Origin of the sequence: Rhodococcus sp. DMF-1 (assembly GCF_021441945.1) — a bacterium.
Classification (GTDB): domain Bacteria; phylum Actinomycetota; class Actinomycetes; order Mycobacteriales; family Mycobacteriaceae; genus Rhodococcus; species Rhodococcus ruber.
Genome location: NZ_CP090442.1, coordinates 2402417 through 2627358, shown reverse-complemented (window position 1 = coordinate 2627358; position 224942 = coordinate 2402417). Strand labels below are relative to the sequence as shown.

Annotated in this window: 234 protein-coding genes, 1 pseudogene and 2 riboswitches (2 of these 237 running past the window's edge); of the genes and pseudogenes, 150 read left to right on the top strand and 85 right to left on the bottom strand. The window is 71.1% G+C overall.

The annotated features are described in order from the left end of the window. The 4 genes from LZP97_RS12230 to LZP97_RS12215 all read right to left on the bottom strand — a co-directional run. Positions 1 to 322, bottom strand: partial view of an ABC transporter permease gene (locus LZP97_RS12230; protein ID WP_017681445.1) — the beginning only. The gene continues 536 nt to the left of window position 1, outside the view; the window shows 322 of its 858 coding nt (coding positions 1-322); the start codon lies at positions 320 to 322; its stop codon lies beyond the left edge, outside the window. Between the two features lie 7 nt (positions 323 to 329). Further along, on the bottom strand, positions 330 to 1181 hold the full coding sequence (locus tag LZP97_RS12225; protein WP_017681444.1) for an ABC transporter permease: 852 nt from the start codon (positions 1179 to 1181) through the stop codon (positions 330 to 332). Then, on the bottom strand, positions 1178 to 2179 hold the full coding sequence (locus LZP97_RS12220) for a daunorubicin resistance protein DrrA family ABC transporter ATP-binding protein (protein ID WP_010595606.1): 1002 nt from the start codon (positions 2177 to 2179) through the stop codon (positions 1178 to 1180). Before LZP97_RS12220 ends, LZP97_RS12225 begins: the two co-directional genes overlap by 4 nt. 131 nt (positions 2180 to 2310) lie before the next feature. Next, positions 2311 to 3006 (bottom strand): GntR family transcriptional regulator, encoded by a 696-nt coding sequence (locus LZP97_RS12215; RefSeq protein WP_026137935.1) that lies wholly within the window; start codon positions 3004 to 3006, stop codon positions 2311 to 2313. Between the two features lie 142 nt (positions 3007 to 3148). Here LZP97_RS12215 and LZP97_RS12210 point away from each other — a divergent pair, with 142 nt between their 5' ends. The 25 genes from LZP97_RS12210 to map all read left to right on the top strand — a co-directional run bounded on the left by LZP97_RS12210 (position 3149) and on the right by map (position 18065). Beyond that, positions 3149 to 4813 (top strand): amidase, encoded by a 1665-nt coding sequence (locus tag LZP97_RS12210; protein ID WP_040272334.1) that lies wholly within the window; start codon positions 3149 to 3151, stop codon positions 4811 to 4813. Between the two features lie 435 nt (positions 4814 to 5248). Next, entirely contained in the window at positions 5249 to 5554 is a 306-nt protein-coding gene (rpsJ, locus tag LZP97_RS12205) for a 30S ribosomal protein S10 (RefSeq protein ID WP_003938093.1), read from the top strand. Positions 5555 to 5599: 45 nt separating this feature from the next. Then, on the top strand, positions 5600 to 6253 hold the full coding sequence (gene rplC / locus LZP97_RS12200) for a 50S ribosomal protein L3 (protein ID WP_003938092.1): 654 nt from the start codon (positions 5600 to 5602) through the stop codon (positions 6251 to 6253). Further along, a complete protein-coding gene (gene rplD / locus LZP97_RS12195) occupies positions 6250 to 6933 on the top strand; it encodes a 50S ribosomal protein L4 (RefSeq protein WP_003938091.1) in 684 nt (227 codons plus the stop codon). The genes rplC and rplD overlap by 4 nt, the downstream gene beginning before the upstream one ends. Beyond that, positions 6930 to 7235: a 50S ribosomal protein L23 gene (gene rplW / locus LZP97_RS12190; RefSeq protein ID WP_003938090.1), complete on the top strand. Its 306-nt coding sequence runs from the start codon at positions 6930 to 6932 to the stop codon at positions 7233 to 7235. Before rplD ends, rplW begins: the two co-directional genes overlap by 4 nt. Positions 7236 to 7272: 37 nt before the next feature. Continuing rightward, the gene (rplB, locus tag LZP97_RS12185) at positions 7273 to 8106 is read left to right on the top strand and encodes a 50S ribosomal protein L2 (RefSeq protein ID WP_003938089.1); all 834 of its coding nucleotides are present in this window, start codon (positions 7273 to 7275) and stop codon (positions 8104 to 8106) included. A gap of 19 nt (positions 8107 to 8125) precedes the next feature. Next, the gene (rpsS, locus tag LZP97_RS12180; protein ID WP_003938088.1) at positions 8126 to 8407 is read left to right on the top strand and encodes a 30S ribosomal protein S19; all 282 of its coding nucleotides are present in this window, start codon (positions 8126 to 8128) and stop codon (positions 8405 to 8407) included. Further along, on the top strand, positions 8404 to 8802 hold the full coding sequence (gene rplV / locus LZP97_RS12175) for a 50S ribosomal protein L22 (RefSeq protein WP_026137933.1): 399 nt from the start codon (positions 8404 to 8406) through the stop codon (positions 8800 to 8802). Before rpsS ends, rplV begins: the two co-directional genes overlap by 4 nt. Beyond that, positions 8802 to 9599 (top strand): 30S ribosomal protein S3, encoded by a 798-nt coding sequence (gene rpsC, locus LZP97_RS12170; RefSeq protein ID WP_003938086.1) that lies wholly within the window; start codon positions 8802 to 8804, stop codon positions 9597 to 9599. Before rplV ends, rpsC begins: the two co-directional genes overlap by 1 nt. Before the next feature lie 3 nt (positions 9600 to 9602). Continuing rightward, entirely contained in the window at positions 9603 to 10019 is a 417-nt protein-coding gene (gene rplP / locus LZP97_RS12165; RefSeq protein ID WP_006947154.1) for a 50S ribosomal protein L16, read from the top strand. After that, positions 10019 to 10255, top strand: coding sequence for a 50S ribosomal protein L29 (rpmC, locus tag LZP97_RS12160; RefSeq protein ID WP_003938084.1), 237 nt, complete (start codon positions 10019 to 10021; stop codon positions 10253 to 10255). Before rplP ends, rpmC begins: the two co-directional genes overlap by 1 nt. Further along, positions 10252 to 10536 carry a 30S ribosomal protein S17 gene (rpsQ, locus tag LZP97_RS12155; protein ID WP_026137932.1) on the top strand — a complete coding sequence of 95 codons (285 nt, stop codon included), beginning with the start codon at positions 10252 to 10254 and terminating at the stop codon, positions 10534 to 10536. Before rpmC ends, rpsQ begins: the two co-directional genes overlap by 4 nt. A gap of 297 nt (positions 10537 to 10833) precedes the next feature. Beyond that, on the top strand, positions 10834 to 11202 hold the full coding sequence (gene rplN, locus LZP97_RS12150; protein WP_003938082.1) for a 50S ribosomal protein L14: 369 nt from the start codon (positions 10834 to 10836) through the stop codon (positions 11200 to 11202). After that, on the top strand, positions 11202 to 11519 hold the full coding sequence (gene rplX / locus LZP97_RS12145) for a 50S ribosomal protein L24 (protein WP_010595602.1): 318 nt from the start codon (positions 11202 to 11204) through the stop codon (positions 11517 to 11519). Before rplN ends, rplX begins: the two co-directional genes overlap by 1 nt. Before the next feature lies 1 nt (position 11520). Continuing rightward, a complete protein-coding gene (rplE, locus tag LZP97_RS12140) occupies positions 11521 to 12087 on the top strand; it encodes a 50S ribosomal protein L5 (RefSeq protein WP_003938080.1) in 567 nt (188 codons plus the stop codon). A 4-nt stretch (positions 12088 to 12091) separates the two neighbouring features. Beyond that, complete coding sequence (locus LZP97_RS12135) at positions 12092 to 12277, top strand: type Z 30S ribosomal protein S14 (RefSeq protein WP_003938079.1); 186 nt, start codon at positions 12092 to 12094, stop codon at positions 12275 to 12277. Between the two features lie 184 nt (positions 12278 to 12461). Next, positions 12462 to 12860, top strand: a complete 399-nt coding sequence (gene rpsH, locus LZP97_RS12130; protein WP_017681442.1) for a 30S ribosomal protein S8 — start codon at positions 12462 to 12464, stop codon at positions 12858 to 12860. Between the two features lie 14 nt (positions 12861 to 12874). Then, entirely contained in the window at positions 12875 to 13414 is a 540-nt protein-coding gene (gene rplF / locus LZP97_RS12125) for a 50S ribosomal protein L6 (RefSeq protein ID WP_040272340.1), read from the top strand. Positions 13415 to 13416: 2 nt separating this feature from the next. Then, complete coding sequence (gene rplR, locus LZP97_RS12120) at positions 13417 to 13824, top strand: 50S ribosomal protein L18 (RefSeq protein ID WP_010595600.1); 408 nt, start codon at positions 13417 to 13419, stop codon at positions 13822 to 13824. Positions 13825 to 13855: 31 nt separating this feature from the next. Then, positions 13856 to 14506 carry a 30S ribosomal protein S5 gene (gene rpsE, locus LZP97_RS12115; protein WP_003938075.1) on the top strand — a complete coding sequence of 217 codons (651 nt, stop codon included), beginning with the start codon at positions 13856 to 13858 and terminating at the stop codon, positions 14504 to 14506. Beyond that, positions 14506 to 14706 (top strand): 50S ribosomal protein L30, encoded by a 201-nt coding sequence (rpmD, locus tag LZP97_RS12110; protein WP_006947165.1) that lies wholly within the window; start codon positions 14506 to 14508, stop codon positions 14704 to 14706. Before rpsE ends, rpmD begins: the two co-directional genes overlap by 1 nt. Continuing rightward, complete coding sequence (rplO, locus tag LZP97_RS12105; protein WP_003938073.1) at positions 14703 to 15146, top strand: 50S ribosomal protein L15; 444 nt, start codon at positions 14703 to 14705, stop codon at positions 15144 to 15146. The genes rpmD and rplO overlap by 4 nt, the downstream gene beginning before the upstream one ends. 247 nt (positions 15147 to 15393) lie before the next feature. Then, positions 15394 to 16707 (top strand): preprotein translocase subunit SecY, encoded by a 1314-nt coding sequence (secY, locus tag LZP97_RS12100; RefSeq protein ID WP_010595599.1) that lies wholly within the window; start codon positions 15394 to 15396, stop codon positions 16705 to 16707. Beyond that, positions 16704 to 17249 carry an adenylate kinase gene (locus LZP97_RS12095; protein ID WP_010595598.1) on the top strand — a complete coding sequence of 182 codons (546 nt, stop codon included), beginning with the start codon at positions 16704 to 16706 and terminating at the stop codon, positions 17247 to 17249. Before secY ends, LZP97_RS12095 begins: the two co-directional genes overlap by 4 nt. Before the next feature lie 18 nt (positions 17250 to 17267). Then, on the top strand, positions 17268 to 18065 hold the full coding sequence (map, locus tag LZP97_RS12090) for a type I methionyl aminopeptidase (protein ID WP_010595597.1): 798 nt from the start codon (positions 17268 to 17270) through the stop codon (positions 18063 to 18065). Positions 18066 to 18146: 81 nt separating this feature from the next. Here map and dtd read toward each other — a convergent pair whose 3' ends face one another. Beyond that, positions 18147 to 18584: a D-aminoacyl-tRNA deacylase gene (dtd, locus tag LZP97_RS12085; RefSeq protein ID WP_048773486.1), complete on the bottom strand. Its 438-nt coding sequence runs from the start codon at positions 18582 to 18584 to the stop codon at positions 18147 to 18149. A gap of 171 nt (positions 18585 to 18755) precedes the next feature. Between dtd and infA the strand changes: the two genes are divergently transcribed. The 9 genes from infA to LZP97_RS12040 all read left to right on the top strand — a co-directional run bounded on the left by infA (position 18756) and on the right by LZP97_RS12040 (position 24603). After that, the gene (gene infA / locus LZP97_RS12080) at positions 18756 to 18977 is read left to right on the top strand and encodes a translation initiation factor IF-1 (RefSeq protein ID WP_003886926.1); all 222 of its coding nucleotides are present in this window, start codon (positions 18756 to 18758) and stop codon (positions 18975 to 18977) included. 91 nt (positions 18978 to 19068) lie between these two features. Next, complete coding sequence (gene rpmJ / locus LZP97_RS12075) at positions 19069 to 19182, top strand: 50S ribosomal protein L36 (RefSeq protein WP_003938068.1); 114 nt, start codon at positions 19069 to 19071, stop codon at positions 19180 to 19182. A gap of 244 nt (positions 19183 to 19426) precedes the next feature. Next, positions 19427 to 19795, top strand: a complete 369-nt coding sequence (gene rpsM, locus LZP97_RS12070) for a 30S ribosomal protein S13 (RefSeq protein WP_003938067.1) — start codon at positions 19427 to 19429, stop codon at positions 19793 to 19795. Then, on the top strand, positions 19795 to 20208 hold the full coding sequence (gene rpsK / locus LZP97_RS12065) for a 30S ribosomal protein S11 (RefSeq protein WP_003938066.1): 414 nt from the start codon (positions 19795 to 19797) through the stop codon (positions 20206 to 20208). The genes rpsM and rpsK overlap by 1 nt, the downstream gene beginning before the upstream one ends. 21 nt (positions 20209 to 20229) lie before the next feature. Then, the gene (gene rpsD / locus LZP97_RS12060; protein WP_003938065.1) at positions 20230 to 20835 is read left to right on the top strand and encodes a 30S ribosomal protein S4; all 606 of its coding nucleotides are present in this window, start codon (positions 20230 to 20232) and stop codon (positions 20833 to 20835) included. 101 nt (positions 20836 to 20936) lie between these two features. After that, positions 20937 to 21998: a DNA-directed RNA polymerase subunit alpha gene (locus LZP97_RS12055; RefSeq protein WP_006947180.1), complete on the top strand. Its 1062-nt coding sequence runs from the start codon at positions 20937 to 20939 to the stop codon at positions 21996 to 21998. Between the two features lie 31 nt (positions 21999 to 22029). Further along, positions 22030 to 22602: a 50S ribosomal protein L17 gene (gene rplQ, locus LZP97_RS12050; protein ID WP_003938063.1), complete on the top strand. Its 573-nt coding sequence runs from the start codon at positions 22030 to 22032 to the stop codon at positions 22600 to 22602. Positions 22603 to 22607: 5 nt separating this feature from the next. Beyond that, entirely contained in the window at positions 22608 to 23522 is a 915-nt protein-coding gene (truA, locus tag LZP97_RS12045) for a tRNA pseudouridine(38-40) synthase TruA (protein WP_010595595.1), read from the top strand. Positions 23523 to 23610: 88 nt separating this feature from the next. Further along, entirely contained in the window at positions 23611 to 24603 is a 993-nt protein-coding gene (locus LZP97_RS12040) for an alpha/beta hydrolase (protein WP_048773480.1), read from the top strand. Positions 24604 to 24877: 274 nt separating this feature from the next. On the opposite strand, the gene LZP97_RS27265 is transcribed toward LZP97_RS12040, so the two are convergent. After that, positions 24878 to 25012 (bottom strand): hypothetical protein, encoded by a 135-nt coding sequence (locus LZP97_RS27265; protein WP_263623492.1) that lies wholly within the window; start codon positions 25010 to 25012, stop codon positions 24878 to 24880. Positions 25013 to 25284: 272 nt separating this feature from the next. Next, positions 25285 to 26427 (bottom strand): acyl-CoA dehydrogenase family protein, encoded by a 1143-nt coding sequence (locus tag LZP97_RS12035; RefSeq protein WP_048773479.1) that lies wholly within the window; start codon positions 26425 to 26427, stop codon positions 25285 to 25287. Positions 26428 to 26484: 57 nt separating this feature from the next. Between LZP97_RS12035 and LZP97_RS12030 the strand changes: the two genes are divergently transcribed. Continuing rightward, complete coding sequence (locus LZP97_RS12030) at positions 26485 to 27066, top strand: TetR/AcrR family transcriptional regulator (protein ID WP_010595592.1); 582 nt, start codon at positions 26485 to 26487, stop codon at positions 27064 to 27066. A gap of 18 nt (positions 27067 to 27084) precedes the next feature. Continuing rightward, on the top strand, positions 27085 to 27651 hold the full coding sequence (locus tag LZP97_RS12025) for an NADPH-dependent FMN reductase (protein WP_040272351.1): 567 nt from the start codon (positions 27085 to 27087) through the stop codon (positions 27649 to 27651). On the opposite strand, the gene eccE is transcribed toward LZP97_RS12025, so the two are convergent. Then, on the bottom strand, positions 27639 to 29264 hold the full coding sequence (gene eccE, locus LZP97_RS12020; RefSeq protein WP_040272353.1) for a type VII secretion protein EccE: 1626 nt from the start codon (positions 29262 to 29264) through the stop codon (positions 27639 to 27641). The genes LZP97_RS12025 and eccE overlap by 13 nt on opposite strands. A gap of 106 nt (positions 29265 to 29370) precedes the next feature. Between eccE and eccB the strand changes: the two genes are divergently transcribed. Continuing rightward, positions 29371 to 30825, top strand: coding sequence for a type VII secretion protein EccB (eccB, locus tag LZP97_RS12015; RefSeq protein WP_040272356.1), 1455 nt, complete (start codon positions 29371 to 29373; stop codon positions 30823 to 30825). Here eccB and mycP read toward each other — a convergent pair. Together mycP and eccD are read right to left on the bottom strand one after the other, a co-directional pair. Continuing rightward, positions 30771 to 32168, bottom strand: a complete 1398-nt coding sequence (gene mycP, locus LZP97_RS12010) for a type VII secretion-associated serine protease mycosin (protein ID WP_040272358.1) — start codon at positions 32166 to 32168, stop codon at positions 30771 to 30773. The two genes, eccB and mycP, sit on opposite strands and share 55 nt — an antisense overlap. A 1-nt stretch (position 32169) precedes the next feature. Further along, a complete protein-coding gene (eccD, locus tag LZP97_RS12005; RefSeq protein ID WP_048773474.1) occupies positions 32170 to 33630 on the bottom strand; it encodes a type VII secretion integral membrane protein EccD in 1461 nt (486 codons plus the stop codon). A gap of 231 nt (positions 33631 to 33861) precedes the next feature. On the opposite strand from eccD, the gene LZP97_RS12000 reads away from it, so the two are divergent. From LZP97_RS12000 to LZP97_RS11955, 10 genes are all read left to right on the top strand, one after another. Continuing rightward, entirely contained in the window at positions 33862 to 37845 is a 3984-nt protein-coding gene (locus LZP97_RS12000; RefSeq protein ID WP_040272510.1) for a type VII secretion protein EccC, read from the top strand. Then, positions 37842 to 39167 (top strand): type VII secretion-associated protein, encoded by a 1326-nt coding sequence (locus LZP97_RS11995; RefSeq protein WP_048773473.1) that lies wholly within the window; start codon positions 37842 to 37844, stop codon positions 39165 to 39167. The genes LZP97_RS12000 and LZP97_RS11995 overlap by 4 nt, the downstream gene beginning before the upstream one ends. A 128-nt stretch (positions 39168 to 39295) precedes the next feature. Then, a complete protein-coding gene (locus LZP97_RS11990) occupies positions 39296 to 39637 on the top strand; it encodes a WXG100 family type VII secretion target (RefSeq protein ID WP_228287068.1) in 342 nt (113 codons plus the stop codon). Between the two features lie 63 nt (positions 39638 to 39700). After that, entirely contained in the window at positions 39701 to 40000 is a 300-nt protein-coding gene (locus LZP97_RS11985; protein ID WP_225223062.1) for a WXG100 family type VII secretion target, read from the top strand. Positions 40001 to 40307: 307 nt separating this feature from the next. Then, positions 40308 to 40751: a 50S ribosomal protein L13 gene (gene rplM, locus LZP97_RS11980; RefSeq protein ID WP_010595582.1), complete on the top strand. Its 444-nt coding sequence runs from the start codon at positions 40308 to 40310 to the stop codon at positions 40749 to 40751. After that, entirely contained in the window at positions 40748 to 41254 is a 507-nt protein-coding gene (rpsI, locus tag LZP97_RS11975; RefSeq protein WP_003938048.1) for a 30S ribosomal protein S9, read from the top strand. Before rplM ends, rpsI begins: the two co-directional genes overlap by 4 nt. A gap of 162 nt (positions 41255 to 41416) precedes the next feature. Beyond that, on the top strand, positions 41417 to 42754 hold the full coding sequence (gene glmM, locus LZP97_RS11970; protein ID WP_010595581.1) for a phosphoglucosamine mutase: 1338 nt from the start codon (positions 41417 to 41419) through the stop codon (positions 42752 to 42754). 73 nt (positions 42755 to 42827) lie between these two features. Beyond that, complete coding sequence (locus LZP97_RS11965; RefSeq protein WP_228287067.1) at positions 42828 to 43154, top strand: hypothetical protein; 327 nt, start codon at positions 42828 to 42830, stop codon at positions 43152 to 43154. Then, positions 43151 to 44431: a hypothetical protein gene (locus LZP97_RS11960; protein WP_048773471.1), complete on the top strand. Its 1281-nt coding sequence runs from the start codon at positions 43151 to 43153 to the stop codon at positions 44429 to 44431. Before LZP97_RS11965 ends, LZP97_RS11960 begins: the two co-directional genes overlap by 4 nt. Positions 44432 to 44461: 30 nt before the next feature. Then, positions 44462 to 44629, top strand: a complete 168-nt coding sequence (locus tag LZP97_RS11955; RefSeq protein ID WP_162919327.1) for a hypothetical protein — start codon at positions 44462 to 44464, stop codon at positions 44627 to 44629. On the opposite strand, the gene LZP97_RS11950 is transcribed toward LZP97_RS11955, so the two are convergent. Then, positions 44602 to 45447 (bottom strand): dienelactone hydrolase family protein, encoded by an 846-nt coding sequence (locus LZP97_RS11950; protein WP_040272368.1) that lies wholly within the window; start codon positions 45445 to 45447, stop codon positions 44602 to 44604. The genes LZP97_RS11955 and LZP97_RS11950 overlap by 28 nt on opposite strands. 98 nt (positions 45448 to 45545) lie before the next feature. Here LZP97_RS11950 and glmS point away from each other — a divergent pair, with 98 nt between their 5' ends. The 8 genes from glmS to tsaD are packed head-to-tail and all read left to right on the top strand — an operon-like array spanning position 45546 to position 53919. After that, entirely contained in the window at positions 45546 to 47411 is a 1866-nt protein-coding gene (gene glmS / locus LZP97_RS11945) for a glutamine--fructose-6-phosphate transaminase (isomerizing) (protein ID WP_017679652.1), read from the top strand. A gap of 20 nt (positions 47412 to 47431) precedes the next feature. Continuing rightward, positions 47432 to 48880: a bifunctional ADP-dependent NAD(P)H-hydrate dehydratase/NAD(P)H-hydrate epimerase gene (locus LZP97_RS11940; protein WP_040272370.1), complete on the top strand. Its 1449-nt coding sequence runs from the start codon at positions 47432 to 47434 to the stop codon at positions 48878 to 48880. Between the two features lie 58 nt (positions 48881 to 48938). Next, a complete protein-coding gene (alr, locus tag LZP97_RS11935) occupies positions 48939 to 50123 on the top strand; it encodes an alanine racemase (protein WP_010595575.1) in 1185 nt (394 codons plus the stop codon). Then, positions 50120 to 51178: an alpha/beta fold hydrolase gene (locus tag LZP97_RS11930; protein WP_234575028.1), complete on the top strand. Its 1059-nt coding sequence runs from the start codon at positions 50120 to 50122 to the stop codon at positions 51176 to 51178. The genes alr and LZP97_RS11930 overlap by 4 nt, the downstream gene beginning before the upstream one ends. Continuing rightward, positions 51171 to 51656 carry a tRNA (adenosine(37)-N6)-threonylcarbamoyltransferase complex ATPase subunit type 1 TsaE gene (tsaE, locus tag LZP97_RS11925; RefSeq protein WP_010595573.1) on the top strand — a complete coding sequence of 162 codons (486 nt, stop codon included), beginning with the start codon at positions 51171 to 51173 and terminating at the stop codon, positions 51654 to 51656. The genes LZP97_RS11930 and tsaE overlap by 8 nt, the downstream gene beginning before the upstream one ends. Before the next feature lie 30 nt (positions 51657 to 51686). Further along, positions 51687 to 52391 carry a tRNA (adenosine(37)-N6)-threonylcarbamoyltransferase complex dimerization subunit type 1 TsaB gene (tsaB, locus tag LZP97_RS11920; protein WP_017679650.1) on the top strand — a complete coding sequence of 235 codons (705 nt, stop codon included), beginning with the start codon at positions 51687 to 51689 and terminating at the stop codon, positions 52389 to 52391. After that, positions 52388 to 52882, top strand: a complete 495-nt coding sequence (gene rimI, locus LZP97_RS11915) for a ribosomal protein S18-alanine N-acetyltransferase (RefSeq protein ID WP_010595571.1) — start codon at positions 52388 to 52390, stop codon at positions 52880 to 52882. The genes tsaB and rimI overlap by 4 nt, the downstream gene beginning before the upstream one ends. Next, positions 52879 to 53919, top strand: a complete 1041-nt coding sequence (gene tsaD, locus LZP97_RS11910) for a tRNA (adenosine(37)-N6)-threonylcarbamoyltransferase complex transferase subunit TsaD (RefSeq protein ID WP_010595570.1) — start codon at positions 52879 to 52881, stop codon at positions 53917 to 53919. The genes rimI and tsaD overlap by 4 nt, the downstream gene beginning before the upstream one ends. 29 nt (positions 53920 to 53948) lie before the next feature. Here tsaD and LZP97_RS11905 read toward each other — a convergent pair whose 3' ends face one another. After that, positions 53949 to 55469 (bottom strand): Hsp70 family protein, encoded by a 1521-nt coding sequence (locus LZP97_RS11905; protein ID WP_225223063.1) that lies wholly within the window; start codon positions 55467 to 55469, stop codon positions 53949 to 53951. Between the two features lie 697 nt (positions 55470 to 56166). Between LZP97_RS11905 and groES the strand changes: the two genes are divergently transcribed. After that, on the top strand, positions 56167 to 56469 hold the full coding sequence (gene groES, locus LZP97_RS11900) for a co-chaperone GroES (protein ID WP_003938034.1): 303 nt from the start codon (positions 56167 to 56169) through the stop codon (positions 56467 to 56469). 86 nt (positions 56470 to 56555) lie between these two features. Beyond that, positions 56556 to 58172 carry a chaperonin GroEL gene (groL, locus tag LZP97_RS11895; RefSeq protein WP_048773469.1) on the top strand — a complete coding sequence of 539 codons (1617 nt, stop codon included), beginning with the start codon at positions 56556 to 56558 and terminating at the stop codon, positions 58170 to 58172. Between the two features lie 111 nt (positions 58173 to 58283). On the opposite strand, the gene LZP97_RS11890 is transcribed toward groL, so the two are convergent. After that, a complete protein-coding gene (locus tag LZP97_RS11890) occupies positions 58284 to 58577 on the bottom strand; it encodes a WhiB family transcriptional regulator (RefSeq protein WP_010595567.1) in 294 nt (97 codons plus the stop codon). 500 nt (positions 58578 to 59077) lie between these two features. On the opposite strand from LZP97_RS11890, the gene LZP97_RS11885 reads away from it, so the two are divergent. The 3 genes from LZP97_RS11885 to LZP97_RS11875 all read left to right on the top strand — a co-directional run bounded on the left by LZP97_RS11885 (position 59078) and on the right by LZP97_RS11875 (position 61680). Continuing rightward, positions 59078 to 59920: a hypothetical protein gene (locus tag LZP97_RS11885; RefSeq protein WP_010595566.1), complete on the top strand. Its 843-nt coding sequence runs from the start codon at positions 59078 to 59080 to the stop codon at positions 59918 to 59920. A gap of 121 nt (positions 59921 to 60041) precedes the next feature. After that, complete coding sequence (locus LZP97_RS11880; protein ID WP_010595565.1) at positions 60042 to 60620, top strand: sigma-70 family RNA polymerase sigma factor; 579 nt, start codon at positions 60042 to 60044, stop codon at positions 60618 to 60620. Next, a complete protein-coding gene (locus tag LZP97_RS11875) occupies positions 60613 to 61680 on the top strand; it encodes an anti-sigma-D factor RsdA (RefSeq protein WP_010595564.1) in 1068 nt (355 codons plus the stop codon). Before LZP97_RS11880 ends, LZP97_RS11875 begins: the two co-directional genes overlap by 8 nt. A gap of 84 nt (positions 61681 to 61764) precedes the next feature. Here LZP97_RS11875 and LZP97_RS11870 read toward each other — a convergent pair whose 3' ends face one another. Further along, complete coding sequence (locus LZP97_RS11870) at positions 61765 to 62175, bottom strand: DUF5319 domain-containing protein (protein ID WP_003938028.1); 411 nt, start codon at positions 62173 to 62175, stop codon at positions 61765 to 61767. A 274-nt stretch (positions 62176 to 62449) separates the two neighbouring features. Here LZP97_RS11870 and guaB point away from each other — a divergent pair, with 274 nt between their 5' ends. From guaB to guaA, 4 genes are all read left to right on the top strand, one after another. Beyond that, positions 62450 to 63973 (top strand): IMP dehydrogenase, encoded by a 1524-nt coding sequence (gene guaB, locus LZP97_RS11865; RefSeq protein WP_048773501.1) that lies wholly within the window; start codon positions 62450 to 62452, stop codon positions 63971 to 63973. 87 nt (positions 63974 to 64060) lie between these two features. Beyond that, positions 64061 to 65200 carry a GuaB3 family IMP dehydrogenase-related protein gene (locus LZP97_RS11860; RefSeq protein WP_048773467.1) on the top strand — a complete coding sequence of 380 codons (1140 nt, stop codon included), beginning with the start codon at positions 64061 to 64063 and terminating at the stop codon, positions 65198 to 65200. Between the two features lie 205 nt (positions 65201 to 65405). Further along, positions 65406 to 67139: a GMC oxidoreductase gene (locus LZP97_RS11855; protein WP_017679645.1), complete on the top strand. Its 1734-nt coding sequence runs from the start codon at positions 65406 to 65408 to the stop codon at positions 67137 to 67139. Between the two features lie 48 nt (positions 67140 to 67187). Further along, positions 67188 to 68759, top strand: coding sequence for a glutamine-hydrolyzing GMP synthase (gene guaA / locus LZP97_RS11850; protein WP_010595559.1), 1572 nt, complete (start codon positions 67188 to 67190; stop codon positions 68757 to 68759). 60 nt (positions 68760 to 68819) lie between these two features. Here the strand turns inward: guaA and LZP97_RS11845 are convergent, their stop codons facing one another. Then, the gene (locus LZP97_RS11845) at positions 68820 to 69056 is read right to left on the bottom strand and encodes a hypothetical protein (RefSeq protein WP_010595558.1); all 237 of its coding nucleotides are present in this window, start codon (positions 69054 to 69056) and stop codon (positions 68820 to 68822) included. Beyond that, positions 69049 to 70395, bottom strand: coding sequence for a PspC domain-containing protein (locus LZP97_RS11840; protein WP_017679644.1), 1347 nt, complete (start codon positions 70393 to 70395; stop codon positions 69049 to 69051). Before LZP97_RS11840 ends, LZP97_RS11845 begins: the two co-directional genes overlap by 8 nt. 133 nt (positions 70396 to 70528) lie before the next feature. Here LZP97_RS11840 and LZP97_RS11835 point away from each other — a divergent pair, with 133 nt between their 5' ends. Beyond that, positions 70529 to 71803 carry an ATP-binding protein gene (locus LZP97_RS11835; protein ID WP_010595556.1) on the top strand — a complete coding sequence of 425 codons (1275 nt, stop codon included), beginning with the start codon at positions 70529 to 70531 and terminating at the stop codon, positions 71801 to 71803. Beyond that, a complete protein-coding gene (locus tag LZP97_RS11830) occupies positions 71800 to 72462 on the top strand; it encodes a response regulator (protein ID WP_010595555.1) in 663 nt (220 codons plus the stop codon). The genes LZP97_RS11835 and LZP97_RS11830 overlap by 4 nt, the downstream gene beginning before the upstream one ends. A 7-nt stretch (positions 72463 to 72469) precedes the next feature. On the opposite strand, the gene LZP97_RS11825 is transcribed toward LZP97_RS11830, so the two are convergent. Genes LZP97_RS11825 through LZP97_RS11815 form a run of 3 tightly spaced genes read right to left on the bottom strand, consistent with a single transcriptional unit; the run spans position 72470 to position 75252 of the window. Then, positions 72470 to 72955, bottom strand: a complete 486-nt coding sequence (locus LZP97_RS11825; protein ID WP_010595554.1) for a hypothetical protein — start codon at positions 72953 to 72955, stop codon at positions 72470 to 72472. Then, positions 72952 to 74019, bottom strand: a complete 1068-nt coding sequence (locus tag LZP97_RS11820) for a DNA polymerase III subunit beta family protein (RefSeq protein WP_017679643.1) — start codon at positions 74017 to 74019, stop codon at positions 72952 to 72954. The genes LZP97_RS11825 and LZP97_RS11820 overlap by 4 nt, the downstream gene beginning before the upstream one ends. Before the next feature lie 39 nt (positions 74020 to 74058). After that, the gene (locus LZP97_RS11815; protein ID WP_048773500.1) at positions 74059 to 75252 is read right to left on the bottom strand and encodes a serine/threonine-protein kinase; all 1194 of its coding nucleotides are present in this window, start codon (positions 75250 to 75252) and stop codon (positions 74059 to 74061) included. Positions 75253 to 75415: 163 nt separating this feature from the next. On the opposite strand from LZP97_RS11815, the gene LZP97_RS11810 reads away from it, so the two are divergent. From LZP97_RS11810 to LZP97_RS11800, 3 genes are read left to right on the top strand one after another with little or no spacing between them, the layout of a single operon-like run. Continuing rightward, on the top strand, positions 75416 to 76201 hold the full coding sequence (locus tag LZP97_RS11810; protein ID WP_026137516.1) for a hypothetical protein: 786 nt from the start codon (positions 75416 to 75418) through the stop codon (positions 76199 to 76201). After that, the gene (locus LZP97_RS11805) at positions 76198 to 77766 is read left to right on the top strand and encodes a DNA polymerase Y family protein (protein ID WP_048773465.1); all 1569 of its coding nucleotides are present in this window, start codon (positions 76198 to 76200) and stop codon (positions 77764 to 77766) included. Before LZP97_RS11810 ends, LZP97_RS11805 begins: the two co-directional genes overlap by 4 nt. Before the next feature lie 15 nt (positions 77767 to 77781). Then, a complete protein-coding gene (locus LZP97_RS11800; RefSeq protein WP_026137515.1) occupies positions 77782 to 78537 on the top strand; it encodes an alpha/beta fold hydrolase in 756 nt (251 codons plus the stop codon). A gap of 23 nt (positions 78538 to 78560) precedes the next feature. Here the strand turns inward: LZP97_RS11800 and LZP97_RS11795 are convergent, their stop codons facing one another. After that, the gene (locus tag LZP97_RS11795; protein WP_017679640.1) at positions 78561 to 78863 is read right to left on the bottom strand and encodes a nucleoside triphosphate pyrophosphohydrolase; all 303 of its coding nucleotides are present in this window, start codon (positions 78861 to 78863) and stop codon (positions 78561 to 78563) included. 32 nt (positions 78864 to 78895) lie between these two features. Here LZP97_RS11795 and LZP97_RS11790 point away from each other — a divergent pair, with 32 nt between their 5' ends. The 6 genes from LZP97_RS11790 (at position 78896) to LZP97_RS11765 (ending at position 83594) form a co-directional block, all read left to right on the top strand. Continuing rightward, positions 78896 to 79996 (top strand): HNH endonuclease, encoded by a 1101-nt coding sequence (locus tag LZP97_RS11790; protein ID WP_017679639.1) that lies wholly within the window; start codon positions 78896 to 78898, stop codon positions 79994 to 79996. Positions 79997 to 80025: 29 nt separating this feature from the next. Continuing rightward, the gene (locus LZP97_RS11785; protein ID WP_048773498.1) at positions 80026 to 80493 is read left to right on the top strand and encodes a DIP1984 family protein; all 468 of its coding nucleotides are present in this window, start codon (positions 80026 to 80028) and stop codon (positions 80491 to 80493) included. 505 nt (positions 80494 to 80998) lie between these two features. Next, positions 80999 to 81481, top strand: a complete 483-nt coding sequence (locus tag LZP97_RS11780) for a hypothetical protein (RefSeq protein ID WP_010595545.1) — start codon at positions 80999 to 81001, stop codon at positions 81479 to 81481. A gap of 118 nt (positions 81482 to 81599) precedes the next feature. Further along, positions 81600 to 82121 (top strand): hypothetical protein, encoded by a 522-nt coding sequence (locus LZP97_RS11775; RefSeq protein WP_010595544.1) that lies wholly within the window; start codon positions 81600 to 81602, stop codon positions 82119 to 82121. A 2-nt stretch (positions 82122 to 82123) separates the two neighbouring features. Beyond that, positions 82124 to 82717: a YdeI/OmpD-associated family protein gene (locus LZP97_RS11770; protein ID WP_010595543.1), complete on the top strand. Its 594-nt coding sequence runs from the start codon at positions 82124 to 82126 to the stop codon at positions 82715 to 82717. A 4-nt stretch (positions 82718 to 82721) separates the two neighbouring features. Beyond that, the gene (locus tag LZP97_RS11765; RefSeq protein WP_026137513.1) at positions 82722 to 83594 is read left to right on the top strand and encodes a sucrase ferredoxin; all 873 of its coding nucleotides are present in this window, start codon (positions 82722 to 82724) and stop codon (positions 83592 to 83594) included. 58 nt (positions 83595 to 83652) lie between these two features. On the opposite strand, the gene LZP97_RS11760 is transcribed toward LZP97_RS11765, so the two are convergent. The 6 genes from LZP97_RS11760 to LZP97_RS11735 form a co-directional block, all read right to left on the bottom strand. Beyond that, positions 83653 to 85632 (bottom strand): SDR family oxidoreductase, encoded by a 1980-nt coding sequence (locus tag LZP97_RS11760; protein WP_010595541.1) that lies wholly within the window; start codon positions 85630 to 85632, stop codon positions 83653 to 83655. Between the two features lie 32 nt (positions 85633 to 85664). Further along, positions 85665 to 87788, bottom strand: a complete 2124-nt coding sequence (locus LZP97_RS11755; protein WP_048773463.1) for an MMPL family transporter — start codon at positions 87786 to 87788, stop codon at positions 85665 to 85667. 57 nt (positions 87789 to 87845) lie between these two features. Further along, positions 87846 to 89429, bottom strand: coding sequence for an ABC transporter permease (locus tag LZP97_RS11750; protein WP_234575026.1), 1584 nt, complete (start codon positions 89427 to 89429; stop codon positions 87846 to 87848). Continuing rightward, on the bottom strand, positions 89426 to 90343 hold the full coding sequence (locus tag LZP97_RS11745) for an ABC transporter ATP-binding protein (RefSeq protein WP_048773460.1): 918 nt from the start codon (positions 90341 to 90343) through the stop codon (positions 89426 to 89428). Before LZP97_RS11745 ends, LZP97_RS11750 begins: the two co-directional genes overlap by 4 nt. 10 nt (positions 90344 to 90353) lie before the next feature. Then, entirely contained in the window at positions 90354 to 91889 is a 1536-nt protein-coding gene (locus LZP97_RS11740; RefSeq protein WP_048773459.1) for a multicopper oxidase family protein, read from the bottom strand. 173 nt (positions 91890 to 92062) lie between these two features. Continuing rightward, the gene (locus LZP97_RS11735; RefSeq protein WP_048773457.1) at positions 92063 to 92770 is read right to left on the bottom strand and encodes a ScbR family autoregulator-binding transcription factor; all 708 of its coding nucleotides are present in this window, start codon (positions 92768 to 92770) and stop codon (positions 92063 to 92065) included. Positions 92771 to 93145: 375 nt separating this feature from the next. On the opposite strand from LZP97_RS11735, the gene LZP97_RS11730 reads away from it, so the two are divergent. The 5 genes from LZP97_RS11730 to LZP97_RS11710 all read left to right on the top strand — a co-directional run bounded on the left by LZP97_RS11730 (position 93146) and on the right by LZP97_RS11710 (position 99074). Next, positions 93146 to 93724: a carboxymuconolactone decarboxylase family protein gene (locus LZP97_RS11730; protein WP_040272407.1), complete on the top strand. Its 579-nt coding sequence runs from the start codon at positions 93146 to 93148 to the stop codon at positions 93722 to 93724. Then, the gene (locus LZP97_RS11725) at positions 93721 to 94584 is read left to right on the top strand and encodes an RNA polymerase sigma-70 factor (RefSeq protein ID WP_010595533.1); all 864 of its coding nucleotides are present in this window, start codon (positions 93721 to 93723) and stop codon (positions 94582 to 94584) included. The genes LZP97_RS11730 and LZP97_RS11725 overlap by 4 nt, the downstream gene beginning before the upstream one ends. Positions 94585 to 94661: 77 nt before the next feature. Then, positions 94662 to 97922 carry an error-prone DNA polymerase gene (locus LZP97_RS11720; RefSeq protein ID WP_048773455.1) on the top strand — a complete coding sequence of 1087 codons (3261 nt, stop codon included), beginning with the start codon at positions 94662 to 94664 and terminating at the stop codon, positions 97920 to 97922. Between the two features lie 11 nt (positions 97923 to 97933). Beyond that, positions 97934 to 98773, top strand: coding sequence for a DUF4349 domain-containing protein (locus LZP97_RS11715; protein WP_010595531.1), 840 nt, complete (start codon positions 97934 to 97936; stop codon positions 98771 to 98773). Then, a complete protein-coding gene (locus LZP97_RS11710) occupies positions 98766 to 99074 on the top strand; it encodes a rhodanese-like domain-containing protein (RefSeq protein WP_010595530.1) in 309 nt (102 codons plus the stop codon). The genes LZP97_RS11715 and LZP97_RS11710 overlap by 8 nt, the downstream gene beginning before the upstream one ends. A 35-nt stretch (positions 99075 to 99109) precedes the next feature. Here LZP97_RS11710 and LZP97_RS11705 read toward each other — a convergent pair whose 3' ends face one another. The 3 genes from LZP97_RS11705 to LZP97_RS11695 form a co-directional block, all read right to left on the bottom strand. Beyond that, positions 99110 to 99310: a hypothetical protein gene (locus LZP97_RS11705; protein ID WP_010595529.1), complete on the bottom strand. Its 201-nt coding sequence runs from the start codon at positions 99308 to 99310 to the stop codon at positions 99110 to 99112. 229 nt (positions 99311 to 99539) lie between these two features. Further along, complete coding sequence (idi, locus tag LZP97_RS11700; protein WP_040272413.1) at positions 99540 to 100061, bottom strand: isopentenyl-diphosphate Delta-isomerase; 522 nt, start codon at positions 100059 to 100061, stop codon at positions 99540 to 99542. A 124-nt stretch (positions 100062 to 100185) separates the two neighbouring features. Beyond that, entirely contained in the window at positions 100186 to 100650 is a 465-nt protein-coding gene (locus LZP97_RS11695; RefSeq protein ID WP_026137509.1) for a tRNA (cytidine(34)-2'-O)-methyltransferase, read from the bottom strand. A gap of 163 nt (positions 100651 to 100813) precedes the next feature. On the opposite strand from LZP97_RS11695, the gene LZP97_RS11690 reads away from it, so the two are divergent. Both LZP97_RS11690 and LZP97_RS11685 read left to right on the top strand, forming a co-directional pair. Further along, complete coding sequence (locus LZP97_RS11690) at positions 100814 to 101668, top strand: bifunctional methylenetetrahydrofolate dehydrogenase/methenyltetrahydrofolate cyclohydrolase (protein ID WP_190242314.1); 855 nt, start codon at positions 100814 to 100816, stop codon at positions 101666 to 101668. A 4-nt stretch (positions 101669 to 101672) separates the two neighbouring features. Beyond that, entirely contained in the window at positions 101673 to 101975 is a 303-nt protein-coding gene (locus tag LZP97_RS11685) for a DUF3017 domain-containing protein (RefSeq protein ID WP_010595525.1), read from the top strand. Positions 101976 to 102011: 36 nt separating this feature from the next. Here the strand turns inward: LZP97_RS11685 and metX are convergent, their stop codons facing one another. Together metX and LZP97_RS11675 are read right to left on the bottom strand one after the other, a co-directional pair. Next, positions 102012 to 103112, bottom strand: a complete 1101-nt coding sequence (gene metX / locus LZP97_RS11680) for a homoserine O-acetyltransferase MetX (RefSeq protein WP_048773452.1) — start codon at positions 103110 to 103112, stop codon at positions 102012 to 102014. 23 nt (positions 103113 to 103135) lie between these two features. Continuing rightward, entirely contained in the window at positions 103136 to 104461 is a 1326-nt protein-coding gene (locus LZP97_RS11675) for a bifunctional o-acetylhomoserine/o-acetylserine sulfhydrylase (RefSeq protein WP_234575025.1), read from the bottom strand. Positions 104462 to 104547: 86 nt separating this feature from the next. Continuing rightward, a riboswitch (SAM riboswitch) is annotated at positions 104548 to 104663 on the bottom strand. A 266-nt stretch (positions 104664 to 104929) separates the two neighbouring features. Between LZP97_RS11675 and LZP97_RS11670 the strand changes: the two genes are divergently transcribed. The 4 genes from LZP97_RS11670 to yhjD all read left to right on the top strand — a co-directional run bounded on the left by LZP97_RS11670 (position 104930) and on the right by yhjD (position 109272). Beyond that, positions 104930 to 106147 carry an NADP-dependent isocitrate dehydrogenase gene (locus LZP97_RS11670; RefSeq protein WP_010594845.1) on the top strand — a complete coding sequence of 406 codons (1218 nt, stop codon included), beginning with the start codon at positions 104930 to 104932 and terminating at the stop codon, positions 106145 to 106147. 85 nt (positions 106148 to 106232) lie between these two features. Beyond that, positions 106233 to 107036, top strand: coding sequence for an exodeoxyribonuclease III (locus LZP97_RS11665; RefSeq protein ID WP_026137507.1), 804 nt, complete (start codon positions 106233 to 106235; stop codon positions 107034 to 107036). Positions 107037 to 107108: 72 nt separating this feature from the next. Continuing rightward, entirely contained in the window at positions 107109 to 108149 is a 1041-nt protein-coding gene (gene trpS / locus LZP97_RS11660; RefSeq protein WP_040272418.1) for a tryptophan--tRNA ligase, read from the top strand. A gap of 58 nt (positions 108150 to 108207) precedes the next feature. Next, positions 108208 to 109272 (top strand): inner membrane protein YhjD, encoded by a 1065-nt coding sequence (gene yhjD / locus LZP97_RS11655; protein WP_048770697.1) that lies wholly within the window; start codon positions 108208 to 108210, stop codon positions 109270 to 109272. Here yhjD and LZP97_RS11650 read toward each other — a convergent pair. After that, positions 109217 to 109813, bottom strand: a complete 597-nt coding sequence (locus LZP97_RS11650) for a TetR/AcrR family transcriptional regulator (protein WP_048770699.1) — start codon at positions 109811 to 109813, stop codon at positions 109217 to 109219. The genes yhjD and LZP97_RS11650 overlap by 56 nt on opposite strands. Before the next feature lie 122 nt (positions 109814 to 109935). Here LZP97_RS11650 and LZP97_RS11645 point away from each other — a divergent pair, with 122 nt between their 5' ends. After that, on the top strand, positions 109936 to 110943 hold the full coding sequence (locus LZP97_RS11645) for an NADP-dependent oxidoreductase (protein WP_010594840.1): 1008 nt from the start codon (positions 109936 to 109938) through the stop codon (positions 110941 to 110943). 89 nt (positions 110944 to 111032) lie between these two features. Beyond that, complete coding sequence (locus LZP97_RS11640) at positions 111033 to 112073, top strand: NAD(P)-dependent alcohol dehydrogenase (protein WP_010594839.1); 1041 nt, start codon at positions 111033 to 111035, stop codon at positions 112071 to 112073. A 58-nt stretch (positions 112074 to 112131) separates the two neighbouring features. Here LZP97_RS11640 and LZP97_RS11635 read toward each other — a convergent pair whose 3' ends face one another. From LZP97_RS11635 to sdhC, 4 genes are read right to left on the bottom strand one after another with little or no spacing between them, the layout of a single operon-like run. Beyond that, the gene (locus LZP97_RS11635) at positions 112132 to 112908 is read right to left on the bottom strand and encodes a succinate dehydrogenase iron-sulfur subunit (RefSeq protein WP_003935736.1); all 777 of its coding nucleotides are present in this window, start codon (positions 112906 to 112908) and stop codon (positions 112132 to 112134) included. After that, positions 112908 to 114659, bottom strand: a complete 1752-nt coding sequence (sdhA, locus tag LZP97_RS11630; RefSeq protein WP_003935735.1) for a succinate dehydrogenase flavoprotein subunit — start codon at positions 114657 to 114659, stop codon at positions 112908 to 112910. Before sdhA ends, LZP97_RS11635 begins: the two co-directional genes overlap by 1 nt. Positions 114660 to 114674: 15 nt before the next feature. Continuing rightward, a complete protein-coding gene (locus LZP97_RS11625) occupies positions 114675 to 115115 on the bottom strand; it encodes a succinate dehydrogenase hydrophobic membrane anchor subunit (RefSeq protein ID WP_010594838.1) in 441 nt (146 codons plus the stop codon). 1 nt (position 115116) lies between these two features. Beyond that, the gene (sdhC, locus tag LZP97_RS11620; protein WP_072786530.1) at positions 115117 to 115521 is read right to left on the bottom strand and encodes a succinate dehydrogenase, cytochrome b556 subunit; all 405 of its coding nucleotides are present in this window, start codon (positions 115519 to 115521) and stop codon (positions 115117 to 115119) included. Positions 115522 to 115774: 253 nt separating this feature from the next. Here sdhC and LZP97_RS11615 point away from each other — a divergent pair, with 253 nt between their 5' ends. From LZP97_RS11615 to LZP97_RS11595, 5 genes are all read left to right on the top strand, one after another. Further along, positions 115775 to 116197: a cytidine deaminase gene (locus tag LZP97_RS11615; RefSeq protein ID WP_026137505.1), complete on the top strand. Its 423-nt coding sequence runs from the start codon at positions 115775 to 115777 to the stop codon at positions 116195 to 116197. Then, on the top strand, positions 116190 to 117473 hold the full coding sequence (locus LZP97_RS11610; RefSeq protein ID WP_017679621.1) for a thymidine phosphorylase: 1284 nt from the start codon (positions 116190 to 116192) through the stop codon (positions 117471 to 117473). The genes LZP97_RS11615 and LZP97_RS11610 overlap by 8 nt, the downstream gene beginning before the upstream one ends. Before the next feature lie 17 nt (positions 117474 to 117490). Beyond that, positions 117491 to 118588, top strand: a complete 1098-nt coding sequence (locus LZP97_RS11605; protein WP_010594834.1) for an adenosine deaminase — start codon at positions 117491 to 117493, stop codon at positions 118586 to 118588. Between the two features lie 54 nt (positions 118589 to 118642). Further along, on the top strand, positions 118643 to 120733 hold the full coding sequence (locus LZP97_RS11600) for an ATP-binding protein (protein WP_048770706.1): 2091 nt from the start codon (positions 118643 to 118645) through the stop codon (positions 120731 to 120733). A gap of 82 nt (positions 120734 to 120815) precedes the next feature. Next, entirely contained in the window at positions 120816 to 122204 is a 1389-nt protein-coding gene (locus LZP97_RS11595; RefSeq protein WP_040272515.1) for an NAD(P)/FAD-dependent oxidoreductase, read from the top strand. On the opposite strand, the gene LZP97_RS11590 is transcribed toward LZP97_RS11595, so the two are convergent. Genes LZP97_RS11590 through LZP97_RS11570 form a run of 5 tightly spaced genes read right to left on the bottom strand, consistent with a single transcriptional unit; the run spans position 122137 to position 125471 of the window. Further along, positions 122137 to 123369, bottom strand: a complete 1233-nt coding sequence (locus tag LZP97_RS11590; RefSeq protein ID WP_010594830.1) for a hypothetical protein — start codon at positions 123367 to 123369, stop codon at positions 122137 to 122139. The two genes, LZP97_RS11595 and LZP97_RS11590, sit on opposite strands and share 68 nt — an antisense overlap. A gap of 60 nt (positions 123370 to 123429) precedes the next feature. After that, a complete protein-coding gene (locus LZP97_RS11585) occupies positions 123430 to 123735 on the bottom strand; it encodes a YbaB/EbfC family nucleoid-associated protein (protein ID WP_010594829.1) in 306 nt (101 codons plus the stop codon). A gap of 5 nt (positions 123736 to 123740) precedes the next feature. After that, positions 123741 to 124073: a hypothetical protein gene (locus tag LZP97_RS11580; protein WP_010594828.1), complete on the bottom strand. Its 333-nt coding sequence runs from the start codon at positions 124071 to 124073 to the stop codon at positions 123741 to 123743. A gap of 40 nt (positions 124074 to 124113) precedes the next feature. Further along, positions 124114 to 125127 (bottom strand): C40 family peptidase, encoded by a 1014-nt coding sequence (locus tag LZP97_RS11575; RefSeq protein WP_040272521.1) that lies wholly within the window; start codon positions 125125 to 125127, stop codon positions 124114 to 124116. A gap of 5 nt (positions 125128 to 125132) precedes the next feature. After that, positions 125133 to 125471 carry a hypothetical protein gene (locus tag LZP97_RS11570; RefSeq protein WP_010594825.1) on the bottom strand — a complete coding sequence of 113 codons (339 nt, stop codon included), beginning with the start codon at positions 125469 to 125471 and terminating at the stop codon, positions 125133 to 125135. Between the two features lie 121 nt (positions 125472 to 125592). Then, positions 125593 to 125659, top strand: a riboswitch (guanidine-III (ykkC-III) riboswitch). Between the two features lie 10 nt (positions 125660 to 125669). Between LZP97_RS11570 and LZP97_RS11565 the strand changes: the two genes are divergently transcribed. Further along, positions 125670 to 125984 carry a DMT family transporter gene (locus tag LZP97_RS11565; RefSeq protein WP_010594824.1) on the top strand — a complete coding sequence of 105 codons (315 nt, stop codon included), beginning with the start codon at positions 125670 to 125672 and terminating at the stop codon, positions 125982 to 125984. Between the two features lie 25 nt (positions 125985 to 126009). Here LZP97_RS11565 and LZP97_RS11560 read toward each other — a convergent pair whose 3' ends face one another. From LZP97_RS11560 to LZP97_RS11545, 4 genes are read right to left on the bottom strand one after another with little or no spacing between them, the layout of a single operon-like run. Continuing rightward, positions 126010 to 126987 (bottom strand): glycine betaine ABC transporter substrate-binding protein, encoded by a 978-nt coding sequence (locus tag LZP97_RS11560; RefSeq protein WP_010594823.1) that lies wholly within the window; start codon positions 126985 to 126987, stop codon positions 126010 to 126012. Then, positions 126984 to 127778 (bottom strand): ABC transporter permease, encoded by a 795-nt coding sequence (locus LZP97_RS11555; protein WP_010594822.1) that lies wholly within the window; start codon positions 127776 to 127778, stop codon positions 126984 to 126986. Before LZP97_RS11555 ends, LZP97_RS11560 begins: the two co-directional genes overlap by 4 nt. Further along, positions 127775 to 128965 (bottom strand): ABC transporter ATP-binding protein, encoded by a 1191-nt coding sequence (locus LZP97_RS11550; RefSeq protein ID WP_010594821.1) that lies wholly within the window; start codon positions 128963 to 128965, stop codon positions 127775 to 127777. The genes LZP97_RS11555 and LZP97_RS11550 overlap by 4 nt, the downstream gene beginning before the upstream one ends. A 1-nt stretch (position 128966) precedes the next feature. Next, the gene (locus LZP97_RS11545) at positions 128967 to 129608 is read right to left on the bottom strand and encodes an ABC transporter permease (RefSeq protein WP_026137504.1); all 642 of its coding nucleotides are present in this window, start codon (positions 129606 to 129608) and stop codon (positions 128967 to 128969) included. Positions 129609 to 129794: 186 nt separating this feature from the next. On the opposite strand from LZP97_RS11545, the gene upp reads away from it, so the two are divergent. Beyond that, positions 129795 to 130418 carry a uracil phosphoribosyltransferase gene (gene upp / locus LZP97_RS11540; RefSeq protein ID WP_010594819.1) on the top strand — a complete coding sequence of 208 codons (624 nt, stop codon included), beginning with the start codon at positions 129795 to 129797 and terminating at the stop codon, positions 130416 to 130418. Between the two features lie 365 nt (positions 130419 to 130783). Further along, positions 130784 to 131479, top strand: a complete 696-nt coding sequence (locus LZP97_RS11535) for an MspA family porin (protein ID WP_010594818.1) — start codon at positions 130784 to 130786, stop codon at positions 131477 to 131479. 69 nt (positions 131480 to 131548) lie between these two features. On the opposite strand, the gene LZP97_RS11530 is transcribed toward LZP97_RS11535, so the two are convergent. Next, positions 131549 to 133024, bottom strand: a complete 1476-nt coding sequence (locus tag LZP97_RS11530) for a phospho-sugar mutase (RefSeq protein WP_053085908.1) — start codon at positions 133022 to 133024, stop codon at positions 131549 to 131551. Continuing rightward, positions 133021 to 133833: a purine-nucleoside phosphorylase gene (locus LZP97_RS11525; protein ID WP_010594816.1), complete on the bottom strand. Its 813-nt coding sequence runs from the start codon at positions 133831 to 133833 to the stop codon at positions 133021 to 133023. The genes LZP97_RS11530 and LZP97_RS11525 overlap by 4 nt, the downstream gene beginning before the upstream one ends. A 65-nt stretch (positions 133834 to 133898) precedes the next feature. On the opposite strand from LZP97_RS11525, the gene LZP97_RS11520 reads away from it, so the two are divergent. From LZP97_RS11520 to LZP97_RS11495, 6 genes are all read left to right on the top strand, one after another. Next, on the top strand, positions 133899 to 134597 hold the full coding sequence (locus LZP97_RS11520; protein ID WP_010594815.1) for an enoyl-CoA hydratase/isomerase family protein: 699 nt from the start codon (positions 133899 to 133901) through the stop codon (positions 134595 to 134597). A gap of 34 nt (positions 134598 to 134631) precedes the next feature. Next, a complete protein-coding gene (locus LZP97_RS11515) occupies positions 134632 to 135792 on the top strand; it encodes a M20 family metallopeptidase (RefSeq protein ID WP_010594814.1) in 1161 nt (386 codons plus the stop codon). Beyond that, positions 135789 to 136943, top strand: coding sequence for a M20 family metallopeptidase (locus LZP97_RS11510; RefSeq protein WP_010594813.1), 1155 nt, complete (start codon positions 135789 to 135791; stop codon positions 136941 to 136943). Before LZP97_RS11515 ends, LZP97_RS11510 begins: the two co-directional genes overlap by 4 nt. Positions 136944 to 136998: 55 nt before the next feature. After that, positions 136999 to 138033 (top strand): iron ABC transporter substrate-binding protein, encoded by a 1035-nt coding sequence (locus tag LZP97_RS11505; protein ID WP_048770711.1) that lies wholly within the window; start codon positions 136999 to 137001, stop codon positions 138031 to 138033. A 104-nt stretch (positions 138034 to 138137) separates the two neighbouring features. Further along, positions 138138 to 139592: an ABC transporter permease gene (locus LZP97_RS11500; RefSeq protein ID WP_048771095.1), complete on the top strand. Its 1455-nt coding sequence runs from the start codon at positions 138138 to 138140 to the stop codon at positions 139590 to 139592. Next, positions 139589 to 140647: an ABC transporter ATP-binding protein gene (locus LZP97_RS11495; protein WP_048770713.1), complete on the top strand. Its 1059-nt coding sequence runs from the start codon at positions 139589 to 139591 to the stop codon at positions 140645 to 140647. Before LZP97_RS11500 ends, LZP97_RS11495 begins: the two co-directional genes overlap by 4 nt. Here LZP97_RS11495 and LZP97_RS11490 read toward each other — a convergent pair. Further along, positions 140644 to 141114, bottom strand: coding sequence for a gamma-glutamylcyclotransferase (locus tag LZP97_RS11490; protein WP_006939627.1), 471 nt, complete (start codon positions 141112 to 141114; stop codon positions 140644 to 140646). The genes LZP97_RS11495 and LZP97_RS11490 overlap by 4 nt on opposite strands. Before the next feature lie 178 nt (positions 141115 to 141292). Between LZP97_RS11490 and LZP97_RS11485 the strand changes: the two genes are divergently transcribed. The 3 genes from LZP97_RS11485 to LZP97_RS11475 all read left to right on the top strand — a co-directional run bounded on the left by LZP97_RS11485 (position 141293) and on the right by LZP97_RS11475 (position 143986). Further along, positions 141293 to 142693, top strand: a complete 1401-nt coding sequence (locus tag LZP97_RS11485) for an NAD(P)H-quinone dehydrogenase (protein WP_010594809.1) — start codon at positions 141293 to 141295, stop codon at positions 142691 to 142693. A 61-nt stretch (positions 142694 to 142754) separates the two neighbouring features. Then, complete coding sequence (locus LZP97_RS11480; protein ID WP_010594808.1) at positions 142755 to 143174, top strand: VOC family protein; 420 nt, start codon at positions 142755 to 142757, stop codon at positions 143172 to 143174. Further along, positions 143171 to 143986 (top strand): MerR family transcriptional regulator, encoded by an 816-nt coding sequence (locus LZP97_RS11475; RefSeq protein ID WP_048770717.1) that lies wholly within the window; start codon positions 143171 to 143173, stop codon positions 143984 to 143986. The genes LZP97_RS11480 and LZP97_RS11475 overlap by 4 nt, the downstream gene beginning before the upstream one ends. Positions 143987 to 144049: 63 nt before the next feature. On the opposite strand, the gene glpK is transcribed toward LZP97_RS11475, so the two are convergent. Then, complete coding sequence (gene glpK / locus LZP97_RS11470; protein WP_048770719.1) at positions 144050 to 145564, bottom strand: glycerol kinase GlpK; 1515 nt, start codon at positions 145562 to 145564, stop codon at positions 144050 to 144052. A 95-nt stretch (positions 145565 to 145659) separates the two neighbouring features. Here glpK and glpD point away from each other — a divergent pair, with 95 nt between their 5' ends. Then, the gene (gene glpD, locus LZP97_RS11465; RefSeq protein ID WP_010594805.1) at positions 145660 to 147393 is read left to right on the top strand and encodes a glycerol-3-phosphate dehydrogenase; all 1734 of its coding nucleotides are present in this window, start codon (positions 145660 to 145662) and stop codon (positions 147391 to 147393) included. A 61-nt stretch (positions 147394 to 147454) separates the two neighbouring features. Here glpD and LZP97_RS11460 read toward each other — a convergent pair whose 3' ends face one another. Further along, on the bottom strand, positions 147455 to 147991 hold the full coding sequence (locus LZP97_RS11460; RefSeq protein WP_010594804.1) for a hypothetical protein: 537 nt from the start codon (positions 147989 to 147991) through the stop codon (positions 147455 to 147457). Positions 147992 to 148143: 152 nt separating this feature from the next. Here LZP97_RS11460 and LZP97_RS11455 point away from each other — a divergent pair. Beyond that, positions 148144 to 148695 (top strand): annotated as a pseudogene (locus tag LZP97_RS11455) (TetR/AcrR family transcriptional regulator); the annotation flags it as partial. A gap of 69 nt (positions 148696 to 148764) precedes the next feature. Further along, the gene (locus LZP97_RS11450; protein WP_003935700.1) at positions 148765 to 149022 is read left to right on the top strand and encodes a DUF7218 family protein; all 258 of its coding nucleotides are present in this window, start codon (positions 148765 to 148767) and stop codon (positions 149020 to 149022) included. Between the two features lie 77 nt (positions 149023 to 149099). Here LZP97_RS11450 and LZP97_RS11445 read toward each other — a convergent pair whose 3' ends face one another. From LZP97_RS11445 to LZP97_RS11425, 5 genes are all read right to left on the bottom strand, one after another. Further along, positions 149100 to 149894 carry a DNA-formamidopyrimidine glycosylase family protein gene (locus LZP97_RS11445; RefSeq protein ID WP_010594803.1) on the bottom strand — a complete coding sequence of 265 codons (795 nt, stop codon included), beginning with the start codon at positions 149892 to 149894 and terminating at the stop codon, positions 149100 to 149102. Further along, a complete protein-coding gene (locus LZP97_RS11440) occupies positions 149894 to 154411 on the bottom strand; it encodes an ATP-dependent helicase (protein WP_010594802.1) in 4518 nt (1505 codons plus the stop codon). The genes LZP97_RS11445 and LZP97_RS11440 overlap by 1 nt, the downstream gene beginning before the upstream one ends. A gap of 68 nt (positions 154412 to 154479) precedes the next feature. After that, positions 154480 to 155037 carry a hypothetical protein gene (locus LZP97_RS11435; RefSeq protein ID WP_010594801.1) on the bottom strand — a complete coding sequence of 186 codons (558 nt, stop codon included), beginning with the start codon at positions 155035 to 155037 and terminating at the stop codon, positions 154480 to 154482. A gap of 44 nt (positions 155038 to 155081) precedes the next feature. Beyond that, a complete protein-coding gene (locus LZP97_RS11430) occupies positions 155082 to 156452 on the bottom strand; it encodes an FAD-binding oxidoreductase (protein WP_200903436.1) in 1371 nt (456 codons plus the stop codon). Continuing rightward, complete coding sequence (locus tag LZP97_RS11425) at positions 156449 to 157993, bottom strand: AMP-binding protein (RefSeq protein WP_048770723.1); 1545 nt, start codon at positions 157991 to 157993, stop codon at positions 156449 to 156451. The genes LZP97_RS11430 and LZP97_RS11425 overlap by 4 nt, the downstream gene beginning before the upstream one ends. Positions 157994 to 158131: 138 nt before the next feature. On the opposite strand from LZP97_RS11425, the gene LZP97_RS11420 reads away from it, so the two are divergent. The 3 genes from LZP97_RS11420 to LZP97_RS11410 are packed head-to-tail and all read left to right on the top strand — an operon-like array spanning position 158132 to position 159925. Next, positions 158132 to 159100: a hypothetical protein gene (locus LZP97_RS11420; protein WP_010594798.1), complete on the top strand. Its 969-nt coding sequence runs from the start codon at positions 158132 to 158134 to the stop codon at positions 159098 to 159100. 22 nt (positions 159101 to 159122) lie between these two features. Further along, the gene (locus LZP97_RS11415) at positions 159123 to 159494 is read left to right on the top strand and encodes a hypothetical protein (protein ID WP_010594797.1); all 372 of its coding nucleotides are present in this window, start codon (positions 159123 to 159125) and stop codon (positions 159492 to 159494) included. Then, a complete protein-coding gene (locus LZP97_RS11410) occupies positions 159491 to 159925 on the top strand; it encodes a pyridoxamine 5'-phosphate oxidase family protein (protein WP_010594796.1) in 435 nt (144 codons plus the stop codon). Before LZP97_RS11415 ends, LZP97_RS11410 begins: the two co-directional genes overlap by 4 nt. A gap of 10 nt (positions 159926 to 159935) precedes the next feature. On the opposite strand, the gene LZP97_RS11405 is transcribed toward LZP97_RS11410, so the two are convergent. Together LZP97_RS11405 and amaB are read right to left on the bottom strand one after the other, a co-directional pair. Beyond that, positions 159936 to 161096 carry a DUF4429 domain-containing protein gene (locus LZP97_RS11405; protein WP_010594795.1) on the bottom strand — a complete coding sequence of 387 codons (1161 nt, stop codon included), beginning with the start codon at positions 161094 to 161096 and terminating at the stop codon, positions 159936 to 159938. Further along, positions 161093 to 162598, bottom strand: coding sequence for an L-piperidine-6-carboxylate dehydrogenase (amaB, locus tag LZP97_RS11400; protein WP_010594794.1), 1506 nt, complete (start codon positions 162596 to 162598; stop codon positions 161093 to 161095). The genes LZP97_RS11405 and amaB overlap by 4 nt, the downstream gene beginning before the upstream one ends. A gap of 36 nt (positions 162599 to 162634) precedes the next feature. Between amaB and LZP97_RS11395 the strand changes: the two genes are divergently transcribed. Then, a complete protein-coding gene (locus tag LZP97_RS11395; protein ID WP_010594793.1) occupies positions 162635 to 163084 on the top strand; it encodes an Lrp/AsnC family transcriptional regulator in 450 nt (149 codons plus the stop codon). Between the two features lie 67 nt (positions 163085 to 163151). After that, complete coding sequence (gene lat / locus LZP97_RS11390; RefSeq protein WP_048770725.1) at positions 163152 to 164495, top strand: L-lysine 6-transaminase; 1344 nt, start codon at positions 163152 to 163154, stop codon at positions 164493 to 164495. A gap of 80 nt (positions 164496 to 164575) precedes the next feature. Here the strand turns inward: lat and LZP97_RS11385 are convergent, their stop codons facing one another. Continuing rightward, positions 164576 to 166513, bottom strand: coding sequence for a sensor histidine kinase (locus tag LZP97_RS11385; protein WP_234575023.1), 1938 nt, complete (start codon positions 166511 to 166513; stop codon positions 164576 to 164578). Positions 166514 to 166738: 225 nt separating this feature from the next. On the opposite strand from LZP97_RS11385, the gene LZP97_RS11380 reads away from it, so the two are divergent. Next, complete coding sequence (locus LZP97_RS11380) at positions 166739 to 167563, top strand: tyrosine-protein phosphatase (protein ID WP_010594789.1); 825 nt, start codon at positions 166739 to 166741, stop codon at positions 167561 to 167563. A 31-nt stretch (positions 167564 to 167594) separates the two neighbouring features. Here LZP97_RS11380 and LZP97_RS11375 read toward each other — a convergent pair whose 3' ends face one another. The 9 genes from LZP97_RS11375 to LZP97_RS11335 form a co-directional block, all read right to left on the bottom strand. After that, a complete protein-coding gene (locus LZP97_RS11375) occupies positions 167595 to 167990 on the bottom strand; it encodes an MmcQ/YjbR family DNA-binding protein (protein ID WP_010594788.1) in 396 nt (131 codons plus the stop codon). A gap of 102 nt (positions 167991 to 168092) precedes the next feature. Next, a complete protein-coding gene (locus tag LZP97_RS11370; protein WP_017679596.1) occupies positions 168093 to 168434 on the bottom strand; it encodes a VanZ family protein in 342 nt (113 codons plus the stop codon). Further along, positions 168431 to 168691, bottom strand: coding sequence for a hypothetical protein (locus LZP97_RS11365; RefSeq protein ID WP_048770727.1), 261 nt, complete (start codon positions 168689 to 168691; stop codon positions 168431 to 168433). Before LZP97_RS11365 ends, LZP97_RS11370 begins: the two co-directional genes overlap by 4 nt. Beyond that, positions 168692 to 169072: a DUF1707 SHOCT-like domain-containing protein gene (locus LZP97_RS11360; protein WP_010594785.1), complete on the bottom strand. Its 381-nt coding sequence runs from the start codon at positions 169070 to 169072 to the stop codon at positions 168692 to 168694. 20 nt (positions 169073 to 169092) lie between these two features. Continuing rightward, a complete protein-coding gene (locus LZP97_RS27475; RefSeq protein ID WP_048770730.1) occupies positions 169093 to 169686 on the bottom strand; it encodes a DUF1707 SHOCT-like domain-containing protein in 594 nt (197 codons plus the stop codon). A 79-nt stretch (positions 169687 to 169765) separates the two neighbouring features. Continuing rightward, positions 169766 to 171562 carry an acetyl/propionyl/methylcrotonyl-CoA carboxylase subunit alpha gene (locus tag LZP97_RS11350; protein WP_010594783.1) on the bottom strand — a complete coding sequence of 599 codons (1797 nt, stop codon included), beginning with the start codon at positions 171560 to 171562 and terminating at the stop codon, positions 169766 to 169768. 120 nt (positions 171563 to 171682) lie between these two features. Continuing rightward, the gene (locus tag LZP97_RS11345) at positions 171683 to 173113 is read right to left on the bottom strand and encodes a condensation domain-containing protein (protein ID WP_048770732.1); all 1431 of its coding nucleotides are present in this window, start codon (positions 173111 to 173113) and stop codon (positions 171683 to 171685) included. A gap of 6 nt (positions 173114 to 173119) precedes the next feature. Further along, complete coding sequence (locus tag LZP97_RS11340) at positions 173120 to 173533, bottom strand: SufE family protein (RefSeq protein WP_010594781.1); 414 nt, start codon at positions 173531 to 173533, stop codon at positions 173120 to 173122. Next, entirely contained in the window at positions 173530 to 174423 is an 894-nt protein-coding gene (locus LZP97_RS11335) for a sulfurtransferase (RefSeq protein ID WP_010594780.1), read from the bottom strand. The genes LZP97_RS11340 and LZP97_RS11335 overlap by 4 nt, the downstream gene beginning before the upstream one ends. A 90-nt stretch (positions 174424 to 174513) precedes the next feature. Between LZP97_RS11335 and LZP97_RS11330 the strand changes: the two genes are divergently transcribed. Then, positions 174514 to 174915 carry a group III truncated hemoglobin gene (locus LZP97_RS11330; protein WP_010594779.1) on the top strand — a complete coding sequence of 134 codons (402 nt, stop codon included), beginning with the start codon at positions 174514 to 174516 and terminating at the stop codon, positions 174913 to 174915. Here LZP97_RS11330 and LZP97_RS11325 read toward each other — a convergent pair. From LZP97_RS11325 to LZP97_RS11305, 5 genes are all read right to left on the bottom strand, one after another. Beyond that, entirely contained in the window at positions 174881 to 175240 is a 360-nt protein-coding gene (locus LZP97_RS11325) for a cupin domain-containing protein (RefSeq protein ID WP_010594778.1), read from the bottom strand. The two genes, LZP97_RS11330 and LZP97_RS11325, sit on opposite strands and share 35 nt — an antisense overlap. A gap of 121 nt (positions 175241 to 175361) precedes the next feature. Then, entirely contained in the window at positions 175362 to 176159 is a 798-nt protein-coding gene (locus LZP97_RS11320; RefSeq protein WP_010594777.1) for a class I SAM-dependent methyltransferase, read from the bottom strand. Between the two features lie 25 nt (positions 176160 to 176184). Beyond that, positions 176185 to 176841 carry a Maf family protein gene (locus LZP97_RS11315; RefSeq protein ID WP_048770734.1) on the bottom strand — a complete coding sequence of 219 codons (657 nt, stop codon included), beginning with the start codon at positions 176839 to 176841 and terminating at the stop codon, positions 176185 to 176187. 2 nt (positions 176842 to 176843) lie between these two features. Continuing rightward, positions 176844 to 177161 carry an acyl-CoA carboxylase subunit epsilon gene (locus LZP97_RS11310; RefSeq protein ID WP_010594775.1) on the bottom strand — a complete coding sequence of 106 codons (318 nt, stop codon included), beginning with the start codon at positions 177159 to 177161 and terminating at the stop codon, positions 176844 to 176846. A 151-nt stretch (positions 177162 to 177312) separates the two neighbouring features. After that, the gene (locus tag LZP97_RS11305; RefSeq protein ID WP_010594774.1) at positions 177313 to 178953 is read right to left on the bottom strand and encodes an acyl-CoA carboxylase subunit beta; all 1641 of its coding nucleotides are present in this window, start codon (positions 178951 to 178953) and stop codon (positions 177313 to 177315) included. 117 nt (positions 178954 to 179070) lie between these two features. On the opposite strand from LZP97_RS11305, the gene LZP97_RS11300 reads away from it, so the two are divergent. From LZP97_RS11300 to LZP97_RS11285, 4 genes are read left to right on the top strand one after another with little or no spacing between them, the layout of a single operon-like run. Further along, positions 179071 to 179937 carry a biotin--[acetyl-CoA-carboxylase] ligase gene (locus LZP97_RS11300; RefSeq protein WP_010594773.1) on the top strand — a complete coding sequence of 289 codons (867 nt, stop codon included), beginning with the start codon at positions 179071 to 179073 and terminating at the stop codon, positions 179935 to 179937. Positions 179938 to 179983: 46 nt separating this feature from the next. Next, positions 179984 to 180529 carry a PH domain-containing protein gene (locus LZP97_RS11295; RefSeq protein WP_010594772.1) on the top strand — a complete coding sequence of 182 codons (546 nt, stop codon included), beginning with the start codon at positions 179984 to 179986 and terminating at the stop codon, positions 180527 to 180529. Positions 180530 to 180567: 38 nt separating this feature from the next. Continuing rightward, the gene (locus LZP97_RS11290) at positions 180568 to 181251 is read left to right on the top strand and encodes a response regulator transcription factor (RefSeq protein WP_010594771.1); all 684 of its coding nucleotides are present in this window, start codon (positions 180568 to 180570) and stop codon (positions 181249 to 181251) included. Positions 181252 to 181261: 10 nt separating this feature from the next. Beyond that, the gene (locus LZP97_RS11285; protein WP_010594770.1) at positions 181262 to 182566 is read left to right on the top strand and encodes a sensor histidine kinase; all 1305 of its coding nucleotides are present in this window, start codon (positions 181262 to 181264) and stop codon (positions 182564 to 182566) included. Between the two features lie 36 nt (positions 182567 to 182602). Here the strand turns inward: LZP97_RS11285 and LZP97_RS11280 are convergent, their stop codons facing one another. Beyond that, positions 182603 to 183151, bottom strand: coding sequence for a GtrA family protein (locus tag LZP97_RS11280; RefSeq protein ID WP_096824245.1), 549 nt, complete (start codon positions 183149 to 183151; stop codon positions 182603 to 182605). Between the two features lie 135 nt (positions 183152 to 183286). Here LZP97_RS11280 and LZP97_RS11275 point away from each other — a divergent pair, with 135 nt between their 5' ends. The 3 genes from LZP97_RS11275 (at position 183287) to LZP97_RS11265 (ending at position 185535) form a co-directional block, all read left to right on the top strand. After that, positions 183287 to 184582, top strand: coding sequence for a 5-(carboxyamino)imidazole ribonucleotide synthase (locus LZP97_RS11275; protein ID WP_020480515.1), 1296 nt, complete (start codon positions 183287 to 183289; stop codon positions 184580 to 184582). Then, the gene (purE, locus tag LZP97_RS11270; protein ID WP_010594767.1) at positions 184575 to 185078 is read left to right on the top strand and encodes a 5-(carboxyamino)imidazole ribonucleotide mutase; all 504 of its coding nucleotides are present in this window, start codon (positions 184575 to 184577) and stop codon (positions 185076 to 185078) included. The genes LZP97_RS11275 and purE overlap by 8 nt, the downstream gene beginning before the upstream one ends. Before the next feature lie 82 nt (positions 185079 to 185160). Continuing rightward, a complete protein-coding gene (locus tag LZP97_RS11265; RefSeq protein WP_010594766.1) occupies positions 185161 to 185535 on the top strand; it encodes a hypothetical protein in 375 nt (124 codons plus the stop codon). On the opposite strand, the gene LZP97_RS11260 is transcribed toward LZP97_RS11265, so the two are convergent. Together LZP97_RS11260 and LZP97_RS11255 are read right to left on the bottom strand one after the other, a co-directional pair. Continuing rightward, positions 185513 to 186220 carry a TIGR03089 family protein gene (locus tag LZP97_RS11260; RefSeq protein ID WP_048770739.1) on the bottom strand — a complete coding sequence of 236 codons (708 nt, stop codon included), beginning with the start codon at positions 186218 to 186220 and terminating at the stop codon, positions 185513 to 185515. The genes LZP97_RS11265 and LZP97_RS11260 overlap by 23 nt on opposite strands. A 14-nt stretch (positions 186221 to 186234) precedes the next feature. Next, positions 186235 to 187764, bottom strand: coding sequence for an LCP family protein (locus tag LZP97_RS11255; protein ID WP_010594764.1), 1530 nt, complete (start codon positions 187762 to 187764; stop codon positions 186235 to 186237). Between the two features lie 131 nt (positions 187765 to 187895). Here LZP97_RS11255 and rfbD point away from each other — a divergent pair, with 131 nt between their 5' ends. Genes rfbD through LZP97_RS11235 form a run of 4 tightly spaced genes read left to right on the top strand, consistent with a single transcriptional unit; the run spans position 187896 to position 191551 of the window. Continuing rightward, positions 187896 to 188756 (top strand): dTDP-4-dehydrorhamnose reductase, encoded by an 861-nt coding sequence (gene rfbD / locus LZP97_RS11250; protein ID WP_010594763.1) that lies wholly within the window; start codon positions 187896 to 187898, stop codon positions 188754 to 188756. Between the two features lie 36 nt (positions 188757 to 188792). Beyond that, positions 188793 to 189698: a glycosyltransferase family 2 protein gene (locus LZP97_RS11245; RefSeq protein ID WP_017679582.1), complete on the top strand. Its 906-nt coding sequence runs from the start codon at positions 188793 to 188795 to the stop codon at positions 189696 to 189698. Next, positions 189695 to 190780: a sugar phosphate nucleotidyltransferase gene (locus LZP97_RS11240; RefSeq protein ID WP_010594761.1), complete on the top strand. Its 1086-nt coding sequence runs from the start codon at positions 189695 to 189697 to the stop codon at positions 190778 to 190780. Before LZP97_RS11245 ends, LZP97_RS11240 begins: the two co-directional genes overlap by 4 nt. A gap of 15 nt (positions 190781 to 190795) precedes the next feature. After that, positions 190796 to 191551, top strand: coding sequence for an SGNH/GDSL hydrolase family protein (locus tag LZP97_RS11235; RefSeq protein ID WP_017679581.1), 756 nt, complete (start codon positions 190796 to 190798; stop codon positions 191549 to 191551). On the opposite strand, the gene LZP97_RS11230 is transcribed toward LZP97_RS11235, so the two are convergent. The 3 genes from LZP97_RS11230 to cofD are packed head-to-tail and all read right to left on the bottom strand — an operon-like array spanning position 191548 to position 194481. After that, positions 191548 to 192111, bottom strand: a complete 564-nt coding sequence (locus tag LZP97_RS11230) for an NUDIX hydrolase (RefSeq protein ID WP_017679580.1) — start codon at positions 192109 to 192111, stop codon at positions 191548 to 191550. The two genes, LZP97_RS11235 and LZP97_RS11230, sit on opposite strands and share 4 nt — an antisense overlap. A gap of 1 nt (position 192112) precedes the next feature. Continuing rightward, on the bottom strand, positions 192113 to 193495 hold the full coding sequence (locus tag LZP97_RS11225; protein WP_010594758.1) for a coenzyme F420-0:L-glutamate ligase: 1383 nt from the start codon (positions 193493 to 193495) through the stop codon (positions 192113 to 192115). Further along, complete coding sequence (cofD, locus tag LZP97_RS11220) at positions 193492 to 194481, bottom strand: 2-phospho-L-lactate transferase (protein WP_010594757.1); 990 nt, start codon at positions 194479 to 194481, stop codon at positions 193492 to 193494. The genes LZP97_RS11225 and cofD overlap by 4 nt, the downstream gene beginning before the upstream one ends. A gap of 399 nt (positions 194482 to 194880) precedes the next feature. On the opposite strand from cofD, the gene LZP97_RS11215 reads away from it, so the two are divergent. Continuing rightward, a complete protein-coding gene (locus LZP97_RS11215) occupies positions 194881 to 195144 on the top strand; it encodes a WhiB family transcriptional regulator (protein WP_051059567.1) in 264 nt (87 codons plus the stop codon). 4 nt (positions 195145 to 195148) lie between these two features. Here the strand turns inward: LZP97_RS11215 and LZP97_RS11210 are convergent, their stop codons facing one another. After that, the gene (locus LZP97_RS11210; RefSeq protein ID WP_040272457.1) at positions 195149 to 195643 is read right to left on the bottom strand and encodes a metallopeptidase family protein; all 495 of its coding nucleotides are present in this window, start codon (positions 195641 to 195643) and stop codon (positions 195149 to 195151) included. Between the two features lie 87 nt (positions 195644 to 195730). Here LZP97_RS11210 and LZP97_RS11205 point away from each other — a divergent pair, with 87 nt between their 5' ends. From LZP97_RS11205 to secA, 13 genes are all read left to right on the top strand, one after another. After that, a complete protein-coding gene (locus LZP97_RS11205) occupies positions 195731 to 196126 on the top strand; it encodes a DUF3499 domain-containing protein (RefSeq protein ID WP_172603582.1) in 396 nt (131 codons plus the stop codon). 72 nt (positions 196127 to 196198) lie between these two features. Further along, a complete protein-coding gene (locus LZP97_RS11200) occupies positions 196199 to 197566 on the top strand; it encodes a phosphomannomutase/phosphoglucomutase (RefSeq protein WP_010594753.1) in 1368 nt (455 codons plus the stop codon). Positions 197567 to 197648: 82 nt separating this feature from the next. Continuing rightward, entirely contained in the window at positions 197649 to 198734 is a 1086-nt protein-coding gene (locus tag LZP97_RS11195; RefSeq protein ID WP_048770742.1) for a hypothetical protein, read from the top strand. After that, the gene (gene manA, locus LZP97_RS11190) at positions 198734 to 200005 is read left to right on the top strand and encodes a mannose-6-phosphate isomerase, class I (RefSeq protein WP_010594751.1); all 1272 of its coding nucleotides are present in this window, start codon (positions 198734 to 198736) and stop codon (positions 200003 to 200005) included. Before LZP97_RS11195 ends, manA begins: the two co-directional genes overlap by 1 nt. Positions 200006 to 200073: 68 nt before the next feature. Further along, positions 200074 to 200736, top strand: a complete 663-nt coding sequence (locus tag LZP97_RS11185; RefSeq protein ID WP_010594750.1) for a TetR/AcrR family transcriptional regulator — start codon at positions 200074 to 200076, stop codon at positions 200734 to 200736. 58 nt (positions 200737 to 200794) lie between these two features. Further along, positions 200795 to 202282: an adenosylhomocysteinase gene (gene ahcY, locus LZP97_RS11180; RefSeq protein ID WP_010594749.1), complete on the top strand. Its 1488-nt coding sequence runs from the start codon at positions 200795 to 200797 to the stop codon at positions 202280 to 202282. 25 nt (positions 202283 to 202307) lie between these two features. After that, on the top strand, positions 202308 to 202973 hold the full coding sequence (locus tag LZP97_RS11175) for a dTMP kinase (RefSeq protein WP_010594748.1): 666 nt from the start codon (positions 202308 to 202310) through the stop codon (positions 202971 to 202973). Positions 202974 to 202978: 5 nt separating this feature from the next. Beyond that, complete coding sequence (gene mtrA / locus LZP97_RS11170; protein ID WP_010594747.1) at positions 202979 to 203656, top strand: MtrAB system response regulator MtrA; 678 nt, start codon at positions 202979 to 202981, stop codon at positions 203654 to 203656. Then, a complete protein-coding gene (gene mtrB / locus LZP97_RS11165) occupies positions 203653 to 205398 on the top strand; it encodes an MtrAB system histidine kinase MtrB (RefSeq protein WP_190242312.1) in 1746 nt (581 codons plus the stop codon). Before mtrA ends, mtrB begins: the two co-directional genes overlap by 4 nt. After that, the gene (gene lpqB, locus LZP97_RS11160; RefSeq protein ID WP_026137494.1) at positions 205395 to 207161 is read left to right on the top strand and encodes an MtrAB system accessory lipoprotein LpqB; all 1767 of its coding nucleotides are present in this window, start codon (positions 205395 to 205397) and stop codon (positions 207159 to 207161) included. The genes mtrB and lpqB overlap by 4 nt, the downstream gene beginning before the upstream one ends. A 41-nt stretch (positions 207162 to 207202) precedes the next feature. Beyond that, complete coding sequence (locus LZP97_RS11155; RefSeq protein ID WP_048770744.1) at positions 207203 to 207847, top strand: ComF family protein; 645 nt, start codon at positions 207203 to 207205, stop codon at positions 207845 to 207847. Between the two features lie 289 nt (positions 207848 to 208136). After that, positions 208137 to 208811 (top strand): ribosome hibernation-promoting factor, HPF/YfiA family, encoded by a 675-nt coding sequence (gene hpf, locus LZP97_RS11150; protein ID WP_048770745.1) that lies wholly within the window; start codon positions 208137 to 208139, stop codon positions 208809 to 208811. Positions 208812 to 209020: 209 nt separating this feature from the next. Further along, positions 209021 to 211822, top strand: a complete 2802-nt coding sequence (secA, locus tag LZP97_RS11145; RefSeq protein ID WP_048771105.1) for a preprotein translocase subunit SecA — start codon at positions 209021 to 209023, stop codon at positions 211820 to 211822. A gap of 40 nt (positions 211823 to 211862) precedes the next feature. On the opposite strand, the gene LZP97_RS11140 is transcribed toward secA, so the two are convergent. Continuing rightward, the gene (locus LZP97_RS11140) at positions 211863 to 212366 is read right to left on the bottom strand and encodes an Rv3235 family protein (protein ID WP_010594741.1); all 504 of its coding nucleotides are present in this window, start codon (positions 212364 to 212366) and stop codon (positions 211863 to 211865) included. Positions 212367 to 212570: 204 nt separating this feature from the next. On the opposite strand from LZP97_RS11140, the gene LZP97_RS11135 reads away from it, so the two are divergent. The 6 genes from LZP97_RS11135 to LZP97_RS11110 all read left to right on the top strand — a co-directional run bounded on the left by LZP97_RS11135 (position 212571) and on the right by LZP97_RS11110 (position 218747). Continuing rightward, on the top strand, positions 212571 to 213029 hold the full coding sequence (locus LZP97_RS11135) for an HAD-IA family hydrolase (RefSeq protein ID WP_010594740.1): 459 nt from the start codon (positions 212571 to 212573) through the stop codon (positions 213027 to 213029). Continuing rightward, positions 213026 to 214438, top strand: coding sequence for a WS/DGAT/MGAT family O-acyltransferase (locus LZP97_RS11130; protein WP_010594739.1), 1413 nt, complete (start codon positions 213026 to 213028; stop codon positions 214436 to 214438). The genes LZP97_RS11135 and LZP97_RS11130 overlap by 4 nt, the downstream gene beginning before the upstream one ends. Before the next feature lie 3 nt (positions 214439 to 214441). Beyond that, a complete protein-coding gene (locus tag LZP97_RS11125; protein ID WP_010594738.1) occupies positions 214442 to 214954 on the top strand; it encodes a DUF6912 family protein in 513 nt (170 codons plus the stop codon). Positions 214955 to 215051: 97 nt separating this feature from the next. After that, positions 215052 to 216182 (top strand): ferredoxin reductase, encoded by a 1131-nt coding sequence (locus tag LZP97_RS11120; RefSeq protein ID WP_017679566.1) that lies wholly within the window; start codon positions 215052 to 215054, stop codon positions 216180 to 216182. Positions 216183 to 216217: 35 nt separating this feature from the next. Beyond that, entirely contained in the window at positions 216218 to 217450 is a 1233-nt protein-coding gene (locus LZP97_RS11115) for a fatty acid desaturase family protein (RefSeq protein ID WP_017679565.1), read from the top strand. Positions 217451 to 217511: 61 nt separating this feature from the next. Beyond that, positions 217512 to 218747, top strand: coding sequence for a fatty acid desaturase family protein (locus tag LZP97_RS11110; protein ID WP_048770748.1), 1236 nt, complete (start codon positions 217512 to 217514; stop codon positions 218745 to 218747). A 134-nt stretch (positions 218748 to 218881) separates the two neighbouring features. Here LZP97_RS11110 and rsgA read toward each other — a convergent pair whose 3' ends face one another. The 3 genes from rsgA to ybaK form a co-directional block, all read right to left on the bottom strand. After that, a complete protein-coding gene (gene rsgA, locus LZP97_RS11105; protein WP_040272459.1) occupies positions 218882 to 219901 on the bottom strand; it encodes a ribosome small subunit-dependent GTPase A in 1020 nt (339 codons plus the stop codon). Next, positions 219868 to 221136 (bottom strand): 3-phosphoshikimate 1-carboxyvinyltransferase, encoded by a 1269-nt coding sequence (aroA, locus tag LZP97_RS11100; protein ID WP_010594731.1) that lies wholly within the window; start codon positions 221134 to 221136, stop codon positions 219868 to 219870. Before aroA ends, rsgA begins: the two co-directional genes overlap by 34 nt. Positions 221137 to 221243: 107 nt before the next feature. Beyond that, a complete protein-coding gene (gene ybaK / locus LZP97_RS11095; protein WP_010594730.1) occupies positions 221244 to 221741 on the bottom strand; it encodes a Cys-tRNA(Pro) deacylase in 498 nt (165 codons plus the stop codon). Between the two features lie 160 nt (positions 221742 to 221901). Here ybaK and LZP97_RS11090 point away from each other — a divergent pair, with 160 nt between their 5' ends. Together LZP97_RS11090 and rsrA are read left to right on the top strand one after the other, a co-directional pair. Next, entirely contained in the window at positions 221902 to 222531 is a 630-nt protein-coding gene (locus LZP97_RS11090; protein ID WP_010594729.1) for a sigma-70 family RNA polymerase sigma factor, read from the top strand. Next, complete coding sequence (rsrA, locus tag LZP97_RS11085) at positions 222528 to 222809, top strand: mycothiol system anti-sigma-R factor (protein ID WP_010594728.1); 282 nt, start codon at positions 222528 to 222530, stop codon at positions 222807 to 222809. The genes LZP97_RS11090 and rsrA overlap by 4 nt, the downstream gene beginning before the upstream one ends. 66 nt (positions 222810 to 222875) lie before the next feature. On the opposite strand, the gene LZP97_RS27470 is transcribed toward rsrA, so the two are convergent. Beyond that, complete coding sequence (locus LZP97_RS27470) at positions 222876 to 222950, bottom strand: 50S ribosomal protein bL37 (protein ID WP_022597109.1); 75 nt, start codon at positions 222948 to 222950, stop codon at positions 222876 to 222878. 96 nt (positions 222951 to 223046) lie between these two features. Here LZP97_RS27470 and LZP97_RS11080 point away from each other — a divergent pair, with 96 nt between their 5' ends. Both LZP97_RS11080 and LZP97_RS11075 read left to right on the top strand, forming a co-directional pair. Beyond that, on the top strand, positions 223047 to 223262 hold the full coding sequence (locus LZP97_RS11080) for a biotin/lipoyl-binding carrier protein (protein WP_003939128.1): 216 nt from the start codon (positions 223047 to 223049) through the stop codon (positions 223260 to 223262). 17 nt (positions 223263 to 223279) lie between these two features. Next, positions 223280 to 224758 carry a sensor histidine kinase gene (locus tag LZP97_RS11075; protein ID WP_017679563.1) on the top strand — a complete coding sequence of 493 codons (1479 nt, stop codon included), beginning with the start codon at positions 223280 to 223282 and terminating at the stop codon, positions 224756 to 224758. A 102-nt stretch (positions 224759 to 224860) separates the two neighbouring features. Here LZP97_RS11075 and LZP97_RS11070 read toward each other — a convergent pair whose 3' ends face one another. Then, positions 224861 to 224942 carry the 3' portion of a WhiB family transcriptional regulator gene (locus tag LZP97_RS11070; protein WP_003939130.1) on the bottom strand. The gene runs 173 nt beyond the window's last position, so 82 of the gene's 255 nt are visible here — the last part of the coding sequence; its start codon lies off the right edge, out of view; its stop codon occupies positions 224861 to 224863.

Sequence of the window (224942 nt, the reverse complement as noted above, 5' to 3'; positions counted from 1 at the left end):
CGGCGCTGACCACCGAGCCGAACATGGCACCGACGAGGATGATCATCGGGACCGTGCCGTAGATCGCGGGCTGACCGGTCGCGGCGGTCACGGTGTTGCCGAGCACGACCCGGAACATCAGCAGGGTCAGCGCGGGGTAGAGCAGAGCCTGGATCATCGTCGCGGGATCGCGCGCCCAGCGCAGCAGCAGGCGCCCGCACTGGATTCGGCTGTGCTCCCACAGCGCCGCCGACGATCGCTCCGGGTGGGCGCGCGTGGGGTCCAGGAAGGCGAATGCGGCGCCGTCGGCGTCGACGGGCCGGGCGTCGGGCGTTCCGGTCATCTGCGGATCACCCCCGCCTCGTGCTGGCCCACACGGCGAGCGGCGCGAACACGAGCGCGAGACCCGTGCACCAGGCCACGGTGGGGAAGAGGACCTGCCAGGTGACGCCGCCCTCCGCCATGTCCTGCATGGCGAACGAGAACTGCGAGATGGGCTGGTTGCGGACGAACGGCCGGATCCACTCGGGGAAGCCCTCCTCCGGGACGAAGCCGCACGAGAGCATGCCGAGGATCAGCTGCGGCAGCGTCAGGGCCTGCGCGGTGGCCTCGGGACTCTTCGACAGCGTGCCGATCGCGTCGGCGCCCAGCGCCAGGACGAGACTGATCGCCAGGGCGGTGGCACAGAACAGCATCGCCTGGGCGAATCCCGCCGAGAACCGGAACCCGATCGCGTACCCGAACAGCAGCGCCCCCGCCAGGGACACGACGGACCGCAACATCGCGCTCGACATCCGGGAGAGCAGCGGGACCGCGCTGAACACGGGCATGGTCTGCAACCGGCTCGTCAGGCCCGTCATCGCCTCGCCCGAGGACAGCTGCGCCGCCGAGATGGCGGTGAACGCCATCGCCTGCAGGACGATGATCGGCATCAGGTACTGCGCGTAGTCGATGCCCTGCAGCGACATGACGAACTTCAGCGGCAGGTAGAAACCGAGGCCGAAGACGACCGGGGTGATCGCGGCGACGACGAGCTCGCCGTACCGCGCCATGGTGCGAACGGTGCGCATCGTGAGCGCACTCCACTGGTTGAGCACCGTCGGGTCGGCCCGTCGGTGCGAACCGACCCGCTTCTCCGGGAGGGTGATCTTCGCGTCGTGCCGCACCCGCTGGGCGCTGATGCTCTTGGTGTGCACGGTCACGCCGGCTCTCCCGTCGTCGGTTCCTGGGCATCGGCGCCGGCCGTGTGGCCGGTGAGGCTGAGGAACACGTCGTCGAGCGACGGCCGGCGCAGACCGATGTCGGCCAGCTCGATCCGGGTGGGTGCCAGCCGGCGCAGGGCCTCGGCGAGGGTCGCCGGACCGTGCGGCGCCGGGATGGAGACCCGGTCGTTGGAGTCGGACGCGGCCAGTTCCGCCCGGACGTCGCCCGGGACGAGGTTGCCGAGTGCGTGCACCACCCACGGCAGGGCCTTCGGATCGGCCGGGACGATCTCGCAGTAGCTGCCTCCGGTCGAGGCCTTGAGCTGGTTGGCCGTGCCCTCGGCGACGACGGTGCCCCGGTCGATGACGATGATGTTGTCGCTGAGCAGGTCGGCCTCTTCGAGGTACTGCGTCGTCAGCAGCACCGTGATGCCCTGCTTCTTGAGCGCGCCGACCAGGGACCAGACGCCCTGCCGGCTGCGGGGATCGAGACCGGTGGTCGGCTCGTCGAGGAAGACCACCTCGGGGCGCACGACGAGACCGCACGCGATGTCGACGCGGCGGCGCATGCCGCCGGAGTAGTGCCGCACCGCCCGTTTGCCGGCGTCGACCAGGTCGAATTCGCGGAGCAGATCGTCGGCGCGCTGGCGGGCGGCCGCGCGGTCGAGACCCATCAGACGGCCGAAGAGGATCAGATTCTCCCGGCCCGACAGCGTCTCGTCGAGGGCGGCGTACTGCCCGGTCATCATGATCGAGCGGCGCACGGCGGCCGGGTCGGCGACCACGTCGTGTCCCGCGATCACCGCGCGCCCGCTCGTCGGGCGCAGCAGTGTGGACAGGATCTTCACCGTCGTGGTCTTGCCGGCGCCGTTGGGACCGAGAATGCCGAGGACCGAGCCGCGCGGGGCGGAGAACGTGATGCCCTTGAGGGCATGGACGTCGCCGAACGACTTGTGCAGGTCGTCGACGAGGACCGCTTCGTCGTGGTATCTCAGCATCACTCTCCGCCGTGGAACTCTCGGTCGGCCGCTCGCGGACCCGTCGACGAGTAGATCCCGCCGTCACGCCGCGATGTTACCGGCCGCCCCGTGCGGTCCGGGTGGCCTGCGAGTGCCGCGCGGCGGCCGCGTCAGCTCCAGACGCCGATCTCGTCGAGGTGCCGGACCAGGCGCCGGGCCCCGTCGGTGAAGTGCCGGCGGGTCTCCTCACCTGCGGAATCGGTGTCCGCGCGGCCGAGCGCGTCGATCAGGCGGCGGTGCGACGCGACGGCGGCGGCGCCCCAGGCGGGGTCGGACGAATAGAAGTGCACCGGGGTGTAGCGGGTGGCGTTGAGTAGGAACCACGACAGTTTCCGCGCGCCGGTCACGCGGTTGAGGGTGCGGTGGAACGCGAATTCGAGGTCCTCGATCCGCGCCCCGTCACCGCCGCGCACCGCCTCGGCGAGACGTTCGTTGAGGTCGGAGAGTTCCGCGACGGTCTCCGGGGTGATCGCCGCCGCCGCCCGGCGCGCGAGCTCCTCCGCGATCTGTCCCTGCAGCCAGAACAGGTCGTCGATGTCGCCCCGGCTCAACGGCGCGACGACGTAACCGCGGTGTGGAACGAGCTCCACGAGTCCCTCGCCGCGCAGTGTGAGCAATGCCTCACGCACGGGGGTGACGCTCACGCCGAGTTCGGCGGCGGTCTCGTCCAGCCGGATGAAGTCACCGGGCCGGACCCCGCCGGACATGATGAGGTTGCGGACGTGCACCGCCACGTCGTCCGACAGCTGTGGCCTGCGGCGCAGCGGCCGGCCCCCGGACGCCCGGGACTGGGCAGAAGACGTCATCGGCACTCCCTACAGTCCTGCGTTCCGGTATACCGGTCGGTTCCGTCCGACGGATTATCGCGCACCGGTCACCCGCCGTGGGGGAGGGTGGCTCGGTGTGCTCGCCCTGCGGGTATGCGAAGCCGGCACTAACGTCGAGCCGGTGAGTCACCGAACGTCTCGGCGCCGATTCCTCGGCACCGCTGCCGGCGGCGTCGTCGGACTCGGATTGCTCCCCGGCGTACGTGCCGAGGCCCGGCCGGTGTCTCGTCTTCCCGACCCGGCGACCGTCCCGGCCACCGATCCGGCCATGTTGAGCGCGGTCGAGGCGGCCAGTCTGCTGCAGTCCGGACAGCTGCATCCGCGCGAACTCCTCGATGCGTACCTGCGCCGTACCCGGGACCACGACGGCGGCGTCGGCGCGTGGATCCACCTCTATCCGGACCTCGCCTATGCCGCCGCCGACGCGGCGGCCACCCGGCTCACCGCCGCCCGGACGACGGGCGAGCCCGTCTCGCCGGTGTGCGGGCTGCCGATCGCGCTCAAGGATCTGTTCGCGGTGGGCGGGCTTCCGCTCACGGCGTCGAGCAACGTGCTCCGGGACAACGTCGCCGCCGGGGATTCCGGCGTGTGGCGCCGGCTGCGGGACGCCGGGGCGGTCCTGCTCGGTCACGTGCACACCGACGAGTTCGCGATCGGTGTCGTGACCCCACAGGTGGCGAACCCGTGGAACCCGCGGTACTCCCCGGGCGGCTCGTCGGGCGGCAGCGCGGCCGCGGTGGCGGCCCGCTTCGCCCCCTTGTCCGTCGGGAGCGACACCGGCGGTTCGCTGCGGCTGCCGGCGAGCGCGTGCGGCGTCTCGACGATCAAGCCGACGTACGGGCGGGTCACCTCGCACGGGATGATCCCGCTCACCTGGACCAGGGACCATCCCGGCCCCATCGGGCACAGCCTCGCGGACGCCTCGCTGCTGCTCGGTGTCCTCGCGGGCGAGGAGACGGACGACCCGGTGACGGCCGGCGGCCCCGGCGTGCCCGAGGGGGGCTACCCGCTGACACCGCCCGCCGGGGCGACCCCGCTCGCGGGCGTCCGTATCGGCCTCCCGCACGGCGCGACCGACCGGTTGGCACCGGAGCTGCGGCGGCTGTTCGACGAGTTCCTCGCGACGGCGCGCGCACTGGGTGCCGAGCTCGTTCCGGTGTCGATGCCCCACCCGCCGGAGTCGCTCCTGGCCGGTGACACCGCGGAGATGGGCGCCTACCACCGGCAGTTCGCCGACCGGATCGGCGAGTACCGCATCGACCTCGCGCCGCTCGTCAGTGCCGCAGTGGCCTCTCTGGCGCTGCCCGTCGCCGACTACTTCTCGCTGGAGCAGGACCGGCTGCGTTATCAGCACCAGTACAACGCCATGTTCCGCGACCACGAGCTCGACGTGATCGCCCTGCCGGGCGCGCTCGACGACGGCTGTCCCCGCGATGCGTTCGCGGGTCTGAGCGTGCTGTCCGGGGTGGCCGGCGACGTCCAGTGGGCCAATTACACCGGCGCCCCGGCTGTTTCGTTCCCCGTCGGCCGCTCGGCGGTGACCGGGCTGCCGTTCGGCGTCCAGCTGGGTGCGCTGCCGTGGCAGGAATCCGGGTTGATCTCGGTGGGGCTGGCCCTGCAGGAGGCGCTGCCGGTGTGGCGCGAGGTGCCGACGGTCGCGCCGGCGGCGCGGGAACTGCCGGTGGTCACGCCGACGGTTCCGGGCCCGGGTCCCGATCCGACCAATACGCTCGGGGCGGCGGCGCCGGTGCGGACGCCGGCGACCCTGTCGACCGGAGGATTGTGACGGCCGTCCTGCCGACGCGAAGTTGAGAATGCCGGGGCGGTCCTGCATACTGGTCGGGTTGCCTTGACCGGGTCACGGTTTTCCGCGGCTCGGAACGAGATCGAGTGACAGTCGCGGATCGAGCCTGACGGCCTGGTCGCGGCCACATGCAAGACGGAAGCAGTACCTCCCTGTACCCGTACGGGTACATCCGGCAGGTCGGTCCGTGGTGTCGAGCATCGGTTCGACGCTGCGGAGCGAGCAGTAGGGCGACACGCCCGACCGCGTGTGCCGGAGAACAATGACAGATGAACAGCGGCATGCGGATCGGGTGCGCCCGGTCACGAGGTGTGGAGAGTGCTGTTCGCCGTCGCCGTTCGGGCGGAACTGTGCAGACGAGGTGGTTCCCGATTCGCTCGGGTGCTACGAAACGCGGCAAGAAAAGGACACATAAGCGTGGCGGGACAAAAGATCCGCATCAGGCTCAAGGCCTATGACCATGAGGCGATCGACGCATCTGCGCGCAAGATCGTCGAGACGGTGACCCGTACGGGCGCTCGCGTGGTCGGCCCGGTGCCGTTGCCCACCGAAAAGAACGTGTACTGCGTCATCCGCTCGCCGCACAAGTACAAGGACTCGCGCGAGCACTTCGAGATGCGGACTCACAAGCGGCTGATCGACATCCTCGACCCGACGCCCAAGACCGTCGACGCGCTCATGCGCATCGACCTCCCGGCGAGCGTCGACGTCAACATTCAGTGACTTTCGAGACCAGCGAGCTTGTAGAAGACGCAGCGGAGACAACACATGACTAACCAGATCAAGGGAATCCTGGGCACCAAGCTCGGCATGACCCAGGTCTTCGACGAGAACAACCGGGTCGTTCCGGTCACCGTCGTCAAGGCCGGACCGAACGTGGTCACCCAGATCCGTACCGAGGAGCGCGACGGCTACAGCGCCGTGCAGCTCGCCTACGGTGCGATCGACCCGCGCAAGGTCACCAAGCCGGTCGCCGGCCAGTTCGCGAAGGCGGGCGTCACTCCTCGGCGCCACATCGTCGAGCTGCGTGTCGACGACACCGACGGCATCGAGATCGGCCAGGAGCTCACCGCCGAGGTCTTCGAGGACGGCGCATTCGTCGACGTCACCGGCACCTCCAAGGGCAAGGGCTTCGCCGGCACCATGAAGCGTCACGGCTTCGCCGGTCAGGGCGCCTCGCACGGTGCGCAGGCTGTGCACCGTCGTCCGGGCTCCATCGGTGGCTGCGCCACGCCGGGCCGCGTGTTCAAGGGAACCCGCATGTCCGGGCGTATGGGTAGCGACCGCGTCACGACGCAGAACCTCTCGGTCCACAAGGTGGACGCCGAGAACGGCCTGCTGCTGATCAAGGGTGCGATCCCGGGCCGCAAGGGCGGCGTCGTGATCGTCAAGACCGCAGTGAAGGGTGGTGCACGGGCATGACCAGCACCGAGACCGCAACCAAGCTGACGCTCGACGTCAAGGCCCCCGGCGGCCAGACCAACGGCACCGTCGATCTCCCCGCCGAGATCTTCGACGCCCCCGCGAACATCGCGCTGCTCCACCAGGTGGTCGTCGCGCAGCTCGCCGCGGCTCGCCAGGGCACGCACGCCACCAAGACCCGCGGCGAGGTCCGCGGCGGTGGCAGGAAGCCGTACCGCCAGAAGGGCACCGGCCGCGCCCGCCAGGGCTCGACCCGCGCGCCGCAGTTCGCCGGCGGTGGCACCGTCCACGGCCCGCAGCCGCGCGACTACAGCCAGCGCACGCCCAAGAAGATGAAGGCTGCCGCCCTCCGCGGCGCCCTCTCCGACCGGGCTCGCAACGAGCGCATCCACGTGATCACCGAGCTCGTCGCCGGGCAGGCGCCGTCCACCAAGGGCGCGCGTACCTTCCTCGCGGAGCTGACCGATCGCAAGAACCTGCTCCTCGTCGTCGGCCGTGAGGATCTCGCGGCGTGGAAGAGCGTGCAGAACCTGCAGAACGTGCACGCGATCGCTCCGGACCAGCTGAACACCTACGACGTGCTCTACAGCGACGACGTCGTGTTCAGCGTCGAGGCGCTCAACGCGTTCATCCACGGGCCGGCCGAGTCCGCCCAGGCAGAGAAGGAGGAGAGCAAGTGAGCACGATCGCGGATCCGCGCGACATCCTGCTGGCTCCGGTCATCTCCGAGAAGTCCTACGGGCTGATGGAGGAGGGCACCTACACCTTCCTGGTGCACCCGGACTCGAACAAGACGCAGATCAAGATTGCCGTCGAGAAGGTCTTCGGCGTCAAGGTGACCAGCGTCAACACCGCCAACCGTCAGGGCAAGCGCAAGCGGACCCGGTTCGGTTACGGCAAGCGCAAGGACACCAAGCGCGCGCTCGTGACCCTGTCGGCCGACAGCAAGCCCATCGAGATCTTCGGAGGGCCGGTCGCCTAGGCGGCCGGGACTCGAGAGATAGAGGACGAGAAGACTCATGGCAATTCGCAAGTACAAGCCGACAACCCCGGGTCGGCGCGGCGCGAGTGTCTCGGACTTCGCCGAGATCACCCGCTCGACGCCCGAGAAGTCGCTGGTTCGCCCGCTGCACGGCCGCGGTGGCCGCAACGCGCACGGCCGCATCACCACCCGGCACAAGGGTGGCGGACACAAGCGTGCCTACCGCCTGATCGACTTCCGCCGCAACGACAAGGACGGCATCCCGGCCAAGGTCGCTCACATCGAGTACGACCCCAACCGCACCGCCCGCATCGCCCTGCTGCACTACGTGGACGGCGAGAAGCGCTACATCATCGCCCCCAAGGGCCTGGTGCAGGGTGCTCCGGTCGAGTCCGGCCCGCAGGCCGACATCAAGCCCGGCAACAACCTGCCGCTGCGCAACATCCCGACCGGTACCACCATCCACGCGGTGGAACTGCGTCCGGGCGGCGGCGCCAAGATGGCCCGCTCCGCCGGCGCCAGCATCCAGCTGCTCGGTAAGGAAGGCACCTACGCCACCCTGCGTATGCCCTCCGGCGAGATCCGTCGCGTCGACGTGCGCTGCCGCGCCACCGTCGGCGAGGTCGGCAACGCCGAGCAGTCGAACATCAACTGGGGCAAGGCCGGCCGCATGCGCTGGAAGGGCAAGCGCCCGACCGTCCGTGGTGTGGTCATGAACCCGGTCGACCACCCGCACGGCGGTGGTGAGGGCAAGACCTCCGGTGGTCGCCACCCGGTCAGCCCGTGGGGCAAGCCCGAGGGCCGCACCCGCAAGAACAAGGCGTCCGACAAGCTCATCGTCCGTCGTCGCCGTACCGGCAAGAAGCGCTAGTCAAGGAGGGAGTTAGAGAATGCCACGCAGCCTCAAGAAGGGTCCGTTCGTCGACGACCACCTCCTGGCGAAGGTCGATACGCAGAACGAAAAGGGCACCAAGCAGGTCATCAAGACCTGGTCGCGCCGTTCCACCATTCTGCCCGACTTCATCGGTCACACGTTCGCCGTCCACGACGGTCGCAAGCACGTGCCGGTGTTCGTCTCGGAGTCGATGGTCGGCCACAAGCTCGGCGAGTTCGCGCCGACCCGTACGTTCAAGGGCCACATCAAGGACGACCGGAAGAGCAAGCGTCGATGAGCACTGAAACCACAAACAAGAGCGCTCGGGCTGTTGCGCGCCACGTGCGTGTGACCCCGATGAAGGCGCGTCGCGTCGTCGACATCGTCCGGGGCAAGACCGTGGACGAGGCTCTGTCGATCCTGAAGTTCGCGCCGCAGTCCGCGGCCGAGCCGGTCGCCAAGGTGATCGCGAGCGCCGCCGCGAACGCGCAGAACAATCTGGACCTCGACCCGAGCACGCTCGTCGTCGCCACGGCGTACGTCGACGAGGGCGCGACCCTCAAGCGGTTCCAGCCGCGTGCCCAGGGCCGTGCATTCCGCATCCGCAAGCGGACGAGCCACATCACCGTGATCGTCGAGAGCAAGGCGCCTGCGTCTGCTGGAAACCGTAACCGCCGGAAGGGAGCTCAGTAGTGGGCCAGAAGATCAACCCGCACGGCTTCCGTCTGGGCATCACCACCGACTGGAAGTCGCGCTGGTACGCCGACAAGCAGTACGCGGAGTACGTGAAGGAAGACGTCGCGATCCGCAAGTTCCTGGCCACCGGCCTCGAACGCGCCGGCATCGCCAAGGTCGAGATCGAGCGCACCCGTGACCGTGTGCGTGTGGACATCCACACCGCGCGTCCGGGCATCGTCATCGGCCGCCGCGGCGCCGAGGCCGATCGCATCCGCGCCGAGCTCGAGAAGCTGACCGGCAAGCAGGTTCAGCTGAACATCCTCGAGGTCAAGAACGCCGAGTCCGAGGCCCAGCTGGTGGCGCAGGGCGTCGCCGAGCAGCTCTCGAACCGTGTCGCGTTCCGTCGCGCGATGCGCAAGGCCATCCAGTCGGCCATGCGTCAGCCCAACGTCAAGGGCATCCGGGTGCAGTGCTCGGGCCGCCTCGGCGGCGCCGAGATGTCCCGCTCGGAGTTCTACCGCGAAGGCCGCGTCCCGCTGCACACGCTGCGTGCGGACATCGACTACGGCCTGTACGAGGCGAAGACCACCTTCGGCCGCATCGGCGTGAAGGTCTGGATCTACAAGGGTGACATCGTCGGTGGCCGCCGTGAGCTGGCCGCTGCGGCCGCCGCCCCGGCCGACCGCCCCCGTCGCGAGCGTCCGAGCCGTCCCCGTCGTTCCGGTGCCTCGGGCACCACCGCGACGAGCACCGACGCCGGCCGCGCCGCCTCCGCCGATGCACCCGCTCCGACCGAGAATCAGGAGGGCTGACGCATGTTGATCCCACGGCGGGTCAAGCACCGCAAGCAGCACCACCCGAGCCGCTCGGGTGCCGCCAAGGGTGGGACCCAGGTGACCTTCGGTGACTACGGCATCCAGGCTCTCGAGCCGGCCTACATCACCAACCGGCAGATCGAGTCCGCTCGTATCGCCATGACCCGGCACATCAAGCGTGGCGGCAAGATCTGGATCAACATCTTCCCGGATCGCCCCCTCACCAAGAAGCCCGCCGAGACCCGCATGGGTTCCGGTAAGGGTTCGCCCGAGTGGTGGGTCGCGAACGTCAAGCCCGGACGGGTGATGTTCGAGATGAGCTACCCGAACGAGGAGATTGCCCGCGAAGCCCTCCGGCGCGCGATGCACAAGCTCCCGTGCAAGTGCAGGATCGTGACGAGGGAGGAGCAGTTCTGATGGCTACCGGAACCCCCGCCACAGAGCTCCGCGAGCTGACCGAGGAAGAGCTGGTCACCAAGCTCCGCGAGGCGAAGGAAGAGCTGTTCAACCTTCGTTTCCAGATGGCCACCGGCCAGCTGGACAACAACCGCCGGCTGCGCGTCGTGCGCAACGAGATCGCCCGCATCTACACGGTGCTGCGTGAGCGCGAGCTCGGCCTGGCCTCCGGCCCGGATGCGGGTGACGCGGCATGAGTGAGGAAAAGGCAGTGACCCAGAAGGAAGAGCGCGCCAGCCGCAAGGTCCGCATCGGCTACGTCGTCTCCGACAAGATGGAGAAGACGATCGTGGTCGAGCTCGAGGACCGGGTGAAGCACCCGCTGTACGGCAAGATCATCCGCCGTACCACCAAGGTGAAGGCGCACGACGAGAACGGCGTGGCCGGCATCGGCGACCGCGTGCAGCTGATGGAGACCCGTCCGCTGTCCGCGACCAAGCGGTGGCGTCTGGTCGAGGTGCTCGAGAAGGCCAAGTAGGTCCTCCTCGCATCGTCGACGACGATCGAGTACGGCACCCACACCGTTCGCCTCGTGCGCCGGTGCGGGTGCCGTCGGTCGTTCCGGGACGATCCCGGGAACGACACGCCCGGGTCCGGGGTAGGGCGCGACCTCACGGTTCGCGGATTTGCCCTGCATGAGGTATATCGCCTACCCTGGACGGGTTGCCTCACGGGACCCGTGTGTCTTGCGCGCGTGCGCCGTGGGCGACCGACGACCGCGTGCGTCCAGGTCGGAAATCTGACGCACACACCAATCCAGGTCAAGGAGAAGTAAGTGATCCAGCAGGAGTCGCGACTGCGCGTCGCCGACAACACGGGTGCCAAGGAGATCCTCTGCATCCGCGTTCTCGGTGGCTCGTCCCGTCGCTACGCCGGTATCGGTGACATCATCGTCGCCACCGTGAAGGACGCGATCCCCGGTGGCAACGTCAAGCGCGGTGACGTCGTCAAGGCCGTGATCGTGCGCACCGCCAAGGAGCGCCGCCGGCCGGACGGCTCGTACATCAAGTTCGACGAGAACGCCGCCGTCATCATCAAGGGTGACAACGACCCGCGCGGCACCCGCATCTTCGGCCCCGTCGGCCGCGAGCTGCGCGACAAGCGGTTCATGAAGATCGTCTCGCTCGCTCCGGAGGTGCTGTGATGAAGGTGCACAAGGGCGACACCGTGCTCGTCATCTCGGGCAAGGACAAGGGTGCCAAGGGCAAGGTCATCGCGGCCTACCCGAAGGAGAACCGGGTCCTCGTCGAGGGCGTGAACCGGATCAAGAAGCACACGGCGGTCTCGGCCAACGAGCGCGGCGCCTCCTCCGGGGGCATCGTGACGCAGGAGGCCCCGATCCACGTTTCCAACGTCGCTGTCATCGACTCGGACGGCAACCCCACCCGCGTGGGCTACCGGTCCGACGAGGAAACCGGCAAGCGCGTTCGGATTTCCCGGAAGAACGGGAAGGACATCTGACATGACCACCACCGAGAACAAGACCACACCGCGTCTGAAGACCCGGTACCGCGAGGAGATCCGCGACGCGCTGAACGCGGAGTTCGACTACGCGAACGTCATGCAGATCCCCGGCGTCGTGAAGGTCGTCGTCAACATGGGTGTCGGTGACGCCGCCCGCGACGCGAAGCTGATCAACGGCGCCGTCGCCGACCTCGCTCTGATCACCGGTCAGAAGCCGGAGATCCGCAAGGCCCGCAAGTCGATCGCCCAGTTCAAGCTGCGTGAGGGCATGCCGATCGGCGCGCGCGTCACGCTGCGCGGCGACCGCATGTGGGAGTTCCTGGACCGCCTGGTCTCCATCGCGCTGCCCCGTATCCGGGACTTCCGCGGCCTCAACGGCAACCAGTTCGACGGCAACGGCAACTACACGTTCGGCCTGAACGAGCAGTCGATGTTCCACGAGATCGACGTGGACAAGATCGACCGTCCGCGCGGCATGGACATCACCGTCGTCACGACCGCCACCAACAACGAAGAAGGCCGTGCCCTGCTCAAGCACCTCGGCTTCCCGTTCAAGGAGAACTGAGCCCATGGCTAAGAAGGCACTGGTCAACAAGGCCAACAAGAAGCCGAAGTTCGCGGTGCGCGCCTACACCCGCTGCCAGCGCTGCGGGCGCCCCCACTCGGTCTTCCGCAAGTTCGGACTCTGCCGCATCTGCCTGCGTGACATGGCACACCGCGGTCAGCTTCCGGGAGTTCACAAGAGCTCCTGGTGACGTGAACGGTGGGCGACCGCACGGTCGTCCACCGTCACTCCTGTCAGGGGCCGGTCGCAACCGTGTCCGGTCCGCATGAAACCAAGTTCGTCGTAGGCCCACGGCCGGTCCGCGCCGGCGACACGTTCGTCGCCGCTGCCGGTGTTGCATGGGAACCGCAACGAGAAAGGTGAACAGGTCAGCCATGACCATGACCGACCCGATCGCAGACTTCTTGACGCGTCTGCGTAACGCCAACACGGCGTACCACGACGAGGTGAAGCTTCCCCACTCGAAGATCAAGGCGAACATCGCCGAGATCCTCAAGCGTGAGGGCTACATCGCCGACTTCCGCACCGAGGATGCCGAGGTGGGCAAGACCCTCGTCGTCGACCTCAAGTACGGCCCGTCCCGTGAGCGCAGCCTCGCCGGTGTGCGCCGCGTGTCGAAGCCCGGCCTGCGCGTGTACGCGAAATCCACCAACCTGCCCAAGGTCCTGGGCGGCCTCGGCGTGGCGATCATCTCCACGTCCTCCGGCCTGCTCACCGATCGCCAGGCGGCCAAGCAGGGAGTGGGCGGGGAAGTCCTCGCCTACGTCTGGTAAGGGAGGCCACCACAATGTCGCGTATTGGAAAGCTTCCGGTCACCGTCCCCTCGGGCGTCGAGGTGACCATCGACGGCCAGGACGTCGCAGTGAAGGGCCCCAAGGGCAACCTCTCGCTGACCATCGCCGAGCCGATCACCATCGCCAAGGGTGAGGACGGCGCGCTCAACGTGAGCCGTCCGAACGACGAGCGTCGCAGCCGCGCGCTGCACGGTCTGTCGCGCACGCTCGTGCAGAACCTCATCGTGGGTGTCACCGACGGGTACACCACGAAGATGGAGATCCACGGCGTCGGCTACCGCGTCGCGCTCAAGGGCAAGGACCTCGAGTTCTCGCTCGGCTACAGCCACCCGGTCCCGATCGAGGCGCCCGAGGGCATCACGTTCGCGGTCGAGTCGCCGACGAAGTTCTCGATCTCGGGCATCGACAAGCAGAAGGTCGGCCAGATCGCGGCCAACATTCGCCGGCTGCGCAAGTCCGACCCGTACAAGGGCAAGGGCATCCGCTACGAGGGCGAGCAGGTGCGCCGCAAGGTCGGAAAGACGGGTAAGTGATCATGAGCCAGACCGAGAACCAGAAGGCCAAGCGGATTCCGCTCGGCAAGGACGCGTCCACCCGGCGTCGGCTGTCGAAGCAGCGTCGGCACTTCCGTCTGCGCAAGAAGGTCGCCGGCACCGCCGAGCGTCCCCGTCTCGTCGTGAACCGGTCCTCGCGCCACATTCACGCCCAGCTGGTCGACGACCTGACGGGCACCACGCTGGCGGCGGCCTCGACCGTCGAGCCGGACGTGCGTGCGCTCGAGGGCGACAAGAAGGCGCGCGGCGCCAAGGTCGGCCAGCTGCTCGCCGAGCGCGCCAAGGCCGCCGGCGTGGAGGCTGTGGTCTTCGACCGTGGCGGCCACACCTACAGCGGCCGGATCGCGGCCCTCGCAGACGCGGCTCGCGAAAGCGGGTTGAAGTTCTGATGACCATCTCTTCGAACGGAAGGAACGCCTGATGCCGGGACGTCAGCGGCGTGACGGCGGCAACGGCCCCGCCGGACAGAATGGCCCCAACACCGGGGACCAGCGTGGTGGTCGCGACCGCCGCGATCGCGACTCGCGCGGCGGCGGTGCCGCCGAGAAGTCGAACTACATCGAGCGTGTCGTCTCGATCAACCGTGTGTCGAAGGTCGTCAAGGGCGGCCGTCGCTTCAGCTTCACCGCACTGGTGATCGTGGGCGACGGCAACGGCCTGGTCGGCGTCGGCTACGGCAAGGCCAAGGAAGTTCCCGCGGCCATCCAGAAGGGTGTCGAGGAGGCTCGCAAGGGCTTCTTCCGCGTCCCGCTCATCGGCTCCACGATCACGCACCCGGTGCAGGGTGAGGCCGCGGCCGGCGTCGTCATGCTGCGCCCCGCCTCGCCGGGTACCGGTGTGATCGCCGGTGGTGCGGTGCGTGCCGTGCTCGAATGCGCGGGCATCCACGACATCCTGTCGAAGTCGCTCGGCAGCGACAACGCCATCAACGTCGTGCACGCCACCGTGGCCGCCCTCAAGCAGCTGCAGCGCCCCGAGGAAGTCGCGGCTCGCCGCGGTCTGGCCCTCGAGGACGTCGCACCTGCGGGCATGCTGCGCGCCCGGGCACAGGCCGCTGGGAGCGTGAAGTAATGGCAGAGCTGAAGATCACTCAGGTCAAGAGCACCATCGGCGCCAAGTCGAACCAGCGCGACAGCCTGCGCACCCTCGGTCTGCGGAAGATCCGCCAGTCCGTGGTCCGCGAGGACAACGCGCAGAACCGCGGCTTGATCAACGTGGTGCGTCACCTCGTCGTTGTCGAGGAAGTCACTGCTGAGGAGGCCTCCAAGTGACAATCAAGCTGCACCACCTCCGCCCGGCTCCGGGCGCGAAGACGGACAAGACCCGCGTCGGTCGCGGTGAGGGTTCGAAGGGCAAGACCGCCGGTCGCGGTACGAAGGGCACCAAGGCGCGCAAGAACGTCTCGGCGGCCTTCGAGGGTGGCCAGATGCCGCTGCACATGCGGCTGCCGAAGCTCAAGGGCTTCAAGAACGCCTTCCGCACCGAGTACCAGGTCGTCAACGTCGGCGACATCGCCCGTCTCTTCCCCGAGGGGGGACAGGTCGGCGTCGACGAGCTCGTCGCCAAGGGCGCGGTTCGCAAGAACCAGCTCGTGAAGGTCCTCGGCGAGGGCGAGCTCACGGTGGCCGTGCAGGTGACCGCGAACAAGTTCTCCGGCTCCGCCAAGGAGAAGATCACCGCTGCCGGCGGCACCGCGACCGAACTGGCCTGACCGGTTCGCTCGTGCGTGACGCACAGCACACGAACGGCCGCACTGCAGCACGTGCTGCAGTGCGGCCGTTCGGCGTTCCCGCCCTGCCGGACACCGCGCAGTGGCATCCGGCTGCCGCGTGGACGGCCGGCCCCGACCCGGCGCCACGGCACCGGTTCCGGGCGCGCTGCTAGAGTTCAAGAGTTGTCGACCGTCGGACCCCGCGCGTCGATCCACAGTCTCCCGTTTCGCCCTGCCAGGAGGATCTTTGCTTTCCGCCTTCGTCTCGGCCCTCAGGACCCCGGACCTGAGGCGGAAGATCCTCGTCGCGCTCGGGTTGGTGGCCCTGTACCGCCTCGGCGCGACGCTGCCGTCTCCGGGCGTCGACTACGGCAACGTGCGTGCCTGCATCGATCAGCTCAGCGGCGGGGACTCCGCCGGGATCTACTCGCTGATCAACCTGTTCTCCGGTGGCGCCCTGCTGCAGCTGTCGGTGTTCGCGATCGGCATCATGCCGTTCATCACCGCGAGCATCATCGTCCAGCTGCTGACGGTGGTCATTCCGCGCTTCGAGGAGTTGCGCAAGGAAGGCCAGTCGGGGCAGGCCAAGATGACGCAGTACACGCGGTACCTCGCGGTGGCGCTCGCCGTGCTGCAGTCCACCGGCATCGTCGCCCTCGCGGCCCGCGGTCAGCTGTTGCAGGGCTGTTCCGAACCGATCCTGGCCGACGACAGCATCTTCGGCATGGTCGTGATCGTGCTGGTCATGACGGCCGGCGCGGCCCTCGTCATGTGGTTCGGTGAGCTCATCACCGAGCGCGGCGTCGGCAACGGCATGTCGATCCTGATCTTCGCCGGCATCGCCTCGCGGCTGCCGTCCGAGGGTCGCACCATTCTCGAATCCCGCGGCGGGCTGGTCTTCACGATCGTGCTCGTCGTCGCGCTGGTCGTCATCACCGGCGTGGTGTTCGTCGAGCAGGGCCAGCGCCGGATCCCGGTGCAGTACGCCAAGCGGATGGTGGGCCGGCGCATGTACGGCGGGTCCTCGACGTACCTGCCGTTGAAGGTGAACCAGGCCGGCATCATCCCGGTGATCTTCGCGTCGTCGCTGCTGTACCTGCCGAACCTCATCGCGCAGCTGACCGGGGCCACCTCGGCCACCGACCCGAGCTGGTGGCAGCGGATCATCAACGAGTACCTGGTGAATCCGAACAACCCGGTCTACATCGCGATCTACTTCGGGCTGATCGTCTTCTTCGTCTTCTTCTACGTCGCCATCACCTTCAATCCGGAGGAACGGGCCGACGAGATGAAGAAGTACGGCGGCTTCATCCCGGGTATCCGGCCGGGACGCCCCACCGCCGAGTACCTCAGCTACGTCCTCAACCGCATCACGGTGCCAGGTTCGCTGTACCTGGGTCTCATCGCGACGCTGCCCAACTTCTTCCTCTCCGGCAGCCAGACCGCCACCAGCATCTTCGGTGGCGCCGCGGTGCTCATTCTCGTCAGTGTCGCGCTGGACACTGTCAAGCAGATCGAAAGTCAACTCATGCAGCGCAACTACGAAGGGTTCCTCAAGTGAGACTTGTACTCCTCGGTCCGCCCGGTGCCGGCAAGGGCACGCAGGCCGCCATCCTGTCGGAGAAGCTCGGCGTCCCCGCGATCTCCACCGGGGATCTGTTCCGGGCCAACATCGGGCAGGGCACCCCGCTCGGTGTCGAAGCCAAGAAGTACATCGACGCCGGCGAGCTCGTACCCGCCGAGATCACCAACAACATGGTGCGCGCCCGTCTCGCCGAGCCCGACGCCGCCGACGGCTTCCTGCTCGACGGTTTCCCCCGCAGCGTGGAGCAGGCCCGCGAACTCGAGTCCATCCTGAAGGACCTGGACACGAAGCTCGACGGCGTCCTCTCCTTCGACATCGACGAGGACGTCGTGGTCGAGCGGATGCTCGCCCGCGGCCGCGCCGACGACACCGAGGACGTCATCCGCAACCGGCTCCGGGTGTACCGCGAGGAGACGGCGCCGCTGCTCGACTACTACGCCGATGTGCTCGTCACGGTCGATGCCGTCGGCGAGGTCGACGAGATCAACGCCCGCGCCCTCGCGGCTCTCGGCAAGTAAGGACGCAGGAGCAAGACAATGGGTTTCGGGCGCAAGCGCAAGGTGGTTCCGTTCCGCACCGCCGGTGAACTGGATGCGATGGCGGCGGCGGGCGCTGTCGTCGGCGCCGCACTCGTGGCGGTGCGCAAGGCGGCGAAGCCGGGCGTGAGCACCCTGGAACTGGACCAGGTGGCGGAGGCGGTCATCCGTGACGCGGGGGCCGTCCCCTCCTTCCTGGGCTATCACGGGTTCACCGGCTCGATCTGCTCGTCGGTGAACGACCGCGTGGTGCACGGAATCCCCTCGGCGACGGAGATCCTCGCCGAGGGCGATCTCGTGTCGATCGACTGCGGCGCGATCCTCGACGGCTGGCACGGCGACTCGGCGTGGACCTTCGGCGTCGGGGAACTCGCCGCCGCCGACGTCGATCTCAGCGATGCGACACGGCTGTCGATGGAGGCGGGCATCGCGGCGATGCTGCCGGACAACCGGCTCACCGACGTCTCGCACGCCATCGAGACCGGCACCCGCGAGGCGGAGCGGGTACACGGCCGGCACTACGGCATCGTCGACGGATACGGCGGGCACGCCATCGGCCGCGAAATGCACATGGACCCGTTCCTGCCGAACGAGGGCGAGCCCGGGAAGGGCCCCCGCCTCGTGGTGGGATCGGTGCTCGCCATCGAACCGATGCTGACGCTCGGCACCTACGAGACCGAGGTGCTCGACGACAAGTGGACCGTCGTCACGACCGACGGCAGCCGCGCCGCGCACTGGGAGCACACCGTCGCGGTGACCGAGGACGGCCCCCGCATCCTCACCCCGCGCCCGGAGTAGCGCGGCGGTGGCGGCGAGCGAATGCACCGCTCGCTGCCCGAGGAGCCGAACGGGATCGTCGCCCGGGCCGCCGACTCCGGTTCACACCTCGACCAGGAGGGTGACCGGACCGTCGTTCACGAGGCTCACCTCCATGTGCTCCCCGAAGACTCCGGTCTGCACGTCGGCGCCCAGCTCCCGCAGAGCCGCCGCGAACTCGTCCACCAGCGGTTCGGCGACGGCGCGGGGCGCGGCCGCCGACCACGACGGCCGCCGGCTCTTGCGCGTGTCGGCCATGAGCGTGAACTGGCTGACCACGAGGATCGGGGCCGCCAGATCGGACGCCGACTTCTCGTCCTCGAGGATCCGCATCCTCCACACCTTCCGGGCCAGCGTCGCGGCCTTGGCCGCGTCGTCGTCGTGGGTCACCCCGACGAGCACGAGCAGCCCGTGGCCGCCGACCGGGGGTGAGATCCGGGCGACCTCGCGGCCGTCGACCGCGACCGCGGCACCCGTCACCCGCTGAACCAACGCCCGCACGGTTGTCCTCCTGTATGTCGGCATTTGGCCCTGGTGGGAAAGTTCCCGTAACATAGATCGATGGTGCGCCCTGCGCGCCGGTCTGCGGGTGTCCGCAGTCCGGTCACGCCGAGCGTCACGGTAACGGACACCGATGCAACCACACGCCGAACAACACGGATCGCGGAGGATATGGCCAAGAAAGACGGAGCCATCGAGGTCGAGGGTCGCGTGATCGAGCCGCTGCCCAATGCGATGTTTCGCATTGAGCTCGAGAACGGTCACAAGGTCCTGGCTCACATCAGCGGCAAGATGCGTCAGCACTACATTCGCATCCTGCCCGAGGACCGGGTTGTCGTAGAGCTCTCGCCCTACGACCTGTCGCGTGGGCGCATCGTCTACCGCTACAAGTAAGAGCTTCCCCGGCCGCACGGTCGGGGAGAACCATGTCTGCAGCATGCCTCGTGCTCTGCCGCAGGCGTACACACAGGAGATCAGACGCACCGTGAAGGTTCAGCCGAGCGTCAAGAAGATCTGCGAGAAGTGCAAGGTGATCCGGCGTAACGGCCGGGTCATGGTGATCTGCGAGAACCTGCGCCACAAGCAGCGCCAGGGCTAGACCACCCGCTCTTCGAAGGATCGGCTTGGCAACAAGCTAGAGAAGACCTTCCAGTACCAGTCGTTCGGTCACGATTCCCGATTCGTCGGGGAGCCGCGCGATACACCCCCGGTTCGGAGGCCGGGGCCCCACTGTGTTTCGGACTACCGGCGTTCCGGCTTCGGCCGGGCCGCGGGACCACACAGTTTCACGACGCAGGGGACGGGCTGGGAGCAGACCTCCGCACACCGAATAGGAATGCCACATGGCACGTCTCGCAGGTGTCGATCTTCCCCGCGAAAAGCGGATGGAGATCGCACTGACCTACATCTACGGCATCGGCCGTACCCGCTCGAAGGAGATCCTCGAGGCCACCGGCGTGAGCCCGGATCTGCGCAGCAAGGACCTCTCCGACGAGGATCTCGCCAAGCTGCGCGAGTTCATCGAGGAGACCTACAAGGTCGAGGGTGACCTCCGCCGCGAGGTCCAGGCGGACATCCGTCGCAAGATCGAGATCGGCTGCTACCAGGGCCTGCGACACCGTCGTGGTCTGCCCGTGCGTGGACAGCGCACCAAGACCAACGCCCGCACCCGTAAGGGTCCGAAGCGCACCGTCGCAGGAAAGAAGAAGTAATGCCTCCCAAGTCACGCAGCACCGGTCCCAAGAAGACCCAGAAGGCGCGCCGCAGGGACAAGAAGAACGTCCCGCACGGTGCCGCTCACATCAAGAGCACCTTCAACAACACGATCGTGTCCATCACGGACCCGAACGGCAACGTCATCTCCTGGGCGTCCTCCGGCCACGTCGGCTTCAAGGGTTCGCGCAAGTCGACCCCGTTCGCCGCGCAGCTCGCCGCCGAGAACGCTGCCCGCAAGGCGCAGGAGCACGGTGTCAAGAAGGTCGACGTCTTCGTGAAGGGCCCGGGCTCGGGCCGCGAGACGGCGATCCGTTCCCTCCAGGCCGCGGGCCTCGAGGTCGGCACCATCTCCGACGTCACCCCCCAGCCGCACAACGGCTGCCGTCCGCCCAAGCGGCGTCGCGTCTAACGGGAAAGGAAGGTTTGAATCATGGCTCGCTATACCGGTCCCGTTACCCGTAAGTCGCGTCGTCTGCGTGTCGACCTCGTCGGAGGCGACCAGGCGTTCGAGCGTCGCCCCTACCCGCCCGGCCAGCACGGCCGCGCGCGGATCAAGGAGAGCGAATACCTGCTCCAGCTGCAGGAGAAGCAGAAGGCCCGCTTCTCCTACGGCGTGATGGAGAAGCAGTTCCGTCGCTACTACGAGGAGGCCGCCGGCCGGCCCGGCAAGACCGGCGAGGTCCTGCTGACCATCCTCGAGTCGCGTCTGGACAACGTCGTCTACCGTGCCGGTCTCGCCCGGACCCGCCGTCAGGCCCGCCAGCTGGTGAGCCACGGTCACTTCCTGGTGAACGGCAAGAAGGTCGACATCCCCAGCTACCGCGTCTCGCAGTACGACATCATCGACGTCCGCGAGAAGTCGCTGGGCACGCTGCCCTTCCAGGTGGCCCGTGAGACCCAGGGCGATCGTCCGATCCCGGGTTGGCTGCAGGTCGTCGGCCCGCGTCTGCGGGTGCTGGTCCACCAGCTCCCCGAGCGCGCGCAGATCGACATCCCGCTGCAGGAACAGCTGATCGTCGAGTACTACTCGAAGTAAGGCGCTTCGCGCCGTGGTGTCCTTCCGGTCCTCCGAGGTCCGGGGGGACACCACATCCCGACCAGGGCGTCATATGGCGGACGCCCACAAGGAGGCACTCCATGCTCATCTCGCAGCGACCCACCCTCAGCGAAGAGGTCATCGCCGACGACCGCTCGAAGTTCGTCATCGAACCCCTCGAGCCGGGCTTCGGGTACACCCTCGGCAACTCGCTTCGTCGCACCCTGCTGTCCTCGATTCCGGGCGCGGCCGTCACCAGCATTCGCATCGACGGCGTGCTCCACGAGTTCACCACGGTTCCCGGGGTCAAGGAGGATGTCACCGACATCATCCTCAACCTCAAGGGCCTCGTGGTCAGCTCGGAAGAGGACGAGCCGGTCACCATGTACGTCCGCAAGCAGGGCCCCGGCACCGTGACCGCGGGCGACATCGTGCCCCCGGCCGGTGTCACCGTCCACAACCCGGACCTGCACATCGCCACCCTGAACGACAAGGGCAAGCTGGAGATCGAGCTCGTCGTCGAGCGCGGCCGCGGCTACGTCCCTGCCGTCCAGAACAAGGCGTCCGGCGCCGAGATCGGCCGTATTCCGGTCGACTCGATCTACTCGCCGGTGCTCAAGGTGACCTACAAGGTGGAGGCGACCCGCGTCGAGCAGCGCACCGACTTCGATCGGTTGATTCTCGACGTGGAGACCAAGAACTCGATCACCGCGCGGGACGCGCTCGCTTCGGCGGGCAAGACCCTGGTGGAGCTCTTCGGTCTGGCTCGTGAGCTGAACGTCGAAGCAGAAGGCATCGAGATCGGTCCCTCGCCCGCCGAGGCCGACCACATCGCCTCCTTCGGACTCCCCATCGAGGATCTCGACCTCACGGTCCGGTCCTACAACTGCCTCAAGCGCGAGGGTGTGCACACCGTCGGTGAGCTCGTGGCACGCACGGAGTCCGACCTGCTCGACATCCGCAACTTCGGTCAGAAGTCCATCGACGAGGTGAAGGTCAAGCTGCACTCGCTCGGCCTCTCCCTCAAGGACAGCCCCGCGTCCTTCGACCCGAGCACCGTCGCCGGCTACGACGCCGCGACCGGTACCTGGAGCGACACGGACGCCGGTTCCTTCGGCGACGCCGAGGGGAACGAGGACTACGCCGAGACCGAGCAGCTGTAGCAGCTCACGGTCCGTTACTAGGAGATTCATCATGCCCAAGCCCAAGAAGGGTGCCCGCTTCGGCGGGTCGGCCTCGCACCAGAAGGCGCTGCTGGCCAACCTGGCCACCGCGCTCTTCGAGCACGGCCGCATCACCACCACCGAGGCCAAGGCCAAGGCCCTGCGGCCCTACGCCGAGAAGCTCGTCACGCACGCGAAGGCCGGCACGCTGGCCAACCGTCGTGAGGTGCTGAAGGTCATCCGCAACAAGGACGTCGTCCACACGCTGTTCGCGGAGATCGGCCCGTTCTACGAGGACCGCAACGGCGGCTACACGCGCATCGTCAAGACGATGCCGCGCAAGGGTGACAACGCTCCCATGGCGATCATCGAGCTCGTCAAGGAGAAGACCGTCACCTCCGAGGCCGACCGCGCCCGTCGCGTCGCCGCCTCGCAGAGCGCGCCGGCCACCGAGGCCCCGGCCGAGGAGAACGTCGTCGAGGCCGTCGAGGCCGACGCCTCCGACGCGCAGGTCGAGAACGCGGACGCCGTCGTCGACGCGATCGAGGACGAGACCGCCACCGCGGCCGACGCCAAGGACGCCGACGAGGCCAAGAAGGACTAGTCCACTTGGTTTCGGCATCCGCTGAAGCGAACGAGCCCGTCGCCCCCCACCGGGGCGGCGGGCCCGTTGCTTTCGAGAACCCGTCCGCCGCCGGTGAGGACAGCACCCGGCTGCGGCTCGACATCGCCTACGACGGCACCGACTTCTCCGGCTGGGCACGGCAGCCCGGACGACGGACGGTGTGCGGGGAGATCGAAGAGAAGCTCGGGGCGGTCGTACGCACTCCGGTCCAGCTCACGGTCGCCGGGCGGACCGACGCCGGGGTGCACGCGTCCGGTCAGGTCGCGCACGTCGACGTCCCCACCGCTACCCTTCCGGACGACCTCGCCCGCCTGGTGCGACGGCTCGCGCGGTTCCTGCCGCGCGACGTCCGCGTCACCGGCATCTCCGTCGCCCCGCCCCACTTCGACGCCCGTTTCTCGGCGGTCCGCCGGCACTACGAGTACCGGCTCACCACCGCCGTCTACGGCGCCGAGCCGCTGCGGGCCCGCGACACCGTCGCCTGGCCCAAACCGGTGGACGTCGACGCCATGCGTGCCGCCTCGCGGTCGCTGCTGGGCCTGCACGACTTCGCCGCCTTCTGCAAGCGGCGCGACGGTGCGACGACGGTCCGCGAACTGCAACGCTTCGACTGGACGCGCACAGGGGACATCCTCACCGCGCACGTGAGCGCGGACGCGTTCTGCTGGTCGATGGTGCGCAGCCTCGTCGGGGCGGTCCTCGCGGTAGGGGAGGGGCGGCGCAGTGTCGAGTGGACGACCGCGCTGCTCGACGAACGGCAGCGCGCCGCGGCCGTGGCCGTGGCTCCGGCGCACGGACTCAGCCTCGTCGGCGTCGACTATCCCCCCGACGACGAACTCGCGGCGCGCAACGCGGCCACCCGCGAGGTGCGCGGGCCCGTCGGTCCCGGCTGCTGCTGACCCGCGGCCGAACCTGCCGGTGATATGTTCCGACGAGCACGTCCCCCGGCGGCCCGGCCGGGGGATCGGCATGTGAGAGGGAGGCACAGTGCTCGACCTGCCCGCGATCCGGCGGCGAGGCGCGACGGTCGCGGCGGCCCTGTTCGCCGCGGCGTCCCTGCTGACGGCACCGGCGGCCGCCGAGCCGGCTCCGGCCGGGGCCTACGTCGATCACGTGGAGGAACGAACCGCGCGCGACTGGGTGTTGCACGTGTACTCGCCGTCCATGGACCGGGTGATCCCGGTCGAGGTGATCCGGCCCGCCGACACTTCCGCTGCCCGGCCGACCTTCTACCTGCTCAACGGAGCCGGTGGGGGCGAGGACGCCGCGAACTGGCGGGAGCAGACGGACGTCCGCGAGTTCTTCGACGGCAAGAACGTCAACGTCGTCACCCCGGTGGGCGGAGCCTTCTCGTACTACACGGACTGGGTCCGTGACGACCCGAAGCTCGGCCGGCACCGATGGGCGACGTTCCTGACGTCGGAACTGCCGCCGGTCGTGGACGCGGCACTGGGCGCCGACGGTCGCAACGCCGTGGCGGGGATGTCGATGTCGGGCAGTTCGGTGCTGGCCCTCGCGCAGCAGTCGCCGGGACTGTACGAGGCGGTGGCGTCCTACAGCGGGTGCGCGCAGACGAGCAGCGATCCGGGGCGCAGCTACGTCGAGGCCGTCGTCACGATAGGGGGCGGCGACGTCGAGAACATGTGGGGCCCGATCGGCGGGCCGGGGTGGATCGCCAACGACGCGGCGCTGAACGCGGAGAAGCTGCGTGGGACGACGCTGTACATCTCCTCCGGCGGTGGCCTGCCGGGTCCGCACGAGGCGGCCCTGGGCGGGCAGGTGGACCCGGTCGACCTGCTCGTCCTCGGATCCATCGAGGCGGCCACGGCACAGTGCACCGAGCGGCTGCGGCGGACCTTCGACGAACTCGGGATCGAGGCGACCTTCAGCACAGCGGCGGAGGGCACGCACTCGTGGGGGTACTGGCAGGATGCGCTGCACGAGTCCTGGCCGATTCTTGCCGAGGCGATCGGCGCGTAGCGCGGCTCGGCACGAGCGACGGAAACAGCAAGGGGCGAGGTCGGATGACCTCGCCCCTTTCGCTACGCGCGTCGAGGCTTCTCTCAGATCAGCCAGCTGAGGAAGGAGAGCACGTGGTCGACCAGGGAGCCGAGCGAGCCGAGCAGCATGGGGATTACCTCCGATGTCGATGGACAAATCCTGGACGTACGTCCAACCAAGATCTAAGTACAGGATGTCCGCTTTGCCCAGAAAATGTGACGCAGGATACCGGGGCACGGCGAGGGTTCCGAGGTCAGTCCGCGATCATCCGGAGCAGCGCCGCGAGCGCGCGGAACGGCAGCGTCAGGACCCGCAGGAACAGGACGCCGAGCTCGGCGAGTGTCGCCACCGTCTCCGCGGCGTCGGCCGCCCTCTCCACTCGGTCCACGGCTCTGCGACCCCGTCGACGATGTCTGTCCACCGGCGCACGGTAGCAGGCGGTTCGCGAAATCTGACAGGAGGATGTTTCAGATTCCGCGGCACGAGTTATCCCGGCAGTGCCGGGGTGCGCGTGCCGCCGGGGAGGACGGCCGCGCGCCCCGGCACCGCTGCGGGCCCGCGCCCCGGCTCGACCGGGCCTTCGACACCCGGCACGGCCGGGAGTTCACACCCCGGCGCGGCCGGGAGTTCACACCCCGGCGCGGCCGGGAGTTCACACCGTCAGCCCGCCAGGTGCCGCGCGATGACCAGCCGCTGGATCTGGTTCGTCCCCTCGAAGATCTGGGTGATCTTCGCGTCCCGCATGAAGCGCTCGACGGGAAAGTCCCGGGTGTAGCCGTAGCCGCCGAGTACCTGCACGGCGTCGGTGGTCACCTTCATCGCCGCGTCGGTCGCGACGAGCTTGGCGACCGACGCCTGCCGCGAGTAGGGCAGACCGGCGTCCTTGCGGCGCGCGGCGTCGATGTAGGTGGCGCGGGCCGAGTCCACCGCCGCGGCCATGTCGGCCAGGACGAATCCGAGGCCCTGATGGTCGATGATCTTCTTGCCGAACGCCTTGCGCTCCTTGGCGTAGGCGGTGGCCTCGTCGAGCGCGGCCTGCGCGAGACCCACCGCGACGGCCGCGATCCCGAGGCGGCCCGAATCGAGGGCGCTGAACGCGATCGGCAGGCCCTGCCCCTCGGCCCCGATGCGGCGCTCCTCGGGGACGAACGCATCGTCGTAGTGGGCGGTCGTGGTGGGGATGGCATGCAGGCCCATCTTCTCCTCGGGCTTGCCGAAGCTGAGGCCCTCGGTTCCGGCGGGCACGAGGAAGCAGGAGATGCCCTTGGAGCCGGCGTCGGAGGTCCGGGCGAACAGCGTGTAGAAGTCCGCCTTGCCGCCGTTGGTGATCCACGCCTTCGATCCGGAGATCCGGTAGCCGCCGTCCACGGCTGTCGCGCGGCAGGTCAGGGCCGCGGCATCGGACCCGGCCTGCGGCTCGGACAGGCTGTAGGCGCCGATCGTCTCGCCGCCGAGCATGGCGGGCAACCACCGGGCCTTCTGCTCCTCGGTGCCGTGGGTGGCCAGCGCGAAGCACGACAGGCCGTGCACACTCACCGCGACCGCGACGGCCGCCCAGCGGGCGCCGAGCTCCTCGAGCACCTGCAGGTACACCTCGTACGGCTGATTCCCGCCGCCGAACTCCTCCGGGTACGGCAGGCTCAGCAGTCCCGCCGCGCCGAGGGCGGGGAACACGCCCTCGGGGAACGTCTCGTTGCGCTCGTGTTCGACGACCCGCGGCGCGAGAACCTTGTCCGCGACGTCGCGGGTCAGCTCGATGAGGTCGTAGGCCTCGGGGGTGGGCAGCAGGCGCTCGACGGGCACGGTGACTCCTCGCTCGGAAAATAGTACTGAGAACGATACTGCAGTACTATCTGCAGTATGACAAGAGCGGGAACCCGGCGCGGCACGGCGCGGCAGGCGCAACTGTTCGACCAGCTCGTCGCGCTGTTTCTCGCCGAGGGCTTCGCCCGCTTCACCCTCGACGACATCGCCGCCCGCCTGCACTGCTCCAAGTCGACCCTGTACGCCCTCGCCGAGAGCAAGGACCGCCTCGTCCGCGCCGCCACCGTGCACTTCTTCCGCGGCGCGACCGAGCGCGTCGAAGCCGAGCTCGACGGCCGCAGCGGCGCCGTCGACCGCATCCGCGGCTACCTCGAGGCCGTCGGCCGGCAACTCGAACCCGCCTCCGCGCAGTTCATGGAGGACATGGCTGCCGCCCCCGCCGCCCGTGAGGTCTACGAGCGCAACACCCGGCTCGCCGCCGAACGCGTCCGCGACCTCATCGCCGCCGGAGTCGCCACCGGGGAACTGCGCGACGTGCACGCCGCGTTCGTCGCCGACGTCGTCGCCGCCGTCATGGTCCGCATCCAGCAGCGCCACGTCGCCGAGGCCACCGGCCTGCCGGACGCCCAGGCCTACCGCGAACTCGCCGCCCTGCTCACCCACGGCCTCACCGCCTGACCCGCCTACCATCGGCCCATGGACGCCGAAGCCCCGATTCGTCTCGAGATCGTCGTCGCCAGCGTGCGGGCCGGGCGGATCGCGCCCGTCGTCGCCGACTGGTTCGCCGCCGCCGCGCGGCAACGCCGCGAGTTCGACGTCGGCGTGCTCGACCTCGCCGACACCCCGCTGCCGCAGGATCTGTCCGGCGGCCGGGAGGCCGAGGCGTTCACCCGGCGCATCGGTGCGGCCGACGCGTTCGCGGTCGTCACCTCCGAGTACAACCACGGATATCCGGCCGCACTGAAGACCGCCCTCGACACCGTCAAACACGAATGGCGCACCAAGCCGGTTGGATTCGTCTCCTACGGCGGGCTCTCCGGCGGTCTGCGCGCCGTCGAACAACTCCGGCAGGTCGTCGTCGAGGTGCACATGGTTCCCGTGCGCGAATCGGTCAGCTTCCACCGCGTCAAGCACGCCTTCGCCGCCGACGGCACCACCACCGACGGCGCCGCCGCCGATGCGGCCCAGCGGATGCTGACCCAGCTCGCCTGGTGGGCACGGACCGTGCGCGCCGGACAGAGCGCCGAACCCTACCCGGGCTGAGGAACCCGGCTGCGCCCACCCGCGCGCGGACGACCGAGGAACGCGGCTTCGGCGCCGACACTCACCAGCGACAACGACACCCGGCGGCCCCCAGCCGTGAGCACCACCCGATCCCCGGCCGCTCCGGGCTGCAGGATCGACACGTCCGGGCGCTCACGCGGCCACCGATCCGGATCCACGTGCACGTGGATCGCGGTCGCCCCGGCGGGAACCGCCGCCGGGCGCACACCGTCGTACACGATCGTGTCGAAACCCCGCTCGTCGCCACCGAGGCGCAACCGGTCCGGTCCCGCGGCGGCGAGCAGGGGGCGCCAGGCCGAGGCGCGATCGGTGTGGATCGCCACCCGCGCGCCGATCGCGACCGACCGGAACACCAGCTGCTGCGCCAGGTACAGCTCCCCGGCGACGTAGACGGTGCGCACGCCCCGGCCGGTCACGCGAGCTGACACGGCCGCTCCGGACTCGTCCGCCCCGACCACCTGCCCGCATCCTGTCACCGGCAGGGTCAGGGCGTCGGCGTCGCCGAGCTGCACGGTGCGCAGGGGGACCAGATCCTCGAGCCCCGCCGCGGCCGTCGGCGTCGACGCCAGCAACCCGTCCAGTTCGCGACTCCACAACCGCCGAGTGCCCGGCGTCCGGCGGCTCGGCTCGGGGGACCGGCTCGTTCCGCGCAGCACCGCCCCCACCCGCACGGTTCCGGGCTCGGTGCCGGGTCGCAGGCGCACCGTGATCGTCGCCGACGACAGCGGCTCCGACCAGACGCGGGTCAAGGTCGCCCGGTCGAGGTGACCCGGTTCGACGACCGAGGCCCGGCTGAGACCGCCGGGAAGCCGTACCGCGTCGCGATCCTCCTCGAGCAGCAGCGGATCCGCGCATCCGGTGACGGACTCCACCGCCCGGGTGATCTCTCCCGCGTCGAGGATCCGCGCGGCGTGGTGCTGTTCCGCCAACGCCCGCACGACCCGGCGCGCCGCGATGCTCACGGCGCGTGCCGCGCCCTCGGCCCCGCCGCCCCGGCGCGCCACCGCGGCCGGGCAGGCGAGGGCGTCGAACCGCAGCGCGAGCCACACCGTGCGGGTCGCGGCGGCGGGCAGCGGACCGACCAGGCTCCCGTATGCCTCGCCGGCCACGGTCTCGTCGCACGCCCGGCGGCCGTGCGCGACGACGTCGATCCCGTCGAGTTCGACGTCGTGCCGCGAGAGGCACGCGGCGATCGCCGCCAGCGGAAGCCGGCGCAGGGGATCTGCCCGGTCGCGTGTCAGCCGGGTGAGGTCGCCGCCCGTCGGCACCAGCTCCACGACCGCGACGACGGCCGAGCCGTCCCAGCACACCCCGACCGGTCCGTCGCCGGCCGCGGCGACGTCGACGATCACCGGGGCAGTACGGATCGGACGGTTCCGGAATCGCCACCATTCCCGCGACCAGTCGACGGCGTCGCGCCCCCGGACCGGGACCACCACCGACACCGCGGCCAGCGCCGCCACGACCACCGAAGCGGGAAGCGGGGCGCCGGCGGCCGCCGCGATCGTCCACCCGATCAGCGCTGCACACTGCGCCCGCACCACCCCGGCCGCGGAGCGGCGCCGTGGCCGCCGGAAAACCCCATGCTGCACGACGATTCCCCCGTTCCCCCCGAGCGACGGCCCGGTCCCCCCCCGATGTTCCCCGCCGGAACTGTACTGTGTTGCGGCGGAGGGGGCGTCGTACGGGGGAGGATCGATGGGAGCGCAGCCGACCACGCGCTGGCAGGTCAACGGCTACCGGTTTCTGGTGCGCCGCATGGAGCATGCACTGGTGCGGCGGGACGTGCGGATGATCCACGACCCGATGCGGTCGCAGTCACGCGCGCTGGCGGTGGGTGCCGTCCTCGCCTGTGTCGGACTCGCGGGCTGCGCCGCACTCGCCCTGTTCCGCCCGCAGGACAAGATCGGCGATGCCACCATCGTGGTGGGTCGCGAATCCGGCGCGATGCTGGTCGCGATCGACGGCACCTTCCATCCGGTGCTCAACCTGGCCTCCGCCCGCCTGGTGCTCGGGCGGCCCGACGAGCCCACCGTCGTCGCCGACGAGGAATTCGAGACGCGCCCACGGGGTTCCCTCGTCGGCATCCCCGGTGCGCCGTCGGCGCTGGCACACGTCGCGGAACCGCTGTCGTGGACGGTGTGCGACACCGTCGCCCCCGACGGAAGCCGCTCGGTCACCACGAGTGTCGCCGCCGGGGAGCCCGCCTACGGCGACCGCGCACGACCGCTCACCGACGACGAGGCCCTGCTCGTCGCGGCCGACGGCAGGCACCATCTGGTGTACCGCGGATCGCGCGCCGAAGTCGACCTGTCGGACCGCGCGCTCACCCGCGTTCTCGGCCTCGATGCCGGCATGGCGCGTCCCGTCGGTCCGGCCCTGCTCGCCGCCATCCCGGAGGTGCCGCGGCTCGAGGCTCCGCGGATCCCCGGCGCCGGCGACGAGCCCCGCTATCCTATCGGCTCGCTGACCGTCGGTTCGGTGGTCCGCGTCGCAGTGCCGGACGGGAAGAAGTTCTACGTCGTGCTGCGCGACGGTGTGCAGGAGGTGTCCGAGGCGACGGCACAGATCGTCCACTTCACCGATTCGCAGGGCGCCGCGGAGATCCCTGCCGTCCCGCCGGATCTGCTACGGGACGCGCCGGCCGTGCGGGGTCTCGACGTGGACACCTTCCCCACGACCGTGCCCACGGTCGTCGATGCCGGCGACCGCCCCGTCGGATGCCTGACGTGGACCCCGGAGGCCGCCGCGGACGGACAGTCGCGGTCCGTCGTCGAGGTGTCGGCAGGCTCGGCACTGCCGCTACCCGAGGGGGCGGTGCCGGTGTCCCTGGCTCAGGCGGACGGTGGCGGGCCCGAGGCCGACAGCGCGTACCTCGCGCCCGGCCGCGGCGCGTTCGTGCAGACCACCTCCGTCGCGCCGGACAGTGCGCGGCGCGGCGCCCTCTTCTACGTCGCCGACACCGGCGTGCGGTACGGCATCGTCGACGCGGACGCCGCGACCGCCCTGGGATTCTCCGAACCCGTGCCCGCGCCGTGGCAGATCGTCGAATTGTTCGCGCCGGGACCGGCACTCGGGCGGGCGGAGGCGCTCGTCGCTCACGACGGCGTCGCACCCGATCCGGACCCGGCGCCGGTCGGCGCCGGCAGCTGACGCCGGCGTCGCAGCGACGCTGTCGCTCCCACGATCACGAGCACCACAGTCGCCGCGACGACCGCGACGTTCCGGGGCCGTTGATCCGTCGGCGCCGGTGGTGCCGGGGATGCGACGGCCACCGAACGGGGCACCTGCGGACGCTCTTCCGTCCACGGGGCGGTCACCGCCGCGAACGGGTCGATGACGCCGTGTCCCACCCGCGGATTCCAGCCCTCGGCCGGCGCGTGCGCCGTGGCCTCGATCCGCAGCGCGACGGCGCGGGCATCGAGATGCGGAAATCGTGCCCGTACCAGCGCGACGGTCGCGGATACGAGTGGCGCCGCGAAACTGGTGCCCGACACCGGAATCGGGCCCTGTGCTCCCCGATAGGCGTCGACGAGGCCGTCCGCGGTGGGATGCAGGGAGACCACACCGCTGCCGGGTGCGGCGACATCCACCCACGGTCCCGGCAGGCTGAAGCTCGACGGTGAGCCGTCGGGCTCGACCGAACCGACCGTCAGTACGTAGTCGTCGTACCAGGCCGGCGAGGCCACGGTCGTGACCGCACGCCAGGGATCCTCGCCCGGGCGGAGCGGATCGAGTCCGTGCGGATTCGACCCCCGGCAGCGCTCCTCCACATTCCCGGCGGCGGCGACGACGACGGCGTCCTTCACCTCCGTCGCGTACCGCACCGCCGCCCCGAGTTCGGGGTCGTCGATCCCTTCTGCGGCCGGAGCGCAGGCGACCTCGGAGATGTTGATGACGGTGGCGCCGCGATCCGCGGCGTGGCGCACCGCCATCGCCATCGTGCGCACGTTGCCGTAGCCGGGTGACGTGCGCGCATCCTGGTCGTCGGCGTCCGGCCGGTGCGCCGAGAAGTGGCGGCTGGACTGGCGCACGGTGAGGATCCGCGCGTCCGGGGCGCCGCCGGCGAATCCCGACCCGGCGACCGGGCGGGCCGCGACGAGTCCCGCCACCAGGGTCCCGTGGGCGTCGCAGTCCTGCGTCCCGTCGCCCGAGGAGACGTAGTCCCCACCGGGGACCAGCCCGGGCAGCCTGGCGTTCCGGCCCACTCCGGTGTCGATCACCGCCACGAGCTGGCCCGCGCCGCGCGTCAACGGCCACACGGCCGGAAAATCCAGGAGGCGTTGCGGTTCCGGGATCGAGGCGGTGTCGTCGACGGTGGCGACGGTGGTGCACGGCGAACGTTGCGCGGTATCGTCGACGGGGCCGGGCGCCGCGGGGGGAGGCAGGCTCCCGGCATCGGCGGGCGGGGGCTGCGCCCCGGCGAACGGGGCCGTGCCGAAGGACGAGGTCGTCAGCACCAGAGCGACGAGGAAGAGACGTGCCCCGCGGGCCACGTCAGATCCCGCGGACGGCGGCGTAGAGCCCCGTGACCCAGCAGGCCAGCGGCAGGACCGTCGCGATCGTCGCGTACTCGACGAGCTCGGCGGCGCGCCGCTGCACCGGAGTGAACGAGCGACGCGGGGCGGCCACGCCGAACACCAGCGCTGCGGCCGCGACGCCCGCGGCGAGGGCGAAGACCGCGACGGGCGGCACGGATCCGCTGATCGCGGCCGCGGCGAGCAGGGCTACCGGCACGGATGCGCCGCCTGCCACCAGCAGCGTCGCCTGGCGCGCGTCGGTATAGGTGCGGCCCCGCAGCATGATCACCGCCGCAGCGGCGAGCGCCAGGGCGGTGCCCGGTCCGACGGGGTCGTCCCCGGACAGCGGGGCTGCCGCGCACCACGCACCGGCGACGGTCAGAACGGCTCCCGCACCGACGAGACCGGTGAGGTGGTCGCGTGCCCGCGCGGCGGCCGCCGCGAGCTCGCCCCGATCGGGCAGGGACCGGTCCTCGCCGTCCGGGCCGTCCTCTCCGTCCTCGATCCGGGGTGCTCCCGCGCCGGGGCCGGGTACCGGGGGCAGCGGCAGGTCGGCGAGCTTCATGGCGAGCCGGGGAGCGAACGTCACGGTCAGCATCGCCGTGACGACGACTCCGGCTCCGACCGCGGACGCGGGGATTCCCGAGGTGGCGACGAGGAAGGCGGCCGCCGCCACCGCGGCGACGGCGGCAACCGCGGTGAAGGGCACCCGTCCGACGTCGGCCGAGACCAGGACCAGGGTTGCCGCGGCCCCCGACAGGACCGCACCGAGCATCGAGTGTGCCGGTCCGAAGGCCCCCGGCACCACGAGGATTCCGGTGACGAAGGCGGCCGGCACCGCGCAGGCGCACAGCAGCGCCACGGGGCGACGGTCGTCGCGGGCCCGGCCGAGCAGGATCCCGGCGAGCAGGAGCAGGACGGCGAGTGCGCCGCAGCCGGCCCCGGCGGCAAGCCGTCCCTCCGGCGCGGAAAGGCGCAGCAGAGCCCCCGCACCGACCGCCGTCGCGGACAGGGTGACCGCTGCCGCGACCGTCGCCGCCGCGCCCGGCGACCAGCGGCCCGTCCCGGCCTCGTCGGCGGTCGCGACGCTGTGGGTCACGTCGTCGAACAGCGGGGGTGGCGCCGGTGTCGACGCGTCCTCGAGCACGAGCAGATCGCCGTCGCGGACGCCCTGCTCGTGCAGACTCAGTGCCGCCGCGAGCCGCGACGAACCGAGGCGGGCCAGCGCCCATGCTTCGGGCTCGACCCGCTCGACGGAGGGGTCGAAGTCGTTGACGGCGCGGTGACTCGCGACGAGGTCGACGACGCCGGGCACGATCAAGGCGACGGGCACGTCGCCGGGCAGGGCGAGATCGACCTGTGTGTGCCGTGCCAGCACGGTCACCCGGCAGAGTTCGGGTGGGTCGATCCGCCCCGGTTCGGTATGCGCAGCCGTCATCGTCCATCCCCCCGTCGTCCCCCGACCGTGCTTCGGTCCGGACGGGCTCGCCCGCCCGCCCGGACCTCGCGGAGACGATACGACATCGCCTCGCGCAGACGCCGTCGCGTCCGCCTGCATGCCGATCCATCCGGTGTGCGTTACCCTTCGTCGACCGTGGGGGGACGGCCGTCGCGAGGACGGCTGCCGTGGTGGGGCGGTGGGGGTGGGTTCGTGAGCACAGTGCGGTTCGTGGGGACAGTGCGGTTCGTGCGCAGGCCGCGGCGCGAGGTGCCGCGCGTACCGGTGGGCGAGGTGGGAATGCAGGCCCCGCCGGAGATTCCGCGCTCGACGCCGGGCAATCTCCTGGCGAAGTTGCTGCCGGTCGTGATGGTCGCGGCGATGATCGGCATGGTGGCGCTGATGTTCGGTTCCGGGGCGGCGCGGAGCCCGATGTCGCTCGTCTTCCCGCTCATGATGGTCGTCTCGATGGTCGGCATGTTCGCGGGCAGCCGCGGAGGCGGAGCGAAAGCGGCGGAGGCGGACGAGGATCGAAAGGACTACCTGCGGTATCTCGACGGTCTCCGGCGGGAGGTCCACGACACCGCGGACCGGCAGCGGCGCGCCCTCGAATGGACGCATCCCGACCCGGCCGTGCTGTGGACGCTCGCGGGGACGGTACGCATGTGGGAACGTGGCGGCACCGACGCCGACTTCTGCCACGTCCGGGTCGGGCTCAGCGGCCAACGTCTCGCGACCCGGCTGATCGCTCCCGACACCGGTCCCGTCGAGGACCTCGAACCGGTGGCAGCCGTGTCGCTGCGGCGGTTCGTGCGCGCGCACTCGGTCGTGCCGGCTCTGCCGACCGCGGTGTCGCTGCGCGGGTTCGCGGCCGTGTCGTTCGGCGGCGACCGCCGCACGGCACGCGATCTGGTACGCGCGATGCTCCTGCAACTGTGCACCTTCCACAGCACGGAGGTCCTGCGAATCGCCGTCGTGTGCGGGCCGGACACGGCTGACGAGTGGGACTGGGTCAAGTGGCTGCCGCACGTGCAGAACCACGAGATCGTCGACGGGGCGGGTAGCGCCCGCGCCGTGTTCGGGTCGGTCCGCGATCTCGAGGCCGCATTCGCCGACCGCCTGACGGGGCGCGGGCGATTCGCCCGCAACGCGGCCCCGGTCGACGGTGTGCCCCAACTGGTGATCGTGATCGACGGGGGCGTACACGGCTCGGGTTCGGGGATCCTCGACGACGGACTCGACTCCGTCACGATCCTGGACCTGTGCGCGTCGATGCCCGTCGCGGCGGCCTCCCGCGGACTCGAACTCGTTGTCGGTCCGGGACGCCTGGGTGCCCGCGCCGGCGAGCGGGTGGAGACCTTCGCGGTGCCGGACGGAGCAAGCGTGGCGCAGGCACAGACGGCGGCGCGGCGACTGGCGCCGTACCGAGCCACCCACCGGGCCGCCGAGTCCGGTGCCGGTGAGAATCGGCCGGACCGGTGGGAGGAGCTGCTCGGGCTCGGCGACGTCGCACAGTTCGACCCCGGCCGGGCATGGTCGCCGCGGCGGGGGCGCAACCGGTTGCGGGTCCCGATCGGAATCGGAACCGACGGCACACCGGTCGAACTGGACCTGAAGGAGGCCGCCGAGGGTGGCATGGGCCCGCACGGATTGTGCATCGGCGCCACCGGCTCGGGAAAATCGGAGCTGTTGCGAACCCTGGTACTGGGTCTGATCGCGACGCACGCCCCCGAGTCGCTGAATCTCGTTCTCGTCGACTTCAAGGGCGGCGCAACCTTTCTCGGACTCGAGTCGGCGCCGCACGTCGCGGCGGTGATCACCAATCTCGCCGACGAGCTGGCCATGGTCGATCGGATGAAGGATGCCCTCGAGGGCGAGATGAACCGCAGGCAGGAGCTTCTGCGTGCGGCAGGTAACTTCGCGAACGTGGGCGACTACGAACGCGCCCGCGCCGGCGGTGCAGCGCTGGCACCGTTGCCGGCGCTGGTCGTCGTCGTGGACGAGTTCTCGGAGTTGCTCACGCAGCAGCCGGACTTCGCGGACCTGTTCGCCGCGATCGGCCGGCTGGGGCGGTCCCTGCACATGCATCTGCTGCTCGCCAGTCAGCGAATCGACGAGGGCCGGTTACGCGGACTCGACAGTCATCTGTCGTACCGCATTGGACTGAAAACCTTCTCGGCCAACGAATCCCGAAGTGTTCTCGGCGTCCCCGACGCCTACCACCTGCCGCCCTCGCCGGGAGCCGGATACCTCAAGTGCGACTCGGCGGAGATCGTGCGGTTCGCTGCCGCCTACGTGTCGGGGCCCTACGAGCGTCGCCGCTCGGACCGGTCGGTGACCCGGCACGGCACTGCAGCCGCCCGGCCGCGGCTGTTCACCACCGCGGAAGTGCCCCTGGCGCAGCCCGAACCCGTTCCCGAGCCGGTCGAGCCCGGCGACGATCCCCTCCCTGCCGAGGAAAGCCGCTCCGTGCTCGATGTCCTCGTCGCGCAGGTCCGCGGCCACGGCGCACCCGCGCACGAGGTCTGGCTGCCGCCTCTCGATGCGGCGCCGAGCCTGGACCGGCTCCTTCCCCGGTCGTTGCTGACCGGTGACGTGCTGCCGCGGAGCATCCTGCGCACGCCGATCGGCATCGTGGACCGCCCCTTCGAGCAACGGCGGGATCCGCTGGTGGTGGACCTCTCCGGCTCGGCCGGCAACGTGGTCGTCGTCGGAGGACCGCGCTCCGGCAAGTCGACGATGCTCCGCAGCCTCGTCCTGTCGATGGCGATGACGCACACGTCCGAACAGGTGCAGTTCTACTGTCTGGACTTCGGCGGCGGGGCGCTGGCCGGCCTCGCCGGCCTCCCGCACGTCGGCTCGGTCGCCAACCGGCTGGACGCCGACCGCGTCCGCCGGACGATCGCCGAGCTGACCGCCCTGCTGCGGCGCCGGGAGGGCCGATTCGGCGAACTCGGCCTCGAATCGATGGCCGAGTTGCGCCGTCGCCGGGCCGGCGGCGGGCCGGGTGCGGACGTGGACGCCTTCGGCGACGTGTTCCTCGTGATCGACGGCTGGCCCAGCATCCGGCAGGACTTCGAGGCCCTGGAGCCGCAGGTCGCGGTGCTGGCCGCCCAGGGGCTGTCCTTCGGCATCCACGTGGTGCTCACCGCGCCGCGCTGGGGTGACGTGCGACCGGCGATGCGGGACCACCTCGGGACCCGTCTCGAGCTGCGCCTCGGTGATCCCGCCGACTCCGAGTACGGCCGTAAGAAGGCGGCGGCGGTACCCGAGGGCCGGCCGGGCCGGGGCATCGACCGTGACGGGCTGCACGTACTGGCCGCGCTGCCGCGGGTCGACGGCAGCTCCGAGACCGTCGATCTCGCCGCGGGACTGGCGGACGCCGTGGCCGCCGTCGCCGCGGCCGCACCGGGTCGCCCCGCCCCGGTCGTCCGGATGCTGCCCGACCTCGTCGATCGCGCCGACGTCCTGGCCGCCCTCGGCGACCGGTGGGCCGCCGGCGGCGGCGCGGCCGGGGAACGGCGGCTGTTCGTGCCGCTCGGCATCGACGAGGCCGAACTGGCCCCCGTGGGGATCGACTTCGCCGAACAGCCTCACCTGCTCGTCTTCGGCGATTCGGGCTGCGGGAAGACGACGGTGCTCCGCGGCATCTGCCGCAGCCTCCTGGAGTCCCGCACGGGGGCGCAGGCCCGCATCATCGTCGGGGACTACCGGCGCACCCTGCTCGGCGTCGTGGAGGGGGACCACCTCGGCGGATACGCACCGTCCGCCGTGACGTTGTCGGCGATGTCCCGCGACCTAGCGGCGGTGTTCGAGCGGCGGATGCCCGGTCCCGACGTCACCCAGCAGCAGCTGCGGGAACGCTCCTGGTGGTCGGGACCCGAGGTCTTCGTCGTCGTCGACGACTACGACCTCGTCTCCGCCGCGAGCCAGTCGCCGCTGACGCCCCTGCTCGAATACCTGCCCCAGGCCAAGGACGTCGGGCTGCACCTGGTCCTGGCACGCCGCTCCGGAGGGGCCGGGCGGGCACTCTTCGAACCGGTCATCGCGCGGCTGCGGGAACTGTCGTCGGCCGGTCTCGTGATGAGCGGCAACCGCGAGGAGGGTGCACTCGTGGGTACCGCGCGTCCGCGTCCGATGCCGCCCGGGCGGGGCACCCTCGTGCAGCGCGACGGGGAGACGCTCGTGCAGACGGCCTGGCTGCCCCCGCAATGAGCGACGTCCGCACGCTGCATATGCAGGTCGTCCCGGGACGGATCCACGCACGGTGGGCCGATCGGACCGTGACGATTCCCGCCGCGGCGCCCGAGCCCCGTTCGGACGACGATGCGCACCCGGCCGCCCTGCTCGGGTACGCGGCGGCGACGGCAGGGGCACCGGACGATCTCGACACCGTGACGGTGGTGCATCCCACCGAGTGGGGCGAACGTCGTCGAGCGCAGCTGCACACGGCCGCGCGGCAGGTCGCGCGGCACGCCGTCCTCGTGACCGCCGCGGTCGCCGCGCGCCGCACCGCGCCGCCGGGCGACGGCGAGCGGTACGCGGTCGTGGAGGTCGACGGCGCCGGTGTGACGACGACGGCGCTGACCACCCCCGACGGCGAGGTCGACCGGCTCGCCCGGGATTCCGACCTGGACGAGGGGCTGCTGGACTCTCCGGCCGGGGCCCGCCGGCTCGACGAGCTGATACGGAACGTGTGTGGGTCCGTCGATCCGGACGTCGTCCTCGTGACGGGCAGTCCGGGCGAGCCACCCGGAATGCCGCTGTGCGAGCGCATCGCCGAGCGGCTCGGCCGTGGCATTCGGGTGCTACCGGTCGCAGCGTCCGAGATGCTGGCCGCGGTGCCGGATCCCGGCCCCGAGCCGCCGGCGGACGCGGCGGCGGCACCGCGCTGGCTGCACACCGAGCCGGCGTCCCGGCCGGTCGGCCGGGTGCGTCGGGGCGTTGCCGTCGTCGCAGTCGTCGCAGTCGTGGCCGCCGTGGCAGCCGTGGCAGCTGTCGGCCTGGTGTGGACTTCCGGGCACCGTGCGGACCTGCACGAGGAAATCGTGAACGATCCCGCCGCGGGCGACGCGGGCGGCGTGACCCCGGGGACGAGATCTCCCACGCCGAGGGCTCCTTCGGTGCGGCACGTGCTCGGGCCCGTCCGGCTGGAGCTGCCGGAGGGGTGGGCGCTTCGTGGCCCGGCCCGTGCCGACCGTACCGAACTCGTCCCGGTGGGCGGGAGTGATCGCCGAATAGTGCTGGTGCACAGCATTCTTCGTCGTCATCTGGACTTGGCCGGCGTGGGGGAGGTGCTGGCCCGCCGCGCGGCCGAACGAGGCGAGGTGATCCGCGACCTCGACGCCGACACCACCTTCGCGGACCGTCCGGTGATCGCCTATGTGGAGGCGCCGGACGACTTCTCGCTCGTGCGCTGGTTCGTCGTGGTCGAGTCCGGCATCCAGGTCGCGGTCGGATGCCAATTCCTCACCGGCGAATGGTCGGGCATCAAGAACGAATGCGAGCAGGCCGTGCACACGGTGACGGTCGCGTAGCGGATCGCCTCGTTCGCCGAGAAGGGAACCTGACGGCCCGGCACTGCGTCCAATCGGTGTAGGCGCGAACCGCTTCGGCCACGGGGGTCCGAAGGGACACGGAACGCGGAACTGCAGAGGAGACAGGCGTGACGCAACCAGGGCAGGGCAGTTCGAATCGGGTGGCGACCGACGTCGCGACCATGGAGACGGCGGCGCGGCAGATCGAGGACTCCCACGGAGAGCTCGAACAACTGCTCGGGGCGCTGCGTACCACGGTCTCGTCGTCGCCGGACGTGTGGCAGGGCCGGTCGGGAATGGCGTTCACCGACGTGATGTCGCGATGGGACCGCAGTGCCCTTCAGCTCAACGAGGCGCTGGCCGCGATCGTCGCCGGCATCCGCACCAACGGCCGGGCGTACGAGGGCACCGTCGAGGCCCAGGCGCAGTCGCTGAACGTCCTCGGCGACAGCCTCCACGGCACCTACTGACCCCGAAGGTCCGGCACCGACCGGACCCGATTCCGTCCGCACGACCCGACCCGAGGAGAACGAATGAGTGGACCCGATGTGATCCGGCAGGACTTCGGTGGCATCGACGACCTGCATGCGCGCGTCGTCGGGCTGCAGCGCGGCATGAACGACACGCTCGACCGGATCAGATCCCAGGTCGAACCGCTGGTGCAGACCTGGGACGGGCAGGCCCGGTCCGAGTACCACGTCACCCAGCAGAAGTGGGATCGGGCGTCCGCCGACCTGAACCTGCTGCTCGACCAGATCGCCGTCGCCGTGGCGCGGGGCAACGACGAGATGCGCAGCGTCGAATCCGAGCTGGCACGGAGGTGGCAGGCCTGAGACGACCCGGGTGACGAGCGACGTCCCGGTGGTGGAGAGGCCGCCGGGACGTCGTGCTGTGTCGAACGGGCCGGGTGCTGTGTCGAACGGGCCGGGTGCTGTGTCGAACGGGCTGGATGCTGTGTCGAACGGGTCGAGTGCTGTTTTGACCGGGCGGACACGTCCCCGGTATCGTGTCCCGTTGGCGTGTCGTACGTCGTCGTTGCTTCGTGCGCGGCGAACGTCGCTTCTCGGGTCCCAACTGGCCGCCGAGGGTGATCATCGACGACGCGCGGGCCAGCAGCGACACGATAGACGAGGAAGATCTGTGTCTACGTACACACCGAAGGCCGGCGACGTGACCCACCAGTGGCACGTCATCGACGCCACCGACGTGGTGCTCGGCCGCCTCGCGGTGCAGGCGGCGAACCTGCTCCGCGGCAAGCACAAGCCCACTTTTGCCCCCCACGTGGACGGTGGCGACTTCGTCGTCATCATCAACGCGGACAAGGTTGCCGTCTCCGGCAACAAGAAGCAGGACAAGCTCCTGTACAACCACTCCGGCTACCCGGGCGGCCTCCGTTCCCGCACCGTCGGTGAGGTTCTGGAGAAGAACCCGGACCGTCTGGTGGAGAAGGCCGTAACCGGCATGCTCCCGAAGAACAAGCTCGGTCGCGCGATCGCGAAGAAGCTGAAGGTCTACGCGGGCCCGAACCACCCGCACACCGCGCAGCAGCCGGTGCCGTTCGAAATCAAGCAGGTGGCGCAGTGACCGAGAACGTGAACGAGAACTACAGCGACGAGTACACCGACACCGAGAACGTCGAGGTCGCCGCGGACGAGTACGTGGCCGAGGAGGCCGCTGTCGCTCCTGCGCCGATCGTGTTCGACCGCCCGGTGCAGACCGTCGGCCGCCGTAAGGAGGCCGTCGTCCGCGTCCGCCTCGTGCCCGGCACCGGCAAGTTCGTGCTCAACGGCCGCACCATCGAGGACTACTTCCCGAACAAGGTGCACCAGCAGCTCGTCAAGTCGCCGCTGGTCACGGTCGAGCGCACCGAGCAGTTCGACGTGCACGCCCGCCTGCACGGCGGCGGCCCGTCGGGTCAGGCAGGCGCCCTGCGCCTGGCGATCGCCCGCGCGCTGATCGAGGTCACCGCCGAGGACCGTCCCGCGCTCAAGCGTGCCGGCTTCCTCACGCGTGACCCGCGTGCCACCGAGCGCAAGAAGTACGGCCTGAAGAAGGCCCGTAAGGCACCGCAGTACTCCAAGCGCTGATGTGCCGCCGACGCTGACCTCGTCAGCCTCGGCACCTGTTCGACCACGAGAGCAGGCGCCGGTAGAGAATTCGCTACCGGACGCCTGCTCTCGTGCATTGACGTACTTTTTGCGACAGCAGGCGGCGCAGGCCGCATTTCTCGACGTGGAGGACTTTGCTCGATGGGTCGGATGTTCGGTACCGATGGCGTGCGAGGCTTGGCGAACGCCGAGCTCACGGTCGAACTGGCGATGCGACTCGCCGGAGCGGCCGCGACCGTGCTGGCGAACGGTGCCGAGGGGCGGCGCCCCGTCGCGGTGGTGGGCCGCGACCCCCGCGCGAGCGGGGAGATGCTCGAAGCCGCGGTGACCGCGGGTCTCGCGGCGGCCGGCGTCGACGTGTTGTCGGTCGGGGTGCTGCCCACTCCGGCGGTCGCGTTCCTGACCGACGCCTACGACGCCGACCTCGGCGTGATGATCTCCGCGTCGCACAACCCCATGCCGGACAACGGCATCAAGATCTTCGCGGCCGGCGGCCACAAGCTCGACGACACCGTCGAGGACCGCATCGAGGCGATGCTGCACGGTGAGGGCGTCGTCGCACGTCCCACCGGTGCGGGTGTCGGCCGGGTGCGGACCGCCGCCGACGCGGCCGATCGCTATCTCGCACACCTCGCGTCGGCGCTGCGTACGCCGCTGACCGGACTGACGGTGGTCGTGGACTGCGCCAACGGCGCGGCGTCGCACGTCGGACCGGCCGCGTACGCCGCGGCCGGGGCCACCGTCGTCGCGCTGCATGCGGAACCGGACGGGCTGGACATCAACGACGGGTGCGGTTCGACCCACCTGGAGGGTCTGCGGGCCGCGGTCGTCGAGCACGGCGCCGACCTCGGTCTCGCCCACGACGGCGATGCCGACCGGTGCCTCGCGGTCGATGCGACGGGCGCCGTCGTCGACGGCGACGCGATCATGGCGATCCTCGCCCTCGGGATGCGGGAGGCCGGCGAACTGCACGACGACACGCTCGTCGCCACCGTGATGAGCAATCTGGGCCTGCACCTGGCGATGCGCGAAGCCGGGATTACCGTCGTCACCGCCGGGGTCGGTGACCGCTACGTGCTCGAGGAGCTGCGGCGCGGTTCCTTCAGCCTCGGCGGCGAACAGTCCGGTCACATCGTGCTGCCGGCGCTGGGCACAACGGGTGACGGGGTGCTCACCGGTCTGCGTCTCATGGAGCGGATGGTGGCGACGGGATCGTCCCTCGCGGACCTGGCCGCCGTCATGCGCACTCTGCCGCAGGTGCTGGTGAACGTCCCTGTGTCCGACAAGTCCGCGGTTGCCGAGGCACCGGCCGTCGCCGACGCGGTAGCCGCCGCGGAACGGGAACTGGGTGAGTCCGGCCGGGTGCTGCTGCGCCCGTCCGGCACCGAACAGCTGGTGCGGGTCATGGTGGAGGCCGCCGACGACGCACTGGCCCGCGCGCTCGCCGATCGCCTCGCGGGAGCTGTCGCCGCCGTCTGAGGCGCTTCTCCGCCCGGGAACCGAACCGCCGCCCGCTGCGTCCAATCCTCCGGGGGACGAGGGAGGGGGCGCGGTGCGTGACGGAATGGGACTCGACGGCGCGGTGGTCCGGTCGGTCGCCGACGGACTGGCGGACTCGGCCACCGACGCGGACTGCCGTGCGCGTGCGTTCCACACCGTCGGCTTCGGCCCGGACGCGGTCGACGACCGCTACCGGTCCGAGGCCGAAGCGGTGCGGGCGTGCTACGACCGACTGCATCGCGCGGTGGTGGAGTGGTCGGCAGCGACGGCCGCACACGCGTCGGCGCTGCGCCGCGCGGCCGGGGGGTACGCGTGGCTGGACCAGGAGACCGACTCCGTCCTGCGGGGCGTCGACATGCCGCCGACGGCATCCCGGTGACCGGGGGCGAGCGGCGGCTCGACCTGGTGCTCGACGGGGGACGGGTCGGGTTGCGCTTCTTCGCCGAGCATCTTCCGCGCGCCGAGCGGTACGCTCCCGGCCTGCCGCCCTGTTCGCACCTGGAGGAACGCTACGACGAGCAGCGCGGCACGGACCCGGCCGTCCTGCTCGTGGACGCCGACGTCTTCGCCCGGCTCGAGACCGGCCTGGATGCCGAGGTCGCGCGGCATCGTTCCGGTGTCGACGCCCTGGCGACGGCGTGGACGGGAGGGGGAGCGGCGGGTGCGGTCGACGCGCTCGTCCGCCATGTGCGAGCGGGGGAGGACCTGCGGGCAGGGCTGGGCACCGCCCACCGTGCGCTGACCGACGCCGCGGCCGCGGTGCTCGCCGTCGTCGAGGAGAAGGCCCGCGCGGCCGCCGAATTCGCGGACACGACCGTCGGCGGACGCACCGTCGAGGAGATCGACGCCATCCTGGCCGGCGCCGCGGACGGCGACGGTCCGACGGCACGCCAGCTCGCCGCGTGGGATCCGGCGCTGGGTCCGGATCTCGACCGCGCCGCCGTCACGCACTGGTGCGCGCGGTGGCGTGACGAGGTGTACCGGCCCGGCGTGGAGGCGGCGGTCGAGTCCTTCCTCGCCCTGTGCGACGACACCGACCGCGCGGTGCGGGCGGTGTTCGCCGAACTCGTCACGATGCTCGCGCCACCGGATCCGGCGGTGCGGGACGTGGGTCCGGTGACCGACCCGTGGGCGCCGCCGGGCGCATCCACGGATCTGGTCGCGGCGGGGCTACGACTTGTGACCGCTGTGGGCGGTCTCACCGGCGCGGTCCTCGATCTGGCCGCGACGGTGGTGGAGGAGGTGACCGAGGCCGTCGAGACGGCCATACCGGCGCCGCCGGATCCCGCACGGGCGCCGTCGCACGCATCCGACTCACAGGCCGGGACCACAGCCACGGAACCGGAACCGCCCACACCCGTTGCCGATTCGGGACACCTCGTTCCGGGGCAGGGCACGGCGGGAGAGGGTGCTGCGGGAGACGGCGCTGCGGAACACGGCGATGCGGGAGTCGGCACGTCGACGGCACCGCTGCCGCCCGATCCCCAGCGGGCGGGTGCGTCGGGTGACGGTGCGCCCCCTGCGCCGGCCGGGATACCCGGACCCCGGGCGGACACCGCCCGCCGGACCGGGACGGCCGGGGCCGAGGGCGCCGACCCGAACCCCGAGCAGGAGGCCGGCGACGGGGTGGTCCTGGCCGAGGCGGGGCCACTGTGATCGGACGGCTGCAGTGACGGGACGGCCGCTGTGACCGGCCGCTTCGAGCGCATCGTCGCCGAGCACCGGGAGGCGGTCGCGTGCCGCCTCGAGACCCTACGGCGCGTCCGGGATCCGCACGAGCTCCCGGTCGGGACGATGCGCGCGCCGGAGCCGGCCGACGAGGAGTTCTACCGTCCGAGAAGCTGGTTGATCTGAGTGCCGAGTTCACGGTCGATCGCGTCGGGCTCGGTGAGCACCTCGGAGCCGGGAAGCTCCGCCTCGGGATCGGCTAACGGCGCGTAGGTCTTGTCACCGGCGAGCCGGTACAGCAGGTATCCGGTGAGCAGCGCGCGGGTGACCTTCTGGGTGTTCCGCTGCGCGCCCCCGACGCCGAGGAAGGCGAGCAGGCGTCGGCCCTCGATCATGCCGTCGTCGGTGGCCTTGTGAACGACCCGCATCAGCACCTCGCCGCCCCAGGCCTGGGCGACGGCGACGGCGTCGCTGCCCATCGAGCCGAGGTCCTTCTCCGCGGCGAGCACGAGACCGGGCGCGTGCACCCGGGCGGCCAGGGCCGAGGCCGGGGGCGACGTCGGAGCCGGGTAGAGCGCCGCGACGGCCGCCACCTCGCGCCGGGACGCGGCAAGCACCGCGGCTCCCGCGCCCATGCCGTGGCCGACCAGGCCGAGCCGATCGGGGTGCACACTGATCCGGCCGGTCCCCAGGCGCACGCCCACACAGATGTCGAGGGTGGTGCCGAGATCGGCGGCGAGCCCGAGGTGCGACGGGATCGGTCCGCGTTCGGTACTCGGAGCAGCGACCACGATGCCCCACGAGGCCAGGTGCTCGAACAGCTTCGAGTACTTGTCGAGGCCGGTCATCCAGCCGTGGCCGAACGCGACGGCGGGCAGGCCGAACCCCTCGGCGGGTGTGTAGACGGTGCCCGGCTGACCTGCGAGAGCGAGGTTGCCGCGCAATACCGTGTGCGGTCCGCGTTTCGAGAGCCGCTGGGCCAGGGATTTCGGTTTCGCCGCCACGGCGTGAACGTTAGCCGATGATCAGCTTCGCGCGTGCCACCCGTCGGGGACACGGACGAGTTGTTACCGGCGGGTCGCGGACCAGTACCCTGCTAACCATGTGCGGAATCGTGGGGTACGTCGGGCACCGCCCGGCTCTCGATGTCGTGGTGGAGGCACTGCGGCGGATGGAGTACCGGGGCTACGACTCGGCCGGGGTGGCGGTCCTGGACGGCGCGGGTGGTCTGGCGGTGGAGCGCAAGGCCGGTCGGCTGGCGAATCTGGAGGCCGAGCTCGACGAGGTCGGGGCCGAGCACTTCGCCGGGACCACCGGCATGGGCCACACCCGGTGGGCCACGCACGGTCGCCCGACCGATCGGAACGCGCACCCGCACCGGGACGCGACGGGGAAGGTGGCGGTGGTGCACAACGGCATCATCGAGAACTTCGCGCCGTTGCGGGTGGAGCTCGAGAAGGCCGGGGTGGAGTTCGCCAGCGACACCGACACCGAGGTGGCGGTGCATCTGGTGGCCCGGGCGTATGCCGAGGGGCCGACCGCGGGGGATTTCGAGGCCAGTGCGCTGTCGGTGCTGCGCCGGCTCGAGGGGGCGTTCACGCTGGTGTTCACCCACGCCGAGCATCCGGGCACGATCGTGGCGGCGCGCCGGTCGACGCCGCTGGTGGTCGGGGTCGGGGACGGGGAGACGTTCGTGGCCTCGGACGTGGCGGCGTTCATCGAGCACACCCGGCACGCGGTCGAGCTCGGGCAGGACCAGGTGGTGGTGATCACCGCCGACGGGTACCGGGTGTCGGACTTCGACGGGGACACCGACGTGGCGACCCGGCCGTTCGAGATCGACTGGGATCTGGCGGCCGCCGAGAAGGGCGGCCACGACTACTTCATGCTCAAGGAGATCGAGGAGCAGCCCGCCGCGGTGGGCGACACGCTGCTCGGGCACTTCGCCGGCGGTCGCATCGTGCTCGACGAGCAGCGGCTGTCGGATCAGGAGCTGCGCGATGTGGACAAGGTGTTCGTCGTCGCCTGCGGCAGTGCGTACCACTCGGGTCTGGTGGCCAAGTACGCGATCGAGCACTGGACGCGGCTGCCGGTGGAGGTGGAGCTGGCCAGCGAGTTCCGGTACCGGGATCCGGTGCTGGACCGGTCGACGCTGGTGGTGGCGATCTCCCAGTCCGGGGAGACCGCCGACACCCTCGAGGCGGTGCGGCACGCGAAGGATCAGAAGGCGCGGGTGCTGGCGGTGTGCAACACCAACGGCGCGCAGATCCCCCGGGAGGCCGACGCGGTGCTCTACACCCGGGCCGGGCCGGAGATCGGGGTGGCCTCGACCAAGGCGTTCCTGGCGCAGGTCGCCGCGAACTACCTGGTGGGGTTGGCGTTGGCGCAGGCCCGCGGCACCAAGTATCCGGACGAGGTGGCCCGCGAGTACGCCGACCTGGCCGCGATGCCGCACCTGATCGCGCGGGTGCTCGAGACGGTCGAGCCGGTGCGGCGGCTGGCGCGGGAGCTGGCGTCGTCGTCGACGGTGCTGTTCCTGGGCCGGCACGTGGGGTATCCGGTGGCGCTCGAGGGTGCGCTCAAGCTCAAGGAGCTGGCGTACATGCATGCCGAGGGCTTCGCCGCGGGCGAGCTCAAGCACGGTCCGATCGCGCTGATCGAGGACGGGCTGCCGGTGATCGTGGTGATGCCGTCGCCGAAGGGGCGGGCGGTGCTGCACTCGAAGTTGCTGAGCAACATCCGGGAGATCCAGGCCCGGGGCGCGCGGACGGTGGTGATCGCCGAGGAGGGCGACGAGGCGGTGCGGCCGTTCGCCGACCACCTCATCGAGATCCCGGCGGCGCCGACGTTGCTGCAGCCGCTGCTGTCGACCGTGCCGCTGCAGGTGTTCGCCGCCGAGGTCGCCCAGACCCGCGGCTACGACGTCGACAAGCCCCGCAACCTCGCCAAGTCCGTGACGGTGGAATAGCGACCCCGGCGGGAGACCCGATGCGCAGCTACTACCCGTGTGAGCAGGTGCGGGCGGCGGAGGCGCCGCTGCTCGCAGCCCTGCCCGAGGGCACGTTGATGCGTCGTGCCGCGTTCGGGCTCGCCCGGATCGCGGCGACGGAACTGCATGCGCGCACCGGTTCCGTCGCCGGTCGGCACGTGAGCCTGCTCGTCGGATCGGGCGACAACGGCGGCGACGCCCTGTGGGCGGGCGCGTTCCTGCGTCGCCGCGGGGTCGCGGTCACGGCGCTGCTCCTCGACCCGGAGCGGGCCCATCAGGCGGGGGCCGCGGCGCTGCGTGCCGCCGGGGGACGCCTCGTGCCGGCCGATCCCGGGCGGATCGGTGACCCGGATCTCGTGCTCGACGGAATCGTCGGCATCTCGGGCCGGGGCCCGCTGCGCCCGGCGGCCGCGGCGGTCGTCGAGCAGATCACCGCGCCGATCGTCGCCGTGGACACCCCCAGCGGCGTGGACCCGGATACCGGTGCCGTGGACGGACCGGCCGTCACCGCGGCCGTGACCGTCACGTTCGGTGCGTACAAGCCTGTCCACGTCCTCGCCCCGGCCCGCTGTGGGCGGGTCGAGCTCGTCGACATCGGTCTCGACCTGTCCCCGGCGCACCTGGTGGCGGCCGAGCCGGCCGAGATCGGCGCGATCTGGCCGGTGCCCGGCGCCGACGACGACAAGTACAGCCAGGGCGTCGTGGGCATCGTCGCCGGGAGCGCCCGGTTCCCGGGTGCCGGCGTGCTCTGCGCCGGCGGGGCGGTGGCCGCGACGTCCGGCATGGTCCGCTACGCCGGCAGCGCCGCGCCCGTCGTCCTGGCCCGGTTCCCCGAAGTGGTGGCCGCGCCGTCGTTCGCCGAGGCGGGCCGCGTCCAGGCGTGGGTGATCGGGCCCGGCGGCGGCACCGATCACCAGGCGGCCGACACCCTGCGCGAGGTGCTGGCGACGGATCTGCCCGTCCTCGTCGATGCCGACGGGCTGACGCTGCTGTCCCGGCAGCCCGAACTGGTCCGCGGCCGACACGCCCCGACGCTGTTGACCCCGCACGCCGGGGAGTTCGCGCGGCTCACCGGCCGCCGGCCCGAGCCGGACCGGGTGACGGCGGTGCGAGCCCTGGCCGCCGACTGGGGAGTGCACGTACTGCTCAAGGGCCGCTCGACGCTGATCGCGAACCCGGCCGGGCACGTGTTCGTCAACGAGGCCGGCGGGTCGTGGGCCGCCACCGCCGGGGCGGGCGACGTCCTGTCCGGGATGATCGGGGCACTGATGTCCGCCGGTATGGCCCCGGACCTCGCCGCCGCGGCCGGTGCGCGGGCCCATGCGTTCGCGGCGGACACGGCCGCGCGCGGGGGCGTCGACGGCGCCGGGGCGCCGACGTCGGCGAGTGCGATCCTCGACCGGGTGCCCACGGCAGTACGCCGTCTGCGGGGCATGGCCGAATCGTGACCCGACACCGTCGACCGTGCTGCGGGCCACTTCGCCCGCAGTGGCAGGATCGGGACCCATGACCACGGCCGAACCCCGACCCCGCAACCACCTCCACCACGACCTGCCGCAGGCCGAGGCGCTGATCGACCTCGACGCCGTGGCCGAGAACGTGCGGCGGCTGCAGGAGTTCGCCGGGGAGGCGGCGGTGATGGCCGTCGTCAAGGCCGACGCATACAACCACGGTGCCGTCCCGGTCGCGCGGGCCGCCGTGGCCGCCGGGGCGCGCGAGCTGGGGGTGACGACCCTGACCGAGGCACTCGAACTGCGTCGCGCCGGGATCGACGTGCCCGTGTTGTCCTGGCTGCACACCGTCGACGCCGATTTCGCACCCGCGATCACCGCCGGCGTCGAGTTGGGGGTTTCGTCGACCCGGCATCTCGCGTCGATCGTTGCCGCAGCTCGGGAAACGGGCGTGACCGCGGTGCTCACCGCGAAGATCGACACCGGACTCAACCGCAACGGCGTGGCACGCGACGAATGGCCGGAATTTCTGCAGGACCTGGGCCGGGCCCGCGCCGAGGGCGCGATCCGGCTGCGCGGCGCCTTTTCCCATCTCGCACACGCGGACGAACTCGGTCACCCCGAGATCGACTGCCAGCGGGACCGGTTGCGCGAGGCCGTCGCGGATCTGAGCCGCCACGGCATGAGACCCGAGGTGGTGCACCTGTCGAACTCGGCAGCCACTGTCACGCGTCCTGACCTGCGTTTTGACATGGTCAGACCGGGTATAGCGATGTACGGGTTGTCCCCGATCCCCGAGGTCGGGGACTTCGGGTTCCGGCCCGCAATGACGTTGCGAACGAGGGTGGCGCTGGTGAAGAAGGTGCGTGCAGGGTCCGGGGTGTCGTACGGGCATCGCTGGGTGGCGCCCGTCGACACCACCGTGGCCCTGTTGCCGATGGGCTACGCCGACGGAATCCGGCGCAATCTCAGCGGCCGCTTCGAGGTGCAGCTCGGCGGACGTCGCCGCCCTCAGCTCGGCCGCGTGTGCATGGACCAGGTCGTGGTCGATCTCGGACCGGACGGGGACGGAGTAAAAGAAGGCGATACCGCGTTCTTCTTCGGTGACGGTCGTCACGGCGAGCCTGTCGCGCAGGAGTGGGCAGACCTGCTGGACACCATCAATTACGAGGTGGTCACCGGCGTGGGCGGGCGCACCGTCCGCACCTACGTCGGTGGCGGAGGAGGCGAGCGGCGATGACGCTGTTGGGCAGTCTGGGACTGTTGGGTGCGAGCCTGGCCACGCTCGGCTCGAACGCGGGACTGTACGCGGTGCGCACCGCGGGCCTGCCCGCGCACGAGATCTACGGCGAGGAAGACTTCGATGCGATGCTCGCGCTGCCCAAGCGCACCGTCCGCACCGAGGACGGCGTCGAACTCGCCGTGCGCGAGGTCGGCTCGGCTCTGGCGCCGCTGACGATCGTGTTCGTGCACGGGTACTGCCTGCGCATGCAGTCCTGGCACCTGCAGATGCGGCACCTGCAGGAGCGCTGGGGCAAGGACGTGCGGATGGTGTTCTACGATCAGCGCGGCCACGGGGAGTCCGGCGCGCCGAGGTCGAAGTCCTGCACCATCGCCCAACTCGGCCGCGATCTGGGGACGGTCATCGACACGGTCGCCCCCACCGGCCCGGTGGTCGTGGTCGGGCACTCGATGGGCGGAATGACGACCATCGCGCTGGCTGCGCAGCGCCCGGAACTGTTCGACGAACGCATCGTCGGCGTCGGACTGCTCGCCACCACCGCGGCCGGCCTGACCAAGACCGGCATCGGCCGCAACCTCGAGAACCCGGTGATCGACGGATTCCGGCACCTGGCCCGCACCGCGCCGGGCTTCGTGCAGTACACCCGCGGTGCCGCCAAGGCGATCATCTCGCCGATCCTGCGCGCGGCGTCCTACGGGACCGTGGTCAGCCCGAAGCTCGTCGAATTCTCCGACCGGATGCTGGCGGAAACCTCGGTGCTGACCATCGTGAACTTCCTGCGCACCCTGGAACTGCACGACGAGTCCGCGGCCCTGCCGGTGCTGGGTCGGGTGCCCGCCCTCGTGCTGTGCGGGGACGCCGACATGATCATCCCGTTCTCCGGCTCCGAGGAACTCGCGGCGGCACTCCCGGACGTCGAGCTCAAGCGGGTCCGCGGCGCCGGGCACCTGGTGCAACTCGAATTCCCCGAGGTCGTCGTCGGTGCGCTCGACCGGCTGATCCAACGCGGGTTCGCCCACGACGCCGGCAGGAGGCGCGCCGCAATTGGGTGACGATCTCGCCGCCGGCACGCACACCGAGCGCAGCGCCGAGCTGCCCACGGTCGAGGACACCGAGGCACTGGGCCGGCGCCTGGCAGAACAGCTGCACGCCGGCGATCTCGTAGTGCTGGACGGACCGCTCGGCGCCGGGAAGACCGCCCTGACCCGTGGCATCGCGGCAGGCCTCGGGGTGCAGGGCCGGGTCACCTCGCCCACCTTCGTCATCGCCCGCGAGCATCGCCCCGGCGGTCGCACCGAGGGCGAACCCGTGGGCATGATCCACGTCGACGCCTACCGCCTCGGGGACGGACCGAACGCCCTCGACGAACTCGACGCTCTCGACCTCGACACCGACCTGACCGCCGCCGTGGTCGTCGTGGAATGGGGTGAGGGACTGGTCGAGGCGCTCACCGAACGGCACCTGCGGGTGCGGCTGCGCCGCGAACCGGACTCGGACGTGCGCACCGCCACCTGGTCCTGGGTGGGGTGACCGCCGCGCTCGGCGGTACTCTGGATACTCGTGCTCGTTCTCGCCGTGGATACCGCCACCCCCGCCGTCACCGCAGGTCTCGTCCGGGTGGACGACCGCGGTGAACCAGGGACCGCCGGCATCGAGACGCTGGCCGTGCGGGTCACGGACGATCCACGCGCCCATGCCGAGGTACTGACCCCGCAGATCCTCGAGTGTCTGTCGTCCACCGGGCGCACGCCGGCCGATCTCGACGCCGTCGTCGTCGGTGTCGGCCCGGGGCCGTTCACCGGGTTGCGCGTGGGCATGGCGACCGCCGCTGCCTTCGGCGACGCCCTCGACGTGCCGGTGTACGGCGTGTGCAGTCTCGACGCGATCGCGGCCGACGTCCTGGGTGCGGACGCCGACGGTACGGGGCCGGGAGCCGGCGAGAGTGCCGGTGATCTTCTCGTCGTCACCGACGCTCGTCGCCGCGAGGTGTACTGGGCGCGGTACTCCGGCGGCGTCCGCCTCGAGGGGCCGGGGGTGTGCAGGCCGGCGGATCTGAAGGCGGAGCCGTCGCAGCGGATCGCGGGATCCCGCCCGCACGTCGACCTGTTCGAGCTGCCCGCGCATTCGGTGGCCACACCCTCCCCGGCAGGGCTGGTCGCCGTGGCCGTCGCGGACCTGCTCGCCGGGGTGGAGCCCGAGCCCCTGGTGCCCCTGTACCTGCGCCGCCCGGACGCGGTGGAGACGGCGGACCGGAAGAAGAAATGACCACCCACGACCCTCGTCCCCTCGTCGACGCGCTGCAGCCGTCCGACGTCGCCCGGTGCGCTGAGCTGGAACGGATCCTGTTCCCCGGTGACGACCCGTGGAGCGCCGACGCGTTCCGTGCCGAGCTGGCGGCACCGCAGAACCACTACGTCGCCGCCCGGGACGAGGAGGGCCGGCTCATCGGCTACGCCGGTCTCGCGCGTCTCGGCACCGCGGTTCATCCGGAATCGGAGGTCCACACCATCGGGGTGGACCCACGACAGCGGCGCCGCGGCGTCGGTGGCGCGTTGCTCGCCGAGCTGTTGCGGACGGCCGACGCCTGGGGCGGTCCCGTGTTCCTCGAGGTGCGCACCGACAACGACGCAGCGATCGCGCTGTACCGCCGGGAGGGTTTCGAGATCGTCGGGACGAGGAAGCGGTACTACCAGCCGAGCGGGGCCGACGCGTACACCATGTGCCGGCCGGACCGGCGGAAGGAGTCACAGTCGTGATCGTGATGGGGATCGAGAGTTCCTGCGACGAGACGGGCGTGGGCATCGTCCGGTGGGTCGGCGACGGCACGCTCGACCTGCTCGCCGACGAGGTGGCCTCGAGCGTCGACGAACACGCCCGCTTCGGTGGCGTCGTCCCGGAGATCGCGTCCCGCGCGCACCTCGAGGCGATCGTTCCGACCATGCGACGGGCGCTGGCTGCCGCCGGTGTCACCAAGCCCGACGCCGTGTGCGTGACGATCGGGCCAGGTCTCGCCGGCGCACTGCTCGTCGGTGTCGCGGCAGCCAAGGCGTATGCGGCGGCGTGGGACGTGCCGTTCTACGCGATCAACCATCTCGGTGGGCACGTCGCCGTGGACACCATCGAACACGGACCGATGCCACCGTGCGTGGCGCTGCTGGTCTCCGGCGGGCACACCCACCTGCTGCACGTCGAGGATCTCGGCCGTCAGCCGATCGTCGAGCTGGGCACGACGGTCGACGACGCGGCCGGCGAGGCGTTCGACAAGGTCGCCCGGCTGCTCGGACTCGGTTTCCCGGGCGGTCCCGCGCTGGACCGGGCCGCACAGAACGGTGACCGCACCGCGGTGGTGTTCCCGCGGGGGATGACGGGGCCGCGCGACGCCCGGCACGACTTCTCCTTCTCCGGGCTCAAGACGGCTGTCGCGCGGTTCGTCGAGGCGCGCGAGCGCTCCGGCGAGCCGGTCCCGCTCGAGGACGTGGCGGCCGGTTTCCAGGAAGCGGTCGCCGACGTGCTGACGATGAAGGCGGTGCGGGCCGCGCAGGACGTGGGCGTGGACACGCTGGTCCTCGGCGGTGGAGCCACTGCCAATTCCCGCCTGCGTGAGCTCGCCGAGGAGCGCTGCGCGGCCGCCGGGATCGCGCTGCGGGTGCCGCGGCCGCGCCTGTGCACCGACAACGGGGTGATGATCGCCGCGCTGGGAGCGCATCTGATCGCCGGGGGCGCCCAGCCCTCCGCGCTCACCGTCGGCACCGATCCCGGCCTGCCGGTCGAGATCGCCCAGGTGCCTGCCTGACCCGACGCTGCGGTGATCGGCGGGCGCGATCAGGCGGCCGGTGACGGTTCGATGAGAGGCGGTGACGTGCTCGTCGCCTCCTCCGCCGGGGCCGCGGTCGAGGAGGTCTCGGTCGTCGTCTCGGGTGGTGCGAACTCGGACGGCGGCGCGGACGTCGTCGAGCTCGGTGTCGTGCTCTCGGACGGCGTCGTGCCGGGCAGCGTCGGCAGCGGGACGGTCGGCAGCGGAACGCTCGGGAGGGTTCCCGGCAACTGCCACGGCCGGTCGGTGCCGGGGACGTCCGCAGGCGACTCGGGCCGCTCGCTCGTCGTCGATTCCGGTGTGCTGGGCGGCGTGGTCGTCGCCGGCGTGGTCGTCGACGACTCGGGCACGGTGGGAGTGGGATAGGGCACCGGCGTGTCCGTGCGTGCGTAGCCGTTGTCGGCAGCTGTCGTGGTGACGGCGGCGTGGGGATCCTCGGAGGGGATCTGCGTGTGTCCGGTGTCGGGGACGGCCGCCGCCGGCTGGGTCGTGGCCTGGCCGCTGGTCCCGGCGGGGGACACGGCGGTGTCGTCGGACGCGATCTGGTCGGTCGCATAGCCCGCGACGAGCGCACCGATCACGAGCGCCCCGGCGAGGGCACCGGAGACCTTGCCGCCGGGGGTGCCCGCCGTCGGGGTCGAGGCACCTACCGACGGATAGGAGGACAGTCGTGACGACGCGGCGAGCAGCGCGGCGCCGTGGGCCGCGGCGGTGGCCGGTTCCGGCACCACCGCGACGGGGCCGGCGAAGGCCGAGGTCACGGCGTCGGCCAGAGCCGGCATCGCCGCTGCGCCGCCCACGAGCGCCAGCATCTGCGGCCGCGGTTCGGTGTGGCAGACCCGCCGGGTGAACGTCGCCGCGGTGTCGCTGAGATCGGCCACCATCTCGTCGAGTTCCGTGCGGGTCAGGGGCACCGCCGGTCCGGCGTCACCGAGTTCGATCCGGGTCGTGGACGCCTCTCCGAGGGCCTCGAGTGCACCCTGACAGCGCACCGTCAGCAGGGCGGGGTCGATCGGGATGCGGCCACGGGTACGGCCGATCCGGCGGCGCACGTGGTCGTAGACGCGGGCACGGACGGCTCCGCCCCCCACGTCCCCGGTCCGGGCCGAGCGCAGCATCGACCCGGACCGTCGGTCGACGACGGAGACGGTGAATCCCGACGCCCCCAGGTCGGCGACGGCGAGGGTGTCGGCGGTGTCGACGAGCCCGGTGCTGTTCAGGTAGGCGAGCACGGCCGTCGTCTCCGGAACCAGATGGACGATGTGGCCGTCGCGCACCGACGCGGAGCGGATCGCCTCCGCGTGCTCGGAGGTTCGATAGGCCACCGCCACCGCGTCGGGGACGGCGTGTCCGTCGATCTGGGTGCTCATGAGGGAGAGGGCATCGATGACGAGGTCGCCCAGGTCGCCGGCGGTCTCGGGATCGGCGGCGAGAAATCGGTACTCGGTGGTGTGCTCTCCCGGCCCCTCGACGACGAGGGCCGAGCCCACTCCGGAAGCGCCGGTGGAAATTCCCAGCGACGTGCGCATAGTTCCCCTCCCGTGCGTGACCGGCGGACAGGGACGCGGTCGAGCCGCAAAGTCACCGAATGGTCACGCGTTCGGTCTCCGTTATCCGAACGTAACAGACGGGGGTGTGCGGGCGCGCGCCGAAAACCGCCGATCTCGGCCCGCCCGGCGGCGCGGCGGCGCGGCGTCCCTGTTCCGCCACACGCGCCCGACGTCGGTGCCGGGCGCGGGTGGTTCGTCCGTTCGGCCGCTGTCGTCCCAGCTCGGAGCCGTACTCTCGGAGGGCGGCGCGAGTGGAGCGTCGTGGGCACGGGTGCCGAACGGACGTCATCTCGGCAGGGGAGCACCCGCGGCTCGGTTCCGGGTACGAATGGTCACAGTTCGGTCTCCTCGGTTGCGGACGCGACGGGCACGTGCGGGGTCGGCGGCCCGCGGTGGGTCCGGAGCCCGACGAACGGGGTGCACTCGTGCGGAGGTCGCCCGGGTGGGGGCCCGCTCGTCGCGGTCGTGGTGCGTCCGAGGCGACACGAGCGCATTCAGCACCCTCTGCCCTTGAGCGCTGGCACTCGCGTGTATAGAGTGCTAGTCGACGCCGAGCGTGTTCCGGCACCCGCGACGACGGGACTACGCGCGGAGTCACCGTGGTGACTGAACAAACCCTGTCCGAGGACGACAAGAGGCCTCGGACCATCGAACCCCTGAAAGTGGAGGGCTCATCGTGGCGAGCGTGAACATCAAGCCGCTCGAGGACAAGATCCTCGTCCAGGCCAACGAGGCCGAGACGACGACTGCCTCCGGCCTGGTCATCCCGGACACGGCGAAGGAGAAGCCCCAGGAGGGCACCGTCGTCGCCGTCGGCCCCGGCCGCTGGGACGACGAGGGTGAGAAGCGCATCCCCCTCGATGTCAAGGAAGGCGACGTCGTCATCTACAGCAAGTACGGCGGAACCGAGATCAAGTACGCCGGCCAGGAGTACCTGATCCTGTCGGCTCGCGACGTGCTGGCCGTCGTCGCCAAGTAAGCCGCACGCATTCCGCCCCGGAGTTCCGCCTCGGACCCGGGGCGGAGTCCGTTCCGGATCCTTCGTTCCAGGAGTAGTCGGAGAACATGTCCAAGCAAATCGAGTTCAACGAGACCGCGCGGCGGGCACTCGAGCGTGGCGTCGATCAGCTCGCCGACGCCGTCAAGGTCACCCTCGGCCCGCGTGGGCGGCACGTGGTGCTCGCCAAGGCGTTCGGCGGCCCGACCGTCACCAACGACGGTGTCAGCATCGCCCGGGAGATCGAGCTGGAGGACCCGTTCGAGAACCTCGGCGCCCAGCTGGTCAAGAGCGTGGCCACCAAGACCAACGACGTCGCCGGTGACGGCACCACCACCGCCACCGTGCTCGCCCAGGCCATCATCAAGGCCGGCCTGAAGAACGTCGCGGCCGGCGCCAACCCCATCGCACTCGGCAACGGCATCGGCCGGGCCGCCGAGAAGGTGTCGGAGGCGCTCCTTGCCGCCGCCACCCCGGTCGAGGGCAAGGAGGCCATCGCCCAGGTCGCCACCGTCTCCTCGCGCGACGAGGAGATCGGCAACATGGTCGGCGAGGCCCTGAGCACCGTCGGCAAGGACGGTGTCGTCACCGTCGAGGAATCCTCGACGCTCCAGACCGAGCTCGTCGTCACCGAGGGCGTCCAGTTCGACAAGGGCTTCCTGTCGCCCTACTTCATCACCGACATCGACGCACAGCAGGCGGTGCTCGAGGATGCCGTCATCCTCCTCTACCGCGACAAGATCGGCTCCCTGCCCGATTTCCTGCCGCTGCTCGAGAAGATCGCCGAGAACGGCAAGCCCGTCCTGATCATCGCGGAGGACGTCGAGGGGGAGGTGCTCTCCACCCTCGTGGTCAACTCCATCCGCAAGACCCTCAAGGCCGTCGCGGTCAAGGCGCCGTTCTTCGGTGACCGCCGCAAGGCGTTCCTCGACGACCTCGCCGTCGTCACCGCCGGCACCGTCATCAACTCCGACGTCGGGTTGACCCTGAAGGATGCCGGTCTCGACCTGCTCGGTTCGGCCCGCCGGGTGGTGGTCACCAAGGACAGCACTACGATCGTGGACGGTGCCGGTACGCAACAGGACATCGAGAACCGCGTCGCGCAGCTGCGTCGCGAGATCGAGGCCACCGATTCCGACTGGGACCGGGAGAAGCTCGAGGAGCGGCTCGCGAAGCTCTCCGGCGGCGTCGCGGTGATCAAGGTGGGTGCAGCCACCGAGACCGACCTCAAGGAGCGCAAGTTCCGTGTCGAGGACGCTGTCAACGCCGCCAAGGCCGCGGTCGAAGAGGGCATCGTGCCCGGTGGTGGTTCGGCGCTCGTGCAGGCCGCCCGGGAGCTGGACGCGCTCGAGAACTCGCTCTCGGGTGACGAGGCCACGGGTGTCGCCGTGCTGCGCGCCGCGCTCGCGGCCCCGCTGTACTGGATCGCCGCTAACGCCGGCCTCGACGGGTCGGTCGTGGTGAACAAGGTGTCCGAGGCCCCCGCCGGGTCCGGGTTCAACGCAGCCACCCTCACCTACGGTGACCTGCTCGCCGACGGTGTCGTGGATCCGGTCAAGGTGACCCGGTCCGCGGTCGTCAACGCGTCCTCGGTGGCGCGGATGGTGCTGACCACGGAGAGCGCCGTCGTCGACAAGCCGGAGGAGGCGCCCGAGGCCGGTCACGGCCACGGTCACGCTCACTAGCGAGCCGGGTGCCCGGCCGCGGAGTCGGCCGGGTACCCGGGAACTGCGAAGCCCCGCACGGAACAATCCGTGCGGGGCTTCGTCGTCTCGTGGTGTCGTCCGGCGGGCCGGTCAGACCGCGATCCGCCGTCGTCGGTGCCGCGCGTACATCTCCCGTTCGGTCTCGGACATGCCGCCCCAGATGCCGTACGGCTCGGACACCGCCAGAGCGTGCTCCCGGCACTGCACGAGCACCGGGCACTGCCGGCACATCTCCTTGGCCCGGCTCTCGCGCTGCGCCCTGGCCCGGCCGCGCTCACCGTCCGGGTGGAAGAACATCGAGGAGTCCACCCCACGACACAGTCCGTGCATCTGCCAATCCCAGACGTCCGCGTTCGGTCCGGGCAAGTGGTGTGGTGCAGGCATGGGTACTCCTTTGCAGCGTGCTCGCCCGAGGCGAGCGGACCGTGGGCGGAAGGTCTTTCCCCCCAAAGCAGTTGTTCAGGCTTCGTAACCGTAAAGGTGGCGAGGAAATGGAGTCAACACTTTCGCGGAGTGGCAATTTCCATATCCCGATCTGCGAGAATTAACCGCCGAAATATTTACATCGTGGCTGATCCGTGATTGTGTCCTGAGGGTGTGCGCCTCCACGGTGCGTGCCGTCCTCCGGTTCCCGGAATGGCCCCGATCAGGGACTATAGGCCCTGCGCTGGGTGCCGGAAGGCATCCGTCCGGTTCGCCGGGGCCGAAAATTGCCACGGCGTGCGCATCTTTCGTACCGACACCGTGTCTGTAATTAACAAAACGTAAACCGGATGTTCAACCGGCCGAAGCACGGAAGTAATTGATGCGCCGTCGGTGCATATTTCTCGGAATGCACTCCACCTCCCCGCCGGACGGAGGCGAAGGGGTGCGATCATGGCCTCGTGCCCGTCACCGCCCTGCCGTCCGACACGTCCACGCTCGCCTCGGCGGCATTCGGTGCCCGGCCGGACCTGTTCCCTCTCCCGCCCGGCGGGGATCGCGTCGCGTCGTGGCACCGGGCCGTCGCCCTGGGCGGTCAGGGTCGCTACGCCGCCGCCCGCGCGGAGCTGACCCGGCTCCGCCGCGCCACGGGTCCGGACGGAGCGCTCGCGTCCCTGGCGGCGAGCACCGAGGCGTCGCTGCTGCGTCAGCTCGGCCGGCACCGCGAGGCCGCCGTCCTCGACGGACGGGCGGCCGCGGCGCTCGCCGACGCCCCGCGGTATTCCTCGTGGACCGTCGAGGCTCGGTGCGACGCCCTCACGGGGCTGGCGGCGGACGCGCTCGGGTGCGGCCGGATCCGGCCGGCCGTCCGGCTGCTGGACCGTTGCGCTGCCGCTCTCGACGCCGCCGAAGGCGTGCACGGCGCGGTGTTCCGGCGCCAGCGTGTGCGCCTGCACTGGGTCTGCGCGGAGACTGCCCTGGCCTCCGGGGACTTCGCCACCGCCCGTCGGCGTTCGGCTGCGGCCGCGGCCGAGGCCGAACGCAGCGGCTCGGTCCGGCACCTGGTCAAATCCGATCTGCTGCGGGCCGCCTCGTGGACCGGGGAGTCCGATCTCACGCCCGCCCGGGACCTGTGCCTCGACGTACTCGACCGTAGTACCGCGCTCGGTCTGGTCCCGCTGCGCTGGGCGGCCGCGATGCTGTGGGACGGGCTCGGGGGCGGGGAGGCGGCTCGGCGCGTGCGCGACGAGTCGGCGGCACTCGTCGTCCGGCGCGGTGGGAGATTCGCAACGATCCGGGTCTAGAAGCCATCCGTGCGTCCGTTCCGTCCGGTCGTGTCGCTAGTCTGGGGATGTTCCACTGCAAGTGGAAGCACACCCGGCCGGGGGGTCGTGTCACTTTGTAACGCCAGGACTTGCGCAATCGATGACTGTCATGGGTGAGGAGTTGGACTCCGCTGTCGCTGCGGCTGCGCAGGGAGATCGGACGGCCCTCGCTCAGGTTCTGAGAACCATCCGGCCCTTGGTCGTCCGGTACTGCCGGGCACGGGTCGGAGCCGCGGAGCGTGGCCAGCTCTCCGCGGACGACGTAGCGCAGGAGGTGTGCCTGGCCGTGATGACGGCGTTGCCGCGGTATCAGGACCAGGGACGCCCCTTCATGGCATTCGTGTACGGGATCGCGGCACACAAGGTCGCCGACGCGCACCGCAGCGCCGCCCGCAACCGGGCGGATCCGGTCGCGGAGGTACCCGAGTCGATGTCGCTGGACGACAGTCCGGAGGAGCAGGCGCTCAATGCGGAGACGAGCCGGCAGATGAAGCAGCTGCTGGGCACGCTTCCGGAGAAGCAGCGGGAGATCTTGGTCCTGCGGCTCGTGGTGGGCCTGTCCGCGGAAGAAACGGCAGCAGCGGTGGGAAGTACGGCAGGGGCCATTCGAGTGGCGCAGCACCGTGCCATCGCCCGACTGAAGAAGGAAGTGACGAGAGCAGGTGAGAGAAATGGGTAGGAAGCACGGCGCGGATGACGATTTCTTCGCCGATCTCGCCGACGACGGCACCCCCGTGGACATTGCGGCCGTGCGCCGTGACGACGCCCTCATCGACGCGATCTCCGGGGACGGACCGGTGCCCACCGAGACGACCGAGGAATACGAGCTCGCCACCCTTCTTGCGGGCTGGCGTGCCGAGATCCTGGCCGATCCGCTTCCTTCCGAGCCGGATCTCGACGAGATCGTCGCCGCGGTCAACCGGGAGATCGGTGCCCGCGACGCACTCGCCGAGCGCCGCTCCCGCGCCCGCACCCAGCTCCGCCTGATCCGGCCCATCGCCGGCGCCGCCGCCCTGATCGCCATCGCCGTCGGTGGTGCGACCGCCGTGTCCTACCAGGCCGAACCCGGCGACCCGCTGTGGAGTGTCAAGCAGGTCGTCTTCAGTGAGCAGGCCGAGTCGACGGTCGCCCGGATCGACACCGCCTCCACGCTGCAGGAGGCCGAGCAGCGGCTCGCCGTCGGCGACACGGAAGGCGCGCAGGAACTGATCCAGTCGGCGCAGCAGCGGTCCGGATCGGTCACCGACGCCGGCCAGCGGGACCAGCTGGGTGACTGGGTGCAGCGGCTCACCACCGAGTTGAGCAAGCTCCTTCCGCCCCCGCCTCCGCCCGTGCTGCCCGCGCCCCCGGTCCAGTCGACGCAGGTGATTCCCGCGCCGGTGCCGACCACTCCGACGACCCCGTCGACCGTGGACCCCACCATCGCCGGTACGACACCCGGTACGGGAACGGTCCCCCCGGCGACGTCCACTGAGGCACCCGGCGTCGATCTGGTGCCGCCGTCGTCGCAGCCGGCACCCAGTCCGGAACCGTCCCCCGTCACTCCGCCCCCGTCCACCGGACCGACGAGCCCACCGGTGACGCCGGAGCCCACCACCGCGCCGACCGCTGCGCCGACCACGACCCCGTCGGCGTCGGCACCGGCGCCGTCCACCTCGCTGGAGCAGCAGTCGATCAGCCAGACGATCACCGCGGTGCCCGCACCTTCGGAGTACACGGTGCCCGCACCTTCGGAGTAGACGTGACGAGAAGGGCCCGCCGGACGTGTGTCCCGGCGGGCCCTTCCCGTGGTGCGGAGGCTTCTTCTGGTGCGGAGGCTTCTTCTAGGAGTCGAGGCCGTACGGGTCGACCGGTAGCGCCTCGTTCATCGACGCATCCGCGTAGCCGCGGCAGTAGTCCCATGTCACATAGGCATCGGGGGAGGGATCGTAGGCCGGCTCGTGCGGCCGGACCGTACCGTCGACAAGCAACTGCAGCAGGTTCGCCCGCAGCATGTCCCAGTCGTGGTAGTGATCCTGATGGCAGTCCTCGCAGCACACCACCAGGCCGCGGACGCCGCGCGGCGACAGCAGCGCTTCGTACACCGCGAGGTCGGCAAGATCCTCCTCGACGGCCAGCCGCTCGGCAGGGTCGAGCGGCTGACCCGGCTCGATGGCGTCCAGTGCGGCGGACGGATCGTCGGGATCTCCAGCGAATGGGTCCGGTGGCAGACCGGGAGGCAACTGATCACGCACGACTCCACGGTACGCAGTCCGACGGGGTCCGCGCCAGCCGTCACACCGTGGACTTCCCGCGGAGCTTCGTGTACGCGTGCGGATGCGCGTGTGTGCCGGTCCCGGTGAACCGATACGATAGTTCACGAGCAGGGCACCGTTGTTCGGAGCGTCCGGGAACGGTGCGCACCGCTCGCACCATTGTCTTTCACGACATTGTGTTCCGTAATCACCGAAGCCGGGCAGGGGCCACCCGCCCGCACCGTATCGACGCGTCATGGAGGGTCCGAACCGCATGAGGAGTACCGGAGGGCACGTGCATACCGGCGGTGACGACCCCGACAAGGTCGCCATGCTGGGTCTGACCTTCGACGACGTGCTGCTGCTTCCGGCCGCGTCGGACGTCATCCCGAGCCAGGTGGACACGTCGAGCCAGTTGACCCGGGACATCCGCCTCCGGGTTCCGCTGGTCAGTTCCGCGATGGACACCGTCACCGAGTCGCGCATGGCCATCGCGATGGCCCGCGCCGGGGGTATGGGCGTCCTGCACCGCAATCTGTCCGCCGAGGCGCAGGCCGCGCAGGTCGAGACCGTGAAGCGGTCCGAGGCGGGCATGGTCACCGACCCGGTCACCTGCAAGCCGACCGCCACCCTCGCCGAGGTCGACGCCATGTGTGCGCGCTTCCGCATCTCGGGGCTGCCCGTCACCGACGACGAGGGTCAGCTCGTCGGCATCATCACCAACCGGGACATGCGGTTCGAGGTCGACCAGAACCGCCCGGTTGCGGAGGTCATGACCAAGGCGCCGCTGGTGACTGCGCAGGAGGGTGTCACCGCCGAGGCCGCCCTCGGGTTGCTGCGCCGTCACAAGATCGAGAAGCTGCCGATCGTCGACGGGCAGGGCCGCCTGACCGGACTTATCACCGTCAAGGACTTCGTCAAGACCGAGCAGCACCCCGACGCGACCAAGGACCGCGACGGCCGCCTGCTCGTGGGTGCCGCGGTCGGCGTGGGCGACGACGCGTGGACCCGGGCCATGACCCTGGCCGACGCCGGGGTGGACGTGCTCGTCGTCGACAGCGCCCACGGTCACTCCGCGGGTGTTCTCGGGATGATCGCTAAGCTCAAGGCCGAGGTCGGCGATCGGGTCCAGATCATCGGAGGCAACGTCGCGACCCGGGCGGGTGCCGCAGCGCTCATAGAGGCCGGCGTGGACGCCGTGAAGGTCGGCGTGGGTCCCGGCTCCATCTGCACCACCCGCGTCATCGCGGGTGTCGGCGCGCCGCAGATCACTGCCATCCTCGAAGCCGTCGCCGTCGCCAAGCCCGCGGGCGTCCCGGTCATCGCCGACGGCGGCCTGCAGTTCTCCGGCGACGTCGCCAAGGCGCTCGCCGCCGGCGCCTCCACGGCCATGCTCGGCTCCCTGCTGGCCGGCACGGCCGAATCGCCGGGTGAGTTGATCCTCGTCAACGGCAAGCAGTTCAAGAGCTACCGCGGCATGGGTTCGCTCGGCGCGATGCAGAGCCGGGGCGCGGGCAAGTCGTACTCGAAGGACCGTTACTTCCAGGACGACGTGCTCTCCGAGGACAAGCTGGTGCCCGAGGGCATCGAAGGTCGTGTGCCGTTCCGTGGTCCGCTGCAGCAGGTCACGCACCAGCTGATCGGCGGCCTGCGGGCAGCGATGGGCTACGCCGGTGCCGCCACCATCGAACAACTGCAGGAGGCGCAGTTCGTGCAGATCACGGCGGCGGGTCTGAAGGAGAGCCATCCCCACGACATCACGATCACGGCCGAAGCACCGAACTACGTGGTTCGGTAGAGCAGTGGTTCGGTAGAGCAAGAGTCCGCGATCGGCCCCCGCCGGAGTGTCCGGTGGGGGCATCTACCTGAGAAGAAAGGGACGCGCGTGCGCGACCTGGTTGAAATCGGCATGGGGCGAACCGCCCGACGCACCTACGAGCTGGACGACATCAACATCGTGCCGTCCCGCCGGACGCGCTCCTCGAAGGAGGTGTCGACGGCCTGGCAGCTCGACGCGTACCGATTCGACATCCCGCTGCTCGCCCATCCCACCGATGCGCTGGTCTCGCCGTCCTTCGCGGTGCAGCTGGGCAAGGCCGGCGGCCTCGGCGTCATCAACGGTGAGGGACTGTGGGGCCGGCACGCCGATGTCGATGCCGAGATCGAACGCCTCGTCGGCATCGCCGAGTCCGATCCGGACCCGGCAGCGGCGATCGCCCACCTGCAGAAGCTCCACGCCGCCCCGCTGCAGCCCGACCTGCTCGCTGCCGCGATCGCGCGGGTGCGCGATGCCGGCGTGACCACGGCCGTGCGGGTCAGCCCGCAGAATGCGCGGGCGCTGACTCCGCACCTGGTGAAGGCGGGCCTCGACCTGCTGGTCATCCACGGGACCATCATCTCCGCGGAGCATGTGGCGCACGGTGAGAGCGAGCCGCTGAACCTCAAGACGTTCATCTCCGAGCTGGACGTGCCGGTCGTCGCGGGTGGTGTGAGCGATCACCGCACCGCGCTGCACCTGATGCGTACCGGCGCGGCGGGCGTCGTCGTCGGCTACGGCTCGACGGCGGGCGCCACCACCACCAGTGAGGTACTGGGCATCGGCGTGCCCATGGCGACGGCGATCGCCGACGCTGCCGCCGCCCGTCGCGACTACCTGGACGAAACCGGTGGCCGGTACGTCCACGTCATCGCCGACGGCGACATCGAGACCTCGGGCGACCTGGCCAAGGCCATCGCCTGCGGTGCCGACGCCGCCGTGCTCGGTGCCCCCCTCGCGGTATCGGCCGAGGCTCCGGGCCGGGGCTGGTACTGGCCGTCGGCGAGTGCGCATCCGTCCGTGCCGCGCGGCGCGCTGCTGCAGGTCGCCTACGACGAGCGCCCGAGCCTGGACCGCGTGCTCACCGGTCCGTCCGACGACCCGTTCGGCTCGCTGAACCTGGTCGGCGGTCTGCGCCGTGCGATGGCGAAGTCGGGTTACTCGGACCTCAAGGAGTTCCAGAAGGTCGGCCTGACCGTCCGCGCCTGACCCGCCGCTACTCCCTTACCCGCTGTGGCCGAATGTCACATCGCGTCGATTCGATCGAAGCGGTGTGACATTCGGCCACAGCCGTTTCCGGCCCTCACCTGCGGTTTATGAAACTCATGGTTACAGTTAGGGCACCCTTGTGGCAATGGTCACAGCAAGCCCGTGCATACTGGTGAGTAACAACCAGCTTCATGGAGGTGTTTCGGTGGGTGAGCAGCGCGCGACGGACTACGACGTCCTCATCGTCGGATCGGGGTTCGGTGGAAGTGTGACGGCCCTGCGGCTCGTGGAGAAGGGGTACAGGGTCGGCATCCTCGAAGCGGGCCGGCGCTTCGCCGACGCCGACTTCGCGAAGACCAGCTGGGATCTCAAGCGATTCCTGTGGGCACCCAAGCTGGGGTGCTTCGGTATCCAGCGGATCCATCTGCTGCACGACGTCCTCATCCTCGCCGGAGCCGGCGTCGGCGGTGGCTCCCTCAACTACGCCAACACCCTCTACAAGCCGCCGGCTCCGTTCTTCGAAGACGGCCAGTGGGCACACATCACCGACTGGAACGACGAGCTCAGCCCCTTCTACGACCAGGCACGTCGCATGCTCGGCGTGGTGCAGAACCCGCACATGACCCCCGCGGACGAGATCGTCAAGTCCGTCGCCGCGGACATGGGCGTGGGCGACACCTTCATCCAGACCCCGGTGGGGGTGTACTTCGGGGAGCCCGGGCGTACCGTCGCCGACCCGTACTTCGGCGGTGTCGGCCCCGACCGCACGGGCTGCATCGAATGCGGCGAGTGCATGACCGGATGCCGGCACGGCGCCAAGAACACACTGCTGAAGAACTATCTCGGGCTCGCCGAACGGGCCGGCGCCGAGATCGTCCCCCTCACCACGGTCACCGGCCTGCGCCAGGCCCCCGACGGCACGTGGGACGTCGACACCGAGCGCACCGGCGCGTGGAAGCGGAAGAACCGTCGTACCTACACGGCCGGGCACGTCGTCCTCGCCGCCGGCACGTGGGGCACCCAGCATCTCCTGCACCACCTCAAGGACACCGGCGCCCTGCCGGAACTGTCCGACCGGCTGGGTCATCTGACCCGCACCAACTCCGAGTCGATCGTCGGCGCCGGGAAGATGAGCGTCGACCCGGACCTCGACCTCACCCGCGGTGTGGCGATCACGTCGTCGTTCCATCCCACTGCCGACACCCACATCGAGCCGGTCCGCTACGGCAAGGGTTCGAACGCGATGGGTCTGCTGCAGACGTTGATGACCGACGGCGGCGGCCGCACCCCACGCTGGCTGAAGTTCCTCGGCCAGGTGGTGAAGAACCCGGTCCAGATGGCCCGGATGCTCAGCGTCAAGGACTGGAGCGAGCGCACCATCATCGCCCTGGTCATGCAGAACCTGGACAACTCGATCGTCACCTACACCAAGAAGGGCTTGTTCGGTCGCCGCAAGGTCACCAGCCGGCAGGGCCACGGGCACCCCAACCCGACGTGGATTCCCGTCGGCAACGAGGCCACCCGCCGGATCGCCGAGAAGATCGACGGCGTCCCGGGCGGCACCTGGGGGGAGATCTTCAACGTCCCGCTCACCGCGCACTTCCTCGGTGGCTGCGTGATCGGCACCGATCCCGAGCACGGCGTCATCGACCCGTACCACCGCGTGTACGGATACCCGACGCTGAGCGTCGTGGACGGGGCCGCCGTCTCGGCCAACCTCGGGGTCAATCCGTCGCTGACCATCGCGGCGCAGGCCGAGCGCGCGGCGGCGCTGTGGCCGAACAAGGGGGAGCAGGACCTGCGTCCCGGCCAGGGGGAGGGCTACCGCCGGCTGGACCCGATCGCCCCGAACAAGCCGGTCGTGCCGGCGGGCGCTCCGGGCGCGCTGTCGCTGCCGATCGTCGAGGTTCGCACCGGGTCCGCGTCCGGCGTCGCCTGACCCGAACCGCCGTTCGTTGGACGAGGACCGGACCTCTAGACTGTTCGGGTGTCGCAAACCCAGCAGTCCAGGCCGGTCCTCGTCGTCGACTTCGGAGCCCAGTACGCGCAGCTGATCGCCCGCCGCGTCCGCGAAGCCAAGGTCTACTCCGAGGTCGTGCCGCACACCACGCCGGTGGAGGAGATCGCGGCCCGCGACCCGCTCGCCGTGGTGCTCTCCGGCGGCCCCTCCAGCGTCTACGCCGAGGGCGCACCGCAACTCGACCCGAAACTGTTCGACCTGGACGTCCCGGTGTTCGGCATCTGCTACGGCTTCCAGGCCATGGCCCAGGCGCTCGGCGGCACCGTCGCGCACACCGGCAACCGCGAGTACGGGCGCACCGAGATGTCCGTCACCGGGGGTGTCCTGCACGACGGACTGCCCGCGACGCAGCCCGTGTGGATGAGCCACGGCGACGGAGTCACCGCCGCGCCGGACGGCTTCGAGGTGACCGCCAGCAGTCCCGGCGCGCCCGTGGCCGCGTTCGAGGACCGCGCGCGCCGGCTCGCCGGCGTGCAGTACCACCCCGAGGTCCTGCATTCCCCGCACGGCCAGCAGGTGCTCAGCCGCTTCCTGCACGACATCGCCGGTATCCCCGCCGCCTGGACGGCCGCGAACATCGCCGAGGCCCTGATCGAACAGATCCGCGAGCAGGTCGGTGACGGGCGCGCCATCTGCGGCCTGTCCGGCGGGGTCGACTCCGCGGTCGCCGCAGCCCTGGTGCAGCGCGCCATCGGCGACCGGCTGACGTGTGTGTTCGTCGACCACGGCCTGATGCGCGAGGGCGAACGACAGCAGGTCGAGAAGGACTTCGTCGCCGCGACCGGGGCGAGGCTCGTCACCGTGGACGCCGCCGACACGTTCCTGCGGGAACTGGCCGGCGTGACGGATCCGGAGACCAAGCGCAAGATCATCGGCCGCGAGTTCATCCGCAGCTTCGAAGGTGCCGTCTCGGAGGTGCTCGGAGAGAACGCCGCCCACGGCGACACCGTCGAGTTCCTGGTGCAGGGCACCCTGTACCCGGACGTCGTCGAGTCCGGTGGCGGCACCGGCACCGCGAACATCAAGAGCCACCACAACGTCGGTGGCCTGCCCGAGGATCTGCAGTTCGCGCTGGTCGAGCCGCTGCGGCTGCTGTTCAAGGACGAGGTGCGGGCAGTCGGGCGCGAACTCGGCCTGCCGGAGGAGATCGTCGGCCGCCAGCCCTTCCCCGGCCCGGGCCTGGGCATCCGCATCATCGGCGAGGTCACCCGCGAACGGCTCGCGATCCTGCGTCGCGCCGACTCCATCGCCCGGGAGGAGCTCACGGCCGCCGGTCTCGACAAGCAGATCTGGCAGTGCCCGGTGGTGCTGCTCGCCGACGTGCGGAGCGTGGGCGTCCAGGGCGACGGCCGTACCTACGGCCACCCGATCGTGCTGCGCCCGGTCTCCAGCGAGGACGCGATGACCGCGGACTGGACCCGCCTGCCGTACGAGGCCCTCGAGCGCATCTCCACCCGCATCACCAACGAGGTGCCCGACGTCAACCGCGTCGTCCTCGACGTCACGAGCAAGCCGCCGGGCACCATCGAGTGGGAGTGAGACGCGGCTGCGCCCTTCGGATCGGATCCGAAGGGCGCAGTGCGTTCCGGGACGGTGCGGTCAGCGCTTCTTCTTGCCCGGCGCGAACACCAGGGCGGCGCCGACGACCACGGCGAGCGCGACGAGCAGCCAGCGGAACTCGACGTTCGCGAGCGGCTCGAGGGAGAACGGCCCGATCAGCGCCCATGCGCTGACGGCCAGCGCCGCGATCGCGGAGAGCAGCATCAGGATCGACGGGCCCCGTCGCCGGGCGCCGGACGTCGGCTCGGTGGGGTCGGTGTAGTCGGTGTCAGCCACGGCGCACCTCCGAGTTGCCGAATGCGGTGTCGAGATTCAGGGTCAGGACCGGTCCGCCGACGCCGTCGTCGCCGCCGTCGAGGCCCTGGATCGTGCACGGGTTCGAAGCCTGCTCGGTGCAGACGACGTCGACGTCGAGGTTCCGCGGCAGCAGGATCTCGGTGGCGCCGAATCGGGTCTCGACGGAGACGGTCTCGTCCTCGGTGAGTTCGAGTCCACGCAGGTCCAGTTGCAGAGCGCCCATCTGCACCGAGTACGCCGGTTGCAGTTCCGCGGCGGTGCGGGGCGAGTACAACTGTTCCCCCCACGACGAGGTGTCGATCGGTCCGACGAGGGAGGCGAGCACCACGAACCCGAGCAGGGGACCCGTCACCACCAGCAGTCCGTAACCGCGGTGCAGGAACGCCCCGACGAGCAGGCCGAGTCCGATCACCGCGAGCGCGATCGCACCGATCCGCGCGGGGGTGAGCCACGCGACCTCGCCGGCGGACGCCACCGCGCCTGCGGCCGCCGCGGCGAGCACCGCCAGGCCCAGCACGGTCGTGGTCAGCCGGGAACGCGGCTGTTTCGCGGGCACTACGGCCGTCGTGGGCGTCGGCTCGGGCAGGTCCCATGCGAACGGTGCGACACCGAGCGGATCCCACGACGGTGGCGTGGGGCGCTGCAGCAACGGATCCTGCGGGGGTGCCGGTTCCGGCCCGGGGGACTGCGCACCGGTCCGGGGTGATTCCGGTTCCGGCTTCGTCCAGAAGTCCGGGTCCGCCGGTGCGGGCCCGGGGGCGCCGGTGTGCTGCGCGAAGGGCGCCTGCTGGTACTGACTCTGCTGGTACTGACTCTGCTGGTACTGACTCTGCTGGAACGGCGCCTGGAAGGGGTTCTGGGGGAACAGCTGCGGTGCCCCGGGCAGGACCGGTGGTTCCGGCCGGCGTTGGTACAGCAGCCACAGACCGCCGAGCATCAGCACCATGCTGACGAATCCGGAGCCGCCCACCCCGGCGCCCAGCGGACCGAAGGCACTCGCCGCGACGGCCAGCACCACCAGCAGCACCACGACCTTGGTGCTCGATTCGGAGCTCTGGCCGCGGCCGACGAGGGATTCGGCGGGGGAGACCTGATCGCCGTAGCGCGGCAGCAGCAGCCAGCCCGCCAGATACAGCACCAGGCCGGCACCGCCGAAGAAGGTGGACACGACGAACGCCACGCGGATCAGCACCGGATCCACGTCGTATCGCACGCCGATGCCCGCGCACACCCCGGCGACGTGGCCCTGTCGTGGCAGCCGGACCGGACGGGTGCGCCACATGTCCGAGAGCTGCTCGGGGAAGCTTCGCGTGTTCATGAACCACATCCTTCTGGACCGCCGCCCCGTCGCGCATCAGGGACCGACCCTGATTTCCGCGCCGGTGGGCGGTCGCCGGTTCAGGGTTCGTCCCCGATGCCCGGGACGGGGTAGGCGTGCCAGTATCGAAGGTATGCAGCCGGTTCCCTACCCACCCCTGCCCACCCCCCGCCTCGAGCGCCGGGTCGGTGGCCGGGTCGTGGGCGGCGTGGCCGGCGGTCTCGCCGACCATCTCGGGGTCGACGTACTCAAGGTGCGGGTGGCGTTCACGGTGCTGGCCGCGCTCGCCGGCCTGGGCATCGTCGCCTACGGGTTGCTGTGGGTCCTCACACCGCAGGGCTCGGACACCGAACCGCCGTCACCGACCGAACGGCGCCGGGCCCTGGGCCTTGCGGTCATCGGAGTGGGCCTGGCCGTGGGGCTTTCGTGGCTGCTCAACGGGGGCGTGGGCTCGGTGATCGCACCCGTCGTCGTGGTGGCGGTGGGCGCCGCGCTGGTCTGGCGCGAGTTCGACGCGGAGGGACCGCGTTCGGTGCTGGGCCTGCCCGCGCGCCCGACCGTGCTCACCTGGGCGCGGGTGGTCGGCGGCGCCTCGCTCATCGTGCTCGGGCTCGGCGTCGTGATCCTCGCGCAGGTCGACGTGGCGGCCCTGCGCTCGTCGGTGCTGGCGGTGCTGGTGACACTGGTCGGGGCCGGCCTGCTGTCGGTCCCGCTGTGGGTGCGGATGTGGCGCGCGCTGGAGGCGGAACGCGCCGCCCGCGTCCGCAACGAGGAACGCGAGGAGATCGCGTCGCACCTGCACGATTCGGTGTTGCAGACGCTCGCCCTGATCCAGAAGCAGGCGGACGACTCGCAGGAGGTGCTGCGCCTGGCACGCAGCCAGGAGCGCGAGTTGCGCCGCTGGCTGTTCGGCGGTGGCGAGACCCCGCACACCAGCCTGGCCGAGGCGCTGCGCACCATCGCCGGCGAGGTGGAGGATCAGTACGGGGTGTCGGTGGCGCCGGTGATCGTCGGCGACGCGGTACCCGGCGACGACGAGGACCTCACCGCCGAGTCGTTCACCGCCCTGCTCGGTGCCACCCGGGAGGCACTGGTCAACGCGGCCAAGCATGCGCGGGTGGACAGCGTGGACCTGTTCGTCGAGGTCGAACCCGAACAGGTGAGTGTCTTCGTCCGGGACCGCGGCGTCGGCTTCGACGAATCCGCGGTTCCGGAGGACCGGCAGGGCCTGGCCCGTTCGATCCGGGGCCGGGTGGAGCGTCGCGGCGGCCGGGTCGTCGTGCGCTCGAACCCCGGCAAGGGCACGGAGATCCGCATCCACATGCCCCGTGCCGGTACCGGGGCGGAGCGCACGACGACCCTAGAGTGGGAGGGCACCGACGCCCGTTCAGAGGAGCAGCCCACTTGACGTCACTCGACGCCTCCCGCCGTTTCCGTGTGTTCCTGGTCGACGACCACGCCGTGTTCCGGTCGGGGGTGCGCGCCGAGCTCGGGCGGGAGGGCGACATGGAGGTCGTCGGCGAGGCCGGCACCGTCGCGGAAGCGGTCGCGGGAATCGACGCCACCCGCCCCGACGTGGTCCTGCTCGACGTCCACATGCCCGACGGGGGCGGGGTGGCGGTGCTCGGACGGATCGCCGACGGGCCGGTGTGCCTGGCGCTGAGCGTGTCCGACGCCGCCGAGGACGTCATCGCCGTGATCCGGGCCGGCGCCCGCGGGTACGTCACCAAGACCATCTCGGGAGCCGAACTGGCCGACGCGGTGCGACGGGTCGCCGGCGGGGACGCGGTGTTCAGCCCGCGTCTGGCCGGTTTCGTCCTGGACTCGTTCACCGGCCGCTCGAGCGTGCCGGAGCCGCCGCTCGACCCCGAACTCGATTCCCTCACCCCTCGCGAGCTCGAGGTGCTGCGCCTGCTCGCGCGCGGCTACACCTACCGCGAGATCGCCGAGGAACTGGTGATCTCGGTCAAGACCGTCGAAACGCACGCGTCGAACGTGCTGCGCAAGACCCAGCAGTCCAACCGCAACGCCCTCACCCGGTGGGCGCACCGGCGGCGGATCGACTGACCGGAGTTCAGTGCGTGGGCAGCCGCGCGGTCGAGCCGGTCGCGAGTGCCGCGGCGACGTGCTCGATCCCCGCGCGTACCGTGCGGCCGTACCCGTCCTCGGGCAGGATGTCGACGCAGTCGCGGGCCGCCGTCAAGTGCTCCGTGGCTACCGCGAAGGACCCGAGACGCCGGTAGTCGTCGGCGAGATTCAGGTGCAGCGACGGCTGGAAGGCCCGCACCTGCAACGCGGCGTCGTGCCGGGCGAGCCGGTCGTCGTCGAGGGCCGCGGCCGCGTCGAGGGCGCGGAGGTCCCAGGTGAGGGAGACGGCGGGATCGTCGTACAGATCGGCCAGGTAGTGGGCCAGGGCGCAGCGGTGCAGGGGATCGCCGTGCGGCCCCACGCTCGCCCACAAGGCCACCAGCCGAGTCCGGGCGGTGGGGTCGTCGCCGGAGCGGGCGGCTGTGACCGCCTCGGTGACGGCGGCCATGATCGGGTCGGGATCGGTGGTCACGGCCGTTCCTCCCGGCGGACGGGCATGGCCAGCGTGGTCAGGTCCCCGGCCGCGGCGGAGCGGATCACGACGGGCCGGTCGTAGGAGGCGATGTCCAGCAGCACCTCCGGTCCGACGGCGGTGTCGAGGGCGGCTCCCAGCCCGTCCCGGTCGAAGGCGAGATCCAGGTCGGCGCCGGTGACGTCGGCGGGCAGCACGCGGTCGTGCCCCCGGTGGCCGACGGTGAGTGCCGTCGCCCGCACGCGAAGGTCGATCGGGCCGGCCGCAGCGTCGCGCACGGCCCCGGCCAGGGCGTCGCGGTGCACGATCGCCCGCGTGACCGGCGGGGCGAGGGCGCCGAGCATGCTGCGGTAGTCGGGGAAGGTTCCGTCGACGGCCGGGCAGCGGTGCCGCTCACCGTCGGCGCCGGTGAGGGTGAGCGCGCCCGAGTCGTCGAGAGCCAGGCCGACGTTCTCGTGTTCCCGCAGCCACGTGGCGGTCCCGCGGAGCGCGGAGCTGTCGGCGACGGTGCGGAACGGGTCCCCGGTGCGGGCCGCGGCCGTCACCGAGCCGGTGGTCAGCCGGTAATGGTTCGTCGCCGTCAGGACCACCGCCCCGGCCTCCACCTCGACGAGAACGCCTGTCAGGCAAGGAATTTCCGGATCCATGGCGACGGACGGAAGAACGCGTTCGACGGTGCCGGCGAGGAGCCGGCCCGGCACGACGACCGCCGGCGGTGCCGCGAAGGCGGTGAGGCGGGACTTGACGTCGGAGGCCAGCCGGGTCGCGCGCTCGGCCCGGCGATGCAGTTCGGCGACGTGTTCGTCGAGCAGCGCGGCACCGGACTCGGCATCGCCGTCGAGGATCCGGCCGACATCCTCGAGCGGGACGTCGAGTTCGCGGAGCTGACGGATCGTCACCGCTCGTTCGCGTTGGTCGACCGTGTAGTACCGGTAGCCGGTGACGGGATCGACCAGGGCGGGCACGAGCAGCCGGCAGTCGCCGTAGAACCGCAGCGCTCCGGGGGTGAGCCCGCTGAGCCGGGCCATGATGCCGATCGTGATCAGGTCTGGGGAGGGGGTCACGGCACCATCATCGAGCTTCGGCCGACCCGAAGGTCAAGCTCAGCTGACGGCGACCGCGACGATCAGGGCCACGATCAGCGCGAGAACGATCACGGCCACCATGACCGCCATCGCCATCGGCGCGAACGCGACGACCTTCTCCCGTGTGGTGCGCGGCGGGGGGCCGGTGGGCTGCAGCCGGCGCAGCAACTCCGCGGGGCGGGGTACGCCCCGCAGCGAGACGGGCTGGGGAGCGGCGGGCAATCCGGTGAGGGTGCCGCCGGCGCCCGCGGTGCGCCGGGATCCCACGACGGGGGCGGTGGCGCGCCGCGCCCACACGGGGACGGTTCCGTCGGCGGACAGGATCGGACGGCCGCGGAGCAGTTCCGGGTCGGCGCCGGCCCCGAGGACGACCGCGGCGAGACGATCCCGGGCCTGCTCCATCGTCGGGCGACGGGCGGGGTCGGGTTCCAGCATCGCGAGCAGGACGTCGGTCAGTGGGCCCGTGCGGGTAGGCGGGATGATCTCGGCGCGGGCGACACGGTGCAACAGGGCGATCGAGTCGGGATCGATGCCGAACGGCGGCTGACCCTCGATCGCGGTGTAGAGGGTCGCGCCCAGGGAGAAGACGTCGCTGGCCTCGGTGGGATCGCTACCGCGGGCCACTTCGGGTGCGAAGAAGGCAGGGGTGCCGGTGATCACGCCGGACCGGTCGTGGTCGCCCTTCGCGCGGGCGATGCCGAAGTCGCTGATCTTGACCGTGCCCAGCTCGCGGCCGCGCTCGGCGACGAGGATGTTGCCCGGCTTGATGTCGCGGTGCACGATCCCGGCTGCGTGGGCGGCGGCGAGCGCATCGGCGACGTGTGCGCCGATCTGCGCCACCTCGAGCGGCGGCAGGGTGTCGGCGATGTTCATCACCTGGGCGAGGCTGCGGGAGGGAAGATGCTCCATGACCAGCCACGGCTCGCCGGAATGGAGGGCGACGTCGTACATCGCGATCGCGTGCTCGTGGGTGAGGCGGGCGGCGATCCGGCCCTCACGCAGCGTGCGGCGGCGGATCTCCTCGGCGGCCCCCGTGGGCAGGCCCACGGTCGAGGTGACCTGTTTGACGGCCACGTCCCGATCGAGCAGGGTGTCGTGGGCGAGCCAGACCGCCCCCATGCCACCGCCGCCGAGTTTGGAGACGAGCCGATAACGTCCGGCCACCAAGTGATCCGGGCCGACGACGCTTGCCGCTCGCTCCTGTTCCGACACCTTCACGAGGGTAGTGGATGCCGCGGGGGGCAGCGCTTGACGGGCGCCCCCGGAATCGGGTCTACTGAAGCTGTTCGAATACATGTTCGAACAACCGCGTCTTCCCCGCGGTTTGTCGGTGGGCCGTGTTATACGCGGCCGGCGCAGGGCGAGGGGAGTTCGTGTGGGCGAGGTGGCCGAGTTTCGGGTCGAGGGTGGGTCGCAGGATCCGGTGGGTCCTTCCCGGCAGGAACGGCTCGAGGCGTTGCGTCGGCAGATCGCCGCGATCCCCGCGAGGGGGGAGAGCGCCCGTCCCCGCCCGGCAGAACCCGCCGCGTCTCCGGTGCCGGCCGATCGGTTGCTCCCGGTGCCCGAGCCTCTCGCCCGGCTGCTCCCGGACGGCGGCCTGACTCGTGGATCCGTCGTAAGCTTTTCGGGAGCAACGTCTTTGCTGCTCGGTGTGCTGGCCTCGGCCACCGCCGCCGGTGGGCATGCCGCCGTCGTCGGCCATCGCCGCCTGGGTCTGCTGGCTGCCGCCGAGATGGGGGCCGAGTTGAGCCGGATCGCGCTGATCCCCCACCCGGGGCCGGATCCGGTGGAGGTGGCCGCCGTCCTGCTCGACGGCATGGACCTCGTCGTTCTCGGTCTCGGGGGCGTCGTGGTGCCGCCGTCGCGGGCCCGGGCGGTGGTGGCTCGGGCCCGGAGCAAGGGTGCAGCCCTGGTGGTCACCGACGGCCGGTGGGACGGAGCGCACGTGCGGCTCGAGGCTGCGGTGCACGGTTACCGGGGGCTGTCGGCCCCGGCCCGGGGCAGACTGTGCGGTACCAGGTTCTCCGTGCGTGCCCAGGGACGGTCCTTCCAGCCTCGGTCGGCGCGAATGGACCTGTGCGCCGGTCGAACCGGGGTGGAGTGGCGGCCGGGCGGACCGGCGCAGGTCGGCAGTCCCCGGCCTGCCGAGGTGGCGCTGTGAGCGAACCCCGCCCGGCCCGGGTGGTGGCCCTGTGGTGCCCGGACTGGCCGGCGATCGCTGCCGCCGCGGCCGCCGACCTGCCGCCGACGGCACCGGTGGCGGTGATCTCGGCCAACCGGGTGGTGGCCTGTTCCGCACCGGCCCGGGCCGCCGGCGTGCGACGGGGCCTGCGGCGCCGGGAGGCTCAGGCTCGGTGTCCGGATTTGTATGTTGCCCAGGATGATCCGGGTCGCGACGCGTGGTTGTTCGAACCGGTGGCGGCGGCGATCGATGCGACGGCGCCGGGCGTGGAGGTGCTGCGTCCCGGTCTGGTGGTGCTCGCCGCGCGCGGCGTCGTGCGCTGGTTCGGTTCCGAGGAGGCGGCGGCCGAGCGGCTGATCGACGAGGTGGCCGCCACCGGCGTCGAATGCCAGGTCGGGATCGCCGACGAGTTGTTCACCGCGGTGCTCGCCGCCCGCCACGCCCGCCTCGTCCCGCCCGGAGGGGACGAGGAATTCCTTGCGCCTCTGGGTATTTCGGAGATCTGTCTGGAGCCGTCCCTGGCGGCCCCTGAGCGCGTCGACCTGGTGGACCTGCTGAAACGGCTCGGTCTGCGCACGATCGGGGCGTTCGCCGCGCTGTCGCCGACCGACGTCGCCTCCCGCTTCGGCCCGGACGCCGTCGCCGCGCACCGCGACGCACGGGCACGGCCGCAACGGCCGCCGTCCGGTCGTGCCCTGCCGCCCGATCTGGTGGTGGAACGTCCCTGTGATCCGCCGCTCGAACGGGTCGACTCGGCCGCCTTCGCCGGCCGGGCACTTGCCGCGGTGCTGCACACCCGGCTGGCCGCGGCGGGCGTGGCCTGCACCCGGCTGCTGGTGGCCGCCCGCACCGGCAACGGTGAGGAATTGGCCCGGACGTGGCGCTGCGCCGAGCCGCTGACCCCGGACGGCACCGCCGATCGGGTGCGCTGGCAACTCGACGGCTGGCTCACCGGGCACAGTGCGGCCCGCCCCACCGCCGGGATCGTCCTGCTGCGGCTCGAACCGGTGGAGGTGGTGGCGGCGGGATCGTTGCAGCTGGGTTTGTGGGGCGGGGTCGGCGACGAGGACGAGCGGGCCCGGCGCGCCCTGGTGCGGGTGCAGGGACTGCTCGGTGCCGACTCCGTGTTGGTGGGGGTGCTCAGTGGTGGACGTGGCCCGGTGGAACGGGTGACCCTCGTGCCGCTGGGGGAGGAGTCGGTGCCGGCGACGGATCCGTCGGCGCCGTGGCCGGGCCGGCTACCGCCGCCCGCCCCGGCTGTGGTGCTCACCACCCTGCCTCCCGTTGCGCTCGAGGATGCGGCGGGCACCCCGGTGACGGTGACCGAGCGTGGTCTGCTCAGCGGCAATCCCGACCGGCTGAGCTGGGGCAGCCGCAGCTGGCGGGTGCGCGGGTGGGCCGGGCCGTGGCCGGTGGACGAGTACTGGTGGGATCCGGTGGCGGCGCGGGCGGTGGCACGGCTGCAGGTGCGGCTCGAGGAGTCCCGGGCCCTGCTGGTGATCCACGTCGACGAGCACTGGCATGTGGAGGGCGTCTACGAGTGAGTACGCTCGATGGACGTGGAGACCAGTGTGCTGACGGCCGCGCCGAACGGGGTGGCGATCGCCTACCGGGATTCGGCTCCCAGGACGGGCCACCACCCCGTGCCGGTGCTGCTGGTGCACGGGATGGGCGGCGACGGCCGCACGTGGGACCGGTTCGCCCGGTCACTGCTCGCGGCCGGCCGGCGGGTCGTGGCGGTGGACCTGCGCGGCCACGGACGCAGTGCCCGTGCCGCGTCCTACCGTTTCGACGAGTTCGGCGCCGACGTGCTCGGGCTCTGCGAGCACCTGGGCCTCGAGACGGTCGACCTCGTCGGGCACTCCCTCGGCGGGCACACCGGATCCCTCGTCGCGCAGCAGCGCCCGGGCCTGGTGCGCCGGCTCGTGCTCGAGGAGGCCCCGCTGCCGCTGCGTCCGGGCGATCCGCCGCCGGTGCTCGGTGGGCGTCTGCCGTCGCCGGGCGAACTGTGGCACGCCTCGACGAGCCTGCTGCGCAATCCGCGCGCGACCTTCGCCTTCGACCGCTCCATGACCGGCTCGGCCATCACCCAGTTCCGCGCGCCGAATCCGATGTGGTGGGAACGTCTTGCGCAGATCACCGCGCCGACGCTGATTCTGCGGGGCGGGCCCGGCAGCATGGTCGATCCGACCCGGCTCACGGCCGCGGTGGACGTCCTCGGCGACGTCGCGGTCCACGACTTCACCTGTGGCCACAGCATCCACCGCGACCGGCACCGCGAGTTCGAGGCCACTGTGCTGCCGTTCCTCACCTGAGCACTCGTTCCGCAACGACAGAGCTATTCCAGCCAGATGCGGCGATCGAAGCCGCCGCGTTCGGCGCGCTTGGCGGCAGCCGCGGCAACCACCTCGTCCGCGGTGATCCCGAATGCGGAGAGCGCAGCCGTGAACACCTCGTGCATGTCGGCGAGTTCGCCGAGCCGCTCGTCGTCGCCCCGCGCGTGCCGGAGTTCGTGCGCTTCCTCCACGAGTTTGTCGAGCAGGGCGCAGCGGTACTCGTCCCGATCGAGTATCCGAGTGTGCGCCACCCGACCGTCGGCTTCGATGATCTCGGGAATCCGGTCGCGGACCAGCTTGCCCATCGTGGTTCCTTCCGCTGCGCTACCGTCGCGGGGTGGACGGTACCGGACCACCGACGGATCCTCTCGCGCTCGGTCAGCGCGTCGTCGCCGTCCTCGAGACCGGTGCGCGCACCGCCACCTACAAGCTGGCTGTCCTGTCGGCGCTGGTCGGCTTCTGCGTCGAACACCTGCCGGCGGACCCGGCCGCGGCACTCGACGTGCCGATCGACGCGCTCGCCGAGCGTGTGATCGACCTGTACTGGCCCCAGGTCCGCCCGTTCGACGGGCATCGGCTCCGGCAGTCGTCGCAGCCCAGGGCTCGGATCCTGACGGCCGTGGAGGCACTGCGCGGCGCCGTGAACGCCGACGGGGTGGCCGGTCTGTCCCGCGCGAGATCGCGGAAGCCGGACCTGTACCGCGAGACCGTCGCGGAGGTCGCGCTCACGCTCGCGCAACAGCCGCTGTACCGGCTGCAGCGGGTGCCGGGCGGACGCGGTGAACCGTTCCTCTACGACGACTCCTGGCTGCACTCCGGGATCACCCGGGCGGCGATCGTCCGGCACGGCGGCGCGATCCGTCTGTTTCCGGGAGTTGCGGCGGCCCTGGCGCGCCTGTCCGGTCTGCTCACTCCGACTCTGGAGATCCTGTGGGTACAGGACGTGCGCCGGTACAACGCCTTTCTCGACGTTCCCGACATTGCGGGGCACCTGTTCGGTCGCGAGCGCGTCTCGCTCACGAAGCCCCGGGTGGCGCTTCGTGAGGCGTTCGGAGCGACTTGCTTCTATTGTGCGGCAATACTTTCCGAGGGTAGCCCGGTCGACCACGTGCTACCGTGGTCCCGGGTACCCCTCGACGGACTGGCGAATCTCGTACTCGCCTGCGGAAGGTGCAACACCGACAAGCGGGACTCGCTGCCCGCACTCGCCCACACCGAACGGGCGTTGAGCCGGGATCGCGTCGTTCTCGAGCAGCTCGCCGCCGACATCGGCTGGCCGACCCAGTACGACCGCACCCTTGCCGCCGCCCGGGGCCTGTACCGCAGCTCACCCGCGGGCACGCCGACGTGGCAGAGCCGTTCGCGGACCGGGACGTGGGACACGGTTTTTCCGCCCGGATGGGTGGTCTCGGCGGTGCCGGAAACCGGGTACGCATGAACTCGATCGCTCGTCTACGATTCGACGTCATGCGGCTGGCGGAGGCACTCGCCGAACGAGGCGAGCTGAAACGGCGGATCGAGCAGCTCGGCGCCCGGATCGTGGCCAATGCCCGATATCAGGAAGGGGAGGAGCCCGCCGAGAATGCCGGCGAGCTTCTCGAACAACTCACCGACGCCGTCGATCGGCATGCTCTGCTGATCGCCCGGATCAACAAGGCGAACACCGCCACCCCCGTCGGAGACCGGACCCTCACCGATGCCCTGGCCGAACGGGACGCTCTGCAGACGCGGCACCGTGCGCTGACCGCGGCCGCGGACGCGGCCTCGGGTGGCAAGGATCGATACGGGCGACAGCTCCGGTCCGAACTGGCATACGTCTCGGCGCTGTCGGTCCGGGACCTGCGGCGCACCGCCGACGATCTGGCTCGCCGGATCCGGCGGGTGGACCTCGAGATCCAGCGCGTGAACTGGGAGGTCGATCTGATCGACGAGTGATCGTGGGCAGCAGGTACCCGGATCGGAAGCGAGCACACGCCGTGGGTCGCGGTGAATCGACCCGTCTGTATCCTCCGGCGCGCGGAGGGCAGCGCAGCGGGTTCGAGTCCCGCACACGGAGCAGCCCTGCACGACGCACGAGGACACGGTGCACGCCGGCACGGTTCATCACCACGTGCTGATCCGAATCGGGGAGGGCGGGGACGGGGCACCCACGAGCCGTCGGCCGGGTGAAGTGCAGACGCAGTCAGTGTGATGCAAATCACAGTCGCGTCCTCCGGGGTGCCGGCTGCGCCACCGGCGGCACGGAATCCGCAGGACAGGACGCTGTCGAGGCATCGTTGCGGTGTCGGTTCGCCGACAACGGTTTGACTCCCGCGGACGGCGGGAATGGTGTCTGGTTGCCGTCCCCCCGGCTCCGGCGGCGATTGGCAACGACGGGTTGCACGGCCGAAGATGATTGATACCGTCCGAAACACCTACTTCTTCGACGAGAGGAGCGCACATGCGCAGCACGACGAAACGACTCGCTGCCACCGTGATCGCTGCGGGTGTCGGCGTGGGGCTCGGCGGCGGTGTGGCCGCGGCCGCGCCCGAGGGCGGAAAGCACGATGGGCCGGTGCGGTACTGGGCCGACGGTAAGGACGACTGCTCCGTCGACTTCACGATCGAGAACGACACGGCCCTCGAGAACTTCACCATCGACTTCGTCGTCGACGACGAGGTGCCCACCGGCACGGACTACGGCACCGGGCCCACCGGTCGCCTCGCCGGACTGAAGTCCGTCCCCAATGGCACCGTCACCCACAACGTGCGGCTCGGTACTGTCGAGCAGCTTCCGACGTTGCCGAATCCGTTGGCGGACTCGCACGTCGTGAAGTACCGGATGATCCTCGGGCCCGAGCAGGACTACATGGATATCGGCACGTGGCACCAGACGACAATCCGCGGCTGCAACCCGATCACCAGCGGCTCCGCCGGCCTGTGACGGATGCCCCCGCAGCGCGAGCGCGCTGAGCGCCGACCACGTGAAGCGGGTGCCCGGCCGGACCGATCGAGCGGTCCGACCGGGCACCGCGCTGCCGGCCGGACGTTAGGATCGCCGCATGGCACGGACCGCGCACGACCGTCGCCTGCTGGTCGCCGCAGCGGTATTCGCGGTGTCGCAGGCCAACATCGCCCGAGTGCTCGGCCCCGCCGCGCCGGCAGTCGGACGGATCCAGACCGCCTTCTCCGCAGCGGCGTACCGCCGGGTTCTCGACGGACTCGATGCGGACGCTGTCGCGCGGTATCGCCGACACTACTACTGGGACCTGGTGCATCCCTTGATCTTTGCCATCGCACTGCGGGCCGGGGCGCGATCGCTCGCCGACCACCGGCCCGTTCCTGCGCGCATCCGCCGCGCCCTCGCCCTCGCCCCGGCGGTGGCCGCGTCCGCGGACTACGTCGAGAACGTCGCGGGTCTGTACCTGCTCGACCACCGGGACCGCATCACCGACACCACCGTCCGGGCGGCGACAACGGTCAGCACCGTGAAGTGGGTGCTCGCGCTCGGCTCTCTCGCCTACCTCTCCCAGAGCTTCCTCGGTCTGTGGACGCGGTCCGGCCTGCGCCGGCTGGGGAGATGACCATGGCCGACGAGTTGCCCGTCGAGTACTTCCCCGACCGGGAGTCCTTCGCCACCTGGCTGCGTGAGCACCACACCGATTCGCCGGGCATCTGGGTCGCGCTCGCCAAGAAGGGATCGGCGCATCCGTCGGTGAGCTACGCCGAGGTGGTCGAGGAACTGCTGTGCCACGGCTGGATCGACAGTCAGGCGCGCAGGCTCGACGACGACTTCCGCCTCCAGCGCATCACGCCGCGCCGGGCCCGCAGCCCGTGGTCGCAGCGCAACCGCGAACTCGTCGAGCGCCTCGAGGCCGAGGGCCGGCTGAGCGCAGCCGGGGCCGCGGAAGTCGCCCGCGCCCGCGCAGACGGTCGCTGGGAGCGCGCCTACCCCGGCCAGGCGACCGCGCAGATGCCGCAGGACTTCCTCGACGCCCTCGCGGGCAATCCCGCCGCGCGGGCCTTCTACGACACGCTCGACGGTCGCAACCGCTACGCGATCGTCTATCGGTTGCAGGCCGCGAAGCGCCCGGAGACCCGTGCACGCCGCATCGAGGCCTTCGTGCGGCAACTTGCCGAGGGCCGTCGCTTCCACGATCAGCCCGGACGGACACAATGAGCGGGTGAGCCCTGCATTTCCTCCCACCTGCTCCGCGGCCTCTGCGCTCGACGAGCCATTGCCCGGCACCGCCGCCACCGCTCCGGGCTGGGTGTGCCTCGAGATGCCGTCCGGCTGGGGGCGCGACGTCCTCGACGGTACCGCTCTCGGTCCCGACCTCGCCGGCGAGTTCTCGGCCGCGGCCGACGCCGCCGGCGTGCGGCTGCTGTTCATCCGGCGACCCGGACGCGACACGTCGCGTCCCGGCGGCGCCCGCACCGTGTTCCTGGCCCGGTCCGATCCGGGCAGCAGCTGGTGTGAGCGGCTCGAGGTCGGGGAACCGAAGGAACTGCTCGATCTGATCCCGCGCGTCGTCGCCGGTCCGGCACCCGGCCTCGGCCGCGCGGTGAGCCGGCCCGTCGCGCTGGTGTGCGCCCACGGCAAGCGGGACCGGTGCTGCGCCGTGCTGGGGCGTCCTGTGGCGGCGGCGCTGGCCGCGGAGTTCGGCGAGGATGTGTGGGAGTGTTCGCACACCGGCGGGCACCGGTTCGCACCCTCGCTGATCCTGCTGCCCACGGGCTACACCTACGGCCGGCTCGACGTCGCGCAGAGCCGGGACGCCATGGCGGCCGCCGCCCGCGGCGAGGTGTACCTGCCGGGGCTGCGGGGGCGCAGCAGCTGGTCCGCGGCCGGGCAGGTCGCCGAGATCGCGGTGCGCGAACGGGTGACCGCGGACGCCGATGCGTTCGTCGTCGACGAGAGCGACGCCGCAACGGTGGTGCGGCACCGCGACGGCCGTCACTGGCGCGTGCGGGTCGAGGCCCGGCAACTGCCGCCACGCCCGGTCAGCTGCGGCGCCGATCCGAAGCCGGTGCGACCACTGGTGGCGATTCTCTAGCGGTGTGCCCTTTGGGCGGTCCCAGCCGCCCAAACGGCACACCGGCGGCGCAGCCGCCTCACCAGTGCACGCCGGGCAGCAACCGGCCGACCCGGCGCAGCACCGCGGGGTTCGGCAGCATCGGACGGGGCAGCGTCCGCAGCTGCGGGGGCGTGTCGGACTTCTCGCCGCGTGCGGCGGGCGCGTCGGGGTAGGCGTGGTAGTAGAGCGCGAACATCCGATCCCGCAGAGCCGGGGCGAAGAGACCGGCGAACTCACCGACGGTGCCGATCGGCACGTCGATGCGTTTGGGCCGCTCGACGAGGGCCCGGATCACCATCTGCGCGGCGTCCTCCGGGCTGATCGCCGGTCCCGGGTTGTACGACCCGGTGGGCTCGATCATGGGGGTCCGCACGAGAGGCATGTGGAGGGTGGTGAACGTGATTCCGTCGTCCCGCGTCTCGGAGGCGGCGACGTCCGCGAATCCTTCGAGCGCGGACTTCGAGGCGATGTACGCCGCGTATCGCGGGGTGCGGGCCTGTACCCCCGCGGTGCTGATGTTCACGATGTGTCCGAAGCGGCGCGCCCGCATGTGCGGCAGCAGGGCCAGGGTCGCCCGCACCGCGCCGAAGTAGTTGACCGCCATGGTGCGTTCGAAGTCGTGCAGTCGGTCCGTCGAGTGGTACAGCCCGCGCCGGATCGAGCGGCCCGCGTTGTTGACCAGCATGTCGATGCAGTCGTGCTCGGCGAGGATCGCCTGCACGGTGTGCTCGACCGCAGCCGTGTCGGTGACGTCACACGGATAGGCGTACGCACTGCCGCCGTCCGCGCGGATCGCGGCGACGACCGCGTCGAGTTCCTCGGCGCGACGGGCGAGGGCGAAGACCACGGCACCCTCGCGGGCCGCGGCGATCGCGGTGGCGCGTCCGATCCCCGAGGAGGCACCGGTGATCAGCACGTGCCGTTCCACGAGCGGTCCGCGCGGATCGTCGCGGCGGGCCCGGTCGGGGTCGAGGTGCTCGCGCCAGTAGCGCCACAGCAGCGGGGCGTACCCGGCGAACTCGGGCAGCGTGATCCCGCTGCCGCGCAGGGCCTCCCGGGTGTTCCGGTCGGTGAACCGGCTCGGGAAGGTCAGCTGGTCGAGCACGACCGGGGGGATGCCCGCCCGGCGCAGCACGAGACGACGGACGGCGTCCAGGCCGGGAAGCGCGCTGCTCGACAACAGCGGACGCACCAGCGCGCCGGGCACACCGGCGACGGGAACGGGGGCTCCCGCCGCGGCGGCCAGCGCCGCGAACACCTCGCGCACCGGCTGTGGGCGCGAGACGAGGTGGAAGGTGCGCCCGTCCGATCCGGGACGGTGCATGAGTTCGACGATCGCGGCCGCGACGTAGTCGACCGGCACCAGGTTGGTGTCGCCGAGGTCGGGCAGGACCAGTGGCAGCCGGGACGGCAGCGCCGCCAGCGCGGCCAGGGCGGGAAAGAAGTAGTAGGGACCGTCGATCTTGGTGATCTCGCCGGTGGTGGAACTGCCCACGATCACCGACGGCCGGTAGATGCGCCGGCGCACCGGACTCGCCCGGACCGCCTTCTCGGCCTCGAACTTGGTGCGGTGATACGGCGACGGGAAGCGCTGGCCCAGGTCGAGGTCGTCCTCGGCGAACGTGCCGCGGTGATCACCGGCGACAGCGACTGACGAGACGTGGTGCAGGGTCGCGTCCAGTTCCAGTGCGAGCGTGATCACCGCGCGCGTACCTGCGACGTTCGTGGTCGCCTGTTCCTCGCCGACGGTCAGGTCGTAGATCGCGCCGAGGTGCAGGACGTGCTCGGCCGGCGGCACCGTGGCGGGGTCGAGTCCGAGTCCCGGTTCGGTGAGATCGCCGAGCAGCGCGTGCAACCGGGACCCACCGTCCAGGCGCCTGCGGAGGGCCTCGAACTTCGGCAGCGACGCCGGCCGGACCAGCACATGGATGTCGGCGTCCGGCCGGGTCCCGAGCAGTCGGCCGAGCACGTGCGTGCCGAGGAAACCGGTGCCGCCCGTGACGAGGTACGTGGCCATGGCCCGAACCTACTGCAAGGTAAGAACGGATTCTAGTGTCCGATGCCGACCTTCGCGTGCGCCCGTTTCATCCACGCCGGTGCCCACCAGTTCGCCTCGCCCATCAGCTTGACCAGCGACGGCACCAGCAGCATCCGCACCACGGTCGCGTCGATGATCAGCGCGAGGATCATCCCCACCCCCAGGAACCGCATGATCGACAGTCCCGAGATCGTGAACGCGCCGGTCACCACGATCAGCAGCAACGCCGCCGAGGTCACCACCCGGCCGGTGCGCTCGGTGCCGAACCGTACCGCCTCCTCCGTGCTCGCCCCGGCGGCCCGGGCCTCCACCATGCGCGACATCAGGAACACCTCGTAGTCGGTTGACAGGCCGAACACCACCGCCAGGATCAGCACCACGAAGCTCGGCTCCAGCGGGCTGGGGGTCACGCCGAGCAGCTCCGCTCCGTTGCCGAGCTGGAACACCCAGGTGAGCACGCCGAACGTGGCGGCCAGGCTCAGACCCGCCATCGCCACCGCCTTGAGCGGGAGCACCACGGACCCGAATGCCAGGAACAGCAGCACCAGGGTGGAGAGCACCATGACCGCGATCATCGCGGGCATCGAGCGGGCGATCGCGGCATTGCTGTCGTCGACCATCGCCCGGCCGCCGCCGACGAGCAGGTCGGTGCCCGGCGGGGGCGGCAGATCCCGTAGCTCCCGGACGATCTCGCTCGCCTGCGGCGTCTCCTCCACCCCCTGGGCGTACAGCGCCTGCAGGACCACGACGTCGTTCCGCGCGGCGACGGTGACGGTCTGCGCGATGCCGTCCACGTCCGCCGCCGCGCGGGATACCGCCGTGACCGCGACCGCGGCGGGTGCGGAACCGTCGTCGCCCCGCAGCACGAGCGTGACGCCGTTGCCGGTGGAGGGGAACTCGTCGAGCAGTGTCTGGGTGGCGGCACGCGCCGGGTCACCCGCGGGCAGGGCGGTGTACTCGATCTCGCCGAAGGAGGCGCGCAGCAGCGGCGTGGCGAGCAGCAGCAGACCGGCGGTGATCGTCACCGCCACCAGGGCCGGCCGGCGCATCACCTTCGTCACCACCGACCCCCAGAAGCGCCGGGCCCGGGCCTCGCCCCGCCGCGCGGCGCCCTCACGCCACGTCAGCGCGTTGATGCGGTGCCCGAGTATCGCCAGCAGCGCGGGAATCGCGGTGAGCGAGAGCACCGCCGCGCTGAGCACGGCGGCGATCGCGCCGAGACCCAGGGACCGCAGCAGCGCCTGCGGGAACACGAGCATTCCGGCGAAGGCGCACATCAGCAACAGCCCCGAGAACATGACCGTGCGGCCCGCGGTGAGCACGGTGCGACGCGTCGCGGAGGCCGGGTCGGCGCCGGAGTCGAGTTCCTCCCGGAAACGGCTGACGATGAACAGGCCGTAGTCGATCGCCAGGCCCAGACCGATCAGCGACGTGACGTTCAGCGCGAACGAGCTCACCTCCGTGTACATCGTGAGCAGACGCAGCGTCGCCAGAGCGCTGAGGACGGCGAGGACCCCGACGAACACCGGGACCGCTGCCGCGACGAGACCGCCGAAGATGAACACCAGCAGCACCAGCGTCACCGGAAGAGCAATCGCCTCCGCGAAGAGCAGATCGCGCTCGAGCCGGGTGGTGAACGCGACGCCGACGACCGAGTTCCCCGCGAACTGCGCGTCGACACCGGGGACCTCGAGTTTCGGGAGCAGACCCTGGAACGTCGTGACGGTGATCTCCGAGCCGGGCTCGAGGGTGACGGCCGCCGCCGCGCTGCCGCCGTCCTTCGACAGCAGCAGCTGCTTCGCCGGTGGCGTGGCCGACCAGTAGGAGTCGACCGAACGGGTGGGTACCTCGGCCGCGAACCGATCGAGCACCGCGGTCACCTCGGGTCCGATGTCGGCGACGGTGCGCCCGGGTGGCGGGGTGTAGATCGCGATGATGTCGGCGGTCTGGGGACCGAAATTGTCGTCCACGATGCGCTGCACCTCGGCCGATTCGCTGCCGGGGTCGTAGAACCCGCCCTGCGAGAGTCGGCCGAACACCCCGGTGCCCCAGACGCCCGCGAGCACGACGACGACGACCGCCAACCCGAGCACCCACCAGCGCCGGTCGACGACGAATGTGGCCCAACGGTTCATGCGGTGCTCCGTTCCCGGTGACGACCCGATGCTCCGCGACTGTAGTGCGACCGGTCCTCAGCCGACGTCCCGGCGCCGGAACCCCGCGAACCCCGCCGCGGCGAACAGGGCGGCCACGGCGGTGAGCACGGCGAGCCCGAGCCACTGCGGTGGTGCCGCCGTCACCACGGGCACGTGCCGGAACGGACTGATTCCCAGAATCCAGTTCCACAACCGGAACAGCGGGCCCAGGATCGTCAGCGCGAAGGCGGCGACCACACCGAGCCAGCCGAGCATCCGCGCCCGGGGCCGGGCGCCGATCACCGCGACCGCGAACCCGACCAGCACCCACACCGCGGGAATCGTCACGAGCGCCTGGCGGATCAGATCCCCGGCCGCGATCCGTCCACCCCGCGCCGACGAGACGTACGCGAACAGCGTCGCCCCCACGAGCAGCGCCGCCGCGGGGGCGAGCAGCGCGATTCCCGCGTGCGACGCGAAGTACCGGGTCCGGGTCAGGGCCCCGGCCAGCACCGGTTCGACGCGCAGCGCCAGTTCCTCGGCGCGCAGCCGCATCATCACCTGGACCCCGAACACGGCGGCGACGATGCCCATCAGCTGCAGCATCGTCACCACGAAACCGAAGACGAGCGAGCCGCGTCCGCTCCCGAGCAGCGAGCCGAGCGCCGGGTTGTCGGCGAAGACCTCCGTGAACGTGGTGGACATGAAACCGAACACCACCCCGAGCGCCACGAACACCGTCGTCCACGCGGCGAGCGCGCCGCGGTGCAGACGCAGCGCCAGGCCCCACACGTTCGTTCCCGCCCCGCCTTCTGCGGGCCCCGGCGACGGCGCGATCACACCGACCCCGAAATCGCGCCGGGCCTGCAGGATGAACGCGATCAACAGCAGTACCGCGGTCAGCACAAGGCAGGCCGCCAGGGGCCACCAGTCGTTTCCCGCCGCCGGGCGAACCTGCTGCACCCAGCCCAGCGGGGTCGTCCAGATCGCCCACCCGTCGGGGGCGACCACGTCGACGTAGGCGCGGACCAGCAGACAGGCTCCGAGCACCCCGATCGCCAGGGTGGTGGCGGTGGGCGCGTAGGACCCCAGCTGGGCGGTGACCGCGGCGAGCGCGCCGAACACCAGCCCGGACGCGGTGAACGTCGCGGCCAGCGTGATCGAGTCGGCGACACCGCCGCCGACGAGGATCGTCGCGCCCGCACAGACGACACCGAGCACGACGGAGGCCAGCGACGACCACGCGACGGCCGTCGCCAGCCGGGCCTGGCGGCCGACGACGCCCGAGGCGACGAGTTCGGCCTGACCCGAATCCTCGTGGGCGCGGCTGTTGCGGATGACGGCCAGGATCGCCATCAGGGCCGTGAAGAACGCGCCGAGCGCCCCGGCCCGCCACGCGTTGAATCCGTCCGCGTAGGTCAGGTCGCGCGCCGGGCCGAACACGACCCGCAGTGCCGGGTTCGCGCCGAGGGTGGCATCGAGGGTGCGGCGGCTCGCCGCGTCCGGGAACACCCAGCCGTAGGCGAGGACCGACGACACCGACAGCGCCGTGACGAGCACGATCCACGGCGCGACGTTGCCGCGGTCCTGCTCGGCGGTGGCCCGCAGCAGCGGCCGCATCCCCGTCCACGAGGCCCTCACGTCGGGGTCTGCCCGTCGCGGCCGTGCCGGTGATAGTGCCGCAGGAACAACTCCTCGAGGGACGGTGGCGAGACGGTGATGCTGCGGATGTCGTTGCGGCCCAGAGCCGCGAGCACCGGGCCGGCGTGGCCGTGCTCGACCGCGCAGTGCACGCGCGGGCCGTCGATGCGCACGTCGTGGATCCCGGGCAGCGCGGTCAGTGCCGCCGGGTCGGCCACGGGGGCGGCGAGGACAGCGTCGATCGTCGAGCGCAGATCCGCACGCATGTCCTCGAGCGTGCCGGTCTCGACGACCCGGCCGTCGCGGATGATGCTCATCCGGTCGGCGAGCGTCTCGACCTCGCTGAGCACGTGGCTCGACAGCAGGACCGTCCGTCCGCGCCGCTTCTCCCGGGTGATCTCGTCGTGGAACACCGCGGACATGACCGGGTCGAGCCCCGAGGTCGGCTCGTCGAGCAGCAACAGTTCCACGTCCGAGGCCAGGGCCGCGACGAGCGCCACCTTCTGCCGGTTGCCCTTCGAATAGGTGCGGCCGCGTCTGGTCGGGTCGAGTTCGAACCGGTCGAGCAGGGCCGCGCGGCGCCGCCGGTCGAGTCCGCCGCGCAACCGGCCGAGCAGATCGATCGCCTCGCCGCCGGTCATTCCGGGCCACAGGCTCACGTCGCCCGGCACGTAGGCGAGCCGTCGGTGCAGGCTCACCACGTCGCGCCAGGGGTCGCCGCCGAGCAGCCCGACGTGCCCGGCGTCCGGCCGGAGCAGACCCAGCAGGACCCGCAACGTGGTGGACTTGCCGGCCCCGTTGGGGCCGAGGAAGCCGTGCACCTCGCCCGCGGCGACCTCCAGATCCAGGCCGTCGAGCGCAGTGAAGCGTCCGAATCGCTTGACCAGTCCCTCGATCCGGATCGCGGACGTCATGGGACGCACGCTACTCGTGGACGACGGTGTGGGCGGGCGGTTCGGGTGGCGGCGCCGCATCCGGGCCGACGACGACGAATTGCCCCATCATGCCGTCGTCCTCGTGCCGGAGCAGGTGGCAGTGGTACATGTACGGCGTCGCGGGATCGGGGTGACCGGTGAACCGCATCAGCAGCCGGACGGTGCGCCCCGGTGCGATGTAGACGGTGTCCTTCGGGCCGGACAGGGCGGGGTGGCCGTCACCGAGAACGCGGAAGCTCGTCCCGTGGACGTGGAAGTTGTGGATCGTGCCGCTGCTGTTGCGGACCTCCCACACCTCCGTGGCGCCGGCGGCGACGGTCTGGTCGATCCGGGACATGTCCGTTTCGCGGCCGTCGATGGTGCCGGAGCCGGTGAGGTCCAGGTGCCGGGTGACGTCGGGGGGACCGGGATCCTCGTGGGTGACCGGTTCCCCCTGCACCTGCGCGCTGGGCGTGAGCGTGCGCGCGGCGCGCAGCTCGAGGATGTCGAACTCGTCGTCACCGCCGGAGAACCTGGTCTGCCAGAAGTCCGCACCCAGGTCCGGCGGGGTACTGCGGAGCACGGTCGTCGCGCCCGCGGGCAGCGCGACGACAATCTCGGCGCGCTCGCCGGGGGAGAGCTGGATGCGGCGCATCGGTGCCGGATTCGTGAGCGGGCCGCCGTCGGTGCCGACGAGCAGGAACGGCAGACCGGTGTCGAAGGAGAAGTTGTACACGCGAGCGTTGGAGGCGTTGAGCAACCGCAGCCGGATCCGCTCGGCGGTGACGTCGAGGTAGGGCCGCGGGGTGCCGTTGACGACGATCTCGTCGCCGAGGAGGCCGACGGCGGCGAACATCGCGCCGTCGGTGGCGAGTTGGTCACGGTCGAACCGCTTGTCCTGCACCACGAGTGGGATGTCGTCGATCCCGTACCGGTCGGGCAGGGGTGGACCGCCGGCCGGGTCGTCGAGCAGGAACAGTCCGGCGATCCCGCGGTAGACGTGGTCGGCGGTGGTGCCGTGCGGGTGCGGGTGGTACCACAGCGTCGCGGCCGGCTGGTCGACTGTCCACTGCGGACTCCACGTCGCCCCCGGGGCGATCGGCTGGTGCGGGCCGCCGTCCACGGCGGCCGGCAGGTGCATGCCGTGCCAGTGCAGGGTGCTCGCCTCGTCGAGCTCGTTGGTGACGTTCACCCGGACCTGTTCGCCGCGGCCGGCACGCAGCGTCGGCCCGAGGTACGACCCGTTCACGCCCCAGGTCCGGGTGCCGGGACCGTGCCCGAGGTCCGTGGTGCCGCGCTGCATGGTCAGGTCGAACACGCGGACCCCGTCGGGTGCGATCGTGCTCGTCGCGAGCGGCGGGATGCGCAGCGCACGGTCGAAGGTGACCCGGCCGGTGGTGTCGACCACCGCCGAGTTCCACGCGTGCGCGACGAGGCCGCCCGCGATCGCCGTGAGGACGACGATCACGGCGACGAGCGCGCCGGAGAGTTGCAGCAGGACCCGCTTCACGAGATCGATACTGCTGCGGCGGGCGGGGCGGCACATCCGGGCACACACCGGAAATCGGACTGGGGGACAACCCCGAAAGGACCGGTGTGCGCGGGTGCTCCCGGCGGACCGAACGGGGGGGTTCCTCTGACGAGCGGGTGGTTGCCGGGCCCGAGGCTCGGCCGGTGCCGCGGGAACCGCCTTCTCGTCGCGAACCGGCAGGGGACCCGTCAGCGCGCAGAGCGGATCGCCGGGATCCGATCGTGCCGATCGGCCCGGACGATGCTGGGGAGCAACAGCTCCCACATCTGGTCGAGGCGGGCCTCGAGGTCCGCGCGGTCGGCGAGAACCATCGACAGCAGGTACACCCCCGCGACGGAGGAGACGAGGAACCGGGCGTGCGCGGCCGGGTCCAGTCGGGCGCTCAGTTCCTCTTCGTCCGACGCACGCCGGAACAGGGCTTCGAACACCGTGATCCAGCTTCGGTAGGCCTCGCGGTCGCCGCGTTCGTACTCGCCGGTCAGCCGCAGTCCGGCCTGGACGATCAGATCTTCGCTGAACAACCGTCCGAGCGCATGGGTGAGCGCGACCAGCTGCTCGAGGGCGGGGCCGTCGGCGTGCAGGACGGTGCCGATCGCGGCACGGGTGCGCTGTTGCTGTTCGCTGATCAACGCTTGCACCAGGGCGTCCTTGGTGGGGAAGTGGAAGGTCAGTGCTCCCTTGGTCACTTCGGCCGAGGCTGCGGCCTCGGCGAGGGCCGTGCCGTGCACGCCGTTGTCGGCGAACAACCGCGCGGCGGCGAGAAGGATCTGCTGTCGGGTCCGGATCGCGCGCTGCTGGGCCGGGCGCCCGACCGCGGGAGCCTCGGACGGCGGATTCGCAGCGGCCGGAGTGGCTGCCGGCTCGACGGTCGGTGCACCGACGCAGTCCCGGGTCATCTCCACTCCTCGCATTGTCGGCCGCCCTGCGTGACCGGGTGCGGACCGGGGGTGGTCCGTTCGGGCCGGCCCCCCGAGCCTGCCCGAACGGACCCTCACCCCTCCGCTCCCTGCGGTGCCACCAGAGGCCCGTCCGTGCCGCGGCACAAGGCACGTCCCGGAGGTCTGTCTCTGGAAGCGCTCCCAGCATACCACCGAAAAACCAGTCGTCCGGTTTTGGCGGCACCCACGCCGGTGGAGTGCTCGACGGCTGTCCCCTGCCGGGAGCCGTCCCTCGGCAGCGATTTCCGGCCCGGTGAATTCCGGCTCGAATGTCACATTCGATTCGTGGCCGGTGTCTCCATGCCGAGAGAGCAAGCAACCGAAGGAGGAATCATGACCAGCAGCACCAGGATCCCGAAGGCGGAGCTGACCGGCATCTACGGCGCGCTCGTCGAGCGGATGTCCCGGAAGATGCTCGGGGACGTGCCCGAGGGGGTGGGGGTGATGTGGCACAACCGGAAGGTGCTGAACTTCGGCTTCGGGGTCGGTCGCCGGATCCAGAAGTGGGACCGGTGTGACGAGAACCTGAAGTCGTTCGCCCATATGGCGGTGGCCAGCCTGGTCGGGTGCAGTTTCTGCCTGGATCTCGGCTACTTCCATGCCCACAACAAGGGGTTGGACGTGGCGAAGGCGCGTGAGGTGCCACGGTGGCGTGAGTCGGATGTCTTCACGCCGCTGGAGCGCGACGTCATGGAGTACGCCGAGGCGATGACGCAGACGCCGCCGACGGTCACCGACGAATTGTCGGCCCGGCTGCTGGAGGCACTCGGCCCGGCCGCGATGGTGGAGCTGACCGCTTACATCGCGCTGACGAACTTCATGACCCGCTCCAACACCGCGTTCGGCATCGAGTCGCAGGGGTTGTCCGCCGCCTGCAATCTCGAGCCGCTCGCCGTAGCGTCGAAGTCGTGACCGACGACCCGTTCGTCGCCCACCGCAACCTGCTCTTCACCGTCGCCTACGAGATGCTCGGCTCTGCCGCCGACGCCGAGGACGTCGTCCAGGAGACGTGGCTGCGGTGGGCGGACGTGGACCGGACGCAGGTGTGGGACGCGCGGGCCTATCTGGTGCGGATCGTCACCCGGCTGGCGCTCAACCGGCTGCGGGCATTGGCGCGGCAACGCGAGGAGTACGTCGGGGAATGGCTGCCCGAGCCGCTGCTCACGACTCCCGACGTGGCCGAGGACGCCGAACTCGCCGAGAGCGTCTCGATCGCGATGCTCACCGTGCTGGAGACCCTCGGTCCGGTCGAGCGGGCAGTGTTCGTCCTGCGTGAGGTGTTCGATACGCCCTACGACGAGATTGCCGAGGCGGTGGGCAAGACCCCGGCCGCGGTCCGGCAGATCGCCCACCGTGCCCGCCGGCACGTCGCGGCGCGGCGACCGCGGATGCGGGTGGAGCCGGCCGAGCAGCTGGCGGTGGTCGAGAAGTTCATGACGGCCCTCGCGACGGGCGATGTGCAGGGCCTGATGGAGGTGCTCGCCCCGGACGTGGTGGCGATCGCCGACGGCGGCGGGGTGGTGCCGGCGGCCCGGAAGCCGATCGCCGGAGCCGAGAAGCTGGCGGCGCTGCTGATCCGCCTCGCCCAGGCCCCGGGCTTCGTGGCGGCCGGTGCCTGGCTCAATGGGATGCCGGGCGCACGTTTCGAGGTGGAGGGCGCAGCCGCTGCGGTGAGTCTGGTGGTGGAGGACGGCCGGATCACCCGCCTCTACGCGGTCAACAACCCCCACAAGCTGGGGCGGCTGGGAACGTCGGCGGAACTGCGGCGGTGACCGTCCCGCCCGGCGGGCCGCGCAATTCGAACATATGTACGATGAGCGAGGACGGTCGAGCCGAAGGCGGTGCGGGGATGGGCTGGGGGAGTGGGCCGCCGACCTGGTCGGAGCTCGAACGCGTGTTGTCGGGCCGGCCCCGACGCGACGTGGAATTCCCCGGTGACGGCAGCGACAGTCCCGCCTGGTCGCGCACCCGCGGAGAGTACGAACCGCGCGTCCGGCCGCCCGACGGGCCCGTCGTGCCCTACGCCGAACTGCACGCCCACTCGGCGTTCAGCTTCCTCGACGGTGCTTCCGGTCCCGAGGAACTCGTGGAGGAGGCGGTGCGTCTCGGCCTCGAAGCCGTTGCGCTCACCGACCACGACGGTCTCTACGGCGTCGTGCGCTTCGCCGAAGCTGCCCGCGAACTGGGGATGCGCACCGTGTTCGGCGCCGAACTCTCCCTCGCCGCCGGAGCGCCGGACGAGACGCACCTCCTGGTCCTCGCGCGCGGGCAGGAGGGGTATCGGCGGTTGTCCCGCGAGATCGCCGCCGCGCATCTGACCGGTGGGGAGAAGGGCCGGCCGCGCTACGACTACGACGCGCTCACCGATGCGGCCGGCGGGCACTGGCAGATCCTCACCGGCTGCCGCCGCGGGCACGTCCGCCGAGCCCTCGAGGTCGGGGGCCCCGAGGCGGCCGAGACGGCCCTGTGCGACCTCGTCGAGCGCTTCGGCGCCGACCGGGTCACGGTCGAGCTCACGCACCACGGCCTCCCCGAGGACGGCGAACGCAACGCGTTGCTCGCGGAACTCGCCGATCGCCGAGGTCTTTCGTGCATCGCCAGCACCGCGGCCCACTACGCCACGCCGGACCGCCGGCGACTGGCGACAGCGCTGGCCGCCATCCACGACCGGCAGAGTCTCGACGAAGCCGCGGGCCGGCTCCTCCCGACCGGGGGCGCCCACCTGCGTTCCGGCGCGGAGATGGCGCACCTGTTCGCCGCCCACCCCGGTGCGGTCCGCCGGGCCGCCGAACTCGCCCGGGACTGTGCGTTCGACCTGCGGCTCATCGCCCCGAACCTGCCCCCGTTCGACGTACCCGAGGGGCACACCGAACTCAGCCGGCTGCGCGAACTCGCCCTGCACGGGGCGCGGCACCGTTACGGCACCCCCGAGGACGATCCGGCGGCCTACCGGCAGATCGAGCACGAACTCGATGTCATCGGCCGGCTGAACTTTCCCGGCTACTTCCTCGTGGTGCACGACATCGTCACCTTCTGCAAGGACAACGACATCCTCTGCCAGGGGCGAGGTTCGGCCGCCAACTCCGCCGTCTGTTACGCCATCGGCATCACCAACGTCGACCCGGTCCGCAACGAGCTGCTCTTCGAACGCTTTCTGTCCCCGGAACGCGACGGACCCCCCGACATCGACATCGACATCGAGTCCGACCGGCGGGAGGAGGCCATCCAGCACGTCTACGCCAAGTACGGGCGGACCCACGCCGCTCAGGTCGCCAACGTCGTCACCTACCGCGGCAAGTCCGCCGTCCGCGACATGGCGCGGGCCCTCGGCTACGCGCAGGGCCAGCAGGACGCCTGGAGTCGCCAGGTCACCAGGTGGCACGGCGTGGAACAGGAGCCCGACACCGACATCCCCCCGTCCGTCCTCGCACTCGCCGCACAGGTCGAAGGACTGCCGCGCCACCTCGGCATCCATTCCGGCGGGATGGTGATCTGCGACCGTCCCGTCGCCGACGTGTGCCCGGTCGAATGGGCCCGGATGGCGGGCCGCACCGTGCTGCAGTGGGACAAGGACGACTGTGCCGCCGCGGGACTGGTGAAGTTCGACCTGCTCGGACTGGGCATGCTGTCCGCGCTGCACTACATGATCGACCTCGTCGCCGAGCACGAAGGAGTCACGGTGGATCTCGCTCGTCTCGATCTCGCGGAGGAAGGGGTATACGAGATGCTGCGCCGCGCCGACGCCGTCGGGGTGTTCCAGGTCGAGTCCCGCGCGCAGATGGCCACCCTCCCGCGCTTGAAGCCACGCGTCTTCTACGACCTGGTGGTCGAGGTGGCGCTCATCCGGCCGGGTCCCATCCAGGGCGGGTCCGTGCACCCGTACATCCGGCGCCGCAACGGGCTCGAACCCGTCACCTACGACCATCCCTGCCTCGAGAAGGCCCTGAAACGCACCCTCGGGGTGCCGCTGTTCCAGGAGCAGCTGATGCAGATGGCTGTCGACGCCGCCGGGTTCACGGCGGCCGAGGCCGACCGGCTGCGCCGGGCGATGGGGGCCAAGCGTTCGACCGCGAAGATGGAACGGCTGCGCGGCCGGCTCTACGACGGCATGCGCGAGCGGCACGGCATCACCGGCGACGTTGCCGACCGCATCTACGAAAAGCTCTATGCCTTCGCGAATTTCGGTTTCCCCGAGAGTCATTCGCAGAGCTTCGCGGCCCTGGTGTTCTATTCGGCGTGGTTCAAGCTGCATCATCCGGCGGCATTCTGTGCGGGCCTGCTGCGCGCGCAGCCGATGGGGTTCTACTCCCCGCAGTCCCTCGTCGCCGACGCCCGCCGTCACGGTGTCGTGGTCCACGGACCGGATGTGAACGTGAGCCTCGCCCAGGCCACCACCGAGAACCGCGGCCGGGACGTGCGTCTCGGCCTCGGCGCGGTCCGCCACCTCGGTGACGCGCTCGCCGAACGGATCGTCGCCGAGCGCACGGCGCACGGCCCCTACGCGTCGTTCCCGGAACTGTCCCGGCGGGTCGAGCTGAGCACCGTCCAGGCCGAGGCCCTCGCCACGGCGGGAGCCCTCGGGGGCCTCGGTATCACCCGCCGGGAGGCGCTGTGGTCGGCGAGCGCGGCTGCGGCGCAACGGCCGGACCGGTTGCCCGGCGTCGGCGCGTCGACGCAGGCCCCCGCACTGCCCGGCATGAGCGATGTCGAGCTGGCCGCCGCGGACGTGTGGGCGACGGGGATCTCCCCGGACAGCTATCCCACCCAGTTCCTGCGCCCGCAGCTCGACGCGCTCGGCGTCGTGCCGGCGGCGCAGCTGCTGCAGGTCGCCGACGGGGCGCGGGTGCTCGTGGGGGGCGCGGTCACGCACCGGCAGCGACCCGCGACCGCCGAGGGCGTGACCTTCCTCAACCTCGAGGACGAGACCGGGATGGTGAACGTGGTGTGTTCCGTGGGGCTGTGGGCGCGGTACCGCACGCTCGCGCACACCGCACCGGCGCTGCTGGTACGCGGACGGGTGCAGAACGCGGAGGGAGCGGTGACGGTGGTCGCGGACCGGTTGCAGCGCATGGATCTGCGCATCACCGGAAAGTCCCGCGACTTCCGTTAGCATCCTGCGGCATGCGACGCCCGCTGGTGATCCTGCTCGCCCTGCTGTTCCTCGCCGGATGCGCCGGAGGCGGCGAGGGGGCGGGTGACGGAACCGCGGCCGCACCACCGCAGCCGTCCCTGTCCGACGGCACCCGCGAATCGGCACCTGCGGACGCGCAGCCCACTTCGCGCAAGGAGATCGTCACCGGGCACCTGGTGCTGCGTGCCGGCGATCCGGTCGCTGCCGGACGACAGGTGGTGACGCTCGTCGAGGCGGCCGGCGGCCGGGTGGACTCGGTCACCGAGCAGCCGGGCGCCGCCAGTGTGCTGACCGTCCGGGTGCCGGCGGACCGGCTCACCGGGACGATCGAGGACATCCGCGGGCTCGGCGACGTGACCAGCCTGACCACCACCCGCGAGGACGTCACGCTCCAGTACACCGATCTCGAGGCGCGGATCGCGGCCCTGCAGTCGTCGGTGGACCGGTTGCGCGCGCTGATGGCCTCGGCCGCGACCACCGCCGACCTCATCGAGGCAGAGAACGCGCTGGCGCAGCGTCAGAGCGAACTCGACGGTCTCGTCGCCCAGCAGCGCTACCTCGCCGACCAGATCGAGCTGTCCACGCTGACCGTGGAGATCTCGGCGGAGCGCCGGGCGGACCGGGACAGTTTCGTGGACGGGGTCCTCGCCGGATGGGGTGCGTTGCGCTCGGCGCTGGCCGGGTCGGTGGTCGCTCTGGGGGTCGCGTTACCGTGGGTGGGGTTTCTCGCCGTGTGCGCAGCCGTCGTCTACGTGGTCGTCCGGCTCGTCGCGCGGCGGGGCAGACCGGAACCAGTCCCGAACCCGGAGAGGAACGACCAGGATGCGTGAGGTCGGCCTGGCCACCCTGGACACCGCGCTCGCCGCCGGTGCCCCCGTCATCGACGTCCGTGAGCGCGACGAGTACCTGCAGGTGCGGGTGCCCGGGGTGACGCTCATCCCGCTCAGCGAGTTCGTCGCCCGCGCCGACGAGATTCCGGACGCGGACACGGTCTACGTGATCTGCGCGGTCGGTGGACGCAGTTCGCAGGCCGCCGGCTATCTGGTCGGACGTGGCATCAACGCCGTGTCGGTGACCGGCGGAACCGTGGCCTGGCAGCAGTCCGGCCGCGACGTGGAAGTCGGGGTCTGACCGGGCGCGCTCGCACGGGAGCGTCCGGCCTGCCGTCAGATCGCGGCGGCGACGATCGCCACGGCGCCTGCCACGATGGCGGCGAGGGCGACGGCCAGCAGCGCGGAACCGACCATGGCCACGGCGACGAGCGCACCCACGACCGTGAGGACGCCCGTGAGGGCGACGCCTGCGTGTGGATCCTCGAGCAGTGCCGACGGATTCTTCGGACGGTGGGGAAGATGTGGTGCCGCCATGTCTGTTCTCCGAGTCGTTCGTCCGACTGCCGGGCGGCGAGCGCGTCGCCGGGTGCCCCGGAATCGATCCGGATACCGAGAGTCCCCGGCGCCGGTGTCACGGCCGACGCGGGAAAATCACGAAATGATAACGACGTATAACGATTCGATGCGGAGTCCGTTCTTCGTGCAGCGCAACGAGAGGCGGGACATCGACGTCCGGGCCGTCGCCCGGGACGGAGCCGCCGGCCTACCGGGCCAGCGACGGTAGCACCGCGCCGAGGACGTGCGGCATCCACGGCGCGAACACCTGGGGGGACTGCTCCACGTCGCGCACGACCTCGGTGAGGGACTGGAACCGCACCTCGGCCACCTCGCTCGGGACGGGACGGGGCGCCGTGTGCACGCGTCCGACGACGACGTGGTCGAATTCGTGCTCCATGAGCGACGAACCCGGATCGTGGGCGGAGTAGACGACCGAGGCCACCTCTCGCAGGCCCGACGGGTGCACACCCAGTTCCTCCCAGCTGCGCCGGGCCGCGGCCTCGAGCACGCTCTCACCCGGGAGCGGATGCCCGCAGCAGCTGTTGGCCCACAGGCCGGCGAAGTGGTATTTGTCCAGGCTCCTGCGCTGCAGCAGGACGTTGCCGTCGGCATCGAGCAGAAACGCCGAGAATGCGCGATGCAGCGGAGCCGGAGGGCGGTGCGCTGCCACCTTCTCGGCCGTTCCCACTTCCCGACCGTCGCGGTCGACCAGCACGACAAGAGTCACGACGTCTCCACCTCCCCGTTCCACGTTCCCACAGTTGCGGCGTTTCCCCACGACGAGGCTCCGCGCGGCGTCGAAGGGGATTCGGGGCCGTCCCCGGCGCGGATGGGTCCGTTGCCCGGCCGGTTCAGACGGCCCCCGCGAAACCGTGCTGACGCCACGCCTCGTACGTGACCACCGCCGCCGCGTTCGACAGGTTCAGCGAGCGCCGGCCCGGCAGCATCGGAATCCGCACCCGGGTCGTGACGTGGGGATCGGCGAGCACCTCGTCGGGCAGTCCCGTGGGTTCCGGCCCGAAGAGGAACACGTCGCCGGGCCGGTACTCGAGCGCGGCATACGACACGCTCGCATGTGCGGTGAATGCGTACACCCGCTCCGGCCGCAGCGCGGCCCACGCGGCCTCGAGGTCCTCGTGCACGCTCACCGACGCCAGATCGTGGTAGTCCAGGCCCGCACGCCGCAGTTTCGGCTCGGTGAGATCGAATCCGAGCGGCTCCACCAGATGCAGCTCGCAGCCGGTCCCGGCCACCATGCGGATCGCATTACCGGTGTTGGGTGGGATGCGCGGCTCGTAGAACATCACTCGGAACACCGATTCAGCTTGCCAGCCGCACCTCCGGCGGTGCCGCCGGGGACCGTCCACGCCCGGGGCGGACGGCCGTGCGGTGCCGGACGCGCGGCTGTCCGGGTACGCGAGCACCTCCGCCGGTGAGGCTGCGTCCGACGTTGCCGGGCGACCTGAGACAATGGTGGTCGTGACTGCGACGATCCTGGACGGCAAAGCGACCCGCGACGAGATTTTCGAGGACCTGAAGGCCCGCGTGGCCGCGCTGAAGGCGAAGGGCATCACCCCCGGGCTCGGCACCGTGCTCGTCGGCGACGACCCGGGATCCGCGGCGTACGTGCGCGGCAAGCACAACGACTGCGCCAAGGTCGGCATCAACTCGATCCGCCGCGACCTGCCCGCCGACACGACGCAGGAGCAGCTCGACGCGGTGATCGACGAGCTGAACGCCGACCCCGGCTGCACCGGCTACATCGTGCAGTTGCCGCTGCCGAAGCACCTGGACGAGAACGCCGCCCTCGAGCGCATCGATCCCGACAAGGACGCCGACGGTCTGCACCCGATCAACCTCGGCCGCCTGGTTCTCGGCAAGGAGGCGGCCCTGCCGTGCACGCCGCGCGGCATCGTGCATTTGCTGCGCCGGTACGAGGTCCCGATCGCGGGTGCCCACGTGGTGGTGGTGGGCCGCGGCGTCACCGTCGGCCGCCCGATCGGGTTGTTGCTCACCCGCCGCAGCGAGAACGCGACGGTCACCCTCTGCCACACCGGCACGAAGGATCTCGCGGCGGAGGTGCGGCGTGCGGACATCGTCGTCGCCGCTGCGGGTGTGCCGGGACTGATCACCGCGGACATGGTCAAGCCGGGTGCGGCGGTCCTGGACGTGGGGGTGAGCCGGACCCCGGAGGGCCTGCGCGGCGACGTGGCCGCCGACGTCGGCGAGGTGGCCGGGTTCCTCTCGCCCAACCCCGGTGGCGTCGGACCCCTGACCCGTGCGTTCCTGCTGGCGAACGTGGTCGAGCGAGCCGAACAGCTCGCCGGCCGCTGAGCCCGTGGTGCACCTGGCCGGCGCGGAGCGCTGGTTGCGGCTGGCCCGGCGGAACCTACCGCTGCTGGCGGTGACGGTCGTCATCGCTGCGGCGGTGATCCTCGTGGTGGCGGACCGGTGGCGTCGTGGCGCGTTCGTCTTCGGCAGCGCCACCCTGCTCGCCGGTCTGCTGCGCCTGTGGGTCCCCGAGGACGAGGTCGGGGTGCTCGCCGTGCGCAGCCGGGCCTTCGACGTGTCCGCGCTCCTCGTCGTGGGCGGACTCGTCATCGCGCTGGCGGTCTCGATCGATCCGCTCGGCACCGGATGAGCCGCCGGGCCGCGGCGGCCCGGCGGCGCGCGGCCCTCAGCCTCGTGCGAGGGTGACGAGCTCGGTCAGGAGTTTGGCGACGGCGCCGGCCTCGGTGAGGAAACCGTCGTGACCGTCCCGGGACTCGAGGACGCGCAGCCCGTCGCAGCCCGGCAGGCCGTCGGCGATCTCCTGTTGCAGGCGCAGCGGATACAGGCGGTCGGAATCCACACCGGCGACGATCGTCGGTACCGGGGTGGAGCCGAGTGCCGCGGCCAAACCGCCCCGCCCGTGTCCGACGTCGTGCCGATTCATGGCCTGGGTGAGCGCGACGTACGTACCGGGGTCGAACCGCGCGACGAGTTTGTCGGCCTGGTGCTCCAGGTAGCTCTGTACCGCGTATCGCCCTCCGTTCCAGGGGTTTTCGCTTCCCTGGGGGGAGTTCGCGAAGCGGGTGTCGAGTTCGCCCTCGGTCCGGTAGGTCAGGTGCGCGATCCGCCGTGCGATGCCCAGCCCGGTCCGCGGCACACGTCCGGTTCCGTAGTAGTCCCCGCCCTGCCAGTCCGGGTCGGCGGTGATGGCGGCGATCTGCGTGGTCTGGGTGCCGATCTGGTCGGCGGTGGCGCGGGCCCCGACGGCAAGGACGAGGGCCGCCTGCACCCGTTCCGGATACCCGATGATCCACTCGAGCGTCCGCATGCCGCCCATCGACCCGCCGGTCACGGCCGCCAACCTGTCGATGCCGAGCGCATCGGCGAGCGCGACCTCGGCGGCGACCTGGTCGCGCACCGTGATGCCGGGGAACCGGGAGCCCCACGCCTTGCCGTCCGGGGCGGGCGAACCCGGTCCGGTGGTGCCGCGGCAGCCGCCCAGCACGTTCGTCGCCACAACGCACCACGTGTCGGTGTCGATCGGCGCGCCCGGACCGACCATCCCGGTCCACCAGCCGGGCGACGGGTGTTCGGGTCCGGCCGGCCCGGTCACGTGCGAGTCCCCGGTGAGGGCGTGTTCGACGAGGACGACGTTGTCGCGTGACGGCGACAGCCGGCCCCATCGCTGCACCGCCACCGTCACGTCGGGCAGGGTGGCGCCGGACTCGAGCGTCAGCGGCCCGATGTCGACGGTCCCGAGACGGCCGTCCTCCGGCGGCAGTTCCACGTGGCGCCGGTCGACGCGCGCCGTCAAGACGCGACCGCCTCGAGGCCGGTGGTGAGGTCGGCGAGGATGTCGTCGATGTGTTCGATGCCGACGGCGAGGCGGACCTGGCCGGGGGTGACGCCGGCGGCGAGTTGTTCGGCGGCGGTGAGCTGGGAGTGGGTGGTCGAGGCGGGGTGGATGACCAGCGAGCGCACGTCGCCGATGTTGGCGACGTGGCTGTGCAGGGTCAGCGCGTTCACGAACTTCTTGCCGGCGTCGACGCCGCCGGCGAGTTCGAAGGTGACGATCGCGCCGGTCCCGCGCGGGGCCAGAGCCCGGCCGCGCTCGTACCAGGGGGAGGAGTCGAGGCCGGCGTAGGCGACGGCGGTGACCTCGGGGCGGCGGGCGAGGAAGTCGGCGACCCTGCCGGCGTTGGCGACGTGGCGTTCCATGCGCAGGCTCAGGGTCTCGAGGCCCTGGGCGATGAGGAAGGCGTTGAACGGGGAGACCGCGGCGCCGAGGTCGCGCAGCAGTTGCACGCGGGCCTTGAGGGCGTAGGCGGGGGCGCCGAGGTCGGCGTAGACCACGCCGTGGTAGCTGGGGTCGGGGGTGGTGAACTGGGGGTGGCGGGCGGTGCCGTCGGGTCCGGCGGCGGTCCAGTCGAAGGTGCCGCCGTCGACGATGACCCCGGCGATGGCGGTGCCGTGGCCGCCGAGGTATTTGGTGGCCGAGTGCACGACGATGTCGGCGCCGTGCTCGAGGGGGCGGATCAGGTAGGGGGTGGCGACGGTGTTGTCGACGATCAGCGGCAGGGCGTGCTCGTGGGCGACGGCGGCGACGCCGGGGATGTCGAGGAGGTGGTTTTTGGGGTTGGCGATGGTTTCGCCGTAGAAGGCGCGGGTGGTGGGGCGGACGGCGGCGCGCCACTGGTCGAGGTCGTCGGGGTCGTCGACGAAGGTGACCTCGATGCCGAGGCGGGGCAGGGTGTAGTGCAGCAGGTTGTAGGTGCCGCCGTAGAGGTAGGGGCTGGCGACGAGGTGGTCGCCGGCGGCGGCGAGGTTGAGGATGGCGTAGGTCTCGGCGGCCTGGCCGGAGGCGAGGAGCAGGGCGGCGACGCCGCCCTCGAGGGCGGCGATGCGTTGTTCGACCGCGTCCTGGGTGGGGTTCATGATGCGGGTGTAGATGTTGCCGGGTTCGGTCAGGCCGAACAGGGCGGCGGCGTGGTCGGTGTTGTCGAAGGTGTAGCTGGTGGTCTGGTAGATCGGCAGGGCGCGGGCGCGGGTGTCGCCGCCGGCGGGCTGTCCTGCGTGGATCTGCTTGGTCTCGAAGCTCCAGCCGTCTTCGCGCCGGGTGTTCTCGCTGTCGGTCATGATGTCCTTACTGGCCGTGGTCGGGAGGTCGGGGCGGCTAGTGACGACAGCTCATGATCACAACCCTCATGACGAATACCTCCATCGGACCGGCTTGTCGTGCGGCGTGTCGCCGGACGACCGGGTCATCACCCGGAGCACCCCACCCTGGCCGGAGGGTTGCCGACCAGCAAGCCGGGGCTTCACGCTGGTACTCATGACCTGGCGCGAGTCTAGCGGCTCGGACGGACGCTTCGGTAGGCGACCCGTGCCTGCCGGGAGAGGGCGCCTGAGCAGGTGAAAGTTACCCGCGGGTAGCCGGGGGTGCGCTTGGCGGACCGGGGCGATAGCAGTACGCTCGTCTTGTTTGGACCGTGTTCCGCACGTGTGAGCACGCCATAAATGGTTCATTGAGCCGACCACGATCGCACCCACAAAGTGGGATCGACTTGGGACCAGGGACACTTCCTAGGAGGACGCGAAGCGCACATGTCCAAGATCAAGGTTGAAGGAACGGTCGTCGAACTCGACGGCGACGAGATGACCCGCATCATCTGGCAGTTCATCAAAGACAAGCTGATCCATCCCTACCTGGATGTGAATCTCGAGTACTACGACCTCGGCATCGAGCACCGCGATGCGACCGACGACCAGGTCACCGTCGATGCGGCCAACGCCATCAAGAAGCACGGCGTCGGCGTCAAGTGCGCGACCATCACTCCCGACGAGGCCCGGGTCGAGGAGTTCGGCCTGAAGAAGATGTGGCGCTCGCCCAACGGCACGATCCGTAACATCCTGGGCGGCACCATCTTCCGTGCCCCGATCATCATCTCGAACGTGCCGCGCCTGGTGCCGGGCTGGACCAAGCCGGTCATCGTCGGCCGTCACGCCTTCGGCGACCAGTACCGCGCCACCGACTTCAAGGTCGACCGCCCGGGCACCGTCACCATCACTTTCACGCCGGAGGACGGCTCCGAGCCGATCCAGCACGAGGTGTGCCGGATTCCCGAGGACGGCGGCGTCGTCATGGGGATGTACAACTACAAGAAGTCCATCCAGGACTTTGCGCGGGCCTCGCTGTCCTACGGCCTGCAGCAGAACTACCCGGTCTACCTCTCGACCAAGAACACGATCCTCAAGGCCTACGACGGCATGTTCAAGGACGAGTTCCAGCGGATCTACGAGGAGGAGTTCAAGGCGGAGTTCGACGCCGCCGGACTCACCTACGAGCACCGTCTCATCGACGACATGGTCGCTTCCTCGCTCAAGTGGGAGGGCGGCTACGTCTGGGCCTGCAAGAACTACGACGGTGACGTCCAGTCGGACACCGTCGCGCAGGGCTACGGTTCGCTGGGCCTGATGACCTCCGTGCTCATGACCCCGGACGGCAGGACCGTCGAGGCCGAGGCCGCGCACGGAACCGTCACCCGGCACTTCCGGCAGCACCAGGCCGGCAAGCCGACGTCGACGAACCCGATCGCGTCGATCTTCGCCTGGACCCGTGGTCTCGAGCACCGCGGCAAGCTCGACAACACCCCCGAGGTGATCGAGTTCGCCCAGCAGCTCGAGGACGTCGTCATCAAGACCGTCGAGGCCGGCCAGATGACCAAGGACCTCGCCCTGCTCATCGGGCCCGAGCAGGCTTGGCTGACCACCGAGGAGTTCCTCGCCGCGCTCGACGAGAACCTCCAGAAGGCCCGCGCCTGACGCACGGACCGCACACGACGGGACGCCCCTGCCGGGGGCGTCCCGTCGTCGTTCCGGGTCGGGACCGTCCGCTACGGTGACCGGCGTGCCTCATGTCGTCTCCACCGTCAACGTCAACGGTGTCCGTGCCGCCGCCGGCAAGGGCCTGCTCGCCTGGCTGGCCACCGAGCCCGCCGACATCGTGTGCCTGCAGGAGGTGCGCGCCACCGAGCAGCAGTTCCACGCGGCGATCGCGCCGGCCCTCGATGCCGGGTGGTACGTCGTGTCGGCCGAATCGGAGGCCAAGGGCCGTGCCGGGGTGGCGATCCTGTCCCGGCGCCCCGCCGACTCCTCGCGCGTCGGGTTCGACGAGGACGAGTTCGCCGCCTCCGGACGGTACGTCGAGGCGGACTTCGGCGATCTGACCGTCGGCAGTCTGTACCTCCCCACCGGGGAGGCCGGCACCCCGAAGCAGGAGGAGAAGGAGCGGTTCATGGCGTCGTTCGCGGCGCACCTGAACCACCGCGCCGCCGAGGCCGAGGCCGCGGCCCGGCACATGGTGGTGTGCGGGGACTGGAACATCGCCCACACCGAGCGTGACATCAAGAACTGGAAGGGCAACGTGAAGAAGTCCGGGTTCCTGCCCGGCGAGCGCGCCTGGCTCGATGCCCTCCTCGCCGACGGCCGCTGGGTCGACGTGGTGCGCGCCCTGCACCCGGACGTCGACGGCCCGTATTCGTGGTGGTCCTACCGCGGGAAGGCGTTCGACACCGACGCCGGCTGGCGGATCGACTACCACCTCGCAACGGCCGGGCTGGCCGCCCGGGCGAAGGAGGCCCGCGTCGAGCGGGCCGCCACCTATGCCGAGCGCTGGTCGGACCACGCCCCGGTCACCGTGCAGTTCCGCTGACCCGGGCGGACCCCGCGATCGGAGCCGACCTCCCGGGAGCGGCTCTCCACGCACGTGAAAGTATCGACAACCATGGCGAGCACTGCAGAACAGAACACCACCACGCCGACCGCCCGGCCGCGGGTGCTGTCGGGTATCCAGCCGACCTCCGATTCGTTCCATCTCGGGAACTTCCTCGGCGCGCTGCAGCAGTGGGTTCCGTTGCAGGACGAATTCGACGCCTACTACTTCATCCCCGATCTGCACGCGATCACCGTGCCGCAGGATCCGAAGGGGCTGCGACGGCGCACTCTGCGCGCGGCCGCTCAGCTGCTCGCCGTCGGCATCGATCCGGACCGGTCGGTGCTGTTCGTCCAGAGCCAGGTACCCGAGCACGCCGAGCTGGCGTGGGTGCTGAGCTGCATCACCGGCTTCGGTGAGGCGAGCCGGATGACGCAGTTCAAGGACAAGTCCGCCAAGGAGGGCACCGAGCACGCCAGCGTCGGTCTGTTCACCTACCCCGTGCTGATGGCGTCCGACATCCTGCTGTACCGGCCGCAGCGCGTGCCGGTGGGGGAGGATCAGCGTCAGCACCTCGAGCTGACCCGTGACCTCGCGCAGCGGTTCAACACCCGGTTCGGCAAGACGTTCGTCGTTCCCGAGCCGCAGATCATCAAGGGCACCGCCAAGATCTACGACCTGCAGAACCCCACGGCGAAGATGAGCAAGTCCGCGGCCACCCCGGCCGGCCTGATCAACCTGCTCGACGATCCGAAGGTGTCGGCCAAGAAGATCAAGTCGGCGGTGACGGACAACGAGCGCGAGATCCGCTTCGACCCCGAGAACAAGCCCGGCGTGAGCAACCTGCTCACCATTCAGGCCGCGCTGTCCGGCCGGCCGGTCGACGAACTCGTCGCCGGCTACGCGGGCAGGGGGTACGGCGATCTCAAGGCCGACACCGCGGAGGTGCTCACCGAGTTCGTCGTGCCGCTGCAGGCGAAGGTCGACGAGTACCTCGCCGACGAGGCGGAGCTGCTGCGCATCCTGTCGACCGGTGCCGATCAGGCCCGCGAGGTGGCTTCCCGGACACTCGGGCAGGTCTATGACAGGGTGGGATTCCTGCCCCGCAAGTAGCCGGGGCGTGCCCCGCACACAGCCCGGGGCGGCGGAACGCGGAAGGAGCTGCCCACCGATGGCCGACGATTCCACCGAACCGTCGAAACCGGGGTTTCTCGAGCGGCAACGAGCGGCGCATCCGTCGCTCGACCACCTGGTACGGGCCGGCCTGCGGTACCAGGAGCAGAAGGGCGACTACTACGCCGCGGGAATCACGTACTTCAGTGTGCTGTCCCTGATTCCCATCCTGATGCTGTCGTTCTCGGTGGCCGGTTTCGTGCTCGCGGGCCGGCCCGAGACCCTCGAGCAGCTGCAGACCGCGATCGCCCAGAACATCCCCGGCGAGCTCGGCGCGACGGTGCAGGGCCTGGTGGACTCCGCGATCGCGTCCCGCAGCGCGGTGGGAACCGTGGGCCTGCTCACCGCCGCGTACGCGGGGATCGGCTGGATCACCAACCTGCGGGACGCGCTCACGGCGATGTGGGACCATCCGCATGTCAAGGACGGGTTCGTGCGCACCAAGGTCAACGACGCACTGACCCTCCTCGGCCTGGGACTCGCCATCGTGGCGTCGCTGGCCCTGTCGGCCGCGAGCAGCGGACCCGTCATGGACCTCTTCGTCGGGGTGCTGCGGCTCGAGAACGTGCCCGGCATCGGGGTGGCGCTGACGGTGACGACGATCGCCCTCGCCGTGTGCGCGACGTGGTTGCTGTTCACCTGGGTGATCGCCCGGCTGCCCCGGGAGCCCGTCACCTTCCGCAGCGCGATGCGGGCCGGCCTGCTCGCCGCCGTGGCGTTCGAGGTGTTCAAGCAGGTCGGCTCGATCTACCTCTCCCGGGTCACCAGCGGTCCCGCCGGGGTGGCGTTCGGCCCGATCCTCGGCGTGCTGGTGTTCGCGAACCTGACCGCCCGGATGGTGCTGTTCGCCACGGCGTGGGCGGCGTCGTCCAAGGAGAATCTGGTCCTGGCCCACGTGCCGCCCCCGGAGCTGGCTCGGATCACGCCGCGGGTGGAGGTGCACGAGGGTCCCGGCCTGCGCGGCGGTCTGGCGCTCGTCGGTGCCGGTGCGGTCGGCGGGGTCCTGCTCAGCGAGCGCTCGCGCGCCATTCGTCGAGCTGTGCGAGCGCGGTTTCGGCGGTAGCGACCGCCTCGTCGCGGTCGATGCGGGCGAGCAGCAGCGTGCTCAGCGACAGCGACGCCAGCACCCGTACCCGGTGGGCCAGCGTCTCGTCGTCGGCGGCGGGATCGAGGGCGCGCAGCGCGTGCCCGAACGCGGTCGCCAGCTCGGTGCGGTAGGCGGCGACGACCGCACGTTGCGCCTCGTCGTGCGCGGCGAGGCCCGCGGCGCTGTTGAGCAGCAGGCAGCCGCGGCGCGGCGAGTCGTCCGGCAGGGCCGCGACGGTGCGGGCCAGCGCCCGGAAGTAGCGTGCCGCCGCATCGGCGGCGACGGGTTCGTCGGTGAGGACGCGCAGCCGGGGACGCACGACGCGGTCGAGGTAGTCCCGCACGGCGGCGTCGAACAACCCGCGCTTGCTGCTGAAGGCGTTGTAGAGACTCGACCTGTTCAGGCCGGTCGCCCGCTCGAGCTCGGGGACGGACGTGGCTTCGAAACCCTTGTCCCAGAACAAATCCCGCGCTCTTTCCACGACATCGGTGGCGTCGAACCCCGGTGGCCGTCCCATGCGTCCTTCCGATCCTCCGTTGTGCAATGACCGGTCCAGTATATATTGGAAAGGTCAGTTCAATACTCCGGAGCCGCCGGGACTGTCCCGGCGGCTCGATACGTGAGGAAGGTTCACACCCGGTGACCTCTAGCACCCAGATCCAGCTGGTCCGGCGCCCCGTCGGCTGGCCGTCGCACGACGACTTCCGCACCGTGACGGCCGACCTGCCCGACCTCGGCCCGAACCAGGTCCGCGTCGTCAACGAGTTCGTCTCGGTGGACCCCTACATGCGGGGACGGATGAACGACGTGAAGTCCTACATCCCGCCGTTCGCCCTGGGGGAGACCATGACCGGCGGCGCCGTCGGCCGCGTCGTGGAGTCGACGTCGCCGGCCCACCCCGTCGACTCGGTCGTACTGCACGATCTGGGCTGGCGCGACGTCGCGCAGGGCGACGCTGCCGCCTTCCGCGTGGTCGACGAGCTGCCGGGGGTCCCGAACTCCGCCTACCTCGGCATCCTCGGCCTGACGGGGCTGACCGCCTACGTCGGTCTGATGCACATCGCCCGCATGCAGCCGGGGGACACCGTCTTCGTCTCCGGGGCCGCCGGAGCGGTGGGCACCGCCGCCGGACAGATCGCCCGGCTCGAGGGAGCGAGCCGGGTGCTCGGCTCCGCCGGCTCCGAGAGCAAGGTCGCGATGCTCACCGAGCGCTACGGCTACGACGACGCGTTCGACTACAAGTCGGCGCCCGTGCGGCGTCAGCTGCGCCGGGCCGCGCCCGACGGGATCGACGTGTACTTCGACAATGTCGGGGGCGACCATCTCGAGGCGGCCCTCGACGTCCTGCGCGACGGCGGCCGGGCCGCCCTGTGCGGCGCGATCGCCTTGTACAACAACACCGAACGCACGGCGGGCCCGGACAACATGGCCAACATCATCACCCGCGGCCTGACCCTGCAGGGCTTCACCCTCGGCCACTACACCCACGTCTTCCCCGAGTTCGCGGCGAAGATGGGGCCGTGGCTCGCGGCCGGCGACGTGGTGTTCGACGAGACGATCGTCGACGGCATCGGCAACTCGGTCGATGCCTTCCTCGACCTCATGCGCGGGCGCAACGTCGGCAAGATGCTCGTCCGAACCGCCTGACGTCCGGAGCCGGAACGGCCGGCGTCGTGCAGCGGAAGATTCGCTCCAGTGCCGGGCGGGCGCACCTTCCCGGCCGTAGAGTCGGGCGCATGAAAGCCCTCCAGTACACTGAGATCGGCTCCGAGCCGGTCGTCGTCGACGTCCCCACCCCGGCGCCCGGGCCGGGTGAGATCCTGCTGAAGGTCACCGCGGCCGGCTTGTGCCACTCGGACATCTTCGTGATGGACATGCCGGCAGAGCAGTACATCTACGGTCTTCCCCTCACCCTCGGCCACGAGGGCGTCGGCACCGTCGCCGAACTCGGCGCCGGCGTCACCGGATTCGAGACGGGGGACGCCGTCGCCGTGTACGGACCGTGGGGGTGCGGTGCGTGCCACGCGTGCGCGCGCGGCCGGGAGAACTACTGCACCCGCGCCGCCGAGCTGGGCATCACCCCGCCCGGTCTCGGCTCGCCCGGGTCGATGGCCGAGTACATGATCGTCGACTCGGCGCGCCACCTCGTCCCGATCGGGGACCTCGACCCCGTCGCGGCGGTTCCGCTCACCGACGCGGGCCTGACGCCGTACCACGCGATCTCGCGGGTCCTGCCCCTGCTGGGACCCGGCTCGACCGCGGTCGTCATCGGGGTCGGCGGACTCGGGCACGTCGGCATCCAGATCCTGCGCGCCGTCAGCGCGGCCCGCGTGATCGCCGTCGATCTCGACGACGACCGACTCGCGCTCGCCCGCGAGGTCGGCGCCGACGCAGCGGTGAAGTCGGGCGCCGGGGCGGCGGACGCGATCCGGGAGCTGACCGGCGGTGAGGGCGCGACGGCGGTGTTCGACTTCGTCGGCGCCCAGTCGACGATCGACACGGCGCAGCAGGTGGTCGCGATCGACGGGCACATCTCGGTGGTCGGCATCCATGCCGGCGCCCACGCCAAGGTCGGCTTCTTCATGATCCCGTTCGGCGCGTCCGTCGTGACGCCGTACTGGGGCACGCGGTCCGAGCTGATGGACGTCGTGGACCTGGCCCGTGCCGGCCGGCTCGACATCCACACCGAGACGTTCACCCTCGACGAGGGACCCACGGCCTACCGGCGGCTACGCGAGGGCAGCATCCGCGGCCGCGGGGTGGTCGTCCCGGGCTGACACGACGACGAAGGCTCCGCACTCGGATCGAGTGCGGAGCCTTCGTCGGGTACGGGGATCAGCGAGCGAACAGCAGCGCGCGCTTGACCTCCTGGATCGCCTTCGTCACCTGGATGCCGCGCGGGCACGCGTCGGTGCAGTTGAAGGTGGTGCGGCAGCGCCACACGCCCTCGACGTCGTTGAGGATGTCGAGACGCTCGGCGGCGCCCTCGTCACGGCTGTCGAAGATGAACCGGTGCGCGTTGACGATGGCGGCGGGACCGAAGTAGCTGCCGTCGTTCCAGTACACCGGGCACGAGGTGGTGCAGCACGCGCACAGGATGCACTTGGTGGTGTCGTCGAACCGGGCACGGTCGGCCTGCGACTGGATCCGCTCGCGGGTGGGCTCGTTGCCCGTGGCGATGAGGAACGGCTTCACGGCGCGGAACGCGTCGAAGAAGGGCTCCATGTCGACGACGAGGTCCTTCTCGACCGGCAGGCCGCGGATCGGCTCGACGGTGATGGTCACCGGCTTGCCGTCCTTGGGCAGCATGTCCTTCATCAGGATCTTGCAGGCCAGGCGGTTGACGCCGTTGATCCGCATGGCGTCCGAGCCGCACACCCCGTGCGCGCAGCTGCGGCGGAACGTGAGGGTGCCGTCGAGGTAGCCCTTCACGTAGAGCAGCAGGTTGAGCATGCGGTCCGACGGCAGCGCCGGAACCTGGAAGCTGTCCCAGTGCTGACCCTTGCCGTCCTCGGGGTTGAACCGCGCGATCTTGAGGGTGACCATCGTGGCGCCCTCGGGCACGGGTGGCAGGTTCGAGACGTCGGCTTCGTTCTTCTCGAGGGTTGTCATCAGTACTTCCGCTCCATCGGCTCGTAGCGGGTCTGCACCACCGGCTTGTAGTCCAGGCGGATGGGGGAGATCAGCTCCGTCCCCTCCTTGTAGGCCATGGTGTGCTTGAGGAACTTCTCGTCGTCGCGCTTCGGGAAGTCCTCGCGGGCGTGACCGCCGCGCGATTCCTTCCGGTTGAGCGCACCGGCGACGGTGACCTCGGCCATCTCGAGCAGGAAGCCCAGCTCGACGGCCTCGAGCAGGTCGCTGTTGTAGCGCTTGCCCTTGTCCTGGACGGTGATGTTCTTGTACCGCTCCTTCAGCGCGTGGATGTCCTCGAGCGCCTTGGTGAGCGTCTCCTCGGTGCGGAACACCGAGGCGTTGTTGTCCATGGACTGCTGCAGCTCGCTGCGGATGTCCGCCACGCGCTCCTTGCCGCCCGCGCCCAGGATCCGCTCGAGCCACTCCACGACGTTGCGGGCCGGGTCCTCCGGCAGGTCCACGTGGTCGTGGGTGTTGGCGTACTCGGCCGCGGCGATGCCGGCGCGACGGCCGAACACGTTGATGTCGAGCAGCGAGTTGGTGCCGAGACGGTTGGCGCCGTGGACGGAGACGCAGGCGCACTCGCCCGCGGCGTACAGGCCCGGGACCTCGTCCTCGTTGTTGCGCAGCACCTCACCGTTGATCTTGGTGGGGATGCCGCCCATCACGTAGTGGCAGGTCGGGTACACCGGCACGAGCTCGGTGACGGGGTCGACGCCGAGGTAGGTGCGGGCGAACTCGGTGATGTCCGGGAGCTTCTCCTCGAGGACGTCCTCACCGAGGTGCGTCACGTCGATGTAGACGTAGTCCTTGTTCGGGCCGGCGCCGCGGCCCTCGAGCACCTCGAGCACCATCGAGCGGGCGACGATGTCGCGGGGCGCGAGGTCCTTGATGGTGGGGGCGTAGCGCTCCATGAAGCGCTCGCCGTCGGCGTTGCGGAGGATGCCGCCCTCGCCGCGCACGGCCTCGGAGATCAGGATGCCCAGGCCCGCGAGTCCCGTCGGGTGGAACTGGTGGAACTCCATGTCCTCGAGCGGCAGGCCCTTGCGGAAGATGATGCCCATGCCGTCACCGGTGAGGGTGTGCGCGTTGGACGTCGTCTTGTACATCCGGCCCGAGCCGCCGGTGGCGAACACGATCGACTTCGCGTGGAAGATGTGGATCTCGCCGGTGGCGAGCTCGTAGGCGATGACGCCGGTGGCGACGGGACCCTCGGGGGTCTGCGTCAGCGAGATGTCGAGGGCGTAGAACTCGTTGAAGAACTCCACGTCGTGCTTGACGCAGTTCTGGTAGAGCGTCTGCAGGATCATGTGACCGGTGCGGTCGGCCGCGTAGCAGGCGCGCCGTACCGGGGCCTTGCCGTGGTCACGGGTGTGGCCACCGAACCGGCGCTGGTCGATCTTGCCCTCGGGGGTGCGGTTGAACGGCAGACCCATCTTCTCGAGGTCGAGCACCGCGTCGATGGCCTCCTTGGCCATGATCTCCGCAGCGTCCTGGTCGACGAGGTAGTCGCCACCCTTGACGGTGTCGAAGGTGTGCCACTCCCAGTTGTCCTCCTCGACGTTCGCGAGGGCGGCGCACATGCCGCCCTGCGCGGCGCCGGTGTGGCTGCGGGTCGGGTAGAGCTTGGTCAGAACTGCGGTGCGGGCGCGGGGACCGGCCTCGATGGCCGCACGCATGCCGGCGCCGCCGGCACCGACGATGACCACGTCATAACGATGTTCCTGCATGAAGTCGTAGCTCCCCTAGCTCGCAACGATGTTGGGGTCGAAGGTGAAGATCACATAGGTGCCCAGGCCCATGATCAGGATCATCGACACGACCAGGATCGTGTTGAGCCAGAATCGGGTCGAGTCCTTGCGGGAGTAGTCCGCGATGACGGTGCGCAGGCCGTTGCCGCCGTGGAGCTGCGCGAGCCAGAGCATCGACAGGTCCCAGAACTGCCAGAACGGGCTGGACCAGCGTCCGGCGACGAATGCGAAGTTGATGCGGTGCACGCCCTCGTCCAGCATCAGCATGATGAACAGGTGGCCGAGCACCAGGATGATCAGGGCGAGACCGGACAGGCGCATGAACAACCAGGCGTAGAGCTCGAAGTTGTTCTTCGCGGCGCGGCGCGGGGAGCGCGGATTGTCGAGGCTGGCCGGGCGGTCGTACGCCGTGCCGAGAGTCTTGGCTTCAGTCATCTCAGTGCCCCGCAAACATGTTGTAGAAGATGCGACCGGCGGCCGGGATCATCACCACGAACCAGATCGCCAGGACCGTCCAGAGCATCACCCGCTGGTACTGCGGGCCCTTGGACCAGAAGTCCACGAGCATCACGCGCAGGCCGTTGAGGGCGTGGTAGAGCACCATCGCCACCAACCCGAGCTCCATGAGACCGACGACGGGATTCTTGTAGGTCTCGATGACACTGTCGTAGGTCTCGGGATTCACCCGGACGAGTGCCGTGTCCAGGACGTGGACGAAAAGGAAGAAGAATGTCGCCACGCCTGTGATCCGGTGCAGAACCCAGGACCACATGCCCGGGTCTCCCCGGTAAAGCGACCGTGTGCGCCCCGGTGCGGGAGCGGCTTCAGTCGTGCTGCTCATCGAGTGCTGTGCCTCCAACGTCAATGGTGGACGCGTCGAGCCTCTCCAGCCTCTGGGGGATTCCGCAGCACGGGCTCGACGTGAACCTGAACCGACTTCGACCGACTTTAGTCCTATCCGAAAGTCGGGAACTAATTCGCGTGGCGGTTCGTACGGCCGCCAAATAACAAGTTAGGTATGCCTTTCCAACTGTGATCTGGCCCGGGCGGGGCGGTGGACCGTGGAATCGGCCACCGTGACAGGATGGGCAACCATGCCGGACGTAGACTGGAAAACCTTGCGCGCCAAAGCACATGAGGTGATGGGCCGCGCGTACGCACCCTACTCCCGTTTCCCGGTGGGGGCTGCGGCGCTCGTGGACGACGGACGGATCGTCGTCGGATGCAATGTGGAAAATGTCTCACACGGAGTGGGCCTGTGTGCCGAATGTGTACTGGTCGGTAACTTGATCTCCGGTGGTGGCGGGCGGTTGCGCGCCGTCGCCGTCTGCGACGCGCGTGGGGCCGTCCTGAGCCCGTGCGGGCGCTGCCGGCAGATCCTCGCCGAACACGGCGGTCCCGAACTCGAGGTCGACACGCGTCGCGGTCCGCGGCCCCTCTCCGAACTGCTGCCGGACGCGTTCGGGCCCGGTGACCTGGACGCGGTGCGCGAGGCGGGAGGGACCGATCGTGCCTGACGCCCTGTCGATCATCACCCGCAAACGGGACGGCAAGGAACTCGGCGGCGCCGAGATCGACTGGATCATCGAGGCGTTCACCCGTGGTGTCGTCGCCGACGAGCAGATGGCGGCCCTCGCGATGGCGGTCTACTTCCGGGGCATGACGCGCGCCGAGACCGCCCGCTGGACCACCGCCATGATCGACTCGGGCCGGCGTCTCGACTTCACCGGACTGGGCCTGCCCACCGTCGACAAGCACTCCACCGGCGGCGTAGGCGACAAGATCACCCTTCCGCTGGCTCCGCTCGTCGCTGCCTGCGGCGTCGCAGTACCCCAGCTCTCCGGCCGCGGACTCGGCCACACCGGCGGCACCCTCGACAAGCTCGAGGCGATTCCCGGCTGGCGGGCGGAACTGAGCACCGCCGAGATCGCCGAAATCCTCGCCGACCCGGCGGTGGGTGCAGTCGTCTGCGCGGCCGGCGCCGATCTCGCCCCGGCCGACCGCCGCCTCTATGCCCTGCGCGACGTCACAGGCACGGTCGAGTCCATCCCCCTGATCGCCAGCTCGATCATGAGCAAGAAGATCGCCGAAGGCACCGGCGCCCTCGTCCTCGACGTCAAGGTCGGCTCCGGGGCGTTCATGAAGAACCTGGGCGACGCCCGCGAGCTCGCCCGCACCATGGTCGAGCTGGGCGAGGACGAGGGGCTGCACACCACCGCGCTCCTCACCCGGATGGACGTCCCGCTCGGGCGCACCGCCGGCAATGCCCTCGAGGTGCGCGAGGCCGTCGAGGTGCTCGCCGGCGGCGGCCCGTCGGACGTGGTCGAGCTGACCCTCGCCCTCGCCCGCGAGATGCTCGCCGCCGTCGGTCGCGACGACGTCGACCCCGCGGACCGGCTGCGCGACGGCACCGCCATGGACCGGTGGCGCGCGATGATCGCCGCGCAGGGCGGTGACCCCGACGCGCCGCTGCCCGCGGCCCGGTACACCGAGGAACTGCGCGCACCCGGCGACGGCGTGCTGGCCGAACTCGACGCGATGGCGGTGGGCGTGGCCGCATGGCGACTCGGCGCCGGCCGGGAACGGCAGGGCGAACCCGTGCAGGCTGCGGCGGGGATCGAGCTGCACGCGAAGCCGGGGGACCGGGTCCGCGCCGGGGACACGATCGCCACCCTGCACACCGACACCCCGGTGAAGTTCCCCGCCGCGATGGCGACCCTCGGCGAGGGCGTGCACATCGCCGATTCCGCGCCGGCGACACGACCGCTCGTCGTCGAGCGGATCACCGCCTAGCCGACTACCGTCGGGGCATGACGGAGCCGGCGACGACACTGACCGAACCCGCGCTGCGGACCGCGCCGAAAGTACTTCTGCACGACCACCTGGACGGCGGTCTGCGGCCGGGAACCGTGCTCGAACTGGCCGAGGCCTGCGGCTACCGGCTGCCGGCCGGCACGGAACCCGAACTGGCGCGCTGGTTCCGGGACTCGGCCGACAGCGGCTCGCTCGAGCGTTACCTCGAAACGTTCGCGCACACGGTGGCCGTCATGCAGACCCCGGACGGCCTCGAGCGGGTCGCCCGCGAATGCGTGCTCGACCTCGCCGCCGACGGCGTCGTCTACGCCGAGGTCCGCTTCGCCCCCGAACAGCATCTCGAGCGGGGACTCGACCTGGACTCCGTGGTCGAGCACGTGCTCGAGGGCTTCCGATCGGGGGAGTCCGCGGTGGAGGCCTCCGGTGCCCAGCCCATCCGGGTGCGGCTGCTGCTCACCGCGATGCGGCACGCCGCCCGGTCCCGTGAGATCGCCGAACTCGCGGTGCGGTTCCGCGACCGCGGCGTCGTCGGGTTCGACATCGCCGGTGCCGAGGCCGGCTACCCACCGAGCCGGCATCTCGATGCCTTCGAGTACATGCGCGCCGCCAGCGCGCACTTCACGATCCACGCGGGGGAAGCATTCGGACTGCCGTCCATCCACGAGGCCATCGCGTTCTGCGGCACCGACCGCCTCGGTCACGGTGTGCGCATCGTCGACGACATCACCGTCGCCGAGGACGGCACCGCCACTCTCGGTCTGCTGGCGAACTACGTGCGCGACAAGCGGATTCCGCTCGAGCTGTGCCCGAGTTCGAACGTGCAGACCGGCGCCGTCGACACCCTGGAACAGCATCCGTTCGACCTGCTGGCACGCCTGCGGTTCCGCGTCACCGTCAACACCGACAACCGGCTGATGAGCGACACGACGATGAGCAAGGAGATGATGCGGCTGGTCGAGACGTTCGGGTACGGCTGGTCCGACCTCGAGCGGTTCACGATCAACGCGATGAAGTCCGCGTTCCTGCCGTTCGATCAGCGGCTCGAGATCATCGACGACGTGATCAAGCCCGGCTACGCCGTCCTGATCGGCTGACAGTACCCGCGGCGGACAGTACCGTCGGCGGACCTCACCTCGTAGGGTCGAGGTATGAGGGACCGCGTCCCGCCCTCGGCAACTCTCGGCGACGTGCTCGCCGCGCGCCGACGCCGCCGGTTCGTCGGGCGTGCGGCCGAACTCGAGCTGGTACGTGCCGCCCTCGACGCACCCCGGTCCCCGTTCTCGGTGCTGTACCTGTACGGACCCGGAGGGATCGGCAAGACCAGCCTGCTCGACGAGGTCGCCGATCTCGCCGCGGGGGCCGGGTCGGCTCTCGTGCGTCTCGACGGGCGGGACCTCGTCCCCCATCCGGCCGCCGTCCTCGCCGCGTTGGAGAAGCACCTCGACGTGGGCGCGGACCGAATCGCCACCGCGTCCGGGCAACGCCTCGTGACGGTGATCGACACGTACGAGGCACTCGCACCGATCGACGGCTGGATCCGCCGGAATCTGCTGCCGCGGTTCCCGGACGACGCGGTGACCGTGATCGCGGGGCGGGATCCACCGTCGCCGCAGTGGCGCTCGGATCTCGCCTGGGGCGAGCTGCTGCGGGTGGTGTCGCTGCGCAACCTCGCTCCCCGGGAGAGCGTCGAATACCTGCGCGCCGCCGGGGTCCGGGACGACCTGCACGAGCGTCTCTGCCGCGTGACCCACGGCCACCCCCTGGCGCTGTCGCTGCTCGCCGACGCGGTGCTCCGCGGCGGCAGCGCCGACGCCGATCCGCTGACCCCCGACCTGGTGGGAACTCTGCTGCGCCGGTTCGTCGACGAGGAACCCGGCACGGTCCACCGGCGGGCACTGGAGGTGTGCGCACTCGCCCGCGTGACCACGGAATCGCTCCTGCGGGACGCGCTCGGCGCGGACGACGACTGTGCGCACGACGCGTTCCGGTGGCTTCGGAGCCTGTCCTTCGTCGAGACCGGCGCCGACGGGCTCCATCCTCACGACCTGGCCCGCGACGTCATCGACGCCGACCTGTGGTGGCGGGACGCCGACAGCTATGCCGACGTCTTCCGCCTCGTGTGGCGGCACATCCATCGGGCGCTCGACTCGACGACCGGCCGGCGGCAACAGCAGGCGATCTTCGATCTCAAGTTCGTGTTCCGCAACCTCGCCGGCGTGCTGTCGCCCGTGCAGTGGGAGAGCTGGGGCCGACACTATCCCGAGCCCGCCACCGCTGCCGACCGCGCGGCGGTCGTCGAGCTGATCGGGACCGCGGAGGGAGAGGAGTCCGCCCGGCACGCACAGTGGTGGCTCGCACGGCAACCCGACGGCTTCTTCGTGCTCCGGTACCTGGACGGGACCGTCCGCGGCGTGATCGGGCTGCTGGATCTCACCCGCGCCGCCGAGGCGGATCGGGTCCGCGACCCGGGTGCCGCGGCGGGATGGCGGGTCGCACAGCGATGTACGCCGGTGCGCGAGGGCGAGGTCGTCACCCAGACCCGGTTCGTCGTGGACCGGGAGGAGTACCAGGACCCCTCGCCGACGCTCAACGCAGTCCCGATTCTCACGATCCAGCGATGCCTCACCACCCGGGGCCTTGCCTACGACGTGCTCGCCCTGGCCGAGCCGGACCGGTGGGACGACTACTTCGCCGTGGCCGATCTGCCGCGCGTCGCCAGCGGCGATTTCGTCGTCGGTGGCCGCCGGTTCGGTCTGTTCGCCCACGATTTCCGGCGCGTCCCGGTCGACGCCTGGCTCGAGCGGGTGACGGACCGGGCGCTGGCCCGCGGTCCGTCCCCGTCCGCGCCCGGCGCACCCGTGCTGCTCGTCCTCTCCCAACCCGAGTTCGCGCAGTCGGTCAAGCAGGGCCTGCACGACCTGCGGCGGCACGATCTCCTCGCCCGCAATCCGCTGCTGCGAACTCGAGTGCTCCACGACCGGACCGGCTCCGGGGAACCCGACGTCGCGCTGCTCGAGGAGGTGCTCCGCGACGCGGTCGCCACCCTGGCCGACCACCCCCGCGACGACAAACTGCTGCGGGCCGTGGATCGGACGTACCTGCGACCGGCCGCAACCCAGGAATCGGCCGCAGCGGCGCTCGGACTGCCGTTCAGCACCTATCGCAGGCATCTGACCGCAGGTGTGGAGCGGATCGTGTCGTGGCTGTGGGACCAGGAGGTGTACGGCCGCCGGCAGTGAGCACGACCGAGCACCGAACGGACTGGTGACCGAGCACAATCCGGCCGCATGCTTCTCGCACTCGAACGAGGAGGTGCCGGAAATGGTGACACGAATCGGTGATCGTGCCGTGGTGCTCGGAGCGGGAACGGCCGGTTTGCTTGCCGCACGGGTGTTGTCGGATGCGTACTCGGATGTGGTGGTGATCGATCACGACCGGCTGCCGGACGGTGCCGCGGCGCGGCGCTGTGTACCGCAGGGACGGCACATCCATGTGCTGGTGGCCGGCGGGATGCGCGCCATCGAGAATCTGCTGCCCGGCCTCACCGCGGAGCTCGTCGCAGACGGGGCGCCGCTGGTGGACCAGTGCGGCGACGTGCGCTGGTATCTCGGCGGCCACCGCCTCCGGCAGACGGAGAGCGGCCTGACGGCGGTGAGCGCGAGCCGGCCGAATCTCGAACATCGGATCCGGTCCCGCGTCGCCGCACTGCCCGGAGTGCGGATCGTCGACCGGTGCGACGCGCTGGGGGCGATGGTGAGCGGTGACGGTCGACGGGTCACCGGCGTGCGCGTGCTCCGCCGGGCGGACGGCAGCGTCGAGGAAGTGCTCGACGCCGATCTCGTCGTCGACGCCACCGGGCGTGGTTCGCGAACCCCGGCGTGGCTCGAGCAGCTCGGATACCCCCCACCCGAGCGGGAGGAGGTCCGCGTCGATCTCACGTACGTCACCCGTACCTACCCTGCCGATCCGGCACGCATGGGCGGCGACCTGGGTATTCTGCTCGCGCCGTCCCCGCCGGACCCGCGCGGCGCCGCCCTCCAGACGATCGAGAACGGTCGCTGTCTCGTGACGGCGGTCGGCATGCTCGGTCACCGGCCCCCGGCCTCACCGGAGGGCTGGGTGGACTTCGTGCGGTCCTTGCCGTGGCCGGACGTGTACGACGCGATCCGGGACGCCGAGCCGCTCGACGCACCCCGGTCGTACCACTTTCCGGCGAGCCGGCGCTTGCGATACGAACGGTGCCGGCGGCTGCCGCAGGGGCTGCTGGTGATCGGCGACGCGGTGTGCAGCTTCGACCCGATCTACGCGCAGGGCATGAGCGTCGCGGCGTTCGAAGCCGTGCTCCTCGCCGAACACCTTGCCCGCGGCCGGGAACCGGACCCGCACCGGTGGTTCCGGGACGTGGCGAAGGTCGTCGCCGTGCCCTGGGACATGGCGACCGGCGGTGACCTAGCCTGGCCGGAGGTCCAGGGCCGGCGCGGCGCGAAAGTGCGCGTGGCCAACCGCTATCTGCCGCTCGTCCACGCCGCTGCCGTGCAGGATGCCGAGGTGGTCCGCGCATTCTTCCGGGTCGCGGCGATGGTGGACCCGCCGGGGCGGCTGGTCGCCCCGCCGATACTGCGCCGGGTGCTCCGGCGATCGATCAGTGCTTGTGCAGCCGGGCCTCGAACTCCCGCTCGAGAGCCCGCCACGCCTCTGCCTCCGCGGTGAACGGCGCGCTGGGCGCGAGCCGTGTCGGATCCGGTTCGAGCACGTAGTTGACGAACCAGCCTAGCTCGGTGGAGCCGGCCAGCGTGGCGTCGGTGCTGTCGTCCTCGGCGTAGTTCGCGGCGTCGGTGAACAGCTCGACCGCCAGATCCAGCTGATCGGCGTCCACCGCCTCGGTGCCGTGCTCGATGTCGTCCGCGATCCCGGGCAGCACGTACACGTTCTCGTCCGTCACGTCGATCTCGAGGGAACCGTCCGTCGCCGCGTGCCGGATGTCGTCGTAGGTGCTCAGCGCCGCCAGGTCGTGGTCGTGGTGGTCGGCGAGATAGCGCGCCAGCGCCCGCTCGGTGGGGAACACCAGGATCGTCCCGTCCCGGCCGAGGAACAACGCATCGTCGTCGACGTAGCAGCGCAGGGTGAACCACGTGCCGTCGGAGGCGATGATCTTGACCGGGTCGATCCCGACCGCGGTCCAGAAGCTCGTCTCCTCGTCCTCGTCCCCGTCGACGAACTCGTACTCCTCGTCCTCCGCCTCCTCGGCCGCGTCCTCGGCCTCGACGACGTTCTCCTCGGCCGCGACGAGTTCCGCCTCGGCTTCGGCGACGAGTTCGGGGTCCACCTCGGGCGACTTCACGACGCCGTCGATCGCGTCGAGCACCGCGTCCCAGTCCTCGGCGACGGCCGCGCCGACCCGATTCCACAGTTCCACGCCCTCGCGGCCCTCGAACGCCGCGACTCCGTGGCTCAGCAGCGCCTCGATCTCGGCGCGCTCGAAGAACTTCGTCACCGGCTCGAGTTCGCACACGTCGCCGAGGACGGACGCGATGTCGAACGTGTTCTGCAGTTCGGCGACGGACTCCGGATCCGCGTCGTCCGCCACGAGTTCCGGCACGCCGATCAGGTCGTACGAATGGCTCTCGTCCGGCTCGAACTCCTCCGCCGCGAGTTTCGACACGACCGGCCAGGCCGGATGCTCGACGAGGTCGTTGTCGGCGCCGGAGCGGACGAACGCAACGAGCTCGGCCACCGCGCCGAACGCATACAGATCGTCACCGTGGCCCAGGAACGCCTCCCATTCGTCGTCGCCCTCGCGCCACCGCGGCGCCCAGAGGGTCGCGACGTCGCCGTCGGTGAGACCGAGCTCGATCGGGACGATGTCTCCAGCCATGGTCGCCAAGCCTAGCCACCTCCGGGCCGAAGACATAGCGGAGCGGCGGTGAGACAGCCGTCACCCGAGCGCGCCACGGAGATCCCCGAGCAGACGGGCCCGTTCGGCGGCGGCGACCCGTGCGGCCTCGTGCGCCGTGGCCAGGATCGATGCCGCCACGTCCCGGGTGCGGTGCCCGCGCAACGTCTCGGCGAGCCACAGTCCGGTCAGGGCGCCGTTGCCGTCCACCTCGGCCCGCACGAGACCGTCCGGACTCGTCGCAGTGCCCGAGACCACGCCGAGCGCGGCCACGCAGTCCTGCAGGGCCCCGAGCCTCGTGCGCACACTCTCCACGATCTCCGTCACGCGCTGGTCGCTCGCCGACATCGCGCTCACCACCGGAGCGCCGCACGAGTTCCGGCCGCGTGCCCGTCGTCGCGGCGCGCCCGCTGCACGGCATCGTGGGTGGTCAGGCCCAGCCGGTTCAGCAGTCCTTCCGGCATGCCTCCGTCCGCCAGTTCCTCTCGGTGCCGCGCGGCGGCCTCGAGTGTCGTGAGTCGGCACAGCGACACGATCTGCTCGGCCAGTTGTGCTGTGCCGTAGCGTAGTTCGCTCTGATCGATGTGAAGGTCGACGGGCAGGCCCTGTTCGGTGGTGCGCACCGAGATGGTGCCGGCCCGGTTCCGGGCGGTCGCCGTCGTGATGGTCGTCTCCGGGGTGTCCATACCGGACTTGGACGCGCACCCGCACCGATCGGTTCCCGTGTCACCCGGTGGGCCGGAAGAATCCCTGGAATCCCATCCCGCTGTTCGTGGTCCGGATCGGCGACACTTGCACCGGGTCACCCGCCTCGACCATGAGGCCGTTTCCGACGATCATCGCGACGTGCCCGTCCCACACCGCGAGATCGCCGGGTTGCACCGCGCTCGCATCGACTGCGGTTCCCACGTCCTGATCCTGGGCCAGGCGCGGAATCTGTACTCCGGCCTGTCCGTACGCCCACTGGGTCAGTCCGCTGCAGTCGAGGCCCTGCCCCGGCACGGTCCCACCCCACACGTAGGGCGTGCCCTGCTGGGAGAGCGCGTGACGCACCGCATCGGCCGCCGCCCGATTCGGTGCGACGGCCACGCTGCCGTCCGGTAGCCGCACCTCGGTTCCGGGGCCGCCGAAGGCCCGCGGCTCGCCGGACTGCGACGCGGCCGGACCCTGGCCCGGCGACACGGCCGGATCCTGGCCCGGCGACACGGCCGGATCCTGGCCCGGCGGTGCGGCCGAGGCAGGATCCGACGGCATCAGCTCTGCCATCCGTGCCGTGTGCTCCGCCAGCGCCGAGGTGACCCGGGCCAGGACGTCGAGTCCCGCTGCGATGTGCTCGACGGCCGCCACCAGCAGCATCATCTGTGCCTGCGGGAGGGCGGCAAGGGGAGCGGAGCGCTCGGCCAGCGTCGTGAACGAGTCGATCAGCCGGGCGATCTCGGCGGCGCCGGTCACGACGGTCGTCGTCGCGTCCACCGCGACGTCGGCGATGGCCGTCCCGCGGTCGGCGGCGGCGACGAGGTCGGCCAGGGCCCGTTCGCCGCTGCGGACGGCGGTCTCGGCGGCAGCGCCCGCCCAGTCCCACGCGAGCTCGCCCAGCGCGGCCCGGCCCACCGTGTGTACGCCCTCGACCAGTTCCGTGCAGGAGCGCAGTGCCGCGGCCGGATCGGTGGCGACGGCGCCGGTGCCGAACGCCGACAGCAGCTCGGCCAGGGGAGCGGTGAGCAGATCCACCTCCGGCATGCCGGTCACCGCGGCGCTCCGGCGGCCTTCAGCAGTGCCGACTGGGCGGTGACGGCGTGCTCGTAGGCGGCCGCGGTGGCACCGGCGACCGCACCCATTGCCGCGAAGGTGCCGCCGAGCCGGGTCAGTTCCGTCTCGTGGGCGCGGTGGGTGGCCGCGAACGCGGCGAGGAACGCGGCGCCGACCGGACCGAATGCCGTCGTGAGTGGCGCCGGATCCACCGCGTGTGCCTCGCCGGCGGCTTCGTGGAGCCGCTCGGCCATGGCCGTAGCGGTGCGTCCGAACGCCGCGATCGTCTCGGGTCGGGCACGTACCACGTCGTGGTTGCCGGTGCCTGCGTCCATTCGGGCTGCTCCCCCTCGGTGAAACGGATCGTCCTTCGACCGGTTGGACGCAGCGGGTGGTGCCCCGGTTCCGCGTCGACGAGCCGGATTTGTTCCCCGCCACGGGTTGTGGGACCTTGGAAGCGAGCCCGGAACCCGGGTTCCCGGACGAGGGGCGCCGTACCCGGTGTGCGACAAGACGGCCCGAGGGAGCCTGTGATGTCGTGGTTGGTGCTGGTGGTGTCCGGGGTGCTGGAAGCGGTGTGGGCCACGGCATTGGACAGATCCCGAGGCTTCACCCGTCTGGTTCCGACGGTCGTGTTCGTCACGGCGCTGACCGCGAGCATGGCGGGACTGGCCTATGCGATGCGTCGATTGCCGGTGGGAACGTCCTACGCCGTGTGGGTGGGGATCGGCGGGGTGCTCACCGTGGTCTACGCGATGGCGACCGGGAACGAATCGGTCTCGGCATGGAAGATCCTGTTCCTGACCATGATCGTCGGCGGCGTGGTGGGACTGAAGTTCGTCCACTGACACGGTCGCGGGTGCCGCCGCTGTCCTACTCGACGAAGCCCTCCTGCACGAGCCAGTCGTAGGCGACCTCGGCCGGCTCCTGGCCGTCGACGTCGATCCGTCCGTTCAGTTCGATGAGAGTCTCGTCGGTCAGTTTCCGGGAGACGGGAGCGAACAGCTCCGCGATCTGCGGGTTCTCGGTGAGGGTCTCGTCGCGGACGACGACCGCCACGTTGTAGATGGGGAAGAACTTCCGGTCGTCCTCGAGCACGGTCAGATCGAGGGCCTCGATCCGGCCGTCCGTGGTGAACACCTCGCCGAAGTTGCAGTCGCCGCGCGCCGTCGCCTCGTAGATGGCGCCGGTGTCGAGCGTCCTGATGTTCTCGCGTGGGACACCGGATCCGAGCGGAATGCCGTAGGTGTCGAGCATCGGCTGCAGGCCGTCGTTGCGGTTGGCGAACTCGGATTCGACGCAGAAGGTGCGTTCGGCGACCGGGATGTTCGCGATGTCGGAGAGCGACGCCACGCCGAGTCGCTGGGCCTCGGCGCTGGTGGCCGCGAAACCGTAGGTGTTGTTCATGGGGGCGGGCGGCAGCCACACCAGGCCGTTCTCGCGCAGGTCCTCGTCGCGCACGGCCTCGTACTGCTCGCGCTCGTCGGGGATCGCTTCCTCGTGTCCGAGATAGGCGATCCAGGCCGTGCCGGTGTACTCCCACTGCAGATCGACCTGTCCCTCGAGCTGCGCCTGGCGGGAGCTGGCACTGCCGGGGATGTTGGTCAGATCCGTGACGTCCGCGCCCGCCGAACGCAGGAGGATCACTGCCATCTTCCCCAGGAGGATGCCCTCGGAGAAGTTCTTCGATCCCACCGAGATGCTCGCACCGTCGAGCGGCTCGACGGACTGCAGCGGGCCCGCGAGTTCGCCGGTGGGGACGAAACCGCCGGCGGTTCCCAATCCGCACGCGGCCAGCGTCGACGCCGCGAGGAGCGCTCCGGCGAGCCGGGACAGCAGGCGCGCGGTCACGGGCGGAGCCCCTTCGGCCGGACCGTGAACTCGAGCATGCGCCCCGCCCAGTCGACCAGAAGGGCGAGCAGCGCCACCAGCAGCGCGCCGCTGACGAGGACGGGATAGCGGAAGAGGGTGATGCCGGTGACGATGAGGGATCCGAGGCCGCCGGCGTTGATGAAGGTGGCGAGGGTGGCGGTGCCGACCAGCAGAACGAGCGCGGTGCGGACGCCGGTCATGATCACCGGCAGGGCGAGGGGCAGCTCGACCCGGAGCAACACGCCGAGCCCGGACATGCCGAGGCCGCGCCCGGCCTCGACGAGGGTCGGATCGACGCCTTCGATGCCGGTGATCGTGTTCCGCAGGACGGGCAGCACGGCATACAGGGTCAGGGCGACGACGGCGGTGCCGAATCCGAATCCCAGCCAGATGGCCAGCAGCACGAGCAGTCCGATGGCCGGCGCCGCCTGCCCGGCGTTGGCGACACCCACCGCGACGGGCGCGAGGGCGCGCGACGCGGGCCGGGTGAGGACGATCCCGAGCGGCACGGCGATCACCACGACGAGGATCGCCGAGACCACCGTGAGTTCGATGTGTTCGCGGAGGAGGGTCGAGATGGTGGCCCATTCGAGCTGGCGGGCCTCGATCGAGTCGAGGTCCGCGTTCGCGCGCCACAGCGCCCAGGCGGCGAACACCACGGCGACGACGAGTGGCAGGACGAACAGCATCGCGATACCGCCGCGCCGGCGCGGGGGAGGGCCTGGACGGGTTCCGGCCCGGGAGGACGCCGGTTCGGTGTCGATGCTCATGTGTGCTGTCCCGTCTCACCGGGGCCTGCGGCCGCGGACTGCGACTCACCGCCGCGGATCCGTCCGGTCACCGATTCGAAGTTGATCAATCCCTGGAATTCGCCGTGCCGTCCCGTCACGATCGCGGCCCCGTGAGCGGAGGCGAGCATCGTGTCCAGTGCGTCGTTGAGGGTGGCGTGCCGGTCGAGGGTGACCAGGTCGTCGGGGTCGCCGTCCGGGACGGTGCCCGAACCCTGCAGTTCGCGCACCCACAGCCAGGCCACGGGACGACGGCGCCGGTCGAGGACGACGACGGTGTCGTCCCCGCGTGCCCTGGCGCGTGCGACGGCCTCCTCGGCGGAGCTGCCGACTTCCGCGGTGGTGGGTTCGGCCAGTTCGACCTCCGCGACGCGGCTGAGCGAGAGCTGTTTGAGTGTGGAACCGGCACCGACGAATTTCTCCACGAACGGGCTCGCGGGTGCCGACAGGATCGTCTCGGGGGTGTCGTACTGTGCGACGTGCCCGCCCTCCTGCATGATCAGGATCCGGCTGCCCAGTTTGACGGCCTCGTCGATGTCGTGGGTGACGCACACGATCGTCTTCCGCAGATCGTCGTGGATGCGCAGCAGCTCGTCCTGCAACCGGAGCCGGGTGATCGGGTCCACCGCGCCGAACGGCTCGTCCATCAGCACGACGGGCGGGTCGGCGGCGAGGCCCCGGGCGACGCCGACCCGCTGCTGCTGCCCGCCGGACAGTTCCCGCGGGTAGCGGTCCCGGTACCGGTCCGGGTCGAGGTTGACCAGTTCGAGCAGTTCGGTGACGCGGTCCGCGGTTCGCCGCCGGTCCCAGCCCAGCAACCGGGGCACGATCGAAATGTTCTGCGCGACCGTCATGTGCGGAAAGAGGCTGCCGCCCTGGATCACGTACCCGATCCGCCGCCGCAGGTCGTCGACGTCCGCGGACCGGATGTCGTCGCCGCCGATCCGGATGGTTCCGGACGTGGGTTCGACGAGACGGTTGATCATCTTCAGCGACGTGGTCTTGCCGCAGCCCGACGGGCCCACGAACATCACGATCTCGCCCGCGGGGATGTGCAGGCTCAGACCGTCGACTGCCGGGCGCGCCTGCCCGGGGAACGTCTTGACCACGTCGATCAGGTCGATGTCGGTGCCGCTGATCTGCGCTGCGGACGGCGGCGGCGTGTTCATGTCAGGCACGGATTCCCTTCGAGACGGTGACCTTGCCGAGCGCGAGGAGCAGCGCGTCGAGCGCCAGCGCGAGGACGACCACTCCGATCGTGCCGACCAGGGCCGAGTTCAGTGCGTTCGCGCCGCCGATCTGCGACAGGCCCGTGAAGATGAACGAGCCGAGACCGGGGCCGAGCACGTAGGCGGCGATCGCGGCGATGCCCATGGACATCTGCGTCGAGACCCGCACCCCGGCGAGGATGACGGGCCAGGCCAGCGGGAGCCGGACGCGGGTGAGCGTGCCGATCTCGCCCATGCCGATTCCGCGTGCGGATTCGACGAGGGTGCCGTCGACGCCCCGCAACCCGACCACCGCGTTGCGCAGCACCGGCAGGGTCGCGTAGAAGGCGACCGCGAGGAATGCCGGTGCCACCCCGATCCCGACGAGCGGGACGAGGATGCCGAGCAGCGCGAAGGACGGGACGGTCAGGCCGACGGCACTGAGGGTGTTGGCCACCGGTTCGAGCCGGGGGATCCGGGTGACGATCACCGCGAGCACGACGGCGACGACGGTGGCGAGAAGCACGGCCTGCACGACGAGGCTCACATGCTGGTACGCGCTGAAGGCGATCTGCGCCTTGCGCTCGTCGATGTAGTCCCACATGCCCACCCGTCCCGTCCCGTCCCGTCCGTCCGCAGGCCCGACTGTCACGATGGCACACGTGCCCCGCCGTCGGGGCGAGTCCGGAAAACGGGACTGCGGCGGACCGTGCGGGCGGGCTGCGCCGGTGGGCTGTGCCGGGAAGCAGTCGGCGACGGCGGGCGAGCGACGGCGTTCTATCCTTCCGGCATGGATTCGCTCGTCGTCGACCACCCGCTCGCCGCTGCCCTCCTGACCACGCTGCGCGACGAGCGCAGCGACAACGCAGCCTTCCGCTACGCGCTGCGCCGGCTGACCCAGATGCTGGTGTACGAGGCGATCCGGGACGCCCCGGTCGAGCAGTTCGAGGTGCGCACGCCGGTGGCGACGACGGTCGGTGTGCGCCTTCGGCAGCCACCGCTGCTGGTGCCGGTGCTGCGTGCGGGCCTCGGGATGGTGGAGCAGGCCCATGCGCTCATCCCGCAGGCGCGGGTGGGCTTCGTCGGACTGGCCCGCGACGAGAAGACGTTCGAGCCCGTGCCGTACCTCGAGTCGCTTCCCGACGACCTGTCCGGGCTGCCGGTGTACGTGCTCGATCCGATGCTCGCCACGGGAGGTTCGATGGTGCACACGATCGACCTGCTCGTCGCGCGCGGCGCGACCGATGTCACGGCGGTGTGCGTGGTCGCGGCTCCGGAGGGGGTGGCAGCCCTGTCCGAGTCCGGTCACCCGGTCCGGCTCGTGACCGCGTCGATCGACGACGGTCTCAACGAGAACAAGTACATCGTTCCGGGTCTCGGGGATGCCGGCGATCGGCAGTTCGGCCCACGCTGACCCCCTACGCGGACCCGCTCGGGCGGTATCGGCGACCCCCGAACGCCCGTATCGCCAATTTTGTCCGAATAGTCTGTTTTGTTGCAGGATAACAATAGAGTTTCGGGTGAGGTTGGACGGCGGTGCCCGGCCGCGGGGGCGACGGGCGGTGCATGGACATCGAAATGCCAGCCCGGGAAGGGTTTTCGGTCCAGAGCGTGGGCCGCCGAGGATCTCGATCCGAGCGGCAGCGACCGGGCGGGCACCGTCTCGATTCGGGGAAGTTGATCAACTCTCCTTTTCTCCGGGCCCGCTCTGGTTACGCTCCCCGTGATCGGTTGGAACGTCCACTGTCCTCGACCGCCCACGAAAATGAGGTCCGCTCGATGATCAACACCTTCTCCGGCAGCAGATTTCGACAGTGCGCCCGGGCCACCGCACTCGGTGCGGCCGCCGTGCTGGGCATGGTGGTGGGGTCCGGTAGTGCCGGAGCCGCTGTCGACAACGCCCGGACGCTGCCCCTCGGCAACAACAACGCCATCGAAGTCCTTCAGGCCGACACGTCGATCCAGTCCTATCCGCCGCTCGACAGCTCGCCCGTCAGTTTCGAGTTCTTCCACGACGAGGTGGTGTCGGTCAACTTCACCGGGCCCGATGCCGACTCGTTCCAGGACACCAAGCTGACCATCGGATACCAGATCGGCTACCCGGTCGCGCTCAACGGGGCCGTCGTGCACATCAACACCCCCAGTCTCGACTGGGAGGTCGGCAACGAATTCGGTATCGGCGTCGAGCTCGCCCCCGAGTTCGGCCTCGGGCTCGACGCGAGCACCGGCGCGACGATCGGCGGGTCGATCATCCCGTCGCAGGAGATCGAGGTCGATCTCTCGCCGGGCGGCATCACCGACGTGGCGTTCGTCGAGGACATGGAGTTCGACGGCCGGTCGGCGACCGTCCGGCTGGCCGGAGTCCACGGCTCGGTCTCGGGGGCACTCGGCCCGGTCACGATCCGGCCGTACGCCCGGGCTGTCACCTCGAACAACGACACCGTCATCACCTACGGTGTGCCACACCGTCTCTGAGGGTGGCCGTTCCTCCGCCGGGCCGGTGGCGACCGCGAGAAGCGGCCGTCACCGGCCCGGTGTCGCGCGTCAGCGCTCACCGAGGCCGGTCGCCCACGCGCGCAACGCCTTCAGCCGCGCGGTCGCGCCGTCGCGGTCACCGTCCGCGGCGACGGACTCGAGGTAGCACTTGAGCTTCGGCTCGGTGCCCGACGGCCGGACCACGACCCGCACCGACGCGCCCTCGAGTACCACGGCGTCCGTGCGCAGCGGGCCGCTCGCCGCCGCGAGGTCGGTGGCCGTGACCGGCTCTCCGGCGAGTTCGGCCGGCAGCGCGGACCGCAACCGGCTCATGATCGCCCCGATCCGGGCGAGATCGGCCACCCGGATCGAGACCTGATCGCCGAGGTGCAGCCCGAACTCTCGGTGGAGGGCGTCGAGCGCGTCGACGAGAGTGCTTCGGCGAGCCTTCAATTCGGCGGCATAGTCCGCGACGACGACCGCCGTCGCGATGCCGTCCTTGTCGCGCACCGCATCCGGGTCGACGCAGTGACCGAGGGCCTCCTCGTACGCGTACACGAGTCCGTCGCCCGCGCGAGCGAGCCACTTGAAGCCCGTGAGGGTCTGCGCGTAGCGGGCGCCCCGTGCGGCGGCGAGTCTGCCGAGCAGGGCCGAGGAGACGATCGTCGTCGCCACCAGCGCGCCGCGCGGGGCACCCGCGAGAATCCGGTCCCCGAGCAGCGCCCCGGTCTCGTCGCCGCGCAGCATCCGCCAGCCCTCGGGTGTGGGGACGCCCACGGCGCATCGGTCCGCATCGGGATCGAGGGCGAGCGCGATGTCCGCGCCCACGTCGGCGGCGAGTGCGAGCACGGCATCGGCGGCCCCCGGTTCCTCCGGATTGGGGAACTCGACGGTGGGGAAGCGGGGATCGGGGGCGAACTGGGCGTCCACCACGTGCACGTCGTCGAAGCCCGCGGCGTGCAGCGCCGCGACGGCGGTCTCGCCGCCGACGCCGTGCAGCGGTGTGAGCGCGATGCGCAGGGTGCGCGCCGTGCCGCGCGGTAGCGAGGCGACGCGCGCCAGATAGCGCGCCACCAGGTCGTCCCCGGTGGGCGCGACGGCGGTGCGCGGCACGGACGTCGCCGCGCCGACGGCGTCGATCGCCCTCTCGATCTCGCGGTCGTCCGGCTCGACCAGTTGTGCACCGCCCCGGGTGTAGACCTTGTAACCGTTGTCCGGGGCCGGGTTGTGGGACGCGGTGATCTGCACGCCCGCGACCGCATCGAGGGCCCGCACGGCGTACGCCGTCACCGGGGTCGGCAGCGGGCGCGGCAGGGCCACGACGTCGAAACCGGCGGCCGCGAGGACCTCGGTGGCGGCGGCGAAGAACTCGGCGGATCCGGTGCGGGCGTCGCGGCCGACGACCACGGTGCCGCCGCCGCACCCGCGCGCGTCGAGCCATCGGGCCAGGCCCGCGGTGGTGCGGACGACCACGTCCTCGTTGATGCAGCCGGGTCCGTCGCCGACGGGACCGCGCAGCCCGGCGGTCCCGAAACGCAGGCTCACAGCCGGCCCGCCAGCTCGCGCAGCAGGTCGCCCATACGGGTCGCGGCGGCCCGTCCCGCCGCGAGGACCTCGTGGTGGTCCAGGTGCTCACCGGTGAGTCCCGCGGCGGCGTTGGTGACCAGGGAGATGCCGAGCACCCGCGCGCCCGCGGCACGCGCGGCGATGGTCTCGTGCACGGTGGACATGCCCACCAGGTCGGCGCCGAGCGTGCGCAGCATGCGGATCTCGGCGGGGGTTTCGTAGTGCGGGCCGGGCAGTCCTGCGTACACGCCCTCGTCGAGGGTGGGGTCGATCTCGCGGGCGAGGGCGCGCAGCTCCGGACAGTAGGCGTCGACGAGGTCGACGAACTGGGCGCCGCGCAGGGGCGAACGGCCGGTGAGGTTGAGGTGGTCCGAGATCAGCACCGGCTGACCGACCGTGTGGTCGGGCCGGATGCCGCCGGCGGCGTTGGTGAGCACGACGGTGTGCGCGCCGGCCGCGACGGCGGTGCGCACCGGGTGCACGACGCGGCTCAGGTCGTGCCCCTCGTAGGCGTGGGTGCGGCCGGCGAGGAGCAGCACCGGGGTCTCGCCGACCCGCACCGAATGCACGGTGCCCGAATGCCCTTCGGCGGTGGGCGGGGCGAACCCGGGAAGTTCGCCCATCGGGACGTCGGCGACCGCCGGGCCGAAGCGCTCCACCGCGGCGCGCCAGCCCGAGCCGAGGACCACCGCGACGGGGTGTTCGGGCACGCCGGTGCGTTCGGCGAGTGCCGCGGCGGCGCGGGCGGCCTCGGCAGGGGGGTCGGCGATGGCGTCGGGTGTTCCCATGTCGGTCGACCCTAGCGCCAAGCCTGTTGTTACTCGTCGGTAGGTTGTGGCGCTATCCTCTCCGCATGCCATACCTCGACCGCGACGGCGACGTCTTCGTCCTCCATCTCGGCGACCGCTCCGGCGGCGACACCGAGAACCGCTTCCATCCCGGCTGGCTCTCCGCCGTCCACGAGCTGCTCGACGAGGTCGTCGCCCACGACGGCCCGGCCGCGCTCGTGACCGCGGCCACCGGGAAGTTCTGGAGCAACGGCCTCGACACCGACTGGATCTTCGGCAACCTCCCCGACCTTCCGGGCTACCTCGATTCCGTGCACGAGTTGTACGTGCGGATCCTGACCTTCCCCGCGGCGACCGTCGCGGCGGTGCAGGGCCACGCGTTCGGTGCCGGTGCGATGCTCGCGCTGACCCACGACTTCCGCGTGATGCGGTCCGATCGCGGCTTCTGGTGCCTGCCCGAGGTGTCCCTGAACATGCCGTTCACCGTGGGCATGTCCGCGCTCCTGCGCGAGCGGCTGCCGATCCAGGCCGCGGTCGAGGCGACCACGACCGGCCGCCGGTTCGGCGGCGCCGACGCCCTCGCGGCGGGCATCGTCGATCGCGCCGTCGACGGTGATGCCGTGCTGGCCGCCGCCGTCGAACGGGCCGCCGCGCTGACGGGCACCCGCGGCGCCAACCTGGCGGGCATCAAGCGTGGTCTGCATGCACCGCTGATCGCGGCACTCGAGACGAAGACGGACGAGTCGAACTTCCGCCTCGGGTGAGGTGCGCGCTTTCCGCCCGTGCCAGACTGAGCGGGTGACGAGCGATGCGGACAGGGCGATCGAGGCTGCGTCGGACGGCCTGATCGCCCTGTCGCATTCGATCCATGCCGAGCCGGAACTGGCCTTCGACGAACACCGCAGCGCCGCGAAGATCGTGGACCTGCTGCGCAGCGGCGGATTCGAGGTCCGCACCGGGATCGCCGATCTGCCCACCGCATTCGACGCCCGGTTCGGCAGCGGAGACCTCGTGGTCGGCCTCTGCGCCGAATACGACGCGCTGCCCGGCATCGGGCACGCGTGCGGGCACAACATCATTGCTGCTGCCGCCGCCGGCGCGGGCCTGGGACTGGCCGCCGTCGCCGACGCGCTCGGCGTCACCGTCCGCGTCATCGGCACACCCGCCGAGGAGACCGGCGGCGGCAAGGTGCTCATGCTCGAACGCGGGGTGTTCGACGACGTCGGCATGGCTCTGATGGTGCACCCGGGTCCGTTCGACATCACCGGGGCGACGTCGCTGGCCCTCGCGGACATCGCGGTCAGCTACACCGGCCGCGAGGCGCACGCCTCCGCGGCTCCCGAGTACGGCCGCAACGCCGCCGATGCGGCGACCGTCGCGCAGGTCGCCGTCGGCCTGCTGCGGCAGCACCTGCTGCCCGGTCAGCAGATCCACGGGATCGTCAGCGACGGCGGCACCGCCCCGAACATCGTGCCCGCGCACACGGAACTGCTGTACTACCTGCGGGCGGCGACCGCGGAGTCCCTCGCCGACCTGTCCGAGCGCGCCGGCAGCTGCTTCGCCGCCGGGGCCCTCGCCGCCGGCTGCACGCACGAGATCCGCACCGTGTCGCCGACCTATACGGAACTGACTCCCGACCCGTGGCTGGTCCGGGCTTATCGTGAGGAGATCATCGGTCTCGGGCGCACGCCGCTGCCCGTCGAGGAGGAAGGATCGCGCCCGCTGGGCAGCACGGACATGGGAAACGTGACGAACGTGGTGCCGGGTATCCACCCGGTGATCGGTCTCGACTCCGGTGGCGCGGTGACTCACCAGGCGGCGTTCGCCGACGCGTGCGTCACCGCCTCGGCGGACCTCGCCGTCCTCGACGGCGCCCGCGCGCTGGCCGCGACGGCGGCCCGGGCGGCGGCCGATCCCACGCAACGTGCGCGGCTGCTCGAGAACGTGGCACGCCGATGAACCCGTACATCGAGAAGTGGCTGGGCGAGCACACCGACGACCTGTCGGGGTGGCGCCGGCACATCCACGCCAATCCCGAACTGGCCCGCCAGGAGTACGCGACCACCGAGTTCGTCGGGAGCACGCTCGCGGCCGCCGGGCTCGAACCGAAGGTGCTGCCGCGCGGCACAGGCCTGATCTGCGATCTCGGTCCCGACGGGCCGCGGATAGCCCTGCGCGCCGACATGGACGCGCTGCCCATGCAGGAGATGACGGGCCTGCCGTTCGCCTCCACCGTGCCGGGTGTGGCGCACGCCTGCGGGCACGACGCCCACACGACCGTGCTCCTCGGCGCGGCGCTGGCGTTGAACTCGGTGCCCGAGCTGCCGGTGGGGGTGCGGCTGATCTTCCAGCCCGCCGAGGAGGTGATGCCCGGCGGCGCGCTCGACGTGGTGGCCGCCGGCGCGCTCGAAGGCGTGGCCCGGATCTTCGCGCTGCACTGCGATCCCAGGCTCGAGGCCGGCAAGGTGGGGGTGCGGGTCGGGGCGATCACCTCGGCCGCCGACACGGTCGAGCTGGTTCTCGACTCGCCGGGAGGGCACACCTCCCGCCCGCACCTGACCGGCGATCTGGTGTACGGACTCGGCACCGTGATCACCGGGCTGCCCGGCATGCTCAGCCGGCGCATCGACCCCCGTACGAGCACGGTGATGGTGTGGGGCGCGGTCGCGGCGGGCAAGGCCGCGAATGCGATTCCCCGCACCGGCATGCTGACCGGCACCGTCCGCACCGGCGACCACGAGACGTGGGAACTGCTCGAACCGATGGTGCGGGAGATCGTGCACGGCCTGCTCGCGCCCACGGGACTGAGCTACGAGCTGGACTACCGGCGCGGGGTGCCGCCCGTCGTCAACGACGAGGTGTCGGCCCGGATGGTCGAGGACGCGGTGCGGGCGATCGACCCGGACGCGCTGGCGGACACCCCGCAGTCCGGCGGCGGGGAGGACTTCTCCTGGTACCTCGAGCAGGTTCCGGGTGCGATGGCCCGGCTGGGTGTGTGGCGGGGGAGCGGGCCGAAGCTCGACATCCACCAGCCCGATTTCGACCTCGACGAGCGCGCCCTGGCGGTCGGCGTACGGGTGATGACGAACCTGGTCCTGGGATCAGGTTAGGCTTGCACAACCTGTACATCGCCTGTGAGCCGTCGCTCACGCCAGGAGGTCCGGAATGCAGTTTCGACGCAGAGCCGTCGCAGTAGTGTCGGCCGGGGTACTCGCCGCCGCGTTGGCCGCGTGCGGCAGCGACTCGGGTGGGTCCGAGGGCGACTCCACCGGCGCGCTCACCCTGTACTCCGGGCGCAGCGAGAACCTGGTCGCCCCGCTGATCGACCAGCTCGAGGGCACGCTCGGCTTCGAGGTCGACGTCGTCTACGGCAGCACCCCGGAGATCACCGGGAAGCTGGTGGAGGAGGGTGACTCCTCGCCCGCCGACGTGGTGTTCACCCAGGACGCGGGTGCCCTCGGCCTGCTCGACCAGGCGGGGCTGCTCGAGACGCTGCCGGCCTCGGTGACCGACCTGGTTCCCGCCGACTACCGCGCTGCCGACGGCACCTGGGTGGCGACCTCCGCACGTGCCCGCGTACTCGTCTACAACGACGAGAAGGTGCAGCCGCAGGACCTGCCCACCGGCATCGACGGCCTGCTGGACCCGAAGTGGAAGGGCCAGATCGGCTTCGCCCCGACCAACGCGTCGTTCCAGGCGTTCGTCACCGGGCTGCGCGTCGCCCGCGGCGAGGACGGCGCCCGCGCCTGGCTCGAGGCCTTCAAGGCCAACGAGCCGGTGGCGTTCGAGGGCAACGGCCCGCTGATGGAGGGGGTCGACGCCGGCCAGGTCACCCTCGGTCTGACCAACCACTACTACTGGTACGGACTCGCGGACGAGCGCGGTGCCGAGAACCTGAACGTGCAGGTGTACTACTTCCAGACCGGTGATCCGGGCGCACTGGTGAACATCGCCGGGGCGGGCGTCGTGCGGACCACCGACCAGAAGGAACAGGCGGAGCAGTTCGTTGCCGCGCTGCTCTCGCCCGAGGCACAGACCTACTTCGCCGACGAGACGTCCGAGTATCCGGTCGTCGAGGGTGTCGAGACGAAGGATCAGCTGCGTCCGCTGTCCGAGATCGGCAATGCCGACATCGAACTCGCCGAACTCGCCTCGCTCGAGCAGACCCAGGCGTTGCTGCAGGAGCTGGGATTCATCTGATCCAGCTCGCCTCGCTCCGTCCCACCCGGCGCAGCCGGCCCGTTCTCACGCTGGCCGCGCTGGGTGTCTCGGTCTTCGCACTCGCCCCCGTGGCGCACCTGGTCATGCGCGCGTTCGCCGACGGCCCCGACCGGGTGTGGTCGCTGGTGTTCCGGCAGCGCACCCTCGATCTGGTGTGGCGCAGCGGCATTCTCGCGCTCACCGTCACCGTGGCCTGCCTCGTCGTCGGCGTCACCGCCGCATGGCTCACGGCACGCACCGACCTGCCCGGCCGGCGGTGGTTCGCCCTCGCGCTGAGCGTTCCCCTCGCCATCCCGTCGTACGTGTCCGGGTTCGTGTACATCGCCCAGTTCCCCGGACTCGCGGGCTTCGCGGGTGCTGCGCTGGTCCTGACCGCGGCGAGCTTCCCGTACGTGTATCTGCCGGTGTCCGCCGCGCTGGCCTCGGTCGACCCGGGGCTCGAGGAGGTGGCGCGCACCCTCGGCCGGTCCCGGCTGCGCACCACGCTCACCGTCACCCTGCGACAGGTGTGGCCCACCGCGGCGGCCGGCGGCCTGCTGGTGGCGCTGTACACCCTCAGCGACTTCGGTGCCGTCGCGCTGATGCGGTACGAAGCGTTCACCCTCGCCATCTACGGCAGCTACCGGGGGTTGCTCGACCGCACCCCGGCGGCGGTGTTCGGCCTGGTGCTCGTCGTGCTCGCCGTCGCGCTGACCGTCTCCGAACGCCGGGTGCGCCGGGGGGCGACCGCGCGCATCGGCTCCGGGGCCCCACGGCCCGCCGCGCCCGTGCCGCTGGGCCGGCAGCGGTGGACGGCCCTGGCGTTCCTCGCCGTCGTGCTGACGGTCGGCGTCGGCGTGCCGCTCGCCGGACTCGCGCGCTGGCTGTGGTTCTCGCAGCAGGCCGCGATCGACTGGGCGGGGATCTGGACGGCGACGACGTACACCCTGTGGGTGGCGGCCCTCGGTGCGCTGCTGACCACGGCGCTGGCCCTGCCGGTCGGCATCCTGGCGGCGCGTTCGACCTCGCCGGTCTCGCGGTTCACCGAGAGCGCCGCCTACATCGGATTCGCGCTGCCCGGCATCACCGTGGGCCTGGCCCTGGTCTTCTTCGGGATCCGACTGCTGCCGCAGTGGTACCAGCACACCCCGATGCTCGTGATGGGCTACGCGGTGTTGTTCCTGCCGCTCGCCGTCGGCTCGATCCGCGCGGCGGTCGCCTCGATTCCGCTCGGCCTCGAGGACGCGTCCGCGACCCTCGGCAGCGGACGGATGCGGACCGGCATCCGGGTGATGATCCCGCTGGCCGCGCCCGGAGTCGTCGCGGGGGCGGCACTGGCGTTCCTCACCATCGCGAAGGAACTGCCGGCGACGTTGTTGCTCGTGCCGATCGGGGAGGACACCCTGGCGTCACGGATGTGGAAGTACACCGAGACCCTCGAGTACGGGTCGGCGGCCCCGTACGCGGCGATCCTGGTGCTCGTCGCCGCGCTGCCGTCCCTGGTGCTGGGCCGGTTGCTGCGCGGCCGGGTCGATGCGGAAAGTGGCGGTGAGGAATGAGCGGGCTCTGTCTCGAGGGCGTCTGCGCCCGGTACGGGCGGACGGAGGTCGTCAGCGACGTCTCGCTGACGGTGGAACGAGGCGCGCTGCTGGCCGTGCTCGGGCCCTCGGGCGGGGGCAAGACCACCCTGCTGCGGGTGGTCGCGGGTCTGCACCCGGCGAGCGCGGGACGCGTCGTCGCGGACGGGCGCGACCTCACGGCGCTGCCGCCGGAACGCCGGGGGGTGGGACTGGTCCCGCAGGAGGGCGCTCTCTTCCCGCACCTGAGCGTCGCACGCAACGTCGGCTACGGGCTCGTGCAGCCGACGTGGCGGTCGATGGTGCGGCAGCAGGCCGTGCGGCAGCGCCGCGTGGAGGAACTGCTGGAACTGGTCGGCCTGGCCGGCACCGGTCAGCGCAAGCCTTCCCAGCTGTCCGGCGGTCAGCAGCAGCGGATCGCGCTGGCCCGGGCGCTCGCGCCCAATCCGGCCGTCGTCCTGCTCGACGAGCCGTTCAGCGCTCTCGACGCCGGGCTGCGGTCCAGCCTGCGCACCGAGGTCCGCACCCTGCTGCGGGACCAGGAGGTCGCCTCCGTGCTCGTCACCCACGACCAGGCCGAGGCCCTGGCCATCGCGGACACGGTCGCGGTGATGCTCGGCGGGCGTGTCGCCCAGGTGGGCACGCCGGAGGAGGTCTACCGGTGGCCCGCGACGCTCGAGGTGGGCGCCTTCGTCGGGGATTCGGTCGTGCTCGACGCCGATGCGGCCGGCGACCGCGCGCACACGGTGATCGGTGCGGTTCCCCTCGCGACCCCGGCCCACGGCAAGGGCCACGTGCTCGTACGCCCGGAACAGGTGCAGGTCGCCGCGGCCGACGAACCGTCGAAGTTCACCGTGCTCGACGTCGCCTTCGGGGGCGCACTGACGGAGGTGCGGGTGACCGGGGCCGGGCAGACGATCCGGGCGCAGCGGGCCGCGTCGCACGACGTGCAGGCCGGGGATCCGGTGACGCTGCGGGTCGGCGTCCCGGTGCCGTTCTACCCGGCTCGGTCGGCCGAGGCAGAGAAGACGGCCTAGAAGCTGTCGGGCCGGCCGGGCCCGACGTTGCGGCTGTTGCGGGTGCGCAGATCCCGCACATAGTCGGCGGGGGCTCCGGCGATCTCGGCGGCGTCGGCCATCACGCCCAGGTAGCGCGCCGACGGCAGGCCGCCCTCGTACGCGTCGAGGACGTACAGCCAGGCGAGCACGGGCCCGTCGTCGGTGTCCACCCGCAACCGGATCTTGCGGTGGATGCCGAGTTCGGAGCCCTCCCAGCGGTCGAGGCTGCGTTCGTCCTCGTCGGGCACGTCGTAGAGCACGACGAACACCTTCGAGTCGGGATCCTCGACGACGGTGGCGAGCGCGCCCTCCCAGCCGATGTCGCCGCCGCTGAAGGTCAGCCGCCAGCCGTGGAGCCAGCCGGTTCCGGCCATCGGCGAATGCGGGCAGCGCTGCAGCATCTGCTCGGGATGCATGTTGGAGCCGTAGGCGGCGTAGATCGGCACGGGGTACAGGCTAATGGCTGACCGTCCGGCGCAGGACACGGGGCGCCGGCCGCTTCGTGGCGGCGTCCGCGTGCGCGGGACGGTGCCCGTGACATAGCGTGTCTGCGGACGTTCGGCAACCCCGGCGCCCGCACACACCGGACCGAGGACCATCTCGGAATCGATACAGAGGAGAACAATGACCCGGATCGTGATCATCGGCGGCGGCCCCGCGGGCTACGAAGCGGCGCTGGTGGCGGCCCAGTACGGCGCGGCCGTGTCACTGATCGATTCGGACGGAATCGGCGGCGCCTGCGTCCTCTTCGACTGCGTACCGTCCAAGACGTTCATCGCGTCCACGGGCATCCGCACCGACATGCGCCGGGCTGCCGACCTCGGCGTGCGGCTCGAGAGCGCCGGAGTGGCGCTGCCCGAGGTCAACACCCGTGTCAAGAGCCTCGCCCGGGCGCAGTCCGCGGACATCCGCACCAAGCTCGAGGCGGCCGGCGTGCAGCTGCTCAGCGGCCGCGGCGAGCTCATCGACACCCAGGTCGGAATGGCGGCGCACCAGGTGCGCGCCGACCTCTTCACGGGCGAGGAGCGGATCCTCGATGCCGACGTCGTGCTCATCGCGACCGGCGCGAGCCCGCGGGTGCTGCCCGGCGCGGAGCCGGACGGTGACCGCATCCTCAACTGGCGTCAGCTCTACGACCTCGACGCGCTGCCCGAACACCTCGTGGTCGTCGGCTCCGGTGTCACCGGCGCCGAGTTCGTCTCCGCCTATACGGAGGTCGGCGTCCAGGTGACGCTCGTCTCGAGCCGCGACCGGGTGCTGCCGCACGAGGACGAGGACGCCGCCCTCGTGCTCGAGGACGCCTTCGCCGAGCGGGGCGTGAACCTGGTCAAGCACGCCCGTGCCGACGCCGTCGAGCGCACCGGGGACGGGATCCGGGTCAAGCTGGCCGACGGCCGCATCGTCGAGGGCAGCCATGCGCTGATGACGGTGGGCTCGGTGCCGAACACCGCCGGCCTCGGCCTGGAGAAGGTCGGCCTGCAACTCGACCGGGGCGGCTACATCCAGGTCGACCGGGTCTCGCGCACGTCCGTCTCGGGGATCTACGCCGCCGGCGACTGCACCGGGCTGCTGCCGCTGGCATCGGTGGCCGCGATGCAGGGCCGCATCGCGATGTACCACGCCCTCGGCGAGGGGGTCAGCCCGATCCGGCTCAAGACCGTCGCCTCCGCGGTGTTCACCCGGCCCGAGATCGCCACGGTCGGCGTGAGCCAGGCCGCGATCGACAAGGGTGAGGTCCCGGCCCGCACCGTGATGTTGCCGCTGCACACCAATCCCCGCGCGAAGATGGCGGGGCTGCGCCGTGGTTTCGTGAAGATCTTCTGCCGTCCCGCCACCGGCGTCGTGATCGGTGGCGTGGTGGTCGCCCCCACCGCCTCGGAGCTGATCCTGCCCATCGCGATCGCGGTGCAGAACAATCTCAGCGTCGACGACCTCGCCCACACCTTCTCGGTCTATCCGTCGCTGACCGGGTCGATCACCGAGGCGGCGCGTCAGCTGATGCGGCACGACGATCATCTGGACTGAGCGGGATGGTCGGCGTCGACGTTCTTGACTCTCTCGCTGGGGGAGGGTCGACGGTGGAGGCATGCGAACGAACAGCATCTTCCCCGTGGTCCCCGCTCACGACGTCGCCCGCAGCCGCGACTTCTATGCCGGGCTGCTCGGTCTGCGTGTGGTTTTCGACAGCGGCTGGTATGTCCAGTTGCAGGCGGCGACCGACGAGACCGTGCAGCTCGGTCTCGTGGCACGCGGCCACGAGACGATTCCCCGAGCCCATCTCTCCGCTCCCGCCGGCGTGCTGATCTCGGTGGAGGTCGACGACGTGGACGCCGTGTATGCGCGCGCCGGCGACCTCGCACTCCCGGTCGCGTCGGACCTGCGCGACGAGGACTTCGGGCAGCGGCACTTCATGACCGTCGATCCCGACGGCCTGCTCGTCGACGTGATCACGGTGATCCCGTACGCGCCGGAGGTTGCCGGAAGCGGGGCGGTGGTGACCGGGTGAGCCCGGCCGACGGCTGGCTGAGCATCGGCGAGTTCGCGCGGATGTCGCGGCTGAGCGTCAGGACGCTGCGCCACTACGACCGCGAACGGCTGCTCGCTCCAGGCCGGGTCGATCCGCGTACCGGATACCGGTACTACTCGCGGGAGCAACTCGCCTCGGCTCTGCGCATCGCGGTGTTGCGCCGAGCCGAGGTGTCCGTCCCCGCGATCCGTCTCCTCCTGCAGGATCCCGGACACACCGAGGCCGTCCTCGCCGCGGAGCGGGATCGGATCGAGCGCGAGGCCGACCGTAAGCGCCGCGCGCTCGCCCTCGTCGCGTCGCTCGCCGAGGCCGAAGCCGGCGGACTCTCCGTGCGCCGGCACCGGGTCGAGGATCGAACGGTCTTGTGGCGCAGTGGGGGATCGACCGCCGAATCTCTCGATTCGGATGTGACGAATCTCGTGACGGCGCTGCTGGCCGAGGCGTCGAGCGCCGGGCTGCCCACCGACGCGCCGGTGGTGGGGCAGTACCCGGCCACCCTCGACGGCGTGGTGCAGTTCGGCGTCGGTCTCGAGTTGCGGTCCCCGCCCGGACGTGCGGAAACTGCCACGACGACGCTGCCGGGCGGGGCGTTCGCGGGCGTGGACTTCGTCGGTCCGGTCGCGCTGCTCCCGGTCGCCTACCACGCACTGTTCGGGTGGCTCGACGAGCGCGGTCTCGCGGCCGAGGGGCCGTTCCGGGAGTACTACCTCGCCGACCCGCGCGACGTCGCTCCCGATGCGATGCGTACGCGGGTGCTGCACCCCGTCCCCGGTGACCACGTTCCGGGATGAGGGGTCCCCGAGGCCGGCGCGCCGAGGCTCCCGCGCCGGCCTCGCCCCACCGGATCGACCGACTCAGGCCCAGCCGTAGGTCCGTTCGACCGCCCGGTTCCACTCGGCGTAGAGCCGTTCCCGCTCGGCGGCGTCCATCTTCGGTTCCCAGGTGCGGCCGGCCGCCCAGTTGTGGCGGATGGCGTCCTCACCCTCCCAGAAGCCGACCGCCAGGCCCGCCGCGTACGCCGCGCCGAGCGCGGTGGTCTCGGAGACCACGGGGCGGACCACGGGGGCGCCGAGGATGTCCGACTGGAACTGCATCAGGGTCTCGTTGACGACCATCCCGCCGTCCACCTTCAGCGTGTGCAGTTCGACACCGGAGTCGGCGTGCATCGCCTCGATGACCTCACGGGTCTGGTAGGCGGTCGCCTCGAGTGCGGCCCGCGCCAGGTGCCCCCGGTTGACGAAGCGGGTGAGACCGGCGATCACCCCGCGCGCATCGGGTCGCCATCGCGGTGCGAACAGTCCCGAGAACGCCGGTACGAAGTAGGCACCGCCGTTGTCGGGGACGGTCGCGGCGAGGTCCTCGATCTCCGCGGCCGTGCGGACGAGCCCCAGATTGTCGCGCATCCACTGCACGAGCGAGCCCGTGACGGCAATCGAACCCTCGAGGGCGTACACCGCCGGGGCGTCGCCGACGCGGTAGCAGACGGTGGTCAGCAGCCCGTGCTCGCTGCGCACCGGCGTCGTCCCGGTGTTGAGAAGCAGGAAGTTGCCGGTCCCGTAGGTGTTCTTGGCCTCACCCGGCGACAGGCATGCCTGACCGAACGTCGCGGCCTGCTGGTCTCCGAGGATGCCGGCCACCGGGACGCCGGCCAGCGGTCCGCGGTCGCGGGCGTATCCGTAGATCTCGGACGAACTCCGGATCTCCGGCAGCATCGACATCGGAATGCCGAAATCCGCACAGATGTCCGGATCCCATTGCAGCGTCTCGAGATTCATGAGCATCGTGCGCGAGGCGTTGGTGACGTCGGTGAGGTGCACCCCGGGCTGCCGGTTGCCCGCGCCGGTGCCGCCGGTGAGATTCCACAGGATCCAGCTGTCCACCGTCCCGAACGCGAGTTCGCCGGCCTCCGCCTGCTCCCGGGCGCCCTCGACGTTGTCGAGGATCCACCGCACCTTCGGGCCCGCGAAGTACGTCGACAGCGGCAGGCCCGTGGCGTCGCGATACCGGTCCACGCCCGCGTCCCCGGCGAGCTGCTCGACGAGGCGATCGGTGCGGGTGTCCTGCCACACGATCGCGTTGTGGACGGGCCGGCCCGTGGAGCGTTCCCACACCACCGTGGTCTCACGCTGGTTGGTGATCCCGATCGCGGCGATGTCGGCGCGCGTGAGATCCGCCTTCGCCAGGGCCAGGGCGGCGACCTCGCGAGTGTTGATCCACAGTGTTTCCGGATCGTGTTCCACCCAGCCGGCGCGGGGAAGGATCTGTTCGTGCTCGGTCTGGGCCCAGGCCACGATGCGACCGTCGTGGTCGAAGATGATGCAGCGACTCGACGTGGTCCCCTGATCGATCGCGGCGATGTATCGGGTCACGGCAACCTCTCCGGGCGTGTGGTTCGGGACGGCAGTCTGCGGACGAACCTACTACCCTGAGTGCGGAAACGTCGGCGACTCACGGGAGCAATGCGGTGACCAACCAACCAGGCGTCCAGGTCCTCGGGCCGCAACAGCGCCGTGACGCATGGCGACGACTCGGCTCGGAGCACTTCGACGTGGTGGTCGTCGGCGGCGGTGTCGTCGGCGCCGGCGCCGCCCTGGACGCCGCCACCCGCGGGCTGCGGGTCGCACTGGTGGAGGCGCGGGACTTCGCCTCGGGCACGTCGAGCCGCTCGTCGAAGATGTTCCACGGCGGGCTGCGCTATCTCGAGCAGCTCGAGTTCGGCCTCGTCCGTGAGGCGCTGCGCGAGCGCGAACTGTCGCTGTCGACGCTGGCCCCGCATCTGGTCAAGCCGCTGAAGTTCCTCTTCCCCCTCACCCACCGCGGGTGGGAGCGCCCGTACGTCGCTGCGGGCATCTTCCTCTACGACCGGATGGGCGGCGCCAAATCCGTGCCCGCGCAGAAGCATCTGACCCGGTCCGGCGCGCTGCGCATGGCACCCGGGCTCAAACGCAACTCGCTCGTGGGCGGGATCCGGTACTACGACACCGTCGTCGACGACGCCCGCCACACCATGACGGTGGCTCGCACCGCCGCCCACTACGGCGCCGTCGTACGCACGTCGACCCAGGTGGTCGGGTTCCTGCGCGAGGCCGACCGGGTCTCGGGTGTACGGGTGCGCGACTCGGAGGACGGCTCGGTCACCGAGGTGAGGGCGCACGTGGTGATCAACGCCACGGGGGTGTGGACCGACGAGATCCAGGCCCTGTCCCGGCAGCGCGGCCGGTTCCGGGTGCGCGCCTCGAAAGGCGTGCACATCGTGGTGCCGCGCGACCGGATCGTCAGCGACTCGGCGATCATCCTGCGCACCGAGAAGTCCGTGCTGTTCGTGATCCCGTGGGGCAGCCACTGGATCATCGGCACCACCGACACCGACTGGAATCTCGACCTCGCCCACCCCGCCGCGACGAAGGCCGACATCGACTACATCCTCGACCACGTGAACCGGGTCCTGGTCGTCCCGCTCACCCACGGCGACATCGACGGCGTGTACGCGGGACTGCGGCCGTTGCTGGCGGGGGAGAGCGACGAGACGTCGAAGCTCTCGCGCGAGCACGCCGTCGCCCGGGTCGCGCCCGGTCTCGTCGCGATCGCCGGCGGCAAGTACACCACCTACCGGGTGATGGCCGAGGATGCCGTCGACCTGGCGGCCGAGGACATCCCCGCCCGCATCGCCCCGTCCATCACCGAACGGGTGCCGCTGGCGGGGGCCGACGGCTACTTCGCGCTCGTGAACCAGACGATGCAGCTCGCCGAGCGGTACGGCCTGCATCCGTACCGGATCAAGCATCTGCTCGACCGGTACGGGTCGCTGATCGACGAGGTGCTCGAGGCGGCGGCCGACCGTCCCGAGTTGCTCGAACCGCTCACCGACGCCCCCCAGTACCTGCAGGTGGAGGTCGTGTACGCGGCGGCCGCGGAGGGCGCGCTGCACCTCGAGGACATCCTCGCGCGCCGCACCCGCATCTCCATCGAGTACCCGCACCGCGGCGTGCACTGCGCCGAGCAGACCGCCCGCCTGGTGGCACCCGTCCTGGGCTGGGACGCCGCGACGGTGGAGCAGGAGATCGCGACCTACCGGGCGAGGGTCGACGCCGAGATCGAATCGCAGAGCCGGCCCGACGACGAGTCCGCCGACGCGCTGCGGGCGGCTGCCCCGGAGGCGCGCGCGGAGATCCTCGAACCGGTGCCCACCGGCGCCTGAGACGCCCTCGGCGCGACGGCGGCCCGGCCGTCGAGGACGCCGACGTCGGTGGGTCGACGTGTCAGTGGGTCAGGACGACCTTGACGAGCACCACGGTCGCGGCCACCGTGGTGAGCGCGACGGCACTGACCAGCGAGGTCCGGCCCGGCCGCTCCCCCTTGAGGCGACCGATGACGAAGACGATCCCCCCGATCCGTGCCAGCACGGCGACCTCGGCGAGCAACTGGGCGGTGCGCGGTTCGAGCCAACCCAGCCAGCCGATTCCCAGGATCACGCACGGCAGCACCGCCGAACTCAGGATCGGCACGGAGTTGCGCAGTTCGGCGAGCTTCTCCGCCCGGGTCAACGGGGTGCCCTGGCGCACGGTGTGCCCGACCGCCTCGGCGAACACGTGGGCGACGAACGTCGACAGTGCCGTGCCGAGCACGATCGCGATGCCGACGTACTTCGGCCCGGTGACGATCGGCACGAGGGCCGCGAGCACCAGCACGTTGCCGTAGATGTAGGCGCTGATGCGACTGGCGGCGTTGCCGCGGTCGAGCGGCATGCGCCGGGAGAACAACGGGCCGTGCAGGAGTGCGTTGGCATCGGAGTCCATGCCGACCAGGGTGACAGACCGGGGAGCGTACCGAGACGGCAACCGCGTGCATCCGTCGCGGCCGGCCCGGCGCGTAGGATCCGACGTCGCAGACGGTCGACGACGGGATCGCGGTGGTGGAGAGGGTGCGACGGCGCTGGGGCGGCACCGACATGGCGGAACGCCGGCGGGCACGCCGCGACGCGCTGCTGTCGGCGGGCATCGATCTGCTCGGCGCGCCCGACGGACCGGCGGTCAACGTACGCGCCGTGTGCCGGGCGGCCGGACTGACCGAACGGTACTTCTACGAGAGCTTCGACGACCGGGACGCGTTCGTGCGCGCCGTGTATGCGGCGGTCGGGGAACACGTGCGCGCAGTGCTGGAGGGCGCGGTCGGCACGGTCCCGCAGCCGCGGGACGTTCCCGGGGCGGCGGTCCGGGCCTTCGTCGAGCTGATCGTGGACCGCCCGGCCGTGGGCCGGGTGCTGCTGCTCGGCCCGCTGCGGGAACCGGCCCTCGGCGGGCAGGGCCTCGATCTCGCTCCCGCATTCGTGACGCTCGTCCGGCAGCAGCTCACCGCGATCGCCGATCGCGACGAGCGGCACCTGGTGGCCGTGGGGTTGGTCGGGGCACTGACGAGCCTGTTCATCGGCTACCTGGACGGCACCGTCACGGTGGCGCCGGAGCGGTTGGTGCGGCACTGTGTGAGCCTGCTGGTCCAGGCCGGAGGTGTACGGCCCCGGCCGGAGGGGTATCCGCACCACGACAGCACGCTCGACGAAAGGAGGGGCATCATGCCCAGGTCGTCGATCAAGGACGAGAAGCTCTATCAGGAACTACGTGACGACGGCGCCTCCAAGGAGAAGGCCGCCCGAATCTCGAACGCGGCCGCGAATCGTGGCCGTTCCTCCGTCGGGCACAAGGGCGGCAAGTCGGGGTCCTACGAGGATTGGACGGTCGACGAGTTGAAGAAGAGGGCGAAGGAACTCGGGATGTCGGGTTACTCGTCCAAGCGCAAGAGCGAGCTCATCGACGCTCTGCGCAACCACTGAGGCGCAACCACTGAGGCGCAACCACTGAGCCGACCGCGCGGTCGCCGCGCCGGCTCGGCCGGCGGAGCGGGGGCGACTCACCCGTCCTCGCTCCGCGGCTGACAGTGCGGGCACCAGTCGATCTTGCGGTCCGGGTCCCCGGCCGACCCCAGCATCCCGGTGCGGATCACCGTGCCGCACCGGCGGCACGGCTTGCCCGCGCGCCCGTACACCCATGTGCCCCGGCCGGGCCGGCGGTCGCCGGTGGTGATCCGGCTGACACGGTCCCGATTGAACATCAGCAGCCGGTGCGCCAGATCGACCCAGGCGGCCGGATCTCCCGCGTCCGCAACCGGAGTCGCCGGGTGTACGCCCCGCAGGAAGCACAGTTCGCACCGGTACACGTTGCCCACCCCGGCCATCACCCGTTGATCGAGCAGCGCCAGACCGACGGGGCGGCCCGGGTCGCGCGCCAGGTTCGCCGCCGCGACGGCCGGGTCCCAGTCCGGCCCGAGCAGATCCGGGCCCAGGTGTCCCACGGCCTCCGCCTCGCGGTCGCGGTCCAGGACCTCGACGGTGCCGAGATCGAAGCCGACGGCCTCGGCGTCCGCGACCGCCAGCACGATCCTCGCGTGGTATCCCTGACGGCGCCAGCGCGTCCCGGGTGGGTGGACGTCCCACACTCCCTCCATCTTCAGGTGGGTGTGGACGGTGTGTGCACCGGCGCGGATCAGCAGGTGCTTGCCGCGCGCGAGCACCTCCTCGACCACGGTGCCGGTGAGGTCGACCGTCGCGTACCGGGGCACGCGGATATCGCAGCGCGTCAACGGCTTTCCCGCCAGTGCGCCGCGCAGGAGAGTGGCCGCCCGGAAGACGGTGTCGCCCTCGGGCATCAGGCCCTCAACCGGAAGCCGCGCGGGGTGGCCGAGAAGCCGGCCTCGGCGAGGAACTCGGCGAACGAGTGGCCGTGGATGGAACTGCCGTCGACCTTCTCGACGACGAGAGTGTCCAGGCCCCCGCCCTTGACCGTCCCGGCCAGCGACGTGCACGCGCCGCGGAGAGTTCCCGGGTCGTCGCTGAACGTCAGCACCGTGCGGCCGCCGCGTTCGACGAACAGTCCCAGTTCGCCGTCGACGAGTACGACGAGTCCGCCGGCCTTGCGGCCGGGACGGTGCCGCGGCGAGTCCTCGGGGGCGGCCGACTTGGGCCACGGCAGGGCCGCACCGTACGGATTCGCCGGGTCGCAGGCGGCCAGGGTCACCGCCGGGGTGTCGGTGTGGCGGCCCTCGAGCGATTCGCCGTAGGACCGCAACCGGTCCACGACCTCCGGCGTCGAGAACTGGGCACCGCCGAGCGTGTCGACGAAGTAGCCGCGCCGGCACCGACCGGTCTCCTCGAACCGGCTCAGCACCTTGTACATCAACGCGAAGCCGCCCGGCACGCCCTCGGCGACGACCGCGCCGCGGGTGACCACGCCGTAGCGCTCGAGCAGCAGGTCCGCGGTGGCGTGGGTGCGCACCGTCGGGTCGGTTTCCCGTTCGGGCAGCAGCGACCACCGGCCGCCGACCGTCGGGGGCCCGCTTCGGCTCGGCAGTGCCGGACGTCCGCGGTACATCCGGGCGCGCGGGGCCCGCCGGGGCGTGCGATGCGCGGGGGTGGCGCGTGAGGTGTCGCCGACGAGGGCGCGCAACGCGGCCGGCGCGTCGCCCGAGACGAGTCCGGCCCACACGAGATCCCAGAGAGCCGAGGAGGTTTCCGCGTCCGTGGTGCCCAGGGCGTCGGTGAGCTGGCGGAAGAAGTACGCCCCGCCGCCCGCGAGCGTGTCCAGGATGCCGTGATGGACGTCGGTCCTGTCGATCTCGGCTGCCGGTGCGAGGGTCAGCGGAGCAGTGTCGGCCAGGTGCAGCGAGACCCAGCCGTCCTTGCCGGAGATCTGCCCCGAGCCGGCCCACACGACTTCGCCCGTCGTGGTGAGTTCGTCGAGCATCGTCGGGGAGTAGTCCCGCACCCGGGGGGCGAGGATCAGCGGCTCGAGTGCGCTCGCCGGCACCGGCACCCCGGCCAGCTGCTCGACGACCGTGGCCACTCCGTCCACTCCGCGCAGGCCGCCGCCCACGTGCTGCCACGCCGGCAGGAACCGGCCGAGGGTGGCGGTCCCGACGGGTTCGACCTCCTGTCGTGCCGCAGCGAGCGACCGTCGGCGCAGCCGCCGCAGTACCTCGGTGTCGCACCACTCCGCGCCCGTCGCGCCGGGGCGGAACTCTCCTGCGCTGACCCGTTTCTCGGCAGCCAGCCGATGCAGCACGTCCTGCACCACCGCGGTGCCGAGTCCGAATCCGGCCGCCGCCTCCGCCGCGGTGAACGGGCCGTGGGTGCGGGCGTACCGGCCGATCAGGTCGCCCAGCGGATCGGGCACCGGCTCGACGAACGCCGTCGGCACGCCGATCGGCAACGGGACCCCGAGGGCGTCCCGGAGACGTGAGGCGTCCTCGATGGCCGACCACCGCTCCCGGCCGGCGAAGGACACCTTCAGCACCCGGCGCTGTGCGTCGAGTTCGTCGAGCCAGGCGGCCGGATCGGCGGTGGTGCGCTCGGCGATTTCGGCGTCGGTGAGGGGGCCGAGCAACCGGAGCAGGTCCGCGACACCCTCGGCGTCGCGGGCTCTGCGGTCGGGGGCGAGGTGCTGCAGCTCGAGCTCGGCCCGGGCGATGACGTCGGCGTCGAGCAACTCGCGCAGCTCCACCCGGCCGAGCAGTTCGGCGAGCAGGGTCGAGTCCAGGGACAGGGCCGCGGCGCGCCGCTCGGCCAGGGGACTGTCGCCTTCGTACATGAACGCGCCGACGTAGTCGAACAGCAGCGAGGTCGCGAACGGCGACGCGGTGGCCGTCTCGACCTCCACGATCCGGACCTGCCGCCGGGCGACACGGCCGAGCAGGTTCCGCAGCGCAGGCAGGTCGTAGACGTCCTGGAGGCATTCCCGCACCGTCTCGAGCAGGATCGGGAAGGTGGGGTAGCGACGCGCCACGTCGAGCAGCTGGGCCGACCGCTGACGCTGCTGCCACAGCGGCGCCCGCTTGCCGGGATTGCGGCGGGGCAGCAGCAATGCGCGCGCCGCGCACTCCCGGAAGCGGGACGCGAACAGTGCCGAGCCGCCGACCTGCTCGGTGACGAGGTCCTCGATCTCGTCGGTGTCGAAGGCGAAGACCTCCGCCCCGGGCGGGGCGTCCTCGGTGTCCGGGAGCCGGACGATGATGCCGTCGTCCGACGCCGTGGGTGCGGCCTCGACGCCGTACCGGTCGAGCAGTCGCGCGCCCACGGCGAGTGCCCACGGTGCATGCACCCGCATCCCGTACGGGGAGTGCAGCACCAGGCGCCAGTCGCCGAGTTCGTCGCGGAATCGCTCGACCACCAGGGTGCGGTCGGTGGGCAGCTGCCCGGTGGCGGTGCGCTGCTCCTCGAGCAGCCGGGTCAGGTTCGCGGTCGCGTTGTCGTCCAGGCCGCCGCGACGGCACCGGGCGGCGGCGTCCTCCGGATCGGCGTGCCCGAGTTCGCGCACGAACGCCCCCAGGGCGGCGCCGAGTTCGGCCGGGCGGCCGACCCCGTCGCCGTGCCAGAACGGCAACCGGCCGGGCTGTCCGTAGGCGGGGGAGACCAGCACCCGGTCGAAGGTGATCTCCTCGATGCGCCAGCTCGTCGCGCCGAGCGCGAACACGTCGCCCACCCGGGACTCGTACACCATCTCCTCGTCGAGTTCCCCGACGCGCGTGGCCTTCTCGCCGACCATGTACACGGTGAACAGGCCGCGGTCGGGGATCGTGCCGCCCGAGGTGACGGCCAGCCGCTGCGCGCCGGGCCGGCCGGTGAGAGTGCCGGCGGTGCGATCCCACACCACCCGGGGCCGCAGCTCGGCGAACTCGTCCGACGGATAGCGCCCGGCCAGCAGGTCCAGCGTCGACTCGTACGCCGAGCGCGGCAGCGTCGCGAAGGACCCGCTGCGCCGAACCGTGTCGAACCACTCGTCCACGTCGACCGGCTCGAGCGCGACCGCGGCGACGGTCTGCTGTGCGAGCACGTCCAACGGGTTGGCCGGGACCTGCAGAGCCTCGATGTGCCCGCCCACCATCCGTTCGACCGTGACCGCGCAGTGCACCAGGTCGGTGCGGTGCTTGGGGAACAGCACCCCGCGGGAGACCTCGCCGACCTGATGGCCCGCCCGTCCGACGCGCTGCAGGCCGCTCGCCACCGACGGGGGCGCCGAGACCTGGATCACCAGGTCGACCGCGCCCATGTCGATGCCGAGTTCGAGGCTCGAGGTCGCGACGACGCAGCGCAGCCGCCCGGATTTGAGGTCGTCCTCGATCAGGGCCCGCTGGTCCTTGCTCACCGAGCCGTGGTGGGCCCGCGCCAGCAGCGGTTGTGCGCCGAACGCGACCTCGGTGGGCGCCCCGAGCTGCGCCGGGGGCCGCGGCCGGTGGTCCACCGCCTCGCCCTCGCGTTCGGCGTGGATCTCGTTGAGCCGGGCCGTCAACCGCTCGGCGAGGCGGCGGGAGTTGGCGAACACGATGGTGGAACGGTGCGCGACGATGAGGTCGACGATCTGCTCCTCGACGTGCGGCCAGATCGACCCGGCCTGCGGGACCGCGGGCATCCCGTCGTCCGACAGTTCCGGCTGTACGCCCAGTTCGGTCATGTCCTCGACGGGCACCCGCACCGTCAGATCCCACGTCTTGGCCGACGGCGGGGCGACGATGCGGATCGGCGCCGCCCCGGCGAGGAACCGGCCCACCTCCTCGTGCGGGCGCACCGTCGCCGAAAGGCCGATCCGCTGCGCGGGCCGCCCGAGCAGCACGTCGAGCCGTTCGAGCGAAAGCGCAAGGTGGGAGCCGCGTTTCGTGCCGGCGACGGCGTGCACCTCGTCGACGATGACGGTCTCCACCCCGGCGAGCGTCTCGCGCGCCGCGGAGGTGAGCATGAGGAACAGGGACTCGGGGGTGGTGATGAGGATGTCCGGCGGGGTGCGGATCAGGGCGCGCCGGTCGGTCGCCGACGTGTCGCCCGAACGCACGCCGACGGTGATCTCCGGCGGCTCGAGGCCGAGCCGGCGCGCGGTCTGGGTGATGCCGACCAGCGGCGAGCGCAGGTTCCGTTCCACGTCCACCGCGAGGGCCTTGAGCGGGGAGACGTAGAGCACCCGCGTGCCGGGGTGCCCGGCCGGGGTGGCCGCGAGGCGGTCGAGCGACCACAGGAACGCCGAGAGCGTCTTGCCCGACCCGGTCGGGGCCACCACCAGGGTGTGCGCGCCGGTCGAGATCGACTCCCAGGCCCCGAGCTGCGCGGCGGTCGGGGCCTCGAACGCGCCCGCGAACCACTGCCGGGTGGGCTCGGAGAATCGGCTCAGGACATCGGTCACCGTTCCATGGTGCACCGCCGGTACGACACCGCGGGCACCTCGCGGGTTCCGGACCCGGGTACCCGGCGTCAGTCGGCCAGCGCGAACCGCGCCAGCTGGGCGCAGTGGTGCGACGCCCAGCGGCACCTGCCGGTACGCATCACGCGGCCGACGAGTGCGGCAGCGGCCGGCTCCCACGGCATCGCGGCGAACTGCGCACGGCTGGCCGGCTCGCCGGACCAGCCGATCGACACGATGGGTCCGTCGAGCCGGAACCGCAGCTCCGAATGCGTTGCCGCGAGCACTTCCACGCTCGTGCCGGCCGTCGCCTCGAGGTCGTCGACGGCGACGCTGACCCGTCCGCCGAGCCGGCGTGCCTGCGCGGCCGGAGCCTCGACGTACAACCCCGCGGCCTCGATCGCGCCGACGTGCACGCTCACGAGCGGTTCGGTGGAGCCGTCGCGCGGCGGCAGGCACACCACCGACCAGTACTCGCGTTCACTCATCCGCGGGTTGGGTATCGCGGCGCGGACGTAGTCGCGCAGCCACGTCGTCGCCGCGGTGAACTCCGGGTACTGCTCGAACGTCCGGTAGCGGGTGTCGCGCAGCGGCAGACCCGCCGGGGACAAGGGCGTACGGGCGTTCACTGGATCTGGTCCTCGTGCACGCGGTCACCGTACTCGATCTTGTTTCAGAGGATGACGCCCGGATTGAGAATCGCGTCCGGGTCGAGTGCCGCCTTGATCCGCCGGGTCAGGTCCATCACGTCGGGACCCACCTGATCCGGCAACCACGCCTTCTTCAGCCGGCCCACCCCGTGCTCGCCGGTGATGGTGCCGCCCAGCGCGATCGCCAGGTCCATGATCTGCCCGAACGCCAGGTGCGCCCGCGCCGTCTGGTCGGCGTCGGTGGGGTCGTACACGATCAGCGGATGGGTGTTGCCGTCCCCGGCGTGCGCGATCACCGCCACCGTCACCGCATTGCGCTCGGCGATCTCGGCGACGCCCCCGACGAGTGCCGGCAGTGCCGGCAGGGGAACGCCGACATCCTCGAGCAGCAGGCTGCCGGTCCGTTCGACCGCCGGGATGGCCATCCGCCGCGCCGCCGCGAACGCCTCGCCCTCCTCGGGGTCGTCGGTCGAGAACACCTCGTCGGCGCCGGCGTCCTCGCACGCCTTCACCATCGTCGCGATCTCCTGCGCCGACGCCGTACCGGGCGCGTCGGACCGGGCGATGAGCATCGCCTCGGTGGTGCGGTCCAGCCCCATGTGCAGCGCGTCCTCGACCGCGTTGATCGAGGCACGGTCCATGAACTCGAGCATCGCCGGGCGCAACGTCGCCGTGACGGCCAGCACCGCGTCGGCCGCGGCCTGGACCGAGCCGAACGTGGCGACCATCGTCGACGCCGGCGGCTGCGGCGGGAGGAGCCGCAGCGTCACCTCGGTGATGACGCCGAGGGTGCCCTCGCTGCCGACGAACAGCTTGGTCAGCGACAGCCCCGCCACGTCCTTGACGCGCGGTCCGCCGAGCCGCACCGCGGTGCCGTCGGCGAGCACCACCTCGAGTCCGAGCACGTAGTCCGTGGTGACGCCGTACTTCACGCAGCACAGCCCACCGGCGTTGGTCGCCGCGTTGCCCCCGATGGTGCACATCTCGAACGACGACGGGTCGGGCGGATACCACAGCCCGTGCTCGGCCGCGGCCCGCTTGACCTCGGCGTTGAGCAGTCCCGGCTGGACGACCGCCGTGCGGGTGACCGGGTCCACGGCGACCGCCCGCATCCGCTCGGTGCTCAGCACGATCCCGCCCGGGACGCCGCCCGCCCCGCCGGACAGGCTGGTGCCCGCGCCACGCGGCACCACCGGCACCCGGTGCGTGCTCGCCCACCTCAGTGTGGCCTGCACGTCCGCCGTGCGGGTGGCCCGCACGACCGCGCGCGGCACCGCCGCGTCCGGGTCGCGGGCCCAGTCCTGCCGGTACCCGGCGAGCAGGTCCGGATCGGTGATCAGCGCGCCGTCCGGGAGCTGGTCGGCGAGTTCGGCGAGATCGGCGGGCACGGTCAGCCTGCCGGGGTGAGGTAGCGGGCGCGCAGCTTGTGCTTGACGAGTTTGCCGGTGGGCGTGCGCGGCAGGTCGTCGGAGAAGTCGATGCTGCGCGGCGCCTTGAAGTGGGAGACGCGCTCGCGGACGAAGTCGAGGAGCTCGCGCTCGACCTCGGGCCCGGGCTCGACGCCGTCGGCGAGCTGGACCACGGCCTTGACCTCCTCGCCCATCTCCTCGTTGGGGACCCCGATCACGGCGACGTCGTACACCTTGGGATGCAGGGTGAGCACGTTCTCCGACTCCTGGGGGTAGATGTTCACGCCGCCGGAGATGATGGTGAACGCCGCCCTGTCGGTGAGGTACAGGTAGCGCTCCTCGTCGAGGTATCCGATGTCGCCGCTCGTGGTCCACGTCGGATGGTCGGGATGGGTGGCCTGGCGGGTCTTCTCGGGATCGTTGTGGTACCGGAACGGATGCTCGTCCCGTTCCCACCACACGGTGCCGACCGCGCCGGTGGGTAGTTCGCGGCCCTCGTCGTCGCAGATGTGGACGATTCCCATGACCCCGTCGCGCCCGACCGACCCGGGATGCGCGAGCGCCTGCTGCGAGTCGATGAACGTGGCGCCGGCACCCTCGGTGGAGGCGTAGTACTCGTACACGACCGGACCCCACCACTCGATCATCGCGCGCTTGATCTCCGGCGGGCACGGTGCCGCCGCATGGATGGCGACCTTCAGGCTCGACACGTCGTACCTGCCGCGCACCTCCTCGGGAAGCTTGAGCATCCGCACGAACATCGTCGGGACCCACTGGCTGTGCGTGACCCGGTAACGGTCGATCAGGGCGAGTGCCTCCTCGGGCTCGAACCGGTCCATGAGGATCACGGTGCCCCCGACCGACTGGATGGTGCCGCAGAAGCGCAGGGGGGCAGCATGATAGAGGGGAGCGGGGCACAGGTAGACGGTGTCGGCGTCGAATCCGTACATCGGCGCGAACACCGCCGTGTAGGGATCCGGAACGTCCTGCACCTGGCCCTCGGGCAACTTCGGCTCGATGCCCTTGGGCCGTCCGGTCGTTCCGGACGAGTACAGCATGTCCTGGCCACGCGGCTGCGACTCGAGGGGCGAGGTGTCGAACGCCGCGAGTGCCTCGGAGTAGTCGTCGAAGCCGGGCAGCACACCGCCGTACACGAGCCGTCGGTCCACGTTCGGGTAGGCCTCGGTGCCGGTGTCGATCGCGGTGGCCGCACCGGCCGAGGCGACGAGCACCTTCGCACCGCAGTCGTTCACCACGTACGCGGCCTCGGACGGGGTCAGATGCCAGTTCACCACCGTGATGTACAGGCCGGACCGCAGCGCCGCCCAGTAGACCTCCATGACCCGCAGGTCGTTGTCGGAGATCAGCGCGATGTGATCGCCCGGCTCGAGGCCCGCGGCGCGCAGGTACTTCGCGAGGCGGACGGAGTTCTCGTCGAGCTGCCGGTAGGTGAGCGACTCCCCGGTGGCGGGCCGCACGATAGCGGGCTTGTCGGGCGTCGTGGCGACGAAGTTCCCAGGAAACATGTTCCCTGGTCTACCACAGCTGTGGCCCGGGTCACGTGAGTCGCGCGCCCGCGGTGCCGTCGCTCGACCGGACCGCCCGGCCGGGCGTACCCTCACCCGCACGTGCACGGCACCGCAACACGCGGACGGGAGGACGACGTGGCGCTCGCTCTCGAGAAGGACCGCCTGGTGTTCGAGTTCCCGGAGGTGCATCCCGCCGCCCGCATGGCCGTCTCCTTCCACCGCACCCTGCGGGTGCCGGACGACGGCAACACCTATCCGTTGCCGCCCGGCCTGGGCCGGTTCCCGCTGCGGACCGTCGCCGAACTCGACGAGGCCGCGCTGCCGTCTTCGTGGCGATCCCACGGCGGCCTCGTGATGCCGATGTGGCAGGCGGAGGCGTGCTGGCTCGGGTTCGAGTCCCGGTACCCGTTCCTGGTCAAGGTCGGCGCCGGGGACGTCGACGCGCTCACCGGCGAACCCTGGTCGCCGGAGCCGGACTTCGGACGCGAGGACTATCTCGAGGTGCCGGCGCAACCGTGGCTCGACGGCTACGTCGTGGCGCACGGCCGGGTGCGCCAGTTCGTCGCGATGCCGCTCGGGTCCGGCTACAGCCTCGAGGAGCAACTGCGGTCCGGGCCGGCGCGGGGCGGGATCCGCGTCGCGGCCCGCCCCATGCGGGCGCAGCGATGGGAGGAGCGCGCCGGATTCGACGCCCGGCGCCCGCTGCCCGCCTTCGCGCCGGCCCCGGCGATGGGACTCGGTGCCGGCGGATCCGTCGACCAGGGCGTCGCCACCCCGGTCGAGTCGCACGACGCGTGGGATCTCGACCACCGCTCCGTGGTCGAGGTGCACCTGGTGAACAGCGAGCAGTGGCGCGCGATCACGGACCAGGATCCACCGACCCGGCCCCCGGCCGCGAGCGACTACACGGCGCGCGGCTTCCCGTGGTTCGAACTCTACGACGAGACCGTCGCGCGGCAGGGGGCGGCGCCACTCGCGGACGTCGACACCGTCGCCGACGTCGGGCGCCGGCGGGGAGAGCCGTTGCCCGACAACGAGACCGTCACCGTGCCCGAACCCGTCCGGATCCGGCCGGCCCCGCGCGAGCCTGGCCGTCGCGGATGATCCGACGGTATCGTCTGTCGACATGGGGCGGATCACCCAGCGTGTCGAACCGGAACCGCTTGCCGACTGGCTGATCGGGCACGGTCGCGCGGCGGTCGCCTTCGACGAGGCCGGGTCGGTCACCGCGCTGCCCGCGCGGGTCCGGCGGCGCGACGGCCGGTTGTGGGTCGGTGTGCCGCGGGAATCGGTGCCGCCGTCGGCCGGACTCGATCGGGTCACCGTCCTGCTCGACGACGGCGAATTCTGGTTCGAGCTGCGGGCGGTGAACTGGCGCGGACGCCTGACGCCGGCGGACGCCCCCGACGGTCGGGAGGACCTCGCCTGGTTCGTCTTCACGCCCCGACGCGCCACCGCGTGGGACTACGCGACCCTGCACGAGGAGCGGGACTCGTGAAGGCCGACGACGCCGTCGTGCGCGACTTCCTCGACCGCGCCCGCGTCGCGCGCCTGGCGACCCGCTCACCGAAGGGCGCGGCGGCCCTGGCGCCCCTGTGGTTCGTGCAGGTCGACGGCCGGCTGTACTTCGGCACCGGGCGCGACACCGTGGCGGCGCGCAACGCCGCCGCGAATCCCGACGTCGTCGTGCTGCTCGACGACGGCGAGCGCGGACCGGTCCTGCGGTTGCGCGGCCGGGCCACCGTGCGGCCGGGGGCGCCGCCCGCGGCCGTCACGGCCCGTTTCGGGCGGAAGTACTACCTGGGCGGATGGCGCTCGGAGCTGTCGCACGCGCGGAGCTGGTTCCTGCGTACCCGGTACTACGGGCAGAGCGCGCCGGCCACGATCGTCGTCGAACCGGGAGAGGCCGAGCTGCTGCGGCGGCCCTGAGGGGTGTCCCTCACGACGGCGGTCCGGCGTTCACGGCGGCGACGTGCCGCAGCCAGTCGGCCAGCGCCTGGAACCGCTGCCGATCGGGGTGGTGGAACACCACGGTGTCGGGATCCGTCGGCGCCGGCGCACCGTCCCGCCCGCTGCCCGTCACGATCCGGAGCATGCCGTCGGTCTGCGGCAGCGCCGGACGGAACTGCACGTCGCTCACGTCCCGCAACCGGATCCTTCTGGGCGTCAACGGAACCGGTCCCAGAGCTCGTGCCACGGGACCCTCCCGCAGGATCCACAGCCGGTCGCCCTGCACGACGATCTGCCCGCCCCACCCGTGGTACCGGCGCATCGGCAGCACCGGGTCGGGCGGGTCGGCCACCGGTCCGGGCGCCAGCCGTGGCACCGTCACCGGCGGCCCGTCGAGGACGCGCTCGTCGATCTCGTCGGCCGGGGTCACCGACACCGTCACCTCGGCGGCCAGCCGGGATCCGCTCACCGCGGCCCGTGCGGCGGTGCGCAGCCCCCGCCCGGACAGGTGCGTCACGATCGGCAGCAGCCGCGCGCTGGACCGCCGGCCGAGATACCCGCACGGACGATCGTCCACCCGCACCTCCACCAGCGCGCCGTCCGCCTCGTGCAGGGTGACGAGCAGGGCGTACTTGCCGGGCGGGTCGGCGTAGGGGTGCAGCAGGTCGAAGTGCTGTTCCTCCCCGGTGACCTGCAGGGTGCGACCCGAGGGCAGCAGCGTGTAGGGCACGTCCGGCGGATCGTTGCGGGGCACCAGCCGGGCCGGGGCGCCGAGGCTGACCGTGACGCGCGCGATGATGCGCCCGCTGCGGCCGGGGTCGTCGTTGTAGGTGCCCGCGTCCGCGGCCCAGATGCGGCCCGGCACGGTCGGCAGGTACCCGCCGGCGACGACGCGGCGCAGCACCGGCCCGTAGCGCAGCGCGTCGCCGTCGCCGAGGATCCCGACCGTCAGCCCGTCCGCGCGCACGCTGACGCCGTGCGTCTCCGGCAGCAGGGACACGTCCCTGCGGATCTCGGCGCCGGCCGGGTCGAACGCCGCACCGAGGGTCCGCACGATGTGCTCGGTCCAGGCGAACTCGCCCTCGATCTCGGTGTCGAACCGGTCCGGTCGGCACCCCCACAGTCGATACGGAACCAACTTGTCGCTCAACCGAACTCCACGCCCTGCGCCAGGGGGAGATCGCCGGAGAAGTTGACGGTGTTCGTGGCGCGGCGCATGTACGCCTTCCACGAGTCCGAACCCGACTCGCGTCCGCCGCCGGTCTCCTTCTCGCCGCCGAACGCGCCCCCGATCTCGGCGCCGGAGGTGCCGATGTTGACGTTGGCGATGCCGCAGTCCGAGGCGGCGAGGAAACGCTCGGCCTCACGCTGGTCGGTGGTGAAGATCGACGACGACAGCCCTTGGGGCACCCCGTTGTGCAGGGCGATCGCCTCGTCGAAGTCGTCGTAGGTCAGCACGTAGAGGATCGGAGCGAACGTCTCCTCGCGCACCACGTCCGTCTGCGCCGGCATCCGCACGACCGCGGGCCGGACGTACACCCCGTCGCCGGGGACCTCGACCGGATCGCCGCCCGTGACGAGAATGCCGCCGTCGAGCTCGGCGCGCTCGAGCGCCGCCCGCATCGCGGCGTGGGCACGGCCGTCGATCAGCGGGCCCACGAGCACCCCCTCGCCGAACGGATCACCCACCCGCAGTCCCGAATACGCCTTGGCGATCCGCTCGGTCAGTTCGTCGACGACCGAGCGATGGGCGATGAGCCGTCGCAGGGTGGTGCAGCGCTGACCGGTGGTGCCGGCCGCGGCGAACACCACGGCCCGCACGGCGAGGTCGAGGTCGGCGGAAGGGCCGACGATCGCACCGTTGTTGCCGCCGAGTTCGAGCAGGCAGCGCCCGAACCGCGCCGCCACCCGGGGCGCGACGATGCGGCCCATCCGGATCGAGCCCGTTGCGCTGACCAGCGCGACGCGGGGGTCGTCGACCAGCGCCTCACCGACGGCGGCGTCGCCGACGAGGACGTGGTGCAGGCCGCCGGGGGCGCCCACGTCGCGTGCGGCCCGTTCGAGCAGGGCGTGGCAGGCCGACGCGGTGAGCGGCGTCTTCTCCGACGGCTTCCACACCACCGGATCGCCGCACACCAGCGCGATCGCGGTGTTCCAGGACCACACGGCGACGGGGAAGTTGAACGCCGAGATCACCGCGACCACCCCCAGCGGATGCCACGTTTCCATCAGGCGGTGGCCGGGTCGCTCCGACGGCATGGTGTGGCCGTAGAGTTGGCGCGCGAGGCCCACCGCGAATTCGCAGATGTCGATCATCTCCTGCACCTCGCCGAGCGCCTCGGAAGGGATCTTCCCGGCCTCGAGCGTGACGAGTTCGGCGAGATCGGACTTGTGCTCGCCGAGCAGTTCCCCGAGCCTGCGGACCAGCCGTCCTCGCACCGGCGCAGGAACCTGCCGCCAGCGTTCGAAGGCCGTGCTCGCCGCGGTGACCGCGGCATCGACATCCTCCGCGCGTGCCGGGTGCAGGCGCGCGAGCTCCGAACCGTCGATCGGGCTGGTGACCGGGTGCGGGCCGTCGAGCGCGGGCGCGCCCGCCCCGCAGCGGCGCAGCGCGGCCACGGCGCGATCGTGGAGATTGCCAGTCGGATTCATCGTCGATGTCCTTTCCGGGTCGGTTAGCCTGCGCTGATGGCGGAAAACTCGAAGGAGTCCCTGGACGAGATCGACCGGCTGCTCATGCGCGAACTGGTGGTGGACGGCCGGGCGACGCTGGCCACGCTCGCCGAGAAGGCCGGGTTGTCGATCTCCGCGGTGCAGTCCCGGGTCCGCCGCCTCGAAGCCCGGCACGTGATCCGCGGATACACGGCGAAGGTAGATCCCGAGGCGCTCGGGCTGATGCTGTCGGCGTTCGTCGCGATCACTCCTCTCGACCCGTCCCAGCCGGACGACGCGCCGGCGCGGTTGCGGCACATCGACGCCATCGAATCCTGCCACTCCGTGGCCGGGGACGAGAGCTACATCCTGCTCGTGCGCGTCGCCTCACCGCGGGCACTCGAACAACTCCTCCAGGAGATCCGCGCGACGGCGAATGTAGCCACCCGCAGCACGGTCATCCTCCAAACATTTTACGAACGATAGCGTTGCTGTGGATCGATCTTCCGGCATGTAACCGTTATGAGAAAAAAATTTGACGTACCCTCGTGGCATGAGCACTGCATTCCGACACCCGGACGGTGCCCGCGAGCTGCCCCCGAGCCGGGTACATGCCGTTCTGCGCGAACATCTGCTGGTGGACGGGTTCGATCTCGTCCTCGACCTCGACCGATCACGGGGGGTGCGGCTCGTCGACCAACGGGACGGCACGGCCTACCTCGACATGTTCGGGTTCTTCGCGTCCTCCGCGCTCGGGATGAACCACCCCGACATCGTCGACGACCCGGCGTTCACCACCGAACTCGCCGCGGCCGCCGCGAACAAGCCGAGCAACTCCGACATCTACACCGTGGCGATGGCCCGGTTCGTCGACACCTTTGCCCGGGTGCTCGGCGACCCGGCCCTGCCGCACCTGTTCTTCGTCGACGGTGGCGGACTCGCGGTGGAGAACGCACTCAAGGCGGCCTTCGACTGGAAGAGCCGGCTCAACGAGGCTCGCGGACTCGGCTCCGACCTCGGGGGCAGCGTTCTCCACCTCTCCGAGGCGTTCCACGGCCGCACCGGTTACACGATGTCCCTCACCAACACGGACCCGGTGAAGACGGCCCGGTACCCCGAGTTCCGCTGGCCGCGCATCGACGCGCCCTACCTGGCCGCCGACCGCGACGTCGAGGCCGCCGAGGCGCACGCACTGCAGCAGGCGCACCGGGCGTTCGCCGAGAACCCGCACGACATCGCGTGTTTCATCGCCGAACCCATCCAGGGCGAGGGCGGCGACCACCACTTCCGGCCCGAGTTCTTCCAGGCCATGGCCGAACTGTGCCGCCGGCACGATGCGCTGCTGATCTTCGACGAGGTGCAGACCGGCGTCGGGCTGACCGGAAGCACATGGGCGTACCAGCAGTTCGGCGTCACCCCCGACATCGTCGCCTTCGGGAAGAAGACCCAGGTCTGCGGCATCATGGCCGGCGGCCGGATCGACGAGATCCCCGACAACGTCTTCGCGGTCTCGTCGCGCCTGAACTCCACCTGGGGCGGCAACCTGACCGACATGGTCCGTGCCCGGCGCATTCTCGAGGTGATCGAGCGGGACCGGCTCGTCGACCGAGCGCGGATGACCGGGGCACATCTGCTGTCCGGGCTGAAGCAGCTCGCCGTCCGCCACCGGCTGGTCGGCGAGCCCCGAGGGCGCGGCCTGATGTGTGCGTTCACCCTGCCCACACCGGCGGTGCGCGACGCCGTGCTCACCCACCTGCGGGTCGACGAGCACGTGCTGATGATCGGCACCGGGCAGCGCGGCATCCGGTTCCGGCCGCCGCTGACGGTCACCACCGCCGAACTGGACGAGGCACTCGACGCCCTGGATCGGGTCCTGGGGACGATCGCGCGGACCTGACGGCCCCCTCGGAGTCGCCGCGGGGCGGCGGAGGTGACCCGCGCGGTGTGCGATCGCGAACCGTCCACCGGGTGTTCCGGTCAGGACCCGGCGTCGACGCGGAACGGCAGGGTGACGTCGACGGTCGTGCCGCCGCCCTCGGGGCTGTCGAGGACGAACTCGCCGCCGAGCGCGGCCGTCCGATCGCGCAGCCCGTCGAGCCCCCCGCCGGGCGTCGGCCGCGCGCCACCGCACCCGTTGTCCCCGATCGTCATACGCAGCATGTCGCCCGTCCGGTGCAGGCCGATCCGGACGACGGTGGCCCCGGAGTGCTTACCGGCGTTGGTGACGGCCTCCGCGCCGATGAGGTACGCGGCGAGTTCGACGGGGGCCGAGGGGCGTTCGCCGAGCGCGTCGTCGATGTCCACGGGCACGGGTGCCCGCTCGGCCAGTGAGCGCAGCGCCGCCGCGAGTCCGCGCTCGGTGAGCACCGCCGGATACACGCCTCTGGCGAGCTCTCGCAGTTCCCGCAGCGCGACGTCGAGTTCGGCGGCACCGTCCGCGAGCAGCCGCCGCAGGGTCGGCTCGTCCCCGGCACGCTGTGCACGGCGCAGCAGCAGCGACGCGGCGACGAGACGCTGCTGCGCACCGTCGTGCAGGTCGCGCTCGAGGCGCCGGCGCTGGACGTCACCGGCCGTGACGATCCGTTCGCGGGAGCGCCGCACCTCGTCGAGCCGGAGCTGCAGGTCCGCGTGCAGCCGCTCGTGCTCGAGGGCCAGGCCGGTGGCGCTGCGGACCGCGGCGAGCAGCTCGGGTTGCGTCTCGAGCGACGGGTCGTACACCAGCGCGCCGACCGGTGTGCCGGCGCGCTCGAGGACGGTCGCCGCCCGGGGATCCGAGCGGCGGGGCAGAGCACGCACCGCACCGTCCGGATCGACGTACGCCGCCCGCTCCGGGACGTACGTCCACAGCACCAGGCTCGGGTCGTGCACGGCGCGTCGGAGCGCGTCGACGAACCCGGCACCGAGCGGCGCGGTGCCGATCTCGACCATCGCGTCGCTGACCGCAGCTCGGGCGAGCCGGTACCGGAGTAGGCCGATCGCGACCGCGAGCGGGAACAACGCCGTGGCCGGGTAGCGCAGGTTGAGCACCCAGGTCGGGGGCGACCAGGGCAGGTTCACCGCGCTGGAGAGCACGGCGAGTGTGATCACCGCCGAGAGGCCGTATGCGACCCCGAGCGGTGCGAATCCCGACCGGTACGCGGGCGACCCCGAACGCCAGCGCACGATCACCACCACCACGAGCGTCACCACGATCAGGAACGCGCAGAACCCGACGACGAGCTGCACGGTCCGCGCGAGGGACGGATCATCGCGCAGGAGAAGTAGATTCGTCGATGTCGACGGGGATGCCGCGGGTGCGGTCCGCGGATCGAAGAACAGCCACTCGGCCACGATGCCGACGGTGGCGAGGATCCAGGCGGCTCCGACGAACAGGCGTTGCCACGGTCGTTCCAGCCGACCGGTCGGGAATCCCACGAGGGCCTGGAGCAGGACGGGTAGGTACAGGTTCGTCGCCACCGCGCCGACGGTGAAGGCCACGGGTTCGCCGGAGCGCCGCAGACCGCCGAGGAACCACAGCAGGCCGGCCATGAGGATGAGAGGACCGGTCAGGTCGTGCGGGCGGGTGTTCCATGCGATCGCCCCGGCCACGACGAACGCCACACCGGCGCCGAGGAACAGCCCCAGTTCGGTCGGCCCGAACACCGGGAGGAACGGGCCCTCGGCGGCGGCGAAGGACTCGCGCGGCCCGAGCAGGAGCGTGCGCGCCGGATCCCGCAGTCCCGTCGGCGACCGGTCCACCGTCGCGGCGATCGTCGCGACCAGCACCACAGTGACCACGACGAGCAGCTGGATCACTCGTTGCCGCACCCCGGCCTCCTCCCGGACCGTCTCAGTCTCCTCCCGCGTCGGCGTGGGCACCACCGTGCTGGCACGGGACGCCTCCGGTGTCACCACGGTGCCGGAATCCGGTGTCACCACGGATCCGCCGACCGTCTCGGCTGCCGGCGCAGCCGGCATGAGTGCGACTGCCGGCGCAGCCGGCATGAGTGCGGCTGCCGGCGCAAGCCGGTACCCGTGTCGATCGATCGGTCGACGAGGGGGCACACACGGACACCGTCACCGGGCTGCCGGAGTTCCCCGGCCGCGCGACGCCGGTGGCACGGTCACGACAGCGTGAACCCACCCCGTTAGGGTGGGCCCATGTCGGACTCCGCCGCCGGTAGCCCTGCCCGAACGCCGGGGCCCGGGCTCGAACCGAAGTCGATCCCCAACCTGCGCGACCTCGGCGGGTGGACCACCGGGGACGGCGCGTCGGTGCGCTGGGGCGTGGTGTACCGCTCGACCGACCTGAGCCGGGTCACCGACGCGGATGCGCGCGCACTCGAAGGACTGGGGCTGACGACGGTCGTGGATCTGCGAACGGCCGCGGAACGGGAGGCGGCGCCCGACCGGGTGCCGGCCGGCGTCCGGCATGTGCCGCTCGACGTGCTCGCCGATCGTGAGCACGGTTCGATCGCCGCACACATGAAGGAGTTGCTGACCGACGCCGCGTTCGCCCGGGAGGTTCTCGGGGACGGCCGTGGCGCCGAGTACCTGCGGGGCAGCTATCGCGACTTCGTGCTGCTGCCGAGCGCCCGGGCGGCGTACCGGACGCTGCTGCGCTCGCTGCTCGTCGAGGACGGGACCCCGGTTCTCGTGCACTGCACCACCGGCAAGGACCGCACCGGCTGGGCCGCAGCCGTGCTGCTGCTGGCGCTCGGTGTGGATCGCGACTCGGTGTTCGAGGACTACCTGCGGACCAACGAGATGCTGCTGCCGGCGTTCGAACCGATTCTCGCCGCGCTCACCGCGAAGGGAGTCGAGCGTGCGGACCTCGAATCCGTTCTCGGCGTCCGCGCCGAGTACCTCGAGGTGGCGTTCGCGACGGCCGAGGACGAATTCGGGTCGTTCGACCGGTACCTCGACGACGGATTGGGGCTCACGACCGCCGATCGGGACCGACTCGGGCAGGCTCTGCTCGGGTGAGATCCGGACCGACGCTACCGCGCGACCCGGATCATCCGACGCGACCGTCCCACTCGCGCACCAGCCTCGCCGGCGCCGTGACCCGGAACGACATGTCGAGCAACTCGGCGATCTCGTCCCAGTCGACGTCGGCCCGCTCCAGATCGAACCCGATCCACCCCGACGGACCGAGGTACGCCGGGTCGTAGGTGTGGGGCTGCCCGAGCAGGGCCTCGCGCTCGGCGGCGTCCGGTTTGACGATCAGCGATCGCGGGAACTGCACGCCCGTGGCCTTGACGGACCCGCCGTACACGGCGAACGCAGTCCTCGTGTAGAAGAACGGCCTGCCGTGCGAGATCTTCTCGGCGGCACCCGGAAAGGTCAGCGCCAGCCCACGTATCCGTGTCAGCAGCGGATCGGCCTCGTCGAACATGACGGGATGCGGCATGCGCGCAGCGTACCGTCCGGCGGCGACACCACGACCGGCGTCCGTTCTCGCTGTTCGCGACGTCCCGGGCGGCGGGGAAGTCGTCCCGGCGGTCGCGGGCGCCTACGTCCGTGCGCGGGAACGACGACGCACCGCGGCGTACAGCGCGATGCCGAGCAGCGCCCCGGCCAGGTCCGCGCACCAGTCCCACACCGACCCCGACCGGCGCACCGCGACGGCGGCCTGGAGGACCTCGGTGAGCGCCGCGTACACGGCGAGCCAGGCGACGGTCGCGGCGGGCGGGATCCGGGCGAAGCGGGAGGCGTACGCGAGCACCGCGAACATCAGCGCGTGCGTGATCTTGTCGGCGTGCGGGAAGCCGGACGGGGTCGTATCGCCCGGCAGCATGAGCAGCACGGTGACGACCACGAGCGTGAGCGTCACCGGCGCGAACCGGGCGGTCATGGACGTTCGGTGACCGTCATGCCCCAGGCGCCCTCGGCGAACCGTCGCACGGCCGCCGAACCCGCGGCCAGGGCGGCGGAGCCGCCGGGTTCGGCGGTGCCGGTCAGCGTCCCGTCGGGACGCAGTTGGACGGTGGCTTCGACGGCGGCGGTCGTCGCCTCCCGGACCGACCAGTGGTAGCCGGTGTCCGCGGCCCACGCCTCGGGGTCCTCGGCGAGCAGATACCAGTTGCCCGCGTTGATCTCGACGGGCTCCACTCAGCAGCCACCCTTCGTGCCCTTGGTCGCGGAGAACAGGATTCCCGCGACCGGGATCAGCAGGAACCACAGCCAGTTGTCGAAGGCGAAGAACAGCACCAGCGCGACGAACGGGACCAGCGCCATGGCGGTGGTGCGCCACTTCTCCCACTGCTCGGCCTTCGCGGTGTCCTGTACCGGCGCAGGCGTGTTCGGGGTCGCGGGGGGCAGGTCGGTGAACAGGGTGTCGAGCTCGGCGCGGGTGGTGGCCGCTGCCGCCTTCGCGCTGCGCTCGTCGAATTCGGCGAGGGTGAGCCGGCCGGCACCGAAGTGCTCACCGAGCAGGTTCAGTGCCTGTTCGCGTTCGACGGTGCCGATACGGACCTCGGGGGAGTCGGCCATGGGTCCACACTAATGTGTCGTCAGCGACCGGTCCCGCCGGTGCCGGTCCGGAATGCTCTGGAGATGATCAGGATCAGCGCGACCGCGGAGATCAGCAGCGCCACCGGATGCCGCAGTACCAGGGCCGGGGCGACGGCGAACATGCTCATCGCCAGCAGCCACACCACGTCGGGAATGTCGCGGGGGGCGGGCGGTTGCGGTTCCCGGGGGGCGGGGGCCGGAGCGACATCGCGCAGGAAGGCCGGCTCGGCCGGACGTGGCCGCCCGCCGCGGGCGCGGACGGCGAGGACGGCGACGGTGGTGGCGGCGGCGCCCGCGCCCGTCATGATCCACACGCCCGGTTCCAGGAGTGCGTGGAGCGCGAACAGTCCGAGCACCACGACCGGGACCAGGAACCACCACCCGCGCCGACGTCCGTCGGTCCGGCCGGTCAGGGGAGGCAGGTCGGTGAACAGGAGTGCGAGGTCGCGGCGGGTGGTGGCGGCGGCGATGCGACCGCTGCGGTCCTCGAATTCGGCGAGGGTGAGCCGGCCGGCACCGAAGTGCTCGCCGAGCAGGACCTGAGCTTGCTCGCGCTCGACCGTGCCGACACGGATTTCCGGTGAATCGGCCATGTCACCACCCTAGACCCGGGACGGCCGACGGCGCGCCCCGGAATCCGAGGATTCCGGGGGCGCGCCGTCGGACGCGGGACTACTTGAGCTCGGCGAGCACCGTGCCCTGGGTGATGGCGGCGCCCGGCTCGACCGCCAGGCCCGTGACGACACCGGCCTTGTGCGCGTTGACCGGGTTCTCCATCTTCATGGCCTCGAGCACCACGATCAGGTCGCCCTCGGCGACCTCCTGGCCCTCGGAGACCGCGACCTTGACGACGGTGCCCTGCATCGGCGCGGTGACCGCGTCACCGGAGGCCTTGCCGCCGTGGGCGCCGCCGCGCTTGCGCGGCTTCGGCTTCTTGCGCAGCGCCCCGCCGGCCGCAGCGCCACCGGCGCCGAGGGTGAACTGACCGGGCAGCGACACCTCGACGCGACGGCCGCCGACCTCGACGACGACGTTCTGCCGCGGCAGGGCCTCGTCCTCGTCCTCGGTCGCGGCCGCACCGCCGGTGTACGGCTCGACGGTGTTCTCCCACTCGGTTTCGATCCACTTGGTGTAGACGTCGAACTTCTCGCCGTCCCCGACGAACGCGGGGTGCTCGACGATGTGCCGGTGGAACGGGATCACGGTGGCCAGGCCGTCGACCTCGAACTCGGCCAGGGCGCGGCGGGCGCGCTCGAGCGCCTGCTGCCGGGTCTCGCCCGTGACGATCAGCTTGGCGAGCATCGAGTCGAACTGCCCGCCGATGACGTCGCCCTGCACCACGCCGGAGTCGACGCGCACACCCGGGCCCGAGGGCTCGCGGTACACGCTGATCGGGCCGGGGGCCGGCAGGAAGCCGCGGCCGGCGTCCTCGCCGTTGATGCGGAACTCGAACGCGTGCCCGCGCGGGGTCGGGTCCTCGGTGATCTCGAGCTTCTCGCCGTTGGCGATGCGGAACTGCTGGCGCACCAGGTCGATGCCCGCGGTCTCCTCGGTGACCGGGTGCTCGACCTGCAGGCGGGTGTTGACCTCGAGGAAGGAGACGGTGTCGCCCTGGACCAGGTACTCGACCGTGCCGGCGCCGTAGTAGCCGGCCTCGCGGCAGATGGCCTTGGCGGACTCGTGGATGCGGCGGCGCTGCTCGTCGGTCAGGAACGGCGCGGGGGCCTCCTCGACGAGCTTCTGGAAGCGGCGCTGCAGCGAGCAGTCGCGGGTGCCGGCGACGATGACGTTGCCGTGCTGGTCGGCGATGACCTGCGCCTCGACGTGGCGGGCCTTGTCGAGGTACTGCTCGACGAAGCACTCGCCGCGGCCGAAGGCGGCGACGGCCTCGCGGGTCGCGGACTCGAACAGCTCGGGGATCTCCTCGATGGAGTGCGCGACCTTCATGCCGCGGCCGCCACCGCCGAAGGCCGCCTTGATCGCGACCGGCACGCCGTACTCCTTCGCGAACTCCACGACCTCGTCGGCATTGGCGACGGGGTCCTTGGTGCCCGCGGCCATCGGGGCCTGGGCGCGCTCGGCGATGTGCCGTGCGGTGACCTTGTCGCCGAGGTCGCGGATGGCCTGCGGGGAGGGGCCGATCCAGATCAGGCCGGCGTCGATCACGGCCTGGGCGAAGTCGGCGTTCTCGGACAGGAAGCCGTAGCCGGGGTGGATCGCGTCGGCGCCGGACTTGCGGGCGGCGTCGAGGATCTTGTCGAACACCAGGTAGGACTCGGCGGAGGTCTGGCCACCGAGCGCGAATGCCTCGTCGGCGAGCTTCACGAACTGGGCGTCGGCGTCGGGTTCTGCGTAGACGGCCACGCTCCCGTAACCGGCGTCCTTGGCGGCTCGGATGACCCGCACAGCGATCTCGCCGCGGTTGGCGACGAGCACCTTCGTGATGTGCGCGCTGGCATGACTGGGCACGGAGCCTCCTGTTGATCGATCGTTAGGTTATTGCCGTCTCTGGGAGTGTAGGCGCCAATCCGATAGACGATGTAACCGGATAGCCACTACACCCTACGGGTCGCCCGGAACCCGGCAACGTTACCGGTCGGTAGTCGGATCGCCCCGGTTCGCGGGTTCCGGCGTGTCCCACGCGCGACCCTCGCTCACCTCGTGCATCAATTCTCGGACCCGCTCGACGAACGGCGGCACGTTGGCCGCGGCGGTCGGCGTGTCGGGAAACCGGCCCGCCAGGTTCACGCCCTTCGGGCTGCGGTTGAACCACAGGAACACGTCGTGCGTGTAGCTGCGGCTGCGCAGTGTCCGGGCGTTCCACTGCGGCCACTGCGCGGCCATGGGGACGAAGCGAACGTCCATGTACGACACCAGGAATCGCGGTCGCATGGGTATCCCCAGCAGTTCGCCGACGAGGTCGAACGGGACCCGGGCGCTCGCCCGGGTGCGGCGCAGTTCGGCACCGGCGCGCGCCACGAGCGTCGCGAAGTCCGCGGTCCCGGTCGTGTCGATCTCGACCGGACGCAGCCCCACGAACCAGCCGAGGGCTCCGGCCCACATCGGGCCGCTGCGGGTGTGGGCGGGCGCGATCGTCCGGAACAGTTCGATCCCCGCGAGTTCGACCGCGGCCCGGGCGAGACACGCCAGCGTGCCGGCGAAGAATCCGTGCCCGGCCTCCCGGCAGCGGGCGGCGAACCGGTTGGCCCGTTCGTCGTCGAGCATCCGCACGGACAGCCGACGCTGCGGCGACCCGTCGACGGGCCGGGGGCCGAGGGGCAACGGGAACTCGGGCATGCCGCCGCCGGCGGTCAGGGCGTCTCGCCAGATCCGCACGGCCTCGTGGTCGCCGGCCAGGTCGGCGGCGTCCGTCCGTTCCGCGGCACCGAAGTCGATGTAGCTGCCCACGGGGAACAATCCGGCCGGCCGGCCGGATCGCTCCTGCTCGTACAGGGCGGTGATCTCGTGGGCGACCAGGACGACCGAGTAGGCGTCGGCCACGGCAGGGTCGGCGGCGAAGAATACCGTGAACGACGAGCCGGACGCGTCCGCGTCCTCGGGTTCGAGGGTGGCGAAGACGTACGCCTGCCACGTGTGCGGTTCGGTGCAGTCGGCGAGCAGTTGCTCGAGGTGCTCGCGGATGTCGTCCGGAGCGGAGGGCAGGTGTCGGACGTACCGGACCGACACCGCACCGGCGGGCGCGGTGCGCCGGTGCGCGCCGGCGGCCGCGTCGCCGCCCAGGGCGACGTGGCTGCGCAGCGGTTCGTGGCGGTCGATCCAGCGTTCGAGGGCCCGCCGGAACGGTTCCTGTTCGAGATGCCCGCGGACCTCGAAGGCGGTACCCAGCCACGCATCCGGAACGTCGCCGTATCGGCTGCCCGCGGTGCGGCGCAGATGCGCCTCGTGGACGTACGACACCGGCCGCGGATCGGTCGTCCAGGCATCCTCCGCGGCGCACGGCAGCCATTCGGTCAGCACACCCGCCGGGATCGGGTAGTCCGCCAGCTCGGTGAACTCCATGACATCTCAGGTGCGCAGATGCCGCTTGATGCGCGCCAGCATTGCGCTCATCCCTCGCAGGCGCAGCGGGCTGACAGCTTCGGCCAGGCCGAGGGCCGAGTAGAAGTCGTCGGGGACCTCGAGGATCTGTTCGGCACTGAGGCCGTCGAGCCCCTGATGCAGGATGGACGCGAAGCCGCGGGTGGTCGGGGCCTCGGGGGGCGCGCTGAAGTGCAGCCGCACATGCTCACGGTCGGCCGTGTCGACCGACAGGAACAGCGGTGACTGGCACTCGGGCACCGGCTCCATCGCCGCCTCCTCGAGTTCGGCGGGAATCGGCGGAAGTTCCCGGCTGAACTCGAGCAGCAGCTGCAGCTTGTCCTGGCCGTCGACCGCGGCGAAGTCGTCGACGATCTCGGCGAGAGGTGCGGGCAGGGTCACCGGGCCGGCACCTCCCCGGGCTCCTCGCCCTTGACGATCGGCACCCGTACCGCATTGCCCCACTCGGTCCACGACCCGTCGTAGTTGCGGACGTGCTCGTAGCCGAGGAGATGGGTCAGCACGAACCACGTGTGGCTCGACCGTTCGCCGATGCGGCAGTACGCGACGACGTCGGCGTCCCGCGGGATGTCGGCGTAGATCTCCTCGAGCTCGGTGCGCGACCGGAACCGGCTGTCCGGTGCCGCTGCCCGCGCCCACGGAATGGACACCGCGGTGGGGATGTGCCCGCCGCGCAGCGCACCTTCCTCGGGGTAGTCCGGCATGTGGGTGCGCTCGCCCGTGTACTCCTGCGGGGAGCGCACGTCCACGAGCGGTCCCTTGCCGAGGTGGTCAAGGACGTCGTCCTTGAACGCCCGGATCGCGGCGTCGTTCCGCTCGACCACCGGGTAGCCGCTGGTGGTGCTCACCGGGATGTCGAGGGTGGTGTCGCGGTTCTCGGCGATCCAGGCGTCGCGGCCGCCGTCGAGCAGGCGCACGTCCTCGTGACCGAACAGCGTGAACACCCACAGCGCGTAGGCGGCCCACCAGTTCGACTTGTCGCCGTAGATGACGACCGTGTCGGTGCGGCGGATGCCCTTGCGGTCCATCAGGGCGGCGAACTGGGCGCCGTCGATGTAGTCGCGGGTGACCGGGTCGTTGAGGTCGAGATGCCAGTCGATCTTCACGGCGCCGGGGATGTGGCCGACGTCGTACAGCAGCACATCCTCATCCGATTCGACGACCTTCACCTCGGGTGCGCCCAGGTGGGCGGACAGCCACTCCGTCGACACTAGGCGGGTCGGATCGGCGTAGGCGGCGAAGGACGGGTTGGCGTCGGGCGCGACGGGCACAGGTGGCTCCTGAGGCAGTGGTGACAGTTCGGTGATCGACAATCCGGTGACGACGTGCGCCGTCGATTCTAGGCGGTACCGTCGGGCAACGTGCTGTGCTCCCCGTCCGCCCCGACGGACCTCGCGACCCGCGCCGACATCGATCGGCTGCTGCGCCGGTTCTACGAGCGCGCGCTGGTCGATCCCGTGCTCGAGGCGCCGTTCTCGACCCTCGCCGTGATCGGCCTCGACGACCATCTCCCGACGATCGGGGACTTCTGGGAGCAGGTGCTGCTGCGCACCGGCCGCTACCGCGGCGCCCTGGTGCCGGTGCATGCCGCGCTGCACCGCCAGTACGGGCTCGACGCGGCCCGATTCGACCGCTGGGTGCGGCTGTGGAACGAGGCCGTCGACGAGTTGTTCGCCGGGACGAACGCCGACCGCGCCAAGGCGAAGGCGGCGTCGATCGCGGCGGCGCTCAGCGCGCGGCTGGATCGAGCATCGTCAGCATGAGCCGCGACGGCTCGACTGCTCGTACCGCGTGCGGCAGGCGGGTGGTCATGTGCACCACCCCGCCCGGCTCGAGGTCGACGGTGCGCCCGTCGGCGGTCACCTGCAGGTGGCCGGTGAGGGCCTGCAGCAGGACCGGAAACGCGGCCGTGTGCTCGCGCAGTTCCTGCCCGGCGTCGAAGGCGAAGACCACGACGCGGGCACCCTCGGCGACGAGGACGCGCTGCGGGCGCGGTCGGTCCGGGTAGGGCTCGACGGCGTCGCGGACGTCGGCGAGGTGCGACAGGGCGGGGGCGGCGGGTTCGGGCTGCGGCGCGGCGGGGCTCACGACCGCAGGCTACCGCGGCTTCGTCGCGACGATCGCCCTACCGCGGCTTCGTCGCGACGATCGCCCTACCGCGGCTTCGCCGCGACGATCGCCCTACCGCGGCTTCGCCGCGACGATCGCCCTACCGCGGCTTCGCCGCGACGATCGCCACGGCCGCGATCGACTTGCGGTACGTCGTGAACGTCGCGCGCATGCCCAGCACCCGCTTGCGGGCGTCGCCGTCGCGCAGCACGTTGCGTACGAAGCGCAGGGTGCCGAGGACGCCCTCGTCGGCGACGAACCGCGCGGGCCGCAGCAACGCCATCGGGGCGAGCCGCACGACGTCGACGCGCAGGCCGGCGTCGGTGAGCAGGGACCGCCACTCGGCGACGGTGAGCGGACGGGCGTTGACCTTGATGGAGCGGGCCAGGCCCTGCCGGATCTCGGTCTTCACCGCGTCGTCGAGCTCGTCGGGCACGAGGGCGAGCTCGTGGATCGCGTACCGGCCACCGGGGCGCAGCGTGCGCACGGCCTCGGCGACGATGCGTGCCTTGGCGGCGTCGGTCTGCATGGTGAGCATCGCTTCGCCGACGACGACGTCGGCGTCCGCATCGGGAAGGCCGGTGGCCGCGGCGTCCGCGACGACGCAGCGACCGCGGTCGCCGATCGCGTCGCGGGTCAGCGCCGCGGCGGTCTCGTCGTGCTCGACGCCGGTGTACGAGAGCGGCGCCGAAGCCAGGATCTCCCGCGCGGTCCGACCGAGGCCGGGGGCGAGTTCGACGACGTCGCTGCCTTCGATGCCCGCGTCGGCGAGCAGGCGCGTGGTCATCCCCGCGCCGCCGGGACGCAGCACGCGCTTGCCGAGGCGAGCGAGCAGCCAGTGGCCGGGCAGGTGGGCGGAGTCGCGCTCGGACATGGGCAGGGCATGGGGATCGCTCATGCCTCGATGTTAAGGGAAGGCAATCCTAAATAGAAGGGGCCTCGGCGGTGTTCGACGCCCAGAGCCGCGCCACCGACACGCCCACCTCGGCGAGCAGTCGTCGCACCAGCGGCAGGCCGATCCCGATCACCGAGGACGGGTCGCCCTCGACGCGCTCGACGAACCACCCGCCGAGGCTGTCGAGCGTGAACGCCCCCGCCACCTGCAGCGGCTCGCCGCTGGCCAGGTAGGCCTCGAGGTCGGCGTCGGTGGGGCGGCCGAAGTGGACGGTGGTGCTGCTGTGGCCGGCGGCGCGGGCGACGACCTCGCCGCCGCCCAGGCACAGGACGCTGTGGCCGGTGAGCAGGTCGGCGCTGCGGCCCGCCATCGCCCGCCAGCGCTCGCGGGCGACCTCCACCGTGCCCGGCTTGCCCTGGAGCTGCCCGTCGACCAGCAGCATCGAGTCGCAGCCCACGACGAGGGTGTCGTCACCGAGACCGTCGCGCACGAGGGCCGGCACGACGTCCGCCGCCTTCGCCCTCGCGAGCTCGGTGACCACCAGTTCGGGTGCCGCGCCGGGACCGAGCTCGGCGATCAGTGCATCCTCGTCCACCGCCGAGACCCGCACGATCGGGTCGACGCCGGCCGCGCGCAGCACGGACAGCCGGGCCGGGGACGCCGACGCGAGCACCAGCCTGGCCACGATCAGCCCAGGTTCGGGTACGAGTACGGCGAGAACGGCGCCGTCCGGCGGTGCATCCGCGTGGGGTCGCCCCACGTCTCGCGCGGGCGGTCGTCCTCTGCCGGGGCGGCGGATCCGGAGGCCGCGGCGAGCACCGCGACCAGCGCGGCGATCTCGACATCCGAGGGGTTGCCCTTGACGATCCGGATCGCCGCGGACGTCTCGGGGCCGGCGGTCTCGGCCGCCGGCGCCGTCGACTCGGCCGACTCTGCCGACTCGGCCGCTGCGACCTCGGTCACCTCGGTGTCGATGATGGTCTTCTCCTCAGCTACCGCAGTCACAACACACCTCCCGGGAGGTTACCGGAGGCGGCGGGCAGGGCGCGGGAGCGGGCGCGCTGCGCGTTCGAAGTCATGTCGTCCCTCTCGTGGGTCGGGGCCCGGCCGGCTCGGCGGAACCGAACCGGCCGGGATGGTCTCGGCCGAGTGGCCGTCAGAGGGGGATGTTCCCGTGCTTCTTCGGCGGCAGCGTGACCATCTTGCGCTCGAGCAGCCGCAGGGCCGCCACGATCTGCCCGCGCGTGTGCGACGGCGGGATGACCGCGTCGACGTAGCCGCGCTCGGCGGCGACGTACGGATTCACCAGGGTGTCCTCGTACTCGTTCTGCAGCTCGAGGCGCAGCGCGTCGACGTCCTCGCCGTTCTTGGCCGCTTCGAGCAGGCGCTTGCGGTAGACGAAGCCGACGGCACCGGAGGCGCCCATCACGGCGATCTGCGCGGTCGGCCACGCCAGGTTGACGTCCGCACCCATGTGCTTCGAGCCCATCACGTCGTACGCGCCGCCGTAGGCCTTGCGCGTGATGACGGTGATCTTGCCGACGGTGGCCTCGCCGTACGCGTACAGCAGCTTCGCGCCGCGGCGGATGATGCCGTTGTACTCCTGCTCGGTGCCCGGCAGGAAGCCCGGCACGTCGACGAGGGTGACGATCGGGACGTTGAACGCGTCGCAGGTGCGCACGAAGCGCGCGGCCTTCTCCGAAGCGTCGATGTCCAGGCAGCCCGCGAACTGGGTGGGCTGGTTGGCGACGATGCCGACGCTGCGGCCGTCGACGCGGCCGAAGCCGACGATGATGTTCTGGGCGCGCTCGGCCTGCACCTCGAGGAACTCGTCGTCGTCGAGCAGGCGACGGATCACCTCGTGCATGTCGTAGGGCTGGTTCGCCGAATCCGGGATCAGGGTGTCGAGCTCGAGATCCTCCTCGGTGAGCGAGTCCTCGATCGAGCCGACGATCGGGTCGGTCGGCGCCGTGCGGGGCGCGGCGGCCTGATTGTTGCTCGGCAGGTACGACAGCAGGTCCTTGACGTAGTCCAGGGCGTCCTGCTCGCCGTCGGCGACGTAGTGCGCGACCCCGGACTTGACCATGTGCGTGTGGGCGCCGCCGAGATCCTCCATGGTGACGTCCTCGCCGGTGACGGTCTTGATGACGTCGGGTCCGGTGACGAACATCTGGCTGGTCTGGTCGACCATCACCACGAAGTCGGTCAGGGCGGGGGAGTAGACGTGTCCGCCGGCGGCCGGGCCCATGATCAGCGAGATCTGCGGGATCACGCCGGAGGCCTGCACGTTGCGGTGGAAGATCTCGCCGTAGAGGCCGAGGGAGACGACGCCTTCCTGGATGCGCGCGCCGGCGCCCTCGTTGATGCCGATCAGAGGACGGCCGGTCCGCAGCGCGAGGTCCATGACCTTGACGATCTTCTCGCCGTAGACCTCGCCGAGACTGCCGCCGAACACGGTCGCGTCCTGCGAGAACACGCACACGTCGCGGCCGTCGACGGTGCCGTAGCCGGTGACGACGCCGTCGCCGACCGGCCGGTTCTCGGCCAGGCCGAAGTTGGTGCTGCGGTGGCGGGCGAGCTGGTCGAGCTCGACGAACGAGCCTTCGTCGAGCAGCGCTTCGATGCGCTCACGGGCCGTGAGCTTGCCCTTCGCGTGCACCTTCTCGACGGCGGCCGCACCGCTCGGGGCCTGCGCCTGAGCCTGGCGATTGCGCAGGTCCGCCAGCTTGCCGGCGGTCGTGTGGATATCGGGCGTGCTCGCCGCCTCGGGCGCGGACGGCTCCTGGACAGTGGTCATGGGCCATGAGCTTAGCGAGCGTCAGTCAGCGAGCGCGCACCGAGCCCCCGCTTGTGTTGAATCATTGAACTGAAGCTACCGGCGAGTACGGTTCGCCGCCCATCCTAGGCTGTGCGGATGCCCACCGAACCCGAACCGCAGCGTCCGCCCGTCGACCCCGCGCCCGCGCGAGGCGAACTCGACGTCGAACGGTTGCGCGCCGCCCTCGTGCGCGGCGCCGATCCCGACGCGTTCTACCGGCGCCTCGACGTGGTCACCGAGACCGCCTCCACCAACGCCGACCTGCTCGCTGTCGCCCGCGACCCCGGCACCGACCGCCGCGTGCTGCTCGCCGAGTTCCAGCACGGCGGCCGGGGGCGGCACTCGCGGGGATGGGCCGGCGTTCCCCGCGCTCAGGTGATCGTCTCGGTGCTGCTGCGCATGCCCGGCATCGACCTCGCCGACCTGGGCTGGCTGCCGCTGCTGGCCGGCACCGCGACCGTCGACGCGATCCGGTCGGTGACCGGGGTCGATGCCGAGCTGAAATGGCCCAACGACGTCCTCGTCGAGGGCCGGAAGGTAGCCGGAATTCTCGCCGAGGTCGCCGGAACCCATCCCGAGCCCGCCGTGGTGGTCGGGATCGGACTCAACGTCTCGCTCACCGAGGACGAGTTGCCGGTACCCACCGCGACGTCGCTCGCGCTCGCCGGGGCGACCGATCTCGATCGCACCGCACTCGCCGAGGGGCTGCTGCGCGAACTCGGCCGCCGCTGGCAGCAGTGGTACGTCGCGGGCTGGGACGTCACCGGACCGGCCGCGGCGTACCGCGAACGGTGCGGCACGCTCGGGCGCCGGGTGCGAGCGGTGCTGCCCGGCGACACAGAACTGCACGGCGTCGCGGTCGACGTCGACGAGCAGGGCCGCATCGTCATCACCCCGGACGACGGCGGCGAGCCGATCGCGGTGTCGGCCGGGGACATCACCCACCTGCGCCCGGTGCCCTGACCCGCCCTCGAGCACCCCGCATCGCGGCTGTGTCATCGTGTCCGGCATGGGATACCCGGAGGACGCCCTCGCCGCCGAGGAACGGCTGCTGCTGCACCGGCACCCGCACTGGAAGATGCTCATCGTCCCGGCGGCGATCTTCCTCCTCGCCACCGCGCTCGCCGGATTTCTGCTCGGCCTGAGCCAGGCCCGGCTCGACGGCTCCACCGCGAGCACCCTGACGATCGTGCTCGCGGTGGCGTGGGCGGCGATCGTCGCCTGGCAGTGCCTGGCGCCGCTCGTCGGCTGGCTGTCGACCCACTTCATCGTCACCGATCGACGGGTCCTCGTCCGGCAGGGCGTTCTCACCCACTCCGGCATCGACATCCCGATGGGACGCATCAGCAACGTGCAGTTCCGGCACGGCCTGCTGGACCGGATCCTGCGCACCGGCACCCTCGTCATCGTCTCCGCGGCCGACGACCCGCTCGAATTCGACGACATCCCCGACGTGCAGCGCGTGCATGCCCTGCTGTATCAGCAGGCCTTCCACGCCGACCCGGTGCGGGGCGGGGAACCGCGGACCGACGGGCCGAGCCGCAAAGCCTGGTAACGCGCCGTGCGCCCGGTGCCGATCCGTACGCTGGATCCGTGACCGCAGTCCTGCTCGCCGAAGACGACGAAGCCATCGCCGCGCCCCTGTCCCGCGCGCTGGGCCGGGAGGGGTACGACGTCACCGTCGAACAGACCGGTCCCGACGCGCTCGAACGGGCGCTGTCCGGTGAGTACGAACTGCTCATTCTCGACCTCGGACTGCCCGGCATCGACGGCCTCGAGGTGTGCCGGCAGATCCGTGCCCACCGCTCCGACCTCGCCGTCCTGATGCTCACCGCCCGCACCGACGAGGTCGACTTCGTCGTCGGTCTCGACGCCGGCGCCGACGACTACGTCGGCAAGCCCTTCCGGCTCGCCGAGCTCATGGCCCGGGTCCGGGCGCTGCTGCGCCGCCGCGGGGGTGGCGAGCCCGAGGACGTCGTCGAGGTCTCCGGGATCCGGCTCGAACGGGCGGCCCGGCGCGTGCTCGTCGACGGCTCCGAAGTCACCCTCGCCAACAAGGAATACGAACTGCTGCGGGTGCTGCTCGAACACGCCGGCCAGGTGGTCTCCCGTGACGCCATCCTGCAGGAGGTCTGGGGCGACGCCGACCTGCGGGGTTCCAAGACCCTCGACATGCACATGTCCTGGCTGCGCCGCAAGATCGGCGACGAGGGCCCGGCCGGGGAACGACGCATCGCTACCGTCCGCGGTGTCGGATTCCGGCTGAACACCGACTGACGGGGCCGGGGTGCGCAGCCGAATCCTGTTCGCGGTCCTCGCGGGCTCCCTGCTCGTGGCCCTGCTGCTCGGAGTCCCGCTCGCCTACACCGCCTGGTTGTTCGTCGAGGACACCGCACGCCGCGACCTGCAGGGCCGGCTCGAGCGCATGTCCGCGGAGGTTATCGCCCAGGAAGGCGCCGACGGCCTGGTGGTCGGGGGACTCGACACCAGTTCCCTGCGGCTCGTCGTCCCCGACGGCGGACGCCTCCTCGTCGTCTACCCGACCCCCGAGGACGCCGCGGCCCGGCTCGACATCGGTGCCGCCACGGTGCCCGACCCACTGGTCGAGTCCCTGTCGATGGGAACGTCGGGATCCCTGCGGCTCGAGGCGCCGTCCGAGGACATGCGTCTGCTGCAGCGGCAGGTTCTCGTCGGGGTGACGCTGCTCGTGCTGCTGTCCGTGGCTGTCGGTGCCGTCGTCGCCGTCGTCACCGCGCGCCGGCTGGCGGACCCCTTGCGCGACGTCGCAGCGCGGGCCCGCCGGCTGGGCGAAGGCGACTTCCGGCCCGATCCGCGCCGGCACGGCATCCCCGAACTCGACCGCGTCTCGGACGTCCTCGACGCCGCCACCGTCGAGATCGCCGGTCGCCTGCAGCGCGAGCACGCCCTCGTCGGCGACGTCTCGCACCAGCTGCGGTCCCGGCTGACCGCGGTGCGGCTGCGCCTCGACGAGCTGTCCACCCACACCGACCCGGCCGTCGTCGAGGAAGCCGAGGAAGCGATGCGCCAGGTGGACCGGCTCACCACCGCCATCGACGAACTGGTCCGCGCGTCCCGCAACAGCGGTTCCGAACTGCGCACCGAGGTGTCCGTCGTCGGGGAGCTGACGGGGGTGATCGCGGACTGGCGAGGCCCCTACAAGGAAGCGGGGCGGGAGTTGCACCTGAGCGGGGATCCGTCGCTGCGCAGCCGCGTGACCGGGTCCCGGCTGCGCGAGGCCGTCGCGGTGCTGGTCGACAACGCGCTCATGCACGGCGACGGCACGTGCACCGTGTCCGTGCGGCGGGTCTCGACCCTCGGCGGCGGATCGACGGTGTGCGTGGAGGTCACCGACGAGGGGGACGGTGTCAGCGACGAGCTGGCGCCGCACATCTTCGACCGCGGCTTCTCCGGTACCGGCTCGACCGGTGTGGGCCTGGCCCTCGCCCGGGCTCTGACCGAGGCCGACGGTGGGCGCCTGGAACTGCAGCGCCGCCGCCCCGCCCTGTTCGCACTGTTCCTCGGCTCCACCCGTGACGAGTCCACCCACACGGGGATCCGGGAACCGCGCTGAACCGTGAGTGGGGGCGGGACCGGAGTCAGCCCGGGTTCAGGAGTGTCCCAGGCCTTCCTCGGCGAGTTCCTCGTGCCCGGGAACCTCGTCCCCGTTCGGATTCATCTCCTCCGGGAACACGAAGCGGCGGAAGCACCAGAACCGGAAGACCATCTGCAGCAGATTGCCGATGATGTACGCGCTGACGAAGTCGGCGATGTTCTCGACGGTGAGGCTGACGTCCGGTACCCGCAGGTCGAACACGTAGCTCGAGATCCACAGCGGGATGAAGCTCAGGACCACGCCGATGCCGCTGACGGCGAAGAACAGCAGCGCCTCGTGGTGCCGTTCCCGGCCGCCCCGGTTCTTGAACGACCACTCCCGGTTGAGGACGTACGAGCAGATCACGGCGATCACCCCGGCGATGACCTTGGCGGTCACCGGCTTCTCCTCGAGCACCGTGAGCTTGAGGGTGTAGAAGATGACCGAGTCGACGACGAAGGTGGTGCCGCCGACGATCGCGAACTTGATCAGCTCGTGGTGCCGCAGCAACAGCCCCCGGAGAGGCTCGGGGACTCGGTTCACGGCCGCATCGACGAAAGACACCCGGACGAGTCTACGAAACCGTGGCTCGAAGACACGAACCCGCCGGTGGATTATCAGCTTTACCACAGGAACGCGGGGGTGTCGCGCGGGAGCGCGGCGCCACCCCCGTCGCCCGCTGTGACACCATGGTGAGCCGTGACCGCTACACCCCCGGACTCGGCCGCCGCGACCCCCGCCCCCGCGGCCGGCGACACCCCCTCGCACACTCCCCGCACGCTGCCCGCCGGTATGCCGGTCGTCGCGATGGTCGGCGGCGGTCAGCTCGCCCGCATGACCCACCAGGCCGCGATCGCGCTCGGCCAGACCCTGCGGGTGCTGGCCGCGAGCCCGGACGATCCGGCCGCCCGGGTCAGCCCCGACGTGGTACTCGGCAGCCACACCGACCTCGACGCGCTGCGCAGTGCCGCGACCGGCGTCCACGCCCTCACGTTCGACCACGAACATGTGCCCACCGAGCACCTCGAGGCGCTGCAGCGCGAAGGCGTCAGCGTGCAGCCGCCGCCGCAGGCCCTGATCTATGCGCAGGACAAGCTCGCGATGCGTCGGCGCCTCGCCGAGCTCGGCGCACCGGTGCCGCCGTTCGCCGAGCTCACCTCGGTCGAGGACCTCACCGCTTTCGGCGACGAGCACGGCTGGCCCGTCGTGATCAAGGCCGCCCGCGGCGGCTACGACGGCCGCGGTGTGTGGATCACCGGCGACGCGGACGAGGCGCAGCGGATCGTCGCGGAGCAACTCGCCGCCGGGGTGCCGCTCATCGCCGAAGAGAAGGTCTCGTGGCGGCGGGAGCTGTCCGCGATGGTCGCGCGCTCGCCGTTCGGGCAGGGCGCGAGCTGGCCCGTGGTCGAGACGGTGCAGCTGAACGGGCAATGCGCCGTCGTCATCGCGCCCGCCCCGAACCTGCGGGCCGACGTCGAAGCCGCCGCCGAACAGCTGGCCCTGCGCATCGCCGCCGAACTCGGTGTCGTCGGGGTCATGGCCGTCGAGCTGTTCGAGACCGAGACCGGCGAGTTGATCGTCAACGAACTCGCGATGCGGCCGCACAACTCCGGGCACTGGGGCATGGACGGTGCCCGCACCGGCCAGTTCGAGCAGCACCTGCGTGCGGTGCTCGACTACCCGCTCGGCGACACGTCGCCGATCGCGCCGGTGACGGTGATGGCGAACGTGCTCGGCGCCCCCGAGGCGCCCGAGATGAGCATGGACGAGCGGCTGCACCACCTGTTCGCCCGGATGCCCGACGTGCGTGTGCACCTCTACGGCAAGGGTGAGCGCAAGGACCGCAAGATCGGGCACGTCAACGTGCTCGGGGACGCGACCGGGTCGATCGACGACCCGCAGTACGTGGCGGCGGTGCGCGAACGCGCGGAGCGCGCGGCGCACTGGCTCTCGCACGGAGTGTGGACCGACGGATGGGATTCTCACGGTGACTGACGGAGCACAGGTCGGCCTGATCATGGGCAGCGACTCGGACTGGCCGACGATGCAGGCTGCGGCCGAGGCGCTCGTCGAGTTCGGCATCCGCTTCGAGGTGGGGGTCGTCTCGGCCCACCGCACCCCGCAGCGCATGCTCGACTACGCCCGCGACGCCGCCGGACGTGGCATCAAGGTGATCATTGCCGGCGCCGGCGGCGCCGCGCACCTGCCGGGCATGGTCGCCTCCGCGACGCCCCTTCCGGTGATCGGCGTGCCGGTGCCGCTGAAGTACCTCGACGGCATGGACTCGCTGCTGTCGATCGTGCAGATGCCCGCCGGGGTGCCCGTTGCGACCGTCTCCATCGGCGGAGCCCGCAACGCCGGGCTGCTCGCCGCCCGCATCCTCGGCGCGGCCGACCCCTCGCTGCGGGAACGGATGGAGCAGTTCCAGGCCGGCCTCGAGCAGATGGTGCTCGAGAAGGACGATGCGTTGCGGCAGAAGCTGCTCGGCTGACTTCGTGCACGTACGCGCGCTTTTCGGTCGTCCGCGCTCGAAATCGAGCGCGCGGACGACTGCGCGCCGCGCGGATCGTTCTGTGCGCGCGTCGCGCGGTGACCCGCAGGCCCGCGCGGTGACGGCCCTGGCGCTGTTGTGGGCGCGCGTGTGGGGCGGCCGCATCGACTTCGACGACGAGTTCGGTCTCTACCTCTGCACCGGAATGCGCGGCGGCTACGCCCGCTCGGGGACGACGATCGGCGGGGCGTTCCTCACCGGCCGGTCACCGTCGCGCCGGATCCTGCGGCACGAGGCGGTCCACGCCGATCAGTGGGCGCGGCACGGCATCGGCTTCGCGATCCGATATCTCCGGGAAGAGCTGCGCCGTCCCGGTGCCCGCAACCGGTTCGAGATCGAGGCCGGCCTCGCCGACGGCGGCTACACCGGCGGGGTCAGCCGTCCAGACGGGCGGTGATCTTCTCGCTCGCGGCCCGTCGCTCCGTGGCCGCCGGATCCGGGTTGCTCACCTGCACCAGCGACGCGCCGGCGGCGAGGACGGCGAGCAGGCCCTCGATCAGTGCCTGCGGGGTGCTCCAGTCGCGGCTCGACAGCACCCGGTCCGCACCCGTGATGCCTGCGGCCGCGGCGGCGTCCCGGGCCGCGGCCACCACGTCGTCGGCCGTCCGTCCGTCGAGCACCGGCCCGCCGTCCCCGGCGGAGCGGAACTGGTCACCGTGCACCCGCACGTGCGTCGCATAGTCGGTGACCCCGACCGGCAGGTCCGGCACGGGCCGGCCGAACGCGTCGAGCGAGAGGACCGCGACCTCGGCGGCGTCCGCGACCTCGTCGAGACGGTCTGCGGTGACCAGCGCGAGATCCGGGTCGTCGGGTTCGAGCACCACCTCGGCGCCGGCCCACCACGCGCCGAGCAGGACCGCGGCGCTCTGCCAGTGGGCCGGGAGCAGGACGGCCACCCGCCCGCCGGGCAGCAGGCCGAACTCGTCGCGCACCATGTTCGCCGTCTTGGCGGCCCAGTTCGCGAGGGTGACCGCGGACAGCTCGATCCGGGCGCCGGATTCGTCGTCGTACCACGTGATGCGGGGGCCCGCCGGGTCGGCGGCCAGGATCGGATCGAGCAGGGTGTCGGTCAGCGTGGTCACAGTGTCCTCGTTCGTCAGTTCACACAGCGGGGGCCGGTGGAGCCGGCATCGATCGGCGGGCCGGGCGGAACGGACGTCGGGGTGGCCCCGGCGCTCACGAGTTCCGAGCCGGAGGCCACGGAGGTGACGCTCGCGTCCGCGCCCGGACCCGTGTAGTCCTCGGTGAGCACCACCCGCACCGTGTCGGCGTCGAGCGCCGGGTCGGCGGCGGTCGCCAGGCCGCCGAGTGCCGCCGCGACGGCACGCGCCTGGTCGGACCGGGGGTCGGCGGCGAAGACCGTCGACTCGTCCACTGCGCGGCCGGTGTGGTTGCCCACACCACCCTCGACGAAGCCGTCACCGACGAGCGCGGCCGCCACGCGGGAGGCCAGACCGGCGACGCCGCCGGCGTTGGCAACGTCCACCGTGATCGTGCCGGCCTCGACGTCCGGTGCCGGATCCGTCGTGGCCTGCGACCCGCCGTCGCCCGGATCGACGAGGTCGGCGACGAAGCTGCGCACCTCCTCCGGATCCACCTGCACCACGGATTCGCCGTAGTCGGTCATCGCGTTGAGGTCCTGGACGGGGATCGTCGAGAACTGCACGGCGCCGCCGGCCAGGTCCTGCATCCGGGTGGCCAGATCGAGGATGTCCCAGTCGGAATCGAGGACCACCGACCGCTGCACGGCCGCGCTGAGCTGGTTCAGCTTGGACGGGTTGCTCAGCGTCTTCGCGCTGAGCACCTTCTGCACGAGCGACGCCATGAACACCTGCTGCCGCACGATCCGGTCCAGGTCCCCGCGCGGCAGGTCGTGGCGCTGCCGGACGAAACTCAGAGCGTCCGCGCCGTCGAGGGTCTGCTCGCCGGCGGGGAAGTTCGCCCCGGACAGCGGCTCGTCGACCGCGTTGTTCAGGCAGACGTCGACGCCGCCGACGGCATCGGTGAGCAGCACGAACCCGAGCAGACCGACCTCGGCATAGTGGTCGACGGTGACGCCGGTCAGGTCGGCGACCGACTCGACCAGCGCCTCCCGGCCTGCCTGCGTGGCCGCCTTCTCGGCGGCCGCGTCGGACTCGCCCGCCTCGACGAGTCGCAGCCGCTCGGTCTCCTTGGTGGCGCCGAACGCGGCATTGATCTTCGACATGCCGATGTCGGGCACCTCGACGTAGGTGTCGCGGGGGATCGAGATGGCGGTCGCCGAGGTGCCGTCGAGCGGCACCCGGATCAGGATGATCGTGTCGGTGTTGTTCGCCACCTCCTCGCCGGCCCGCAGCGCGTCGAGTTCGCGCTGGGACAGCGGATTGCCGTGGGCGTCGGTGCGGCTGTCGGTGCCCACCAGGAGGATGTCGAGGGCGCCGTCCCGGCCGTCGCCCAGGGTGAGCCCACCCACGGTGGCGAGGGAGGAACGCAGCGAATCGATACCGCGCCACGCGACGCCGGTGGCGACCAGGGTGAGCGCCGCGGCGACGGCGACGGCGATCCGCAGCGGCCGCCCGCGCAGGACCCCCGATCCTCCCCCCGCGTCGCGCGCCGGAGCTCGGCGTGTGGGCGGTTCTGGCGGCACCTGGCGGTCCTCTCGTCGGGCGTCGGGGTCGCACCCAGGCTACTGCCGTGACGGCGGCCCTTGTGGCACCCGCCGCGGCGTGCCCGGCTCGTACCGGGTGACAGCCGCCGGGGCATGCCACACTCGTGCCCGTGCAGACCGTTCTCGTCACCGGAGCCCGCGGACAACTGGGCCGTCACCTGCTCGCCCGCGGCGCCGCGGCCGGCCTCCGGATCCGGGGCGCCGGGTCGGAGGAGGCGGACATCACCGATCCCGGCGCGGTCGCCGCGCTCGTCGAGCCCGGCGCCGTCGTGCTCAACTGCGCCGCCTACACCGCGGTCGACGCGGCCGAGACGCATCCCGAGGACGCCGCCGCGGTCAACGAGCACGGCCCGGCCAACCTGGCCGCCGCGTGCGCCGCAGCCGGCGCCCACCTGATCCACGTGTCCACCGACTACGTGTTCGCCGGCGACGGGAACCGCCCGTACCGGGTCGGCGATCCGACCGGGCCGCGCACCGTCTACGGGCGGACCAAGCTCGCCGGGGAGCGGGCGGTGCTCGACCGGCTGCCGAGCGCCCACGTGGTGCGCACCGCGTGGCTCTACACCGGCGACGGCAACGACTTCGTCGCCACCATGCTCCGGCTCGAACGCGAACGCGACACGGTGCGCGTCGTCGACGACCAGGTGGGCTGCCCCACCTACGCCGCCGATCTCGCCGACGGGATCCTCGAACTCGCCGCCCGCGCGGGTGCGGTGCCCGGCGGGGTCCTGCACGCGACGAACTCCGGGGAGGCCAGCTGGTTCGACCTCGCTCGTGCGGTGTTCGCCGAGGCGGGTGCCGACCCGGGCCGGGTGCAGCCGTGCGGCAGCGACGAGTTCGTGCGCCCCGCGCCTCGTCCGGCGTACTCCGTCCTCGACGGCAGCGCATGGGCCGCGGCCGGGCTGACGCCGCTCCGGCCGTGGCGGCCGGCACTGCGGGCCGCGATCGGCGCACTGCGGACCCGGGCGTGATTCGGCGCGGCCGAGGCCGGCGGCTAAGGTGACGGCGTGAGTTCGACGCTGACCGTGGTGACGGTGACCTACTCGCCCGGTGAGCATCTGGAGCACTTCCTGACCTCGCTGACCGGCGCGACGAACCTGCCCACCCGGGTGATCCTGGCGGACAACGGGTCCACCGACGGCTCTCCGGAAGAGGCCGCGGCGCGGCACCCGAACGTGCGGCTGCTGCACACCGGCGGCAACATCGGCTACGGCGGTGCCGTGAACCGGGCCGTCGCGGAGGTCGACCCGGCGGAGGAGTTCGTCGTCGTCGCCAATCCCGACGTGCGCTGGGGACCCGGGTCGCTGGACCGGCTGCTCGAGGGGGCGCGTCGCTGGCCGCGGGCCGCGTCCCTGGGCCCGCTGATCCACGAGCCCGACGGCACCGTCTATCCGTCGGCGCGATCGGTGCCCGGGCTGGTCTCCGGCGCGGGGCACGCGTTGCTCGGCACGGTGTGGCCGAAGAACCCGTGGACGCGGCGGTACCGGCAGGAGAACGAGACCGTGTCGGAACGGGCGGTGGGGTGGTTGTCCGGCTCGTGCCTGCTGGTGCGGCGGGCGGCGTTCGATGCGGTCGACGGCTTCGACTCGCGCTATTTCATGTACATGGAGGATGTCGATCTCGGCGACCGGTTCGGCCGGGCGGGCTGGCTCAACGTGTACGTGCCCTCGGCGGAGGTCACGCACGCGAAAGGGCACGCTGCCGGCCGGCATCCGGAGCTCATGCTGCCGGCCCACCACGAGAGCGCCTACCGGTTCCAGGCGGACCGGCACCCGCATCGGTGGCAGGCGCCGCTGCGATGGACGCTGCGGGCCGGGCTCGCCGCCCGGTCGAGGATGTCGGTGGCCGCGGCGGCGCGCGAACGGGCGCGGACGGCCGAGGCGGGTAACACCACGGAACAGGGGACACGATGACGAACGATGCTGCGCCGCACACCGATGCGGTGATCCTGGTGGGCGGGCAGGGAACCCGGCTGCGGCCGCTGACGCTGTCCGCGCCGAAGCCGATGCTGCCCACCGCCGGCGTGCCGTTCCTGACGCATCTGCTCACCCGTATCCGCGCGGCCGGCATCAAGCACGTGGTGCTCGGTACCTCGTTCAAGGCGGAGGTCTTCGAGGACTACTTCGGTGACGGCTCGGAACTGGGACTCGAGATCGAGTACGTCACCGAGGCCGAGCCGCTGGGCACCGGCGGCGGCATCCGCAACGTCCTGCCCCGGTTGCGGGCCGACAACGTCATGGTCTTCAACGGTGACGTTCTCGGGGGAACGGACCTCGGCGCGGTGCTCGACACACACCTGCGCACCGACGCCGACGTGACCCTGCACCTGGTGCGTGTCGGCGACCCGCGCGCGTTCGGGTGCGTGCCCACCGACGAGGAAGGTCGGGTGACCGCGTTCCTGGAGAAGACGCAGGATCCGCCGACGGACCAGATCAACGCCGGCTGTTACGTCTTCAAGCGCGAGATCATCGAGTCGATCCCCGAGGGTCGTCCGGTGTCCGTCGAACGTGAGGTCTTCCCGTCCCTGCTGGCGGAGGGCAGGCGGGTGTACGGGCACGTCGATGCGGCCTACTGGCGGGACATGGGCACGCCGGAGGACTTCGTCCGCGGCTCGGCCGACCTGGTGCGCGGCATCGCGCCGTCGCCCGCCCTGGGTGGCCAGCGCGGCGAATCGCTCGTCCATCCCGGTGCCTCCGTCGCGCCCGGCGCCCTGCTGATCGGGGGCACGGTCGTCGGCCGCGGCGCCGAGATCGGCGCCGGCGCGCGTCTGGACGGTGCGGTGATCTTCGACGGCGCGCGGGTCGAGGCCGGTGCGGTGATCGAGCGGTCCATCATCGGATTCGGCGTCCGCGTCGGCCCCCGCGCCCTGATCCGCGACGGCGTCATCGGCGACGGCGCCGACATCGGGGCGCGCTGCGAGCTGCTGCGCGGCGCCCGGGTCTGGCCCGGGGTGCAGATTCCCGACGGCGGGATCCGTTTCAGCACCGACGTATAGCGCGGGGGATCTGCGATGAAGTTCGAACGATATGTGGCACTGGGGGATTCGTTCACCGAAGGCGTCGGGGACCCGGATCCGGCCCGGCCCAACGGGTTGCGGGGCTGGGCGGATCTCGTCGCCGAGGAACTCGCCCGCGACAATCCGGAATTCGGATACGCCAATCTCGCCGTGCGCGGACGACTGCTGCGCCCGATCCTCGACCAGCAGCTCGACGTGGCAGTGGCGATGCGGCCCGACCTGGTGACGATCTATGCCGGCGGCAACAACCTCATGCGCCCCACGCTCGATCTCGACGCGCTGGCCGCCGAGTACGACGAGGCGATCGGCAAGCTCGCCGCGACGGGTGCCCGGGTGCTCGTGTGGACGGCCTACGACGGCAGCTGGGCGCCGGTGTTCCGGATCCTGCGCGGACGCTGGGCCGTCTACAACGAGCTCGTCCGGGAGATCGCCGACCGGCACGGCGCGACGATCGTCGACTTCTGGCGTTTCGCGGAGTACCGCGACCTGCGGATGTGGGATTTCGACCGGCTCCACATGTCGTCGGCCGGCCACCGGAACATGGCGATCCGCGTGCTCGATCTCCTCGGTGCGGCACACACGCTCACTCCGACCGAGTTCGAGGCCGCGCCGGTGGTGTCCGCGGCGAAGCGGGCCGAGGACCGCCGGTGGGCGCGGGAGTTCCTGATTCCCTGGGTCGGGCGGCGTCTGCGCGGCACGTCCTCCGGGGACGGTATCGCGCCGAAACGCCCCACGTTGCAGCCGGTCTAGCCGGCCGCCCGGGCGCGTGCGCCGGCGAGGCCGAGCAGGTGCCCGAGGGTGTCGTGCTCGGCCTCGGGCGGTAGCGCATCGACGGGCCACCACCGCAGGTCCGTCGATTCCGTGCTCCGGACGGGTACGGCCCCCGGTGGCGCGACGACGAGGAACCGCAGGTCGAGGTGCCGGGTCGGGCGGCCGAGCGAGCAGGTGATCGGGTGGGTGTGCGCCGAGAGCAGTTCCGGATCGATGGTCAGATCCTCGATTCCGGACTCCTCGGTCGCCTCCCTCAGCGCCGCGTCGACGACCGTCTCGTCGGATTCCTCGCAGTGCCCGCCGAGCTGGATCCACCGTCCCACCCGGGGATGGAGGGTGAGCAGCACGTGCCGACGGTCGGCATCGAGCACGAGCGACGACGCGGTGACGTGGCCGGGAACGTGCCGGCGCAGACATCCCTCGGGTGCGGCGTCGAGAAACGCCAACATGGTGTGCCGCAGCGACTCCGCGTCCGCCGAATCGGTCCGCCAGGCCCGCAGCCGGTCGACGGCCGAGGCGTGCAGTGTGGACGCGCTCACCTCACAGCTCCAGCAGCAGGTCGCCGGCCGCGGGGGCGACGCGCGGCGTCGCCGGCTCGAGGGGATGTCCGACCGCGATCGCGCCGAGCGGCGACCAGTCCGCGGGCAGGCCGAGTTCACGCCGCACGACGTCCGGGGCGAAGATCGTCGACCCGATCCAGCAGCTGCCGAGCCCGCGGACGGCGAGCGAGACCAGCAGCCCCTGTACGGCGGCGCCGGCGGCGACGGTGAACATCGTGGCCTCGGCGGCGGTACGCCGGGCGTCGGGGTAGCGGTGGGCGCCGTCGGGAACCCAGAACGGGATCACCACCTCGGGCGCGTCGTAGAGGATGGCACCGCGGCCCACCCGTCGGTCGATCGCCGCCGGGGCGAGCCCGTCGCCGGCGAGATCGGCGGCCCAACGCTCGCGCATGCGGTCGAGCAGCCGGCGGCGCACCTGCTCGGTGCGGACCCAGACGAACCGCACCGGGTGGGTGTGGTGCGGCGCCGGAGCGGTGAGGGCCTCGGCGACGGCCTCGCGCAGGTCTTCGGGATCGACCGGTTCCGAGGAGAATTCCCGCACCGACCGGCGCAGCAACAGCGCCTCGCGGCGGCCGGACTCGAGTGCCTCGGCGGTGCCGAGCCAGAACAGGTCGTCCTCGCCGCGGCGGATGAGTTGCTGGGCGGTGGAACCGTTGTCGGGCAGGTCGAGGCCACGGATCACCGCGACCGGAACCCCGCCCAGCTTGCCCTTGACGAGGTCGCCCGCGGCCGCGATCTCGTCGGCGACGGCCACGGAGGTGACGAACAGTTCGTTGCCCTGTCCGTCACGAGATCCCGCGTACTCGTGCAGGACCGGGATACCGGCCGCCCCGATCGCCGCGTCGGTCTGGCCGACGCGCCAGGCCCGGCCCATCGTGTCGGTGACGACCACCGCGACGCTCACGCCGAGCAGTGTCCGCAGACGCTCGCGCAGTGCCGCGGCGCTCGCATCCGGATCCTCGGGCAGCAGGGCGAGTTCGGAGGCGGCGACGTTCGAGCCGTCGATCCCGGAGGCGGCCTGCACGATCCCGAGCCGGTTCTCGGTGATCAGGGTGCGTCCCTTGCGCGCGAGCACGCGCACCGCCTCCTGGTCGACGAGGCGGCGCCGGAGCGCGTCGCGGGCGTCGGGGTCGGTGGGGGAGTCCACGATGCGGCCCTCGACCTTGGAGAAGATCTTGCTGGTGACGACGAGGACGTCCCCGTCGGCGAGCCAGGGGGCGGCGTCGGCCAGTGCGGCGGCGAGGTCGTCGCCGGGCCGGAACTCGGGCAGGCCCGGCACCGGGCGGATCTCGATCGGCCGCCCGGGGGAGTGGTCGCGCACTCCGGCGGCGGTGCCGACGGCCGTGTCGGAGGGCGTAGTCACAGCGTCACTCCTGCCAGTTCGAGTGCGGCGCGAGCCATTTCGGCTGTCGCGTCGGGATCGGTCATGAGCAGCGGCACGCTGCGCACCTCGACGCCGGGCACGTCGGCGGTGTCGGTGGAGTGGATCAGCCAGCCGTCGAGCAGGCCGGCGCCGCTGCGGGCCCCGTAGTGCCGTCCCACCCCCTGAGCGGTGGTCTCGACTCCGATCACGCCGAGGCAGGCGTCGGCCATGCCGCGCAACGGTTTTCCGTCGATCACCGGCGACAGGCCGACGATCCGCGCGGACGTGGTGCGCAGCGCGCCGCGCAGTCCCGGGATCGCGAGGATCGCGCCGATGCTGACCACCGGGTTGGAGGGAGCGAGGATCACCGCATCCGCCGATTCGATCGCCGCGAGCACGCCCGGGGCGGGGGCGGCCTTCTCGGCGCCGATGTGCGCGAAGCTGTGCGTGGGAACCTGGGCGCGGTGCCGGACCCACCATTCTTCGAAGTGCACGGCGCGCTGCTCGCCGTCGACCGGATCGGTGATGACGACGTGGGTCTCGCTGCGGTCGTCGGAGACCGGGAGGAGGGTGACGCCGGGCTTCCAGCGGTCGCACAGCGCCTCGGTCACGGCCGAGAGCGGGTACCCGGCGCTCAGCAACTGGGTGCGCAGCAGGTGGGTCGCGATGTCGCGATCGCCGAGGCCGAACCAGTCCGGGGTGGCGCCGTACGCCGCCAGCTCCTCCTTCGCGTGCCAGGTCTCGTCGGCCCGGCCCCATCCGCGTTCGGCGTCGATCCCGCCGCCGAGGGTGTACATGCACGTGTCCAGGTCGGGGCAGATCCGCAGCCCGTGCATCCAGACGTCGTCGCCGATGTTGACGATCGCGGTCACCCGGTGCGCGGCGTCGGGGTCGAGGTCGCGGCCGGGTTCGATGCCGAGGAGCCGGCGCACGCCGGTGAGAAAACGCGCACCTCCGACGCCGCCGACCAATACAGTCACGTTCACAGGGCAAGCGTAGGCGGTGTGCCGCGAGAGCTGCCGGGGTGCCTGCGCGCCCGGGCGGCAGGTGCGCAGCGGCGCGGAGGAGAACCCCGGATGGTAAGGCAGCGGCACCGCTCGGCTTGACCGCGACACGCCCCACGTGTCTAATCACATAAGTGTCATTTCCAGTGAACCGGAGCCGAGATCGGTTGGGGTGAACTGTATTCGAACGCATGTTCGATCGGAATGGCGCGGAGTGGGCCGGTTTCGACGAGAGTTGCAGCGCTGCAGGTGAGGAGGCGAACGATGGCCGACGAGCGCGAATGGTTCGAGAGCTCTCGGATCGACACTGCAGGCATCGGCACGGCAGGCGAGGACGTCCGGGACATCGACGGCATCGGGGGGGACGCGTCCGCGCGGCCCGTGCTCAGTCTGATCGATGGTTTCGGCGACCCGTCCGACGGTGTCGACGAACAGTGGCAGGAACGCGCGTTGTGCGCGCAGACGGATCCCGAGGCGTTCTTCCCCGAGAAGGGGGGATCGACCCGGGAGGCGAAGCGGATCTGCTTGGGGTGCGAGGTCCGGGACGAATGTCTCGAATACGCGCTGGCCAACGACGAACGCTTCGGCATCTGGGGCGGTCTGTCGGAGCGCGAGCGGCGACGCCTCAAGCGCGGCATCGTCTGAGGCGTCAGTCCTCGTCGAAGCCACCGAGTTCGGGGTCGACGACCTCGGGCTCGACGCCGAGGTACGTCGCGACCTGGTGTACGAGGACGTCGTGCACCAGGTCGGTGAGATCCTCGGGATCCTTCGCCCGCAGTTCGAGCGGGCGGCGGAAGAGCACGATCCGGGCCCGCGTCGCCGCGCCACGCCGGTCGATCCCCGCCGGGACGAGCCGCGACAACGGCACCGGGCCGTCCGCGACCACCTCCGACGGCCAGGTCACCGAGTCCGGGTCGAGGGCGCGGATCTTGGGCACCTCGTCGACGGCGATGTCGAGTTTGGTCAGCCGGTCGTGCCACTGCGCGTCGATCGGGGCGAAGGCCCCCAGCACGAGTAGATCGAACTTCTCCGCGCGCGAGCGCCACGCCGGCACCTCGTGCGGGAACAGCGGGCCGCGCACACCACGGCCGCGACGCGCGACCGAGCGGGACGTCACGGGTCTGGGACGGCGCGATCGGGGCATGCCTGGACAGTACGACACGCAAATCCGTACCCGGTTCTCCGGTGTGTCCGGATAGTCCCGGAGCGCACGGCGCGCTACTCTCCGACTGTGAGATCACTGCGTCGATGCTGCCGGCCTGGGTGCAAGAACCCTGCTGTTGCGACGCTGACCTACGTGTACTCGGACTCCACCGCAGTCGTCGGGCCCCTGGCGACGGTCGCCGAGCCCCACTCGTGGGATCTGTGCGAATCGCACGGCTCGCGGATCACCGCACCGAAGGGGTGGGAACTGGTCCGGTACGAAGGTGCCTTCACCGCCGGTACCCCGGACGAGGACGACCTGACCGCCCTGGCCGAGGCGGTACGCGAAGCCGGGCTCGGCGAGCGGGGCCGCACCGACTCCGACGACACCGATTCCGGTGTCCCCCCGGCGCTGGCCGCACCCCCTACCGCCCGCACCGGCCGGCGTGGTCATCTGCGCGTGTTGCCCGATCCCACGTCCTGATCGTCGCGCACTAGGCTGACCGTGCCCCGCCGCGGAGGCGGCGGCGCCAGTCGACGATCAGGAGCAGCAACAGTGGCGAGAACTGCCGAGTCCGTGTCCGCCGTGGTCAAGGCGTACGACGTGCGTGGCCTGGTGGGAGAACAGCTCGACGCCGGATTCGTCCGGGACGTCGGAGCCTCCTTCGCCCGCCTGATGCGTGACGGCGGCGCCACCCGCATCGTGATCGGGCACGACATGCGCGCCTCGTCCCCGGAGCTGTCCCAGGCCTTCGCCGCCGGCGTCACCGCCCAGGGGCTCGACGTCGTCCACATCGGCCTGGCCTCCACCGACCAGCTGTACTTCGCGTCCGGGATCCTCGAGGCTCCGGGCGCCATGTTCACCGCGAGCCACAACCCGGCGCGCTACAACGGCATCAAGCTGTGCCGGGCCGGGGCCAAGCCGGTCGGACAGGAGACCGGGCTCGCCACCATCGCGGCCGAACTCGTCGCCGGCGTCCCGGACTTCGACGGAGCCCCCGGCGCCGTCACCGAGCGGGACGTGCTGGCCGACTACGCCGCGTTCGTCCGCTCCCTGGTGGACCTGTCCGCGATGCGCCCGCTGAAGGTCGCCGTCGACGCCGGCAACGGCATGGGCGGGCACACGGTGCCCGCGGTGTTCGGCGCGCTCCCGATCGACCTCGTGCCGCTGTACTTCGAACTCGACGGAACCTTCCCCAACCACGAGGCCAATCCGCTCGATCCCGCCAACCTGGTGGACCTGCAGAAGCTGGTGCGCGACTCGGGGGCCGACCTCGGCCTCGCGTTCGACGGTGACGCCGACCGCTGCTTCGTCGTCGACGAGCGTGGTGAGCCGGTCACGCCGTCGGCGGTCACCGCGCTGGTGGCCTCGCGCGAACTCGCGAAGGAACCCGGATCGACGATCATCCACAATCTCATCACGTCCCGCGCGGTGCCGGAGCTGGTCACCGAGCTCGGGGGCAAGCCCGTCCGCACCCGCGTCGGGCACTCGTTCATCAAGCAGCAGATGGCCGAGACGGGGGCCGTGTTCGGCGGCGAGCACTCGGCGCACTACTACTTCCGCGACTTCTGGGGCGCGGACTCGGGCATGCTCGCGGCCCTGCACGTGCTCGCCGCGCTCGGTGGCCAGGACCGGCCCCTGTCCGAGCTGATGCGCGAATACGACCGGTACGCCGCGTCCGGGGAGATCAACTCCACCGTCGACGACGCCACGGAGCGCACCGCCGCCGTGCTCGAGGCCTTCGGCGACCGTGCCGAAGCCGTCGACCGGCTCGACGGCGTGACCGTCGATCTCACCGACGGTGCCTGGTTCAACCTGCGGGCCTCCAACACCGAGCCCCTGCTGCGGCTCAACGTCGAGGCCCGCACGGCCGAGCAGGTCGACGCGCTGGTGAGGGAAATCCTGGCCATCGTGCGCGCGTGACGGAATTATCCGTGGCGGGGATAATCGAGATCCCGGGGCGCGGTCCCGGGTCGGTGCGAGTCGGAAGGACGGTGGCGCAGCCATGACGGCTCCCTCTTCGATCCTCGACTTGGACGACACCGGTGCCCTGATCGACGCCGACGTCGACGGGATCCTGCGATTCGCCGCGCTCGGCGGGGCACAGATCCGCGCCGCCGCCGCGGCCGTCGACGAGCAGATCCTCGATCGCCTGCACGGCCTGCACCCGCGCAGCGTGGTGCTCGTGTGCGGCGACGCGCGCGCGGCCCGCGCGGGCGAGCTGGTCGTCGCGATGCTCGCGGCGCGCTCGGCCGTGCCGCTGGTCACGGCCCCCGTCACCCCGCCCTGGGTCGGCCCGCTCGACGTCGTCGTCGTGGCCGGTGACGACGCCGGCGACCCCCAGCTCGTCGAATCGGTCGCCGCGGCCCTGCGGCGCGGCGCCGAGGTGGTCGTCGACGCCCCGGACGAGGGACCGATCCGGGCGGCGGCGGCGGGCCGGGCGATGCTGCTGCCGCCGCGGATCCGGGTGCCGGTGGCGTACTCGCTCCTACGGCACCTGGCGGTGTTCCTCGCGGTGGTGGCGGCGATGGAGGCCACCCGCACGGCAGGCGCGGTTCCCCCGCTGGCCGATCTCGCCGACTCGGCCGACGGCGAAGCCGGCCGCGACCAGCCTGGCAGTGAGGTGTTCCGGAACCCGGCGAAGGCGCTCGCCGCCCGCATCCAGTCCCGGCGGGTCGCCCTGGCGGGTGACTCGGCGGTGACGGCCGCGCTGGCCCGGCACGCGGGGGAGTCCCTGCTGCAGGTGGCCGGCGTGATCGCCGCGGCGGCGGCGTTGCCGGACGTTCTCGCCGCACGGGACCGGCTCGTCGCGATACCCCCGGCGGGTGGGGAGTCGTACGATCCGTTCTTCCACGACGAACAGCTCGACGGGCCGGTGCCCGCACCCCCGGCGCGGGTGTTCGTGGTGAGTGTGGAGGAAGATCGGCGGCAGGCGGAGCGGCGCGCGGCAGCGCTGCCGGACATGGAGTTGGTATCGGTGGTGGGGGAGTTCGAGGCGAAAGCGGTGCCGTCGGTGCCGGAGCAGGTGGCGGTGCTGGCCGTGCGATTCGAGATGGCCGCTGCCTATCTGCGGTTGGTCGGTGGTCGGTAGTGCTCCGACTCGAAGGTGCGCTGCGTTCGTATGCCTGGGGTTCGCGCACCGCGATCGCGGCACTGTGCGGCCGGACGGTGCCGTCCGCTCATCCGGAGGCGGAACTGTGGCTGGGTGCGCACCCCGCAGACCCGGCGCGGGTGGTGAGCACCAACGGTGACGGCCCGGGTGGGGGCACCTCCCTGCTCGATGTCCTCGAGGCCGACCCGGGTGGGCATCTCGGGCCGGCGACACTGAGCCGGTTCGGGCCGCGGCTGCCGTTCCTGCTCAAGTTGCTCGCCGCCGAGGAACCACTGTCGCTGCAGGCGCATCCGAGTGCCGAACAGGCTGCCGAGGGCTTCGCCCGGGAAGAGGCCGCGGGCCTGCCCCTGGAGTCGCCGGTGCGGAACTACCGCGATGCGAGCCACAAGCCCGAGCTCGTCGTCGCCCTCACCCGGTTCGAGGCGCTCGCCGGCTTCCGGGATCCGCACCGCACCGTCGAGCTGCTCGCCGCCCTCGAGGTACCCGAACTCGATCCGTACGTCGGGCTGCTCGCCGGGCAACCCGACTCCGACGGCCTGCGGGCGCTGTTCACCATCTGGATCACCCTCCCGCAGTCGGTGCTGTCGGCCCTGCTGCCGCGGGTACTCGACGGCTGCGTGACCTACCTGGCGACGCACAACGGCGACGGCGTAGCCCCGTTCGCCGAGGAAGTGCGGACAGTGCTGCAGCTCGCCGAGTTCTATCCCGGCGACGCGGGCGTACTCGCCGCGGTCCTGCTCAACCGGATCACCCTCGAGCCGGGACAGGGCCTGTTCCTCGCAGCGGGGAACCTGCACGCGTACCTGCACGGCATGGCCGTCGAGATCATGGCCAACTCGGACAACGTGCTGCGCGGCGGACTCACGCCGAAACACGTCGACGTGCCGGAGCTGCTGCGAGTGCTCGATTTCCGGCCCGTGGACGTGCCGATCCTCGAGCCCGAGCCGGCCGGCCCGGGGGAGGTGCGCTACCGGACTCCTGCCCCGGAGTTCGCCCTGTCGCGGATCGATCTCGCCCCCGGCTCGGGTGCGGCGCCGGACGGCGTCGCGCTGCCGCCGTGCGGTCCGCAGATCCTGCTGTGCACCTCCGGGTCCGCCGGCGTGGAATGCGAGGGGCGGACCCTGCAGCTGGCGGCCGGGCAGGCGGTCTGGCTCTCCGCGTCCGACCCGGCCGTCACGGTGCGCGCCGCCGGCGGGCCGGCGCAGCTGTTCCGCGCCCGGTTGGCGGAGACGGGCATCCCCGTCGACTGACGTGGACCGGCCCGGCGGCGACGGACGCTCGTGTTGACGGGATCGGCCCCGCGTGAAACCGTCGCGGCATGTCGATCGTGCACGAATCCGCCACCGCCGGGGAGCCTCCGCGAGCCGGGGAACCCGAAGACCGGCAGCGCGTACCGTTCCACGAGGCCAGCCGGATGCTGCTGCGCAATTCGGTGCTCGATGCCATGCGGGACCTGCTCACCGCCCGTGACTGGTCCGCGATCACCATGACGGACGTCGCGCGGGGTGCGGGCGTGAGCCGGCAGACCCTGTACAACGAGTTCTCGTCGCGGCAGGGCCTCGCTCAGGCGTACGCACTGCGCCTGGTCGATCAGTTCGTCGACGCCGTCGACGACGCGATCTACACCCACGTGGGACAGGCGCGCCCCGCCCTCGTCGAGGGGTTCACCTCGTTCTTCGTCGAGAGCAGTGCCGACCCGCTGATCCAGTCCCTGCTGCGCGGCGAGGCCAAGCCGGATCTGCTGCGGCTGATCACCACGGACGCGGCGCCGCTCATCGAGCGGGCCTCCGCTCGGCTCTCGGAGACCTTCCAGCGCAGCTGGGTACAGGCGTCCGCGGCGGATGCGGGCATCCTGGGGCGGGCGATCGTGCGCGTCGCGATGAGCTACATCTCCATGCCGCCCGAGTCCGACCGGGACGTCGCCGCGGACCTGGCCGAGCTGCTCGGCCCGTTCATCGATCGCTCCGCCCGGCGCGACTGAACAGCGAGTTGTATAGCCTGTTGGCAGAACCGACTGCCAACAGGAGAGGCATCCTCACGTGTCCGACAACAAGCTCGTGGCCGACCAGCGGAACGGGATCGACTTCAAGGTCGCCGATCTGTCCCTCGCCGAATTCGGCCGCAAGGAGATCCGGCTGGCCGAGCACGAGATGCCCGGTCTGATGGCGTTGCGCCGCGAGTACGCGGAGGTGCTGCCGCTGAAGGGTGCGCGGATCTCCGGCTCGCTGCACATGACGGTGCAGACGGCCGTGCTGATCGAGACGCTCGTCGCCCTCGGCGCCGAGGTGCGCTGGGCCTCGTGCAACATCTTCTCGACCCAGGACCACGCCGCCGCCGCGGTCGTCGTCGGCCCGCACGGAACCCCGGAGGAGCCGAAGGGCGTACCGGTGTTCGCATGGAAGGGTGAGACGCTCGAGGAGTACTGGTGGGCGGCCGAGCAGATGCTCACCTGGCCCGCCGCCGCCGACGGCACCCCGCGCCCGGCCAACATGATCCTCGACGACGGTGGCGACGCCACCATGCTGGTGCTCAAGGGCGCGCAGTTCGAGAAGGCGGGCGTGGTGCCGCCGGTGGACGAGGACCACGACTCCGCCGAGTACCGGGTCTTCCTGGCGCTGCTGCGCGAATCCCTCGCACAGGACGCCAAGAAGTGGACCGCGATCGCCGAGTCGATTCGCGGCGTCACCGAGGAGACCACCACCGGCGTGCTGCGGTTGTACCAGCTCTCGGCCGGCGGCGATCTGGCGTTCCCCGCGATCAACGTCAACGACTCGGTCACCAAGAGCAAGTTCGACAACAAGTACGGCACCCGGCACTCGCTGCTCGACGGGATCAACCGCGGCACCGACGTCCTCATCGGTGGCAAGGCCGCCCTGGTGTGCGGTTACGGCGACGTCGGCAAGGGTTGCGCGGAGGCGCTGCGCGGGCAGGGTGCGCGGGTGTCGGTCACCGAGATCGACCCCATCAACGCACTGCAGGCGCTGATGGACGGCTTCGACGTCGTCACCGTCGAGGGCTTCATCGAGCAGGCCGACATCGTGATCACCGCGACCGGCAACAAGGACATCATCACCTTCGATCACATGCGTCGCATGAAGCACCAGGCCATCCTGGGCAACATCGGCCACTTCGACAACGAGATCGACATGGCCGGCCTCGAGCGGGCGACGGACGTCACCCGCATCAACATCAAGGCGCAGGTCGACGAGTTCCGCTTTGCAGACGGGCATTCCATCATCGTGCTGTCCGAGGGCCGGTTGCTGAACCTCGGCAACGCCACGGGTCACCCGTCGTTCGTGATGAGCAACTCGTTCGCCAACCAGGTGATCGCCCAGATCGAGCTGTGGACCAAGCCGGACGAGTACGACAACGAGGTCTACCGTCTGCCCAAGCACCTGGACGAGAAGGTCGCCCGCATCCACGTCGAGGCCCTCGGTGGTGAGCTGACCAAGCTGTCCAAGGACCAGGCCGAGTACATCGGGGTCGACGTCGAAGGCCCGTACAAGCCCGAGCACTACCGGTACTGAGCGCGGGAATCGCAGGACACCGCCGATGGGCGCGTTGATCGTCGTGGAGGGGCTCGACGGGGCCGGCAAGAGGACACTGTCCGCCGGCCTCGTCGAGTCCTGGCGCGCAGCCGGATTCGTCGTCGCGACGCGTGCGTTCCCGCGTTACGGGACCTCGGTGCACGCCGACCTCGGGGCCGAGGCGTTGCGGGGCCGGCACGGCGACACCGCCTCGAGCATCGAGGCGATGGCGCTGCTGTGGGCCCTCGACCGCCGTGACGCCGCCGACGAGTTGCGGAAACTCCTGGCGGACAACGACATCGTCCTGCTCGATCGGTACGTCGCGTCCAATGCCGCCTACACCGCCGCCCGGCACCACGAGGACGGCTCGGGACCGGCGGTGGAGTGGGTCCGCGAGCTCGAGTTCGAGCGGTTCGCGCTGCCCGTGCCGGATCTGCAGCTGCTGCTGCGGGTGCCGGTCGAGCTGGCGGCTCGCCGGGCCCGTAGCCGCGCCGCGGCCGACACGGCCCGCGACCGGGACGCCTACGAACGGGACTCGGGTCTGCAGGCCCGCACCGGGCAGGTGTACGACGACCTCGCACGCCGACAGTGGATGTCGCCGTGGCGGGTTGCCGGACCCGATGCCGATCCGCGACAACTCGCCGCCGACATCTCAAATCAGCTTCACCACGGTCGAGGAGTGACACGATAGAAGCCATGAAGCCGAGGATTCTGGTTGTCGACGACGACACCGCGCTCGCCGAGATGCTCACGATCGTCCTGCGGGGCGAGGGATTCGAGCCGTTCGTGGTGGGAGACGGTTCGCAGGCGCTGAACGCGGTCCGGGAGATCCGGCCCGACCTCGTCCTGCTCGACCTCATGCTCCCGGGCATGAACGGTATCGACGTCTGCCGGGTGCTGCGCGCCGACTCGGGCGTGCCGATCGTGATGCTCACCGCCAAGTCGGACACCGTCGACGTGGTGCTCGGACTCGAATCCGGCGCCGACGACTACATCGTCAAGCCGTTCAAGCCGAAGGAGCTCGTGGCCCGGGTGCGCGCGCGGCTCCGTCGCACCGAGCAGGAACCGGCCGAGGTGCTCTCCATCGGCGACATCGCCATCGACGTTCCCGCCCACAAGGTCACCCGCGGGGACGAGCTGATCTCCCTCACCCCGCTCGAGTTCGATCTGCTGGTGGCGCTCGCGCGCAAGCCGCGGCAGGTGTTCACTCGTGAGGTGCTGCTCGAGCAGGTGTGGGGTTACCGGCACGCGGCCGACACCCGCCTGGTGAACGTCCACGTGCAGCGCCTGCGGGCGAAGGTCGAGAAGGATCCCGAGAACCCCGAGGTGGTGCTGACGGTGCGGGGCGTCGGCTACAAGGCCGGACCGCCGTGATCGGTGGGTACCGACTGCGGCGACGGATCACCAGGAGGACTCTGCCGCTGCTGAGGTGGTCACGTGCGGTGAGCAACCGGCTCGCCCACACGTGGCGGCGATCGCTGCAACTGCGGGTCGTGGTCTCGACCCTGTCGCTGTCGCTGATCGTGATGCTCGTCCTCGGTGTCGTCCTCACCAGCCAGATCACCGAACGGCTGCTCGAGGTGAAGATCAACGCCGCCACCGAGGAGGTCGAGCGGTCCCGCGCCCTCGTCGAGGGCCAGCTCGCCGGCGCCGACGACTCCGGCTCGCTGCAGGTCCGGCTCGACGGAGCCGTTGCGGCGCTGACCAATCGCGGCAGCGACGCGGGCGAGGACACCGGCGTCGCGGGCACCTTCGACCCGGCGCTGATCGTGCCGGGCGACGGTCCGCGCGCACCGACGTCGAGCGGGCCCGCCGACCAGATCCCCGAGAACCTGCGTGCCTTCGTGCAGAAGGGCCAGATCGCCTACCAGTTCGCGACGGTGTCGGATCCCGACGGTTATTCGGGCCCGGCGCTGATCGTGGGCACGCCGACGGCGTCGGACATCTCCACCCTCGAGCTGTACCTGGTGTTCCCGCTGGCGGGCGAGGAGAACACGTTGTCCCTGGTGCGCGGCACGCTGCTCGTCGGTGCCGGGGTGCTGCTCGTGCTGCTCGCCGCGATCTCGATGATCGTCGCCCGCCAGGTCGTGCTGCCGATCCGTTCGGCGTCGCGCATCGCGGTCCGGTTCGCCGACGGCCGGCTCAAGGAACGCATGCCGGTGCGTGGCGAGGACGACATGGCGCGCCTGGCCATGTCCTTCAACGAGATGGCCGAGAGCCTGTCGCGGCAGATCACCCAGCTCGAGGAGTTCGGCAACCTGCAGAAGCGGTTCACCTCGGACGTCAGCCACGAGCTGCGTACCCCGCTGACGACGGTGCGGATGGCCGCCGATCTCATCCACGACGGCAGCGACGAACTCGACCCGTCCCTCAAACGCGCCTCGGAGCTGCTCGTCACCGAGCTCGACCGGTTCGAGAGCCTGCTGGGCGACCTGCTCGAGATCAGCCGCCACGACGCCGGCGTCGCCGAACTCGCCGCCGAGCAACTCGACCTGCGCATGTGTGCCCGCGCCGCGGTCTCCACCGTCCGGCACCTCGCCCGCGAGAGCGGCACCGAGCTGATCGTCGACCTGCCGGGTGAACCCGTCGACGCCGAGGTCGATCCGCGCCGCGTCGAGCGCATCCTGCGCAACCTGCTCGCCAACGCCATCGACCACGGAGAGGGCAAGCCCATCCTGCTGCGCCTGCGCGCCGACGACAGCGCCGCCGCGTTCATCGTCCGGGACCAGGGCGTCGGTCTGCGGCCCGGCGAGGAGAAGCTCGTCTTCAACCGCTTCTGGCGGTCGGACCCGTCCCGGGTGCGGCGGTCCGGCGGAACCGGGCTCGGCCTGGCGATCAGTGTCGAGGACGCCAACCTCCACAACGGCAAGCTCGAGGCCTGGGGTGAACCCGGCCTGGGATCCTGCTTCCGGCTCACCCTGCCGCGACAACGGGGACGCAAGGTCGGCCGCAGTCCGCTGCCGCTGGTTCCCAGCACGGTCCGCGCGGTACAGGGCCGTCCGCTGCCGGGTGCGGCGGACGAGGACGCGTCCGTGGACGCCGACGCCGGTGAGGACTCCGCGACGGCTGCGCACCCGGCAGTGGTACCGGTCCCGCCCGAAGGGGCCACCCCATGAGGGGCGCGAGGACGCTGCTCGCGGTGCTGACGGGCCTGGTCCTCGCCGTGTCCGGCTGTGCCAGCCTGCCGGACTCGTCGTCGCCCCAGGCGGTGGGCACCATCGCGCGCGAGCCCACCACCACGTCGGTCCCGGCTCCGGCGCCGGGACGGGAACCGGATCTGCTCCTGCGGGACTTCCTGCGCGCCAGCACGGACCCGGCCAACCGTCACCTCGCCGCCCGGCAGTTCCTCACCGCCGACATGTCGGCCGAGTGGGACGACGCCGCCAGCGCCACGATCGTGGACAAGGTCGACGTGCTGCCGGAGTCGCGCAGCGCCGATCGCGCGACGTACGTCATCCGCGCCAACCGGGTCGGCCACCTGGAGGAAGGCGGGGTCTACCGTCCCGACGAAGGACCGTTCGAGACCAAGATCACCCTCGTGCTCAGCGGCGGCGAATGGCGCATCGACGAGATGGGTCCGGGTGTGGTCATGGACCGCCCGCAGTTCCTCAACGGCTACCAGCGGCGTTCGCTGTACTTCGTCGACCCGTCCGGGCGCACGGTCGTCCCCGACCCGCGCTGGATCGCCGCCACCCAGGACCAGACCGCGGCCCAGCTGATCGACCTGCTCACCGAGGGGCCGAAAGCGGCCCTGGCACCCGCCGTGCGCACGGAACTCGGCTCGGGAGTGTCCGTGCGGGGGCCGATCACCAAGGCCGACGGCCGCACCACCCAGGTCGGTGTCGGTCTCGGTGGTATCCGGATCGACTTCCTGGGGCTGCGACCCCTGAGCAAGGAGAGCCGCGAGTTGCTCGCCGCCCAGGTGATCTGGACCCTCGCCAACGCCGAGATCACCGGCCCGTACGTCCTGCTCGCGGACGGTCAGCCCCTCGACGAGCGATTCCCGAACGGCTGGACCACCGCGGACGTCGCGTCGATGAACCCGCTGGCCACCTCGAGCGCCACCATCGGTCTCCACGCCCTGCGCGGTGGCGGGCTCGTCAGCGTCGCCGAGACCGGGGTCACCCCGGTACCCGGGACCTTCGGCACCGCCACGAACCTGCGCTCCGTGGCGTTGTCGCACGACGGTGAACTGGCGGCGGCCGTCGCCGACACCGGACGTCCGGAAGCCGCCGCCGAGTTGGTGATCGGTCCGTACCGCGACGGCCCGGCGGCGCGCGCCCTCGACGCCGACTCGATCACGCGGCCTACGTGGGCGCTCGACGACAATTCCGTGTGGTCCGTGGTCAACGGCACGAACGTGGTGCGTGCGGTGCGTGAGCCGGGCACCGGCCGGATCACGGTCCTGCCCGTCGACGCCGGAGCCGTGCGGGCGGTGGGCAACACGATCAGCGATCTGCGGCTCTCCCGCGACGGCGTGCGCGCGGCGATGATCGTCGACGGACGCGTGTACGTCGCGGTGGTCGTGCAGAGATCGAACGGGGAATTCTCCCTCACGACACCCCGGGAGATCGCCATCGGTCTCGGCAGCCCCGCCCTGTCCCTGGACTGGAGCACGCCGGACACCGTGGTCGTGGCACGGGCCGCGTCCGACGTCCCGGTCGTGCAGGTCGCGGTCGACGGCTCGCGAATGGACGCCCTGCCGAGCCGCAACCTCACCCCGCCGGTCGTTGCCGTCGAGGCGTCGACGACCTCGGAGTTCGTGGCCGACTCGCGGGCGGTGTTCCAGCTGAACAACGCCGATCCGGCCGGCGATCGGTACTGGCGGGAGGTGCCCGGCCTGACCGGGCTGCAGGCCGTCCCCGTCCTGCCGGGCTGACGGCTCGGGTAGATGTCGGGGCCGGCGGTCACACTGTCGCGGTGCTGATGTCGCTGCTGGATCTGGTGCTGCCCGTCGAGTGCGGCGGTTGCGGCCGCCCCGGCGTCGGCTGGTGCCGGCGCTGCGCCCGGGAGCTGGCGGACGTGCCGGCCCGGGTCCGGCCCCGAGTCGATCCCGGCGTTCCGGTGTGGGCCCTGGGGACGTACGGCGGTGCGCGCCGCCGCGCGGTGATCGCGGCCAAGGAACACGGCCGGCGCGACCTGGCCGGTCCGCTCGGCCTCGCGCTGGCCACCGCGGTGTCACGGCTGCGGCGCTGGGGGGAGCTGCCCGCCGGGCCTCTCGTCGCGGTGCCCGCCCCGACGAGGGCCCACGCGGCGCGCGCTCGCGGCGGCGATCCGGTGCTGCGTGCGGTGCGGGCGGCCGCCGGACACGACCGGCGCCTCGAGGTCTGCGGCCTTCTCGTCACCGGACGTGGTGTCCGCGATTCGGTGGGGTTGTCGGCTGCGCAGCGGCAGCGCAATCTGGCCGGGCGGGTGCGGGTGCGGACGGCGGGCCCGCCTCCCGGAGCGGAGGTGCTGCTCGTCGACGACGTCGTCACGACCGGCGCCACCGCCACGGAATCGGTGCGGGTTCTGCGGGCGGCGGGCCATCGCCCGTGCGGGGTGCTGGTGATCGCCGCCGCCTGAGAGCCGGAGGGTCTGAGAGCCGGAGGGCCTGAGAGCCGGAGGGCCTCGGGGCCGCAGGCCGGGGGGCCGGGAAAGGTGGGGACATCGGTCCCGCCACCAGGTGACGACGGCGTGAAATTGAGCGGAACGGTGGCACTCCCCGCCGTTCCGTACTACCGTCGCCCTCAGACCCGAAAACACAGGTAGCGGGCGCAAAACGCCCTTCAGCCGTCGTGTCGGGCGGAGCGCATCTCGCGCTCGTCGATCATGCCGGCGCGCGAGCTGCGCCGGCCGTACTCGGGAGGTACGAGTGACGATCCCTTCGAAGTCCAAGGTTCCCGCTGCAGAGACCGAAGCCGGTACTGCGGAGTCCAACGGTCCCCGCGCCGACGTCGTCGTCAAGGGGCGCAACGTCGAGGTCCCGGATCATTTCCGGGTCTACGTGTCCGAGAAGCTCGCTCGGCTCGAACGTTTCGACCCGACGATCTTCCTGTTCGACGTCGAGTTGCAGCACGAGCGCAACCGCCGGCAACTGAAGAGTTGCCAGCGAGTCGAGATCACCGCTCGGGCCAAGGGGCCGGTGGTGCGTGCAGAGGCATCCGCGGACAGCTTCTACGCTGCCTTCGAGTCCGTGACGGACAAGCTCGAGGCGCGACTGCGCCGCACGAAGGACCGCCGCAAGGTACACCACGGGGAGAAGACCCCTGTCTCGGTGGCCGAGGCCACGGCTGAACTCGCCAGGGACGACTCGCTCGGAATATCGCCGGAGATCTCGCTGGACCAGTACGAGCCCGAGCCGTCCGGGCCGGGCCGGATCGTGCGAACGAAGGAACACACCGCCGAGCCGATGACCGTCGACGACGCGCTGTACGAGATGGAGCTGGTCGGTCACGACTTCTACCTGTTCCACGACAAGGAGACCGACAGCCCGTCCGTCGTCTACCGCCGGCACGCGTTCGACTACGGGTTGATCCGGCTCGTGTGACGACTGCGCCGCCCGGCGGCGGCACCGTGCGTGCCACCCCGCCGAACGGTCGCCCGTGGTCACCTCGTCGAAAGACCGCCTACCATGGAATCCGGCCGGGGTCGATACAGGCCTCGGCCGGATTTTCGTTGTCCGTGCTGTACCCGAGATTGAGGACGAACACGCCCGTGCTGTCGCTGTCGAAGCTGCTCAGAGTCGGTGAAGGTCGCATGGTCAAGCGGCTCAAGCACATCGCCGACCACGTCGATTCCCTCTCACCCGAGTTCGAGTCCCTCACCGACGAGCAGTTGCGGACCAAGACGGACGAGTTCCGTCGTCGCTACCAGGCGGGTGAGACCCTCGACGAGTTGCTGCCCGAGGCGTTCGCCACAGCGCGCGAGGCGTCGTGGCGAGTGCTGGGCCAGAAGCACTACCCCGTTCAGATCATGGGCGGCGCGGCGCTGCACTTCGGCAACATCGCCGAGATGAAGACCGGTGAGGGCAAGACCCTGACCTGTGTGCTGCCGGCCTACCTCAACGCCATCGCCGACGAGGGCGTGCACGTGGTGACGGTCAACGACTACCTCGCCAAGCGCGACTCCGAGTGGATGGGCCGGGTGCACCGGTCCCTCGGTCTCGAGACGGCGGTGATCCTGTCCGGTCTGACGCCCGCCGAGCGGCGCACCGCGTACGCCGCCGACATCACCTACGGCACCAACAACGAGTTCGGCTTCGACTACCTGCGCGACAACATGACGCACTCGCTCGACGATCTCGTGCAGCGCGGCCACAACTTCGCGATCGTCGACGAGGTCGACTCGATCCTCATCGACGAGGCCCGGACGCCGCTGATCATCTCCGGCCCGGCCGACGCGTCGAGCAAGTGGTACGCCGAGTTCGCGCGGATCGCGCCGCTGCTGAAGAAGGACGTCCACTACGAAGTGGACATCAAGAAGCGCACCATCGGCGTGCACGAAGCGGGGGTCGAGCTCGTCGAGGACCAGCTCGGCATCGACAACCTGTACGAGGCGGCGAACTCGCCGCTGGTGAGCTACCTCAACAACGCGATCAAGGCCAAGGAGCTGTACCAGCGCGACAAGGACTACATCGTCCGGGACGGCGAGGTGATCATCGTCGACGAGTTCACCGGCCGCATCCTCGTCGGACGTCGCTACAACGAGGGCATGCACCAGGCCATCGAGGCCAAGGAACGGGTCGAGATCAAGGCGGAGAACCAGACGCTCGCCACGATCACGCTGCAGAACTACTTCCGCCTCTACGACAAGCTCTCCGGCATGACGGGCACCGCCGAGACCGAGGCCGCGGAGCTGCACCAGATCTACGAGCTCGGGGTGATCCCGATCCCGACCAACAAGCCGATGGTCCGCGCGGACCAGGGCGACCTGATCTACAAGACGGAGACGGCGAAGTTCGCGGCCGTCGTCGACGACGTCGCCGAGCGGCATGCCAAGGGGCAGCCGGTCCTGATCGGCACCACCAGCGTCGAACGCTCCGAATACCTGTCCGCGCAGTTCACCAAGCGCGGCATTCCGCACAACGTGCTCAACGCCAAGTTCCACGAGCAGGAGGCGACGATCATCGCCGAGGCCGGGCGGTCCGGCGCGGTGACCGTCGCGACCAACATGGCCGGCCGCGGTACCGACATCGTGCTCGGCGGCAACCCCGACATCCTCGCCGACGTGGAGCTGCGCAAGCGGGGTCTCGACCCGGTCCACACGCCCGAGGAGTACGAGGCGGCCTGGGACGAGGCGATCGAGCGGATCAACGCCGAGGTCAAGGCCGACGCCGACAAGGTCAGGGACGCGGGCGGCCTGTACGTCCTCGGCACCGAGCGGCACGAGTCCCGCCGGATCGACAACCAGCTGCGCGGCCGCTCCGGCCGGCAGGGCGACCCGGGTGAGTCGCGCTTCTACCTCTCGCTCGGTGACGAGTTGATGCGCCGTTTCAACGGCGCGGCACTCGAATCGATCATGACGCGCTTGAACCTGCCGGACGACGTGCCGATCGAGGCGAAGATGGTCTCGAAGGCCATCAAGAGCGCCCAGACCCAGGTCGAGCAGCAGAACTTCGAGATCCGCAAGAACGTCCTGAAGTACGACGAGGTGATGAACCAGCAGCGCACCGTCATCTACGACGAGCGTCGCCGCATCCTGCGCGGGGAGGACCTCGAAGGCCAGGTCGAGCACATGATCACGGATGTGGTCACCGCCTACGTGGACGGCGCCACCGCAGAGGGCTACGTCGAGGACTGGGACCTCGAGCAGCTGTGGACGGCCCTGCGAACCCTCTACCCGGTGGGCCTCGATCACAAGGAGCTCGCCACCTCCGCGGACGGCGAACCCGCGGATCTCAGCCGGGAGGAACTGCGCGAGGCGTTGCTGAAGGACGCGCACGCCGCGTACGCCCGCCGTGAGGCGGAGATCGACGCCATCGCCGGTGAGGGCGGCATGCGCGAGCTCGAGCGTCGGGTCCTGCTCTCGGTGCTCGACCGCAAGTGGCGCGAACACCTCTACGAGATGGACTACCTCAAGGAGGGCATCGGCCTGCGGGCGATGGCCCAGCGCGACCCGCTCGTGGAGTACCAGCGCGAGGGCTACGACATGTTCGTCGGGATGCTCGAGGGCCTGAAGGAGGAGTCCGTCGGATTCCTGTTCAACCTGCAGGTCGAAGCCGCGCAGGCGCAGCCGGGCCCGGGCGGCGGCGTCACCGCCGCGTCCGCGGCGGCCACCGCGCAGGCCGCCCCCACCCTGACGAAGCCGGCTCCCGCCCCGGCGGCCCCCGCGCCGGCTCCGGCACCCGCGCCCGCCCCGGCGACGCTGCGTGCGAAGGGCCTCGACGAGGACGACGACCGCAGTCTCACCTACACCGGGCCGGCCGAGGACGGCAGTGCCCAGGTTCGGCGCAGTCCCGCGACGTCGTCGCCGGCCGCGTCCGCACCCGGAACGACGGGCACCCGTCGGCAACGCCGGGAGGCGGCACGCAAGCAGTCCAAGGCGCAGCGCCGCCGCTGACGATGCGTCCGGGCCGGAGGTTGCCGGCCCGGACGCACGGTCAGCCCAGCCACACCGTGGTGAGCAGCCATCCGTGCGGCGTCCGGCGTGAGACGGGGTGGCGCGAGATGCGGCCGGCCAGCGCGAACACGCGATGGCCGCGGCCGTAGGAACCGAACAACTCGGCGGTGTCGGCGTCCACCGCACGCAGCCGGGTCCGCAGGAGCACCGCCGTCCCCGGATCGCTCGTCTTCGCGCCGACGGCAACGGTCGCATGCAGCGACGGATGGAGCACGGCAGCGAGCTGGGGCTCGGGACGGCGCCGGTCGGCCACTTCGAGGATCAACCGAGCCGCGAGGTCGGCGAATCGGCGTGCCGCCGGATCGACCTCCGGCAGTGGCCGCCCGATCGGCGGCACGGCCTTCACATGCATCGAACGGCCGTCGTGCGGGGTGAGGCGCCGCCTCGTGTGCCGGCGGTGTGGTCCGGCCGGACAGCACCGCTGCACCGGCGGCTCGAACGGAGCGATGCGTCGGACGTAGTGGGCGTCGTGCTGAGGGGTCATCGATTCTCCCGGTTCCGAGGGACGCCGTCGGCGCGGAACGGCCGACGGCGGGTGCGTAGACCCCGGGAGAGGACGGAGCCGCCGGTCATGGTGCCACATCCGTCTCGCCGTGTCGCCGTGTCGCCGTGTCGCCGTGTCGCCGTGTCGCCGTGTCGTTCGGGTCGTTGCATCGCCTGACCGGTGCGCGCGAACTAGGGTGGGGCGATGCGTGGACTGGTGCTCGATTTCGGTGGGGTGCTCGCGGGCCCCGGCACGGACGCGGCCGCGCTCGGCGGGATCCTCGCCGAGGTGCGCCGGCGCGGCGTGCGCACCGCGATCCTCAGCAACGATCCGGGTGGCCCCGCGGCCGCACCCCTGCGCGATCTGGGGCGGGGCCGGCTGGTGGACGAAGTGGTGCTGTCCGCGGACGTGGGCACCGCGAAACCCGATCCGCGCAGCTACCTGGCGGTGGCCCGGCGTCTCGGGCTCGAACCGTCGGCGTGTGTGTTCGTCGACGACCTGCGGGTGAACGTGGACGGTGCGGTAGCCACGGGAATGGTCGGCGTGCATCACGCCGATGCCGCCGAGGTGGTGGCGGAACTGACGGTGCTGTTCGGTCTCGACGAGCCGTCGCAGGCCGGAGCGGCTCGACGGGACGAGGACGAGAGGGATGCGGGGCGATGACCCACCGGATGTCGGCTCAGGACGCGTCGTTCTACTTTCTGGAGACGAGCAATACGCCCATGCACATCGGGTCGCTCGCCATCCTGGAGCAGCCGAGCGGCGGGCTCGACTACGAGGACGTGCTGCGGCTCGTGGAGCGCCGGCTGGCCGCGGTGCCGCGGTATCGGCAGAAGGCGCGCGAGGTCGCCCTCGGCCTGGCGCGTCCGGTGTGGGTCGACGACCGCGACTTCGACATCACCTATCACGTGCGGCGGTCGGCGCTGCCGCGGCCCGGCTCCGAAACGCAGCTGCACGAGCTGTTGGCCCGGTTGATCTCCCGTCCGCTCGACCGCTCCCGGCCGCTGTGGGAGATGTATCTCGTCGAGGGCCTCGCCGGCGACCGGTGCGCCCTGTTCACCAAGACCCACTCGGCGCTGGTGGACGGCGATCAGGCGCTCGAGATCGGGCAGGTGCTGTTCGAGCCCACCGAGACTCCCCGGGTGGATCCGGAGGAATTGTGGATGCCGGAGCCCGAGCCGAGTGACTCGGCGCTGCTGCTCGGCGCGCTCGCCGAGCTGGTGGCCAGGCCCGGTGAGGCGGTGTCGGGAGTGCGGGCGGCCGTCGGCGATCTGGCCGCGACGGCCGGGGAGGCGCTGGACGTGGTGGGCCGGCTGGCGCGCACCGCCGCCCAGTCCGCGCCCGACAGCCCGTTGAACGCCCCGATCTCCCGTAACCGCCGGTTCGCGGTGGTCAAGGCGGACCTCGAGTTGTACCGGAAGATCCGGGCGCGCTACGGCTGCACCGTCAACGACGTCGTGCTGGCGGTGATCGCGGGGGCGCTGCGGTACTGGCTGCTCTCCCGCGGGGAGCCGCTGACGGAGGCGACGGTGGTCCGGGCGATGGTGCCCATGTCGGTCTACGCGGAGGACCCGGACGTGCCGGAGGCGGGCCGGGAGGAATCCGAGACGGGTCCGCGCGGCGAGGTCTCGACCTTTCTGGTCGACCTCCCGGTGGGGGAACCGAACGCGGTCGTCCGTCTGTCCCACATCTCGCACGCCGGGGAGGCCTACTCTCGGCAGGGCCGCCGGGTCCCGGCGCGGTCGATGATGCGACTGTCCGGGTTCGCGCCCGCGACCATGCATGCCGTCGGGGCTCGTGTCGCGAGCGGATTCTCTCAGCGCATGTTCAACCTGATGATCACCAACGCGCCGGGCCCGCAGCATCCCCTCTACCTCGCCGGGGCCCGGGTCCTCGAGATGTATCCGATCTCGCCCCTGCTGAAGAATCAGGCGCTGAGCGTCGCGTTGACGTCGTACGACGGCAACGTCTACTACGGTCTCAATGCGGACCGCGACGCCATGCCCGATGTGGAGGTGCTGACGTCGCTGCTGCACGAGTCGCTCGAGGAGTTGTTGGATGCCAGTAGGTGAGTTGTGACACGGGTGTACGTACCGGCGACCATCGAGACGTTGAAGCGGTTGGTCGCCGACAGTGAGTTCGAGGCGGTGAGCGGCACCGCGTTCGCGGTCACCCCGGCGCTGCGCGAGGCGTACACCTCCGGTGACGACGAGGAACTCGCCGAGGTCGCGATGGCCGAGGCCGCCCGCGCCTCGTTGCGGCTGCTCGCCGGCCGGGCCGACGACGACCCGCCGCCCGAGTTCGGCCTGCGCCGGGTGGTGGTGGCCGCGGACGTCGACGGCGTCACCCTGCGTCCCGACCTCGACGACGCGGTGGTCCGGCTGCCCGGTCCGGTGCCGCTGTCCGCGGTGGCGTCGGTGCATGTGGACCTCGCCACTGCGGAACCGGACATCGCCCGGGCCCTGCCGGTCGTCGATGCGGCCGACCTCGGCGACGAGGAGGCGGAGTTCGTGCTGGGCGACGCCGAGGACCACGAACTCGCCTGGTACGCCACGCAGGAGCTGCAGTTCCTGCTCGAGCTGCTCTGACCCCGCGAGTGTGATCACCGTCTCGGCCCAACCTACGCCTCCGTAGGGAGCTGGTAACCTACGGAGGCGTAGCCCCTGGACGAGGAGAAGTGATCGGATGGGTCTGAAGGACTGGATCGAGCGGCCGGCGGCGCACGTCGCGACGAAGGACCGATCCGTGTCGAACATCCTGCGTGGTGCGGCCGCGCGGCTGACGACACCCCTCCTTCCCGACGACTACCTGCACCTCGCCAACCCCCTGTGGTCGGCGCGCGAGCTGCGTGGACGCATCGTCGAGGTCCGCCGCGAGACCGCGGACTCCGCGACACTCGTCATCAAGCCCGGCTGGGGCTTCGACTTCGGATACGCGCCGGGCCAGTACATCGGCATCGGGTTGCACGTCGACGGCCGCTGGCACTGGCGTTCGTACTCACTGACGTCCTCGCCCACATGGGACCGCAAGCTCATCTCGATCACCGTCAAGGCCATGACCGACGGGTTCCTCTCGACCCACCTCGTCAGCGGCGTGCCCGCCGGCACGATCGTGCGGCTCGCCGAGCCCAAGGGCGAGTTCGTCCTGTCCGACCCCCCGCCGGCGAAGATCCTGTTCCTCACCGCGGGCAGCGGCATCACCCCGATCATCTCGATGCTGCGCACCCTCGACCGCCGGTCCGTGCAGGCCCATGCCGAACTGCCCGATGTGGTGCACGTCCACTCGGCGCCCACCGCCGCCGAGGTGATGTTCGCCGACGAGATCGCCCGATTCGGGGCGGATCACGAGCAGTACCACCCGTACGTGCGCCTGACGCGGGAGCAGGGCAAGTTCGCCCTCGCCGAGCTCGACACCGTGTGCCCCGACTGGCGGGAGCGTCAGGTGTGGGCGTGCGGACCGCAGGCGATGCTCGACGACATCGACCGGTTCTGGGACTCCGCGGGCCTGTCCGAGCGGCTGCACCTGGAACGCTTCGCCGTCTCCCGCGCGGACACCTCCGGCGCCGGCGGGACGGTGACCTTCGCCAAGTCCGGCAAGACCGTCGCCGTCGACGGTGCGACGACCCTGCTCGAGGCCGGTGAAAGCGCCGGCGCGCTGATGCCGTTCGGCTGCCGGATGGGAATCTGTCAGACTTGTGTGGTGCCCTTGGAGAAGGGGCATGTCGTCGACCTCCGGTCCGGCAAGGAACACGCCGAGGGGGAGCGGGTACAGACCTGCATCTCCGCGGCTGCCGGAGACTGCACGCTCGGCGCCTGACGCACTACCCACCCGTTCCAGGGGGAAGGACCCCGGTGGCAATCACCGACATCACCGAGTTCGCTCACCTCACCGACGCGGACATCGAGGAACTCGGCCGCGAGTTCGACGCGATCCGTCGCGACATCGAGGACGCCCGAGGGCTGCGCGACGCCCGCTACATCCGCAACACCATCCGTCTGCAACGCGTCCTCGAGATCGGCGGTCGCGCGGCGCTGTTCGGCAGCCGCCGGCGTCCGCTGTGGCTGCTCGGCACGGGCCTGCTCTCGCTGTCGAAGATCATCGAGAACATGGAGCTCGGGCACAACGTGATGCACGGGCAGTGGGACTGGATGAACGATCCGGAGATCCACTCGACCTCGTGGGAATGGGATCAAACGGGTCCGTCGCAGCACTGGAAGCGCGCCCACAACTACGCGCACCACACCTACACGAACATCGTCGGGATGGACGACGACGTGGGCTTCGGCATCCTGCGGATGACGCGCGACGAGAAGTGGCGGCCGATCAACCTGCTGCAGCCCCTGGCCAACCTGATCCTCGCAGCCACGTTCGAGTGGGGCATCGCACTGCACGACCTCGATGCCGAGAAGAAGGCTGCCGGGGTGCCGGAAGGCCAGTGGAACTCCCAGCCCACCAAGGACTTCGCGCGCAAGATCGCGCGGCAGCTGGGCAAGGACCTGGTGCTGTTCCCGGCCATGACGGGCCGTGCGTGGCGCAGCACGATCACGGCGAACCTCACGGCGAACCTGGTGCGGAACCTGTGGGCGTACGTGGTGATCTTCTGCGGCCACTTTCCCGACGGCGCCGAGAAGTTCACCGTGGCGCAGTACGAGAACGAGACGCAGGGGCAGTGGTACCTGCGGCAGCTGCTCGGTAGCGCCAACATCGATGCCGGCCCGGTGATGGCCTTCATGACCGGCAATCTGAGTTACCAGATCGAGCACCACCTGTTCCCGGACCTGCCCAGCAACCGCTACCCCGAGATCGCGGAGCGGGTCCGCGCGCTGTGTGCGAAGTACGACCTGCCGTACACCAGCGGTCCGCTCGGTAAGCAGTACCTGCTCGCGCTGCGCACGATCCACAAGCTGGCACTGCCGGACGCGTGGCTGCGGGCCACGTCGGACGACGCCCCGGAGACCTCCTCCGAGCGCAAGTTCCGGCGTCCCGATCTGCCGCGGGTGCGGTCGGTGGGGGAGCGTCGTGAGGGGCTCGCGACCGCGCTGCGGACCCTGCGGGCCGCCAAGCGCGCCACCCGCCGGAAGTGATCTGCCGCACAAGCTACATCTCCGTAACCTACGGATTCGTAACTTACGGTACGGTAGGCGCATGGCCATTTCGGACATCAAGGAGTACGCGCACCTCACCGAGGCGGACGTCGAGGCCCTCGGCCGGGAGCTCGACGCCATCCGGCGGGACATCGAGGACTCCCGCGGCGAGCGCGACGCCCGCTACATCCGCAACACGATCCGACTGCAGCGCGGCCTGGAGCTGAGTGGGCGTGCGGTGCTGTTCGGCAGCCGCCGGCGGCCGCTGTGGCTGCTCGGTGCGGGCCTGCTCGGCCTCTCGAAGATCGTCGAGAACATGGAGCTCGGGCACAACGTGATGCACGGGCAGTGGGACTGGATGAACGATCCCGAGGTCCACTCCGTCCACTGGGAGTGGGACAACGCCGACCCGTCCGCGCACTGGAAGCAGACCCACAACTACCTGCACCACAAGTACACCAACATCCTCGGCATGGACGACGACGTGGGATACGGCCTGCTGCGGGTGACGCGCGACCAGCGCTGGCAGCCGTTCAACTACGGCAACATCGTCTACAACGCCCTGCTCGCCCTGCTGTTCCAGTACGGCGTCGCGGTCCAGCACCTCGAACTCGGCAAGGTCGCCAAGGGCCGCGACGACCGCGCCGAGACCAAGCGCAAGCTGCGCGAGGTGGGGGACAAGATCGGTCGCCAGATCGCCAAGGACTACGTGGTCTATCCGGCGCTGACGGGTAAGGCGTGGAGGTCCACGCTCACCGCGAACATGACGGCCAACGTGATCCGCAATCTGTGGACCAACGCGGTCATCTTCTGCGGGCACTTCCCCGACGGCGCCGAGAAGTTCACCAAGGCCGACGTCGACAACGAGACGCAGGCGCAGTGGTACCTGCGCCAGATGCTCGGCAGCGCCAACATCTCCGGCGGTCCGGTCATGGACTTCATGACCGGCAACCTGAGCTACCAGATCGAACACCACCTGTTCCCGGACCTGCCGTCGAACCGGTACGCCGAGATCGCGGTGCGGGTGCGCGAGCTGTGCGACAAGTACGACCTGCCGTACACCACCGGCCCGCTCGCCGTGCAGTACTTCAAGTCCTGGCGCACCATCGCCAAGCTGTCGCTGCCGAACAAGTACCTCGCGGACACACCGGACGCGGCCCCGGAAACCGCGTCCGAGCGCGGCTTCGGCGGCACCGCCGTCGTGGACCCTGCGACCGGCCGGCGACGCGGCCTGGCCACCGCGATCCGCGAGAACCGCCGGGTCCGCGGCGTGCGCCGTCTCCTCGGCATGCGCTGATCCCGAATCCCCACCGAGCGCCCGGCGTCCCTGTGACACCGGGCGCTCGGCGTCCCTGTGACACCGGGCGCTCGGCGTCCCTGTGACACCGGGCGCTCGGCGTCCCTGTGACACCCGGCGTCCGGGGACCGGGCTCACCAGGATTCGTTGGCGGCGATCGCGGTCAGCAGTGTGCGCACGGCCATCGCGCGGCGCCCGGACTTGCCCTCGAGGGCGTCGAGTGCGCACTCGGGGTCCGCGGGCGGGCCCAGGTGGGTGCAGCCACGGGGACAGTCCTCCACCGCGTCGGCGAGATCCGAGAACGCGGCGATCACGTCGTCGGCATCGATGTGAGCGAGCCCGAACGACCTGATCCCGGGGGTGTCGATCACCCACCCGCCGCCCGGCAACGGCAGCGCCACCGACTGCGTGGAGGTGTGCCGGCCCTTCCCGACCCCCGAGACCTCGCCGGTGGCGCGGTCGGCATCCGGGACGAGCCGGTTGACCAGAGTGGACTTTCCCACGCCGGAATGGCCGATCAGCGCGGTCGACCTGCCCGCCAGCATCGCCGTCAGCTCCGACAGGTCCTGCTCGCGGCCCGCCAGCACCACGGGAACGTCCAGATCCGCGAACTGCGCCGTGAACTCCCCGGGATCGGCCAGATCGCTCTTCGTCAGGCACAGCACCGGTTCCAGCCCGCCCGCAAACGCGGCGACCATGGACCGTTCGACCAGCCCGGTCCGAGGCGGCGGATCGGCCAGTGCGACGACGATCAGCAGCTGCTCCGCGTTGGCCACGACGATCCGCTCGAACGGGTCGGTGTCGTCGGCGGTGCGGCGCAACACCGTGGTGCGTTCCTGTACCCGCACGATGCGCGCAAGCGTGTCGGGCCGCCCCGACAGGTCCCCGACCACCGCGACCCGATCCCCGACGACGACAGGGGTACGGCCGAGCTCCCGGGCCCGCATCGCGACGACCGGCCGCGCGGGATCACCCTCCAGCACGCAGCCCCACCGGCCACGGTCGACGGAGACGACCATCGCTTCGACGGCGTCCCGATGGGCCGGCCGGTCCTTCGTGCGCGGCCGCGAGCCCTTGCCCGGACGGATCCGGACGTCGGTCTCGTCGTAGGTCCGCCGGCTCAGGAGCGCGCTCCCCTCAGCATCCCGGCCCACAGCTCGGGGAAGCCGGGCAGGGTCTTGGCCGTCGTGCCGATGTCCTCGACCTCGATGCCGTCGACGACGAGTCCCACGATCGCGCCCGCCGTCGCCATCCGGTGATCCGCATACGAATGCCAGCGTCCGCCGTGCAGCGGCGCCGGCACGATGTGCAGGCCGTCCGCAAGCTCGGTGGCGGAACCGCCGAGCTTGCCGAGCTCCGTGACCAGGGCGGCCAGGCGGTCCGTCTCGTGCCCGCGCAGGTGGGCGATGCCCCGCAGCGTGGACGGGGTGGTCGCCAGCGCCGCGAGTGCGGCGACCGTGGGGGCGAGCTCGCCGACGTCGTGCAGGTCGACGTCGAGGCCGCGCAGATGCTTCGGGCCTCGCACGGTGAGCGTTCCGTCGGACAGTGCGACGTCGGCACCCATCTGCTCGAGGATTCCGCGGATCGCGTCGCCGGCCTGGGTGGTGCGCTGCGGCCATCGCGGCACCGACACCGTGCCGGCCGTGACGGCCGCGGCCGCCAGGAACGGGGTCGCGTTGGACAGGTCGGGCTCGACGACCCGGTCCACGGCGCGGACCGGGCCCGGTGCGACCCGCCAGGTGTCGGGCACGGACGTGTCGACCGTCACCGCGGACTCGCGCAGCATCTCGACGGTCATGTCGATGTGCGGCATGGACGGCACGGCCGCCCCGGCGTGCCGCACCGTGACGCCCTCGACGAACGCGGCGGCGGAGAGCAGCAGACCCGAGACGAACTGTGACGACCCCGACGCGTCGATGGTGACGGTGCCGCCGCGCAGGGAGCCGCGCCCGCGCACGGTGAAGGGCAGGGTGTCGCCGTCGACGTCGGCGCCGAGCGAGCGCAGGGCCTCGAGGACGGTGCCCATCGGGCGGGTACGCGCCTGCTCGTCACCGTCGAAGAAGACGTCGCCGTCGGCCAGCGCCGCGAGGGGCGGCACGAATCGCATCACCGTTCCCGCCAGGCCGCAGTCCACCCGGGCGCCGTGCAGCCGGCCGGGGATGACGTGCAGCGTGGTGCCGTCGTCTCGCTCGTCGATCGTCGTGCCCAGTCCGCGCAGGGCCGCGATCATCAGGTCGGTGTCGCGACTGCGCAGCGCACCGGTCACGGTGGACGGGCCGTCCGCGAGCGCAGCGAGGATCAGGGCGCGGTTGGTGATCGACTTGGACCCGGGCAACGTGACGGAACTGTCGACGGGTGACTCGGCTCGGGGCGCACTCCACGGATTCACCCGTCCATCTTCGCCTATCCGCAGCCGACGGCCACGTGCCACACCCCGCGGTCGGGTGCGGTCCGCGGCGCGGGTGGTCGGCGCGGCACCTCCCGGGCGCCCCCGCATCAGGCCCCGGCGGTGATCGGCGCCACCACTGCTCCCGTGAGCCGCACCAGGTCCGCCGGGGCGAGTTCGATCTCGAGGCCGCGGCGTCCGGCGCTGCACAGGACCCGGTCCCACTGGTGCGCGGAGGCGTCGACGGCGGTGCGCAGCCGGCTGCGCTGACCCAGCGGTGAGATTCCCCCGAGGACGTAGCCGGTGGCGCGTTCGGCGTCGCTGCGTTCGGCCATGACCGCCTTGCCGCCCCCGAGGGCGGCCGCGGCCGCCTTCAGCGACAGCGTCGCCGGGACCGGGATCACGGCCACCGCGAGCTTGCCGTCGGAGAGCTTGATCACGAGGGTCTTGAAGATCTGGGCGGGGGCCACCCCGAGCCGCTGCCCGAGGAGCTCGACGGCCTCGGAACCGAACGAGCCGGCTCGCGGGTCGTGCGGGTACTCGTGGACGCGGTGGGTGACTTTCTCGCGTGTCAGCAGCGTGGTCGCGGGAGTGGAGGTCGAGGCCATGCGCGTCAATGTAGGGAACAAGCACCCACCCTGTCGTGTTGATTCCGGGTGGCCGCCACGATCGGCGTGGCCGGTGACCGAGAGCGAGGAGTGCCGCGTGCCTGTGCTGTGCCCGTCCCGGCCGGTAGCCTTCACGGATACGGCAAGTGAAGGGATCGGTGTGGTCGAGGAGTCTGGTACGGAACTGGCCGAACGGTTCGAGCGGGATGCACTGCCCCTGCTCGATCAGCTCTACGGCGCGGCGCTGCGGATGACCCGCAACCCCGCGGACGCGGAGGATCTGGTTCAGGAGACGTATATCAAGGCGTTCTCCGCCTTCTCCTCCTTCAAGGAGGGGACCAATCTCAAGGCGTGGCTGTACCGCATCCTGACGAACACCTACATCAACTCCTACCGCAAGAAGCAGCGCCAGCCCGCTCAGTACCCCACCGAGGAGATCACCGACTGGCAGCTGGCGGCGACGGCCGAGCACAGCTCCACCGGTCTGCGGTCGGCCGAGGTCGAGGCGCTCGACGCGCTTCCCGACGACGACATCAAGGCCGCGTTGCAGGAGCTGCCCGAGGAGTTCCGGATGGCGGTGTACTACGCCGACGTCGAGGGTTTCCCGTACAAGGAGATCGCGGAGATCATGGGCACGCCCATCGGCACGGTCATGTCACGGCTGCACCGCGGCCGCAAGCAGCTGCGCGGCCTGCTGGCCGATGTCGCGCGGGAGCGAGGATTCAACCGGAGCGGGGCCGTGGACGCTGCTGTCGGACACGGTGTGGACAACAAGGAGGTCTCGAGGTGAGCGAGTCGGCCGACTTCGATCAGCTCGACTGTTCCGCAGTGATCGCGGACGTCTATCTGCTGCTCGACAGCGAGTGCGACGACCGGTCGCGTGAGCGTCTGCAGCGCCATCTCGACGACTGCGGGTCCTGCCTCGAGGCGTACGGGCTCGAATCCCAGCTCAAGTCCCTGCTCAGCCGCAAGTGCGGCGGCGAGCACGCCCCGGAGGGCCTGCGGGAGCGGCTGCTGGTCGAGATCCGGCGGACCGTCGTCGTGACGCGCACCGACGTCCGGGATTGACCACCCGACACGCGTGAGGGGGCCGGAAGCAGCTGCTTCCGGCCCCCTCACGCGTGTGTGCGCGCCTCAGGCGTTGGGACGCTTGCCGTGGTTGGCGGCGTTACCCTTGCGACTGCGCTTCTTGCGGCCTCGCTTACCCATGGTCCGATCTCCTTTCTGGTTCATTACAGTGTTTCACGTGTGGTCCGGTGGCCCTGAAAGCAGGGCCACCGTCTTCTTCGTGGAATGAGGTGCCCGATGGCCGAAGACGTGCGCGCCGAGATGGTCTCCACCGTGTTCGAGGTGGTGGTGCAGGAAGGGGACGTCGTCGCCGAGGGCGACACGCTGGTGATCCTGGAGTCCATGAAGATGGAGATTCCGGTGCTCGCCGAGACGTCGGGCACCGTGACCTCACTGGACGTGGTCGTCGGCGACGTCGTGCAGCAGGGCGACCTCATCGCGGTCATCTCCTGAGTCCGCACGTGCCGCCCGTGTCCACCCTCAGCGCTCTTCTCGCCGAGCACACCGACCTGCCGGGCGGTGCGGTCGACCACCTGCAGCGAGTCGTCGGCGAATGGCAGTTGCTCGCGGACCTGTCCTTCGCGGACGTCCTGTTGTGGGTGAGCGCCGAGCCGAGTGGGGTGGTGTGCGTGGCGCAGTGCCGCCCCACCACCGCATCGACCGTGCTGCCCGAGGACATGGTGGGTTCGGTGGTGTCCGAGCGGGAGCACCCGCACGTGTTGCGGGCCCTCGAGACCGGAGTGGTCGTCTCTGCGGACGCGCGGCCCAGCCACGTCGCGCCGCTGCGCCGGCAGGCGGTGCCGGTCCGCTGGGACGGGCAGGTCATCGCCGTTCTGAGCCGCGACGCGGCCACCGTGGCCAGGCGCACCAAGAGCGCCCTCGAGACCGCGTACCTCGAGTGCGCCGACGCCCTGTTCACGATGATCTGCGAGGGCACCTTCCCGACCACGGAATCGCGTTCGGACACCAAGTCGAGCCCCCGCGCGGGCGACGGCTTCATCCGCCTCGACCGGTCCGGCCGGGTGGTGTATGCGAGCCCGAATGCCCTGTCCGCCTACCACCGGATGGGGTTGAACTCCGACCTGCTCGGCCAGAACCTGATCGAGACGACACGCGCGCTGGTGACCGATCCGTTCGAGAGCGAGGACGTCGAGAGCTACCTGCGGGGTGCGGTGCGCGGCAAGCTGGGACGGCCCATGGAGATCGAGGCACGCGGGGCCACCGTGCTGCTGCGTGCGCTGGTGCTCGCGCCCGGCGGCCGGCTCGAGGGTGCGGCGGTGGTCATCCGCGACGTCACCGAGGTCAAGCGGCGCGATCGGGCGTTGCTGAGCAAGGATGCCACGATCCGGGAGATCCACCACCGGGTGAAGAACAACCTGCAGACGGTCGCGGCCCTGCTGCGGCTGCAGGCGCGACGCACCGGCAACACCGAGGCCCGGCAGGCGCTGGCCGAGGCGGTGCGCCGGGTGACGTCGATCGCGCTCGTGCACGAGGCGCTGTCGATGTCGGTGGACGAGGAGGTCGATCTCGACGACGTCGTCGACCGGCTGATCCCCATCGTCGTCGACGTCGCGGCCGTGGGCAGTCAGGTCCGGGTGCGCCGGGAGGGCAGCCTGGGGGTATTCCCCGCCGAGCGGGCGACACCGCTGGTGATGGTGCTCACCGAACTCGTGCAGAACTCGGTCGAGCATGCCTTCGATCCGGGTGCGGCCGGCACCGTGACGCTGCGGGCCGAGCGGTCGGCCCGCTGGCTCGACGTGGTGGTCCACGACGAGGGCAAGGGACTGCCGGAGGGATTCGACCTCGAGAGCTCGGACCGGTTGGGCCTGCAGATCGTCCGCACGCTCGTCGCCGCCGAACTCGGCGGCACGTTGCGGCTCGAGCGGGGCGCGACGACGGGAACGGATGCGCGGCTGCGGGTTCCGCTGGGCCGGGTGGCGCTCGGCTGAGCCCCGGTGGGGAGTCCGGCGGGAACCAGGCCCGCGGAGGCAGGAAGGCCCGGCACCGAAGCGGTGCCGGGCCTTCCCGGAGATCTGTGGCGGTGGGCCGTGTCAGACCGCGGAGCGCGCCCGGGTGCGGGCGTTGCGGCGCTTGAGGGCACGACGCTCGTCCTCGCTCATGCCGCCCCACACG

What these genes read in the sequence shown, in the direction of transcription:
- LZP97_RS11640 (WP_010594839.1), top strand. Translation starts at nt 111,033, where the DNA reads ATGAAAGCCCTCCAGTACACTGAGATCGGCTCCGAGCCGGTCGTCGTC.
- LZP97_RS11370 (WP_017679596.1), bottom strand. Translation starts at nt 168,434, where the DNA reads ATGACCGCCCGGTTCGCGCCGGTGACGCTCACGCTCGTGGTCGTCACC.
- LZP97_RS11570 (WP_010594825.1), bottom strand. Translation starts at nt 125,471, where the DNA reads ATGGACGCAGGCACCGGCAACCACGACGTGGTACGTGCCCGACCCGAG.
- rpmC (WP_003938084.1), top strand. Translation starts at nt 10,019, where the DNA reads ATGGCTACCGGAACCCCCGCCACAGAGCTCCGCGAGCTGACCGAGGAA.
- LZP97_RS11535 (WP_010594818.1), top strand. Translation starts at nt 130,784, where the DNA reads ATGATCAACACCTTCTCCGGCAGCAGATTTCGACAGTGCGCCCGGGCC.
- rplQ (WP_003938063.1), top strand. Translation starts at nt 22,030, where the DNA reads ATGCCCAAGCCCAAGAAGGGTGCCCGCTTCGGCGGGTCGGCCTCGCAC.
- LZP97_RS11235 (WP_017679581.1), top strand. Translation starts at nt 190,796, where the DNA reads ATGAAGTTCGAACGATATGTGGCACTGGGGGATTCGTTCACCGAAGGC.
- LZP97_RS11835 (WP_010595556.1), top strand. Translation starts at nt 70,529, where the DNA reads ATGCAGCCGGTTCCCTACCCACCCCTGCCCACCCCCCGCCTCGAGCGC.
- LZP97_RS11585 (WP_010594829.1), bottom strand. Translation starts at nt 123,735, where the DNA reads ATGTCGGCGAGCGACCAGCGCGTGACGGAGATCGTGGAGAGTGTGCGC.
- rplP (WP_006947154.1), top strand. Translation starts at nt 9,603, where the DNA reads ATGTTGATCCCACGGCGGGTCAAGCACCGCAAGCAGCACCACCCGAGC.
- rimI (WP_010595571.1), top strand. Translation starts at nt 52,388, where the DNA reads ATGACCACCCACGACCCTCGTCCCCTCGTCGACGCGCTGCAGCCGTCC.
- rpsE (WP_003938075.1), top strand. Translation starts at nt 13,856, where the DNA reads ATGCCGGGACGTCAGCGGCGTGACGGCGGCAACGGCCCCGCCGGACAG.
- LZP97_RS11615 (WP_026137505.1), top strand. Translation starts at nt 115,775, where the DNA reads ATGCCGGACGTAGACTGGAAAACCTTGCGCGCCAAAGCACATGAGGTG.
- LZP97_RS11175 (WP_010594748.1), top strand. Translation starts at nt 202,308, where the DNA reads ATGGGCGCGTTGATCGTCGTGGAGGGGCTCGACGGGGCCGGCAAGAGG.
- rpsD (WP_003938065.1), top strand. Translation starts at nt 20,230, where the DNA reads ATGGCTCGCTATACCGGTCCCGTTACCCGTAAGTCGCGTCGTCTGCGT.
- LZP97_RS11715 (WP_010595531.1), top strand. Translation starts at nt 97,934, where the DNA reads ATGCGACGCCCGCTGGTGATCCTGCTCGCCCTGCTGTTCCTCGCCGGA.
- LZP97_RS11565 (WP_010594824.1), top strand. Translation starts at nt 125,670, where the DNA reads ATGTCGTGGTTGGTGCTGGTGGTGTCCGGGGTGCTGGAAGCGGTGTGG.
- LZP97_RS11240 (WP_010594761.1), top strand. Translation starts at nt 189,695, where the DNA reads ATGACGAACGATGCTGCGCCGCACACCGATGCGGTGATCCTGGTGGGC.
- LZP97_RS11320 (WP_010594777.1), bottom strand. Translation starts at nt 176,159, where the DNA reads ATGAGCGATCCCCATGCCCTGCCCATGTCCGAGCGCGACTCCGCCCAC.
- LZP97_RS11720 (WP_048773455.1), top strand. Translation starts at nt 94,662, where the DNA reads ATGGGCTGGGGGAGTGGGCCGCCGACCTGGTCGGAGCTCGAACGCGTG.
- rplB (WP_003938089.1), top strand. Translation starts at nt 7,273, where the DNA reads ATGGCAATTCGCAAGTACAAGCCGACAACCCCGGGTCGGCGCGGCGCG.
- LZP97_RS11110 (WP_048770748.1), top strand. Translation starts at nt 217,512, where the DNA reads ATGGCCATTTCGGACATCAAGGAGTACGCGCACCTCACCGAGGCGGAC.
- groL (WP_048773469.1), top strand. Translation starts at nt 56,556, where the DNA reads ATGTCCAAGCAAATCGAGTTCAACGAGACCGCGCGGCGGGCACTCGAG.
- rplE (WP_003938080.1), top strand. Translation starts at nt 11,521, where the DNA reads ATGACCACCACCGAGAACAAGACCACACCGCGTCTGAAGACCCGGTAC.
- LZP97_RS11555 (WP_010594822.1), bottom strand. Translation starts at nt 127,778, where the DNA reads ATGAGCATCGACACCGAACCGGCGTCCTCCCGGGCCGGAACCCGTCCA.
- LZP97_RS27475 (WP_048770730.1), bottom strand. Translation starts at nt 169,686, where the DNA reads ATGGCCGATTCACCGGAAATCCGTGTCGGCACGGTCGAGCGCGAGCAA.
- LZP97_RS12030 (WP_010595592.1), top strand. Translation starts at nt 26,485, where the DNA reads ATGACAAGAGCGGGAACCCGGCGCGGCACGGCGCGGCAGGCGCAACTG.
- glmS (WP_017679652.1), top strand. Translation starts at nt 45,546, where the DNA reads ATGTGCGGAATCGTGGGGTACGTCGGGCACCGCCCGGCTCTCGATGTC.
- ybaK (WP_010594730.1), bottom strand. Translation starts at nt 221,741, where the DNA reads ATGGCCTCGACCTCCACTCCCGCGACCACGCTGCTGACACGCGAGAAA.
- LZP97_RS11185 (WP_010594750.1), top strand. Translation starts at nt 200,074, where the DNA reads ATGTCGATCGTGCACGAATCCGCCACCGCCGGGGAGCCTCCGCGAGCC.
- LZP97_RS11740 (WP_048773459.1), bottom strand. Translation starts at nt 91,889, where the DNA reads ATGTGCCGCCCCGCCCGCCGCAGCAGTATCGATCTCGTGAAGCGGGTC.
- LZP97_RS11305 (WP_010594774.1), bottom strand. Translation starts at nt 178,953, where the DNA reads ATGACCACTGTCCAGGAGCCGTCCGCGCCCGAGGCGGCGAGCACGCCC.
- alr (WP_010595575.1), top strand. Translation starts at nt 48,939, where the DNA reads ATGACCACGGCCGAACCCCGACCCCGCAACCACCTCCACCACGACCTG.
- LZP97_RS11395 (WP_010594793.1), top strand. Translation starts at nt 162,635, where the DNA reads ATGGCGGAAAACTCGAAGGAGTCCCTGGACGAGATCGACCGGCTGCTC.
- LZP97_RS11135 (WP_010594740.1), top strand. Translation starts at nt 212,571, where the DNA reads ATGCGTGGACTGGTGCTCGATTTCGGTGGGGTGCTCGCGGGCCCCGGC.
- rplC (WP_003938092.1), top strand. Translation starts at nt 5,600, where the DNA reads ATGACTAACCAGATCAAGGGAATCCTGGGCACCAAGCTCGGCATGACC.
- rplV (WP_026137933.1), top strand. Translation starts at nt 8,404, where the DNA reads ATGAGCACTGAAACCACAAACAAGAGCGCTCGGGCTGTTGCGCGCCAC.
- LZP97_RS11210 (WP_040272457.1), bottom strand. Translation starts at nt 195,643, where the DNA reads ATGCCCCGATCGCGCCGTCCCAGACCCGTGACGTCCCGCTCGGTCGCG.
- rplR (WP_010595600.1), top strand. Translation starts at nt 13,417, where the DNA reads ATGAGCCAGACCGAGAACCAGAAGGCCAAGCGGATTCCGCTCGGCAAG.
- LZP97_RS11775 (WP_010595544.1), top strand. Translation starts at nt 81,600, where the DNA reads ATGGCACGGACCGCGCACGACCGTCGCCTGCTGGTCGCCGCAGCGGTA.
- guaB (WP_048773501.1), top strand. Translation starts at nt 62,450, where the DNA reads ATGAGGAGTACCGGAGGGCACGTGCATACCGGCGGTGACGACCCCGAC.
- LZP97_RS11940 (WP_040272370.1), top strand. Translation starts at nt 47,432, where the DNA reads ATGCGCAGCTACTACCCGTGTGAGCAGGTGCGGGCGGCGGAGGCGCCG.
- LZP97_RS11345 (WP_048770732.1), bottom strand. Translation starts at nt 173,113, where the DNA reads ATGGAGTTCACCGAGCTGGCGGACTACCCGATCCCGGCGGGTGTGCTG.
- LZP97_RS11600 (WP_048770706.1), top strand. Translation starts at nt 118,643, where the DNA reads ATGAGGGACCGCGTCCCGCCCTCGGCAACTCTCGGCGACGTGCTCGCC.
- LZP97_RS11905 (WP_225223063.1), bottom strand. Translation starts at nt 55,469, where the DNA reads ATGCGCACGTCGCTGGGAATTTCCACCGGCGCTTCCGGAGTGGGCTCG.
- eccD (WP_048773474.1), bottom strand. Translation starts at nt 33,630, where the DNA reads ATGACGGCTGCGCATACCGAACCGGGGCGGATCGACCCACCCGAACTC.
- LZP97_RS11625 (WP_010594838.1), bottom strand. Translation starts at nt 115,115, where the DNA reads ATGACTGAAGCCAAGACTCTCGGCACGGCGTACGACCGCCCGGCCAGC.
- amaB (WP_010594794.1), bottom strand. Translation starts at nt 162,598, where the DNA reads ATGAATCCGACTGGCAATCTCCACGATCGCGCCGTGGCCGCGCTGCGC.
- infA (WP_003886926.1), top strand. Translation starts at nt 18,756, where the DNA reads ATGGCCAAGAAAGACGGAGCCATCGAGGTCGAGGGTCGCGTGATCGAG.
- LZP97_RS11770 (WP_010595543.1), top strand. Translation starts at nt 82,124, where the DNA reads ATGGCCGACGAGTTGCCCGTCGAGTACTTCCCCGACCGGGAGTCCTTC.
- LZP97_RS11130 (WP_010594739.1), top strand. Translation starts at nt 213,026, where the DNA reads ATGACCCACCGGATGTCGGCTCAGGACGCGTCGTTCTACTTTCTGGAG.
- upp (WP_010594819.1), top strand. Translation starts at nt 129,795, where the DNA reads ATGGATTCGCTCGTCGTCGACCACCCGCTCGCCGCTGCCCTCCTGACC.
- LZP97_RS11670 (WP_010594845.1), top strand. Translation starts at nt 104,930, where the DNA reads ATGTCCAAGATCAAGGTTGAAGGAACGGTCGTCGAACTCGACGGCGAC.
- LZP97_RS11745 (WP_048773460.1), bottom strand. Translation starts at nt 90,343, where the DNA reads ATGACGTCCGCGATCCGGATCGAGGGACTGGTCAAGCGATTCGGACGC.
- LZP97_RS11590 (WP_010594830.1), bottom strand. Translation starts at nt 123,369, where the DNA reads ATGGCTGGAGACATCGTCCCGATCGAGCTCGGTCTCACCGACGGCGAC.
- LZP97_RS11525 (WP_010594816.1), bottom strand. Translation starts at nt 133,833, where the DNA reads ATGGGAACACCCGACGCCATCGCCGACCCCCCTGCCGAGGCCGCCCGC.
- sdhA (WP_003935735.1), bottom strand. Translation starts at nt 114,659, where the DNA reads ATGCAGGAACATCGTTATGACGTGGTCATCGTCGGTGCCGGCGGCGCC.
- LZP97_RS11785 (WP_048773498.1), top strand. Translation starts at nt 80,026, where the DNA reads ATGCGGCTGGCGGAGGCACTCGCCGAACGAGGCGAGCTGAAACGGCGG.
- rpsK (WP_003938066.1), top strand. Translation starts at nt 19,795, where the DNA reads ATGCCTCCCAAGTCACGCAGCACCGGTCCCAAGAAGACCCAGAAGGCG.
- yhjD (WP_048770697.1), top strand. Translation starts at nt 108,208, where the DNA reads ATGGCCGACGATTCCACCGAACCGTCGAAACCGGGGTTTCTCGAGCGG.
- LZP97_RS11595 (WP_040272515.1), top strand. Translation starts at nt 120,816, where the DNA reads ATGGTGACACGAATCGGTGATCGTGCCGTGGTGCTCGGAGCGGGAACG.
- LZP97_RS11650 (WP_048770699.1), bottom strand. Translation starts at nt 109,813, where the DNA reads ATGGGACGGCCACCGGGGTTCGACGCCACCGATGTCGTGGAAAGAGCG.
- rplX (WP_010595602.1), top strand. Translation starts at nt 11,202, where the DNA reads ATGAAGGTGCACAAGGGCGACACCGTGCTCGTCATCTCGGGCAAGGAC.
- LZP97_RS11445 (WP_010594803.1), bottom strand. Translation starts at nt 149,894, where the DNA reads ATGCCCGAGGGCGACACCGTCTTCCGGGCGGCCACTCTCCTGCGCGGC.
- rplD (WP_003938091.1), top strand. Translation starts at nt 6,250, where the DNA reads ATGACCAGCACCGAGACCGCAACCAAGCTGACGCTCGACGTCAAGGCC.
- LZP97_RS11795 (WP_017679640.1), bottom strand. Translation starts at nt 78,863, where the DNA reads ATGGGCAAGCTGGTCCGCGACCGGATTCCCGAGATCATCGAAGCCGAC.
- LZP97_RS12025 (WP_040272351.1), top strand. Translation starts at nt 27,085, where the DNA reads ATGGACGCCGAAGCCCCGATTCGTCTCGAGATCGTCGTCGCCAGCGTG.
- mtrA (WP_010594747.1), top strand. Translation starts at nt 202,979, where the DNA reads ATGAAGCCGAGGATTCTGGTTGTCGACGACGACACCGCGCTCGCCGAG.
- rpsH (WP_017681442.1), top strand. Translation starts at nt 12,462, where the DNA reads ATGACCATGACCGACCCGATCGCAGACTTCTTGACGCGTCTGCGTAAC.
- LZP97_RS11300 (WP_010594773.1), top strand. Translation starts at nt 179,071, where the DNA reads ATGCCCACCGAACCCGAACCGCAGCGTCCGCCCGTCGACCCCGCGCCC.
- LZP97_RS12135 (WP_003938079.1), top strand. Translation starts at nt 12,092, where the DNA reads ATGGCTAAGAAGGCACTGGTCAACAAGGCCAACAAGAAGCCGAAGTTC.
- LZP97_RS11580 (WP_010594828.1), bottom strand. Translation starts at nt 124,073, where the DNA reads ATGGACACCCCGGAGACGACCATCACGACGGCGACCGCCCGGAACCGG.
- LZP97_RS11730 (WP_040272407.1), top strand. Translation starts at nt 93,146, where the DNA reads ATGACCAGCAGCACCAGGATCCCGAAGGCGGAGCTGACCGGCATCTAC.
- LZP97_RS11425 (WP_048770723.1), bottom strand. Translation starts at nt 157,993, where the DNA reads ATGTTTCCTGGGAACTTCGTCGCCACGACGCCCGACAAGCCCGCTATC.
- rpsQ (WP_026137932.1), top strand. Translation starts at nt 10,252, where the DNA reads ATGAGTGAGGAAAAGGCAGTGACCCAGAAGGAAGAGCGCGCCAGCCGC.
- LZP97_RS11760 (WP_010595541.1), bottom strand. Translation starts at nt 85,632, where the DNA reads ATGGCCACGTACCTCGTCACGGGCGGCACCGGTTTCCTCGGCACGCAC.
- LZP97_RS11375 (WP_010594788.1), bottom strand. Translation starts at nt 167,990, where the DNA reads ATGCCGCATCCCGTCATGTTCGACGAGGCCGATCCGCTGCTGACACGG.
- rpmD (WP_006947165.1), top strand. Translation starts at nt 14,506, where the DNA reads ATGGCAGAGCTGAAGATCACTCAGGTCAAGAGCACCATCGGCGCCAAG.
- LZP97_RS11080 (WP_003939128.1), top strand. Translation starts at nt 223,047, where the DNA reads ATGGCCGAAGACGTGCGCGCCGAGATGGTCTCCACCGTGTTCGAGGTG.
- LZP97_RS12215 (WP_026137935.1), bottom strand. Translation starts at nt 3,006, where the DNA reads ATGACGTCTTCTGCCCAGTCCCGGGCGTCCGGGGGCCGGCCGCTGCGC.
- LZP97_RS11495 (WP_048770713.1), top strand. Translation starts at nt 139,589, where the DNA reads ATGAGCGGGCTCTGTCTCGAGGGCGTCTGCGCCCGGTACGGGCGGACG.
- LZP97_RS11755 (WP_048773463.1), bottom strand. Translation starts at nt 87,788, where the DNA reads ATGAACCGTTGGGCCACATTCGTCGTCGACCGGCGCTGGTGGGTGCTC.
- LZP97_RS11545 (WP_026137504.1), bottom strand. Translation starts at nt 129,608, where the DNA reads ATGTGGGACTACATCGACGAGCGCAAGGCGCAGATCGCCTTCAGCGCG.
- map (WP_010595597.1), top strand. Translation starts at nt 17,268, where the DNA reads ATGGGTTTCGGGCGCAAGCGCAAGGTGGTTCCGTTCCGCACCGCCGGT.
- LZP97_RS11675 (WP_234575025.1), bottom strand. Translation starts at nt 104,461, where the DNA reads ATGACCGACAGCGAGAACACCCGGCGCGAAGACGGCTGGAGCTTCGAG.
- LZP97_RS11550 (WP_010594821.1), bottom strand. Translation starts at nt 128,965, where the DNA reads ATGAACACGCCGCCGCCGTCCGCAGCGCAGATCAGCGGCACCGACATC.
- LZP97_RS11450 (WP_003935700.1), top strand. Translation starts at nt 148,765, where the DNA reads ATGCCCAGGTCGTCGATCAAGGACGAGAAGCTCTATCAGGAACTACGT.
- LZP97_RS11520 (WP_010594815.1), top strand. Translation starts at nt 133,899, where the DNA reads ATGCCATACCTCGACCGCGACGGCGACGTCTTCGTCCTCCATCTCGGC.
- LZP97_RS11875 (WP_010595564.1), top strand. Translation starts at nt 60,613, where the DNA reads ATGGGTAGGAAGCACGGCGCGGATGACGATTTCTTCGCCGATCTCGCC.
- LZP97_RS11705 (WP_010595529.1), bottom strand. Translation starts at nt 99,310, where the DNA reads ATGGCGGCACCACATCTTCCCCACCGTCCGAAGAATCCGTCGGCACTG.
- LZP97_RS11710 (WP_010595530.1), top strand. Translation starts at nt 98,766, where the DNA reads ATGCGTGAGGTCGGCCTGGCCACCCTGGACACCGCGCTCGCCGCCGGT.
- LZP97_RS11505 (WP_048770711.1), top strand. Translation starts at nt 136,999, where the DNA reads ATGCAGTTTCGACGCAGAGCCGTCGCAGTAGTGTCGGCCGGGGTACTC.
- LZP97_RS11930 (WP_234575028.1), top strand. Translation starts at nt 50,120, where the DNA reads ATGACGCTGTTGGGCAGTCTGGGACTGTTGGGTGCGAGCCTGGCCACG.
- LZP97_RS11360 (WP_010594785.1), bottom strand. Translation starts at nt 169,072, where the DNA reads ATGGCCGACTCCCCCGAGGTCCGTATCGGCACCGTCGAACGCGAACAG.
- LZP97_RS11635 (WP_003935736.1), bottom strand. Translation starts at nt 112,908, where the DNA reads ATGACAACCCTCGAGAAGAACGAAGCCGACGTCTCGAACCTGCCACCC.
- LZP97_RS11890 (WP_010595567.1), bottom strand. Translation starts at nt 58,577, where the DNA reads ATGCCTGCACCACACCACTTGCCCGGACCGAACGCGGACGTCTGGGAT.
- LZP97_RS11880 (WP_010595565.1), top strand. Translation starts at nt 60,042, where the DNA reads ATGACTGTCATGGGTGAGGAGTTGGACTCCGCTGTCGCTGCGGCTGCG.
- LZP97_RS11485 (WP_010594809.1), top strand. Translation starts at nt 141,293, where the DNA reads ATGACCCGGATCGTGATCATCGGCGGCGGCCCCGCGGGCTACGAAGCG.
- LZP97_RS11120 (WP_017679566.1), top strand. Translation starts at nt 215,052, where the DNA reads ATGGGTCTGAAGGACTGGATCGAGCGGCCGGCGGCGCACGTCGCGACG.
- LZP97_RS12220 (WP_010595606.1), bottom strand. Translation starts at nt 2,179, where the DNA reads ATGCTGAGATACCACGACGAAGCGGTCCTCGTCGACGACCTGCACAAG.
- LZP97_RS11500 (WP_048771095.1), top strand. Translation starts at nt 138,138, where the DNA reads ATGCGCGCGTTCGCCGACGGCCCCGACCGGGTGTGGTCGCTGGTGTTC.
- sdhC (WP_072786530.1), bottom strand. Translation starts at nt 115,521, where the DNA reads ATGAGCAGCACGACTGAAGCCGCTCCCGCACCGGGGCGCACACGGTCG.
- LZP97_RS11985 (WP_225223062.1), top strand. Translation starts at nt 39,701, where the DNA reads ATGAGTGGACCCGATGTGATCCGGCAGGACTTCGGTGGCATCGACGAC.
- lat (WP_048770725.1), top strand. Translation starts at nt 163,152, where the DNA reads ATGAGCACTGCATTCCGACACCCGGACGGTGCCCGCGAGCTGCCCCCG.
- LZP97_RS11780 (WP_010595545.1), top strand. Translation starts at nt 80,999, where the DNA reads ATGCGCAGCACGACGAAACGACTCGCTGCCACCGTGATCGCTGCGGGT.
- rplF (WP_040272340.1), top strand. Translation starts at nt 12,875, where the DNA reads ATGTCGCGTATTGGAAAGCTTCCGGTCACCGTCCCCTCGGGCGTCGAG.
- LZP97_RS11840 (WP_017679644.1), bottom strand. Translation starts at nt 70,395, where the DNA reads ATGAACACGCGAAGCTTCCCCGAGCAGCTCTCGGACATGTGGCGCACC.
- LZP97_RS11735 (WP_048773457.1), bottom strand. Translation starts at nt 92,770, where the DNA reads ATGACCCGGGACTGCGTCGGTGCACCGACCGTCGAGCCGGCAGCCACT.
- secA (WP_048771105.1), top strand. Translation starts at nt 209,021, where the DNA reads ATGGTCAAGCGGCTCAAGCACATCGCCGACCACGTCGATTCCCTCTCA.
- lpqB (WP_026137494.1), top strand. Translation starts at nt 205,395, where the DNA reads ATGAGGGGCGCGAGGACGCTGCTCGCGGTGCTGACGGGCCTGGTCCTC.
- LZP97_RS11140 (WP_010594741.1), bottom strand. Translation starts at nt 212,366, where the DNA reads ATGACCCCTCAGCACGACGCCCACTACGTCCGACGCATCGCTCCGTTC.
- LZP97_RS11480 (WP_010594808.1), top strand. Translation starts at nt 142,755, where the DNA reads ATGCGAACGAACAGCATCTTCCCCGTGGTCCCCGCTCACGACGTCGCC.
- LZP97_RS11460 (WP_010594804.1), bottom strand. Translation starts at nt 147,991, where the DNA reads ATGGACTCCGATGCCAACGCACTCCTGCACGGCCCGTTGTTCTCCCGG.
- LZP97_RS11575 (WP_040272521.1), bottom strand. Translation starts at nt 125,127, where the DNA reads ATGCCGGAGGTGGATCTGCTCACCGCTCCCCTGGCCGAGCTGCTGTCG.
- eccB (WP_040272356.1), top strand. Translation starts at nt 29,371, where the DNA reads ATGGGAGCGCAGCCGACCACGCGCTGGCAGGTCAACGGCTACCGGTTT.
- rpsS (WP_003938088.1), top strand. Translation starts at nt 8,126, where the DNA reads ATGCCACGCAGCCTCAAGAAGGGTCCGTTCGTCGACGACCACCTCCTG.
- LZP97_RS11195 (WP_048770742.1), top strand. Translation starts at nt 197,649, where the DNA reads ATGACGGCTCCCTCTTCGATCCTCGACTTGGACGACACCGGTGCCCTG.
- LZP97_RS11510 (WP_010594813.1), top strand. Translation starts at nt 135,789, where the DNA reads ATGAACCCGTACATCGAGAAGTGGCTGGGCGAGCACACCGACGACCTG.
- LZP97_RS12055 (WP_006947180.1), top strand. Translation starts at nt 20,937, where the DNA reads ATGCTCATCTCGCAGCGACCCACCCTCAGCGAAGAGGTCATCGCCGAC.
- LZP97_RS11295 (WP_010594772.1), top strand. Translation starts at nt 179,984, where the DNA reads ATGGGATACCCGGAGGACGCCCTCGCCGCCGAGGAACGGCTGCTGCTG.
- trpS (WP_040272418.1), top strand. Translation starts at nt 107,109, where the DNA reads ATGGCGAGCACTGCAGAACAGAACACCACCACGCCGACCGCCCGGCCG.
- LZP97_RS11605 (WP_010594834.1), top strand. Translation starts at nt 117,491, where the DNA reads ATGACGGAGCCGGCGACGACACTGACCGAACCCGCGCTGCGGACCGCG.
- glmM (WP_010595581.1), top strand. Translation starts at nt 41,417, where the DNA reads ATGGGTCGGATGTTCGGTACCGATGGCGTGCGAGGCTTGGCGAACGCC.
- LZP97_RS11995 (WP_048773473.1), top strand. Translation starts at nt 37,842, where the DNA reads ATGAGCGACGTCCGCACGCTGCATATGCAGGTCGTCCCGGGACGGATC.
- LZP97_RS11380 (WP_010594789.1), top strand. Translation starts at nt 166,739, where the DNA reads ATGTCGGACTCCGCCGCCGGTAGCCCTGCCCGAACGCCGGGGCCCGGG.
- rpsM (WP_003938067.1), top strand. Translation starts at nt 19,427, where the DNA reads ATGGCACGTCTCGCAGGTGTCGATCTTCCCCGCGAAAAGCGGATGGAG.
- LZP97_RS11415 (WP_010594797.1), top strand. Translation starts at nt 159,123, where the DNA reads ATGGGGCGGATCACCCAGCGTGTCGAACCGGAACCGCTTGCCGACTGG.